Genomic DNA, 205,664 nt, shown 5'->3' with positions numbered 1-205,664 from the left:
GAGGATTCGAACCTCCGACCGCTCGGTTCGTAGCCGAGTACTCTATCCAGCTGAGCTACGGATGCATCGGGAAAATTATTTTACTGCTGATATTGATATCGCTACGAAAGCTATATCAAGTAAGAGATGGTGCATCCGGGAGGATTCGAACCTCCGACCGCTCGGTTCGTAGCCGAGTACTCTATCCAGCTGAGCTACGGATGCATCGGGAAAATTATTTTACTGCTGATATTGATATCGCTACGAAAGCTATATCAAGTAAGAGATGGTGCATCCGGGAGGATTCGAACCTCCGACCGCTCGGTTCGTAGCCGAGTACTCTATCCAGCTGAGCTACGGATGCAAATGGCGGTGAGGCGGGGATTCGAACCCCGGATGCAGCTTTTGACCGCATACTCCCTTAGCAGGGGAGCGCCTTCAGCCTCTCGGCCACCTCACCACACGCCTCTTACGAGTGCTTCGAAGAACTTGTTTATCGCTCATCGTCGCTGCGTGGCGCACATATTACTTTCTGAGACTTATAAGTCAAACAATTTTTCCCACACTTTTATCGTTTGCACACTTCACGCTCAATTAGACTGTAAAAACGTCAAAAAGAGTGTTTTATCAACAGAAAAAATGGCCTATGACAGGCAGGAATGATGTTGAAAAATGGATGTTAACGTTGAATGAACGGGAGTAACGCGAAAAGAAATTGAAGTGAAGGAGAGATTTTGAGGGTGCGTCTCACCGTTAAAGATGAGACGCGGAAAGATTAGTAACTGGACTGCTGGGATTTTTCAGCCTGGATACGCTGGTAGATCTCTTCACGGTGAACAGAAACTTCCTTCGGGGCATTTACGCCAATACGTACCTGGTTGCCCTTTACCCCTAAAACTGTCACGGTGACCTCATCCCCAATCATGAGGGTCTCACCAACTCGACGAGTCAGAATCAGCATTCTTTGCTCCTTGAAAGATTAAAAGAGTCGGGTCTCTCTGTATCCCGGCATTATCCATCATATAACGCCAAAAAGTAAGCAATGACAAACACATTACATGTAAGCAGTCATGGCATTACATTCTGTTAAACCTAAGTTTAGCCGATATACACAACTTCAACCTGACTTTATCGTTGTCGATAGCGTTGATGCGAATGCCGTGGAGCAAGTCCACGGCATTGCCTGACGCTAATATTATTGCAATTTCGCGCTGACCCAGCCTTTCACACTGGCTAACGCTGCAGGTAAGGCCGCAGCATCCGTACCACCGGCTTGCGCCATGTCAGGACGTCCACCACCCTTGCCGCCCACCTGCTGAGCGACCATACCAATCAGTTCCCCTGCTTTCACACGATCTGTGACGTCCTTAGATACGCCTGCAATCAGAGAAACCTTACCTTCGGCTACCGTTGCCAGCACGATAATTGTCGACCCCAGCTGATTTTTTAAATCGTCAACCATGGTACGCAACATCTTCGGCTCAACACCGTTAAGCTCGCTAACCAACAGCTTAACACCATTAACATCAATTGCCTTACTGGAAAGATTTGCACTCTCCTGCGCGGCAGCTTGTTCTTTAAGCTGTTGTAGCTCTTTTTCCAACTGACGCGTACGTTCCAGTACTGAACGAACTTTATCAGCCAGATTATTGCTATCGCCTTTCAGCAGATGCGCAACTTCGCTTAAGCGATCGCTGTCTGCATGAACGGTGGCAATAGCACCTTCTCCGGTTACAGCTTCGATACGACGAACGCCCGCAGCAGTACCCGATTCAGAGATAATACGGAACAGACCGATATCACCGGTGCGGCTGGCGTGAGTACCGCCACACAGCTCTGTGGAGAAATCGCCCATGCTCAGTACACGTACACGTTCATCATACTTCTCGCCAAATAGCGCCATCGCGCCTTTCGCTTTCGCAGCCTCGAGATCCATGATGTTGGTTTCGATCGGCAAGTTACGACGAATCTGTGCGTTAACCAGATCCTCTACGGCACGAATTTCCTCTGGCTTCATCGCTTCATTATGTGAGAAGTCGAAACGCAGCACTTTGTCGTTAACCAGAGAACCTTTCTGCGATACATGAGTCCCCAGAATCTGGCGCAGCGCGGCGTGCATCAAGTGCGTTGCGGAGTGATTCAGACGAATACGAGCGCGACGAGCCTCATCAACATCAGCCTGCACCGCGTCGCCCACTGTCAGAGAACCCGCAGCTAGTTTACCGATGTGACCAATCGCCTGGCCGTATTTCTGAGTATCTTCTACCGCAAAGGAGAAGTTTGCGCCTTTCAGTTCGCCTTTATCGCCAACCTGACCGCCAGATTCTGCATAGAATGGCGTTTGATCCAGCACAACTACCGCTTCCTGGCCTGCATTGATGGCATCAACCGCTTTACCATCAACAAACAGCGCGGTCACTTTGCCGTTCAGTTCCAGATGGTCATAGCCTTTAAATTCAGATGCACTGTCAACACGGATCATTGCGTTGTAATCGGCACCAAAGCCGCTGGCTTCGCGCGCACGACGACGCTGCTCTTCCATTGCTGCTTCAAAACCAGCTTCGTCAACTTTGATGTTGCGCTCACGACAAACGTCAGCCGTCAGGTCAACCGGGAAGCCGTAGGTGTCGTACAGGCGGAAAGCTGTTTCGCCATCCAGCGTATCACCGGAAAGCTTCGCCAGCTCTTCGTCCAGCAGCGCCAGACCGCGTTCCAGAGTACGAGCAAACTGCTCTTCTTCAGTCTTCAGCACCTGCTCAACCTGCGCCTGCTGGCGTTTCAGGTCTTCACCCGCAGAGCCCATAACGTCGATCAGTGGCCCCACCAGCTTGTAGAAGAAGGTTTCTTTCGCGCCCAGCATATTGCCGTGACGCACCGCGCGACGAATGATACGACGCAGTACATAACCACGGTTTTCGTTGGACGGCATAACACCATCAGCGATCAGGAACGCACAAGAACGAATATGGTCAGCGATTACGCGCAGCGATTTGTTGCTCAAATCGGTTGCGCCAGTGACTTTCGCTACTGCCTGGATCAGCGTGCGGAACAGATCGATGTCATAGTTAGAGTTAACGTGTTGTAGCACCGCAGCAATACGCTCCAGCCCCATACCGGTATCTACAGACGGCTTCGGCAGCGGTTCCATCGTGCCATCTGCCTGGCGGTTGAACTGCATGAAGACGATGTTCCAGATCTCAATGTAGCGGTCGCCGTCTTCTTCCGGGCTTCCCGGAGGGCCACCCCAGATGTGATCACCGTGGTCGTAGAAAATTTCGGTGCACGGGCCGCACGGACCAGTGTCACCCATCTGCCAGAAGTTGTCAGATGCGTATGGCGCACCTTTGTTATCGCCGATGCGAATAATACGTTCGCGCGGGATCCCTACTTCTTTTTCCCAGATTTCGTAGGCTTCGTCGTCGCTTTCATAGACGGTAACCCACAGACGCTCTTTCGGCAGGGCAAACCATTTTTCGCTGGTCAGCAGTTCCCATGCAAACTGAATGGCATCGTGTTTGAAATAGTCGCCGAAGCTGAAGTTGCCCAGCATCTCGAAGAAGGTATGGTGACGCGCGGTGTAACCGACGTTTTCCAGGTCGTTGTGTTTACCACCCGCACGCACGCAGCGTTGGGAGGTGGTAGCGCGGGAATAATTACGCTTGTCGAGCCCAAGGAACACATCCTTGAACTGGTTCATCCCGGCGTTGGTAAACAACAAAGTTGGGTCGTTATGGGGGACCAGGGAGCTGCTGGCAACTACCTGATGTCCCTTACTATGGAAAAAGTCGAGAAACGCCTGACGGATCTCAGCGGTGCTCTTGCTCATAATTATCCTGAAATCAAGCTAACGAAATATCGCCACCAGCAGCAGCAAGTTAATAACCGCTGGGCTGGTAACTGAAAAGTGGGAATAAGATAAGTTTTCTTGACTGGGAAGTAAAATACCGTATGCGTTCAGTCGGCAAAATTTCGCCAAATCTCCTGGATATCTTCCATCAGATAGCCACGATAGAGCAGAAAACGCTGGATCTTAACTTTTTCTGAAAAGACAGTTGGCAGTGGTTCGCCATATTTTCGCGTCGCCTGATCGCGCGCCAGTTCGCACCAGTCGATGTCACATTCACGCATCGCTTTTTCTGTCGCTTCGCGGGAAATACCTTTCTGATTCAGTTCCTGGCGAATACGCGCTGGTCCATAACCTTTGCGGCTACGGCTGGCAATAAAGCGCGCAACAAATCGGCTGTCATCGAGATAACAATGTTCATGGCACCAGGCAATAACGCGCTCGTAATCTTCCGCCGTGGCATCAATCTCTTCCGGGCCATTTTTGCCCATAATCGGTGCTGCGAGTTTACGTCGCAATTCTTGCTCACTGTGATCGCGTACCGCCAGAATGCGTACCGCACGATCCAACAGGCGAGCATATGCCGGGCGACGGGATGTTGATTCTGTCATGGCATATCCTTAAAACTTAAAAAGCAAAAGGGCCGCAGATGCGACCCAGGTTTTGCTGATAAACAGATTTAATAGTCAATGAGTGTGCAGAATGTTCCCGCAGGCCCAATTCGTTAGAGGATCGAGGTGAGAGTAATTTTTCACGCCAGTGCTGGCCTGTTCCCCTCACCCTAACCCTCTCCCCAAAGGGGCGAGGGGACCGTCCGTGCACACATTATCTATTATCATCAATAACGAACGATTAAAAATCTTCGTTAGTTTCTGCTACGCCTTCGCTGTCATCTACAGAGAAATCCGGCGTTGAGTTCGGGTTGCTCAGCAGCAACTCACGTACTTTCTTCTCGATCTCTTTCGCGGTTTCCGGGTTGTCTTTCAGCCAGGCAGTCGCATTCGCTTTACCCTGACCGATCTTCTCACCTTTGTAGCTGTACCACGCACCCGCTTTCTCGATCAGCTTCTCTTTCACGCCCAGGTCAACCAGCTCGCCGTAGAAGTTAATACCTTCGCCGTAGAGGATCTGGAATTCAGCCTGTTTAAATGGTGCAGCGATTTTGTTCTTCACCACTTTCACGCGGGTTTCGCTACCCACCACGTTTTCGCCCTCTTTCACCGCGCCGATACGACGGATATCGAGACGAACAGAGGCGTAGAATTTCAGCGCATTACCACCGGTTGTGGTTTCCGGGTTACCGAACATCACACCAATTTTCATACGGATCTGGTTAATGAAGATCAGCAGCGTATTGGACTGTTTCAGGTTACCCGCCAGCTTACGCATCGCCTGGCTCATCATACGTGCCGCAAGACCCATATGAGAGTCGCCGATTTCGCCTTCGATTTCCGCTTTCGGCGTCAGTGCCGCAACGGAGTCAACAACGATAACGTCTACGGCGCCAGAACGTGCCAGCGCGTCACAGATTTCCAGTGCCTGCTCGCCGGTGTCCGGCTGAGAGCACAGCAGGTTATCGATATCGACACCCAGTTTACGTGCGTAGACCGGATCCAGCGCGTGTTCAGCATCGATAAACGCACAGGTTTTACCTTCGCGCTGCGCAGCGGCAATAACCTGCAACGTCAGCGTGGTTTTACCGGAAGATTCCGGTCCGTAGATTTCGACGATACGCCCCATCGGCAGACCACCTGCCCCAAGCGCGATATCCAGTGAAAGCGAACCGGTAGAGATGGTTTCCACATCCATAGAACGGTCTTCACCCAGGCGCATGATGGAGCCTTTACCAAATTGTTTCTCAATCTGACCCAGTGCTGCCGCCAACGCTTTCTGTTTGTTTTCGTCGATAGCCATTTTTACTCCTGTCATGCCGGGTATTACCGGATAGTCAATATATTCTGTTGAAGTAATTATACTGTATGCTCATACAGTATCAAGTATTTTGTAGAAATTGTTGCCACAGCGTCTGCAAGGCATACGCCGTCGCCTGACGACGCACGGCTTCGCGGTCGCCACTGAAGCATTCCCGGCGGGTAATACCTTCGCCGCTGGCTGAGGCAAAAGCAAACCAGACGGTGCCAACAGGTTTCTCTTCGCTGCCGCCGTCTGGCCCAGCGATACCACTAATAGAAACGGCATAATCAGCACGAGCCGCTTTCAGGGCGCCAATTGCCATTTCCACCACGACGGGTTCACTCACCGCGCCATGCTGAGCCAGCGTCTCTTCTCGCACGCCGATCATTTGCGCTTTGGCTTCGTTACTGTAGGTGACAAATCCGCGTTCAAACCAGGCGGAACTACCGGCAATATCGGTAATCACTTTCGCTACCCAGCCGCCGGTACAAGACTCAGCGGTTGTTACGATTGCGCCACGGGCTTTCAGCGCCTGCCCTACCTGCTCGCTTAATTGCATCAGTTCACTGTCAGTCATCACAACCTCTGTCAGTCAGATATTTATGCCGGACAAGATAGCACTTTCGTCAGGAAGATGGTGTTGGCGTTGCAATTTTACGAGGAGGATTCAGAAAAAAGCTGATTAGCCAGAGGGAAGCTCACGCCCCCCTCTTGCAAAGAGTTACTGTACGCGCGCCAGCGCCACGGCCTGTCCTAACTGCCAGACCGCCATTGCGTAATGGGTGCTGTGGTTGTAACGGGTGATGGTGTAGAAGTTCGGCAAACCGTACCAGTACTGATACCCCGTCCCGACATCCAGACGCAGCAAGCTGGCCTGCTGATGATTGCCCAGTGGCTGCTGTGGCGTCAGCCCTGCCGCTGCAAGTTGTGAAATGCTGTACTTGGTTTTGAAGCCATTTGGCAAGCCCGGAGCCTGACCATTTGCCATTACAGCGACCTGATCGCCTTTCACCCAGCCATGCGCTTTGAAATAGTTCGCCACGCTGCCAATGGCATCAACCGGATCCCACAGGTTGATATGTCCGTCGCCGCTGAAATCCACGGCGTATTGTTTGTAAGACGACGGCATAAACTGACCGTAGCCCATTGCCCCGGCAAAGGAACCTTTCAGATTGAGCGGATCGTCCTGCTCATCGCGCGCCATCAGCAGGAAAGTTTCCAGCTCGCCAGAGAAATACTCCGCGCGGCGTGGGTAGTTAAATGACAGCGTCGCCAACGCATCGAGGATGCGGGTTTTACCCATCACGCGTCCCCAGCGGGTTTCGACGCCGATAATCCCGACAATAATTTCCGGCGGTACGCCATACACCTGCCACGCGCGATTCAGCGCATCTTCATACTGGTTCCAGAAAACCACGCCGTTCTGCACGTTATCCGGCGTAATAAATTTTTTGCGATAACGCAACCATGCGCCATTCGGGCCTGATGGCGGCTTCACTGATGTGGTTGGTGCCTGGTTATCCATCAGCCGCAGTACCGAATCCAGACGTTTCGCCTGAGAGAGGATTTCCTGCAACTGCTGACGATTGAAGCCGTGTTTGTTCACCATTTTGTCGATGAACTGCTGCGCATTCGGGTTGTTAGCGAAGTCACCGCCCATCTGCATCACATTGTGCTGCGGCTCAAGCAGGAAGCCGCCGGACGGCGTTCCGGTGGTCGTTTCAGTCTCAGTAGGTTTTGGCTTGCTGCTACAGGCGGCAAGCAACACAAAAAGGGGAAGTAATGTTACATAACGACGCTTGACCATGAGGAGTCCATTTAACAGATTCAACCAGGGGCAAGTATGGTAAAGCATCCCGCCCCGCACAAGGAAGCGGTAGTCACTGCCCAATACGGACTTTACATAACACAAATCACCTTCATCGCCATTCTCTTAACTAAACTTTCAAATTAAAATATTTATCTTTCATTTTGCGATCAAAATAACACTTTTAAATCTTTCAATCTGATTAGATTGTGTTGCCGTTTGGTAATAAAACAATAAATTTCAAAGGAGAGAACAATGATAGAAACCATTACTCATGGCGCAGAGTGGTTCATCGGGCTGTTCCAGAAAGGTGGAGAGGTGTTTACCGGGATGGTGACCGGCATTCTTCCGCTGTTGATAAGCCTGCTGGTAATCATGAACGCGCTGATTAATTTTATCGGGCAGCACCGCATTGAACGATTTGCTCAACGTTGCGCCGGCAATCCTGTTTCTCGTTACCTGCTATTACCGTGCATTGGCACGTTTGTCTTTTGTAACCCGATGACCTTAAGTCTGGGTCGTTTTATGCCGGAAAAGTTCAAACCCAGCTATTACGCGGCGGCCTCTTATAGCTGCCACTCAATGAACGGTCTCTTCCCTCATATCAACCCCGGCGAACTGTTTGTTTATCTGGGAATTGCCAGCGGTCTGACGACGCTGAATCTGCCACTTGGCCCACTGGCAGTGAGCTACCTGCTGGTTGGTCTGGTCACCAACTTCTTCCGTGGCTGGGTGACCGACCTGACCACCGCCATTTTTGAGAAAAAGATGGGCATTCAACTTGAACAGAAAGTTCACCTGGCAGGAGCGACATCATGACGCGTATTCGGATCGAAAAAGGCAATGGTGGCTGGGGTGGCCCGCTTGAACTGGAAGCCACGCCAGGTAAAAAAATCGTCTATATCACCGCCGGAACCCGGCCTGCAATTGTCGACAAACTGGCACAGCTTACTGGCTGGCAGGCTATCGACGGCTTTAAAGAAGGTGAACCTGTGGAAGCGGAAATCGGCGTTGCGGTAATCGACTGCGGCGGCACACTGCGCTGCGGCATCTATCCAAAACGGCATATTCCCACCATTAATATCCACTCGACGGGCAAGTCCGGTCCGCTGGCGCAGTACATAGTGGAAGATATTTATGTCTCTGGCGTGAAAGAAGAAAACATCACTGTAGTGGGTGATGCAACACCACAACCCTCTTCCGTGGGCCGTGACTATGATGCCAGCAAGAAAATCACCGAACAAAGCGATGGTTTACTGGCGAAGGTGGGAATGGGCATGGGGTCTGCCGTTGCCGTGTTGTTCCAGTCCGGGCGCGACACTATCGATACCGTATTAAAAACCATTCTGCCGTTTATGGCGTTCGTCTCGGCGCTCATCGGCATCATTATGGCTTCCGGCCTTGGTGACTGGATTGCTCACGGTCTTGCTCCGCTGGCGAGCCATCCACTGGGGCTGGTTATGCTGGCGCTCATCTGCTCCTTCCCGCTGCTTTCACCTTTCCTGGGCCCAGGCGCCGTTATCGCGCAGGTTATCGGCGTATTGATTGGTGTGCAGATTGGTCTCGGCAATATTCCGCCGCATCTGGCTTTACCGGCGCTGTTTGCCATCAACGCGCAGGCGGCCTGCGACTTTATCCCGGTCGGTTTATCGCTGGCGGAAGCCCGTCAGGACACGGTTCGCGTCGGGGTCCCTTCTGTACTGGTGAGCCGCTTTTTGACCGGCGCACCGACTGTACTGATCGCCTGGTTTGTCTCCGGTTTTATCTATCAATAGAGGCTGAAACATGACCGTTATTTATCAGACCACCATCACCCGTATCGGCGCGAGCGCCACTGACGCCTTCAGCGACCAGATGCTCATCACCTTTCGTGAAGGCGCACCTGCGGATCTCGAAGAGTATTGCTTCATCCATTGCCACGGCGAATTGAAAGGTGAACTCCATCCCGGTTTGCAATTTTCTCTCGGCCAGCATCGTTATCCGGTGACCGCCGTTGGCAGCGTGGCGGAAGACAATCTTCGCGAACTGGGTCATGTCACCCTGCGCTTCGATGGTTTAAGCGAAGCGGAATTTCCGGGCACTGTCCATGTGGCAGGCCCTGTACCCGACGATATCGTACCGGGATCGGTTTTGAAGTTTGAATCTGTTAAGGAGTAAAAAAATGAATCAGGTTGCCGTTGTCATCGGTGGTGGGCAAACCCTGGGCGCGTTCCTGTGCCACGGTCTGGCTGGCGAGGGGTATCGCGTAGCGGTTGTCGATATTCAGAGCGACAAAGCCGCAAATGTGGCGCAAGAAATTAACGCCGAATATGGTGAGGGAACGGCGTACGGTTTTGGTGCTGACGCCACCAGCGAGCAGAGCGTTCTGGCGCTCTCTCGTGGGATAGATGAAATCTTTGGTCGCGTCGATTTACTGGTCTACAGCGCCGGAATTGCAAAAGCAGCGTTTATCAGCGATTTTCAGCTTGGCGATTTTGACCGCTCGCTACAGGTGAATCTGGTGGGTTATTTCCTGTGCGCGCGTGAATTTTCGCGTTTGATGATCCGCGACGGGATTCAGGGACGCATTATTCAGATCAACTCGAAATCCGGCAAAGTGGGCAGCAAACACAACTCTGGCTATAGCGCAGCGAAATTTGGTGGCGTCGGGCTGACTCAATCACTGGCGCTGGATCTGGCGGAGTACGGCATTACGGTGCATTCACTGATGCTCGGTAACCTGCTGAAATCGCCGATGTTCCAGTCACTGTTGCCACAATACGCGACCAAGCTGGGTATCAAACCGGATCAAGTCGAGCAGTATTACATCGATAAAGTACCGCTCAAACGCGGCTGCGATTATCAGGATGTGCTGAATATGCTGCTGTTCTACGCCAGTCCAAAGGCGTCGTACTGCACCGGACAGTCGATCAATGTCACCGGTGGTCAGGTGATGTTCTGATCAACAGCGGAGATCCGTTAAGGATCTCCGCGAGACTAATAGAATGCCTGATGCGCTACGCTTCTCAGGCCTACAGGACTTCCGCCACTACATTAAGGAGAAGTTATGGTATCAGCTCTCATCACCGTCGCCGTTATCGCCTGGTGTGCGCAACTGGCCTTAGGCGGTTGGCAAATTTCTCGTTTTAATCGAGCCTTCGACGCGCTCTGCCAGCAAGGGCGCGTCGGTGTAGGCCGTTCCAGTGGGCGCTTTAAGCCACGGGTCGTGGTCGCCATCGCCCTGGACGATCAGCAGCGCGTCACCGACACCTTGTTTATGAAAGGACTGACCGTTTTCGCCCGACCACAAAAAATTCCCGCAATTAAGGGTATGTATTCTGGTGATTTGAGGCCCGATGTGATCTTTCCCCGTGATCCACTATCACAGAATGCTCTATCATTGGCGCTTAAACTGAAACGTGGATAATTTCGTTGTGAATGTTACTTGCTTGCGAAGTTATCATTTTGAAACCTAAATCAGGTAATCACGCCCATGAAACCTCGTCAGCGTCAGGCCGCCATTCTGGAGTACCTGCAAAAGCAGGGGAAATGCTCGGTTGAAGAATTGGCTCAATACTTTGACACCACAGGCACCACCATTCGCAAAGATCTGGTCATTCTGGAACATGCAGGAACCGTCATCCGTACCTATGGCGGCGTGGTGTTAAATAAAGAGGAATCCGATCCGCCTATCGATCATAAAACGCTCATCAACACCCACAAGAAAGAGCTGATTGCGGAAGCCGCCGTCAGTTTTATTCATGATGGCGATTCGATCATTCTTGATGCTGGCAGTACCGTGTTGCAGATGGTCCCCATGCTCTCGCGCTTTAATAACATCACGGTGATGACCAACAGCCTGCATATCGTCAACGCGCTATCCGAACTGGATAACGAACAAACCATCCTGATGCCAGGCGGAACATTTCGCAAAAAATCGGCCTCATTTCACGGGCAACTGGCAGAGAATGCCTTCGAGCATTTCACCTTCGATAAATTATTTATGGGCACCGACGGCATCGATCTCAATGCGGGCGTAACCACGTTCAACGAGGTCTATACCGTCAGTAAGGCAATGTGCAATGCCGCGCGCGAAGTGATTTTGATGGCTGACTCATCGAAGTTTGGCCGTAAAAGCCCCAACGTAGTTTGCAGTCTTGAAAGCGTCGATAAACTGATTACCGACGCAGGTATCGATCCGGCGTTTCGTCAGGCGCTGGAAAAGAAAGGGATCGACGTGATCATTACCGGAGAAAGCAATGAGTGAAGCACTACTAAACGCAGGGCGTCAGACGTTAACCCTGGAGTTGCAGGAAGCAAGCCGTTTACCGGAACGTCTGGGCGATGATTTTGTTCGCGCCGCCAATATCATCCTGCACTGCGAAGGCAAAGTGGTGGTTTCGGGAATTGGCAAATCGGGCCACATTGGCAAAAAGATCGCCGCAACGCTTGCCAGTACCGGCACACCGGCTTTTTTTGTCCATCCCGCAGAAGCACTGCACGGCGATCTGGGGATGATTGAAAGCCGCGATGTGATGCTGTTTATCTCTTACTCCGGTGGCGCGAAGGAACTGGATCTGATTATTCCGCGTCTGGAAGACAAATCTATCGCGCTGCTGGCGATGACCGGCAAACCGACGTCACCGCTGGGCCTGGCGGCAAAAGCGGTGCTGGATATCTCCGTAGAACGCGAAGCCTGTCCGATGCACCTTGCGCCGACCTCCAGCACCGTCAATACCCTGATGATGGGTGACGCGCTGGCGATGGCGGTCATGCAGGCACGCGGATTTAATGAAGAAGATTTTGCCCGCTCCCACCCAGCTGGGGCACTGGGCGCTCGCTTGCTGAATAAAGTGCATCATCTGATGCGCCGTGATGACGCTATCCCACAGGTAGCATTAACCGCTAGCGTGATGGACGCGATGCTGGAACTCAGCCGCACCGGTTTAGGTCTGGTGGCAGTGTGCGATGATCAACGACTGGTGAAAGGCGTCTTTACTGACGGCGATTTACGTCGCTGGCTGGTTGGCGGCGGCGCACTCACCACGCCAGTTAATGAAGCGATGACGACAGGCGGCACCACATTACAGGCGCAAAGTCGCGCCATCGACGCCAAAGAGATCCTGATGAAGCGCAAAATCACTGCCGCACCGGTGGTGGATGAAAACGGCAAACTCACCGGCGCAATTAACCTGCAGGATTTCTATCAGGCCGGGATTATTTAATCCTTCAATCCCAGACGTTTCGCCAGCCGATGCAGGTTGGCGACGTCGGTTTCCAGCATCCGCGCGCAGGCGGCCCAGTTGTGATGATTTTGTGCCAGTGCCTGGCGAATAGTTTCACGCTGGAACGCTTCTGTCGCTTCACGCAGATTTTGCTTAATAACGGGCACCGCCGCCGCTTCTGGCGTCGGCAACGTCACCTCAGGAAAAGCAAAATGTTGCGCCTCAAGAATCACTTCATCGCCGCTGCGGGTGGCTCTCGACAGTACTACCGCCCGATGAATAGCATGTTCCAGTTCACGCACGTTTCCCGGAAAACTGTAGTGTTGCAGTAAATTTCGCGCTCCGGAACTTAACACTACGCGGGAGAGCCCCAGCCGCAAACGGCACTGCTCACAGAAATACCCCGCCAGAAGAGTGACGTCATCGCCCCGCTCACGCAGCGGCGGCACCGAAAGCGGAAACACGCTCAGGCGATGGAACAAATCGGCGCGGAATCGCCCTGCCAGCACCTCTTCACGCAAGTCGCGGTTAGTCGCCGCCAGCACGCGCACATCGACCCGCAAACTGCGGTCATCGCCAACGCGCTGAATATCGCCATACTGCAACACCCGCAGCAGCTTGGCCTGCAATGCCAACGACAACTCGCCGATCTCATCGAGAAACAGCGTGCCGTTATCCGCCATTTCAAACTTCCCGCTGCGGTTACTGATAGCGCCAGTAAACGCTCCTTTCACATGCCCGAACAATTCACTTTCCGCCACACTTTCCGGCAGTGCGGCACAGTTGAGATAGACCAGCGGATTCACCGCCCGTGGCGAGGCTTCATGAATCGCTTTCGCCACCAGCTCCTTACCGGTTCCCGTCTCACCGCTGATTAAGACGTTGAGATCGGACGCCGCCACAATCTCAATCTCTTTTTTTAATTGCGTCATACCTGGCGACAGACCGATCATCTGCGTCTGTTTCACCGCTTCAAACGGCGCGGCATCGCCCGGCAGCATATTCTGGCTTTCCAGTTGCTCAATCAGCAACGCATTGCTTAACGCTCCCGCCGCCAGCGCGGCAATCAGGCGTAACTCTTCGTCGCTGAAAACATCGAACTGATCGGGCTGCATCCCGTCGAGCGTCAGTGCGCCGATCAGGTTTTGCCCGGCAAACAACGGCAGACCAACGCAGGCGTGAACCTTCAGTCTCTCCTGCCCGGGAATCAAACCGTCATAGGGATCGGGCAATTCGCTGTCTGCGGGAAAGCGCACCACGTCCCCAGCGCGGGCAATCGCTTCCAGCCGAGGATGCCCTTCCAGCGCAAAGCGTCTACCGAGTACATCCTTCGCCAGCCCGTCGATGGCAAGCGGAATAAACTGCCGCGAGTCGTAACGTAGCAACGCAGACGCATCGCACTCCAGCACCTGACGCAGCGTGGTGATCAGGCGCTGAAAACGATCCTGATGACCAATCCCACGCTGCAATTCGATGGCGATATTCGCCAGCACATCAACGGAAAAACTCATCTTTGCCTCACTGTCAATTTGACTATTGATATTGTCATATTGACCATTTTATTGATAGTCATTTTGACTACTCACTAATGAGCATAAATTAATTTATACATTAAAAACAATCAGATAAAAAACTGGCACGCAATCTGCAATTAACAAGGCATCTTTTTAGAACACGCTGAATAAATTGAGGTTGCTATGTCTATTGTGGTGAAAAATAACATTCATTGGGTGGGTCAACGTGACTGGGAAGTACGTGATTTTCACGGCACGGAATATAAAACGCTGCGCGGCAGCAGCTACAACAGCTACCTCATCCGCGAAGAAAAAAACGTGCTGATCGACACCGTCGACCATAAATTCAGCCGCGAATTTGTGCAGAACCTACGTAATGAAATCGATCTGGCGGATATCGATTACATCGTGATTAACCATGCAGAAGAGGACCACGCCGGGGCGCTGACTGAACTGATGGCGCAAATTCCCGATACGCCGATCTACTGTACAGCCAACGCTATCGACTCGATTAATGGTCATCACCATCATCCGGAGTGGAATTTTAATGTGGTGAAAACTGGCGACACGCTGGATATCGGCAACGGCAAACAGCTCATTTTTGTCGAAACGCCAATGCTGCACTGGCCGGACAGCATGATGACTTACCTGACAGGCGACGCGGTGCTGTTCAGTAACGATGCTTTCGGTCAGCACTACTGCGACGAGCATCTGTTCAACGATGAAGTGGATCAGACCGAGCTTTTCGAGCAGTGCCAGCGTTACTACGCCAATATCCTGACGCCGTTCAGCCGCCTGGTAACGCCGAAAATTACCGAGATCCTGGGCTTTAACTTGCCAGTCGATATGATAGCGACCTCTCACGGCGTGGTATGGCGCGATAACCCGACGCAAATTGTCGAGCTGTACCTGAAATGGGCGGCGGATTATCAGGAAGACAGAATCACCATTTTCTACGACACCATGTCGAATAATACCCGCATGATGGCTGACGCTATCGCCCAGGGGATCGCGGAAACCGACCCGCGCGTAGCGGTGAAAATTTTCAACGTCGCCCGAAGCGATAAAAACGAAATCCTGACCAATGTCTTCCGCTCAAAAGGCGTGCTGGTCGGCACTTCTACGATGAATAATGTGATGATGCCGAAAATCGCCGGGCTGGTGGAGGAGATGACCGGATTACGCTTCCGTAACAAACGCGCCAGTGCTTTCGGCTCTCACGGCTGGAGCGGCGGTGCGGTGGATCGTCTTTCCACGCGCCTGCAGGATGCAGGTTTCGAAATGTCGCTTAGCCTGAAAGCCAAATGGCGACCGGATCAGGACGCTCTGGAGTTATGCCGTGAACACGGTCGCGAAATCGCCCGTCAGTGGGCGCTCGCGCCGCTGCCACAGAGCACGGTGAATACGGTGGTTGAAGAAGAAACCTCTACTGCCACGACGGCTGACCTCGGCCCACGGATGCAATGCAGCGTCTGCCAGTGGATTTACGATCCGGCAAAAGGCGAGCCAATGCAGGACGTTGCGCCAGGAACGCCGTGGAGTGAAGTCCCGGATAACTTCCTGTGCCCGGAATGTTCACTCGGCAAAGACGTCTTTGACGAACTGGCATCGGAGGCAAAATGAGCAACGGCATTGTGATCATTGGTTCGGGCTTCGCCGCCCGCCAACTGGTGAAAAATATTCGCAAACAGGACGCCAGTACTCCGTTAACCCTGATTGCCGCCGACAGCATGGATGAGTACAACAAACCTGACCTCAGCCATGTTATCAGTCAGGGGCAACGTGCCGACGACCTTACCCGCCAGACGGCAGGTAAATTTGCCGAGCAGTTTAATCTGCGCCTGTTTCCGCACACCTGGGTGACGGATATCGATGCCGAAGCCCATGTGGTGAAAAGTCAGAATAATCAGTGGCAATACGACAAGTTAGTGCTGGCAACCGGTGCCAGCGCCTTTGTCCCGCCAGTGCCCGGGCGTGAGTTCATGCTGACGTTAAATAGTCAGCAAGAGTATCGCGCCTGTGAAACGCAACTGCGGGAAGCGCGGCGCGTATTGATTGTTGGCGGTGGTTTGATTGGTTGCGAACTGGCGATGGATTTTTGTCGGGCAGGCAAAGCGGTCACGCTAATCGACAACGCCGCCAGTATTCTGGCGTCATTAATGCCACCGGAAGTAAGCAGCCGCTTGCAGCATCGGTTGACGGAGATGGGCGTCCATCTGCTGTTGAAATCTCAGTTGCAGGGGCTGGAAAAAACGGATTCTGGCATTCGGGCAACGCTGGATCGCCAACGCAGCATCGAAGTAGATGCAGTAATTGCCGCCACCGGACTGCGCCCGGAAACCGCCCTGGCACGACGTGCCGGACTGACGATTAATCGCGGCGTTTGCGTAGATAGTTATCTGCAAACCAGTAATGCCGATATTTACGCGCTGGGCGATTGCGCGGAGATTAACGGTCAGGTATTGCCGTTCCTCCAGCCGATTCAACTTAGCGCGATGGTGCTGGCAAAAAATCTTCTCGGCAATAACACGCCGCTGAAACTACCGGCGATGCTGGTGAAAATCAAAACGCCGGAATTACCGCTGCATCTGGCAGGGGAAACCCAGCGTCAGGATTTACGCTGGCAGATTAATACCGAACGCCAGGGAATGGTGGCGCGCGGCGTTGACGATGCTGACCAGCTTCGCGCCTTTGTGGTCAGTGAGGATCGGATGAAAGAGGCGTTCGGATTGTTGAAAACGTTGCCGGTGTAGGTGGGCTACTGTGCCCAAAATGTCGGATGCGACGCTGATGCGTCTTATCCGACCTACAGGGTGCGCATGTGTAGGCCGGATAAGGCGTTTACGCCGCATCCGGCAATGGTGTCCAAATGCAACACGCTTTATCCGTTCTGGACTTCACCCGCTAACCAACGCGCCGCAGCAATAACCCCCTGCCCCAGAGACAACCCGCCATCGCCCGCCGGTAAACTCTGTGGAAAGAGCAATGTGAAATCAGCGAGATAATGCGCCAGGCGTGCACGCAGCAAACGGTTATGAATAACGCCACCACTAAATACCAGCGTAGTGATACCCCGCATCGTAGCCTGCTCACGCATCAACGATGCAAAACCCTGCGCCAGCGCATCATGAAACGCCCACGCACGTTCATTAACCGGTGCCTGCCAGTTCAGCCACTGCTGCCAGAAGGTGGCGAGATCCAGTTGATTATCTACCAACGGCATCGTTACCTGATGCTTCACGCCGTGGCACGAAGCTGCCAGCGCCTCCAGCGCACAAGCCGCTTCGCCTTCATAACTTAATGTGGCTGGCGCACAGCCCAGCGCCGCCGCCACAGCATCGAACAAACGCCCGCACGATGACGCCAGCGGCGCGTTAATTCCACGCTCAATGGCCCGCGCCAGCACGCTCCAGTTTTGCTGTTGCACACTTGCCGTTTCAGGGTAATTCTGCCACTGCGGCACAAAGCGCAGGCACTGCGCCAGCAGGTTACGCCACGGCTGCTTTGCAGCCAAATCGCCCCCCGGAAGCGCCACCGCAGGCAAGCCGCCCAGGTGCTCACATTCGCGATAGTTCACCCGCAGGCACTCGCCGCCCCACAAAGCGCCGTTCTCCCCCATACCGATACCGTCGAGCGTCAACGCAATGACATCACCGCCATCCAGCGGCCAGTGATGTTCTGCCAGACACGCCGCTGCGTGGGCATGATGATGAAGCACCGTTTGCGTCGGCAGATTCATTTCGCTCGCCCACTGGCTGGAGACATAGCCCGGATGCACGTCATGCACAACGTATTGCGGGGTAAAATCGTAGATGTTTTGCATCAGGCGTAACGCTTCGCGCCACTGCATCTGGATGCCATCGTCACTTAAATCGCCCAGATGCTGACTCAACACCGCTTGCTCACCGCGCACCAGGCAGAAGGTATTTTTCAGATCCGCGCCGAGACACAGCACAGGCGGAACATTTTTAAAGCCCGGAGGCAAAGCCAGCGCATCCGGCACATACCCCCGCGAACGGCGCAGCATTTCGCCGCTTTCGCGCACCACCGAATCATCCATCCGCTGCACGATGTCGCGGTTATGTATCAAGAATCCGTCGGCAATGCCCTGCAAATCCGCCAGCGCCTGTTCGTTGCTGATAGCCGGTGGTTTACCGCTCAGGTTGCCGGAGGTCATCACCAGCGGGCATTGCAGTTCCTGTAACAGCAAATGCTGAAGCGGATTCGCAGGCAACATCACCCCGACTTCGTTAAGGCCAGGGGCGATATCATCACAAAGCTCAGGAACGTATTTTTTATCCACCAGCACAATCGGCGCGGCGGGCGTGGTGAGCAACTGGCGCGCAGCGTCTGGTAAGACTTCTGCCGTTGGCAACATAACCGCCAGCGGTTTCGCCGGGCGATGTTTGCGCGCCCGAAGTGTCGCCACTGCGTTACTATTGCGTGCATCGCAGGCGAGATGAAATCCGCCAATCCCTTTGATGGCAACAATGTTTCCCATTTTTAACTGTGCAATAGCTGCCTGTAATGCCGCCTCTTGTTCCGCATGTTCACCATGACTTACCCATTCAAGATGCGGGCCACACTCCGGGCAGGCCACCGGCTGGGCATGGAAGCGGCGATCGAGCGGGTCGCGGTACTCTTTGTCACAGGCCGGACACAGCGGAAACGCCGCCATCACGGTAAACGGGCGGTCGTAAGGCATCGCGCGAATAATGGTGAAACGCGGGCCACAATGAGTACAGTTGATAAACGGATAACGATAACGCCGCTCGCCTGGGGTATTCATTTCGGCAAGACAGGCAGGGCAAGTAGCGGCATCGGGAACAATTTGCGTATTCATGGTGCCGCCTGCGCTCTGGCGGATGGTGAACTCAGTGGGCAGTTGTGACCAGGTAAAAGGTTCACGCTCGACGCTATCAATACGCGCCAGCGGCGGGCAGTGTTGATGCAATTGAACAAGAAACGTTTCCGGGTCTTCCAGCAGCCGGACTTCTACGCCATCGCCGTCATTACAGACATCGCCGTGAAGATTTAATTGCTGTGCCAGCTGCCAGACAAACGGACGAAAACCGACGCCCTGCACTTTGCCACGAATACGCAGTTGGACACCGCAAGATGTGTTTTTTGCCATTGAGTTATTCCCGCCATCATGAATTGCGTAACCCGCCCAGCCGGACACGAGCGCGTCGCATCCGGCAGTCACAGGTCAGCGAAACCGCCCGCTCCGTATTCTACGAATATTTCCGGGAATTCCTTTGATGCCAGAACAGTTCTGTAAGATTTTTAGAACATCAGCGCCGTGCGGCGACGTTTTTCTGCGCTCAGTTGTTCAAGTTTATTACGATCGACACAAATCAGCGCATGGGTCGGGCAAGCCGCCATACACGCCGGGCCGTCTTCACGATGGTTGCACAGGTCGCATTTATTGGCTTCGGCTTTGTCTGCACGTACATTCAGCCCTGCGCCGCTGTTGCGAATTACCGGACGCACCACCACTTCCATCGCACCATACGGGCAAGCCACAACGCAGGTTTTGCAACCAATACAACGTTCCTGCATGACATGAACAAACCCTTTATCACGGCTGATAGCACCATTCGGGCAGACGTTAGCGCACGGTGCATCTTCACACTGACGGCAGACTGTTGCCGTGGAAATGTTCACACCTTTAATGACATGGATACGCGGTAAAAAAGTTTCCGGGGTCAGCGATGCACAGTCCTGATTCTCCTGATGAGAAACCACGCACGCCACTTCACAGGTACGGCAACCAATACATTTACTCGCGTCAGCAATGATGAAACGGTTCATCAAATTCTCCAGCAATGACAGTTAATGCGCCGATACATTCACAAATCATGCCAGTTTTTAATTTACTGTTATTTAAGGAAATTAAAATCTGTAATGCAGAAAAAACGATGTCATCGACACAAGTGACGATGACATGTGATGACAATGTTTATCGCGAAAGAGCAATGAGGGAGTCGCGGCGGATCAGTTTTCCGCTGAAGGTTTTCGGCGGTGAGAAATTCCCGCCATCGAGCATAAAAATCAGCCGTCCAATAACTTCCTGAATCATCTCAGTCACCGGAATTTTTACGCTCGAGAGCGCCGGGATCGTGTACGGCGCCATGGCGATATCATCAAATCCGATAACCGACACCTGCTCCGGCACCGCTACGCCGCGCTCGTGCAACGCTTTCATCGCCCCTATCGCCATATCGTCATTACTGGCAACCAACGCGCTAAATTTAGCCCCACGTGCGAGCAACGTTTCTACTCCTTCGGCTCCGCTGGCGGGCGTCCATTTACCGTTAGCGATAAGTTTTTCATTGAGCGCAATACCATGCTGCGCCAGCGCGTCTTTATATCCGGCAAGACGCTCAATGCTGGTGGGGGAATCCATCGAACCGGTAAGAAAAGCAATCTCCTGATGCCCGGCGTTTATCAACTCTACCACGGCGTTAAAGCTGGTCTGTTTATGATCGCACCAGACGCTATGGCTGCTGTTTTTGCGCAAGCGTCGATTGAGCACCATTATCGGCTGACTGTGCGCGTCAATAATGTCATCGATCTCATCCACGCTTAAAAAACGCGGGTAAATCATAATGGCGTCGCAGCGCAGATCCAGCAGATACTGAATCGCCTGGCGCTCTTCTTCGGCGCTGTGTTTACCATCTGCCAATAGCAACTGTCGCCCTTTCTCTTCCGCCATTCGCGCGGCATGAAACAGTAATTCACTAAAATAAATGCCGTGGTAAAGCGTGTTGGTCACTACCAGCCCCAGCGTCTGAGTACTCTTCGCCGACAGATTGCGCGCCAGCAAATTTGGGCGGTAACCGCTCTCTTCTACCGCCTGAAACACGCGATCTTTCGTCTCCTGGCTGACGTAGCCATTACCTGAAAGCACGCGGGAAACGGTCGCTTTTGAAACCCCGGCGCGCTTCGCCACTTCCAGCATTGTCGTCATTGTTTTCATCCCTTTACACGCAGTCATCGCAGTTTACTGCACCGTTTGCTGATTGTCCTTGCGCAATCAGCGGGAAAAATATTCAGGTGACCGGTTTCACAAATATAAAAAATGAACAATTAAATCTCTTGCTTATTTAGTGACAACTATTCATGATTTTGTGAAACCGGTTTCTTACTTCCGTTTCAGCATCGGCATTTTCCCGTCACGTCGACTGATAACAACTACCTCTACCCTACTGATAACAGGATAAAATCCGATGGCCAAAAATTATGCGGCGCTGGCGCGCTCGGTGATAGCGGCACTGGGCGGCGTTGATAACATCTCGGCGGTCACGCACTGTATGACGCGTTTGCGCTTTGTTATTAAAGATGATGCGCTTATCGACAGCCCGACGTTGAAAACCATCTCCGGCGTACTCGGCGTGGTACGTAGTGACAACCAGTGTCAGGTGATTATCGGCAATACCGTTTCACAAGCCTTTCAGGAAGTCGTCAGCCTGCTGCCGGGAGATATGCAACCCGTCCTGCCCGTGGGTAAACCCAAACTCACGCTACGTCGCATTGGTGCAGGGATCCTTGATGCGCTGATCGGCACTATGTCACCGCTGATCCCGGCGATTATCGGCGGATCGATGGTCAAACTGCTGGCGATGATCCTCGAGATGAGCGGTGTGCTGACAAAAGGATCGCCGACCTTAACCATCCTGAATGTGATTGGTGACGGTGCTTTCTTCTTCCTGCCGCTAATGGTCGCGGCATCTGCCGCCATCAAATTTAAAACCAATATGTCGCTGGCGATTGCCATCGCGGGTGTACTGGTACATCCGAGTTTCATTGAGCTGATGGCGAAAGCGGCTCAGGGTGAACATGTTGAATTTGCCCTGATTCCGGTCACGGCGGTGAAATACACCTACACGGTGATCCCGGCGCTGGTGATGACCTGGTGCCTGTCATATATCGAACGCTGGGTGGACAGCATTACACCGGCAGTGACGAAAAACTTCCTCAAGCCGATGCTGATTGTGTTGATTGCCGCACCGCTGGCAATCCTGCTGATTGGCCCGATTGGTATCTGGATCGGTAGCGCCATTTCGGCGCTGGTTTACACCATTCATGGTTATCTGGGTTGGCTTTCAGTCGCCATTATGGGCGCGCTGTGGCCGCTGCTGGTAATGACCGGGATGCACCGCGTCTTTACGCCAACCATCATTCAGACCATTGCCGAAACCGGAAAAGAAGGGATGGTCATGCCGTCAGAGATCGGCGCTAACCTGTCGCTGGGCGGTTCATCGCTGGCGGTGGCGTGGAAAACGAAAAACCCGGAACTGCGCCAGACGGCACTGGCTGCGGCGGCATCAGCCATTATGGCGGGGATTTCCGAACCGGCGTTATACGGCGTGGCGATCCGCCTGAAACGTCCGCTTATCGCCAGTCTTATCAGCGGTTTTATTTGCGGTGCGGTTGCCGGTATGGCGGGGCTTGCCAGCCACTCAATGGCAGCGCCGGGGCTATTTACCAGCGTGCAGTTCTTCGATCCGGCGAATCCAATGAGCATCGTCTGGGTGTTCGCGGTCATGGCGCTGGCGGTGGTGCTGTCGTTTATCCTCACACTGTTGCTCGGCTTTGAGGATATTCCTGTGGAGGAAGCGGCCGCCGAGGCACGAAAACATCAGAGCGCACAACCGACCGTCGCCAAAGAAGTAAGTCTTAATTGAGGATGAAAATGTCAGTATTTCCGCAAGGTTTTTTATGGGGCGGCGCGCTTGCCGCCAACCAGTCTGAAGGTGCGTACCGTGAAGGTGGCAAAGGGCTGACCACGGTCGATATGATCCCACACGGCGAGCATCGAATGGCGGTGAAACTGGGGCTGGAAAAACGTTTTCAGTTGCGCGATGACGAGTTTTACCCCAGCCATGAGGCGACGGATTTTTATCATCGGTATAAAGAAGATATCGCCCTGATGGCAGAGATGGGATTCAAGGTTTTCCGTACCTCGATTGCCTGGAGCCGCCTCTTCCCGCAGGGCGATGAGCTGACGCCCAACCAGCAGGGCATTGCTTTTTATCGTTCTGTCTTTGAAGAGTGTAAAAAGTACGGTATCGAACCGCTGGTCACGTTGTGTCACTTCGATGTGCCGATGCATCTGGTGACGGAATATGGCTCCTGGCGTAACCGCAAGCTGGTGGAGTTTTTCACTCGCTACGCCCAAACCTGCTTTGAAGCATTTGATAGTCTGGTGAAATACTGGCTAACCTTCAATGAAATCAACATTATGTTGCATAGCCCGTTCTCCGGCGCGGGTCTGGTGTTTGAAGAAGGGGAAAATCAGGATCAGGTGAAATATCAGGCCGCACACCACCAGCTGATTGCCAGTGCATTAGCCACCAAAATCGCTCATGAGGTTAACCCGCAAAATCAGGTGGGCTGTATGCTGGCGGGCGGTAACTTCTACCCTTACAGTTGCAAGCCGGAAGATGTCTGGGCGGCGCTGGAGAAAGATCGGGAAAACCTGTTTTTTATCGATGTGCAGGCGCGGGGCGCGTACCCAGCTTACTCTGCCCGCGTATTTCGCGAAAAAGGGGTAACCATCGACAAAGCACCGGGCGATGATGAGATCCTGAAAAACACCGTCGATTTTGTCTCTTTCAGCTATTACGCCTCGCGCTGCACCTCGGCGGAGATGAACGCCAACAACAGCAGTGCGGCGAACGTGGTGAAATCGCTGCGTAACCCGTATCTGCAAGTGAGCGACTGGGGCTGGGGAATTGATCCACTCGGTCTGCGTATCACCATGAATATGATGTACGACCGTTATCAGAAGCCGCTGTTTCTGGTGGAAAACGGCCTGGGCGCAAAAGATGAATTTGCTGCCAATGGTGAGATTAACGACGACTATCGCATCAGCTATTTACGCGAACATATCCGCGCAATGGGCGAAGCGATTGCAGACGGCATTCCGCTGATGGGCTACACCACCTGGGGCTGTATTGATTTGGTTTCCGCCTCAACGGGTGAAATGAGCAAACGCTACGGTTTTGTCTACGTAGACCGTGACGACGCAGGCAACGGTACGCTGGCGCGCACGCGTAAGAAATCATTCTGGTGGTATAAAAAAGTGATTGCCAGTAATGGTGAGGATTTAGAGTAGGTAACCGTGCCGGATGCGGCGTAAACGCCTTATCCGGCCTACATGTCGCACGAACCAGGTAGGCCCGATAAGCGCAGCGCAGCGGGCAATCTGGCGTTTGCTATCAGTTCTGATTCCCTCATCAAGAACATCCCTGTCCTGATTCCTTACTGAAAAACTACTCTTCTTCCACCGCTAACTGCGCGAATCCGCCATTCCCTTCCCAGCCTTCCAGTCGTTGATAAACGGTTTCTACCGCATCTTTAATCGGCTGGGTCATCGGGTAGTAAAAGCCGACGATATCCGGCTGGATGCCGAGGAAAATCACTTCGCCAATATCTTCTTTCAACTGGTCGATAAGGTAGTTCAACGGCATGTTATGGGTAGTCATCATAAACATCTCGGCGATATCATCCGGATCGATGATGCGGATCTCGCCGGGGTTTAGCCCCATATCCGTGGCGTCGACAATCAGCAGTCGTGTCGGGCGCAGTTCGCGAATAGCGACAATGTCGTTTTCCGGTGCACTACCGCCGTCAATCACCACCCAGTGACCTTTCGGCGCGGCGGCGCACTTTTCCGCCAGTAGCGGGCCTGCGCCATCATCGCCCATCATGCTATTACCAACACAGAGTAAAACGTCAGTCACGCAGTCTCCTCACCATCAAATAGATGGCGTTTTCCTGATGAATATCATGCAGCATACTTAACAGCATTGTACTCCATTCCTTCTGCTGCGAAGTTTGCGTTGCCCGGGCTTTATCGAATGCGTTGGCCAGCATCGGCACATGGTTAATGTCGATGACGATCTCGCCATATTTCGGCACGCCTTCCATTTTGCGGCGGGCTTCGCTGCCCGCCTCCAGAGTGGCAATCCATGCCAGATATTCATCCCACGGGCAGGTGAGCGCCGCTTCCAGACAATCGATAACCCCAAGGTGGTGACCAATCGCCAGGCTGTAATAGACCACCTGCTGCGCCTCGGCGGGCGTGGCATCGTTCTCATCAATAAATTTACGGCTCAGTTGACTGAACACCACCTTTTCACTCATCGGATACGCGCCTCTTCAACAACATGATTCAGATGGCTGACAATCTCGTTCAGACGCGGATCGTTTTCCGCTTCCAGCCAGCGAGCAACCTGCTCTTCGCCCTGCCCTAATTGCGTAAGGAAGTCATCGGCAATCTGGCGACCGTAGCGGTAACCCGCCAGGCGACGCGCTTCGCGATCCACTTTCACGCGCAGCGGCTGCACCATATCCGGATGCAGAATCTCTGCCGGTTGCTCATCCAGTTCGCCTGGCTCACGGGCATGGATTTTCTGCTCCAGCAGGCCGAGCGCCATTGCAAAGCCGTACAGCGTGGCGGCAGGCGTTGGCGGGCAACCAGGGATGTAAACATCCACCGGGACGATTTTATCCGTACCGCCCCACACGCAGTAGAGATCGTGGAAAATGCCACCGCTGTTGCCGCAGGCACCGTAAGAGATACAGATTTTAGGGTCCGGCGCGGACTGCCACGCACGTAGCGCAGGGGATCGCATTGCACGGGTGACCGCGCCGGTAAACAGTAAAATATCCGCATGACGCGGGGACGGAACAACTTTAATACCGAAGCGTTCTGCATCGAACAGCGGCGAAAGCGTGGCGAAAATTTCAATTTCGCAGCCGTTGCAGCCACCGCAGTCCACGCGGTAAACGTAGGCAGAACGTTTGATTTTTTTCAGTAACGACGCCTTCATGCTGGCGATGGATTCATCCACCGTCATCGGAACCGGAATGCCGTTGGCGTCACGGGGGCCTAATAAATTGCTCATCAGATGGCCTCTTTCATATGGCGAGTCAGTTCAATACGGTCGGACGGCACCAGGCATTTCTGGCGCTTACATTCCGGGCAAGTCTCAAAGCTTTCGCGGTGGTTTTCCGCGCGGCTGTCACCATTGTGCTTAAGCAGCGCAATGGCGTAGTCGATCTCTTTCTGTACGGCGAAAGGACGATTGCAGACGCGGCAGTTGCACAGCGCGAAGCGGGACTGTTGCAGGAAGTCTTCTTTCTTCCATACCGCCAGTTCGTACTCTTGCGACAGTTTGATCGCCGCCGTCGGGCAGACTTCTTCACAGCGTCCACAGAAGATGCAGCGCCCGAGATTGAACTGCCACGCCAGCTCACCGGTGGCGAGGTCAGTTTCAACCGTTAAGGCGTTTGACGGGCAGGCATTGACGCAGGCCGCGCAGCCGATGCACTGCTGCGGGTTCTGCTCTGGCTTACCACGGAAGTTTTTATCAACCGCAATCGGCTCCAGCGGATAAGACGAGGTCGCCGTGCAGGTTTTGATGACTTTTTTGATAAAGGTAAACATGGCGATTCCTTATTTCAGCGGCGAGTTTTTACGCTCAATGCTGTAACGCTCGAGTTCTTTGTACGGCACCACTTTGCTCTTCTTCTTACGCACATCGACCACGGTCATGCGGTCGGTACAGGAGTAGCAAGGGTCGAGGCTACCGATAATCAGCGGCGCATCAGAAACGGTGTTGCCGCGCAGCATGTAGCGCAGGGTCGGCCAGTTCGCGTAGGTCGCGGCACGACAGCGCCAGCGGTACAGCTTCTGGTTATCGCCGGTCATGCTCCAGTGGATATCATCGCCACGTGGCGCTTCGGCAAAGCCCAGCGCAAAACGGTGCGGAATGTAGGTGAATCCTTCCACCGCCAGCGGGCCGCCTGGCAGATTGTCCAGGCCGTAGTCGATCATATTGAGCGAGGTAAAAACTTCGTTGATACGCACTTTCAGACGCGAAATAACGTCGCAGCCCTGCTCGCTGTGAACTTCCATCGGCAGCAGGCCATAACCGACAAACGGGTGATCAGCACGGGTATCACGAGCGTGGCCGCTGGCGCGCACCATCGGGCCAACGTTACTGAAATCGCGGGCGATTTCCGGATCCAGACGACCAATGCCGACGGTGCGCTGTTCCATATTTGGCGTACTCAGCAGCACATCCACCAGCTCCTGTACTTCACGACGCATTTGCTGCGCCAGTTGACGGGTCTGGATCATGTCATCTTTCAGCAGATCGCGACGAATCCCGCCGATCAGGTTCAGACCGTAAGTTTTACGCGCCCCGGTGAGGATCTCCGCCATTTTCATGGAAGATTCACGCACGCGGAAGAACTGCATAAAGCCGGAGTCAAAGCCGGTAAAGTGACAGGCGAGGCCGAGGTTGAGCAGATGCGAGTGCAGGCGTTCCACCTCCAGCAGAATGGCGCGGATCATCTGCGCGCGTTCTGGCACCTGAATACCCATCGCGTTTTCCACCGACGTGGTGTAGGCGGTGCTGTGGGCAAAGCCGCAGATCCCGCAAACACGATCCGACAGGAAGGTCACTTCGTTGTAACCCATACGGGTTTCCGCCAGTTTTTCCATGCCGCGATGGACGTAGAACAGGCGGTAGTCGGCGTCGATAATGTTTTCGCCGTCAACGAACAGGCGGAAGTGACCCGGTTCATCGGAGGTAACGTGCAGTGGGCCAATCGGCACCACGTTGTTTTTCTTGTCGCCCAGTTCGTTGATGAACTCGTAGGTTTCTGCATCGGTGGTTGGTGCCGGACGTTGACGATAATCCATGCTGTCTTTACGCAACGGGTAGAGTTCATCCGGCCAGTCATCCGGCAGCACCAGACGGCGTTCATCCGGCAGACCAACCGGAATCAAACCGTACATATCGCGCACTTCACGCTCGCCCCACACCGCCGCCGGAACGCGCGGCGTCACGGACGGATATTCCGGTTTGTTGGCGTCAACTTCGACGCGCACGGTTATCCAGCACTTCGTGCCCTTCTCCATCGACAGCACATAGTAAACGGCATAATGACCATTCAGTTTGCGTTCGTCGTTACCAAACAGTACCGACAGCCAGCCACCCTGTTTGTAGTAGAGGAACTCCACCACTTCCGGCAGATAGTTCACCTTTACGGTCACGGTCAGCTGATCTTTGGTCTGCCAGGCGTGATTCAGCACGACGCCCGGAAATGCCTCATTCAGCGCGGCGAGATAATGTTGACCTAATTTTTCTTCAGACATGCTCATACTCTCTTTAATCACGCCACCAGCAAGGAGACGAACGCTAAAAATGCAAAGCCAAACCCAGCCCAGGTAATGCGCGGAGTAATATCAAGACGCAGACGGGCCATGCTATTTTCGAACAGCGCGATAACCAGGACGCCGACCACCAGTTTGACGATGGCAATCACCAGCGCCAGCAGCAGCCCGCCAGCGGTGAAGGTTTCCATTTGTCCCCACGGAATAAACACCCCGACGAACATCTGCAACACCACCAGCTGTTTCAGGCTGATACCCCATTTCATGACGCCAAAGCCGCTGCCGCTGTATTCAGAGAGCGGCCCTTCCTGCAACTCCTGCTCGGCTTCCGCCAGGTCGAACGGCAGTTTGCCCATTTCGATAAAGGTGGCGAATGCGCAGGCACAGAGTGCCAGCACCAGCGGGATGCTCTGGCTCAGAGGCCAGTGGTAAACGGTGTCGGTGATGTTGCTGATGTTGGTGGAACCGGCAACCTGCGCCGCGACCCACAGGCCGAGCAACAACATCGGCTCGACCAGCACACCGAGCATCGCTTCACGGCTCGCGCCGATAGCGGTAAACGGGCTACCGGTATCCAGACCGGAAATGGCAAAGAAGAAACGCGCGATGGCGAAGAGATACAGTAAGGTGATCAAATCGCCCAGTTGCGGCAGCGGAGAACCGACGGTCACCACCGGCAGCGCGGTAGCGATAGTCAGCATGACGCCCACCATCACGTATGGCGTCAGGCGGAACACCCAGCCGGAGGCATCCGGGCCAACACTCTGACGCCCCAGCAGTTTGATAATGTCGCGATACTCCTGCAACACGCCCGGCCCGCGACGGTTATGCAAGCGTGCGCGCGCCACGCGGGTTATACCGGAGAGCAGCGGCGCAACGGCAAATAACACCAGCGCCTGAATTAACGGATATAAAACACTCATTCTCAGGCTCCTCGTGAAACAATAATCACCACCAGCACCGCCAGTTCAACCAGCGCCATCCGGCGGAACAGCAACGCACTCCCCTCGCTCTGCCAGCCCGGCACCAGCGACACTGGATTCAGCACTTTGCGCAGTTTCAGCACCGGCGCAAACGCCTGTTTCACCGGCATGGCAAAACCATGAGCAGTAATCACCATTGATTTTTCATGGTCGTAGCCGCACACCCATGCCGCGCCACGGGAACGCGACGGCAGACGGTCGCCTTTGCAAATCGCCATAATGATGAATGGCAGCAGCGGGCAGGCAATCAGCAGCAACGTGATCATGGGTTGAGAAACGGTGGTGTTAGCAGGCTCCAGCGGCAGAGGTACAGCAGCAGAGAGCATCGGCAGCAGCCACGGCGCAGCAACACCGCCAATTACGCAGCAAATCGCCAGTGCCACTACGCTGACGCTCATCAGGAGCGGCGCACAGGTGGCGTTTTCGGCTTCTTTGGTACGTGGCGCACCGAGGAACGTGACGCCATAGACTTTCGCCATACACATCACCGCCAGCGCACCGGTAATTGCCAGACCCACTGCGAGCAGCGGCCCCAGCAGACGGGCAACGAACGTTCCGCTATTGCTCAGTTTGAAGAAGGATTGATAGATAACCCATTCACCGGCAAAACCGTTCAACGGCGGCAGCGCAGCCATTGCCATCAGCCCGACTAACATGGCGATGGAGATAACCGGCATTTTCTTGCCAATGCCGCCGAGTTTTTCGATATCGCGATGACCAGTACGGAACCAGACGCTACCCGCCCCAAGGAACAGTACGCTTTTGAACAGGCTATGATTAAGCAGATGGTACAGGCCACCGACCAGGCCAAGAGCAATCAGCGCCGGTTGTTCGAGCGCGATACCCGTTACGCCAGCCCCCAGCCCCAGCAGGATGATGCCGATATTTTCCAGTGTGTGGTAAGCCAGCAGACGCTGGATGTTGTGCTCCATCAGCGCATACAAACCACCGACGAACGCGGTGATCATGCCGAGCACCAGCAGCGCAATTCCCCACCACAGCGGCGCGTTACCGCCCAGCAGAGACAGGGTTAAAATGCCTAGCAGGCCGATTTTCATTACCACCGTGGAAAACAGCGCGGCAGCAGGCGCAGAAGCGTTAGCATGAGCCTGCGGCACCCAGCCGTGCAGCGGGATAATCCCGGCCAGCAGACCAAAGCCAATCACGCCGAGCAGCCAGATATCGGAACCGAGCGGCAGCTGTTGCACGCGCATATCCAGCAGGCGCAGATCCAGCGTGCCGTAACGTTGCCAGACCAGCCAGCAGGCAATCGCCAGCAGCAGAGTGCCAAGACGCCCCAGCGCAAACCACAGTTTGCCCTCTTTGCTGTTGCTGGTGAGAAACACCGCGCACAGAGCCATGATTTCGGCCATTACCACGAACATGCCCAGATTGCTGGCAATGACGGCGCACACGGCGGCAACCATCAGCATATTGATCTGCAAACCGTTGCATTTCACCTGCGCGTGGCGATGCCAGTCAATGTTGTAGAGGCTGACAAACAGGCCGCACAGGCCGAGGGTTATCAACCAAATCGCGTTAAGCGGAGAGATTTGCACATCGTAGCTTACCAGTGACAGCGTACCGCTCACGCCGACCGCCCCCGTCAGCACGGTGAAACCTGCTGCTGCTGTGTACACGCTACCAACCGCGCCGCCAATCCCGGCTATCCAGCCACTCAGCGCCTTATGAAAAGAAAAGAGAAATGCCAGAACAGCGGCGGCAACAAACCACGCCACGCCGCTGTTGATCAGGGAAATTGCGCTCATTTAGCCTCTCCACTTTGAGCCTGCTGAAACAAGGTGAGATCGCCAAAGTCCGTATTAAAAGTCAGCTCACGCTTACGTTTGCTGACGCGGGCGATATCGGTGTTATCCACCAGATGCAGGGCTTTGGTTGGGCACATCCGCACGCAAGCTGGACCTTGTTCATCAAAGCTACAAAGATCACATTTGACGGCGATCGCGCGAATGCCCGGCACCCAGTCAAGCAATGTGCTGACACGCGCCGGAGCAGGCGGTGCCGGTGGCGCTTTCGGGGTATTGGCATTTGCCGGAATATCCAGCGGACGGCTGCCGGAAAATTCAATTGCGCCAAACGGGCAGGCGATGCCGCAAAGTTTGCAGCTTACGCACAGACTTTCATTCAACTGCACGGCACCATCAACGCGGGTGATGGCATTAACCGGGCAGACCACCGCACAGGGCGCATCTTCACAGTGGTGACAGAGCTGCGGTGCAGATTCTTTTTCATTTAGCATCACTCGCAGGCGCGGCATGGATTGCAGGCCGTGCTGGCGATGCGTCTCTGAACAGGCGGCCTCACAGGTGTGGCAGCCGATACAGAGCGTGGAGTCAGCAATTACAAAACGATTCACCAGGCATTCCTCAGGTGATTGTCATTTTTGACGAAAACATGCCGATGAAATGTCATTTTCGACACTCATCGACACGCCCATCCCCAAACAGGCATGACGCCTGCAAAACGGGCAAAGCCTCAGCTCATGCTGCCGAGCTTTGTCCCTCTACCAGTTGGCTTAAATTCACCGGGGTATTGTTTTCAATGGCGGTGTATAAGCTGTCGTAAACGCCGGCGATTTTTTCGAGATAGTGTTCCAGCACTTGTTCGCGATTACGGATGTTGACCTTGCCATCAATCATGCCGTCACTGCTCAACTGAGCCAGTGCAATCCGCTGTTTGTCTTCGCCATCTTTCGTTTCGACGTAATACTCGATGGTATGGCTGTTAAAGCCATCCGCCAGGGTGACGTAAATGCGAAAATGTTCAAAAAGAACGAAACAGAGTTCTTTATCTGGCGCGCAGCTCATCGCGTGATGCAAACGCGCTTTTGATAACGTGATCCCCTGAACCAGCGAATTGCAATAGATATGCCACTGGTCCTGTAGGCGACGATGCCGCTGTGCGATGTAATCGGCTTTCTCGCTTATTTCCCAAATAGTCATTGTCAGGTTACCCGTTTAACAGAGATGCCTGCCCTTAAGCATTTTTTGTGCCAATTTTTAATTCATTGTTATTTAGGTGATTTTTATGATTCCGCTGAATTTCGACGCCGTGTCGACGTGTCATTTCGACATCATCGACATTATTCACCGCAGGGATAGTCAACACTGGCACAATTATTGCTTATAGCTGGCAATAGTTAATGGGAGGCGATATGCACGAAATAACCCTCTGCCAACGGGCACTGGAATTGATTGAACAACAGGCCGCAAAGCACGGTGCAAAACGCGTAACTGGGGTCTGGCTCAAAATTGGCGCATTTTCTTGTGTCGAAACCAGCTCTCTTGCCTTTTGTTTTGATCTGGTTTGCCGTGGCAGCGTGGCGGAAGGTTGTAAACTGCACCTCGAAGAACAAGAGGCCGAATGCTGGTGTGAAACATGCCAACAGTATGTGACGCTACTGACCCAGCGCGTCCGCCGCTGCCCACAGTGTCATGGCGACATGCTGCGCATTGTGGCAGACGACGGTTTACAGATTCGGCGGATAGAAATAGACCAGGAGTGAGCGATGTGTACAACATGCGGTTGCGGTGAAGGCAACCTGTATATCGAGGGTGATGAACATAACCCTCATTCCGCGTTTCGTAGCGCGCCTTTTGCCCCGGCTGCACGCCCGAAGATGAAAATAACCGGCATTAAAGCGCCTGAATTTACCCCCAGCCAGACCGAAGAGGGCGACCTGCATTACGGTCATGGCGAAGCAGGCACACACGCGCCGGGCATGAGCCAGCGCCGGATGCTGGAAGTCGAAATTGACGTGCTGGACAAAAATAATCGCCTGGCTGAACGTAACCGCGCGCGTTTTGCTGCCCGTAATCAACTGGTGCTCAACCTGGTATCCAGCCCCGGTTCCGGTAAAACCACGCTGCTGACGGAAACCTTAATGCGCCTGAAAGACAGCGTTCCGTGCGCGGTGATTGAAGGCGACCAGCAAACCGTGAACGATGCCGCACGTATTCGCGCTACCGGCACGCCAGCGATTCAGGTGAACACCGGTAAAGGTTGCCATCTTGACGCACAGATGATCGCCGACGCCGCGCCGCGTCTGCCACTGGACGATAACGGTATTCTGTTTATCGAAAACGTCGGCAACCTCGTATGCCCGGCCAGCTTCGATCTGGGTGAAAAACATAAAGTTGCGGTGCTTTCCGTTACCGAAGGCGAAGACAAACCGCTGAAATATCCGCATATGTTTGCCGCCGCCTCGCTGATGCTGCTCAACAAAGTTGACCTGCTGCCGTATCTCAATTTCGACGTTGAGAAATGCATCGCCTGCGCCCGCGAAGTCAATCCAGAAATTGAAATCATCCTCATTTCCGCCACCAGCGGCGAAGGGATGGACCAGTGGCTGAACTGGCTGGAGACACAGCGATGTGCATAGGCGTTCCCGGCCAGATTCGCACCATTGACGGCAACCAGGCGAAAGTCGACGTCTGCGGCATTCAGCGCGATGTCGATTTAACGTTAGTCGGCAGCTGCGATGAAAACGGTCAGCCGCGCGTGGGTCAGTGGGTACTGGTTCACGTTGGCTTTGCCATGAGCGTAATTAATGAAGCCGAAGCGCGCGACACCCTCGACGCATTACAAAATATGTTTGACGTTGAGCCGGATGTCGGCGCGCTGTTGTATGGCGAGGAAAAATAATGCGTTTTGTTGATGAATATCGCGCGCCGGAACAGGTGATGCAGTTAATTGAGCATCTGCGCGAACGTGCTTCACATCTCTCTTACACCGCCGAACGTCCTCTGCGAATTATGGAAGTGTGCGGCGGTCATACCCACGCCATTTTTAAATTCGGCCTTGACCAGTTGCTGCCGGAAAACGTTGAGTTTATCCACGGTCCGGGCTGCCCGGTGTGTGTACTGCCGATGGGCAGAATCGACACCTGCGTGGAGATTGCCAGCCATCCGGAAGTGATTTTCTGTACCTTTGGCGACGCCATGCGCGTACCTGGAAAACAGGGGTCACTGTTGCAGGCAAAAGCACGCGGTGCCGATGTGCGCATCGTTTACTCGCCAATGGATGCGTTGAAACTGGCGCAAGAGAACCCAACCCGCAAAGTGGTGTTCTTCGGTTTAGGGTTTGAAACCACCATGCCGACCACCGCCATCACCCTGCAACAGGCAAAAGCCCACGATGTGCAGAACTTTTACTTCTTCTGCCAGCACATTACGCTTATCCCCACGCTGCGCAGTTTGCTGGAACAACCGGACAATGGCATTGATGCGTTCCTCGCGCCAGGCCACGTCAGTATGGTTATCGGCACCGATGCCTATAATTTTATCGCCAGCGATTTTAATCGTCCGCTGGTGGTCGCTGGTTTCGAACCACTTGATCTACTACAAGGCGTGGTGATGCTGGTAGAGCAGAAAATAGCGGCCCACAGCAAAGTAGAGAATCAGTACCGTAGGGTGGTGCCTGACGCAGGTAACCTGCTGGCGCAACAGGCGATTGCCGATGTGTTCTGCGTCAACGGCGACAGCGAATGGCGCGGCTTAGGCGTGATTGAATCTTCTGGCGTGCATCTGACGCCGGATTATCAGCGATTTGACGCTGAAGCGCATTTCCGCCCGGCACCGCAGCAGGTTTGCGATGACCCACGCGCGCGCTGTGGCGAAGTATTGACGGGCAAATGTAAGCCGCATCAATGCCCGCTTTTTGGTAACACCTGTAATCCTCAAACCGCATTCGGCGCGCTGATGGTCTCCTCTGAAGGAGCGTGCGCCGCGTGGTATCAGTATCGTCAGCAGGAGAGTGAAGCGTGAATAATATCCAACTCGCCCACGGCAGCGGCGGCCAGGCGATGCAGCAATTAATCAACAGCCTGTTTATGGAAGCCTTTGCGAATCCGTGGCTGGCAGAGCAGGAAGATCAGGCGCGTCTTGACCTGGCACAACTGGTGGCGGAAGGCGACCGTCTGGCGTTCTCCACCGACAGTTACGTCATTGACCCGCTGTTCTTTCCTGGTGGCAATATTGGCAAGCTGGCGATTTGCGGCACGGCGAATGACGTGGCGGTCAGCGGCGCAATTCCACGCTATCTCTCCTGTGGATTTATCCTTGAAGAAGGATTGCCGATGGAGACGCTGAAAGCCGTGGTCACCAGCATGGCTGAAACTGCCCGTGCGGCTGGCATTGCTATTGTCACCGGCGATACCAAAGTGGTGCAGCGTGGGGCGGCAGATAAACTGTTTATCAACACCGCAGGCATGGGCGCGATCCCGGCAAATATTCACTGGGGTGCACAAACCCTGACCGCCGGCGATGTATTGCTGGTTAGCGGTACGCTCGGCGACCACGGTGCGACTATCCTTAACTTGCGCGAACAACTGGGGCTGGATGGCGAACTGGTCAGCGACTGCGCGGTGCTGACGCCGCTGATTCAGACGCTGCGAGACATTCCCGGCGTGAAGGCGCTGCGCGATGCCACCCGTGGTGGGGTGAATGCGGTGGTTCATGAGTTTGCGGCAGCCTGCGGTTGCGGCATTGAACTTTCAGAAGCTGCGTTACCGGTTAAACCTGCCGTGCGCGGCGTTTGTGAGCTGCTGGGGCTGGACGCCCTCAACTTTGCCAACGAAGGTAAGCTGGTGATTGCCGTAGAGCGTAACGCGGCTGAGCAAGTGTTGGCGGCGCTGCATTCCCATCCACTAGGACAGGATGCGGCGTTAATTGGCGAAGTGGTGGAACGTAAAGGTGTTCGTCTCGCAGGGCTTTATGGCGTGAAACGAACTCTCGATCTACCTCACGCCGAACCGCTGCCTCGTATATGCTAATAAAAATCTAAAGCTCCTATAATTTGTCATTTACCTTTTGCACCGCTTAGCGGTGCTTTCCTGGAAGAACAACATGTCGTATACACCGATGAGTGATCTCGGGCAACAAGGGTTGTTCGACATCACTCGGACACTATTGCAGCAGCCCGATCTGGCCTCGCTGTGTGAGGCTCTTTCGCAACTGGTAAAGCGTTCTGCGCTCGCCGACAACGCGGCGATTGTGTTGTGGCAAGCGCAGACTCAACGTGCGACTTATTACGCGTCGCATGACAAAGAACCCCCTATAAAATACGAAGACGAAACCGTTCTGGCACATGGGCCGGTGCGCAGCATTTTGTCACGTCCTGATACGCTGCATTGCAGCTACGAAGAATTTTGTGAAACCTGGCCACAACTGGCCACAAGCGGGCTATACCCTAAATTTGGTCACTATTGCCTGATGCCACAGGCAGCGGAAGGACATATTTTTGGCGGCTGTGAATTTATTCGTTATGACGATCGCCCGTGGAGCGAAAAAGAGTTCAATCGCCTGCAAACCTTTACGCAGATTGTTTCTGTTGTCACCGAGCAAATTCAGAGTCGCATCATCAACAATGTCGACTACGAACTGTTATGTCGGGAACGGGATAACTTCCGCATTCTGGTTGCCATCACCAATGCGGTACTCTCCCGCCTGGACATGGACGAACTGGTCAGCGAAGTGGCGAAAGAGATCCACTACTACTTCGACATTGACGATATCAGCATCGTCTTACGCAGCCACCGCAAAAACAAACTCAACGTCTACTCCACTCACTATCTCGATAAACAGCATCCCACTCACGAACAGAGTGAAGTTGATGAGGCCGGAACCCTCACCGAGCGCGTATTTAAAAGCAAAGAGATGCTGCTGATTAATCTCCACGAGCGGGATGATTTAGCCCCCTACGAACGCATGTTGTTCGATACCTGGGGCAACCAGATCCAGACGCTGTGCCTGCTGCCGTTGATGTCTGGCAATACCATGCTGGGCGTGCTGAAACTGGCACAGTGCGAAGAGAAAACATTTACCACCACCAACCTGAGTTTGCTGCGCCAGATTGCCGAACGAGTGGCAATCGCCGTCGATAATGCCCTCGCCTACCAGGAAATCCACCGTCTGAAAGAGCGGCTGGTTGATGAAAACCTAGCCCTGACTGAACAACTCAACAATGTAGATAGTGAATTTGGCGAGATTATTGGTCGCAGCGAAGCCATGTACAGCGTGCTTAAACAAGTTGAGATGGTGGCGCAAAGCGACAGTACCGTTCTGATCCTCGGTGAAACTGGCACGGGTAAAGAGCTGATTGCCCGCGCAATCCATAATCTCAGTGGGCGTAATAATCGTCGCATGGTGAAAATGAACTGCGCGGCGATGCCTGCCGGATTACTGGAAAGCGATCTGTTTGGTCATGAACGTGGTGCCTTTACCGGTGCCAGCGCCCAGCGCATCGGTCGTTTTGAACTGGCGGATAAAAGTTCGCTGTTCCTCGATGAAGTGGGTGATATGCCACTGGAGTTACAGCCGAAGTTGCTGCGCGTATTGCAGGAGCAGGAGTTTGAACGCCTCGGCAGCAACAAAATCATTCAGACAGACGTGCGTTTAATCGCCGCAACTAATCGCGATCTGAAAAAAATGGTCGCCGACCGCGAGTTCCGTAGCGATCTCTATTACCGCCTGAACGTCTTCCCGATCCACCTGCCGCCGTTACGCGAGCGCCCGGAAGATATTCCGCTGCTGGCGAAAGCCTTTACCTTCAAAATTGCCCGCCGACTGGGGCGCAATATCGACAGCATTCCTGCCGAGACACTGCGCATATTGAGCAACATGGAATGGCCGGGTAACGTGCGCGAACTGGAAAATGTTATTGAGCGTGCGGTACTGCTGACTCGCGGTAATGTTCTACAACTCTCTTTACCCGATATCTCACTGCCAGAACCCGAAACGCCGCCTGCTGCAACGGTCGTCGCTCAGGAAGGCGAAGATGAATATCAACTGATTGTTCGCGTATTAAAAGAGACGAACGGCGTAGTCGCGGGTCCGAAAGGCGCTGCGCAACGTCTGGGGTTAAAACGCACCACCCTGCTGTCACGGATGAAGCGGCTGGGAATTGATAAAGCGGCGTTGGTTTAATCGTCTGGAGTGCCGGACAGGAAGATCTATCCGGCACGCTATTCACGTGGTTTCTTCGGGCGATATTTTTCCGGCAATTCCGGCACCGGACGCTTGTCATCAATCAGATGACGCACGGTTAAGATCGGATGACGCCACAGCATTCGCGGCCCTGCCCAACGCATAATCTGCTTCATCTCCTCACGCTTTGCTGGCTGATAACAGTGAACCGGACACTGCTTACAGGCTGGTTTCTCTTCGCCGAACACACATTTATCCAGCCGCTTTTGCGCGTAAGCAAACAGCGCATCGTAATGCCCCGGCTCCGCTGACGCCTGCGGGCATTGCGCTTGATAAAGATCGATCATTCTTTTAATCGTCAGTTTTTCACGAGAGATACGCTTACCGGACATGCTGCCTCCACACTCTTAAGGTGCATTTATATTACAACTTAAATGTAAAGGGGACTATGGCTCTGAAGGAGAAGGTTTCTTCAACCAGACAATGTTGCGCCCCTTCTCCACAGCCAACAAGCAAACGCTGCAAAGCAGCATTTTTCCCGGAACCGACATCAAGAACTCACCTTTCGTGTCTTCCCCTGAAATGATTAACTCCGGTATCATGTGTGCCTTATGTGATTACAACGAAAATAAAAACCATCACACTACATTTAACATCAGGGAACCGGATCTAACTCCATGAGTGTAATAGAAAATTTCGACGCCCATACTCCGATGATGCAGCGGCATGTTAATAAATAAAATTTAATTTTATATCATGTTCCTGGATGTAATGAAGCTACAAAGAATGAGAATAATTTTTGCGTTTAGAGCCTCAACTCCCCTCAAGGAGATCATTTTTTTAAATATATAAAATACCCATGCGATAATCACGATTCATTCTATCTGATATACAGATTATTAAAGAAATATCACCAGAGAACTAAATCTTCCCCCCAGCACAACAGCAGCTAGCGGTCTGCAGATCAATGGCATGTCTAAACAATTTGTGAAAAAGGCTATATCGGATTCATACCAAAGCCAAATTTAAGAGCAACATAGCTGAACCTTGCAGCAATAGATAACATTAACTGAAGCATACTAAATGCTGTCCGGCGGTGGCGGGGCAAAATCAATGGGAATACATTAAGCACCAACAGGAAGAGGATAAACCAAGGAGACAACTCTCGATTCTATTTACGGACTATAAGTAATCCATAGCGGCAAATATTCGATTGCGATGCATCTGTAAGAGTACTGCAGATAACAGAATCTTATAGACGCATATGAAAAACCGCCGGCAGCACTGGAAATCTATTTATTTTGAGAGACTAAATGTGGAAATTTCTGAATTAAAGGCTTTTATGGCTACAGTTGATACCGGCAGTGTCACTCAAGCTGCACGATTTTTATACAGAACTCAGTCCAGTATTTCATTACGTCTGAAACAATTAGAAAGTAAGGTTGGAGTTTCACTCCTGGAACGACGGAACGACGGCGTATTCCCTACTTTACAAGGACGATTATTATATGACTATGCTCAGAAAATTTTGTCACTGATTGACGAACTTGAAGGTAAACTACATACAGATAATACTTATCGTGAAATTAAGCTAGGCAGTATTTCAAGCCTGTCGGCTGAACATTTACATGCCATTCTTGATAGGGCTAGTGATAAAAAAATAGATATTGATATAACACTAGGCAATTCTTTAGAATTAGCCGAAAGACTACAAAGCAGAGATCTGGACATTGTTATTACTGGAGCGGGCATAGTTGCAGAAAATAACTATCATGTCCATCTATTTTCTGACGATATGGTCATTATATCCTCTCGGGAAAGAAGGGATATAACACATCTATCTGAACTCAAAGATAGTGTCTTCCTGGTAAATAGTAAAAGGAGTGCATCATCCAGAAATCTTAATATCCTATTTTCTACCGCTGGATTTAAGCCTAAAAAGATTATAGAGTGTGGTTCCTATTCTGTTCTTTTTACCGGCGTGGCTAAAGACAAAGGTATTTCAATGGTCCCCAAAACTTTAGCCACATCACCTATGTATAGAGACTCTGTAAAAATTCACAACATTTCAGGAGAGTTTACACCATTTAATACCGTGTTATCTTATGCAAAAGACTCGCAACATCATTTCGTTCTATCATTGGTTAGTATTATCAAAGATTATTTCAGGGAGATAAAATACTCAAACGAGATCAAATAAAAATTTCCACAAGTGAATTAAATAATTATATGTGGCGATATTTATTACCGCCACAAAATGCAAACCCTAATTTTGGGCATTTACGAGCAACATGAATATATAACAGCTTCTTCTTCATAAGAATTATGCAGAAGAAGCTCATCTTCTATAGTTTCAATTATGATAGTGTCTCCATGACGTAACTCAACCCCAGCTTTATCGGTACTAATTGATGCCCCCAGTAATAAATAATGAACAGAATAAACAGGAGATTTTAATAAGTCACTGCCAAATAAAATATCCATTAGTTGGCTTTGGGTATGTCTCATATTTTCGAATCCGAGTACACTTTCTTTCCGCCATATATCTGAACCTTCACGTACAACCTTACAGACCACTTTTGAATGTTCTGGTATTTTATCAGTTAATATTAACTCATGCCCGATTCCTGTGCTCATCAACTTCGATAGATTAGCTAAGTTGGGATGTATTTTCCTCATTCCAACATCAGAGAAGTCATTAGCTATTGTATATCCAACCACCTTTGGCCTTCCGTTGTTTGTTATTATAATGACTAATACATATTCGACCTCAATACCTCCTGAGAAAGACTGCATAGGAAGGATTATACGTTCACCTGTAGTTCGTAACGTAGTACCATTTCCTTTAAAAAACCAATCCAGCTCTCTATTTCCAGCAGGTAACCCATTCAACGTATTATGTGTCCGACCAAAAGAACTGACAAAAACATTTCTATCATCAGCTGGCTTCATCGGGATGTTATATATGTTAGTTTTTATGTTTTCTTGTTGTATACGTTTTATATCAGGTAATTTATCCATTAAGGAAGATATAGAAATATTTTGTTCAATACTTTTACAAAGAAGATCATAACTTGATGTATTCTTTATTAAATATACACATTCCTCACTGCAATGTTTTTTTTGGAGGATAACAGACCTATTCCCATTAATAGTGCAGTCGATAAGTGATTTCATATAAATCCCCTTTTATGAAATTTTACTCTGCGGCTTCTTTCCATGGCGAGAGCAAAGGAAAACGCCTATGCATATCGCCATAATACTTATCACATGATATTGTGTTAAATTTACTTTAAGAAATATGACACTTAGTACCCCTGCCGATAATGGGATTAAATGCGTAAAAATCTCTCCCCTGGTAGCACCAATTATTGATATACCTTTACTCCAAAATAGATATGACAGCCAGGATGGAAAAATAACCAGATATGCCATACCAATAACGTTATAAAAATCAGAATCGAACTTTATTAATGCACCATTGTGAATCAAGCTAATTAAACTAAACGGTATTAACACAATAGCACCAACCACCGCACACGCAGTTACAAATACATTTCCAGAAATTTCTTTCGGTTTCTTTCTAAGGAAAGAACAATAGATCGCCCAACTAACTGCGGAAATCATAGTCCAATAGTCACCGCGATTAATTTTTTCTAAAAATTGTAGATTTGTTATATCACCTTTTGTAACTAACCAAGCAACACCTAGCGTACTAATTATAACACCAGCAACATTTGATTTTGATATGTAATCCCTAAAAAATATCCAGTTAAATGCAAGAACCAATCCTGGAGTGGATGATAAGTATATAGCGGCATTTAATGAAGTTGTGTATTGCAATCCAATATATAATGCCACTGGGAACATTACTTGCCCTAATATAGCCAATAGTATAATGGATTTTTTATTGCGAATTATTAAATTATAATTTTTCTTAATTGCTATAAAATTAAATGCAACAAGGATTATACTGGTAAGTAGCCACCTTAATTCTGATAACAGAATAGGGTCCATATTAACCACCATAATCTTACCAACAACATAATTACCGCCCCAGAATATAGCCGCTAGAGATAACATTATATAAGGCATTATTTTTATCCTTTTTTCTCTAACATAACATATGATTTTTCACCATAAAAAATTTCCCGATTAAAAACAAATTCCCCATATAAACATTCTGAAGTCAATGACTCACAAATTAATTTATATGCTTCTTGTTGCAAAATTATTTTAGCATCTGGTGCAGCCACTCGCATGATCTCATTCATTAACTTATCATTAATTTCTTTAGTAGAAAGGTGGCAAATTATAAGAGAATATCCCGTTTTTCTACGATAATGAGCACTGCCTCCAGTCAAGAAGGGTAATGAGAAGAGATTAAAATCCCCTCTAAATCGAACATTATAGCAATCATTATTCAAACACCATTGTAATACAGAAGGACAAATATTTCGTTCAGTTGAGATTATATCCAGCTTCTGTTTAGTAAAATCAGCAAGACCATTGGCATCAGGTGGATTAATAATTAAAACACCATCTTTATTATTTAGTTGTATTGTTTCATGTAACATGTGGCCTATGATATTACCTTCAACTTCATTCCGATAATAACGTAACCACTCTTCATCGACAGAAACCCAGTCATCAATCATCAATATTTCTTTGAATGATAGTTTTTTATGCTCCAGTAAATATGCTTTAAATGGCATATATTGCAAAACCTTCCCTCTGTCTCCAACAACTGAATAATCTCCTACCCATGTGTTTACAAACGTTCTCGTTGCAATAATGCTTGCTTTACCAATATAGTCTGCAGCCCATCCAACCATAGCCTCTCTACCAACCCATGCATAATCAGAGAGGGTTATAGCTGGTAGTGTTGTCATTGCAACAGTTCTGGCTCCTACAGATGGACGACCGTAGGGATCATGATTCTGCCGAAGAAGTTGGCTTCCTGGTGATAACCATACACCAATGCCAATAGTGATATCGCCGCCAGCATTAACTGATGCATTTCTACCAAAACGAACGTATTGACCTATCCTTATTTTAGGAATCTGCTCAGCCTTTAGTTCCATCTGATGGTCAGCATGTGGATGACTAAAATATGCGCCATTCTCAAAATGGGTAGTTGAAATGAGATGTTCCCCTCCATATTCTTTAACTAAAAACTGTGAACCACTGATGTCAATTGAAAAATGATCTTCTGGTAAATTATAGCGTTTTGAAAATTCTGCCAATTTTTCTTTAAAAAGCATTGCAAATTCTATTTCTTCTCGTTGAGTTGTTACCTTCTGTACTTCTTTGCGCAGATATTTCAGAACTCTAGTGTAATCGGAAATTGGTGAGGTACTGTTTTCAGAATTGATATTTTTTTCCAAGTCGCATAGGAACATTTCTGAATTGCTTATTTCGATTTCTTCTATTTCTGTGGGGGTGTTTTTACTTGTCATCAACTTACTCCGTTATCGTTAGTTGTTTCAACTTATATCCTTTTAATAAATATATTAAATGAATAGGAAGAGCGATATTAAATAATATCAATACCGATATTGACATTATCAATAGCGATTATCTTGAAAGTTCTAAAATAAAGTGTATATAGGAGTAAAATACACAGAGACTAAAACATTCATCAATAACAAATTGACTGTTTTACCTTTTCAGGCGTTTTTGGGCTTTATTTAGCATATCCAGTGTGTTGGGCTTTACCGGTTTCAATCTGCCTATAAGATGGCTTCCGTATTGCGCAAAACTTCACTGAGCGTTAGCTCAGAAGCCTCTGTTTTTCGCTTTACTGCATTCGGATTTCGTCTGATAAATTTCATAGTTTCAACAAATTTGCGAGCAGTCTCGCGCGCCCGTTCATTGCTGGCAAAATCTCAAACATTGCCAATCATAGATCTGATAACCTGTTTCGACGTCTTGCCCCCGTCGTTGATGATACAGGTCGTTTTGGGGTGACCTGATTTTGATACAAAAACCCACGGATGAATACCTGCGGTTGTCAGTGATAAGATACGGTTTTCGATCAGGATTAGGTAAGTAGACAACTCGCTCTTTCTGGTCGAGTTTTGATTTCACGTCGATAGATAACTTATTGATTATAATCGGCTGAAAAAGTGTCATTTATATAATATGTATACCAGCAAGTCAGAGTATGTGCCAACTACATACCAGTATGCTTCTGGTATACACAAATTTATCGATTTATATGGGTTTAAAGCGGTTTCACATGGGGCCACATGGGTAGCCGCAAGACTTAAAAAATGAGTAAAATCAATATGCAAGAGTCTATCGACAAGGATCTCTCAGACCATACGCCCATGATGCAGCAGTACCTCAAGCTGAAAGCCCAGCATCCTGAGATCCTGCTGTTCTACCGGATGGGTGACTTTTACGAGCTGTTTTATGACGACGCAAAACGAGCATCGCAGCTGCTGGATATTTCACTGACTAAACGCGGCGCATCTGCGGGCGAGCCGATCCCGATGGCGGGTATTCCCTACCATGCAGTGGAAAACTATCTCGCCAAACTGGTGAATCAAGGTGAGTCGGTTGCGATTTGTGAACAAATCGGCGATCCGGCTACCAGCAAAGGGCCGGTTGAGCGCAAAGTTGTCCGTATCGTCACGCCGGGCACGATCAGCGATGAAGCCCTGCTACAGGAGCGTCAGGACAATCTGCTGGCGGCTATCTGGCAGGACAGCAAAGGTTTCGGTTACGCGACGCTGGATATCAGCTCCGGCCGTTTTCGTCTGAGCGAACCGGCTGACCGCGAAACGATGGCGGCAGAGCTGCAACGCACCAATCCGGCGGAACTGTTGTATGCAGAAGATTTCGCCGAGATGTCGCTGATTGAAGGTCGTCGCGGCCTGCGTCGTCGCCCGCTGTGGGAGTTTGAAATCGACACCGCGCGCCAGCAGTTGAACCTGCAATTTGGCACCCGCGATCTGGTCGGTTTTGGCGTCGAGAACGCGCCTCGTGGGCTTTGTGCTGCCGGTTGTCTGTTACAGTATGCGAAAGATACCCAACGCACGACCCTGCCGCATATTCGCTCTATCACTATGGAACGTGAGCAGGACAGCATCATTATGGATGCTGCGACGCGTCGTAACCTGGAAATTACCCAGAATCTGGCGGGCGGCGCGGAAAATACATTGGCTTCCGTGCTCGATTGCACCGTCACGCCGATGGGTAGCCGTATGCTGAAACGCTGGCTGCATATGCCGGTGCGCGACACCCGTGTGTTGCTTGAGCGTCAGCAAACTATTGGCGCATTGCAGGATTTCACCACCGAGTTACAGCCGGTACTCCGGCAGGTCGGCGATCTGGAGCGTATTCTGGCACGCCTGGCGTTGCGTACCGCTCGCCCGCGCGACCTTGCTCGTATGCGTCATGCCTTCCAGCAACTGCCGGAACTGCGTGCACAGCTAGAAAATGTCGATAGTGCACCAGTACAGGCGCTGCGTGAAAAAATGGGCGAATTTGCCGAACTGCGCGACCTGCTGGAGCGAGCAATCATCGACACGCCACCGGTGCTGGTGCGCGACGGTGGCGTCATCGCTCCAGGCTATAACGAAGAGCTGGATGAGTGGCGTGCGCTGGCTGACGGTGCGACCGATTATCTGGAGCGTCTGGAAATCCGCGAACGTGAACGTACCGGTCTGGACACGCTGAAAGTCGGCTTTAATGCGGTGCACGGCTACTACATTCAAATCAGCCGTGGGCAAAGTCATCTGGCGCCAATTAACTATATGCGCCGCCAGACACTGAAAAACGCCGAACGTTACATTATTCCGGAGCTGAAAGAGTACGAAGACAAGGTACTGACTTCAAAAGGTAAAGCACTGACGCTGGAAAAACAGCTTTATGAAGAGTTGTTCGACCTGCTACTGCCGCATCTGGAAGCGTTACAACAGAGTGCGAGCGCGCTGGCAGAACTGGACGTGCTGGTAAATCTGGCAGAACGCGCATATACCCTGAACTACACCTGCCCGACCTTTATCGATAAACCCGGCATTCGTATTACCGAAGGTCGCCATCCGGTGGTTGAACAGGTGCTGAATGAGCCGTTTATTGCTAACCCGCTGAACCTGTCACCGCAGCGACGGATGTTGATCATCACCGGTCCGAACATGGGCGGTAAAAGTACCTATATGCGCCAGACCGCGTTGATTGCGCTGATGGCGTATATTGGCAGTTACGTACCGGCACAAAAAGTCGAGATTGGACCGATCGATCGCATCTTCACCCGTGTTGGCGCAGCGGATGATCTGGCTTCCGGACGTTCAACCTTTATGGTGGAGATGACCGAAACCGCTAATATTCTGCATAACGCCACCGAGTACAGTCTGGTATTGATGGATGAGATTGGGCGCGGAACGTCGACTTACGATGGCCTGTCGCTGGCGTGGGCATGTGCCGAAAATCTGGCGAATAAAATTAAAGCGTTGACGCTGTTTGCTACCCATTACTTCGAGCTGACTCAACTGCCGGAGAAAATGGAAGGCGTCGCCAACGTGCATCTCGATGCGCTGGAGCACGGAGACACTATCGCCTTTATGCACAGCGTACAGGACGGCGCGGCGAGTAAGAGCTACGGTCTGGCGGTTGCTGCGCTGGCAGGTGTACCGAAAGAGGTGATCAAACGTGCGCGACAGAAACTGCGTGAGCTGGAAAGCATTTCGCCGAATGCTGCCGCTACACAGGTAGATGGTACGCAAATGTCACTACTTTCTGTGCCGGAAGAAACCTCGCCAGCGGTCGAAGCACTGGAAAATCTCGATCCAGATTCTCTGACTCCGCGTCAGGCGCTGGAGTGGATTTATCGGTTGAAGAGTCTGGTGTAAAAATAATTCCCGATAGCCTTTTACTATCGGGAATATTAACGACAACTGACGAATCTAATAAAAATACCCTGTATAATAGTAGAGATTATTTTACAGGGTAAAATCATGCCATCAACACGCTATCAAAAAATTGATGCTCATCACTACCGCTATATATGGGCTGTTGGTGATATTCATGGTGACTATCAATTATTACAATCCCGTTTGCATGAATTATCTTTTTGTCACGAAACAGACTTACTTATTTCCACAGGCGATAATATTGATCGTGGGTCGGAGAGTCTTAATGTGCTACGCCTGTTAAATCAGCCCTGGTTTACCTCCGTGAAAGGTAACCATGAAGCGATGGCACTTGATGCATTCGCGACTGGTGATGGCAGTATGTGGTTAGCCAGCGGCGGTGACTGGTTCTTTGATTTAAATGATTCAGAGAAAAAAGAAGCAATAGATCTGTTACTGAGATTTCATCATCTCCCGCATATTATCGAATTGAGTAACGATTTAATAAAATATGTCATCGCACATGCAGATTATCCGGGTAATGAATATCACTTTGGCAAAGAAATCGCGGAAAGCGAATTACTCTGGTCTGTTGATCGCGTGCAGAAGTCGCTTAATGGCGAGTTACAAAAAATAAACGGTGCTGATTATTTTATATTTGGACATATGATGTTTGATAACATTCAGACATTCGCTAACCAGATTTATATTGATACCGGATCGCCGAAAAGCGGACGGTTATCGTTTTATAAAATTAAATAATTAATCCAGTCAGGATAAGGATCATCTCTGGTTCAGATCCGCTATTGCCAATATCGGTCATGAATTTCTTCATAAAGACATCGGGTTTCGCACACCAGTTTACTGTCAGAAGTCGGCGTCACCATCAACGCTATTCAGGACGGATCATACAAAAGAAAAAGGCCAGCCTCACTTGAGACTGGCCTTTCTGACAGATGCTTGCTTATTCGCGGAACAGCGCCTCGATATTCAGCCCCTGAGTCTGCAAAATCTCACGCAGACGGCGCAGGCCTTCAACCTGAATCTGGCGAACACGTTCACGAGTGAGGCCAATTTCACGACCTACATCTTCCAGTGTTGCCGCTTCGTACCCCAGCAAACCGAATCGACGTGCCAGCACTTCACGCTGTTTGGCGTTCAGCTCGAACAGCCATTTGACGATGCTCTGCTTCATATCGTCATCTTGCGTGGTGTCTTCCGGACCGTTCTCTTTTTCATCGGCCAGAATGTCCAGCAACGCTTTTTCGGAATCACCGCCCAGAGGGGTGTCTACCGAGGTAATGCGCTCGTTAAGACGAAGCATACGGCTGACGTCATCAACTGGCTTATCCAGTTGCTCTGCGATCTCTTCCGCACTCGGTTCGTGGTCCAGTTTATGGGACAACTCACGTGCGGTTCGCAGGTAAACGTTCAGCTCCTTTACGATGTGAATCGGCAAACGAATAGTACGGGTTTGGTTCATAATCGCCCGTTCGATCGTCTGGCGAATCCACCAGGTTGCGTATGTTGAGAAGCGGAAACCACGTTCCGGGTCAAACTTCTCAACCGCGCGGATAAGCCCCAGGTTGCCCTCTTCGATAAGATCCAGCAAAGCCAGACCACGATTGCCATAACGGCGGGCAATTTTTACCACCAGACGTAAGTTACTCTCAATCATCCGGCGGCGGGAGGCAACATCTCCACGCAGTGCGCGACGCGCAAAATAAACTTCTTCTTCGGCCGTTAACAGTGGTGAATAACCAATCAATCTCACCAAGGTAAAGCTGAGTCGCGTCCAACACACGCTGTGTGGCTCCCTGCGATAACAGTTCCTCTTCGGCCAAATCGTTATCACTGGGTTCCTCTTCTACTAAGGCCTTTTCGTCAAAAACCTCAACTCCGTTCTCATCAAATTCCGCATCTTCATTTAAATCATGAACTTTCAGCGTATTCTGACTCATAAGGTGGCTCCTACCCGTGATCCCTTGACGGAACGCTCAAGCAACAGCCTGGTTCCGCCGAATTATCGCTGCGGCAAATAACGCAGCGGGTTTACGGATTTCCCCTTGTAACGAATTTCAAAATGCAAGCGTGTTGAACTGGTTCCGGTGCTACCCATGGTTGCTATTTTTTGCCCCGCCTTCACTTCTTGTTGTTCCCGGACCAGCATTGTGTCGTTATGGGCGTAGGCACTCAGGTAATCATCATTATGTTTGATGATAATCAGATTACCGTAACCGCGCAGCGCATTACCGGCATAAACAACGCGGCCATCTGCGGTCGCGGTAATTGCCTGTCCTTTGCTACCTGCGATATCAATCCCCTTATTGCCCCCCTCAGAAGCGCCAAAGGTTTCAATCACTTTGCCCTCAGTTGGCCAGCGCCAGGTGGAGATAGGCGTGCTGGTTGATGTACTGCTGACAGTCGGCTCGGTTGTGCTTGCTGTTGGCACCGTTACAGGCGCTGTGACCGTGGTCGCAGTTGGCTTGTTGTTCGGCAACATTTTGTTAGCACTCTGTTCACCCGAAGACTCAGAATACGTAATTGTCGGTTGCGACGCAACAGCAACGGTGGAATTTTGTGCAGGCTTGATCACAACTCCTTGCTCTGCTGCATCCGCCTGGGTAATGGCATTTCCGCCAGTAATCGGCGTACCGGAGGCGTTGCCAACCTGCAAGGTCTGACCGACGTTCAACGCGTATGGTGCCTGAATATTATTGCGCTGAGCGAGGTCACGGAAATCGTTGCCGGTGATCCAGGCGATATAGAAAAGTGTGTCGCCTTTTTTCACGGTATAGGTACTGCCGCTATAACTGCCTTTCGGAATATTCCCGTACTGACGGTTGTAGACGATACGCCCATTTTCCATTTGCACCGGTTGCTGAGCGACAGGCTGTACCGGTTGGATTTGTGGTTGTTGCGTAGACTGAATTTGTGGCTGCTGTACCGGCTGAATTTGCGGTTGCTGCGCTGTAGATGTCGTTCCCATTTTCGGCGGTGGCGTAATCAACATACCTGAATTGGTATTTGCAGGCGCATTACCATTAACGGAACTGACCGGTGCCGGTGGATTCGATGTGTCAGAACAGCCAGCCAGCCATAGCGAAACCAGTGACAAAGCCGCAATACGGCGAACGGTGAATTTTGGGCTTCCCGCGCTCATTTATCCCCCAGGAAAAATTGATTAATAACCAGTGACATAATTACCGTGCAAGGCACCCTACTGAACACTGGAAAAGATGTTCACGATACGCTGACTTGCTGCAAAATAACCAGGAAAATTCCAGGTATTTCCTCGCAATTCAAGCCAGCTCCCCCTTCACTAAGGGGACAAAGCGCACGGCCTCTACGGTATCGATAATAAATTCGCCCCCACGACGACGCACCCGTTTCAAATACTGGTGCTCTTCCCCGACCGGCAAGACGAGAATCCCGCCTTCATCCAGTTGCGTCATTAGCGCAGTAGGAATTTCGGGCGGTGCCGCCGTTACAATGATAGCGTCAAACGGCGCACGTGCTTGCCAACCTTGCCATCCATCGCCGTGACGGGTTGAAACATTATGTAAATCAAGATTTTTCAGGCGACGACGCGCCTGCCACTGCAAGCCTTTAATCCGTTCGACCGAACATACATGCTGGACAAGATGCGCCAGGATTGCCGTTTGATATCCCGAACCAGTGCCGATTTCCAGCACCCGCGACTGCGGCGTCAGTTCAAGTAATTCGGTCATTCGCGCCACCATATATGGCTGCGAAATTGTCTGCCCCTGACCTATCGGCAACGCGATATTATCCCAGGCCTTTTGTTCAAACGCTTCATCAATGAATTTTTCACGCGGCACGGCGGCGAGTGCATTCAGCACCTGCTCATCCTGAATACCTTGCGCACGTAATTGATCCAGAAGTGCTTGTACGCGTCTGCTTACCATTGCGTGCCAACTCCCACGCTGTTTAACCAGTCTGAAACCACATCTTGCGCGCTATGCGCAGTTAAATCCACATGCAGCGGCGTGATGGAGACATAGCCCTCATCTACCGCAGCAAAATCGGTCCCCGGACCGGCATCACATTTACCGCCCGGTGGGCCAATCCAGTACAGCGTATTGCCGCGCGGATCTTGCTGCGGGATCACCTGATCTGCCGGATGTCGTGTACCGCAGCGAGTGACACGGATACCTTTAATCTGCTCCAGTGGTAAATCCGGTACGTTAATATTGAGAATACGCCCGGTACGCAGCGGCTCTTTACACAGTGCGCGCAAAATGGAACACGTTACCGCCGCAGCAGTGTCATAATGTTTATGTCCATCAAGCGAGACAGCCAGCGCCGGAAAACCTAAATGACGGCCTTCCATCGCGGCGGCTACCGTACCGGAATAGATAACATCATCCCCCAGATTGGGGCCGGCGTTAATGCCCGAAACCACAATATCCGGACGTGGACGCATTAGTGCGTTCACGCCAAGATAGACGCAGTCGGTCGGGGTTCCCATTTGCACAGCGATATCACCATTTTCAAAGGTAAACGTTCGCAGGGAGGATTCCAGCGTCAGGGAATTTGAAGCGCCGCTGCGGTTACGATCGGGGGCAACCACCTGAACATCAGCAAACTCACGCAAGGCTTTCGCCAGCGTTTGTATACCGGGTGCATGTACCCCGTCATCATTACTCAGCAATATGCGCATAATCACCTGTTGTGTTGATAAGTTCCCTGACAACGCTGGTCGCAAAACTTCCCGCCGGAAGCCAGAAACGGATTTCTACGGTGACGTCATCCCACCAGTTCCAGCTTAATTGTTGTGGATATAACAGCATCGCTCTGCGCGCGGCTTCAACTTTTTCGCGCAGCAGCAAAGCTTGTAATTCAGTTTCTTCGGCTATCGCCGCTTGTTCGAATGCCAGAGCCTCACGTTGGGTTCCCCACTCGCCGCTACCGGGCAAAGCTGCGGTAATCATCAGCTCTTTATCGTTGACGCGACGCTGTAATTCCGCCAGTTCTTCGTGAGTTGCAACAAACCAACTGCCGCGCCCGGCTAATTGTAGCGCATCGCCGTCAACAACTTGATTAACTTCTGCTTTTTTGAGGCGCTCAGCAACAATCTGATTAAACAACGCACTACGTGCTGCCGACAACCAAAAACTGCGTTTATTGCGATCGCGTACCGGAGTATTGGTTTGCGCCCAGCGCAGCGCGCCCTGCAAGTTACTACCGCCAATACCGAAACGCTGCGCGCCAAAGTAGTTCGGTACACCTTTTACGCAAATATCGATCAGACGTTGTTCAACGTCATCGCGATTGCTCACTTCGCGTAGTACCAGGGTAAAGGCGTTGCCTTTCAGTGCCCCTAAACGCAGTTTACGCTTGTGGCGCGCATACTCCAGCACCTGACAACCTTCCAGTTGAAACGCGCTCAGATCGGGCATCTCTTTGCCAGGAACGCGAGCGCATAACCACTGTTCCGTCACTGCATGTTTGTCTTTCTGCCCGGCGAAGCTGACTTCACGCGCATGAATTTTCAGGAATTTCGCCAGCGCGTCAGCCACAAAACGGGTATTGCAGCCGTTTTTAAGAATGCGCACCAGAATATGCTCACCTTCACCATCAGGCTCAAAGCCTAAATCTTCCACCACCACAAAATCTTCCGGGTTGGCTTTCAGCAGCCCGGTGCCTTGCGGTTTACCGTGGAGGTAAGTGAGATTATCAAACTCAATCATTTTGTTGCCTTAATGAGTAGCGCCACCGCTTCACAGGCAATCCCTTCCCCACGGCCGGTAAATCCGAGTTTTTCCGTAGTAGTGGCTTTCACGTTAACATCATCCATATGGCAGCCGAGATCTTCGGCAATAAACACGCGCATTTGTGGGATGTGCGGCAGCATTTTCGGTGCCTGAGCGATGATAGTGACATCGACGTTGCCGAGGGTATACCCCTTCGCCTGAATGCGTCGCCAGGCTTCACGCAGTAGCTCGCGGCTGTCTGCTCCTTTAAATGCCGGATCGGTATCCGGAAACAGTTTGCCGATATCCCCCAGCGCCGCTGCACCAAGCAATGCATCGGTCAACGCATGGAGCGCCACGTCGCCATCAGAATGCGCCAGCAGCCCTTTTTCGTAAGGGATGCGCACACCACCAATGATAATTGGGCCTTCGCCGCCAAAGGCGTGTACGTCAAATCCGTGTCCAATTCGCATTATGTATTCTCCTGATGGATGGTTCGGGTGAGGTAAAATTCGGCAAGCGCCAAATCTTCCGGGCGCGTGACTTTAATGTTATCCGCACGGCCTTCGACCAGCTGCGGATGAAAACCGCAGTATTCCAGCGCCGAGGCTTCATCGGTAATGGTAGCGCCTTCATTTAATGCACGCGTCAGGCAGTCATATAACAGCTCACGAGGGAAAAATTGCGGCGTCAACGCGTGCCATAGGCCGTTGCGATCAACAGTATGAGCAATGGCATTTTTGCCCGGTTCGGCACGTTTCATGGTATCACGCACCGGCGCAGCGAGAATGCCCCCCGTGCGGCTGGTTTCGCTCAACGCCAACAGACGCGCAAGGTCATCCTGATGCAGACAAGGGCGAGCGGCGTCATGCACCAACACCCACTGCGTGTCGCCAGCGGCTTTCAGACCTGCCAGCACGGAATTAGCACGCTCTTCACCACCGTCAACAACGGTGATCTGCGGATGATTTGCCAGAGGAAGTTGTGCAAAACGACTATCGCCAGGGCTTATAGCAATGACGACACGCGACACCCGGGGATGCGCCAGCAGCGCATGTACCGAGTGTTCAAGAATGGTTTGATTACCGATTGAGAGATATTGCTTAGGACATTCCGTTTGCATTCGGCGGCCAAATCCGGCCGCCGGAACCACGGCGCAAACATCCAAATGAGTGGTTGCCATGTTAATTCCTGGGCTGATTTATCGATTGTTTTGCCCCGCAGACTGTGCGCGTTTCGACGCGTCAGGCACCAGACGATAGAAAGTTTCGCCCGGCCTGGTCATGCTGAGTTCATTACGCGCTCGTTCTTCGAGCGCCTCCTGACCGCCATTGAGATCGTCAATTTCGGCAAAAAGCTGATCGTTTCGCGCTTTAAGTTTCGCGTTTGTAGCTTGCTGTGCCGCCACATCATTATTGACGCGGGTATAGTCATGTATACCGTTCTTACCGAACCACAGCGAATACTGTAGCCAGACCAGAATAGCCAGCAACAGCAGCGTTAGTTTACCCATCCTGCCCCCTGAAAAACGGCATCTTCATCCCATACATCCGAAGACGACTCTACATCCTCTGTTGGGGATACCGCGACAACGCGGGCAAATGTACCACATTTGTCCATTGTTACGTATACCCAGGGCGTGCGGAACATAATCTCATTATTGGTTACGGTTTGAATTATGAACAGAGTAGACGGGAAAGAACAAATTAGCCCAACAACCACATAAACAGTGCACCAAACATAATACCTACAGTCACCAGGGTAAAAACAATACTGTAGCGTAGCTTTCCGTCCATCAATGAATGCAGCGCAATACCTACCACTACCGCGACAGGCATCAGTGCCAGAAAGAAAGGCCAGGTGTAGATAAAGAAGAACAGCGTGTTAGAGCCATAAATCAACATCGGCATCGCCAGCGCAAATAACCATGAGATAAAACCGACCACGGCACCAGGCAGTGACCATGTGGTTTCTTCATCCTCAGTAAGGCTGTCGTTATTTGTTAGTGTAATGTTATGGCTATTACGCATATTTGATCCTGTTACTTTGACGAACCGGGCATGGAAACCCGGTGGTGTCTCAGGATCTGATAATATCGTTCTGTCTCAGTAGATCTAATAATTGCTGAACCAAATTTGTTACTAATTGTTCACCATTGAGATGAATTTCTGCCGATTCAGGCGCTTCGTAAACCGAATCAATTCCGGTAAAGTTGCGCAGTTCACCGGCACGCGCTTTCTTATATAAGCCTTTTGGATCGCGAGCTTCGCAAATCGCCAGCGGCGTATCGACAAACACTTCGATAAATCGCCCTTCTCCTACACGTTCACGAACCATCTGGCGTTCGGCGCGGTGTGGTGAAATAAACGCAGTCAGCACCACCAGTCCGGCTTCAACCATTAAATTCGCCACTTCACCGACGCGGCGGATATTTTCTTTACGATCGGCATCGCTAAAACCGAGATCGCTGCATAAACCGTGGCGAACGTTGTCGCCGTCCAGCAAATACGTACTGACACCAAGTTTATGTAACGCCTCCTCCAGCGCCCCGGCGACCGTTGATTTACCGGAACCGGAGAGACCGGTAAACCACAGCACAACACCACGATGACCGTGGTGTTGCTCGCGTTGTTGCACAGTGACCGGATGGCTATGCCAGACGACGTTTTCGTCATGCAGCGCCATTATTTATCTCCCAGCAAATCGCGCGCGCCCCAGTGAGGGAAATGGCGGCGCACTAACGCATTCAGTTCCAGCTCGAACGCGCTAAATTCCGACGGCGCAACGGCGGCCTCGTTTTTCGGCTCATGCACCATACCGGCACCAACAGTCACGTTGCTCAGGCGATCGATAAAAATCAGCCCACCGGTAACAGGGTTTTGCTGATAGCGATCTAACACCAACGGCTCGTCAAAGGTGAGATCAACCTGACCAATGCCATTGAGCGGTAAATTTTCAACTTCATGTTGGTTAAGGTTATTAATATCAACCTGATAGCGAATGCCATCAACACGAGCACGCGTCTTCTTACCGGCAATTTTGATGTCGTAACTCTGCCCTGGGGAAAGCGGCTGTTCCGCCATCCATACCACATCCACCGACGCGCTCTGCACTGCCGGTAATGCTTCGTCTGCCGCCAGCAGCAGATCGCCACGGCTGATGTCGATCTCATCCGTCAGCACCAGAGTGATCGCCTCTCCGGCAAAGGCTTCTTCGCGATCGCCATCAAAAGTGACGATCCGCGCAATGTTTGACTCCACTCCCGAAGGCAACACTTTGACTCGTTGCCCGACTTCCACACGACCGGATGCCAGCGTTCCGGCGTAGCCACGAAAATCAAGATTCGGGCGGTTAACGTACTGCACCGGGAAGCGCATTGGCTGGGCATCCACCACTCGCTGGATCTCTACGGTTTCGAGCATTTCGAGCAATGTCGAACCGCTGTACCACGGCATCCTTTCACTTTGCGAAGCCACGTTATCGCCTTCCAGCGCGGAGAGTGGCACAAAGCGGATATCCAGATTGCCCGGTAATTGTTCCGCAAAAGTCAGGTAGTCTTCACGAATGCGGGTGAACGTCTCTTCGCTGTAATCCACCAGATCCATTTTGTTGATCGCCACGACCAGATGTTTGATCCCCAACAGCGTGGAGATAAAACTGTGGCGACGGGTTTGATCGAGCACGCCTTTTCGGGCGTCGATCAGCAAGATCGCCAGCTCACATGTCGATGCGCCGGTCGCCATATTGCGGGTGTACTGCTCGTGCCCTGGGGTGTCGGCGATAATAAATTTACGCTTCTCGGTGGAGAAATAGCGATATGCCACATCGATAGTGATGCCCTGTTCGCGCTCGGCTTGCAGACCATCCACCAGCAATGCCAGATCCAGTTTTTCGCCCTGAGTGCCGTGACGTTTACTGTCGTTATGCAGCGATGAGAGCTGATCTTCGTAGATTTGGCGGGTATCGTGCAGCAAACGACCAATCAGGGTACTTTTGCCGTCATCAACGCTGCCACAGGTCAGAAAACGCAGCAGGCTTTTATGTTGTTGCGCGATCATCCAGGCTTCGACGCCGCCTTCATTGGCGATTTGTTGTGCAAGTGCGGTGTTCATCTTAAAAATACCCCTGACGTTTTTTCAGCTCCATAGATCCCGCCTGGTCGCGGTCAATCACGCGGCCCTGACGTTCACTGGTGGTGGAAACCAGCATTTCTTCGATGATCTCCGGCAGTGTTTGCGCATTTGACTCCACCGCACCGGTCAGCGGCCAGCAGCCCAGCGTGCGGAAACGCACCATCCGTTTTTTAATCACTTCGCCGGGTTGCAGGTCGATACGGTTGTCATCAATCATCATCAACATACCGTCGCGTTCCAGAACCGGACGTTCAGCGGCGAGATACAGCGGAACAATGTCGATATTTTCCAGCCAGATGTATTGCCAGATATCCTGCTCAGTCCAGTTAGAGAGCGGAAAGACGCGGATACTTTCGCCTTTGTTAATTTGTCCGTTGTAGTTATGCCACAGCTCCGGACGCTGATTTTTCGGATCCCAGCGATGAAAGCGGTCACGGAAAGAGTAGATACGCTCTTTAGCACGGGATTTTTCTTCGTCACGGCGTGCACCACCAAAGGCGGCATCAAAACCGTATTTGTTCAGCGCCTGTTTCAGGCCTTCAGTTTTCATGATGTCGGTATGTTTGGCGCTGCCGTGCACGAATGGATTAATCCCCATCGCCACGCCTTCTGGATTTTTATGTACCAACAGTTCGCAGCCATAGGCTTTAGCTGTGCGATCGCGGAACTCATACATCTCGCGGAATTTCCAGCCAGTATCAACATGCAGCAATGGGAAAGGCAGCGTACCTGGATAAAACGCCTTGCGCGCCAGATGCAGCATGACGCTGGAATCTTTACCGATAGAGTAGAGCATCACCGGATTTGAAAATTCTGCCGCCACCTCGCGAATAATGTGGATACTTTCCGCCTCCAGTTGCCGCAGGTGAGTAAGTCGTTTTTGATCCATAACCGTTCCTTTGCAATACCGCTATTTTCTTGCCATCAGATGTTTCGACTATAGGGAGCGTAAGAGAACGAATGAAATTACCAATTAGAATGAGTAGTTCCTTAACGGAATAACGATTTGGCAAAGCTAATATCAAAAAGTGCTTAAGGCTCCGGATTTCGGGCATTTAGGAAGATTTGAAATTGTTTTAGCGCAGCGGCAGTTTCATACTATGGCGGTAAAAAAATTTGCATGGTATTTAAGGACTCACTATGTTTTCCGCATTGCGCCACCGTACCGCTGCCCTGGCGCTCGGCGTATGCTTTATTCTCCCCGTACACGCCTCGTCACCTAAACCTGGCGATTTTGCTAATACCCAGGCACGACATATTGCCACTTTCTTTCCGGGACGCATGACCGGAACCCCCGCAGAAATGTTATCTGCCGATTATATTCAGCAACAGTTTCAGCAAATGGGTTATCGCAGTGATATTCGGACATTTAATAGCCGATATATTTATACCGCCCGCGATAATCGCAAAAACTGGCATAACGTGACGGGAAGTACGGTGATTGCCGCTCATGAAGGCAAAGCGCCGCAGCAGATCATTATTATGGCGCATCTTGATACCTACGCCCCGCAGAGCGATGCTGACGCCGATGCCAATCTCGGCGGGCTGACGTTACAAGGAATGGATGATAACGCCGCAGGTTTAGGTGTCATGCTGGAACTGGCAGAACGCCTGAAAAATACGCCTACCGAGTATGGTATTCGATTTGTGGCGACCAGTGGCGAAGAGGAAGGGAAATTAGGCGCTGAGAATTTACTCAAGCGGATGAGTGACACCGAAAAGAAAAATACGCTGCTGGTGATTAATCTCGATAACTTAATTGTTGGCGATAAATTGTATTTCAACAGCGGTGTAAAAACCCCTGAAGCAGTAAGGAAATTAACGCGCGACAGGGCACTGGCAATTGCGCGTAGTCACGGAATTGCCGCAACGACCAATCCGGGTTTGAATAAAAATTATCCGAAAGGCACTGGGTGTTGTAATGACGCCGAGGTTTTCGACAAAGCCGGTATTGCCGTACTTTCGGTAGAAGCAACAAACTGGAATCTGGGAAATAAAGATGGTTATCAGCAACGCGCAAAAACAGCCGCATTCCCTGAGGGAACTAGCTGGCATGATGTAAGACTGGATAATCAACAGCATATTGATAAGGCACTTCCTGGAAGAATAGAACGCCGCTGCCGTGATGTAATGCGGATAATGCTACCGCTAGTGAAAGAGCTGGCGAAGGCGTCTTGATGGGTTTTAACTGATTATTCCCGTGCCTGCAGGAAATCAACGCCACCTGAAACAGAGTAAAAAAAGGGTGCAGGAGACCAAACCATCACAATCCAATACGCGGGGTTTTACCCCCGCGTGGTGGCTACTTCTTCGATTCGTAAGCGAGAACTGCCTTAAACTCCATACCACGTTCTCTGATACTCAACTCACACAACGAGTCGCCTACCATCAGCGTGAATCCCAATGCTGTAAAACACAGCACTATGATTGCCACAAGGGCATATTTTGTCAGCATGTCTTGCCTCCCTGCAAAGAAGAGACTAACATCCGAATTGCTTAGGTTCGAACGCTGGCCTCAGGTTGATAGAAATATCGCCTGGGGCTTTTGTCCATCTGGAACCTCGCGAATGCTTAACGCCAGACAGCCTCAAGCACCCAACACCATTCTATACCTGTTGATTCTCCCTGCGGCGTTCACATTTAAAATAAGGAATGCTGCTCGCAAAATAAAAACGCCCCCATCATTTCTGACAGAGGCGTTTAATTTATCCGGATAACGTTTACCCTTCGTGTAATCCACATTCCCTTTTTAAGCCAAAGAAACGCGTTTCTTCTTCCGCCATGCCGGGTTCCCATTTACGGGTTGTATGAGTATCACCGACCGATAAATATCCTTCATCCCACAATGGGTGATATTTAAGACCGTGTTTTTGCAGGTACTGATAAATAGTTCGGTTATCCCAGTCGATAATCGGCAGGACTTTAAATACACCACGCTGGATAGCCAGCACTGGCAAATTAGCGCGACTGCCGGATTGTTCGCGGCGCAGGCCAGCAAACCAGGTTTGCGCGTTAAGTTCTTTCAGCGCCCGGTTCATCGGTTCGACTTTGTTGATGTCATTGTACTTTTCAATGCCTTCAACGCCCTGCTCCCACAGTTTACCGTAGCGCGCTTCCTGCCAGGCGGCGCTTTCTTTTGCCCTGTAGACCTTCAGATTTAGTTTGAGTTTGTCCGTTAACTCGTCAATAAAGCGGTAGGTTTCCGGGAACAGATAACCGGTATCGGTGAGGATCACCGGAATATCCGGGCGAATCAGGTTCACCAGATGCAAGCTGACCGCCGCCTGGATACCGAAGCTGGAAGAAAGCACATATTCACCGGGCAGATTATCCAGCGCCCAGGCAACGCGGCCTTCAGCGTCCAGTTTTTCCAGTTGGGCGTTAGTTTCCGCCAGCGCCAGAATGCGCTCTACCTTCGGTAGTTCGTTCAGGGCGTTTAGATCGAGTTTGGACATAGATTCCTCACTGTTTGCCTTGCCTGATGCGACGCTCACGCGTCTTATCAGGCCTACAAGACCGGGCTGATGGTTAATCCCACAAATCGCGTGCCGGATCGAGCACCGGGCGAATGATGCCCGCACGCACCGTAAAGTCGCCGAAGCCTTCACCCGCTTCACGCTCTTTCGCCCAGCGCCCTATCAGTTCATCAAGCGACGCCAGGATTTCCGGCTCGGTGATGTTTTCTTTATACATCCGAGGGATACGTGTCCCAATGCGGTTGCCGCCAAGATGCAGGTTGTAGCGACCCGGCGCTTTACCCACCAGGCCCACTTCCGCCAGCATCGCGCGACCACAACCGTTCGGGCAGCCTGTTACACGCATCACGATATGCTCATCGCTGACACCATGTTTCGCCATTAAATTATCGATGTTGTCGATAAAAGACGGCAGGAAACGCTCCGCTTCCGCCATTGCCAGCGGGCAAGTCGGGAATGACACGCAGGCCATCGAGTTTTCACGCTGCGGCGTGACGACATTCATTAACCCGCTCTCTTTGGCGATCTTCTCGATCTTCGCTTTCTCGCTTTCCGGCACACCGGCGATGATCAGATTCTGGTTCGCCGTAATGCGGAAATCGCCTTTGTGGATCTTCGCGATCTCCAGCAGACCGGTTTTCAACGGACGCCCCGGATAATCAAGGATGCGACCATTTTCGATAAACAGCGTCAGGTGCCAGTTATCATCAATGCCTTTAACCCAGCCGATGCGATCGCCGCGTCCGGTGAACTCATACGGACGGATCGGTTCGAACTTGATCCCCGCGCGACGTTCCACTTCCGCTTTAAACGTCTCAACACCCACACGTTCCAGCGTGTATTTGGTTTTGGCATTTTTACGATCGGTTCGATTACCCCAGTCACGCTGAGTCGTCACGACGGCTTCCGCCACCGCCAGCGTATGCTCCAGCGGCAGATAACCAAACTCGCTCGCGGTGCGGGCGTAGGTTTTTTTGTTACCGTGTTCGATAGACAGCCCACCGCCCACCAGCAGATTGAAGCCTACCAGCTTGCCGTTCTCCGCTATTGCCACAAAGTTCATGTCATTGGCGTGCAGATCGATGTCGTTCTGCGGCGGGATCACTACCGTCGTTTTAAACTTACGCGGTAAATAGGTCTGACCGAGGATCGGTTCTTCATCAGTGGTAGCGACTTTCTCCTGATCGAGCCAAATCTCCGCATATGCACGAGTACGTGGCAGCAGGTGCTCAGAAATTTTCTTCGCCCATTCATACGCTTCCGCGTGCAGCTGCGATTCAAACGGGTTCGAGGTGCAAAGCACGTTACGGTTCATGTCGTTGGCGGTTGCCAGCGCATCAAGCCCGACCGAGTGCAGCATCTGGTGTGCCGGCTTGACGTTCTTTTTCAGAATGCCGTGGAACTGGAACGTCTGGCGGTTGGTCAGACGAATGCTGCCGTAAATCGTGTTGTCTTCAGCAAATTTATCAATCGCCTGCCATTGTCTGGTGGTGATCACTCCACCAGGAAGACGGCAGCGCAGCATCATCGCGTGACGTGGTTCCAGCTTCTGCTCGGCACGCTCAGCGCGGATATCGCGGTCATCCTGCTGATACATACCGTGGAAACGGATCAGCAGAAAGTTGTCGCCTTTAAAGCCGCCGGTCAGGCCGTCGTTTAAATCTTCAGCAATCGTGCCGCGCAGATAGTTGCTCTCAAGCTTCATGCGCTCCGCGTCTGCCAGTTTACCTTCGACCACTAAAGGCCCTGGATGTTTTTCGCTCATTAGTAGACATCTCGCTGATAACGGCGCTCAACGCGCAGCTCACTTAAAAATTCATCCGCCGCTTCGGTGTCCATGCCACCAAATTCGGCAATCACTTCCAGAAGTGCCTGTTCAACGTCTTTCGCCATGCGATTGGCGTCGCCGCAGACATAAATGTGGGCACCGTCATTGATCCAGCGCCACAGCTCTGCGCCCTGTTCGCGCAGTTTGTCTTGTACGTAAATTTTTTCTTTTTGATCGCGCGACCAGGCGAGATCGATACGCGTCAGCACGCCTTCTTTGACGTAACGCTGCCATTCCACCTGATAGAGGAAATCTTCCGTAAAGTGCGGATTACCAAAGAACAGCCAGTTTTTACCCGGCGCTTCGTCGGCGGCACGCTGCTGCATAAAGGCGCGGAACGGCGCGATGCCCGTACCGGGGCCAATCATAATCACCGGCGTTTCCGGATTAGCAGGCAAACGGAAGTTGTCGTTATGTTCGATAAACACCCGAACTTCGCCCTCTTCTTCCACGCGATCGGCGAGGAAGCTGGAGGCACCACCCGCACGGGCGCGACCTTCCACGTCATAACGCACAACGCCGACGGTGATGTGCACTTCGCTCTCGACTTCCGCCTGCGATGAGGCGATGGAATATAAGCGCGGCGTCAACGGGCGCAAAATACCGATGAATGCATCAGCGTCCAGTTGTGCCGGAGAGAAACGCAACATATCGACAATTGGCGTGGTTGCCGCGTAATGCTGCAACTTCGCTTTATCGCCCACCAGCGGCAGCAGCGTTTCACTGCGCGTTAAAGTGGCGTAGTTCTCAACAATATTCGCGGTGTTGACGGTCAGTTCAAAATGCCACTGTAAGGCTTCTGCCAGCGGTAGCGTTTTGCCATCAACAGTGACAGGCTCATCGCCTTTCAACCACAGCAATTCAACAATCTCTTTTACCAGTGCCGGATCGTTCTGATACCAGACGCCCAGCGCGTCGCCCGGCTGATAGTGCAGGCCTGAATCACCTAAATCGATCTCGATATGGCGAACGTCTTTTTCAGAATTGCGTCCGGTAATTTTCTGGTTAACCGAAAGGCTCGCCACCAGCGGCGCTTCTTTGCTATACGGGCTGGTGTGAATTTCATTTACCGCGCCAGTAGCGACAGATTGCGAAGGTGCCGCAACAGGCGCGCGGGACTTCAGAACATCAACCACGCGGGCGCGCCATTCGATGGCGGCTGCCTGATATTCAACGTCAGCATCAACACGGTCGAGCAGGCGCTCACCGCCCAGTTCCGCCAGCTTGCTGTCAAAATCTTTACCGGACTGGCAGAAAAACTCATAAGAGGTGTCACCAAGGCTAAACACGGCAAAAGCGGTATTTTCCAGCTTCGGCGCTTTTTTGGAGAACAGGAACTTATGCAGCGCGACGGCTTCTTCCGGCGGTTCCCCTTCCCCTTGTGTTGAAGTCACCACAATGAGCAGTTTTTCACTGGCGATTTGTTTGAATTTATAGTCGCCTGCGTTCACCAACTTAACGTTCAGTTTTGCCGCTAATAAGTCGTCACGTAACGCTTCAGCGACCCGGCGAGCATTACCCGTTTGCGAAGCGGAGATGATGGTGATACCCGGCATTTCTGCGCCAGGCGCAGGTGTAGCTGCAAGTGTACCTGGCTGCTGGTTAAGTATTCCCCAGAAATAGCCGGATACCCACGCAAGCTGGGTAGGTGTCAAATCAGTAGTGGCTGCCTGGAGGCGAGCCAGTTGCTCCGGGTTCAGCGGAAGCAAAGCGGAAGGTGGGGCCTGTGTCGTCATTCGTCGTTATGTTCCAGTAAGCAAAGCTGTTTCTGCGCCCTGTCTGCGCCCATAAAACAAAAGAGAAGGTAAGGTTAACGGGGCGAACGGTGTGGATTAAAGACGGGATAGCGATAACTAATAACCAAATCGACTAACCTGTTTTAGCAATAGTCTTTAACAACAAAATAGATTTATTAACCCAATGAAAATTAAATAAATATCGACCATCATTAAGATAATTAGGCTATTTTGCGCAACAAACCCATTTTAGATAATGCGAAAAAACAGGCTTTCCGGTACTCTACGCCCGTTTTGTCGTCCTGTAGAGAAATTATGATGTCCACCACGTTATTTAAAGATTTCACCTTCGAAGCCGCTCACCGCTTGCCACACGTCCCACAAGGGCATAAATGTGGTCGCCTTCACGGGCACTCTTTTATGGTGCGCCTGGAAATTACCGGGGAAGTCGATCCGCATACGGGCTGGATTATCGATTTCGCTGAACTGAAAGCGGCATTTAAACCAACCTATGATCGCCTCGATCACTATTATCTCAATGATATTCCTGGCCTGGAAAACCCGACCAGCGAGGTTTTAGCAAAATGGATTTGGGATCAGGTTAAACCGGTTGTTCCGTTGTTAAGTGCGGTTATGGTGAAAGAAACCTGCACCGCAGGTTGCATCTATCGCGGCGAATGATAAGAGTGTGTCGGCGGTCAATTTCGCTTAAGTAACGCTATGTTAGGGTGTTGCGCTCTGGATATATGGGGCACGACATGGAAGACGACTGCGACATTATTATTATCGGTGCCGGCATTGCGGGCACCGCTTGTGCGTTACGCTGCGCGCGAGCGGGCTTATCCGTTCTGTTACTGGAACGCGCTGAAATCCCTGGCAGCAAAAATCTTTCCGGCGGACGGCTATATACCCATGCACTCGCGGAACTCCTCCCCCAATTTAACCTGACCGCGCCCCTTGAGCGACGCATCACTCACGAAAGCCTTTCTCTGCTAACGCCGGATGGCGCAACGACATTTTCCAGCTTACAGCCTGGCGGTGAATCCTGGAGTGTCTTACGCGCTCGCTTCGATCCGTGGCTGGTGGCTGAAGCCGAAAAAGAAGGTGTCGAGTGCATCCCTGGCGCGACGGTGGATGCGCTACATATAGAAAACGGCAGAGTATGTGGCGTTATTTGTGGTGACGATATTCTCCGCGCTCGTTATGTGGTGCTGGCGGAAGGTGCCAATAGCGTACTGGCAGAACGTCATGGGTTAGTTACCCGCCCTGCTAGCGAAGCGATGGCGTTGGGAATCAAAGAAGTTCTGTCGCTTGAAAGATCCATTATCGAAGAACGTTTTCATCTGGAGAATAACGAAGGTGCGGCGCTATTGTTTAGCGGCGAAATCTGTGATGACTTGCCCGGCGGCGCCTTTCTTTATACCAATCAACAAACGCTTTCAGTTGGGATTGTTTGCCCGCTCTCTTCCCTTGCACAAAGCTGTGTTCCAGCAAGCGAGCTGTTAGCTCGTTTTAAAACACATCCGGCAGTGCGCCCGCTTATCAAAAACACGGAATCGCTGGAGTATGGCGCGCATCTGGTGCCAGAAGGTGGCCTGCACAGTATGCCGGTGCAATACGCTGGTAACGGCTGGTTGCTGGTGGGCGATGCATTACGCAGTTGCGTCAATACTGGAATTTCAGTGCGCGGCATGGACATGGCGCTGACTGGTGCGCAGGCAGCAGCGCAAACGCTGATTAGCGCCTGCCAGCACCGCGAGCCGCAAAATCTTTTTCCGCTTTATCATCACAACGTAGAACGTAGCCTGCTGTGGGATGTTCTACAACGTTATCAGCATGTTCCGGCGCTTTTACACCGCCCTGGCTGGTATCGGAAATGGCCAGCGTTAATGCAGGATATTTCCCGTGATTTATGGGATCAGGGTGATAAACCTGTTCCACTGCTGCGCCAGTTATTCTGGCGTCATTTACGTCGTCACGGATTGTGGCATCTGGCAGGCGATGTTATCAGGAGTCTGCGATGTCTGTAGCCCGTAATCTCTGGCGCGCGGCTGATGCGCCGCATATTGTTCCGTCTGATTCCGTTGAGCGCCAGACGGCAGAACGGTTGATTAACGCCTGCCCGGCAGGTCTTTTTTCGCTCACGCCGGAAGGTGATTTGCGCGTTGATTATCGTAACTGCCTGGAGTGCGGCACCTGCCGTTTGCTGTGCAATGAAAAAACACTACAACAGTGGCGCTATCCGCCTTCCGGATTCGGCATCACCTACCGCTTTGGATAAATAATAAGGATAATTTATGCCCCTCTTACACCTGCTCCGCCAGAATCCGGTGATTGCTGCCGTTAAAGATAATGCCAGTCTGCAACTGGCCATTGATTCTGAATGCCAGTTTATTTCCGTGTTGTACGGCAATATCTGCACCATCAGTCAAATCGTCAAAAAGATTAAAAACGCCGGGAAATATGCCTTTATTCATGTCGATTTGCTGGAAGGAGCGTCAAATAAAGAGGTCGTCATTCAGTTTCTGAAACTGGTGACCGAGGCGGATGGAATTATCAGCACCAAAGCATCGATGCTAAAAGCGGCAAGAGCGGAAGGTTTTTTCTGTATTCATCGCCTGTTTATTGTTGATTCAATTTCGTTTCACAATATTGATAAGCAGGTTGCGCAATCGAACCCGGATTGCATTGAGATCCTGCCTGGCTGTATGCCCAAAGTACTGGGCTGGGTGACGGAGAAAATCCGCCAGCCGCTGATTGCAGGCGGACTGGTGTGCGATGAAGAAGATGCGCGCAATGCAATTGACGCCGGTGTGGTGGCGCTTTCGACCACCAATACCAGCGTCTGGACGTTAGCGAAAAAATTGCTTTAACGGGATTATCGTAACGGAATTTGTGTGGTTTATAGGCCACATCCGGCATTCGGCGCCTGATGCGACGCTAACGCGTCTTATCAGGCCTACGGGAACCACCAATGTAGGTCGGATAAGGCGTTTGCGCCGCATCCGACAAGCGATGCCTGATGCGACGCTAACGCGTCTTATCAGGCCTACAAGTCCCTGCCCCAGAACCGCATCCGGCTGTACGTTATTGGCACTCTGCGCGAATATTTGTCACCAGCGCCTCCAGTACCGCTTTCCAGTCATCTACCACGCCAACATCTGCCTGTGAAAATACCGCCGCGCTGGCGTCATGATTCACAGCCACCACAAACTGGCTATTACGCACGCCTGCCATTAACGCTGCCGCGCCGGACGCCCCGGCAACAATGCAAATCTCTGGCGCCAGCAAATGCCCGGAAATTCCAATCACTTTTTCCGCATCAAAACCACCGTTCATCACTCGCGCCCGACTGTAGCCCACTTCGGCGCCCAGCTTTTCAGCCAGCATAGCGATTTCATGGCTATCAGCCTCGCCACCCTGCCCCACCACCAGCACCCGTCTGGCTTCTACTAATGGGTCACGGGTAGTATTTTTCAGGTTTTCGATGCTAACAAACCAGTCTGGAAGTGCGCCGGGGACAATGTTTAGTTGCTGCATACCGGATGGCAGCATAGCGTTTTTCGCTGCTCCAGCCTGGCGCGCCAGAGAAAGACATAGCGGACGTTTTTCTGTTTGCAGCGTCGCCGTCAGCGCATTTCCCCAGTGGGATTTGCGCACGCTTACGGTTGGAATATCTAACGAAGTTACCTGGCAGATACTGGCACCATGTACACGCCAGGCCAGCCGGGTAGCCAGTTCATCGCCAAACGCGCCCGACGGAAAGAGAACAACTTCCGCAGGCGTTCGCTGCCACTGTTCCACCAGCGCATCCAGCACTTGTTCCGCCACTACGGGCTGAGGTTCAATTCGCCAGTGCGTCAGTGTACAACCGCTGAAATCCTGTTCTGCCAGCCAGCCTGCCATTGCGGAATGATCCTGATTGATTGTCACGATGGCGATATTCATGGCTGCATCCTCTGGCACAAATAATCCCGCCACAGTATTTGTGCTTTTTCTTTAGCTGTTTGCCCATTAACCAGCGTCGCACCGCGCCGTTGCTCCGGTCTTTCCAGTTGCAGGCACTGTATCACTGGCGCTTCTGCGACAAGAGTTTCGCGGGTAATCTCCGCTTTCCCCGCCGCCATACGCTGGCGCATCCCCGGTACAGGCAAGGCCACTTCGCCACACTGACGCACGGCAATCACCGCAGGTAAGCGGACACGGCAACAACGCAGCCCGTTTTCAGTACGCTGTTCGAGAGTGATAAACGGCGCGTCGAGAGTAAAACGCTCCACCTGCGTGAAACAGGGCCAGGCCAGTATTTCCGCCAGCAAAAACGGCGTTTGCCCGTTCTGACCTTCGCTGCTTTGGCAGCCGGTAATAATCAAATCCATCGGATTCAGGCGCTGCCATTCGGCAATATGGCGAGCGACAAATTCCGGGGCAAAACGCAGTATTGCCGTCGTCTCCAGTAATACAGCTTCCTCAAACCCAAGAGCAGTGAGATAGCGCAGCCAGTGCAACGCCCGTTCATCGCCCATGCTCAACGCGGTTAAAGTCATCGGCGTGCCACTTTTTCTCTGCGCCAACAGTAGCGCGGCAGCGGCCTGTTCATCAGCGCCGAGTAAACTTCGCAGCAACGAAACATCCGGCCCACTATGCCCCTGAGCCGCCGCCTGCCACTCTTTTTCCGCTAACATTCCGGCATCCGGTTCAGCTTTAAACGCTAACAGAATGTTCATTTGCACCTCCAACATTTCCCGCCGCCACCAGCGGGAGTGCTTTGGTTTCTGGCGCCCAAAGCCAGGTCACGATAAAACCAATCAATAACACTGCCGCCAGGAGCAATAAGGTGACCTGCATTCCCCACTGCGCCAGAATCCACGGCAGCAGGCCGGTACTTACCGCCGCCCCCAACCGACTCATGGCGGTGGCAAAACCAACGCCCAACGAGCGAATGTCAGTAGGAAAACTTTCCGCAGGCAAAATGCCCACCAGGTTACTGACTGCCGAAATGGTGGTACTGAAGAGGACAAAAAGCAGCAACGTTAGCGAACTGCCAGAAGGCAAACAGGCCATCACCATCAACGTGACCGCCAGCAGCAGAAAACTGCCAAGTAAAAATTTTCGATGTGCCAGCAGGTGGGTCAGGAATAAACCTAATATCGCGCCAACAATTAACAACGCATTGAGCATCAGGCTGGCAGTCAGCGCATCTTCCAGACCAATAGTCTGGGCGATAGTCGGCAGCCAGGTGTAAATCACAAACCACGGGATCACGAGGCAGACAAAGAACACGCTGTTAAACACCGTGCGTCGCCAGTAGCGCGAAGAGAACAAAGTTCTGATGTGTTTATGGGTCGCCGTTGCGACTTCATCGCCCAGTAAAACATGGGAACCAAAATAGCGATGTACGATAGCGTGAGCTTCTGCAAAACGTCCCTGACGCAGCAACCAGCGCGGCGATTCCGGCGTTCCCCAGCGTAAAAGCGTAATCAGCAAGGCTGGCAACGCCGCAGAAGCCAGCAGCCAGCGCCAGGCTTCCGGGCTTTCGCTAATAAAGTGATGTCCGGCAAGACTTGCCAGCACGTAGCCCACCGTCCATACCACGCTGAACGCCCCCAGCAAAATACCGCGATGGCGGCGCGGGGAAAATTCTGCCAGCAACGTGTGGCCTACTGAATAGTCGCCTCCCAGACCAATGCCGATCAAAATGCGCAGCCCAATAAGATGCTCTGGCGTAGTGGCAAAATATTGTAAAAACGAAGCGAGCGTAATCAGCAAGAAGCTGAAAGTGAATATTTTTTGCCGGCCAATATGGTCGGAGATCCAGCCCAGAACCAGGCTGCCGATAAACAGGCCAAGCAGCGCCGAGCCGCCGATCATTCCCGCCATAAACGGCGTCAGTTGCATGACAGGCGTAAGCTGAATGATGGCGTAACCAATGACGCCAAGAACATAACCGTCGGTCAGGTGCGCGCCGAAAGTGAGCGCAGCAATTCGACAGTGAAAACGGTTAAGTGGTAAATCATCCATTCGCACCGGTGAAGTGTTCATCTTTACCCCTTCATTGTCCGGTAATAAGAACGGCTTCCCGGTTGAGAAGCCGAAAAGGCAACGACCCGTCATCGCGGGACGCTGCCTGGAATATTATTTTTCAATCGGATAGATAGTACCCGTGTTCATAATGCCGTTAGGATCGAACTGCTTTTTCAGTCCTTCCAGCAATGCCCACGCGCTGCCGTGTTCCAGTTTGCTCCAGTGAACGCGATGTTTACCGATACCGTGGTGGTGCACCATCGAACCACCGAGGCGAATGGTTTCTTCGCAGATAATTTTGTTGAGCGGATTATGGTACTTGTCGATTTCCTCTTCCGGCTTACAGTCAACAACGTTGTAGTCGTAAACGAAGTACATGTTGGTGCCGTTCTGGTAGCTGTGAGAGGAGTGACCGCCCAGCATGGTGATGTCGTCGGCGTGTGGGAACTCGGTACGAATACGGTTGATGACGCTTTCGTAAATTTCGTGAATGCAGCTCCAGCAGCCGGACACTTCGGTGGTAAAGCCCATGTTGCCAGTTTTGAGGATCTGCACACGTTCGGCAGCCACTTTATCCGGTCCCCAGTTCAGGTGATTAAACCAGGTTTCGATCAGCTTGCTGTCCACGCGCCGGCATTGCGGGTAGCGGGCAACGATTTCCGCAATCCCTTCGCCTGTGGCCTGTGCGATGCGCGGATTGCCTTCAGCCATAAAGATCAGCACACATTTTCCGTCGGCAAAATGCGTGAAGTGCTGCGTACCATCTTCAGCGTCATACAAACGAGCAATCGACGGGCGATACCCTTCCACCATGATTTCGCGCAGGATGTCGAAGCCGGTTTTCATGTCTTCCAGGATATAGCCGTAGAAGAGGTTGTTTTCTGGCGTGAATTTGAAGATTTTCACTGTCACTTCAGTGATATAGCACAGTGCGCCTTCGTTGCCGATGATGATGTGACGAATGTCCGGGCCAGCCGCGCGGCGTGGCACGTTTTTAATGCGTGTCACGGTGCCATCTGCCAGTACCGCTTCCAGACCAACGACCATATCCTCAATAGCGCCGTAGAGTGTGGAGAACTGTCCGATACTGCGAGTCGCCACCAGGCCGCCCATCTGTGCCAGCGGTTTTGACTGCGGAGAATGCCCCGTGGTGTAGCCTTTTTCACGCAACGCGTTTTCCAGCACTTCCAGCGGAACGCCACATTGCGCCGTCGCCTGCATATTCTCAATATCAATATTAATGATTTGATTCATGGCGGAGCCATCGAGCACCACCGAGTTTTCCACTACGGTTTCCAGTCCACCTTCGGTGGCGGAAGCGCCGGTACGCGGCACACCGTTAATTTTGTGCGCATTCATAAAATTCAGCACACGGGATACTTGTTCTGTGGAACCGAGTTTTACGACCGCTGCCGGAATAGGCAAAGTATAAATACCATGAATATCCGGAAATTTACGAAAACGGTCAATGCTGTTTTTCTTTAATACAGTTTCATCGGTAATAACGCGATCTGCACCAACAATTTCCTTTAGCTGGTCGACAATCGCTGCGCGAGATAAAGACATAATAATTCCTTCCTGATAATAAAAATGGAATAGTCATTAATAAAAAAACAGAAACCACCGTTATGGATTAGCGCACTAAATAACCGCCATCAACAACCAGCAAATGACCATTAACATAGTTTGAAGCCGGACTTGCGAGGAATATTGCTGCCCCCATTAAATCCTGAGTATCACCCCAACGGTTTGCCGGAATATGGTCAAGAACACGCTGATTAGTTTCTGGATTACTGCGTGTCGCCAGCGTAATATCTGTTGCATAATAGCCAGGGGCAATACCATTTACCTGAATATTATATTGACCTAGTTCATCACAATAAGCTTTGGTGAATCCGGCAAGGGCGTGTTTAGTGGCAGAATATGCTGGAGACCATTGCCCGCCCAGGTAAGAAAACAATGAACAGATATTAATGATTTTACCGCTTTTTTGCGGGATCATAATTTTTGCCGCTTCGTAACTCAGCTCAAAAGCGGCTGTCAGGTTCACATCAATCATCGGGTCCCAGTCAGCACGACCGAAGTCCAGCACCTTATTCAGCTTACAAATACCTGCGTTATTGACCAGAATATCGACGGTGCCAAAACGCTCACAACAGGCGGCGATGATCTTCTGTGGCGCGCCTTCTGCGGTGATATCCACCTGCATAAAATCAACTTCAACGCCCTGTTTTTCAATAATTTCCTTCGTTTCGCCATTATCTTTGACGAAGCTTGGAATAAAGATATTTGCACCTGCTTTTGCCAGTGCCATCGCAAATGCCTGGCCTAACCCGCTATTCCCGCCGGTAACAATTGCCGTTTTACCTTTCAGGGAGAAAAAATCCATTGAGAACGCATTGAGAGATTCGATTGACATAGTTAGCTCCAATTTCCGTAAGGCAAAAAAAAAGAAAGGTAACTTCCCCCGCGAGAGGGAAGTTACCTTTCTCATTATCTCTGGTAACTGGGAATAATTTTTAGCATAAGGACATAATCGCTTATGTGATCATAATCACAGTGTGCTATTTGTATTGTCAAATGTTTTTAAAAAGTAGAATCGTGATTACTCTCACACAACACCTCTGCTTTCCATGTTATTTCTTATCGCAATTACTAGAGACCTGAGAAAAGTAATCCTCCTGAAAGGGCGGCTTACTTTTCTCTTTTTTTTGTCTATTACAAATGGGAATACGATATGCAACACAACTCATATCGCCGTTGGATAACCCTCGCGATAATCAGTTTTAGCGGCGGCGTTAGTTTCGATCTGGCTTATTTACGTTATATTTACCAAATTCCCATGGCAAAATTTATGGGATTCAGCAATACCGAGATAGGTTTAATAATGAGTACCTTTGGTATTGCGGCTATTATTCTTTATGCCCCCAGCGGCGTTATTGCCGATAAATTTTCACACCGCAAAATGATTACTTCCGCGATGATCATTACCGGATTATTAGGCCTGATAATGGCAACATATCCACCATTATGGGTAATGCTTTGTATCCAGGTCGCGTTTGCGATAACGACGATTTTAATGCTGTGGTCGGTATCGATAAAAGCCGCCTCATTGCTTGGCGATCATAGCGAGCAAGGGAAGATCATGGGCTGGATGGAAGGGCTGCGCGGCGTCGGCGTAATGTCGCTGGCGGTGTTTACCATGTGGGTCTTTTCCCGCTTCGCACCGGATGACAGTACCAGCCTGAAAACGGTCATTATCATCTACAGTGTGGTTTACATTCTGCTGGGCATCTTGTGCTGGTTTTTTGTTAGTGATAACAATAGCCTGCGTAGTACCAATAACGAAGAAAAACAGTCATTCCAACTTAGCGACATCCTGGCCGTTTTGCGCATCAGCACAACCTGGTATTGCAGCATGGTGATTTTTGGCGTCTTCACCATCTACGCCATTCTGAGTTACTCCACCAACTATCTGACCGAAATGTACGGCATGTCGCTGGTGGCGGCGAGCTACATGGGGATTGTGATCAACAAAATCTTCCGCGCGCTGTGCGGTCCGCTTGGCGGCATTATCACCACCTACAGCAAAGTGAAATCTCCTACCCGCGTGATCCAAATCCTTTCCGTAATCGGTTTACTGGCGCTGACTGCCCTGCTCGTCACCAACTCTAACCCGCAATCGGTCGCGATGGGGATTGGCCTGATTTTACTGCTGGGATTCACCTGCTACGCCTCACGTGGGTTGTACTGGGCCTGCCCCGGCGAAGCGAGAACGCCGTCTTACATTATGGGCACCACGGTAGGAATTTGTTCAGTGATTGGATTCCTGCCGGATGTCTTCGTTTACCCAATTATCGGCCACTGGCAAGACACTCTGCCCGCAGCAGAAGCCTACCGCAACATGTGGCTGATGGGCATGGCGGCGCTTGGCATGGTGATCGTCTTTACCTTTTTGCTGTTCCAAAAAATTCGTACTGCTGATAGCGCCCCCGCAATGGCTAACAGCAAGTAAGCCAGAAAAATTACAGGAGAAAAATCATGTCGAAAAAATACATCATAGGGATTGATGGCGGAAGTCAGAGCACAAAAGTGGTGATGTACGATCTGGAAGGTAACGTGGTTTGCGAAGGCAAAGGCTTATTACAGCCGATGCACACGCCGGATGCCGATACCGCAGAACATCCTGACGATGATTTATGGGCATCATTATGTTTTGCCGGTCACGATTTGATGAGCCAGTTTGCCGGAAATAAAGAAGATATTGTTGGCATTGGTCTGGGATCAATCCGTTGCTGCCGTGCGTTATTGAAAGCCGATGGTACGCCAGCCGCGCCGTTGATTAGCTGGCAGGATGCACGCGTAACGCGTCCCTACGAACACACTAATCCTGACGTGGCGTATGTCACCTCTTTTTCGGGCTACCTGACGCACCGTTTAACGGGCGAGTTTAAAGACAATATCGCCAACTACTTTGGTCAATGGCCGGTGGATTATAAGACCTGGGCATGGAGCGAAGATGCTGCGGTAATGGAGAAGTTTAATATCCCTCGCCAAATGCTGTTTGATGTGCAAATGCCGGGCACCGTGCTTGGGCATATAACACCCCAAGCTGCACTGGCGACACATTTCCCGGCAGGACTGCCGGTAGTGTGTACCACCAGTGATAAACCGGTAGAAGCACTAGGTGCCGGGTTACTGGACGATGAAACGGCAGTGATTTCATTAGGCACCTATATCGCGCTGATGATGAACGGCAAAGCACTACCGAAAGATCCGGTAGCGTACTGGCCGATTATGTCTTCTATTCCGCAAACGTTGCTGTATGAAGGTTACGGTATTCGCAAAGGTATGTGGACGGTGAGCTGGCTACGCGACATGTTGGGCGAGTCGTTAATTCAGGATGCCAAAGCGCAGAATCTGTCGCCGGAGGATTTGCTCAACAAAAAGGCGTCTTGCGTACCACCGGGTTGTAACGGACTGATGACGGTGTTGGACTGGCTGACCAACCCGTGGGAACCGTATAAACGCGGGATTATGATCGGCTTTGATTCCAGCATGGACTACGCATGGATATATCGTTCGATTCTGGAAAGCGTGGCGCTGACGCTGAAGAATAATTACGACAATATGTGTAATGAAATGAATCACTTTGCCAAACATGTGATCATTACTGGCGGCGGTTCGAACAGCGATCTGTTTATGCAAATTTTTGCCGACGTGTTCAACCTTCCGGCACGGCGTAACGCCATTAACGGCTGTGCAAGTTTGGGAGCAGCAATCAATACGGCGGTAGGTCTGGGTCTGTATCCGGATTACGCAACGGCAGTCGACAAAATGGTTCGCGTGAAAGATATCTTTATGCCTGTTGAGTGCAATGCCAAACGCTACGACGCGATGAATAAAGGCATTTTCAAAGACCTAACCAAACACACAGATGTGATTTTGAAAAAATCGTATGAAGTGATGCATGGTGAGCTGGGGAGTGCGGATTCGATCCAGAGCTGGTCGAATGCGTAAGTAAGGAAGACCGGGCGGGAAACTGCCCGGGCTGAACCCTACTGAAAGGTTTATCCCCGCTGACGCGGGGAACTCACTACCCGTGCGCAGCAATTTTTTGGTGATGGCGGTTTATCCCCGCTGACGCGGGGAACTCTCAGAATTACCACGTTGCCCGGAGTGCGGGAACGGTTTATCCCCGCTGACGCGGGGAACTCTCTAAACATAACCTATTATTAATTAATGATTTTTTAAGCCAGTCACAATCTACCAACTTTACAGGATCACACAAACAACACATCTACTATGTTAAAGAGCACTTAATCCATTGACTGAAAAGGTAAATATTTAAAATAAATCTATAAAAACTAAAATCTGCCAAACTTCACCGCAATAATTTTCACTCCAGCGAAAAATTAACGCCACAGAATTTGTAGAGAATGGCAATGATTAGTCCAGGATGGGCAAAATGGAGGTTTTTCAGAGGCGACAAAGAATATAAATGAGTGGAATTCTTTTACAGGTTCCACCCATTTATAACGCTTATAAATGTTTAGTCAGGCAATATTCAAATATTTATGCGTTTGCATCGACAAACGCCAGTTCCGCGCAATGCAGGTATCGATACATAAACGCGTGGCATCTTCTTTCTGACTAATCGGCTGAAGGGCAATGACTCGCGGTTTATCATCGGTCAGCGTCGCCAACAATTCATCCAGTGCTTCAATATCCCGTACGCGTCCAACCGGATGTTTAATTTCATTAGCTCGTTCCAGCGCCTGAGACAACACTTCATAGCCGCCGCGCATGTTCAGCTTTGGCGACACGGTAACCCAGGTATTCGGTGTGCAACGCACTTCATGAGTGCCGCTGGTTTCGATCTGGCAGCTAAAACCGTTCTTTTCTAGCAGGTCAGTCAATGGCAGCAAATCATGAATGCAAGGTTCACCACCAGTAATCACCACGTGACGCGCGGTATACCCCTGACGACTAATGACCGCTAACAAATCTTCGCTGCTCGCAGCCCCCCACTTATCACTCTCTTTGGTTTTCGCCAAAATGCTAAAAAGAGAAACTTCCCGATCCTCAAGTTTTTCCCATGTGTGTTTGGTATCACACCAGGCACAGCCGACCGGGCATCCCTGTAAACGAATAAAAATGGCGGGGACGCCGGTAAAGTAACCCTCACCTTGCAGGGTCTGGAACATCTCGTTAATCGGGTACTGCATAGCATTCTCTGTAAAGTGGATAATTGTTAATTATTGCAGATTTCCCCCGCCCGGTCATGCGCAGCGGCTGTGCTATAAATGGACGTAAAAAAACCCGCCGAAGCGGGTTTTTTATTAAGATGCTAAGTCGGACTTATGCCTGGCCTTTGATCTCTTTACGACCGTTGTACGGTGCTTTTTCGCCCAGAGCTTCTTCAATACGAATCAGCTGGTTGTATTTAGCAACGCGGTCAGAACGGCTCATAGAACCAGTTTTGATCTGGCCTGCAGCAGTACCAACAGCCAGGTCAGCGATGGTAGCGTCTTCAGTTTCGCCAGAACGGTGAGAGATAACTGCAGTGTAGCCAGCATCTTTCGCCATCTTGATTGCAGCCAGAGTTTCGGTCAGAGAACCGATCTGGTTGAATTTGATCAGGATGGAGTTAGCGATGCCTTTTTCGATACCTTCTTTCAGGATCTTGGTGTTGGTTACGAACAGGTCGTCACCAACCAGCTGGATTTTGTCGCCCAGAACTTTGGTCTGGTATGCGAAACCGTCCCAGTCAGATTCGTCCAGACCGTCTTCGATAGAAACGATCGGGTACTGTTTGGTCAGTTCTTCCAGGAAGTGAGTAAATTCTTCAGAGGTGAACGCTTTGTTGCCTTCGCCAGCCAGAACGTATTTACCGTCTTTGTAGAATTCAGAAGCTGCGCAGTCCATCGCCAGAGTGATGTCTTTGCCCAGTTCATAACCAGCAGCTTTAACAGCTTCAGCGATAACAGCCAGAGCTTCAGCGTTGGAACCCAGGTTCGGCGCATAGCCACCTTCGTCACCAACAGCAGTGTTCATGCCTTTCGCTTTCAGAACTTTTGCCAGGTGATGGAAAACTTCAGAACCCATGCGGATGGCTTCTTTCACAGTTTTCGCGCCAACCGGCTGAATCATGAATTCCTGGATATCAACGTTGTTGTCAGCGTGCTCACCACCGTTGATGATGTTCATCATCGGAACCGGCATAGAGTATTTGCCCGGAGTGCCGTTCAGTTCAGCGATGTGCTCGTACAGCGGCATACCTTTAGCAGCTGCAGCAGCTTTGGCGTTAGCCAGAGATACAGCCAGGATTGCGTTCGCGCCGAATTTGGATTTGTTTTCGGTGCCGTCCAGGTCGATCATGATCTTGTCAATGCCAGCCTGATCTTTAGCATCTTTGCCAATCAGCGCCTGAGCGATCGGGCCGTTTACCGCAGCAACAGCTTTGGTTACGCCTTTGCCCAGGAAACGGGATTTGTCGCCATCGCGCAGTTCCAGTGCTTCACGGGAACCAGTAGAAGCACCTGACGGAGCAGCTGCCATACCGACGAAACCACCCTCCAGGTGTACTTCGGCTTCAACAGTCGGGTTACCACGGGAGTCGATGATTTCACGACCGATGATTTTTACGATTTTGGACATTAGGGTTTCCTCAAGTCACTAGTTAAACTAAAACTCCAGACAAACAACGCGTACCCTGGGTACGCGTTGCCGTTCTAACTTTTTTACTTACTTCGCCTGACGTTTCTGGAACTCGCTGGCGGCTTTCACAAAGCCGGCAAACAGCGGGTGGCCATCACGTGGAGTAGAAGTAAACTCCGGATGGAACTGACAAGCCACGAACCACGGGTGATTCGGAACTTCGATGATCTCGACCAACTGATCATCCCCGGAACGGCCCGCAACGCGCAGACCTGCATCTTCAATCTGTTTCAACAGCATGTTGTTGACTTCGTAACGGTGACGATGACGCTCAACAATTGTCGGCGCATTGTACAGCTGGCGAACCAGGCTATCGTCAACCAACTGGCACTGCTGTGCGCCGAGACGCATGGTGCCACCGAGATCGCTCTTCTCGCTACGAACTTCAACGTTGCCGTTTTCATCACGCCACTCGGTAATCAGCGCCACAACCGGGTACTTACAGTCTGGCACAAATTCCGTAGAGTTGGCGTTCTCCATGTTGGCAACATGTCGAGCGTAATCAATTAACGCCACCTGCATACCCAGGCAAATGCCCAGATAAGGAATATTGTTCTCACGCGCAAAGCGTGCGGTAGTAATCATGCCTTCTACGCCACGATAGCCGAAACCGCCAGGTACGAGGATCGCGTCCAGACCTTTAAGGATTTCAACACCGCGCGTTTCAACATCTTGTGAATCGATCAGTTTGATGTTGACGCTGACACGATTCTTCAGCCCACCGTGTTTCAGTGCTTCAATTACGGATTTGTAAGCGTCTGGCAGTTCGATGTACTTACCGACCATACCGATGGTGACTTCACTCACCGGATTCGCTTCTTCAAAGATAACCTGTTCCCATTCGGACAGATCCGCTTCCGGGCAGTTCAAGCTGAATCGTTTACAAATATAATCGTCCAGCCCCTGAGATTTCAACAGGCCCGGAATTTTATAGATGGAATCGACGTCTTTCAGAGAAATAACCGCTTTTTCCGGAACATTACAGAACAATGCAATCTTCGCACGTTCGTTTGCCGGTACGGCGCGATCTGAACGACAAATCAGGATGTCAGGCTGGATACCGATAGAGAGCAGCTCTTTTACAGAGTGCTGAGTCGGTTTAGTTTTGACTTCACCAGACGCTGCCATGTACGGCACCAGCGTCAGGTGCATAAACAGAGTATGTTCGCGGCCAATTTCAACAGCCAACTGGCGAATCGCTTCGAGGAACGGCAGAGATTCAATATCACCTACAGTACCGCCGATTTCGACCAGAACCACGTCGTGGCCTTCGCCACCGGCAAGAACGCGTTCTTTGATAGCGTTAGTAATGTGCGGGATAACCTGTACGGTTGCGCCAAGGTAGTCGCCACGGCGTTCTTTACGCAGAACGTCAGAGTAGATACGACCCGTGGTGAAGTTGTTACGGCGGCTCATTTTGGTACGAATGAAACGCTCGTAGTGCCCCAGGTCCAGGTCGGTTTCAGCGCCGTCTTCAGTAACGAACACTTCCCCGTGTTGGATTGGGCTCATAGTACCTGGATCGACGTTGATGTACGGATCCAGTTTCATGATGGTCACATTGAGGCCACGGGCTTCAAGAATGGCTGCGAGGGAGGCTGCGGCAATGCCTTTACCCAGAGAGGATACGACCCCGCCGGTCACAAAAATATAGTTCGTTGTCATGCTGAACCTGAGAAGTTAGGTTGAAAAGACGATGGAATAACCAGGACGGGAAAGCAGTATACCCGAACATGACCTGTGCCACAAACTTTCATTATCCCTCCTCTTCGCCAGCGCACTATTGAAATCAGGAGTGAGAAAATAGCCCCTTTGGGGTAAATGTTTTTGACGCAAATCAATCGCTTGTCATTTAAAAAATGACACAAATCGCGCTTGACCGCGTAATTCCCTTAGAGATCAATTTCCTGCCGTTTTACCTGTTGCCAGACTTCTTCCATTGTTTCGAGGTCAACACCTGTCATTTCCAGTCCACGCGCGGCAACAATACGCTCCACTTCGCGAAAACGACGCTCGAATTTTTCGTTTGCTTTTTGCAATGCAATTTCCGCTTTTGTCCCTAAATGGCGAGCCAGGTTGACCGTAGCAAACAGCAGGTCACCCATTTCTTCCTCCAGTTTAGCCTGGTCGACAACAGCCTGCCGCGCCTCGTACATCACCTCGTCGATCTCTTCGTAGACTTTATCGACCACGGGGCCAAGTGTTGTCCAGTCGAAGCCAACGTTGGCGCAGCGTTTCTGGATTTTTTGCGCACGCATTAAGGCCGGTAAACTACGAGGAATATCGTCCAGCGCCGAATGCTGCGCTTTCTGCGCGCGCTCTTCGGTTTTGATTTGCTCCCAACGGGCAAGCACTTCACTGCTGTTTTCGGCAGAACTGTCGGCAAAAACATGTGGATGGCGACGCTCTAATTTATCGCTAATCGCAGCGCAAATATCATTAAAGTCAAAGCGCCCTTCTTCCTGGGCCATTTGCGCGTAAAACACCACCTGGAACAGCAGATCGCCGAGTTCACCGCGCAGATCGTCAAAATCTTCGCGGGCAATGGCATCCAGCACTTCGTAGGTTTCTTCAAGGGTATAAGGTGCAATAGAGGCGAATGTCTGCTCTTTATCCCACGGGCAGCCGTTATCCGGGTCGCGAAGACGCTGCATAATAGTGAGCAAACGGTCGATTTGATTCATTGGAATGTCCTGAAAATTGCGGGTCTGTCAGGTGTAATACCTTCGAGTAAAAGATATCGCTGGATACGGCTGACGCCATATCCAGCTATGTAAGATTAATTCCCGTGCAACCGACGCGCGTCGATAACGTCCGGCACCTGATTGAGCTTACCCAGCACGCGCCCCAGCACCTGCAGGTTATAAATCTCAATGGTCATGTCGATGGTCGCCAGTTGCTGTTTGGTATCGCTACGGCTGGCAACGCCCAGTACGTTCACCTTCTCGTTGGCGAGAATGGTGGTGATATCACGCAACAGACCGCTACGATCGTTCGCCGTTACGCGAACCACCAGCGAATACCCGGCGGAGTAGCTTTCGCCCCATACCGCGTCAACAATGCGTTCCGGCGCATGAGAGCGCAGTTCCGCCAGTTGTTCGCAATCGGCGCGGTGTACTGAAATACCACGTCCCTGGGTAATAAAGCCGACAATCTCATCCCCAGGAATCGGCTGGCAGCAGCGCGCGATGTGGTGCATCAGGTTGCCGACACCTTCTACTACCACGCGACCGTTATCTTTACTGCGGTTTTGCGACGTATAGCTTTTTTGCTGAAGCTGCTTCAGCGCGGCGGCGTCCTGCTCTTCGGCACTCGGCTTATTAAATTGCGATTGCAGGAAGTTCACCATCTGATTGAGACGGATATCCCCGCCGCCAATCGCCGCCAGCAACTCATCAACATCATTGAAGTTGTAACGCGGCAGCAGGTGTTTTTCTGCTTCTTTCAGGCTGATCCCCAGATGTTCCAGCTCGTCGTCAAGGATTTGCCGCCCAGCCAGAATATTTTTGTCACGATCCTGTTTACGGAACCAGGCGTGAATTTTCGAACGCCCACGGCTGGTTGTGACGTAACCGAGGTTTGGGTTTAACCAGTCACGGCTGGGGTTCGGCTGTTTCTGGGTGATAATTTCGATCTGGTCGCCCATCTGCAACTGGTAGGTGAACGGCACGATGCGCCCGCCAATTTTTGCCCCGATGCAGCGGTGTCCGACATCACTGTGGATGTGGTAAGCGAAGTCCAGCGGCGTTGATCCCGCAGGTAAATCAACCACATCACCTTTCGGCGTAAAGACGTACACCCGGTCGTCAAAGACCTGGCTGCGTACTTCGTCGAGCATTTCGCCGGAATCGGCCATCTCTTCCTGCCACGCAATCAGTTTACGCAGCCAGGCAATCCGGTCTTCATGTCCCGAACGTGCGCCGCCAGCAGCCGCGCCTTCTTTGTATTTCCAGTGCGCAGCAACGCCCAGTTCTGCATCTTCATGCATCTGTTTGGTGCGGATTTGGATCTCAACGGTTTTACCGCCCGGCCCCAGCACCACGGTGTGAATAGACTGATAACCGTTCGGTTTCGGGTTCGCGACGTAATCGTCGAACTCATCCGGCAGATGGCGATAGTGAGTGTGCACTATCCCCAACGCGGCGTAGCAGTCCTGTAAACGCTCGGCGACAATACGTACTGCACGCACATCAAACAGCTCATCAAAGGCGAGATTCTTTTTCTGCATTTTGCGCCAGATGCTGTAGATGTGTTTCGGACGACCATACACTTCAGCTTTAACGCCTTCAGCTTTCATCTCAGCGCGCAGATGACCGACAAACTCTTCGATGTAGTGTTCGCGGTCGAGGCGGCGTTCATGCAGCAGTTTTGCAATGCGTTTGTATTCGGTCGGGTGGAGATAACGGAAGCAGTAATCTTCCAGCTCCCATTTCAGTTGCCCGATCCCGAGACGGTTCGCCAGCGGCGCGTAGATATTGGTGCACTCTTTTGCCGCCAGTACGCGTTCATCTTCCGGCGCGTCTTTTACTTCGCGCAGATGAGCAATACGCTCTGCCAGTTTGATGACCACGCAGCGAAAATCATCGACCATCGCCAATAACATCCGGCGAACGTTATCGACCTGTTCGGAGGATACAGAATCGGTGTGCGTCGCTTTCAGCTGGCGGATCGCCGCCATATCACGCACACCGTGAATGAGATTCACGACCGACTTACCGACGCTCTCGCGCAGCACATCTTCGCTGACTACGTTGGCATCCGCCAGAGGGAACAGCAGCGCCGCCCGCAGCGTGTCAATGTCCATACTTAATGTCGAGAGGATCTCCACCATCTCAACACCACGCCACAATAGCAGACTGGCATCCGGATGCCCCTGCGTCTGCTGCAGACAATACGCCCAGGTTTCGGCTAAGCACTCACACGACTTCTGGCTGGTAATACCCAAACTTGCGATCCATTTTTGCGGATCAAATTCACCAGCCTTATTGATATGTGCACTTCTTACCGCAACCATTGTCCTCTCCTTTAGGGACCAGACCTGCCGAAATCAGCAAATCGTAACTATTTTACGCGCGAGAAAAGTACCATCGATTCCAGATGTCCCGTGTGTGGGAACATATCCAGCATCGCCAGCCGCGCAATGGTATATCCTGCTTTTAATAACGCTTCGCTATCCCGAGCCAGCGTTGCAGGGTTACAGGATACATAAACTATACGAATGGGTTCCAGTTTTATAATTTGTTGCATAACACCTGCGGCACCTGCTCGCGCCGGATCCAGCAACACTTTATCGAAGCCGCTTTTCGCCCACGGCTGCTTTGTGACATCTTCTTCAAGATTTTCGTGATAAAACGTCACATTTTGTAAGCCATTAAGGCGCGCATTATGCTGGCCTTTTTCCACCAGTGCCGGAACACCTTCTACGCCCACTACGTTTGCCGCACGAGTGGCTAACGGCAGCGTAAAATTGCCCATGCCGCAGAACAGATCCAGCACGCGCTCGTCAGGTTGCACATCCAGCCACTCCAGCGCGCGCGCCACCATTTTCTGGTTCACACCCGCGTTGACCTGAATAAAATCGCGCGGGCTAAAAGTTAAGCGCAACCCGTTTGAGTCATACCAGGGCATCTCACCAGTGACCGTTTCGAGTATCTCACTATCGGGGGCGAGATACAGATCCAGGCCTTCAGAATGCGAAAAGCGTTCCAGTTTTTCGCGATCAGCCGAACTTAGCGGTGCGGTATGGCGCAAAATTATCAGCGTGCCGCTGGTTGCCTGCACCAGTTCAACATGCCCAAGGTGGCGCATTCCCTGTAAGCTCGTCAGACATGCTCTGACTTTGGGCAGCAATGCTTCAAGTTGGGGCACTAAAACAGGGCATTGTTTAACATCGACAATGTCACTGGAACCCGCTTTGCGAAATCCCATCTGGAGTTGTTGTGTTTTAGGTTGATAGTTCAGACTTAAACGCGCACGACGCCGATAGCCCCAGGGGACGTCGGCGATCACTTCAGAGACGTCGTGTTTCATTAACCGGGCGAGCGCCGCGCTTTTGCTTCGCTGCTGTAAATCCACGCTGGCGTGTTGTTGCTGACAGCCACCGCATACGCCAAAATGAGGGCAGCGTGGCGTTTCGCGTTCCGGACTGTCGCTTAACCGCCGTACGACTTTAGCACGGGCATACTGTTTTTTATCTTCAGTAACAGTCACTTCCGCGTTTTCCTGCGGCAATAATCCGGGGATAAATAACGTTTTGCCGTTATGTCGCGCCACGCCCTGACCAAAAGAGTCGAGGTCGTTGACTGAAACGGTTATGATCTGACGCGTCGTCGTGCGTCGTTTTGCAGAGTAGAATTGCGCCATTGGCGAGACTTTCTCAATTTAACAGTGTGACCTTAATTGTCCCATAACGGAACTCCATGACCAACTACAGCCTGCGCGCACGCATGATGATTCTGATCCTGGCACCGACCGTCCTTATTGGTTTATTGCTGAGTATCTTTTTCGTCGTACACCGCTATAACGACTTGCAGCGTCAACTGGAAGATGCCGGTGCCAGCATTATTGAGCCACTTGCCGTTTCTACCGAATATGGCATGAGCCTGCAAAATCGCGAATCTATCGGTCAGTTAATAAGCGTACTGCATCGTCGCCATTCCGATATTGTTCGCGCGATTTCGGTTTATGATGAAAATAACCGACTCTTTGTCACCTCCAATTTTCATCTTGATCCTTCATCAATGCAGCTCGGCAGCAACGTGCCGTTTCCTCGCCAGCTCACTGTCACACGTGACGGCGACATTATGATCCTGCGCACACCGATTATTTCTGAGAGTTATTCCCCCGACGAATCGCCCAGTAGTGATGCCAAAAATAGCCAGAATATGCTGGGATATATTGCGCTTGAGCTGGATCTTAAATCGGTTCGCTTGCAGCAATATAAAGAGATCTTTATTTCCAGTGTGATGATGCTGTTTTGTATCGGTATTGCGCTTATTTTTGGCTGGCGCTTAATGCGCGATGTAACCGGTCCAATTCGTAACATGGTGAATACCGTCGACCGCATCCGTCGTGGGCAACTCGACAGCCGGGTGGAAGGATTTATGCTCGGCGAGCTGGATATGCTGAAAAACGGTATCAACTCGATGGCAATGTCGCTGGCAGCTTATCACGAAGAGATGCAGCACAATATCGACCAGGCGACGTCCGATCTGCGGGAAACGCTAGAGCAAATGGAAATTCAGAACGTTGAGTTGGATTTGGCGAAAAAGCGCGCCCAGGAAGCGGCACGTATTAAATCCGAGTTTCTGGCGAATATGTCACATGAGCTGCGTACACCGCTGAATGGTGTTATTGGCTTTACCCGCCTGACGCTGAAAACAGAATTAACGCCAACACAGCGCGATCACCTGAATACCATTGAACGTTCGGCAAATAATTTGCTGGCAATTATTAATGATGTTCTCGACTTCTCGAAACTGGAAGCAGGTAAGCTGATTCTGGAAAGTATTCCATTCCCACTACGCAGCACGCTGGATGAAGTCGTTACTCTGCTGGCACATTCTTCTCACGATAAAGGGTTGGAACTGACGCTCAATATTAAAAGCGACGTGCCTGATAACGTGATCGGCGACCCACTGCGATTACAGCAAATCATCACTAACCTGGTGGGGAATGCGATTAAATTCACCGAGAATGGCAACATTGATATTCTGGTAGAAAAACGTGCGCTAAGTAATACCAAAGTGCAGATTGAAGTGCAGATTCGTGATACCGGTATTGGTATTCCTGAACGCGATCAATCGCGCTTATTCCAGGCCTTCCGACAGGCTGATGCCAGTATTTCCCGCCGTCATGGTGGCACCGGGCTGGGGCTGGTGATCACACAGAAACTGGTTAATGAAATGGGCGGCGATATTTCGTTCCCTAGCCAGCCGAATCGCGGTTCTACCTTCTGGTTCCACATTAATCTCGATCTGAACCCGAATATTATTATCGAAGGGCCATCTACCCAGTGCCTCGCCGGTAAGCGTCTTGCCTATGTCGAACCGAACTCCGCAGCCGCACAATGTACGCTGGATATTTTAAGTGAAACGCCGCTGGAAGTGGTTTATAGCCCAACGTTCTCCGCGCTGCCTCCCGCACATTACGACATGATGTTGTTAGGGATTGCAGTGACCTTCCGCGAGCCGCTGACGATACAACATGAGCGGTTGGCGCAAGCGGTGTCAATGACCGATTTCCTGATGCTGGCGCTTCCTTGTCATGCACAGGTCAATGCAGAAAAACTCAAGCAAGATGGTATCGGCGCGTGTCTACTGAAACCGTTAACGCCTACGCGCCTGTTGCCAGCACTGACGGAATTTTGTCATCACAAACAAAACACACTTTTGCCTGTTACCGATGAAAGTAAGCTGGCAATGACAGTCATGGCGGTTGATGACAACCCCGCTAACCTGAAACTTATTGGCGCGTTGCTGGAAGATATGGTGCAACATGTGGAGCTTTGCGATAGCGGGCATCAGGCCGTTGAACGAGCAAAACAGATGCCGTTCGATTTGATCTTAATGGATATTCAAATGCCGGACATGGACGGCATTCGGGCATGCGAACTCATCCACCAGCTCCCACATCAGCAGCAAACGCCGGTTATCGCGGTAACGGCACATGCGATGGCAGGGCAAAAAGAGAAACTGCTTGGCGCGGGGATGAGCGATTATCTGGCAAAACCAATTGAAGAAGAGCGATTGCATAATTTGCTGTTGCGCTACAAGCCTGGCAGCGGTATTTCCTCTCGCGTCGTAACACCAGAAGTGAACGAAATTGTGGTGAACCAGAATGCAACCCTCGACTGGCAACTGGCACTACGCCAGGCAGCAGGAAAAACCGATTTAGCGCGCGATATGCTGCAAATGTTGCTCGATTTCCTGCCAGAAGTTCGCAACAAAGTTGAGGAACAACTGGTTGGAGAAAACCCGGAAGGTCTGGTTGATTTAATTCATAAACTGCATGGCAGTTGCGGCTATAGCGGTGTGCCGCGTATGAAGAATCTCTGCCAGCTGATTGAACAACAGCTACGCAGCGGTACTAAAGAAGAAGATTTGGAGCCAGAGCTTCTGGAATTGCTGGACGAGATGGATAATGTGGCGCGAGAAGCCAGCAAAATTCTTGGGTAATAAATATTTTATCGAGTAAAAACCGGCTTCTTATGAAGTCGGTTTTTGATTGAGGGCAAAGTGCCTGTGTTTATGCCGGATGCGGCGTTAACGCCTTATCCGGCCTACAAAACCAATTAAATTCAATGAATTAAAAAATCATGTAGGCTTGATAAGCGCAGCGCATCAAGCAATTTTTGCGTTTGACATCAGTCTCAAACCGGCTCCAGACAGAGCCGGTTTTGGTTTTCTGTCTTAACGCACCATGCACGGACGCTTGTTATCGAACGTCCAGCCAGGAATCAGGTACTGCATTCCCATCGCATCATCACGCGCGCCAAGCCCGTGTTTCTGATACAGCTCATGGGCTTTCATCACTTGATCCATATCGATTTCTACACCCAACCCCGGTTTTTCTGGCACCTGAACCAGACCGCCTTTGATCTCGAACGGTTCTTTGGTCAGGCGCTGATTACCTTCCTGCCAAATCCAGTGCATATCAATAGCAGTAATTTTACCCGGTGCAGCAGCGGCAACATGGGTAAACATCGCCAGGGAAATATCGAAGTGGTTGTTAGAGTGTGAACCCCAGGTCAGGCCAAATTCATGGCACATTTGCGCCACACGCACTGAACCTTGCATCGTCCAGAAATGCGGGTCAGCCAGCGGGATATCAACGGATTGTAACGAGAGCGTATGGCCCATCTGCCGCCAGTCGGTGGCTATCATATTGGTTGCAGTCGGCAGGCCAGTTGCGCGACGGAACTCTGCCATCACTTCACGCCCGGAGAAACCTTGCTCCGCACCACACGGATCTTCTGCATAAGCCAGAGAACCTTTCAGGTATTTACCAATTTTAATCGCTTCGTTCAGCGACCAGGCACCGTTAGGATCGAGCGTAATACGCGCCTGCGGGAAGCGTTTCGCCAGCGCCACAATAGACTCGGCTTCTTCTTCTCCGGCCAGTACACCGCCCTTCAGTTTGAAATCATTAAAGCCATATTTTTCATATGCTGCTTCCGCCAGGCGCACCACAGCATCCGGCGTCATCGCTTCTTCGTGACGCAGGCGATACCAGTCGCATGAGTCATCCGGCTGGCTTTGATACGGCAGCGGTGTAGCGTTGCGATTGCCGACAAAGAACAGATAACCGAGCATTTCGACTTCGCTACGCTGTTGACCATCGCCCAGCAACGACGCCACGTTAACCCCCAGATGCTGCCCCAGCAGATCCAGCATTGCCGCTTCAATTCCAGTCACCACATGAATCGTGGTACGCAGGTCAAAAGTCTGCAAACCACGCCCGCCAGCATCACGATCGGCAAACGTGTTACGCACCAGCGTCAGAACGTTTTTGTACTCGCCCAGCGTTTTACCCACCACCAGCGGAATCGCATCTTCCAGCGTTTTACGGATTTTCTCGCCGCCGGGAATTTCCCCTACGCCAGTGTGACCAGAATTATCTTTGATAATCACAATATTACGCGTGAAGAACGGTGCGTGTGCACCACTCAGATTCATCAGCATACTGTCATGACCCGCCACCGGGATGACCTGCATTTCAGTAACAACAGGCGTCGTAAATTGAGAACTCATGTTTATGTCCTTATTCAGAATCAATGACGGCCGAAAACGGGATGTTTACGGTCAGAAATTCAGGAGCCGGGATGTTTGAAATCGGGGTTATCATCTTATTTTCCCGCGACAGGTTTCAGCTCGATACGCTTGATATCGCCCACCAGCACCAGGTAGCTCAGTACCGCGATTAAGGCATGAACCCCAACATAAATCAGCGCCCCATTAAACGAGCCAGTCGTGCCAACGATATAACCAATTGCGATTGGCGTGACGATGCCAGAAATGTTACCGAACATGTTGAACAGGCCACCGGAAAGACCGCTGATCTCTTTTGGCGCGGTATCTGCCATTACGGCCCAACCCAGCGCCCCGATGCCCTTACCGAAGAAGGCCAGCGCCATAAAGCCGATGATCATCCACTCAACGTTGACGTAGTTACAGAACACCATCACCATCGACAGCAGCATTCCCATCACGATCGGCGTTTTACGCGCAATGTTCAGCGAACCCGTGCGACGCATCAGCCAGTCAGAAATAATCCCACCCAGCACGCCGCCGATAAAACCGCAAACCGCCGGAACAGAAGCCACAAAGCCCGCTTTCAGAATTGACATCCCGCGCGCCTGCACCAGATAAACCGGGAACCAGGTGATAAAGAAGTAAGTCATGGCGTTGATACAATACTGACCGATATAAACGCCGATCATCATCCGCGAACCTAGCAACTGTTTGATCTGCCCCCACTTCACGCTGAACGGCACTTTAACTTTGGTGTTTTGCTGATCCATATTGATCAGCGCCCCGCCCGCAGCAATGTAGTCCAGCTCTTTCTGATTTACGCCCGGATGTTGATTTGGCTCGTGGATGACTTTCAACCAGATAAAGCTGATGACAATGCCCAGACCGCCCATAAAGAAGAAAACGTGTGACCAGCCCACTTCATGAGTCAGCCAGCCCATAATCGGCGCGAAGATAACCGTTGCGAAGTATTGTGCGGAGTTAAAAATCGACACCGCCGTTCCCCTTTCCTGCGCAGGAAACCAGGCCGCTACAATGCGACTGTTGCCGGGGAAAGAGGGCGCTTCAGCAAGCCCGACCAGGAAGCGCAGCGTAAACAGGGCAACGATAATGCCGAATCCACTAAAGATATCGACGAAGCCTTGCAGCAAGGTAAACATCGACCAGATAAAGATCGACCAGAAGTAGACGCGTTTTGAACCAAAGCGATCCAACAACCAGCCACCTGGGATCTGCCCTATTACATAAGCCCATGAGAAAGCAGAGAACACATAACCCATTCCCACGGGATCAAGGCCGATATCTTTGGCCATTTCTGAACCGGCGATAGAGAGCGTAGCGCGGTCGCCGTAGTTGAAGGATGTGACGATAAACAACATCACCACTATCCAGTAACGAGCATTCGTGCGTTTTTCCACACTGCTCGCAGCCTGACTTAAAGAACTCATTGTTGCACTCCTGAAAATTCGCGTTAGCCACGCTCACTCTGGACTGCAATACCGCCAGGAAATCAGAGGTGACGTAGGGTGTTTTTTGCCGTTTTTATAGGTCGTTCGCCGAATGCGGCGCGTGTTTATATCTGGCAATAGCAGTATAAAAAGCGCGCCATAGCGGCTCACCGTGCAACAACACAACATTAATGCGTTCAATGAGGCCCGATTTTGGCATTAGCCCTGGACGGTGGAATCAACTTCACGGAAATGAAAACAAGAACAAGAAAGGAAGGGTTATAACGGAGAAATAAAGAAGAGTATGAAATGGATCGCTTGACTCCAGGCAAACGCCAGTAAAAAACCGTCACATTTGCAAGTTTTTACTGGCATTTGCCTGAAAGGATTCGATTCAGTTTGCTTAAAACGGCAATTTGTCAGGACAACAGCGTGCCCCAATGTTCGACCCACGGGTTTGATTCCGTTTCCGGTTCAGGGTTCTCACTGGCGTCAATCAGCAGCATTTCCCCTATCCGCTGCGCACTCTGTTCCTGCAACAAGGCATCGAACTGTTTGCCGCCGTTGCAGAAATTCACATAGCTACTGTCGCCGAGCGCAATTACGCCATAACGAAGATTCGGCTGAAAACCAAGGCTATCTTTGATTCCCTGAAAAAGCGGCACAATGCTGTCAGGCAGGTCGCCTTGCCCGGTCGTGGACGTAACCACCAGAACGAACTTGTCCTGATAGAGCAGCCAGTCGCTTAATTCTGGATCTTCAAACACCGTGGCTTTGTGCCCCTGCGCAGTCAGAATTGCTTCCGCTTCCTCCGCCACTAACAGTGAATTTCCGTACATGGTGCCCACAAAAATACCAATTTCCGCCATACCGTTTTCTCCCTGGATTAGGAACTTATCTCACCATCCTGACCTGATGGCGCACTGAACTCAACCCTTTCATTTTCAGGAAGCAGACCACGCCAGCCAAATTGTGATAACGCCTGCATCCAGGTGTCGTCCAGCCCCGCGTGAATAGTCAGCGGTTCGCCAGTGAACGGATGCATCAATGATAACTGACTGGCATGTAGCATTAACCGCTGGAGGCCAAAATGTTCAGCCCCACTGCGATTCTGGCGTAAATCGCCATGTTTGCTGTCGCCAATAATTGGATGACGCAAATGGGCGAGATGGCGTCGGAGCTGATGTTTGCGTCCGGTTTTCGGCTCCAGTTCCACCAGGCCGTAGCGCGTGGTCGGATAACGTCCGGTTGCGACTGGCATTTCTACCGTCGCCAGACCGCGATAATGCGTTACCGCTGGCTGTGGCCCTTTATCTTCACGGGCAAATTTATCAGCGATTTTGTCCAGTTCTTCCACCAGTGGATAATCCAGCACCGCTTCTTCCATTAGCCAGCCACGAACTATCGCATGGTAACGTTTCTGGATTTGATGCTGTTCAAACTGTTGTGCCAGCAGCCGTCCAGCTTCGCTGGACAGTCCCATCAGCAATACGCCGGAAGTAGGTCTGTCCAGGCGATGCGCGATAAACACGTGCTGGCCTATCTGGTCACGCACGGTTTGCATGACCACCACTTTCTCATCGCGATCCAGCCAGCTACGGTGGACCAGCCAGCCGGACGGTTTATTTACCGCAACCAGCCATTCATCCTGGTAGAGTATTTCCAGCATCAGTTTGCGTCATCCGCAAAAAGGGCATCCAGCTTTTCCAGTTCCGCCAGAATAAGCGTGCGTTGCGGGTGATCCGTCGCCAGCGCCATTTCATAGTACGGCGCCACGGCAAATGCCCCCGGTAATGGCTGGTTGTTATCTAATAAATCGTGCATTCGTGGGATAAGCACCCACTGCAACCACTCCAGTGGTTCCATGGTGTCCATAAAGAACGGTTGGGTACTGTTGAATTGATGCGGCTGGGGCTCATCGTTTCGCCAGTGCTGATGTTCACGCAGTAACGATTCAAGCGCCTGCAACTGAAGACGAACGCGGTCATGAGTGGTCATAAAGCAACCTCAATAAGAAAAAACTGCCGCGAAGGATAGCAGGAATAAAAAAAGGGAGCACTGTATTCACAGTGCTCCCGGTTCGTTTCGCAGCAATCCAGCTACTTTTGTTGCTCCCTGCTCATCCTTGACAACTTTTCCTCTGGTCTTGCGACCAATTGTTCATCCTGAACTATTGCTTCCTGCTCACACCACCCCGATGTGATACTTCATCCTGAAGTGTCCCTGGCCTTCCTGACCCACCGAATCATCCTGACCGGTTCTCATTCTCCATCCTGGAGGTGTCCTTTAACGCATCCAGCGTTTTCCTCTTCGCTTCATCCAGAAGCCTTTCCCTGAAACACCGTCCTGGCGTGTCCTTCAGAAGTGTCATCATCCTGATGTTCACTTCGTTGTCTGACTCCCTGTCGACGAAGATAGAATCGTCTTTTTCGCTGAGTCTTACAAGGCGCTTACAGACAAAGCCTTAAGGATAATTTCATATGAAAGTTAAGAAATTTCATGTAATCCATTGATTATAAATAAAAATATCGATTCTTATCTGTTTGAGTATTCGCTTATTTCCTGGCGATCTCCTACAGGGTCTGTAAGAGATCTCTCACAACCAGACGGGGTATTTGGATTACAGAAGAGGCTTAAGTTGGTTAAGGAATTCCGCAAGATTTGAGGCTAAATGCGTCCGTTTACGCGTTCCCAGCGTCTCTTTGCACACTTCACCAGAGAGATTACACACCGAGATGACCTCTAACTCTTCTTCCAGTGTTGCGATAAATAGCGTGGGCGGCAGTTTTAACCGTTTCTGAGTCACCAGATGACCAATCAGATTTTCCTGCACCCGGCGGAAGTCGTCTTCGCTCCAGGTTTGCAGTAATGTCAGTTTGATATCGCCAAACTGCGCATGCATATCCCCGGCAAACTGGGTTGTATAGAAGGTATGAATTGTGGGTTGTATCACAATATCAAACGCCCGTTCAACCGCGTTTACATTTTGTTCACCGGTAAACGGCTGGGGTTGCCAGTAAACGGCGTCATCGGTGGTTGAAATAATGCATGGTGAAGGCACGCCATACAGCTCCTCACTTAACGGCCAGCTTTTATGCTCTTCATGCCACGCATCGCAGTAGCGTGCAGTAAAATCTTTCAGGGCTTGTGCGGTCAAATCGTCCACTAATTTCTCTCTTCACTTAAACCAGATACACTTGTCGTTTAGTTTATCTGGTTTATGACGGTGAAACATGTCTTCTTATACAAACCATCAGGCACTTGCGGGCCTGACTCTCGGAAAATCAACCGATTACCGGGATACCTATGACGCCCGCCTGCTGCAAGGCGTTCCGCGTAGTCTGAATCGCGATCCTCTGGGCCTGAAAGCGGATAACCTGCCTTTTCACGGCGCGGATATCTGGACGCTGTATGAGCTTTCCTGGCTGAATGCCAAAGGTTTGCCACAGGTCGCTGTCGGTCATGTTGAACTTGATTACACCAGCGTAAATCTGATTGAGTCGAAGAGTTTTAAGCTCTATCTCAATAGCTTTAACCAGACGCGTTTTAATAACTGGGAGGAGGTGCGCCAGACGCTGGAGCGCGATTTAAGCACCTGTGCCCAGGGTAAGGTTAGCGTGGTCTTATATCGTCTTGATGAACTGGAAGGCCAGCCGGTGGGACATTTCAATGGCACCTGCATTGATGAACAGGATATCGCTATCGATAACTATGAATTTACCACTGACTATCTTGAGAATGCCGCCAGCGGTGAAAAAGTGGTGGAAGAGACGCTAGTCAGCCATTTGCTGAAGTCAAACTGTCTGATCACCCATCAGCCAGACTGGGGGTCAATCCAAATTCAGTACCGTGGACACAAAATTGACAGGGAAAAACTGCTGCGCTATCTGGTTTCTTTCCGTCATCACAACGAGTTCCATGAGCAATGCGTAGAGCGTATTTTTAATGACCTGCTACGCTTCTGCCAGCCAGAGAAATTAAGCGTCTATGCGCGTTATACCCGTCGTGGCGGCCTGGACATTAACCCCTGGCGTAGCAATAGCGACTTTGTCCCATCGACGACCCGACTGGTACGACAATAAATTTTTTCTCATTTTTGCGTACTGGATTCACGCATAGAGTTGTGAAAGGCCATCATGCAGGGCTATTGTAATCAAAGGGAATGACGATATTCGTCCCATAAGGAGTTTTTCTTGATTACACATATTAGCCCGCTTGGCTCCATGGATATGTTGTCGCAGCTGGAAGTGGATATGCTTAAACGCACCGCCAGCAGCGACCTCTATCAACTGTTTCGCAACTGTTCACTTGCCGTACTGAACTCCGGTAGTTTGACCGATAACAGCAAAGAATTGCTGTCTCGTTTTGAAAATTTCGATATTAACGTCCTGCGCCGTGAACGCGGCGTAAAGCTGGAACTGATTAATCCCCCGGAAGAGGCTTTTGTCGATGGGCGAATTATTCGCGCTTTGCAGGCCAACTTGTTCGCGGTTCTGCGTGACATTCTCTTCGTTTACGGGCAAATCCATAACACCGTTCGTTTTCCCAACCTGAATCTCGACAACTCCGTCCACATCACTAACCTGGTCTTTTCCATCTTGCGTAACGCTCGCGCACTGCATGTCGGCGAAGCGCCAAATATGGTTGTGTGCTGGGGCGGTCACTCAATCAACGAAAACGAGTATTTATATGCCCGTCGCGTCGGAAATCAGCTGGGTCTGCGTGAGTTAAATATCTGCACCGGTTGTGGTCCAGGAGCGATGGAAGCGCCGATGAAAGGCGCAGCAGTGGGTCACGCTCAGCAGCGTTACAAAGACAGCCGTTTTATTGGTATGACAGAGCCGTCGATTATCGCTGCTGAACCGCCTAACCCGCTGGTCAACGAATTGATCATCATGCCGGATATCGAAAAACGTCTGGAAGCGTTTGTGCGTATCGCTCACGGTATCATTATCTTCCCTGGCGGTGTGGGTACGGCAGAAGAGTTGCTGTATTTGCTGGGAATTTTAATGAACCCGGCCAACAAAGATCAGGTTTTACCATTGATCCTCACCGGCCCGAAAGAGAGCGCCGACTACTTCCGCGTACTGGACGAGTTTGTCGTGCATACGCTGGGTGAAAACGCGCGCCGCCATTACCGCATCATCATTGATGACGCTGCTGAAGTCGCTCGTCAGATGAAAAAATCGATGCCGCTGGTGAAAGAAAATCGCCGTGACACCGGTGATGCTTACAGCTTTAACTGGTCAATGCGCATTGCGCCAGATCTGCAAATGCCGTTTGAGCCGTCTCACGAGAACATGGCTAATCTGAAACTGTACCCGGATCAACCCGTTGAAGTGCTGGCTGCTGACCTGCGTCGTGCGTTCTCCGGTATTGTGGCGGGTAACGTAAAAGAAGTCGGTATTCGCGCCATTGAAGAGTTTGGGCCTTATAAAATCAACGGCGATAAAGAGATAATGCGTCGTATGGACGACCTGCTTCAGGGTTTTGTCGCCCAGCACCGTATGAAGTTGCCTGGCTCAGCCTACATCCCTTGCTACGAAATCTGCACCTAATCTCCCCTCCCCCGGTAACGTTTGTTGCCGGGTTTTTCTCTTATTTGGTCACTCACTCACCAATCCATTTCATTTGTTATCTGAATGTTTCAACGCATCATAAGACACTTAATATCACCAATATTAATATGTCATACAATTTATATTGCCACGCAAACGTTTACCTGCTTTCATAAACCGCATTTTATTACTGTGAAAAAGAAATTCTTATCATGATTAACTAAAAGTATTGATTTTTTCAGTTCAACCTACATATATTGCGCGCCCCGGAAGAAACCAGATATCGTTTAGTGGGAAAATATTGCCCTTAAATTCTCTTTTACTTTTGATTTACAGAGTAAAGAGTTGGGATTATCTATCTTCTAAGTAGATTATTGTATTTGAGATCAAGATCACTGATAGATGCATAACTTGTGTGTATCTTTCCGCCCTCAAATTATTACGGCGGAAAATGATTAAGCCATCGCCGATAGACAGATTTCATTTTTACGGCCAGGCACCTTCCCGGGCTGAACTGGCTAAAAGCTGAATTATTTGCATTCCTCCAGGAGAAATAGATGGAAACGACTCAAACCAGCACGATTGCGTCGAAAGACTCTCGCAGTGCCTGGCGCAAGACAGACACCATGTGGATGCTGGGCCTCTACGGCACGGCAATCGGCGCGGGTGTACTGTTCCTGCCAATCAACGCCGGTGTTGGCGGTATGATCCCGCTGATCATCATGGCCATCCTTGCGTTCCCGATGACGTTTTTTGCTCACCGTGGCCTGACTCGCTTCGTACTGTCTGGTAAAAACCCAGGCGAAGACATCACTGAGGTAGTAGAAGAACACTTTGGTATTGGTGCAGGTAAACTGATTACTCTGCTGTACTTCTTCGCTATCTACCCGATCCTGCTGGTTTATAGCGTGGCAATCACCAACACGGTTGAAAGCTTCATGTCTCACCAGCTGGGTATGACGCCGCCGCCGCGTGCGATTCTGTCCCTGATCCTGATCGTGGGTATGATGACCATCGTTCGCTTCGGTGAGCAGATGATCGTTAAGGCGATGAGTATTCTGGTATTCCCGTTTGTTGGCGTACTGATGCTGCTGGCTCTGTACCTGATCCCGCAGTGGAACGGCGCAGCTCTGGAAACGCTGTCTCTGGACACTGCATCTGCAACCGGAAACGGTCTGTGGATGACCCTGTGGCTGGCGATTCCTGTAATGGTATTCTCGTTCAACCACTCTCCGATCATCTCTTCTTTCGCCGTTGCGAAGCGTGAAGAGTACGGCGATATGGCAGAACAGAAATGCTCGAAGATCCTGGCATTCGCTCACATCATGATGGTGCTGACCGTAATGTTCTTCGTCTTCAGCTGCGTACTGAGCCTGACTCCGGCAGACCTGGCTGCGGCTAAAGAGCAGAACATCTCGATTCTGTCTTACCTGGCGAACCACTTTAACGCGCCGATCATCGCGTGGATGGCTCCGATTATCGCGATTATCGCTATCACCAAATCCTTCCTCGGCCACTACCTGGGTGCGCGTGAAGGCTTCAACGGTATGGTGATCAAATCTCTGCGTGGTAAAGGTAAGTCTATCGAAATCAACAAGCTGAACCGTATCACAGCACTGTTCATGCTGGTAACGACCTGGATTGTTGCTACGCTGAACCCAAGCATCCTGGGGATGATTGAAACCCTGGGCGGTCCAATCATCGCGATGATCCTGTTCCTGATGCCGATGTACGCAATCCAGAAAGTACCGGCAATGCGTAAGTACAGCGGTCACATCAGCAACGTATTCGTTGTCGTGATGGGTCTGATTGCTATCTCCGCAATTTTCTACTCTCTGTTCAGCTAAATCCTTTCGCGCCGCTTTCGGGCGGCGCTTCCTCCGTTTTAACCCGATGAATTTCCTATGATTAGCGTATTCGATATTTTCAAAATCGGCATTGGTCCTTCCAGTTCCCATACCGTTGGACCAATGAAAGCGGGTAAACAATTTACCGACGATCTGATTGCCCGTAACCTGCTTAAAGACGTGACCCGCGTGGTGGTTGATGTCTACGGCTCGCTCTCTCTGACCGGTAAAGGCCACCACACTGATATCGCCATTATTATGGGGCTGGCGGGTAACCTGCCGGATACCGTTGATATCGATTCCATCCCTGGTTTTATTCAGGATGTGAATACTCATGGTCGCCTGATGCTGGCAAATGGTCAGCACGAAGTGGAGTTCCCGGTTGATCAGTGCATGAACTTCCATGCCGACAACCTTTCTCTGCATGAAAACGGTATGCGCATCACCGCGCTGGCGGGCGATAAAGTTGTTTACAGCCAGACTTACTACTCCATCGGCGGTGGCTTTATCGTTGATGAAGAACATTTTGGTCAGCAGGATAGCGCACCGGTTGAAGTTCCTTATCCGTACAGCTCAGCAGCCGATCTGCAAAAGCATTGTCAGGAAACCGGGCTGTCACTCTCTGGCCTGATGATGAAAAACGAACTGGCGCTGCACAGCAAAGAAGAGCTGGAACAGCACCTGGCGAACGTCTGGGAAGTGATGCGCGGCGGTATTGAGCGCGGTATTGCCACCGAAGGCGTGCTGCCAGGCAAACTGCGCGTTCCACGCCGTGCGGCGGCTCTGCGCCGGATGCTGGTCAGCCAGGACAAAAACACCACTGACCCGATGGCGGTTGTTGACTGGATCAACATGTTCGCTCTGGCGGTGAACGAAGAGAACGCTGCTGGTGGTCGCGTGGTGACTGCACCGACTAACGGCGCGTGCGGGATTATCCCGGCAGTGCTGGCGTACTACGACAAGTTTATCCGTGAAGTGAACGCTAACTCACTGGCTCGTTACCTGCTGGTGGCAAGCGCCATTGGTTCTCTTTATAAGATGAACGCCTCGATTTCTGGTGCCGAAGTCGGCTGCCAGGGCGAAGTTGGCGTAGCGTGCTCTATGGCAGCGGCGGGTCTGGCAGAACTGTTAGGCGCAAGCCCGGCACAGGTATGCATCGCGGCAGAAATCGCAATGGAGCATAACCTCGGCCTGACGTGTGACCCGGTTGCCGGACAGGTACAGGTGCCGTGCATTGAGCGTAATGCCATTGCGGCAGTGAAAGCGGTGAACGCCGCGCGTATGGCGCTGCGCCGTACCAGCGAGCCGCGCGTCTGCCTCGATAAAGTTATCGAAACCATGTACGAAACAGGTAAAGATATGAACGCCAAGTACCGTGAAACTTCTCGCGGCGGCCTGGCAATGAAGATTGTTGCCTGCGATTAATCTCTCTCCAGAGGCCTCGTTTTGCGAGGCCTCACATTGTTGAGAATGTGCCTGTTGTTTATGTCGGATGCGGCGTAAACGCCTTACCCGACCTACAAAACAGCGAAAATTCAATAGATTGTGATTCTTTTGTAGGCATGATAAGCGTAGCGCATCAGGCAATTTGGCGTTGTCATCAATATCAAACCTCGTTTTGCGAGCTCTCTTCCCGATTTCTCATCCAGCCGTAGCCTGTTCCGACATCGAATGTTACCCTTATCGCCTGATCTTTAAGGGGGTTATCGTGGCTGTTCATTTGCTTATTGTCGATGCACTGAATCTTATTCGTCGCATTCATGCCGTTCAGGGCTCGCCCTGCGTGGAGACCTGCCAGCACGCGCTCGATCAGCTCATTATGCACAGCCAGCCAACCCACGCCGTCGCCGTTTTTGATGATGAAAACCGCAGTAGCGGCTGGCGTCATCAGCGTTTACCGGATTACAAAGCCGGTCGTCCGCCAATGCCGGAAGAGTTGCACAACGAAATGCCTGCGTTACGCGCAGCCTTTGAACAACGCGGTGTCCGATGCTGGTCAGCCAGCGGCAACGAAGCAGATGACTTAGCCGCCACGCTGGCAGTAAAAGTGACCCAGGCCGGGCATCAGGCAACCATTGTTTCGACAGATAAAGGCTACTGTCAGCTCCTTTCACCTGCACTGCGTATTCGTGATTACTTTCAGAAACGTTGGCTTGATGCGCCGTTTATCGATAAAGAATTTGGCGTTCAACCTCAGCAATTACCCGATTATTGGGGGCTGGCGGGGATCAGCAGCTCAAAGGTGCCGGGTGTTGCGGGGATTGGGCCAAAAAGCGCCACGCAGTTACTCGTCGAGTTTCAGAGTCTGGAAGGGATATATGAAAATATCGACGCGGTTGCCGAAAAGTGGCGCAAGAAACTGGAAGAACATAAAGAGATGGCGTTTCTGTGTCGCGATATTGCCCGCTTACAAACCGACTTGCATATCGACGGCAATTTACAGCAATTGCGGTTGGTACGATAACAGCGTGCCGAATACTACCGATTAACACCTCATTGAATTAAATGCACTTGTAGGCCGGATAAGACGCGGCTAGCGTCGCATCCGGCATTATCACATCAGCGCATTTACCAGGCGGTATGGTAAAGCTCGACAATATCCTCAAGCGTTGCTTCACGCGGGTTGCCACCGGTACAAACATCGGATGCCAGACCGGAGTCAATGCCCCAGCCAACTCACTTACCGTTCGTCGCGACGACCACCCACCGCAGCCCAGATACGACGGACATGCACCGTCACTTCTTCTCGATCGTGATACAACTGCCGCGCCTGAATCTGGGCGTTAATACCATGTTCATCAAGCTGTGCCTGAATGTACGCCAGATTGTGTGACACTTCTTCGTAGCGTTTTTTCATCGGTAGCTTAAGGTTGAAGATAGTTTCACGACACCAGCCATTAACCAGCCACTGTGCCATCAGTGCTGCGACTTTCGCTGGTTTTTCAACCATATCGCATACCATCCATGAGATGTTGCTACGTGTTGGGCGGAATTTGAAACCATCTTCCCGCAGCCACGTCACCTGTCCGGTATCCATCAGACTTTGCGCCATCGGGCCGTTATCGACGGAGTATACCCACATGTTGCGCTTCACCAGTTGGTAGGTCCAGCCGCCTGGACAAGCGCCCAAATCTACCGCCCACATTCCATTTGCCAGGCGTTCATCCCACTCATCCGCAGGAATAAACACATGAAATGCCTCTTCCAGTTTGAGCGTGGAACGGCTTGGCGCATCCGCCGGAAACTTCAGGCGTGGAATCCCCATATAGAACGGCGAATTATTATTGCTGTAGGAGTAGCCGGTATAGCAGCAGCCTGGTGCAATAAAGAATACATGCACCACCGGACGCTTCGGCGTTTCATAGTTCGCCAGTACGCCCGCCTCGCGCAAGGCAGCCCGTAGCGGCACGGTAAATTTACGGCAGAATTTCAGCAACTCTTTGCTTTCGTTGGTATCGGCAACTTCAACACGCAGTTCACCGCCCTTCTCTACTACACCCTGTAACATGCCGACAATGGGGGTAATTCGATCTTCTGGCGGCAAATGCTGCAGGAGTTCCCCCACCACAAACCACTGGCGAGCAAAAATTAATGAACTGAACGGCAGCTCACGGATTAACTTATCGCCATCATCCGGTTGATAACATTCATAGATGACATAACCCGCATTGTCTTTAACGCGGGCAAAACCGAATATTTCCCGCTGACCGGCTTTATCGGTAATTTCCGCAGCACACTCTTTTTCAAAGCCAGGACGGCACAACAATACAACCTTATTCATGATTTACGCCCTTGCGCTTTAAACGGATAGCTCCGACTAACATTAACGCCCAGCCCGCGAGGAAGCTCACGCCGCCAACCGGTGTGACAAACGCCCACAAACGCAGATGGGACAGCGCCAGGCAATAAAGGCTGCCGCTGAACAGCACCGTGCCTAACGCGAGGAAAACGCTACTCCAGTAAAACCAGATACTGATGCGACGCTGCATCGCCACCGCCAGACCTAAAATCGCCAGCGTATGGAACGCCTGGTATTCGAGGCCGGTCTGGATCCAGCCCATCTCAACGGCTCCCATGGTTTTACTTAACACATGCGCGCCAAAAGCGCCGAGAGCCACAAAAATGAAGCCGCTAATGGCGGCGAAAATCAGCATAAAACGGCTGGTCATGGTCGTACCCTACGTAAATTATTGTTCATAACGAAAGCGGAATTTTTCTTGTTCAGCAGCGGCTTTCGCCAGGATCCATTGGCGAAAGGCGGCTATTTTACCCAGTTCTGCCTGGCTGTCATGACATACCAGATAAAAAGCATTTTTACTGACCAGAACATCATTAAACGGGCAGACAAGGCGTCCGGCCTCGATTTCCGATTGCGCCATCACATTATTCGCCAATGCGACTCCCTGCCCGTGGATAGCCGCTTGCAGCACCATCGCGCTGTGACTGAAGATCGGCCCTTGTTGAACGTTGATATGATTTAACCCCAACTGGCGAGTATATGTCTGCCAGTCACGCCGGGACGCATCGTGTAATAACGTATGTTTAGCCAGATCTTCTGGCGTCTTCAAGGGTTTTTCGCCGGTTAACAGTAGCGGGGAACACACCGGCAACAAATATTCGGCATAAAGTTTTTCGACCCGCAGCCCCGGCCAGTTGCCCCGACCATAAAATATCGCCACATCAACATCATCCGCCAGTTTATCTTCCTGGCGATCGACCGCCTGGATTCGAACGTCGATTCCCGGATAAGCTGAATTAAAGCTGGAAAGTCGCGGCACCAGCCAGTGGATGGCAAAACTGGGGAGTAAACTGACCGTCAACGCCCCCTTGGCGCTACGAGCCTGGAGTTTACGCGTCGCTTCGGTTAATTGCGAAAATATCTCTTTGATATCGAGGAAATAGCTTTGCCCTTCTTCGGTCAGCAGGAGTGAACGATTACGGCGACGGAACAGTTTCAGTCCCAAAAAATCCTCAAGTGACTTGATTTGATGACTTACTGCGGCCTGGGTCACAAAAAGCTCTTCTGCTGCGCGCGTGAAGCTTAAATGGCGTGCGGCGGCATCAAAAACTCGTAAGGCATTTAGCGGTGGTAATCGTTTTGACATGGCTTTTAAACTTTGATGTTAAATGAATTTAACAATTAGATTACACTATGTAACCTATTAGTTTTTTTTATCTGAGCCATTATAAATTGTCCGTTGAGCTTCTACCAGCAAATACCTATAGTGGCGGCACTTCCTGAGCCGGAACGAAAAGTTTTATCGGAATGCGTGTTCTGGTGAACTTTTGGCTTACGGTTGTGATGTTGTGTTGTTGTGTTTGCAATTGGTCTGCGATTCAGACCATGGTAGCTAAGCTACCTTTTTTCACTTCCTGTACATTTACCCTGTCTGTCCATAGTGATTAATGTAGCACCGCCTAATTGCGGTGCTTTTTTTTACCTTGCGATCGCGAATTACTGATCCAGCTCGACCATCTCTTTCACGTCGGTACGGTTGATCTGCTGTTTGTTGCCATTAGCGTCTTTATACGAAATCATACCGGTTTCATTATCAGTTTGTGGTTTACCGTCAGAGACGATGGTACGTCCGTCATTGGTGTGCATCACATAGTTCGAACCGGAACAGGCGCTCAGGGCAAAAGTCAGCATACAGGCAGAGATAATTGCGGCAGTCTTTTTCATCTTCTTCTCCTTAAAGCGATTAATAAATCTTAATAGTATTGATTAACAGGCTAAAATTAACGCCTAACACTATTCAGCATATGTTACTGACGCGGCTTCGCCAGGATATCCAGATAATTCCGATGGTTAGCACTCTCCTTGTATCAAAGTGAATTTTGCGTCACGATCGGTGAATCAAGCCGAGGAGTACCATGAACGTTTTTAATCCCGCGCAGTTCCGTGCGCAGTTTCCCGCATTACAGGATGCGGGCGTCTATCTCGACAGTGCCGCAACCGCGCTCAAGCCCGAAGCCGTGGTTGAGGCTACCCGACAGTTCTATAGCCTTAGCGCCGGAAACGTCCATCGCAGCCAGTTTGCCGAAGCCCAACGTCTGACCGCACGTTATGAGGCTGCGCGGGAGAAAGTGGCGCAATTGCTCAATGCTCCAGATGACAAAACCATTGTCTGGACGCGCGGCACCACCGAATCCATCAACATGGTGGCGCAATGCTATGCGCGTCCGCGTCTGCAACCGGGCGATGAAATTATTGTCAGCGTGGCAGAGCACCACGCCAACCTCGTCCCCTGGCTGATGGTCGCCCAACAAACCGGAGCCAAAGTGGTGAAGTTGCCGCTTAATGCGCAGCGGCTGCCAGATGTCGATTTGTTACCAGAGCTGATTACTCCCCGTAGCCGGATTCTGGCGTTGGGCCAGATGTCGAACGTCACTGGCGGCTGCCCGGATCTGGCACGAGCGATTACCTTTGCCCATTCAGCCGGGATGGTGGTGATGGTTGATGGTGCTCAGGGGGCGGTGCATTTCCCTGCAGATGTTCAGCAACTGGATATCGATTTCTACGCTTTTTCAGGTCACAAACTTTACGGCCCGACGGGTATCGGCGTGCTGTATGGCAAACCAGAACTGCTGGAAGCAATGTCGCCCTGGCTCGGCGGTGGCAAAATGATTCACGAAGTCAGTTTTGACGGCTTCACCACACAGTCTGCTCCGTGGAAACTGGAAGCCGGAACGCCCAACGTCGCAGGCGTCATTGGGTTAAGCGCGGCGCTGGAATGGCTGGCAGATTATGATATTAACCAGGCAGAAAGCTGGAGTCGTAGCCTGGCGACGCTTGCAGAAGATGCGCTGGCAAAACGTCCAGGCTTTCGTTCATTCCGCTGCCAGGATTCCAGCCTGCTGGCCTTTGATTTCGCGGGGGTTCATCACAGCGATATGGTGACTTTGCTGGCAGAGTACGGTATTGCCCTGCGCGCCGGGCAGCATTGCGCTCAGCCGCTACTGGCAGAATTAGGCGTAACCGGCACACTGCGCGCCTCTTTTGCGCCATATAATACAAAGAGTGATGTGGATGCGCTGGTGAACGCCGTTGACCGCGCGCTGGAATTATTGGTGGATTAATGACAAACCCGCAATTCGCCGGACATCCGTTCGGCACAACCGTTACCGCAGAGACGTTACGCGATACTTTCGCGCCGTTGACGCAGTGGGAAGAGAAATATCGCCAGTTGATCATGCTGGGGAAACAGCTTCCGGCTTTACCTGATGAATTAAAAGTACAGGCCAAAGAGATTGCCGGATGCGAAAACCGCGTCTGGCTGGGGTATACCGTGGCTGAAAACGGCAAGATGCATTTCTTTGGCGACAGCGAAGGGCGCATTGTGCGCGGTCTGCTGGCAGTGTTGTTGACCGCCGTGGAGGGCAAAACCGCCGCCGAGTTACAAACGCAGTCGCCGCTGGCGTTGTTTGATGAGCTGGGATTGCGTGCGCAACTTAGTGCCTCACGCAGTCAGGGGCTGAATGCATTAAGCGAGGCGATTATCGCGGCGGCGAAACAGGTTTAAGCACAGATCCAGGTCGGATAAGACGCTCACGTCGCATCCGACATAATGGTTATTCCTTGCGCGCCGCTTTCGCCATCATCTTCTTCAGCGCATGAGAAACCGCAACAAAACCAAAGGTGGCGGTCACCATCGTTGCCGCACCAAATCCTGATGCGCAATCCATTCGCTTTGGTCCTTCCGCCGTGGCTTTCATCGCACAGACCGTACCGTCTGACTGCGGATATACCAACGCCTCGGTAGAAAACACGCAATCCACACCGAGCTTACCTTTGCTGTTTTTCACCACGCCAAAATCGCTTTTCAGGCGCTCACGCAGCTTCGCCGCCAGCGGGTCCTGAATAGTCTTCGCCAGGTCAGTAACCTGAATCTGCGTCGGATCAATCTGCCCGCCGGCCCCCCCCGTCGTTACCAATGGGATTTTATTGCGACGACAGTATGCGATTAGTGCCGCTTTGGGGCGCACACTGTCAATGGCATCAATAACATACGAATAACCGGCATTCATATATTGCGCTACGTTATCCGGCGTCACGAAATCGTCCACCACTGTCACCCGACACTCCGGGTTAATCTGGCGAATACGCTCCGCCATCACTTCCGCTTTTGCCAGCCCGACGTTATCACGCAGCGCGTGAATTTGCCGATTGGTATTGGTGACACACACATCATCCATATCGATAAGCGTGATTGCGCCAATCCCCGTGCGCGCCAGAGCTTCCGCCGCCCAGGAACCGACACCACCGATGCCGACCACACAGATATGTGCATCGGCAAATAGTTGCAAGGCTTTCTCACCATACAGACGCGCAGTGCCGCCAAAACGCTGACGCCAGGCATCACTAATTACCACAGACATAGCACCTCAGAATTAAAAAGGGTGAGGTTATCCCCCACCCTAAACGCATAAATGCCTGATGCGCTACGCTTATCGGGCCTACATAACTCCTGCAATATATTGAATTTGCATGATTTGTAGGCCTGATAAGGCGTTCACGCCGCATCCGGCATGAACAATGCGCACTTAGTCAACAATCAGGAGATGAGGTTATCCCTCATGCTGTCTTATCCGTAAAAACGGCGTACAGAATAACACATCAGCCGCTAAAGACGTTACCTGCACCCGGTGCCGTTTTCAGCACCCAGACACGTCCATAGTGGTTGTACCAACCTGCGCGGTGTCCGGCTTCCGGCCCGATCCCTTGATAGATATCGAAATGTTGGCCTTTGATTGCGCCACCGACATCCAGCGCCACCATCAGACGCAGTTCGTACTGACCGTTAAATTTACCGTTATTATCCAACAACGGTACTTCTGCCAGCAAGGTAGTGCCTGGCGGGATGAGCGAGCGATCGGAGGCAACAGAAGCACGACCAACCAGCGGCACAGCACTTGCTCCTTTCACCGGTGCAAAAGATTGCGGCTTAAAGAAGACGAAAGACGGATTCTGTTCCAGCAGTTCGCGAACTTCGGCTTCACTGTGCGTTTCCCCCCAGTGACGAATAGCCTGCATCGACATATCTTCTTTTTTCACTTCGCCACGATCGATCAGCACCTTACCAATACTGCGATAGGCATGACCGTTCTTTCCGGCATAGCTGAAGAAGTTAAGCGGACTGCCGTCGCCAAAATCGATATACCCGCTACCCTGTACATCCATAATGAAGTTATCCATCAGAGAGTTGCTGTAAGCGAGGATATATTTATCGCTCAGTGCCCCCGCGTAGATCTCCGCACGAGACGGCAGACGGCCGCGTTTTGGCGGCATACGATAAATAGGATACTGGAACTCGCCCTGACGGGTATGGCGCGCCTGAATTACCGGCGTGTAATAGCCTGTAAACTGCACGTTGCCATAGTTGTCCGCGCCTTCCATCTGCCAGGCGTCAATGCCGAACTGGCGCATATTGCGGGTATCACCGCCTGCGCGCAGCCACTCTTGCACCGCGTTATAAACATTACTCTGGTTGCCATACAGACGCGGTGACGAGTTACGAATATGGTTAATTTGCTCGGCAAAATCACCGGCGTTAATTGGTGCGCCAACGGCATCTGGCTGGTTCACCAGAGAGAAAGGCTGGGTAAATTTCCCGTCTTTATATTGCTGTCCGCGATCGGTTGGTTTGGAGGAGCAGGCGGCAAGCATCGCCACAACAGCGCCCATAAGAAGGTACTTTACCCAACGTCCTTTCATTGTTCTCTTCTTCAGGTTAAAAAATAAGGCACAACGAAGATAACAAACCGTCGCGTTTAATGAAATGAGCAGACTCTCCCTGACGCAAATTTTGCACAAAAAATAGGCGGTAGTGTTTTGTTTTTGTTCAAAATCATGCCAAATCCGTGATCCGGGTAAAAAAAAGGTTGCATGAAAACGCGAGCGGAGTATAGTGCGCATCCACGGACGCGGGGTGGAGCAGCCTGGTAGCTCGTCGGGCTCATAACCCGAAGGTCGTCGGTTCAAATCCGGCCCCCGCAACCAATACTTAGAATGCTGATAAACCGCAACGTGTTTCACGGATTGCGGTTTTTTTGTATCTAAAATCTTCGTTCGCTGAACTCACAGCACGTTTTTTATCTCCCTCCCCGCAAAGAAATCAATTATCGACTGGGCAACGTGTATCCCGGTTTGCTGGTATGACTCAACGGTGGAGGCTGCAATATGCGGCGTTGTAATGATATTTTTGGTATGCAGCAATGGGCTAAATTGCGCCAGCGGTTCAGAGCTAAAAACATCCAGCGCCGCAAAAACATTTCGTTCTTCAATCACCTGAAGTAAAGCGCCCTCATCCAGCAATTTTCCCCTTGCGGCATTGATGATCAGCGCGCCATTGCGCATCATCGACAAATATTTATGGCTGATGAAGTTCTCCAGATCAGGCGAAAAAGGCAAAAGAACAATGATGACATGCGATTGCATAAAGATATCTTCAATTGATACAAACTGAACTCCGGTTTTGCCAGCAACCTGATAATCGGGTTGTTTGTCAAAAGCTAAAAGCTCAACATCAAAACCGGACAACCTTTTCGCCAGGGTTTTACCTATATTACCGTAGCCAAGCAAGCCAATCCGTTTCCCCTGTAATTCACAACCATGCGACTCACCCCAGTAACCATTTTGCATTGCATAATAGCTGCCTGGGATATTTCTTATGCTCGCGAAGATAAGGCCAATGATAAATTCCGCAACCGCATTTGAATTAATCCCAACCGCATTATTGACCACAATCCCTGAATGTCGTGCCGTGCGAAGATCAACATTATCAATTCCCGTCCCAAATCTCGATATTATTTTCACACCGGGCAGTAGTGATAGCGTGTCCGCCTGATAACAATCCTTTCCGGCAATGACCGCACAAATAGATTCTCGTAATGCCGTGGATTCTGATTTAACCAGATGCTCCACATTATTCTTAATAATAAGGTTAAAATTATTCTCTCTTAGCAACTTGCTGGCGGAAACACAGCGTGCTGAAAAGCTGGGAACGGTGACCAGAACGTTTTTCATAGCTGACACTCACTTCAATGAACGCCACCCCAAAGATGGCGTGACCGGTTACTGTTTTTATATTCTGAAACTATGAGTTTGCTTTAATACCGAGCGCACCTCCTGGATGATATAAGCCGAAATCGGCACGAGTAAATTTTTTCAATTCGGAGAGTGCAAGCGCCACCGCATCACCAACAACCAAAACCACTGTAGACGAACATGACGGCGCTAAACCTAAATTATCCGCCTCGCTTTTGACGGGAATTTCAACGGATAAATCACAACTTATCGCAAGCGATGAGCGATGACTGCGAGTAAAGGAGACCAAATAATTACCCATTTTTTTCAGACTCGGTAGTGTTGCCAGAATTTCTGCCGTCTCACCACTGTTTGAAATAAGAATAACAATATCGTTTTTCGTCACCATTCCAAGATCGCCATGTACCGCTTCCGTACCGTGAATAAAAAACGAGGGAGTTCCGGTGCTGGCAAATGTTGCAGCAAGTTTTCTGGCAATAATGCCGGACTTCCCTACGCCAATAAAAACAACTTTACCCTGACAAGATTGTAATATTTTAATTAAAGCAGCAAATTCCGAAAGGGGAGAATCGATAACCTCTTCAACTGCTTTATGCTCGTTGCGCATAAAATGTTTAATAAGATGGATAAGATCCGTGTTGTTCATTTTCTTTTTCCTGATTAATATTTCTGATTACACCTGCAATGCGCGTAAGTCCCATATATAACTTTTCTCGACTGCAAGCCAGGTTCAGACGAAGATAGCCCTCCCCTTCTGTTCCATAGACATGACCCGCCATAATGCCTACTTTGCCTTCGTGAATTAATCGGCTGTAGAATTTATCAAAGGGATAACCAATGGCAGAGCAATTAATCCACGAAAAATAGCAACCAGCAGCCGGCTTCACGATTAACTCCGGAATGTTTTCATTTATATACCGCTGGGTAAATTGAATATTTGAAGAAAGATGTTTCTTTAATGACGTTAACCATTCCTCACATTCGTTATAGGCAACAATGGTCGCAATTACATTCAGTACTGATGGGGAGTTTACAAAATCGCGATACCTCGATATCGTTCTGAATTGGTGATTGAAATTCTCATCAGGTGAAATCATATACGAACCCGTTAGCGCAGGAACGTTAAATGTTTTCGATATCGAATTAAACACCACCACCTTTTCATTTATTATTTTAAGCGCAGACGTGAAGCAACGATTAAATACAAAATCACTATGGATTTCATCTGAACACAACCAAACGTTTTGTCTTGCACATCTTGCAGCGATTTTATGCAGACAATCATCAGACCAGACGGTTCCTGTCGGGTTATGAGGATTGCATATTAACACCATCTTCGCTTTTTTAATTTTTAGATCAAAATCTTGCCAGTCGATAACGTAACCTCCCTCGTTATCTTTACTCAAAGAAGTTTCCAGCGTATTTCGTCCACTATTTTTAATTACATCAAAAAATGCGTTATAAACAGGTGTGAAAATAAGAATATTATCGCCACTCGATGTCAATAACTCTATTGCTTTAGCAATGGAATACATCACACTTGGGCTATAAGTTATCCATTCTTGTTTAATGTCTGTTTTATACTGTTTATAATACCAATTAACTATCGCATTCAGATAGTCATCATGTTGCCAACGGCTGTACCCTAAAATCGGGTGTTCCAGGCGTTTTTTTAATGCTCTGGTGATAGCTTCCGGTATCGGAAGATCCATATCTGAAATAGAGAATGGCAATACATCTTTTACACCAAATCTGTCCTGACAAAAGTCCCACTGGGTACAATATGTTCCTTTACGGGAAATTGGGGTATTAAAAATATCCATTAGCGTATCCCCATGTAATTATCCATATCCCGACGTAGGGCGATGACTTTAGTGCCGATAATGACTTGTAGGGTATTTTGATCAAGTTTAACAACCGCAATCCCTCCAGCTCTTTTTATCGCAACCTCATCAATTAATCCCATATCTGCGATAGTTAAACGTAAACGAGTTACACAATTATCCAGAGATTTAATATTCTCTCTACCGCCAAGTGCCTGAACCATCTGCGCCGCCGCCTGCAGCTCTGATTTATCATGAGTTGGGATATTCGCTATAGCAGTATCTTCGTGAGCGTTTATCGCGATGGGGCTGGACTCTTCACGTCCTACGGTCATCAGGTTAAATTTAAGAATGGTCCAACGGAACACAGAGTAATAAATAAAGAAATAGGCCACTTCTACACAAACCGCTATCGGCCAGCCCGTTCTTGTGCCACGTAAGACACCAAAGCTAATAAACTGAATCAAATCGCCAGTAAACCCCATCTTCACGCCCATATATGGCAGAACCATGTTAGCGAATCCATTCATAAAAGCATGGAAGACAAACAGCAGCGGACTGACAAACAAGAACAGAAATTCAATCGGTTCGCTAACGCCACCAATAATGACCGTCAGCACACCGGAAATAAGCAATGCTTCGATGGCCTTTCTGTTCTGAGCATGAGCGGTGCGATACATCGCCAGCGCGGCACCAGCCAGACCATACTGGATCATCAGTTTGCCCTGTTCCATTTTCCCCGCCAAATCCAGCGGAATAACAGTATTCTCTTTGACGTACGCCATAAACATATTCAGGGTGCCGTAATATTCTTCGCCACCAATTACTGCCGAACCGCCAATTGGGGTAAATCGGAAAACTGATGTCACCAGATGGTTTAGGCCAAAAGGTATCGTCACGCGTTCAGCAACTGCATAGAAGAAATAACCGACAGGACCGGAAGTTGAAATCCAGTGACCAATGAGCATGAAAAGATTGAAAAATGGCGGCCAGATAAAAGGAATAATCAGGCCAAACCCACTCATCACAATTAGTGTAATGATAGGCACCAGGCGCGGACCACTATAAAAACCTAATGACTCAGGAATGCGTAAGTTAACGATCTTTTTATAAATGCTGGCGACTAATAATCCTGAAACAATCCCTCCCAGCACACTGGTATTATAGGACTGGATACCAAGAATGATAGTTTGTCCATGTGTCGACATTTGGTCAGCAGCGACCAATAAATCGTGTTGTTTAAGGTAAAAATTTGTTCCCAAATGCATCGCCATAAAACCAATTAAGCCAGAAAATGCACCATAGGCTTTATCATCTTTCTCTTTTAATAATCCTAATGGAATCGCTATTGCAAATAGTACAGGTAAATTAACAAAAGCAAACAAACCAAGACTAACAATGAAATCAAGTATGGTTTTAATTATTGGAATGGCCAGCAATGGAATTAACTTTGCCATGTCATCACTGGCTAAACCACTTCCCAGGCCTAACATCATGCCACATACACTTAGCAGAGCGATGGGATACATAAATGCTTTCCCCAGGCTCTGAAAAAAACTCCAGGCTTTCTTTTGTTTCATGCTGGTTATCTCATAAAAATATTATATGTAGTTAGTCCATTAATACTTTGGTGCGAATAGAGAGATATAGCTTTTCTTCTAAAATCAATTCATATTTAAACGTGCTGTACAGATACCTTTCTATTTCATGAATAGCGCGTTGCAATTGAATATCTTTTTCAAGAAACTGTTCATAGATATCGCCAATATCTTTCTGTTTTATTTTTTCATTGCATAATACTCGACAAGAAAAATACTTAAGATGCATCATAAATCTTGAATAGTTAAATGAACTCCTGTCCACCCTTCTGTTATAAATGTCCTCAATAATCTCCGTAATTTTTTGAGACAACTCAATAATTCTTACAGATTCATAATCAATTGAGTTTTCATAGTTATTTAAAATATGTAATGCAATAAAACCAATCTCGTCATCCGGAAGTTGAAAGCTAAACTGATCATTGATGATTGTTAATGCATCCCGACTTATCACATATTCTGCTTTATACAACGCTTTGATTTCCTCAAGGAAAACATTATTAATTTGTATTCCGGAGGCGATTCGGGATATTGCATTCGAAATGTGATCGGCAAGAATCAGTAGTAGCGAAGGATTTAGCTTTTTTTCAAGATTGATCTCCGCATATTGCACTATCTTTTCAGCCACAAATACATACTCAATATCCACATGCTCAATCAGTTTGTAGAGTTTATTTTTTTGCTCATTCCTGACATAAAAAATTCGGTTAGCCGGATGCTCGGGTACAGACATACCATATTTTTTGTTGTAACCGACGCCAGGTCCAGAAATGATAACCTCCTGTCCATTCATCGATGCCTGCACACAATTATTGTTCATGACTTTTTCGATGATCATTTCATGGCTCCAAAAAAAAAGGCAAGGCACGTCAGAAGTAATAATTACTTCAAACATTGCCTTGCCTGATTTAACAGTTACAAGATGATTAACTAATGCCTATACCTTACACTGGATTGCCTTTAATAAAAGAGACGCTAGGCTTATTTTTCAAGCTAACTTTCAAATATTCGACAGCAGTCACAAAATCATCGTTTAACATTCATATAAATGATATCCATTCAATTAAATATAAATTCATTGAATGGATAAATTAAACATCATCCCCTTCTCGCCAGCGTCGCTCCATCGGCAAAATACGCTTTAATTCCCGCAAGAATGGACTCTGCAACTTCCTGCTGGAAAGTCGCCGTTTTCAGTTTGCGCTCTTCCTCAACGTTACTGATAAACGCCGTTTCGACCAGAATGGAGGGAATATCAGGCGCTTTCAGCACGGCAAACCCGGCCTGCTCGACCTGATTTTTATGCAACTTATTGATTTTCCCTAGTTTATTCAGTACTGCTCTACCAAACTTCAGGCTGTCGGCAATGGTCAGCGACTGAACCATATCAAACATGGTGTGGTCGACATAGCGGTCGCCACTTTTGCTCACACCACCAATTAAGTCCGAGGCGTTCTGGGTTTGCGCCAGATATTTTGCCGCAGTACTGGTTGCGCCTTTGGTCGAAAGCGCAAACACCGAGGAGCCGCTCGGCTGGCGGCTGGTAAAGGCATCTGCATGGATAGAGACAAACAGGTCAGCACGTTGTTTCTGTGCTTTTGCTACGCGCACTTGCAATGGAATGAAGATGTCTTCATTACGCGTCATGTACACCTTCATATTGCCCTCTTTCTCGATCAGAGAGCGCAGACGGCGGGCAATCTGTAATACCACGTCTTTTTCACGCGTTTTGTATTTCCCCACCGCGCCGGAGTCTTCGCCACCGTGGCCAGGGTCAAGCATGATGACAATCGGGCGATCGCGCCCTGCCTTACCTGGCTGCGGACCACTTTGCGCAGGCGGCACCTGTTTTTCGAGATCGCCTTTGTTGTAATCCTCCAGCAGCGCCAGCAGCGGGTCTTGCATATCCTGCGCATTGACCGGATAGAGATCCATCACCAGACGCTCTTTAAATCCGGCAACCGGCGCGAGGGCAAACATCTGTGGTTTTACGTTTTGCTTTAATTCAAAAACCATCCGCACGGTTTGCGGATCAAATTGCCCGACGCGTGCTGACTTGATGAACGGGTCGTCAGCACGAATTTGTGCCGCCATCCCCTTGAGCACCGAGTTCAGGTTTACATCTTCAATATCTACCACCACGCGCTCAGGATTACTCAACGCGAACTGCTTATATTTCAGCTGACGGTTTGATTCAACCGTCACACGGGTATAGCTGGACGCAGGCCAGACGCGCACCGCCACGACCTGGCTGACCGCAGCCAGGCTGACCTGACTTACGCTCAATAGCCACATGGCACCCGCGCCTTGCAGTAAACGACGACGGCTGATTGCAGTATTGGATCCTGACATGCCTCTCCCGAGCAAAAAAATCTAAGCTGTGTAACAAGTAAACGACCAATTTGACCGGAAACTTTAGCGAAAGACGCATAATCTGTCATCTATAAAACGGTAAACATTCTTTTTATATTCACGGCATTACTGATAAAAAAGTTGCTCATGCGTAAAATTCGCACTTGCATACGGCGAAAAAACAGAATAAAAATACATTAATTTCGAATAATCATGCAAAGAGGTGTGCCGTGGTTAAGGAACGTAAAACCGAGCTGGTCGAGGGATTCCGCCATTCGGTTCCTTATATCAATACCCACCGGGGAAAAACGTTTGTCATCATGCTCGGCGGCGAAGCCATTGAGCATGAGAATTTCTCCAGTATCGTTAATGATATCGGGTTGTTGCACAGCCTCGGCATCCGTCTGGTCGTCGTCTATGGCGCGCGTCCACAGATCGACGCGAATCTGGCGGCGCATCATCACGAACCGCTGTACCATAAGAATATACGCGTGACTGACGGCAAAACGCTGGAGCTGGTGAAGCAGGCTGCGGGGACATTGCAACTGGACATCACTGCTCGCCTGTCGATGAGCCTCAACAACACGCCGTTGCAGGGCGCTCATATCAATGTCGTCAGTGGCAATTTTATTATTGCACAACCGCTGGGCGTGGATGATGGCGTGGATTACTGCCATAGCGGACGCATCCGGCGGATTGACGAAGAAGCGATTCATCGCCAACTGGATAGCGGTGCCATTGTGCTGATGGGCCCGGTGGCGGTTTCGGTCACTGGCGAGAGCTTTAACCTGACCTCGGAAGAGATTGCCACACAACTTGCCATCAAACTGAAAGCCGAGAAGATGATTGGTTTTTGCTCTTCACAGGGCGTCACCAATGATGATGGCGATATTGTCTCCGAACTTTTCCCTAACGAGGCGCAAGCGCGAGTAGAAGCCCAGGAAGAGAAAGGCGATTACAACTCCGGTACGGTGCGCTTTTTGCGTGGTGCGGTGAAAGCCTGCCGCAGTGGTGTTCGTCGCTGTCATTTAATCAGTTATCAGGAAGATGGCGCGCTGTTGCAAGAGTTGTTCTCACGTGACGGTATCGGTACGCAAATTGTGATGGAAAGCGCGGAGCAGATTCGTCGCGCAACAATCAACGATATTGGCGGCATTCTGGAGTTGATTCGCCCGCTGGAGCAGCAAGGCATTCTGGTACGTCGTTCTCGCGAGCAGCTGGAGATGGAAATCGACAAATTCACCATTATTCAGCGCGATAACACGACTATTGCCTGCGCCGCGCTCTATCCTTTCCCGGAAGAGAAGATTGGGGAAATGGCCTGTGTGGCAGTTCACCCGGATTACCGCAGTTCATCACGGGGCGAGGTTCTGCTGGAACGCATTGCCGCTCAGGCGAAGCAGAGCGGCTTAAGCAAATTATTTGTGCTGACCACGCGCAGTATTCACTGGTTCCAGGAACGTGGATTTACCCCAGTGGATATTGATTTACTGCCCGAGAGCAAAAAGCAGTTGTACAACTACCAGCGTAAATCCAAAGTGTTGATGGCGGATTTAGGGTAAGCGATGGAAATCGCCGGATGCGACATGCATAACACTCGTAGGCATGATAAGACGCCCATGCGTCGCATCCGGCAATCACGTTTATTCCCGCGAACTAAACAATGCCGCCAGACCACTGCGCCGCTCAGTGCGCGTGGCGATTGCCGCACTCAAAATACGCTCATCGGCATACAGAGACAAACGTCGACGCGCGCGGGTTACCGCAGTGTAAACCAGTTCTCGCGTTACTACCGGTGTACGCTGGCTCGGTAAAATCAACGCCGCATGGTCGAACTCCGATCCCTGCGATTTATGTACCGTCATCGCCCATGTGGTTTCGTGCTCTGGCAGGCGGCTCGGTTGCACAGACTTAATACTGCCGTCCGGCATCGCAAACCAGACGCGCGTCCCCTGCCCGCGATCCAGCGCAATACCGATATCGCCATTAAACAACCCAAGCGCGCTGTCATTACGGGCAATCATCACCGGTCTGCCTTCGTACCAGCGCGAATGCGGATGACGATGAATTTTGCGCTTCTGTTGCATAAACTGTTCAATTCGCTCATTCAGTCCAGCGACGCCAAACGGCCCTTCCCGCAGGGCGCACAAAAGCTGGTATTCATTGAACGCCTGAATGATTAAATCCGGCTCGGCACGTGCTTGTAGCAGATCCAGATAACGTCCGTAACCCGCAAGAGCTTCTTCAAGCATCGCAATATAGTCTTCGCCGTTCTGCAAAAGCCGTTTTTCGATGTCAGTAAAATCCTGCTGAAAAACAGTTTTCACTGCCGTTTTATCACCACGGTTAATCGCCGCAGCTAACTGACCAATGCCAGAATCGCTGCCGAAACGGTAGCTTTTTTGCAGCAGGCAGAGACTGTCACGCAAAGATGCCGCTTCTGTGCCAGTTCCTGCCGGAACGTGAGTTCCCGTCAGGCGGCTTAGCTGCCCGGCACGCTCGGCGGTAAAGCCCGCGTTGGCATAGGCGCAGATATCGCCCAGCACAGCCCCAGCCTCAACCGAGGCCAGTTGATCACGATCGCCAAGAAAGATCACTCGCGCATGATCGGGCAAGGCGTCGATCAGCCTCGACATCATAGGCAGATCGATCATTGATGCTTCATCTACCACCAGCACATCAAGATGCAGCGGGTTACCGGCATGATGACGTAAACGCTGGCTACCTGGCTGCGCACCCAGCAATCGGTGCAAAGTGCTGGCATCTTCCGGAATGCGTTTCTTTTGTTCATCGGTCAGCGGTAACTGGCGCAAAGCCTTGCCAAGCGATTCGGTTAAGCGCGCAGCAGCTTTCCCCGTTGGCGCGGCCAGTCGGATACGGCAGCGTTCACCGTCGGCCATCTGAATTAACGCAGCCAACAACTTCGCCACGGTGGTCGTTTTACCGGTGCCAGGGCCGCCGGAAATCACCGAGATCCGCCGCGTCAGCGCCACCGCTGCCGCCACTTTTTGCCAGTTAATTTCATCGCTTACTGGAAAAAGTTTGTCCAGGGTTTGCGCCAGTAGAGCTTCATCCACCTCAATGGCATGATTCACTTCGTTGAAAAAGCGTGCCACTGTGCGCTCGTTACACCACATGCGATTCAGGTAAAGACGATCGCCACAGAGGATCATTGGCGTTGGTTCATCTCCCCGGCTGACCGCTTGTGAAGCCAGCAAGCACTCTTCCCAATTTTGTAGCTCACCGATTTCACTGACACAGGTCGCCAACAGCGGATGCGACGCCTCGTTATTTTCCAGTCGTGAAAGCGGCAAACAGACGTGTCCCTCTCCGGCATCATGACTTAACAGTGCCGCCGCGAGGGTGACGGCAGGATGTTCATCACCCGCCACAGTCAGGGCAAATTGCACATCCAGCGGGCGTAGCTGTTTGTGCTCCACAGCTTCCAGTAATTGCTTTTGCAATTTCATTACGCCTCCTCCAGGGTCATACCGGCAAACATCTCATCCATCAGGTCAATCAACCCGGCGTTGGGTCGGGTTGCGTAAATCCCTTGTTGCGGATGTTCTTTATCAACGCCACGCAGGAACAGATAAATAACGCCGCCAAAGTGACGCTCATAGTCGTAATCAGCAATGCGATGGCGCAGATAACGATGCAGCGCCAGGGTATAAAGCTGATATTGCAGATCATATCGGTGTGCCTGCATTGCCGCTGCCATAGCCTGTTGGGTGTAAGCCGAACTGTCTTCACCCAACCAGTTGGATTTATAGTCGAGCAGGTAATAACGCCCTTCGTGGCGGAACACCAGGTCGATAAAGCCTTTTAACATGCCGCGTACCTGCATGAACTCCAGCGGCGGGCAGCCAGCCGATAGCGGGTCAAACTGGCGAATTAGTGCATCAAGCTGGCTGGCGATGAGCGGTTCGCTAATCGGCAGGTAAAACTCCATCTCCACCTGTTTATCGCGGTCGGAAAGCTGACTCAGAGTGACGCCAGTTTCATTGAGCGGCGCCTGAAGAATAGCGGTGATCCACTCAGTCAACACCGGTTCCCACTGCGGTTCAAAGCCGCCAAGTTCCAGTTTTTCCCGCACCCAGTTCGGGTCAACCGGCTGGGTAAAATCGAGGTCTTCAAACAAACTGTGCAAGAACGTCCCCGGTGAGGCACCACGCGGGAACTGATGCGGTGTTAACGTCGGTTCTTCAACGACGCTGACCACGCCTGCGGCATCAACATCCAGCCGTGGCATCAGATCCTGAGCGATACCATGACCACGCTGCTGCAAACCTGAATAACTGGTGACGCGCCAGTTATCGCCGGGCAATCGTTGTAGCGTCTTCGCATTCAGTTCTGCAGTTAAAACATCATTAACCTGCCAGGGCTGGTTATCACCAGTTTGTGCCGTTTGCCAGGTAATATCATCATCGCATAACGCTTCAATACAGGCGCGAAGCCCTGCCGCATCTTGCGGTTCCCCTTTTTGCAGCAAACGCCCGAGCGCACTTTGGTGGACGTCGGTGTCACCTTTTTTATCACCACGACGGCGCACCAGCGGCGCAACGCCGAGACTGCAATGCCAGACCGAACGCGTCAGCGCCACGTAAAGCAAACGCAGATCTTCCGCCAGACGCTCTGCCTCGGCGAGATCGACGCTTTCTGGCGCAGCGTTAAGATCAAGTACAGCCTCAAATGAATGACGATCGTGATAGAACGCCTGATCCTGGACGCGAAAATTGGTAATAAACGGCAACCAGACAAGCGGATATTCCAGCCCTTTTGATTTATGGATCGTGACGATCTGCACCAGATGTTTGTCACTTTCGAGGCGCATTTGCTGGCTGGAGGCATTACTGTCGGGTTCGAGGATATGTTGCGATAACCAGCGTACCAGCGCATGTTCACTTTCCAGCTGCGTTCCGGCTTCTTGTAGCAGTTCGCTGATATGCAAGATATCGGTAAGACGCCGCTCGCCACCTGCCGTGGCCAGCAGGTTTTCTGCAATGTTGCGCGCCGACATCAGCGCCCGCAGCATCGGCATAACGCCGCGTTTGCGCCAGATTTGTCGATATCCATCAAATTCTTCGACGACTGCATCCCACACATTTTCGTCATCATTCAACGTTTCGATATCCAGGGCGTTCAACCCCATCATCGACGTTGCTAACGCACTGCGCAGAGTGTTCTCACGTTCAGGCGTCATTACAGCCTGCAACAGCCAAAGCATCTCCTGCGCTTCCAGTGTTTCAAAAACACTGTCGCGGTTCGAAAGGTAAACGGAAGGGATTTCCAGCAGCGTTAAGGCATCGCGCACCTGGGCGGCCTCCTGGCGGCTGCGTACCAGCACACTGATGTCCGAGGCGCGAACAGGACGCGCGGTGTCGCCATTCATCAGCAATGCTTCGCCCCGCTGCCCGGCCTGTAGCCAGTCCCGGATTTGCGCAGCACATACCTGCGCCATGGTACTTTGATAATCGCCAATACCGCAGCTTTCACCTTCCATCAGCCACATTTTCATCGCCGGCTGCGTTTCACCTTTAAATACAAAACGCAGTGCCTGATTTTTTCCGGCTGATTTCACTGGAATAAACGGAATTTCGCGGAACATGAAAGCGTCATCAGCCTGGCTGAAAAGTTTGTTCACACTGTTCACCATTCCCGGCGCAGAACGCCAGTTGGTATCTAAGGTGTAGTGAGCGTGAACTTCGCTACGCGCCTTCATGTAGGTGAAAATGTCTGCGCCACGGAATGCGTAAATGGCCTGCTTCGGGTCACCAATCAGCAATAACGCCGTTTCCGGCTGATGGTGCCAGATACGGCGGAAAATCCGGTACTGCTGGGGGTCGGTATCCTGAAATTCGTCGATCATTGCCACTGGAAAGCGCGTACGGATCGCCGTTGCCAGCGCCTCTCCGCTTTCGCTACGCAGCGCGGAATCGAGCCGACTTAGCATGTCATCAAAGCCCAGTTCGCCACGGCGGCGTTTTTCGCGCGCTACTGTTTCGCGGATCTCAGCCAATGCGCGGGTGATCACCACATCACGGATCGACAATGGTTCTGCAAGCAGTTGTTCGATCGCCTCAAACAGTGGATGTCGCGGGGTTTCCCCCCCGGCTTTCGTGCGATCTTCTAAGAAACGCTGAGAGAATTTTTCCAGCGACTCCGGCAACTGATAGCTGTTGGTCTCTTCTTCTGCCCAGGCGCTGATCTTGTCTATCCATTTAGCCTGATTGCTACGGTTAAACTTGCGGCGATCAATACCGGAAGATTCGATCAGCGCATCCAGTTCACCTACTGCGTCACGCCACTGCTGTTTTACGGCATCGATACGCGCCACAATTTGCGCATGGCGGGAAGCCAGAGTTTCATCATCGGGCGGCGGCGCTTTGATAACCGGCGCTTCCCCTTGCAGATAACGGTTAATATCTCGCAGTAACGCCTGCGGCCCTTTCCAGGTTTCAAAGACGACCTGGGCAATTTCACGCGGTAACGGGTAGCAATGGCGACGCCAGAAATCGGCGCAGGCCTGGTAGCGCAGTAGAGACTCGTCTTCAATCAGCTGCTGCTCAAACAACATGCCGGATTCAAAGGCATTCAGGTTGAGCATTCGCTGGCAAAAACCGTGGATGGTAAAGACTGCTGCTTCATCCATCTGTCGCTCAGCTAACAGCAACCACTGCGCGGCTTGCGCTTTATCGTCGATCTCTTCCAGCAGTCGTGCATACAGCGGATTGTCGGTGGTTTCACGCAGACAGGCGATGCGTAATTCATGAATATTGCTACGGATACGACCGCGCAATTCTGCAGTGGCAGCCTCGGTAAAGGTTACTACCAGCAGTTCTTCAACGGTCAATGGGCGGGGAAAGGCGGAGGAACCGCCTAGTCCAAGTAACAGGCGCAAATAGAGCGCCGCAATCGTAAAGGTTTTGCCTGTGCCGGCAGAGGCTTCAATCAGGCGCTCGCCCTGTAAGGGCAAGCGCAAAGGATCTAGTGTCTCGGCGACATCACTCATTCTTTTCACTCATCAGGGGCATTGTTTGCTGCAACGCGCTGACGTTCTCCCATACTTTCCAGCCTTCAGGATGCACATATTCGGCTTTCCCGTTCTGGCTGCCGGAAATCTGCGACAGGATAGCCATGCCTTGCGGCTCGACCACCGCCTGATGGAAGAAATCGGCCAGTTTTTGCGGCGTCAGCAGTTTTATCTGTGCCACGATTTTATCACGCGAATCGAAGCGCATATTGCCGCGATCGAAATCTTTACTTAACTTCGATGCTTCTTCGCCGAGCGTTTGCGGTGCCTGCAGCATCTGGGTAATCACCGCCTGCTGGATTTGGGCAAACTCTTCTGGCTTCATCGCCCGCAATTTTGCCTCTGCGGTTGGGAAAAAGGCTTTGTATCGCTCCCACAAGAATGAAGGCTGTTTATCATTGCTTTGCAAAAGGAAGCCCATGCCCCACTGACGCCCCACGCTCATTGGAAACGCAAACACGGCATAGCCCAATTGTTCTTCAGTACGCAACTGATTGTAGAACCACGGCTGAACAATCTGCGCCAGCAGAGAACTGTAGGCTGAACTGGTGTATTCATCGTAGCCAGTCGGTACGAAAACCGCTGCCAGGGCAGAGTCGGTGCTGTTACCGGCTTTTTCAAAGATGACGGACTGTTTTTTCTCAACCACTACATCTTTGTTACGACACCACTCTGAACCATCAGCGCCCAACTGTTTTTGCACATCGCGTGCCAGCGTTGTTGCCTGGGCTTCAGTCATGTTGCCGATAACCATAAACTCTGGTCGAGCCCCTGATTTTAAGGCGTCGCGATAGGCCAGCACTTCTTTCAAAGTAATGGAGGGCAAAATTTTACGTCGCTCATCTCGCGAGAAGTATGGCACCTGCGAGAGCATTTGCGCGGGCATAATCGCCTGCTCAAACGCTTTGCCCTTTTCTGCGGAATCCATCATCTGGTTATACCAGGATTTCGCCTGCTCAAGCTGATCTTCCGTAGCGGTATAGCTAAAGTAGCCCTCCAGCAGAGCCTGGAAAAGCTGCGGCAGCCGCTGAGTGTAACCATTAGCATTGACCATAAGGCCGTTGTTAGCGTTGGTGGAAAAACTAATGCCACCAACTGACGCCTGGTTGCTTAACTGATCAAGCGCCAGCCCTGCGAGATAATCATTGAGCGCAAACATTACCTGATTACGGGCGCTGTCCATGGCTTTCGGGTTACGCAAAATCAGGCTGACATCAGCTTTGGGTTCGCTGGCAAAATAGCGGCTTGGCGCATACACCACACGCAGATTCGACTCATCAACAATCAGCTCTGGATGGTCGTATTTCTTCTCTGACTTAATCAGCGAGAAATCGTCAGGAATATAGGGGTTAAGCTCCGGCAAGGAGAGTGCAATGTCGGCGGCTTTTTTCTGCCAGTCAGCGAAGGTTTGTGCGCTGATTTTATCGACCTGATACGGCGCATCGACAAAGTAAGCCGTTTTATTGTGCGGCTCTTTCGGGCTGATATACCAGATACGCGCGTTCTGCGGCGTCATCATCGCCAGACGTTCTTTTACTGCTTTAGCATCGTACCGATCGGCAATATTGACTGCATCCAGCGTATGCTCAACAGGAACGCGAATCATGGTATCCGCCAACCATTCGACGTAATCCATATCACGGGTGATTGACGGATAACGGAAGTCGATATCCAGCACATTCGCCAGCTCATCGAAATACTGTTTATCAATCCCTTTTTCGCGTAACAGATTGAGGTAGCTGAAAATGGCCGCCACAACCTGATCGCGATTCGCCAGACCTTTATCGGTTAAGGACGCAGAAATCGCTAATACGCCGCTGTTACCGTTGACGATAGGATCGGAGTTGGCGCTAATGCCCTCAACTAATCCCTGCTTTTGCAGCCAGTCAGAAAGTGTACCTGGGCTGCGATTACCAATCAGATAGGTAATCAACTCATCCGTTTTACTACGGAACTTCTCCGAGTTGTTATCGATGCGAAACTCGACGCGCAGCACTTTACGCGGCAGCGCCGGGACGTAATGAATGATAATGCCCTTTTGCGCGTCGGTGACTACCGGCACGGTGATTTCCGGTTTCTGGCTCTCTTTGTTAGGCACGCGACCGAAGGTGTCCGCCGCCATTTTTGCCAGTTCCGGCAATGGTTTGTTGCTGTAGATAACCGCCTTCATCAGATTGGCAGAGTAATATTTCTCATGGAAATCTTTCAGCGCCTGCTGCACAGGATTACCGGGTTTGTCGCTTAAGGTTTCCAGGTTACCGCCAGAAAACTTTGAACCTGGGTGCGCCGGGTTAATGGTTTCTGCGCTGACCTGTGCCATGCGCATCCCGTCACGCGTGCGCGCCATGGTTAATTCAGCGTTCACTGCATTACGTTCACGTTCGGCATATTTCTTGTCGAGTAAGGGTTCTGCAATAGCATCGGCCAGGCGATCTACCGCACCGGGCAAGGCATCGTTCTCAACTTCCAGATAGAAAGCGGTGCGATATGGTGCCGTGCTGGCATTGTGACTGCCGCCGTGCATTTTGAGATATTCAGCGAGGCTATCTGCTTGAGGGTACTTTTTCGAACCCATCAGACTCATATGTTCAAGGTAATGTGCCAGCCCCTGATACGCTTCAGGATCTTCCAGCGACCCAACGGGCACTACCAGCGCCGAAAGCGATTTAACCGCCTGCGGATCAGAAACCAGCAAGACCACCATACCGTTATCCAGACGTATAGCCTGATACTGGCGGTTATCTTTATCACTTTTACGGATGGTTTCCTGAATCGGCTGCCATCCCGTTTCTGCCTGACTTAAGGGTGCCCAAAGGGCAACAAACAACAGTAATGCTTTGAACCAGGTGCTGCGGGGCATTCACGAACCTCATTATCAACTTTATTTTTCAACCAGATTCAATAACTTAAAGAAAATCATCCGGCAGAATATAATCTTGTGCTGAACGAGTCAGCCTGTGTCTATATAACCATCAGTCCGTGACTGGTGCGCATCATAAAGTAAGCAGATGGATTGCGCAATTTTTATACAGAACTCATGATTGATTAAAACGAAATAGCGGTAACAAGAAACGTTGCGACTGATCAACGATGGCTTCCATTGTCTCTGGCGTTAATTGCCGCCAGAGCCGTTGATACCAGATATCATCACCTTCACCACGCACCATCATGTTGCCCTCGTAAGCCTGAAGGAATTTCGTTCGAGCTTTTTGCAACGTGGAATCGTCATCCAGCATGGCATCGTTTGCCGCGTCATAACAGGTTTTTAGCCATGCGCCGCCACTTTCAGGTAACACCAGCAACGGCGCGGACATTCCTTCACGATACCCCTCAATCAGTTGTGAGAGGTAATGTAAAGCCTGTTCGGCTGCAAGCGGCGGGAAACGCCACTCGCCGTCTTTGCGTAGAAAAAGGCGGCTTTCACCGTTACCACCACTGGCACAGTAGACAAGGTGTTCTAACCAAAGTTGCATTCCCTGTGCCACACTTAATAAAGAGGGACGCCAGCGCAGCAGGCCATCCGGCTGAACCTGCGGCAACCACCCAGTAATCTGCACACCGTTGCACGCGAGATCGATTTCCATACTCTGCCCCGGCTGGCGACAGGCAATGACTCTGTCGGCAAGCTGCTGCATCTCCTGACACTGCGTTTCCCAGAAAATTTCACCAAAAGCACCGTACGGTAAATCCCCTGCCGCCCGGAAGCGGCGGAACAAGCGTTCTGCATCATCCTGATCCACCAACGCATTTAATAACTGCTGATTGATTTGATAACGGCTAAGCCCTTCGAGAATAAATGGCTCGGTATCGGGAATTTCGCTGTCTTCGGTACGAAAATGCACCTGTAAACGCATCTGGAAAAACGCTCGCACCGGATGCGCCCAGAATCGTTGTAGCGTTTCCAGCGGCACGGTTTCTGGCAAGGTAAACGGTAAAGGCTGGACAAATTCAGAATGCGCCTTGCCTGCCTGGCTGGCTGCCGGTAGCCACTCACGCGCATAGCTTTGTAACTCGCCAGGCTGGTAGTTTTGCGGATCAAACGGCATCCGGGTATGGAGGCACGTAAGATGCTCTTTTACTCTTGCCTCGCTTTCATCACAGTTAAGCTCTTCATCACCCGGCAGATAATGACTTTGTCCGATGTAGTCGATCAGTTCCTGCACCAGCACCGACGGGAAACGTTCACTGTTATCCTGGATGGAACGCCCGATATAGCTGATATAGAGTTTTTGCTGCGCGGAAATTAACGCTTCCAGGAACAGATAGCGGTCGTCATCGCGACGGCTACGGTCGCCACGCTTCGGTTTCTGGCTCATTAAATCAAAGCCCAATGGTGCAAGCTGGCGTGGGTAAACGCCATCGTTCATCCCCAGCAGGCAAACCACTTTGAACGGGATTGAACGCATTGGCATCAGCGTACAAATGTTAACCGGACCCGCAAGAAAACGCTGGCTGATACGTTCTTGATCGAGGCGTTGTGCCAGTTCATCACGTAACAGTGACAGCGGCACCGCGTCGCCATACTGCGCACCTAGACCTTCGGCGATAATCGCCTGCCACTGCTGCTCAATAAGCGTCATCGCCGCTTCGGTTTCCGCATCCGGCAGGAAGAAGGCGTTGAGCATATCGCGACAAACCGGCAGCCACTCCTCAAGCGGACGCTCCTGCGCCAGGCCGCGACGCCAGATATTCAGTTGCATTAGCAGTGACGCCAGATGCCCTACCAGTTCTGCAATTAAGCCGCTCGATTCGTCATAAGGAAGAACCGATTGCCACTCGCCCTGGGCGCTCTCCATTGCATAGCCCAGCAACATGCGTGTCAGGCCAAATCGCCAGGTGTGTTGCCCGGTGGCGGGGAGTTCCAGCTCGCGAACGTTGTCGTCATCAATCCCCCAGCGAATGCCGGATTCATTAACCCACAGACGTAAATAACGTAGCCCTTCTTCGGTGATATCAAACCGCGCCGCCAGTACCGGCACGTCCAGCAGCGCCAGCACGTCCTCCGACACAAAGCGGCTGTCTGGCAGTGATAACAGGCTGATAAACGCTTCCAGCACCGGATGCGACTGCCGCGCCCGACGGTCGGAAATGGCATAAGGCAGGTAACGATCCGCAGGCGCGCTACCAAATACAGCCTGAATAAACGGACTGTAGCTATCGATGTCGGCCACCATCACGATGATGTCGCGTGGAGTAAGTGTCGGATCTTCTTCCAGCATCGCCAGCAGGCGATCGTGCAAAACTTCCACTTCGCGCTGCGGGCTGTGGCATACGTGGAAGGTGACGCTGTTATCCTGCGGATCAAGCAGACGTTTGTTGTCGCTGCGGGAAAACTCGCTCAGATTCACGCCTGCGACCGCACGGTTTTCCAGTTCCAGAATATCGGACTGGATGTTATGCAACAGGCTGTCTGGCGTAACATCAACGAATGCGTCCAGCTCCTGACTGCTCTGGAGCTCGGCAAGCAGATAGATGTAGTCGCGCCCCAGTTTGCCCCACGAGGCCAGTAGCGGGTTACCAACATCCTGTTCGCCGTCGCTGTTAAACAACTGTCCGGCGTTTTCGCTATCGCGGAATAGCGGCAATTCGCGATCTTCAAAACTGTGTCGCCGCTGGCGAGCCAGAAGCTTTGCCAGATAAGCCGGATCTTTAATATCACCCCAGTAATAACGGCAAGGGTTGGTAAACAGAAGATGGATTTCAATATGTTTACCCAGCGCCTGTAGCGCCTGTAGATAAACAGGCGGTAACGCGGAAATACCGCATATAAAGACACGCGAAGGTAACCCCGGCGGGCAGGTCGTCGCGGACTCCAGCGTTTCGATAAAGCGTTGATAGAGATTGGCACGGTGCCAGCGCGGTTGCCCCAGTTCATGGGTATATTCCACCAGCGCCTTCCACAAAGGAGCTTGCCAGGCCTGCGCTTCTCCCAGCCCTTCAACCAGGCGCCCCGCTTCCCACTGTGCCAGCCAGTCCGGGCGATAGACCAGATACTGGTCAAACAGATCCGCCGCTTTTGAGGAAAGCTGAAACAGCTTGCGCTTGTCGCTATCGTCAGTCAGGTAATGACGCAACAGGGTAAAATCTTCGCGATCCAGCAGTTGCGGCAGCAGAGTCATCAGTTTCCAGCTCATGCTCTGTTTGTTGAAGGCGCTCTCTTTGGGGATCTCCGGCAATACGCGGACGAACATATCCCAGATAAAGCTCGCCGGCAGCGGGAAATCAATGTTTGCCGCAATGCCGAACTTCTGCGACAGCGTCATTTGCAGCCACTGCGCCATACCGGTACTTTGCACCAGAATCATTTCTGGCTCAAAAGGATCGTCCAGCCGTTCGCGTTCGACGATAAACTCCATCAACGCTTCCAGCACGTCCAGACGATTGGAATGGTAGACCCTTAACATAGCGGCTCCTGACTACTGACGATTCGGGCAATGCTGGCGGGTCATCTCGCCTTCTCTGCCCCCGGGTGAAACTAACGTAACGCTGATGCTGACACATCCCGCCTGCGATGTCTGCATTCGGTTAACCTGCCAGTTGGCAGGTGGCGAAATCGCGCGCAGTTGCGTTTGCTGCCAGCCATGCCGCCAGAGTTGCAGATACTGGTTTCTGCTGGCAAGACTGTTCATTAATGTTCTCTGATACCCCGATAACGCAGTGACAATCATCACCATCAGCACCATCGCCAACATCACTTCCGGCAGGCTAAAGCCTTGTTGATTCTTCAGGGAAGCTGACATAACGCCCCCTCTTTCTGCGGACAAAAATCACTCCAGCCGCGTGGCGCAAAAACAATGTTTCCATCGTTCACTTCGCCTGTTCGCCACAATGAAACGCCTTCATAACCGGCAATCAGCAAGATTTCATTATCTGCCAGTAAACGCAGACAAACCCGGGCACCGGTTGCAGCGTACTGTGAGCACTGAACTGCGGGCTGTGTCTGCCAGGAGTGCATTCTGCCCCATTCCAGCGCCGACTGTACGATAGCCTGGCGACGCAATGACTGGCTTTCCATAGTCACCCGAGAGGCAAAACTGCGATCCTGTTGGCACATTCCCTGTAGCAGCAAACTGCCCAAAACCAGCAACATCAGAACCAGTGCCAGCGATGAAACTCCCCGTTCACGGTTCACAGGTTGAATCCTGTTACGCTATAGCTGGCATCCACCACAGTTTGTGGTTCAGCCTTACTGGCGCCCCGCATATTAACCGTCAACACCGGCGAGAAGCCGCTAACATCCTGACGTACGACCTGAAAAGTGTCGATAATGATGGCATCCGGATTAGTGACTTTATCCCAGCCCTTACCTTCACAAGATGTCGCACCACGTAGCGTTTCCAGCACATGCTCCTTCAGACGAAATCCAATCTGGTCGGACTCTTTTACCGGTTCGCGCTCCCAGATACCGTTACTGTTCGCATCCCACTGTACAATGATGCAGTCACCCTGCCCGACAATGACCAGCCCCTCGCCAGTGCAGCTACCATGACAATAACCCGCTCTCTGGAGATGCTTCGCGACTGTAAATATCCGCAGCCAGATTTCATCTTCCAGCGCCAGCTTACGGGCGCTCGTCAAACTTTCACGCTGTAATGCAGGCAGAAATCGTGCAGCCCCCAGCAACAGTACGCTACTGATCGCCATAGCAATCAAAACTTCCAGCAGAGAAAATCCTTGCTCTTTTACAGACATCCTTCTGTTTCTCCTTGCTGGCAAAGCCGGAGCCTTCCCCACGGCGAAACCACCAGCCACCACTCGCCCGTTGAGTTTTTGAAGCGAATATGCCCTGCCCATGCGGTATTGCGCAGGCCAAAGAAAGTGAGCGAAGGCGTCAGGTCGCTCATTTCTACGTCGGGCCAGCGTGGCACGAAGAGCAGCGGTGAACTGCCATGACAGGCATTCGCCCCTGCGGCAGAACTCACAAGACACCATAACTTCCCCTCCCTGATGACGCTGATACTGTGGTCGCGGTTATGCCAGTTGGCATCCTCACGTAAATAGAGCAAATAGTCCCGCGCCTGGCTGGCGGTTTGCCATAGCCGTTGCGACTGCTGCCAGTATTGCCAGCCATAAAGTCCACTTGCGCTTAGCATGACCAAAATCAGCATCGCAACCAGCGTTTCAATCAGCGTATAACCACGTTGTGTTTTCATGCCGGCAGTATGCGACGAGGAGAAAAAAAGACGAGGGTCAGTTTCTCATTCTTCGGCGCGTCTTCCGGACTATTTACGCTGTTGCAGGGCGTTGCAAAATTTCGGGAAGGCGTCTCGAAGAATTTAGCGAAGGATAAAAAAAACCGACGCACACTGGCGTCGGCTCTGGCAGGATGTTGCGTAATTTAGATAGCAACCGGCGCTTTAATGCCCGGATGCGGATCGTAGCCTTCAATCTCAAAGTCTTCGAAACGGTAGTCGAAGATGGATTCAGGTTTACGTTTGATAATCAGCTTCGGCAGCGGACGCGGTTCACGACTTAATTGCAAATGGGTTTGATCCATATGATTGCTGTACAGGTGCGTATCGCCACCGGTCCAGACAAAATCACCCACTTCCAGATCGCACTGCTGCGCCATCATATGCACCAGTAACGCGTAGCTGGCAATGTTAAACGGCAGGCCGAGGAAGACGTCACAGGAACGCTGATAAAGCTGGCAAGAGAGTTTGCCGTCTGCCACATAGAACTGGAAGAACGCATGGCACGGCGCCAGCGCCATTTTATCCAGTTCGCCTACGTTCCACGCCGAAACAATAATACGGCGGGAATCCGGATCGTTTTTCAGCTGGTTCAGTACCGTAGTGATCTGGTCAATATGACGACCATCTGGCGTTGGCCAGGCGCGCCACTGTTTACCATAAACCGGACCGAGATCGCCGTTTTCATCGGCCCACTCGTCCCAAATGGTGACATTGTTTTCGTGCAGGTAAGCAATGTTAGTGTCGCCCTGCAGGAACCACAGCAGTTCATGGATAATGGAACGCAGGTGGCAACGTTTGGTTGTCACTAACGGGAATCCATCCTGCAGGTTAAAACGCATCTGATGACCAAAAATGGAAAGCGTTCCGGTTCCGGTACGGTCGTTTTTCTGTGTGCCTTCGTCGAGCACTTTTTGCATCAGTTCTAAATACTGTTTCATGGTTCCTCAGGAAACGTGTTGCTGTGGGCTGCGACGATATGCCCAGACCATCATGAAAACACCCGCGACAATCATCGGGATGGAAAGAATTTGCCCCATGCTGATGTACTGCACCCATGCACCGGTGAACTGCGCATCGGGCTGGCGGAAAAACTCAACAATGATGCGAAACGCGCCATAGCCAATCAGGAACAAGCCTGAGACAGCCCCCATCGGGCGCGGTTTACGGATATACAGGTTGAGGATAATAAACAGCACCACACCTTCCAGTAGCATCTCGTAAAGTTGCGACGGGTGGCGCGGTAGTACGCCGTAGGTGTCGAAAATGGATTGCCACTGTGGGTTGTTTTGCAGCAACAGAATGTCTTCGGTACGGGAGCCAGGGAACAGCATGGCAAACGGGAAGTTCGGGTCAACGCGCCCCCATAATTCACCGTTAATAAAGTTGCCCAGACGCCCGGCTCCAAGGCCAAATGGAATGAGCGGTGCGATAAAATCAGAGACCTGGAAGAAGGAACGTTTGGTGCGGCGGGCGAAGATAATCATCACCACAATCACGCCAATCAGACCGCCGTGGAAGGACATGCCGCCGTCCCAGACACGGAACAGATACAGCGGATCGGCCATAAACTGCGGGAAGTTGTAGAACAGAACATAACCAATACGTCCGCCAAGGAAGACGCCGAGGAAGCCCGCATAGAGTAAGTTTTCAACTTCATTTTTGGTCCAGCCGCTGCCTGGACGGCTAGCCCGACGCCCAGCCAGCCACATTGCAAAAATGAAACCCACCAGATACATCAGGCCGTACCAGTGAAGCGCCACGGGTCCTATTGAGAAAATGACCGGATCAAATTCCGGAAAATGCAGATAGCTACTGGTCATCTGTCACCACAAGTTCTTGTTATTTCGCTGAAAGAGAACAGCGATTGAAATGCGCGCCGCAGGTTTCAGGCGCTCCAAAGGTGCGAATAATAGCACAAGGGAACCTGGCTGGTTGCCGGATACCGTTAAAAGATATGTATATGATCCGCGCTATAACCCCCCGCGAATCAGCCCGCCCATACCGCGACGCTCCATAAATGCCGCTACCTGATGACGAACTTCGGTCGCCAGTTGCGCTTCCAGACTGCGCTGCGCAAGATTTTCTGCTTCGGCAAAATCAATGCGCCGCAGCAGGTATTTTACGCGCGCGACAGAACGTCCGTTCATAGACAGATGGCGATACCCCAGCCCAATGAGGATTGCCACGCACATGGGATCGCCCGCCATTTCACCGCATAAACGCAGATCGATTCCCTGCGTTTCCGCCTCACGGGCGATCATCGCCAGAGCACGTAACATTCCAGGATGAAGACTGTCATAAATGTTCGCTACTCTGGTGTTGTTGCGATCAACGGCCAGGATGTATTGAGTCAGGTCGTTGGTGCCAACAGAGATAAAATCGATCCGGTTTGCCAGATGCGGCAGCATAAATACCATTGAAGGTACTTCCAGCATGATACCGATGCGTGGTTTGGGAATTGCGTAACCGATCATCTCCTCGACTTCACGTCCAGCACGTTCAATCAGGCGGCGTGCTTCGTCAACTTCATCCAGGCTTGTGACCATTGGCAACAGAATGTGCAGGTTGCCCGTTGCAGCATTGGCGCGCAACATCGCCCGCACCTGGATCAAAAAGATCTCCGGCTGATCGAGCGTAATGCGAATCCCACGCCACCCCAGGCATGGATTCTCTTCGCTGATCGGCATGTAGGGCAATTGTTTGTCAGCACCGACATCCAGCGTACGCAGGGTGACAGGTTTATCATTGAACATTTGCAGCATCCCCTGATACTGCGCCACCTGTTCTTCTTCCGACGGGAAACCACTTTGCAGCATGAAAGGGATTTCGGTGCGATAAAGACCGATACCATCAATGCGACTGCCCAGTTTTTCTTCATGCTCCGGGCTTAATCCCGCATTGAGCATAACTTTTATGCGCTCGCCGCTTTTTAACTGCGCAGGTAAATTGACGTCATCTTCTGCCAGACGGCTAAGCTCAATCTCTTCGCTAATCAGCCGCTGATATTCTTGCAGCAGTACCGGCTCCGGGTCGACCAGCAATTCACCGCGATAACCATCAACGATCAGTGTGCGACGATGCAGCACCGAAGGCTGAATGTCCGCGCCCATCACGGTAGGGATCCCCAGCGCACGTACCATAATCGCAGCATGGGAGTTGGCTGCGCCATCGCGCACGACAACGCCGACTAAGCGATCCTGAGGCAGCTCTGCAAGGGTTGTCGCTGACAGTTCATCTGCCACCAGAATGAAACGTTCCGGCCAGGCGTTCGCCCCCTGGTTGGCATCATCAAGGTGAAACAACAATCGCTGGCCCAGCGCACGTAAATCACCGGCTCGCTCTTTGAGATAGCTATCACTTAGCGCAGCAAACTGTTCGGCGAATTTTTCAATGACCGTTTTCACCGCCCACTCTGCAACTGAGCCTTTATCCACCTCGTCAAATAATTCGCGACGCAGACGCGTGTCAGAAAGCAGGTGTGAGTAAAGATCGAAAATAGCCGCTGTTTCTTTTTGTGCACCGGCAGCAAAGCGTTTGCTGTAGCGACGAAACTCGTTAGCCGCTTCTTCCAGCGCCCCGGTCAGTCGCTCGCGTTCCAGAGCCGGATCCAGCGTTGATGCCTGATATACCTGTTCCATTAAGGGTAACGTGGCATCCTGCCAGCCTTCAGCAATCGCCACGCCGGGCGCTGCCGGTAATGCGCGGATTCGCGTCTGGCGATATTGCCCAAACAAGGCAGTCAACTGCGACTGAGAAAGAATAGCTGCCATCTGGGTGGCAAGCGTCACCAGGAAAGATTCTTCACTTTCGTTGTACTGCCGCAACTCTCGTTGCTGTACCACCAGTACACCAAGTAACTGGCGACGTTGAATAATTGGCACGCCTAAAAACGCGCGGAAACGTTCTTCTTTTACGGAGGGGATATATTTGAAGCTGGGGTGTTTTTGCGCATCCGCAAGGTTTATCGGTTCCGCCAGCCTGCCAACCAGGCCGACGATCCCTTCATCAAACGCGAGCGTTACGGTGCGACCACGTGGCTTTTTTAATCCTCGGGTCGCCATCAGGTAGTAACAACGTCGGTCGTGATCGGCCAGGTAGACCGAACAGACCTCGGTATCCATCGCAAGACAGATGTCGGTAACCAGAATATTTAACGCCTCATTCAGGCGTGGTGCGCTGGCTACCTTTTCGACTATTTCGCGCAGGCGAGTGAGCATAATGGGCGTGACTTAACCTCTTTTACGTCGATAAGCAGATACGTTTTGTGGTTTAGGCGTATTTTCTTGCAGCGCCATCACAACACTTGCGAACTCTTTCATTACCCTACGGTAGACATCACGTTTAAATGACACCACCTGTCTGACCGGATACCAGTAACTTACCCATCGCCAGCCGTCAAACTCTGGTGTACTGCTGGTTTGCATATTGATTTCCGCATCGCCGCTCACCAGCTGCAAGAGAAACCATTTTTGTTTTTGGCCGATACAAACCGGCTTCGTGTCCCAACGCACCAAACGTTTCGGTAATTTGTAGCGCAACCAGTTACGCGTTGAAGCAAGGATTCGAACGTCTTTACGGCTTAATCCTACTTCTTCAAACAATTCACGGTACATCGCCTGTTCTGCGGATTCTCCGGGATTAATTCCGCCTTGCGGAAATTGCCAGGAGTGCTGACCAAATCGCCGGGCCCACATCACTTGCCCCTGACGATTACAAATCACGATACCTACGTTTGGGCGGTAGCCATCGTCATCAATCACCGGACTACCTCAAAATAAAGCTTTATATACGAATGATTGTTTCATACTCCAGGAAGACGGTAAACCACTCTCTGCAGGGCATTACACACTAATAACAATTGAATAACTCACAGTTAAGTGCAGAGTTATAAACAGAGGGCGGGGTGGATAGCCGTTTTTATTCACCTTTTCTGTGGATAGAGTTGTGAAGAACTACGGAATTACCACGGGAAAACCCAGAGCATTCTGAATCAGTCGCTAAAATACACTTTAAAATATTCGTTATTAATCAATGCATTAAACACATAAATATTGATAAAACAGAGAAATTCGTGACCCATGTCACACCACTCATTTACGCGTTGGCGAAAGATCAACCAACGTCGTATTTATCCACAGAATGTGCCACTAAGTTAAGCACCGCACCACTAAAAATTAGAGTTTCGTCGCACGTCAAGGCTGTAAATGGAAACAGTAGTGAGGGTTTTTCACAGTTATCCCAGCTTTCTGTGGATAACATGGTGTAAGATCCTGTTTATTTTCAGTGACAAGAATTGGAAAACCCACCAGGACGTTGCGCAACACCGTCACCTGTGGATTAAAAAACAAGATAAATCATAGAATTGAATAACGCTTGTGGAAAAAGTTACACTCTGAATATTCGGTACAAAATAGCTGCTTATTTTTTAACCAAGGTGTAATGCCATGTCTCAACCTCGCCCATTGTCCTCTCCTCCCGAAACTGAAGCGCAGTTATTAGCACAAGCACAGCAACTTTCTGGCTACACCCTGGGTGAACTGGCAGCACTTGCCGGGTTGGTTGCGCCGGAGAATTTAAAACGCGATAAAGGTTGGATCGGTGTGTTACTGGAGATCTGGCTTGGCGCCAGCGCAGGGAGTAAACCTGAACAAGATTTTGCCGCATTAGGCGTGGAACTCAAAACTATCCCTGTGGATAGTCTTGGTCGTCCGCTGGAAACGACATTCGTTTGTGTTGCACCATTAACCGGCAATAGCGGTGTGACCTGGGAAACCAGTCACGTCCGCCACAAACTTAAACGGGTGTTATGGATACCGGTTGAAGGCGAGCGCAGCATCCCGCTGGCGCAGCGTCGCGTAGGAGCACCGTTGTTGTGGAGTCCGAACGAAGAAGAAGACCGCCAGCTACGCGAAGACTGGGAAGAATTGATGGATATGATTGTCCTCGGTCAGGTTGAGCGAATCACCGCTCGTCACGGGGAATATTTGCAAATACGACCGAAAGCGGCGAATGCGAAAGCTCTCACCGAAGCCATTGGCGCCCGGGGCGAACGAATTCTGACATTGCCGCGCGGATTTTATCTGAAGAAGAAGTTCACCAGCGCACTGCTGGCCCGTCATTTTTTGATCCAGTAGCCATCGCTTTGACCTGCTGCATTCCGGGCATATAATTACCGCTTCATTTTTTTGGCAGGGCTTTTTAGATGTTATTTGCATGGATAACCGATCCTAACGCCTGGCTTGCGCTCGGTACGCTGACGCTGCTGGAGATCGTTCTTGGGATCGATAATATTATTTTCCTTTCTCTGGTGGTCGCAAAGTTGCCCACCGCACAGCGTGGTCACGCGCGGCGTCTGGGACTGGCTGGAGCCATGGTTATGCGTCTGGCGCTGCTGGCGTCGATTGCCTGGGTTACGCGCCTGACGAATCCGCTTTTTACAATTTTCAGTCAGGAAATTTCCGCTCGTGATTTGATTCTGCTGCTGGGTGGTCTGTTCCTTATCTGGAAAGCCAGTAAGGAGATCCACGAATCTATCGAAGGTGAAGAAGAAGGGCTGAAAACACGCGTTTCATCATTCCTCGGTGCTATCGTACAGATTATGCTGCTGGATATTATTTTCAGCCTCGATTCAGTGATTACCGCCGTGGGTCTGTCGGATCATCTGTTTATTATGATGGCGGCCGTCGTCATTGCAGTAGGTGTGATGATGTTCGCCGCGCGTTCGATTGGTGATTTTGTTGAACGCCACCCTTCGGTAAAAATGCTGGCGCTCTCTTTCCTGATTCTGGTGGGCTTTACCCTGATACTGGAAAGTTTCGATATCCACGTACCGAAAGGTTACATCTACTTCGCAATGTTCTTCTCCATTGCAGTAGAAAGCCTCAACCTGATTCGCAATAAAAAGAATCCGCTCTGATATTCCGTTCGCTCTCCAGTGGGAGAGCGAACGTCTTCCCTTTATTCTCACAGTTTAAGACTTTCCTGCTTTCAAGATGTATAACGTCAGATTATAAACAGACTATTATCATTGATGGGCTTAATGAGGATAACCGGATGAAAAAATGGGCAGTATTAATTTCCGCAGTCGGACTGGCATTTGCTGTTTCCGGTTGTAGTAGTGATTATGTGATGGCCACTAAAGATGGTCGAATGATCCTGACTGATGGAAAACCGGAAATTGACGATGATACCGGGCTTGTGAGTTATCACGATCAACAAGGTAACGCGATGCAAATTAACCGCGATGATGTCTCGCAAATTATTGAACGTTAAAAAATAAGGTCAGCATCCGGCTGACCTTAAGATTTTTCGCTTTCCCTTTTCCCTTCCCTCTGCCATTTTTATATTCCTTATGTCGTGATTATAAAAAGGAAACGGCTATGCAATATCACCGTATACCCCACAGCTCGCTGGAAGTCAGCACGCTGGGGCTTGGCACGATGACGTTTGGTGAACAGAACAGCGAAGCCGACGCCCACGCACAACTCGACTATGCCGTCGCTCAGGGCATTAATCTTATTGACGTTGCCGAGATGTACCCTGTACCGCCGCGCCCCGAAACGCAGGGATTGACTGAAACCTATGTCGGTAACTGGCTGGCAAAACATGGCAACCGCGAAAAGTTAATTATCGCCTCCAAAGTGAGCGGACCGTCGCGCAATAATGACAAGGGAATTCGCCCGGATCAGGCGCTGGACAGGAAGAATATCCGCGAAGCTCTGCATGACAGCCTCAAGCGCCTACAGACTGATTACCTCGATCTTTATCAGGTACACTGGCCGCAGCGCCCGACCAACTGCTTCGGCAAACTCGGTTATAGTTGGACGGATTCCGCGCCTGCGGTTTCGCTGCTGGATACGCTGGATGCACTGGCAGAATACCAACGCGCAGGGAAAATTCGTTATATCGGCGTGTCGAATGAAACCGCATTTGGCGTAATGCGTTATCTACATCTGGCGGACAAACACGATCTGCCGCGCATCGTCACTATTCAGAACCCCTATAGTCTGTTAAACCGCAGCTTTGAAGTGGGTCTGGCGGAAGTCAGCCAGTATGAAGGCGTCGAGTTGCTGGCCTATTCGTGCCTGGGTTTCGGCACGCTGACCGGTAAATATCTCAATGGTGCAAAACCGGCTGGTGCGCGTAATACGCTCTTTAGTCGGTTCACCCGTTATAGTGGTGAACAAACGCAAAAAGCCGTCGCGGCGTATGTTGATATTGCCAGACGTCATGGCCTGGATCCTGCTCAGATGGCGCTCGCTTTTGTACGCCGCCAACCGTTTGTTGCCAGCACGCTGCTGGGCGCAACGACGATGGAACAGTTGAAAACCAACATCGAAAGTTTGCATCTGGAGTTAAGCGAAGACGTATTGGCTGAAATTGAAGCGGTGCATCAGGTTTATACTTATCCGGCACCTTAAATCTTCCGCCTGGCGTTCTACGCCAGGCATCTCTTATCCTGACTTTTCAGAATATATTCACTACTTTTCGCCGCATTTTTCCTGACAAAGCGCAATAGACTATTTCTGTCAACGCCATCGCGCGTTTCAATGTCTGTGCCCATTGTTAAGGATAACTATGTTGATTCTAAAACCACTTCCCCTCGCTATGCTATTTGCCGGTTGTGTTTCTGCAGCCTGGGGCGCGCAATTAATCCAGCCGTTAACGCTGAAAGACGTCACAGTTTATCTGCATGGTGCCAGCCTGCAAGGTGAAGAGAGACTCAATTTACCAGCCGGAGAAAGTGAAATTATCTTCACTAATATCGCCAATTCGGTTACCGATGACAGTATCGCCATCTCTCTGGATAGCGGTGTGACGGTGCTATCCTCACGTCTTGCGTTACAGGAAAGACAGCCGAATGCGCTGCCTTCAGACATTCAGCAGCAGTTAAAAACGGCCAGACAAGAACAGGCAAACCTCACTGCCGAGAAAGATAATATCGCCGCGCAAATGAAGGTATTAGAAGCGAACAATACGCTAACCAATAAAAGTGCCGCCGAAGTCGGCAAGTATCTGCAAATGGTGAAAGAGAAAAATGGGGAGTTATTACGTGCCGACAATGAGTTGACGCAGAAACTTGCTGATAACCAGCTTGAAATTGAAAAGTTAGAGCAACGCGAGAGTATGCGTAACGGCGATTCTGAGGCAGCCGATGATCCGCTGGTTATTATCGCTAAGGTCTATGCCCCCCAGGCCGTTACGACGAAGGCGGTGGTACGCTATATGACGCCAAATGCCGCATGGACGCCGCTCTATGATATTCATGCCAGCGCCATTAACCAGCCGCTGCGTCTGGTCTATAAGGCCAGCATTCACCAGTACACAGGGCTTGCATGGAAGAACGTCAATATGGTGCTCTCAACCAGTGAACCTGATACCCATCTATCGTTGCCGCACCTGGAAACGCAGTATGTGGATATTCCGGAGTATGGTAGTGTGAGTGGCTCGCTTTCAGCTTCAGCGTATAAGCAAGAGTCAGAACAGATGATGCACGGAAGTGCCTCTTCCGACGAAATATTTAAGGCTGAAAAAGCGGCAGCAAAAGCAGCAAAGGAGCAACAAGCCAAGCGCAAGTATGCCGCACAGGCAGCGCCAGTTTCACCGCGCCCTGAAAGTTTCACGGCGCAAAATGTTCGCTACGCGCTTTCTTTACCGTGGCAAATCGACAGCGACAATACCGCGCGCACCGTGGTAATCAAAGAAGAGTCGGTCTCTGGCAAATATCGCTTTTTCGCCATTCCAAAACTAAGTAATGACGCTTATCTCCAGGTACAGATCAAAGACTGGGAACAATTGAATTTGATCCCCGGTGAAAGTCAGATCTTCTTTGGCAATAACCGTACCGGCTTGGGTTATTTGCAACCACCTGAAGATGGTAGCTCACTGGATATTCAACTTAATCGGGATCCGAAATTGATTATCCAGCGTAAGGCGGAGCTGAAAAAAGAGAACGCCATCTCTATCTTTAATGACGGCGCGGTACGCAATTTCAGCTATACCCTCAACGTGAAAAATAGCTACGCCGAAGCAGTGGATCTCACTCTGCTTGATCAGATTCCGGTTAGTTCTAATAGCGATATTACGGTCGAAAAAATGCAGTACGGTCAGGCGCAATTCAACGCAAAATCGGGGGAGCTTAGCTGGAAACTGCATCTGGCGGGGAAAGAAAACGTCAGTCTGCCTTTTTCGTATACCGTTAACTATCCGAAAAATATGCAGGTATCTGGACTGTGACCTTCACCGGGCAGTGAATAACACTCCCCGGTAAAAACTTAATGACGGCGTTGCCAGACCCACAGCGCCGTTATTGCCAGCGCAAACAGCGCACCGAAGCCAATGCCAATAGGCACGACCGGGATGCCTACCATGACCGCCAGCGAGTAAATGCCCAACATCAACAGCATGGCACTGTTTTCGCCCAGGTTCTGTACTGCAATCGCATTCCCCGCCCCGACGCTTTTTTTACCCCGCTCCTGTAACAACGCGTTGAGCGGAACGACAAAAAAGCCGCCCAGCACGCCAATCAGCATCAGCAAGGCATAGGCTGGCAGCAGCTCATGTTGCAGGGAGAAAATCAGTACCACCACGCCAATCAAAATCCCGGCAGGCATACAGCGTGACACGGTTTCCAGCGTAACCAGCTTCGCTGCCGCACCAGCGCCAACCACGATACCAATCGCTACCATCGCGTTGAGATAGGTCGGCGTAGCGTTATCGGTAATGCCTAGCGCCACCGGTACCCACAGCACCAACAGGAAACGCAGCGTGACACCCGCTCCCCAGAATAAACTGGTGCCCACCAGCGAAAAACGCGTTTCACCATTGCGCCATAGCGAGGTGCAGGCATTCAGGAAACTGCGGGTCATGTTGATGAGATTCCACGACTGCCCCGGACGCGCCGCCGCCAGTTTTGGAATATAGATATTGGCGACGACCGCCCCGCCGTAGGCCAGCGCACATGCCGCCAGGGCGACCAGAATATGCCAGTCTGCCAGTACACCACCGGCTACGGAACCGAGCAAAATCGCCGCAATGGTGGAGGCTTCCATTAAACCGTTAGCTTTCACTAACTTACTACCCGTGGTTAATTCACCAAGAATCCCGTATTTCGCCGGTGAATACGCTGCCGCACCAATTCCCACCAGCGTATAGCCGAGAAAGGGATTGATGCCAAAGCAGATACTGGCAGCGCCCAACAGCTTAAGGCCGTTAGCAAACATCATTACCCGGCCTTTGGCAAAGCTATCCGCCACCTGCCCGACAAACGGCGCAAAAAGAATGTAAGCACCTACAAACACCATTTGCAGGACAGGCTGACTCCACTCCGGATAGAACTGCGCTTTCAGTAACGCCAGAGTAGCAAACAGCAGCGCGTTATCACCAAACGCAGAAAGAAACTGCGCGACGATAACTGCTTTCATCCCCTTCGACCACAGCGAAGTGTTAGTGTGCACTGACTCACTCATCGTGTTGTTCCGCTTCGTCTACCCAGCTTTTCAACGTGACAAAGTCAGGTTTACCGCTGCCCAGTAATGGCATCTGTTTCAGATAGCGAATGTCGCGCGGTACGGCAAGTTCCGGCACGCCGTGCTCGCGGGCATACTGTTGCAGTTTATCGCGCGCCAGTTCACTGTCCGTGGTGAAAAGCACCAGCGCCTCACCTTTGCTGGCATCGCTCTTAATCGCAGTGGCATGCATCTTGTCTGGAGAAACGCCAATGGCCAGTTGTTCCACCATTTCCAGCGACACCATTTCGCCTGCAATTTTGGCAAAGCGTTTCGCGCGCCCCTGAATCTGCACAAAGCCCTGTTCGTCGAAACGCACGATATCGCCCGTGTCATACCAGCCGCGCTCCATCTCGCCGCGAACATTCTCGGCGGTGGGCACTTCCAGCACGCCCGGTTTCTCCACGCGCAGGTAGCCGTTCATAATGTTCGGCCCTTTTAGTTGCAGGCGACCACCGTCTTCGATACCCGGAACCGCCAGCAGTCGAGCATCCATACCAGGCAAAATACGCCCTACCGTACCTGGTTTCGCCGCCATCGGTACGTTGATGGACACCACCGGCGCACATTCCGTCACACCGTAACCTTCAAGAATGCGCAGGCCAAATTTATCCTGCCAAAGCTGTTTGGTGCTTTCTTGCAATTTCTCCGCACCTGCCACCACATAGCGTAGACGATAGAAGTCATACGGGTTGGCAAAGCGCGCGTAGTGACCGAGGAAGGTCGAGGTGCCAAAAAGCACGGTACAACTGCGGTCGTACACCAGTTCCGGCACAATGCGGTAGTGCAGCGGACTTGGATAAAGGAACACTTCCGCCCCCGTCAGCAGTGGCGTAAACAGGCCAACAGTCAGACCAAAAGAGTGGAACAGTGGCAATGCCGACATAAAGCGGTCATTGGTGGTGAAGTCGGCAATAGTTTTAATCTGCTCGACGTTCGCCAGAATACTTTTATGGCTATGGACCACGCCTTTCGGATGGCCTTCAGAACCGGAGGTAAAGAGGATCAGCGCCTCTTCTTCTGGCTGCTGTTTTACCTGTGCCAGGCGCGGCACCAGCAAATGCGCGAAGATCCACACTTTGTCGGCAGTGGTGACGTCCGCTTTTAAATCTTCCAGATAAACCCAACGCACCTGAGTAAGCTGTTCCGGCAGATGCCAGAGTTTGCCTTTATCGAGAAACTGACGGGAAGTGAAGATGGTTTTTATTTCAGCCGCCGTAATGGCGCTGGTCAGCCCTTTTACCCCGGCGGTGTAGTTCATCATGGCCGGAATACGACGACGAGCGATAGCCCCGAAAATCACTGCCGCACTGATGCCCGCATTGGGCAGCATTAAGCCGATGCGCTCTCCTTCAACACTGTATTTTTCGAGGATGCGACCAACAAACAGCGTTTTGGTAAGTAATTTGCGATAGGTATCAGGGGTAAAATTGACATCTTCGACACACTTTTTACCCGCACCGAAGCGGTACATTGCACTCAAAAAGGATTCGTACAGCGTTTCACGCGGGCGCACAGCCATACGCGCTTCCATCATAATTTGATGCAGCATTTCGCCAGCGATTTTGCGACGGTCACGGGCACGCGGCGCATCCGGCATCTGCACTTGCGTTGGTGGCAAAATATGCAGATGAATTTGCGGGAACAAGCGACGTTTAACCAGACCTTTCAGGCGGCTGAAGTGCGTAAGTTCCGCCCCTTCAATACGCACTGGAATGACTGTCGCACCTGACTTCGCAGCGACAAAACCCGCGCCATCGTAGATTTTCATCAGCGAGCCGGTTGTCGTAATTCGTCCTTCAGGGAAAATAACCACCGGTCGCCCCTGTTCAACCAGACGTACCAAATGTTTAATTGCCATGGGTTGCGTCGGGTCGAGAGGAACGAAGTCGATAAATGATTTCAGCCAACGCATATACCACTGCTGGCTGATAGAGGTGTAAACGGCAAAAACAGGGCGAACGGGTAAAAACAGCGCCAGCAATATGCCATCAATAAATGAGACGTGATTGGGCGTGATAAGAACACGCTCGCCCTTCAGTGCCTTGGTGTCGCCTGTCACGCGAACACGGTACAGGACACGGCACAAATTACGAAAAAAGCTAAAAAGCATTCCAACTCCCTTTGCTCAATCTTCAGTAAAAGCGAATGGTGCGAGATTACACCAGAAGGAGAACACGAGCGACAGTAAAATGGGGGCGAAAAAAAACCTGCGCATCCGCGCAGGCTGGTGCAAGAGACAGGGTACGAAGAGCGTACCGAATAATCTCACCAATCAATACCTCTGGGATCTTGATTGTGGTCTGCACACAGACTGTTCGCCAGCGAGAAAACGCAAAGGAGTGAAGGGAAATGCAACCAGGTGTGTAAATTATCGGTTACTGTTACAGATTGATGACAGACAAAAAAAACCTGCGCATCTGCGCAGGTTGGTGTAATTCATGTGATCAACCCGAAGTTGACTTCACCTATCAATACCTCTGGGATCACCACTTTATCAATCTGAAGCCAAACGCCACCAGCGGTCAATCGCAACAGCGTTTCGCAAAGTGTAACCAAAGGTTTGCAATCTCTTTTTTTGTCTTACTTATTTGCGTTTCGCTCACAATCCCCGCGCTGAAAGTACCACGCCCCTTGAACCAACGGACGTTTTCCGTAACACTGACAGAATGTAAGCGTTTACCCACAAAGGTATTTTCATGGCGACCATAAAGGATGTAGCCCGACTGGCAGGCGTTTCAGTCGCCACAGTTTCCCGCGTCATTAATAATTCTCCCAAAGCCAGCGAAGCTTCCCGGCTGGCTGTACATAGTGCAATGGAGTCTCTTAGCTATCACCCGAACGCCAACGCCCGGGCGCTGGCACAACAGGCCACCGAAACCGTTGGGTTGATTGTTGGCGATGTCTCCGATCCTTTTTTCGGCGCAATGGTGAAAGCGGTTGAACAGGTGGCTTATCACACGGGTAATTTTTTATTGATTGGTAATGGTTACCACAACGAGCAAAAAGAACGTCAGGCCATTGAGCAGTTGATCCGCCATCGCTGCGCCGCACTGGTCGTTCATGCCAAAATGATTCCCGATGCCGATTTGACAGCATTGATGAAACAAATGCCCGGCATGGTGCTGATCAACCGGATCCTTCCGGGGTTTGAGAATCGTTGCATCGCACTGGACGATCGTTATGGCGCCTGGCTGGCGACGCGTCATTTGATTCAACAAGGCCATACTCGCATTGGTTATCTCTGCTCTAACCACTCTATTTCTGACGCCGAAGATCGTCTGCAGGGTTATTACGATGCCCTTGCCGAAAGCGGTATTCCGGCCAATGATCGGCTGGTAACTTTTGGCGAACCGGATGAAAGCGGCGGCGAACAGGCAATGACTGAACTGCTGGGAAGGGGGCGAAATTTCACTGCCGTGGCCTGTTATAACGACTCAATGGCGGCGGGCGCGATGGGTGTACTCAATGATAATGGTATTGATGTACCGGGTGAGATTTCATTGATTGGCTTTGATGATGTGCTGGTATCGCGCTATGTTCGTCCGCGTTTGACGACTGTACGCTATCCAATTGTAACGATGGCGACTCAGGCTGCCGAACTGGCTTTGGCACTGGCGAACAATCACCCGCTTCCTGAAATTACCAACGTCTTTAGTCCAACGCTGGTACGTCGCCATTCAGTTTCAACACCGTCACTGGAGGCAAGTCATAACGCCTCCAGCAACTAGCCGCGATTAAAGCAACTCAAGCGCCAGTAATTCTTCAATGGTCTGGCGACGGCGAATCAACCGCGCCTGACCATTATCAAACAGAACTTCTGGCAGCAGTGGGCGACTATTGTAGTTTGATGACATTGACGCACCATATGCGCCAGTATCATGCAGTACCAGATAATCCCCCGCCTTCACTTCCGGCAAAGCACGGGTTTCGACATTCCCCCCCTCCTGCTGGGTAAAAACATCCCCCGATTCACATAGCGGCCCGGCGACAACGGTTTCCACCATTGGTGCGTGCTCAAGGGAATGACCATCAGCCGCCAGTGCGCTAATGTGATGGTAACTGCCGTACATTGCCGGGCGCATCAGATCGTTAAATCCGGCGTCAACCAGCACAAAGTGGCGGCTCCCCATCTGTTTGACGCTTCGCACCTGGGTAATCAACACACCAGACTGCGCCACCAGGAAACGACCTGGTTCAATTTCCAGTTTCACAGGGTGACCCAGATGATGAGCAATCTGCTCACGTGCCGCATTCCACAGGCCATAATAATGTTCGGTATCAACCGCTTCTTCTCCCTGCTGATAAGGCACAGAAAGCCCACCGCCAGCAGAAATCGCCTGTAAATCCTGACCAAAGTCGATAACCTGCCGCACCATCGCACCACACACCTGTTCCAGATGTGCATAGTCAACACCGGAACCAATGTGCATGTGAATGCCGACCAGCTGCAATTGATGCCGCTGTATCACTTCCAGTGCGGCGGGAAGATCGGTGTACCAGATACCGTGCTTGCTGTTTTCGCCGCCGGTATTGGTTTTTTGGCTATGCCCATGACCAAACCCCGGGTTAACGCGCAGCCATACCCGATGACCTGGCGAAACCTGGCCTAGTTGGTCGAGCATATCGACAGAACCCGCATTCACCGGAATTTGCAATTCACTGACACGCTCGAGCGTCGCCTGGTCGATAACATCAGCGGTAAAGACGATGTCATCGGGATGCGTTTGTGGATTGTAACCCGCCGCCAGCGCGCGCTCGATTTCGCCCAACGAGACGGAATCTACTTTCACGCCTTGCTCACGCATTAAGCGCAAAATATGAATATTGGAACAGGCTTTCTGCGCAAAGCGCACCACATCAAACTGCTTCAGAGCCGCAATCTGCCGACGAATGATTTGTGCATCGTAGACCCAAACCGGGCAGCCAAATTCTGCGGGCAAGCGCAGCAGATTTTCGGCGGTGAGATCGGTATCGGTGCTGAACAGTGAATGTGGCATAACAAACTCCGAATAAGTGCTTTTTTATGATTACGCCACATCATAAAAAGAATAAAAAATATCGATTTATGCCAGGTCTATGCAAAAATGATATGGATTACCGGAGAATGAGATTAAGCAGATGGCCGCCGTTAACTTACGTCATATTGAAATTTTTCATGCGGTAATGACCGCCGGAAGCCTGACTGAAGCAGCACAACTGCTACATACTTCACAACCCACCGTCAGCCGCGAACTGGCGCGCTTTGAAAAAGTGATTGGGATGAAATTGTTTGAGCGCGTACGCGGACGATTACATCCTACCGTGCAAGGGCTGCGGTTGTTTGAAGAGGTGCAGCGATCCTGGTACGGCCTGGATCGCATTGTCAGTGCCGCAGAAAGTTTGCGCGAATTTCGCCAGGGCGAACTGTCTATTGCCTGCTTGCCGGTCTTTTCGCAGTCTTTTTTGCCGCCACTGATGCAACCGTTTCTGGCCCGCTATCCTGAAGTCAGCTTAAACATTGTGCCGCAGGAATCGCCGCTACTTGAAGAGTGGCTCTCAGCCCAGCGCCATGATTTAGGCCTCACAGAGACGCTGCATACGCCTGCGGGTACGGAACGTACTGAATTACTGTCTTTAGATGAAGTCTGTGTTTTACCACAGGGGCATTCGCTGGCGGCAAAAGAGGTATTAACGCCGGAAGATTTTCAGGGTGAGAATTACATCAGCCTTTCCCGTACTGATAGCTATCGCCAGTTGTTGGATCAACTATTTAATGAACATCAGGTTAAACGCCGCATGATTGTGGAAACCCATAGCGCCGCGTCAGTCTGCGCGATGGTACGGGCGGGGGCGGGAGTTTCCGTGGTTAACCCGCTCACCGCACTGGATTATGCGGCAAGCGGTTTAGTGGTGCGGCGATTTAGTATTGCAGTTCCGTTCACCGTTAGCCTGATTCGCCCCCTGCACCGTCCGTCATCAGCACTGGTGCAGGCATTTAGTGAGCACTTACAGGCAGGTTTACCGAATCTGGTTGCCTCACTTAACGCTATTTTGTAGCGAATTACGACAGCATAAAAGCGACGGCATCCTCGGCATGAAGAGCGGTGGTATCGAACACGGGCAGGACACTGCGCTCTTCTGGCACCAGTAAACCAATTTCAGTACAGCCAAAAATGACGCCCTGCGCCCCCTGTTCTGCGAGACGAGTAATGACTTGCGCATAATAAGCGCGTGACGTTTCGGTAAATTGCCCCAGACACAGCTCTTCAAAAATAATCTGATTAATTTTCGCCCGCTCATCCGCTTCAGGCACCAGACAATCGATAGAAAATTGCTCTGCCAGCCGTCCACGATAAAAATCCTGTTCCATGGTGTAGCGCGTTCCCAGCAGCGCCACGCGCGTCATTCCAACACGGGTGATGGCACGCCCGGTGGCATCCGCAATATGTAAGAAAGGCAGTGAGCAACGAGACTCGATGACATCTGCTACTTTGTGCATCGTATTGGTACATAACACAATGCCTTCTGCTCCTGCCCGCTGTAATCCAAGCGCCGCACTGGCAAGAATCTCTCCTGTTTTGTCCCACTCACCGCGACGTTGGCACTCTTCTATTTCATGAAAATCGACGCTATGTAGCAGCACTTGCGCAGAGTGAAGCCCGCCAAGTCGCTGTTTAATGCCTTCATTTATTAGGCGATAGTAAGGAATGGTGGATTCCCAGCTCATTCCTCCCAGCAAACCAATTGTTTTCATTCCTCTCTCCTGATGTGAGTTACCGCACAGAGCTGATTAAGGAACGAAACAAACGCCTCAACGGCCTGGTGCCAGATCTCTATTAGCGAAAAAAAGGCCGGATGTACAGCACATCCGGCCTGTGAAATCAGACACCGATATTTCTCAATTTCTCACCAGCCATCAGTCTACGTTCGATATGTTCCAGCGTGACATTCTTGGTTTCCGGAATAAGCCAGAAGGTGATGCCAACAAACGCAATGTTCAGCGCAGTGTAGAGCCAGAACGTACCTGCCGCGCCGATGCTATCGAGCAGAGTCAGGAAGGTCGCGCCGATAATCATGTTCGACACCCAGTTCGTAGTGGTCGAACAGGTAATACCAAAATCGCGGCATTTCAGCGGCTGAATTTCGGAGCACAGGATCCACACCACTGGCGCGGCGCTCATCGCATAACCGGCAATACACATCATCGTCATGCCAACAGAGAGCCAGGACAAACCACTGGAAGCCGTACCGTTATCAAACTGCATCAGGCAATAGCCCAACACCAACGTGCCCAGCGCCATCACGCTAAAACCAATTTTCAGTGCCGGTTTACGCCCCGCTTTATCTACCGTAAAGACAGCAATAAAGGTGGCGAACATAAATGTCAGCCCCACCACCAGAGTCGCAATCATCTGTTGCTCTGTGGTCGTAAAGCCCGCCATTTTGAAGATGCGCGGCGCGTAGTACATGATGATGTTCATACCAGTAAACTGCTGCATCGCCTGCAACAACATACCGAGGAACACTGCTCGACGGACATTACGGTTGATCTTAAACAGCGCCCAACCGCCCTGTTTTAATTTCAGGCTTTCACGAATTTCATTGAGTTCTTCTCGCGCTTTTTCCGACGTATCGCGCAGCATACGCAGCACTTCTTCCGCCTCAATATGACGCCCCTTTTCCGCCAGCCAGCGCGGGCTATTCGGCAGAAATACCACCAGAATAATCAACAGAACTGCCGGTAAGGCAAGAACACCTAACATCGCACGCCAGTTACCGCTATAGCTGAATGCCGTGTCGGATAAAAACGCCAGAACGATGCCAAGCGTGACCATTAACTGGTACATACTGATCATCTTGCCACGCACGTTTTCACTCGCCATTTCAGAGAGATACAGTGGCGCAGTGTAAGAGGCAATCCCCACCGCAATCCCCAGAACCACACGGGCCGCGATTAACATTTCGACACTGGTGGCAAACGCTGATCCTATTGAGCCCAATACGAACAGTACAGCACCAGCCATCAGGCTGTATTTACGTCCCAAACGGAACGACAGCCAGCCGTTAAACAGCGCACCGATTGCTGCGCCAAGCATCATGCTACTGACCACCCATTCCTGCAAACGACTGGTCAGCACAAAGTGATCGGTGATAAATGGTAATGCACCTGCGATAACCCCGATATCAAGACCGAATAACAATCCCGCGACCGCAGCAGCTACCGAAACAAACATATTCATACGCCGCGTATCACGCAGAGGGCGCGGCGTTAAAGCAGATTCCGTATTGATAGTAACCATTTTTTCCTGCCAGCACAGAGTAAGACATAGTGAAAAAATACGTGAACAATTAACTCAGGTGTCAGGTCGGAAATAGCATAAATATGGATTAAATTGCTGCCACATGCAGTTATGTGATGGATATTACACTTTTAAAATTAAGTAAAATTAATGACATTATAATTAAGCAACTAATTTTAAAGCAGTTAAAACTAACAAAACTCATCAATTGATAATTAATATGGATTATTTAATAGCCATGATATGGATTATGTTGATTATCAGAAATAAAAAACCCTGCCAATGTGACAGGGTCATAAATGTAAGCAAGATGAATTAACGTGCTAACCAGCCGCCATCCACGGCAATGGTGTAGCCATTAACATAGTCAGAAGCACTGGATGCCAGAAACACCACCGGCCCCATCAGATCGCTCGGCAACCCCCAACGCCCCGCAGGAATGCGATCCAAAATTTCCGCACTACGCTGTTCATCAGCCCGCAGTTGCTGAGTATTGTTGGTCGCCATATAACCCGGAGCAATCGCATTAACGTTGATGTTGTGTTTTGCCCATTCGTTCGCCATCAGGCGCGTCACACCCATCACGCCGCTTTTTGATGCGGTATATGAGGGCACACGGATCCCGCCCTGGAATGAAAGCATTGACGCGATATTAATAATCTTGCCGCCATTACCCTGCGCGATAAAGTGCTTCGCCGCCGCCTGGGACATGAAGAACACGCTTTTGATATTCAGATTCATCACATCGTCCCAGTCTTTTTCGCTGAAATCGAGAGCATCTTCGCGGCGAATTAATCCGGCGTTATTCACCAGGATATCAATATGACCAAATTCAGCCACCGCACGATCCAGCAGTGCTGGAATACCATCAATCTTACGCAGATCGGCGGTCAGACTTAAAAAACGGCGCCCCAGCGCAGTGACCTGTTCAATGGTCTCAGTTGGCTCAACAATGTTGATACCCACAATGTCACAGCCCGCTTGCGCCAGACCCAACGCCATTCCCTGCCCCAGCCCAGTGTCACAACCGGTGACAACTGCAACTTTACCTTCAAGAGAAAATGCATTTAAAATCATGATAATACCTTATTAATTTATATCCGCGACTAGCGCAGATCTTTAATGGCAACGTGGTCCATATCATCAAAGACCTGGTTTTCACCGACCATGCCCCAGATAAAGGTATAAGCCCTGGTTCCTACACCTGAATGGATAGACCAGCTTGGGGAAATCACCGCCTGTTCGTTATGCATCACAATGTGACGCGTTTCTTGCGGCTGCCCCATCATGTGGAAAACGCAGGCGTCATCGTCCATGTTGAAATAGAAGTAAACTTCCATCCGGCGCTCGTGGGTGTGGCACGGCATGGTATTCCACAGGTTTCCCGGTGCCAGTTCTGTCAGCCCCATACTCAACTGGCAGGTTTCCAGCACATCCGGCACAAAGTATTTGTTAATCGTGCGGCGGTTACTGGTGAGATTATCGCCCAGCGTAACCGGAGACACTTCAGATGGCGTGACTTTTTTCGTGGGATACGTCGTGTGAGCAGGTGCGCAGTTGTAATAAAACTTCGCCGGAGTGGCACTATCAATGCTGGCAAAAACAACTTCTTTTGCACCTTTACCAACATAGAGGGCGTCGCGGTGACCGATTTCGTAGCATTGACCATCGACGGTAATCGTACCGGTTCCGCCAATATTGATAACCCCTAGCTCGCGACGTTCAAGGAAGTAGCTTACGCCCAGTTGCTTACCAACCTCCCCGCCAACGGAAACCGTTTTAGTTACCGGCATAATGCCGCCAACAATAATACGGTCAATGTGGCTGTAAACCATGGTGTACTCATCCGCGACGAATACCTTTTCAACCAAAAATTCATTGCGCAGCCCTTGGGTATCCAGTGTTTTCGCGTGCGCGCTATGGATGCTTTGTCTTACGTCCACATCAACCTCCGATAATCATTGAAGTGTGAAACCAGAACGATTATGAAACATCGTTTCGTTTTTCTATTGAAGGATGATAAGCCCGTGATGTGCTCTTTTCAATTAAAAATAAAACATTGTTTCATTTTTAAGATGACGATTGTAAAAAGTGTAGTATCGATCACGAATAAGCAGGGGAAAGGAAAAAGTCAGGTTCTATATGGGACATGCATAGACGTGCCAGCCATCATTATAAAGCAGCTTGATGGCGGTAGAGGTTTAACGGATAAGGAAGAAATACAGATCTAATCGTCACGCTCAATAGTTAATGCCACGCCCTGACCACCACCAATACAGAGTGTAGCCAATCCTTTACGAGCGTTGCGTTTCACCATTTCATGAACCAAAGAAACCAAAATGCGACAGCCAGAGGCGCCAATCGGATGACCCAATGCAATCGCGCCGCCATTGACATTGACCCGGCGTTCATCCCATTCAAGCATCTTGCCAACAGAAAGCGCCTGCGCGGCAAATGCTTCATTAGCCTCAATAAGATCGACATCAGCCAACTGCCAGCCTACACGCTCCAGGCAACGGCGAGTCGCATACACAGGAGCAATGCCCATCAGCGCAGGATCAACACCAACGCTGGCAAAGGCGCGAATACGTGCCAGTACGGGTAAATTCAACGCATGTGCTTTGGCTTCGCTCATCATCATTACCGCAGCCGCGCCATCATTGATGGATGAGGCATTTCCTGCGGTAACAGAACCGTGACTATCAAATGACGGATTTAAACTAGCCAGCCCTTCGGCACTGGCATCGGTACGCGGCTGCTCATCGGTATCAACAATCAGTAACTGCCCATTGCTTTGCGTTCTGACCGGGACGATCTCATCTTTGAATCGTCCGGCATCAATGGCCGCACGCGCTTTCTGTTGTGAGCTAAGTGCGTAGGCATCTTGTAATTGACGACTGATACCATATTCGCGCGCCAGATTTTCGGCAGTGACACCAATATGGTAATCATTGAATGCATCCCACAAGCCATCATGCACCAGGCTATCAACCAATTGGCTATCGCCAAGCTGTGCTCCGGTGCGGCTATCAGTCAAAACATGTGGCGCACGACTCATATTTTCCTGACCACCGGCAATAACAATATCAGCCTCACCACACTGAATCGCCTGAGTAGCAAGATGCAGAGCTTTTAGCCCGGAACCACAAACATCATTAATGGTAATTGCCGAAACGCTGTTGGGAAGACCACCTTTAATGGCCGATTGCCGTGCTGGATTCTGCCCTGCCCCGGCAGTAAGAACCTGTCCAAGAATCACTTCATCCACCGCATGTGCAGCAACGCCGGTGCGCTCTAATAATGCTTTCACGACCAGGCTGCCTAGTTCCACCGCAGAATGACCAGCCAACGCTCCACGAAAGCAGCCGATAGGTGTTCGTAACGCACCGACAATCACAACATCTTTCATCACAACCTCGCACCAATTAACAGCGCAATAGTAAATGATTGTTAATTTCAATTATCCAAAATGTTTAAAAAAAGTGATTTTTATCACAAAGGAAATTTACCGTAAGAAGGGAGGGTGATATCTGACTGGCACGCAAGGTTTGCATCTACTAACACACCAATCCAGAGGTTGATATAGCGTTAATCTCCCATGACTGGCCTGGTTTATGGTAAATTGCCCTCCATTTTGTTTAATTTGTAGATGATACGTTCAAATAATGTCTAAAATTTGGTCAAAAGAAGAAACTCTCTGGAGCTTCGCACTCTACGGCACAGCCGTTGGCGCAGGCACGCTCTTCCTTCCTATTCAATTAGGTTCAGCAGGAGCGGTGGTCCTGTTTATTACTGCACTGGTCGCCTGGCCTTTAACATATTGGCCACATAAAGCCTTATGCCAGTTCATCCTTTCTTCAAAAACATCGGCAGGCGAAGGGATCACTAGCGCGGTAACTCACTACTATGGCAAGAAGATCGGTAATCTGATTACCACTCTGTACTTCATTGCCTTTTTTGTCGTGGTGTTGATATACGCAGTGGCAATCACCAACTCACTCACTGAACAGCTGGCGAAGCATATGGTCATTGATCTACGCATCCGTATGCTGGTGAGTCTTGGCGTTGTGTTAATCCTGAATCTTATTTTTCTGATGGGGCGTCACGCCACAATTCGGGTAATGGGATTTTTAGTTTTCCCGCTGATTGCCTACTTCTTATTTCTTTCCATCTACCTGGTCGGTAGCTGGCAGCCTTCTTTATTAACAACCCAGGTAGAGTTCAATCAGAATACCCTTCACCAGATATGGATATCGATTCCCGTGATGGTTTTCGCCTTTAGCCATACTCCGATTATTTCTACGTTTGCTATCGACAGACGAGAAAAATACGGCGAACACGCTATGGATAAATGCAAAAAAATTATGAAGGTCGCTTATCTCATCATCTGCGTGAGCGTGCTGTTCTTCGTCTTTAGCTGCCTGTTATCAATTCCACCTTCATATATTGAGGCGGCAAAAGAGGAAGGCGTCACCATTTTATCGGCACTATCTATGCTGCCAAATGCCCCTGCGTGGTTGTCAATTTCCGGGATTATTGTCGCGGTAGTTGCCATGTCTAAATCATTTTTAGGCACCTACTTTGGCGTTATTGAAGGTGCGACGGAATTAGTCAAAACCACGTTACAGCAGGCGGGAGTTAAAAAAAGCCGAGCATTTAACCGCGCGCTGTCAATTATGTTGGTATCGCTGATTACTTTCATCGTCTGCTGCATCAACCCTAACGCAATTTCGATGATTTACGCGATCAGTGGTCCGCTCATTGCCATGATTCTTTTTATCATGCCAACACTGTCTACGTATCTCATTCCTGCCCTTAAACCCTGGCGTTCCATCGGAAATCTAATTACGTTGATCGTGGGTATCCTGTGCGTATCGGTAATGTTCTTTAGTTAATCGCTGATGTGAATGGTTCAAAATAGTCCTTATTTTGAACCATTCCAGTTCTTACAATGCCTCTCTACCATTAATCACCCTCCTGACAATCTATAGCATAAACAAACAATATCAAGCTGTTATCCTCAGTAAAAATCTGAACATCTTAAATAAGACTATTTAAGATGCATCACTTAGATTTACACGATATCGTCTGGTTATTCGAAAACAATTTGCAGTATAGATATTCCTAATGCATTAGGCACTTATCTGATTTGCAATAAGCCCAACATGGTTAACCGAGTGAAATCCAGCCATATTTAAAACTTAATGATGTATTCTTAAATATCTTATTGAGAATAATATCAAATACAGATTAAACGCAAATCCCCATTAAAAGCTTATTAAATCAGAGCGTATTGACATCATCAATAACCAATGAAATTATGCGATTATCTATGAATAGGGAGGTTATTAACATGAGACTTTGTAGTAGATATAAAAGTCTTACATGCAATAGTTGCTCAATGCATTGCCAAATAATGCCAGAAAAGTCACCGCGCTTGCAGTATTGTGCAAACGCCTGTTTTTGTATGTGGCCCGAAGATAGTTCGTATTTTAATCGTGGTGTGGTTGAAGGCATATTAAGTAAAAATCACAATGCTCGATTAAGTGGATATATTTTTGTAGATTTTTCAGTAAGTTTTTTACGTCTTTTTCTGGATAAAGATGGATTGAGTATCTTGCAAGTACGGAAATGGGAATTGTGTTGATAAGCGACAGGAATATGCAATCTCTTGCTAATTACTGGAGAAAACACAATCCCGCAATATCAGCTATTATATATAATGATGATGGACTGGATGTTGCTAACGAGAAGATCAGGCAGCTGTTTATTGGTCGTTACCTGTCATTTACCAGAGGCAATACATTGACTCAAATGGAGTTCACCATAATGGGGCATATGGTATCTGGCTATAATCCATATCAAATTGCAGACACTCTCGACATGGATATCCGCAGCATCTACGCCTACAAGCAAAGAATTGAAAAAAGGATGGGTGGTAAAATAAACGAATTATTTATACGTTCGAACTCAGTTCAGCATTGAAACGTAACTATCGACAATAATAATTGTATATACGGGCATTTATAATGATGCCCGTGTTTTATAAGATGAGCTTCCAATTCCGCTTGTTAATTTTTAGTTTAATTATGTGAATTTTGTGTGCCATTTCAAAAATTCATGAGCGAAAAAGCCCGGGAAGTAGACGTTATAAGCGTTAAATATGTTAATACACATGGTGTTTTAAGTTGCATTAATATATTGCAATTATAATTGTCGTAGTGAATATAAAATTAATATATATTTATTAGGTAAATACTAATATACTTACCAAACTATCTCATTTCAATTTTCTTAATGCTGTGTTTTATTGACCTATGTACTGGATTATTAACAATAATATTGAGTTCTGGCCGGAACACAAGAAATTAATTTCGGTACATGACGCCGAGTTGAACGTTGTTCTGACAACGCCCGCAAGCAGGTGTTTATCGTTGCTACTCGAAGCTTTTCCAGATGTGGTCGCCCAGCAGGACTTTTTCTCCAGAGTCTGGGAAGAAGAAGGTATGCGTGTACCGGTCAACACGTTATACCAAAACATATCGATTATCAGGCGTGGGTTTCGCGCGGTTGGTGATACGACTCATTCGCTTATTGCAACCGTGCCGAGAAAAGGGTTCAAGCTCAATAACGATATCAACATAGAAAATCATACCCCACCCTCTTCAATAGATGTTCAAAAGCATAACTCTCCCCTCAATTTGAACGTTACAGATGAGGTTAAAGAGATAAATGCTGCTCCAGATAATCATGTCAGGAACATACTCTCGCGCTCTAAATTTTATTTACCAATGTTAAGTGCATTTGGTGTGGGTTTGCTTACCGCATTTTTACTATGGAATAATAACCAACCCAAACCATTCTTTAGAGATTACCGGACTGTTGCAGAAATAAATGGTTGTCATTTTAATGTTACAGAAGATAGCATCGATGGTCTGAAAGATTTCGATAAATATAAAAACCATATATTAGAGACAGGAATTGACTGCAAAAAATATCCATGGTTATATTTTCCCCTTGCCAGGTCGTTTCCGGGTTTGATTGTTATGGCCTGCAAAAAAAGCTATAGAAATAACGAAGTCACAGGCTGTTTAACTTTGTCTTATCGTGGGGTTAATCGTGACTCGTTATAAAAAAAGCCTGATACTTATTTTATGTTTTATTAGTGGATTTGTCTTTTTTATTACCTATAATTATTCTAAAGAGAAAATCGCATACAATGAAAAATGTACAGCCAACTGGGTTATTTTTAATGACCAGGGACAAGCCAATCTCACCCTTGACTTTATGTATAACCAAAACAAAAAGACAGGTATAGTTGCACTGAGCGGCACATGGAAACAAAATACAAAGGCTTATAAAGCAATTCGACGTGATATTGAATACACATGGACTGAAAAATTATAACACCTTGCATCTCACCTCCAATAAAATAAATAAATTCGATATTATTGATCAAGTTGAGGATGATAAGCTGGCACTACTTCTTCCTGACTTCTATGTCTTTTCAGGAAAAATGATAAGCTATAATATACAAACACAAGGTAATCGCGGTTTTCTTTTTAACATTAGTAACAGAGCCATCATGTATTGTGCAAGATAACCCCTGATACGATTGAAATAAAAATAACACATGTAATATTTCTATAATTTTATAACTATGCCATCTATACAGCAACCTTCCACTCTCTAAAAATATTAGCAATGCATCCCCCTTCTCTCATTATAATGCTCACTCTTCAAATTAATACATTGCCGGTATTAATTTGAAGAAATATCCTCAGCGAGAATACTCCATTGTAGAAGTGATATACATGATTGTGTAAAAAGCAACAAATATATATTTTATACATAATAAACTGCAGAGAAAGCTATTGTTACTATAACGTTCACAAACAAGGTTCGAACTCGATACATAGCTATCACTTGGGTATTTTCTCTTATCTTAAATCAAAATTAGCACTCAGTTAAGGAATGAAAGACGTGTAAGTTTATTGTTGCCTTTCAACAAGTTATGTATAAACATGATTAAAAAGCATTAATTAAGGATATTTCAGGTTACATTCGAAACAATCCTGGATAAATTAATTCAAACAGTCATGGAATTTTATATATACAACATCATATACAGTTTAATAAAACATATATGAATATTAGTTATATTTATTACTCATTCAGGACGCAAATAACCATAAATTTCACAGGGGTTAGCTAATGGATTTAGAAATTAAGTTTTCATATCATTTTTCTGATGGAATAATACTTACAGAAGATGGTATTCTTACAAAAGGGAATGAGCAGTCTTACATACCTCCGAAAGAGCTTGGCGTATTATTTGTATTGCTTGAATCATCTGGCAACGTTGTATCAAAAGATATGATCATCGAGTCCGTGTGGAAAAATGTAATTGTAAGTGACGAATCCCTTACACGGTGTATATATTCATTAAGATGTATTTTTGAACGCATCGGCTATACTCGCTGTATAGAAACCATATACAGAAAAGGGTATCGATTCAGTGGGCAAGTTTTCAAGATAAAAGGGAACCAAAATAATAAAGCAGGTAGTGCTGTTGCTTTATTTCCATTTATAACATCCCACAGTCATCATGATCCATTAAAACTAAATCAGGATCTTGTACAACTTATTTCAAACCAAAAAGATGATGACCTTTACATATACCCACTGGCGGCAACCCAGTATTGTATAGATAATAAATCTCAAACAGCTTTTCTGGCCAGATTCAAACCAGATTATTTTATAACTGGAAGAATTAGCCAACATGGAGCATCAAACAGCTTATATGTAGAGGTGATCGATGCAAAAAGCTTTTATCTTGTTGCCAGCACACATCTGCAAGCGGATGATATACAAAAAGTATCACAATTTATAATCAGTAACTTGAATCTGGCTATGAAGAAACCTAAAGCCGCGCAGGAAATGATCAGTCAACGCGATTCTTTTAATGACAATATTTTATCAAAAGAAATGTCTAACGGAAAAAACGCACTGAATGAGTTCACACCTGAAAGTATTGTCAAAGCAATAACAATATTTGAACACCTGAAAAAAAAATACAATATTCCGTCTCTAATAAATGAGTGTCATTGCCTGTTGGCTGAATGCTATATATCCCTGGCTCTTCATGGTATGAACGAGCATAAAGATGCAACTCAAAAAGCATTAGCATTTATAGATAAGGTGTCAGATAAAACTATTTGTGATGGAAAGATTTTAGGGATCATGGGATTGATAACCGGCCTTTCCGGACAAGCAACGACATCACGTATTTTTTTTGAACATGCGCAGACACAAATATTAGATATCGCCGCCTTATACTATTATCGATCACTGGTAAATATATATAACGATAGAATTGATGATGCAATTGCTTGTATAGACCAAGCACTGTTACTTGAGCCTAATATACATAAAGCTGTAGTAATAAAAAAATGCATTAATGCATATATTTCTGCAACGCAGAATAAAAAATGTACACACGTTTATCAAGGAACAGAGAACGAATGTCATTTGGTTATTATTAATAACATCCAAAAGTTAAAGCAATTGACAAAAACTAACAATAGTATCGATTTTAACAGTCAATATGCAGTAGCTTGAGTCGTGATAATCCTCGACTGGTATAACGAATGCAAACTCGTTTATGACTGCCGATGTCGAGGAGCACTCAAGTTCTACTTATTTTTGATTATTGTTATTTGATTCAGCCATACCTGATGTGAGTACATTAAAAGAATGGAACGTTTCGATAAAAAAGAAAAATAAATGAGGATATAAAAACTGGAGCGGGCGAAGGGAATCGAACCCTCGTATAGAGCTTGGGAAGCTCTCGTTCTACCATTGAACTACGCCCGCTTTGAGATGCGTAAGGCATTATAAACCTTACGCTCTTCTTAGCAAGTGCCTTGCTACTGACTGCTGATTAATTCACCATCAGCACTTTGGTTTGCTGCCCTGTGGCGGCAAGTAGCGCAAAGGATCAATCGCCGTAGCACGGTAACGAATCTGGAAATGTAACCGCACGGATTCAGCATCCGTACTGCCCATCGTCGCTATCTTTTGCCCAGCCTTAACATTTTGCCCATTGTTTACCAGCATCGTGTCGTTATGAGCGTAGGCAGTGATGTAATCTTCACTGTGTTTAATCATGATGAGATTACCGTAGCCACGTAATTGGTTACCGACATACACAACCTTGCCGGCGCCAGCTGCATATATTGGTGTCCCGCGCGCTGCAGCAATATCAATCCCTTTATTGCCGCCATCCGCCATTGAGTAAGGCATGATAACTTTTCCACTCGCTGGCCATATCCAGCAGCGTTGTCCGACGGGTGGCCATGAAGATTTCGGAACCACTGGCGGTGGAGTGACTGACGCTGTTTTCGTCGTTGATTTGGCTGTATTTTTTCTCGAGCTGCGGTTACTTTTTGCCCCACCAAGCTTCAACTTTTGACCAACTTCGATGGTATAGGGTGGAGAAATGCCGTTGAGTCGGGCAAGTTCTTTTACGCTTGTTCCCGTGGTGCGTGAAATACGATAAAGCGTATCCCCCCGTTTCACGGTGTAAACGGAGCCGGAATACGTTCCTGTGTCTGATGATTTGCTACCAGAACAGCCCGCCAGAAGCAGCCCTGCCGATAACAGCATCACGATACCCAGCGTTTTTTTATTCGGGCGTCCTGCGCTCAAAATCTTTCCTCGCTCAAAAAACAAGACGCTATATCATAGCAGCCACCTGTCAGATACCCAATCCATTGCTCGGAAAATGGATGTACAAATCAAGAATTGTGAATGAATCCATTAGGATAGCGATCCCCCATTTGCACATCGTCATAACGAAAAAGAGAGCCCCCTGAGTGTCGCCTAATATTCATTTATCACAATGATTTTTATCACACTCATATTGATACACTGCCCTCTCTTTCTTTGCTGATAAAAACGCATCATCCCTGGCGTTTTATTAACAACATCACACTTCCCTCCTCCCACCATGTTTATAGTCGTTTCTGGCGTAATTCTTGCCTGCAAAGACTAAATCATAGCCATAAGAACCAAATGTTCAAATCAAGGGGATTTCTATGGAAGCGCGGGAAGCAACCGCTACAGGTGAATCATGTATGCGCGTAGATGCCATTGCTAAGGTTACCGGGCGGGCACGATATACAGATGATTATGTTATGGCAGGCATGTGTTACGCAAAATATGTACGTAGCCCTATCGCACATGGTTATGCCGTAAATATTAACGATGAAAAAGCCAGAAGCCTGCCGGGCGTACTGGCGATTTTTACCTGGGAAGATGTACCGAATATCCCATTCGCGACGGCAGGACATGCATGGACGCTTGACGAAAATAAACGCGATACCGCCGATCGCGCACTGTTAACCCGCCATGTTCGTCATCATGGTGATGCTGTTGCCATCGTCGTAGCCCGCGATGAGCTCACGGCAGAAAAAGCGGCGCAACTAGTCAGCATTGAGTGGCAAGAATTACCCGTTATCACCACGCCAGAAGCGGCACTGGCAGAAGACGCAGCACCAATCCATAACGGCGGCAATTTACTTAAACAAAGCATGATGTCGACAGGCAATGTCCAGCAAACAATCGATGCGGCAGATTACCAGATCGAGGGGCATTATCAGACACCGGTCATTCAGCATTGCCATATGGAAAGTGTGACCTCTCTGGCATGGATGGAGGATGACTCGCGAATTACCATCGTCTCCAGTACGCAGATCCCGCACATTGTTCGCCGTGTTGTCGGTCAGGCGCTGGATATTCCCTGGTCATGTGTGCGAGTCATCAAACCGTTTGTCGGTGGCGGTTTTGGTAATAAACAGGATGTGCTGGAAGAGCCAATGGCGGCATTCCTGACCAGCAAGCTCGGTGGTATTCCGGTGAAAGTTTCCCTTAGCCGTGAAGAGTGTTTTCTCGCAACCCGAACCCGCCACGCCTTTACCATTGATGGACAAATGGGCGTGAACCGTGATGGTACGTTGAAAGGTTATAGTCTGGATGTTCTGTCCAACACCGGCGCTTACGCCTCTCACGGTCACTCCATCGCTTCCGCAGGCGGTAATAAAGTCGCTTACCTTTATCCTCGTTGTGCTTACGCTTACAGTTCAAAGACCTGCTATACCAATCTGCCCTCGGCTGGCGCGATGCGCGGTTATGGTGCACCGCAAGTCGTTTTTGCTGTCGAATCAATGCTGGATGACGCCGCTACTGCGCTGGAACTAGACCCAGTAGAAATTCGTTTACGTAATGCCGCTCGTGAAGGCGATGCAAATCCACTCACGGGCAAGCGTATTTACAGCGCCGGATTACCAGAGTGTCTGGAAAAAGGACGAGAAATCTTTAAATGGGAAAAACGCCGTGCAGAGTGCCAGAACCAGCAAGGCAATTTACGGCGAGGCGTTGGCGTTGCCTGTTTTAGCTACACCTCTAACACCTGGCCTGTTGGTGTAGAAATCGCTGGCGCACGCCTGTTGATGAATCAGGATGGAACCATCAACGTACAAAGCGGTGCGACGGAAATCGGTCAGGGTGCCGACACAGTGTTCTCGCAAATGGTGGCGGAAACCGTGGGTGTCCCGGTCAGCGATGTCCGCGTAATTTCGACACAAGACACCGACGTTACCCCCTTCGACCCCGGTGCGTTTGCGTCACGGCAGAGCTATGTTGCCGCGCCAGCGTTGCGCAGTGCGGCGTTGCTGTTGAAAGAGAAAATCATCGCTCACGCCGCAGTCATGCTACATCAGTCAGCGATGAATCTAACCTTGATAAAAGGCCATATCGTGCTGGTTGAAAGACCGGAAGAGCCATTGTTGTCATTAAAAGATCTGGCAATGGATGCGTTTTATCATCCCGAGCGTGGCGGACAGCTTTCTGCAGAAAGCTCCATCAAAACCACCACGAACCCACCAGCGTTTGGCTGTACCTTTGTTGATCTGACGGTCGATATCGCGCTGTGCAAAGTCACTATCAACCGCATCCTCAATGTTCATGATTCGGGGCATATTCTTAATCCGCTGCTGGCAGAAGGCCAGGTACACGGCGGGATGGGAATGGGCATTGGCTGGGCGCTATTTGAAGAGATGATCATCGACGCGAAAAGCGGTGTGGTACGTAACCCAAATCTGCTGGATTACAAAATGCCGACCATGCCAGATCTGCCACAACTGGAAAGCGCATTCGTCGAAATCAATGAACCGCAATCCGCATACGGACATAAGTCACTGGGTGAGCCTCCGATCATTCCTGTTGCCGCAGCTATTCGTAACGCGGTGAAGATGGCTACCGGTGTTGCAATCAATACACTGCCGCTGACGCCAAAACGGTTATACGAAGAGTTCCATCTGGCAGGATTGATTTGAGGATAACATCATGTTTGATTTTGCTTCTTACCATCGCGCGACCACCATTGCCGATGCCATCAACCTGCTGACCCACAATCCGCAGGCAAAACTGCTCGCCGGTGGCACTGACGTACTGATTCAGCTCCACCATCACAATGACCGTTATCGCCATATTGTTGATATCCACAATCTGGCGGAGCTTCGGGGGATTACGCTGGAGGAAGACGGCGCGCTGCGAATCGGCTCCGCGACGACATTTACTCAGCTCATTGAAGATCCGTTAACCCAGCGTCATCTTCCGGCGTTATGTGCTGCGGCTTCGTCAATTGCCGGGCCACAGATCCGTAATGTCGCTACCTACGGTGGAAATATTTGCAACGGTGCCACCAGCGCAGATTCCGCCACGCCAACGCTGATTTATGAGGCGAAGCTGGAGATCCACTCACCGCGAGGAGTTCGTTTTGTCCCGATAAATGGCTTTCACACCGGGCCGGGCAAAGTATCTCTTGAGCATGACGAAATCCTTGTCGCCTTTCATTTTCCGCCGCAACCGAAAGAACATGCTGGTAGCGCGCATTTTAAATATGCCATGCGCGACGCGATGGATATTTCAACGATTGGCTGCGCCGCACATTGTCGGCTGGATAATGGAAGTTTCAGTGAATTACGCCTGGCATTTGGTGTTGCCGCTCCAACGCCGATTCGCTGCCAACATGCTGAACAGGCTGCACAAAACGCGCCCTTGAACCTGCAAACGCTGGAAGCCATCAGCGAGTCTGTCCTGCAAGACGTCGCCCCGCGTTCCTCATGGCGTGCGAGTAAAGAGTTTCGTCTGCATCTTATCCAGACGATGACCAAAAAAGTCATTAGCGAAGCCGTCGCTGCGGCAGGGGGAAAACTGCAATGAACCACAGCGAAACAATTACCATTGAATGCGTCATTAACGGAATGCCTTTTCAGCTCCGCGCCGCGCCGGGTATGCCGCTTTCAGAACTGCTCCGTGAACAAGGATTACTTAGCGTCAAACAAGGATGCTGCGTTGGAGAATGCGGCGCGTGTACTGTGCTGGTTGATGGCACCGCGATAGATAGCTGCTTATACCTTGCCACCTGGGCTGAAGGAAAAGAGATCCGCACACTGGAAGGCGAAGCAAAAGGCGGCAAACTTTCTCATGTACAACAGGCTTATGCGAAATCAGGCGCGGTACAGTGTGGCTTTTGTACGCCCGGGTTGATTATGGCCACCACGGCAATGCTGGCAAAACCACGCGAGAAACCATTAACTATTACGGAAATTCGTCGCGGCCTGGCGGGAAATCTTTGTCGCTGCACCGGTTATCAGATGATTGTGAATACAGTGCTGGACTGCGAGGAAACGAAGTAAAACGAAATCCGGCCTGAATGCAGGCCGGATTTACGGCGGTTACGCGCTTAACAATTCATATTTTTTAATCTTACGATAGAGCGTAGCAATGCCGATGCCCAGTTCATCAGCGACTTGCTTCTTGCTGTTATGACGTGAAAGCGCCTCGCGGATCATCTGTTTTTCCATCTCCTCCAGCGCCGTACCACCAGCATCATCAAGTGCCAAATGTGCTTCGCTGGCTTCTGGGCTCTCACTTTGCTCTGTCACGCCGTTATTTACCAGATTGGGCGGCAGGAGTGTGCTGTCAATGACTTCACCTGAAGGAACAACGTTGACCAGATATTCCATCAAATTGCTTAGCTCTCGCAGGTTTCCAGGCCAATAATGCTTACGCAGCAACTCAACAACATCAGGAGCAATGCCAGGATAAACCGACCCCAGACGACGGGTATGCAGATGTAAAAAGTAATGCACCAGCAGTTCAATATCTTCCTGACGTTCACGCAAAGGCGGCAACGTTATCGGAATAACATTCAGGCGATAGAAGAGATCCTCACGAAACTTACCTTCAGCAATAAACTGAGCCAAATTCTGGTTAGTTGCAGAAATGATGCGAATGTCGACCTGTATTGGGCTGCTGGCACCAATCGGCAGAATTTCACGCGCCTCAATAGCTCGTAACAATTTTGCCTGCAACATTAATGGCATATCGCCAATTTCATCGAGAAACAGCGTGCCCGTATTCGCCGCCTGAATCAGCCCTGTTTTTCCGTTGGCAGAAGCCCCCGTAAAAGCGCCTTTGACATAACCGAACAGCTCACTTTCCAGAAGCTGCTCCGGGATCGCGGCACAGTTGATAGCAATAAAGGGTTTATTCCGTCTTCCACTCAACTTATGGATTGCACGAGCGACAACTTCTTTACCGGTGCCACTTTCCCCGACCACCATTACGCTGGATGGGCTGGGCGCGATACGGCTAATGAGCCGTTTTAATTGCCGCATAACCCGGCATTCACCCACTAATTGTTCTATATGCGGTTCATCAGAAACGTTCGCCACAGAAAAACTGGTATGTGACTGGTGAAACGCCATCAAAAATAACTGTCGCCCTTGGATGTTATGCAACTGACCAATGATTAATTCACTTTTATCATCCCACGAAACGATATGTTGCATATGTCCATGAGTAAAATTACTCTCAAATGTTAATGGTCTGAAACGAATAGGTTTCCCAACCATATTATTTTGAGCAACACCAAGAGTTTTTAATGCAGTCTGGTTAACAAACTGAATACGATTGTCTTCATCAATAACTAACACTCCCTGATCCATATTATCGATCATGGTAGCGAATATTTTACTTATATTATCTCCTGGCCCCTGATCTTCCAGAAGTTTCGAGACAAAAATAGTAGATATATGGCGAACGTAATCTGAAAATTCGCGTAAATTATCACTGATATGTTCTTGTTGCTCATGAGTAACAGCAATCAAACTTATCACTCCGACACAACGATCCTGCAGAATAACGGGCGTGCCCAGGAATGCCTTTTCACGACAATTTTCTTTACTGTCACAACCTTCACAAAGGGGATCGAAGCGAGACTGTGTCACAACCTTTTCGGTTTTGGTTTCCAGGACATAGCGGAGCAAGCGTGAATTACCACTTAGCTGGCGACCAAGAAATTTCCCATATGCGCCAGTTCCAGCGACGCGACACAAGTTTTCATCAACGATCTCAACCTCAAGCTGCAAAACGCTGGCTAGCATTCTGGCAAAACGCTGAATTGTTGGTTGAATTTGCATCAATACTGACTGCGTAGTAACAAGCTCCATAGCTTTACCTTCCAGAATCACTTAAAAGTCGATCATTGAAGACGTTGATGGTTCACAGGTCATGACGATATTAACTCAGACAAATATAGCTTTGCTAAAAACATAGGATTTTTATCACTTTCTAATGAAATTATGGAAGTGATATCACATTTCTATATCAATATGAGAATTACAGGACTGCATTTATCAAACTGACGACAATTCTCCTCTCCCTTATATCTTATTTATGATACTTAGCAGCAAATAAATAACGGCAGAAAAAAAGCCAATCGTTTCCGTATATTTTTATGCTCTATAGTGCAATGTTAATTTGTGATCAGCTCCACATATTATCCGTCAAATTACTCTTTCGCAGCCGCGTGAATAATTCTGGCACACTTATTGTTAGTCCCAGGTATAGCTGTGAAAACACCAATCACTTTGGCAAGTCACAGTGAAATAAACCACTTTGCCTGTCATTCCACTATCGGGACTTTATGATGAAAACTGTTAATGAGCTGATTAAGGATATCAATTCGCTGACCTCTCACCTTCACGAGAAAGATTTTTTGTTAACGTGGGAACAGACGCCAGATGAACTGAAACAAGTACTGGACGTTGCCGCAGCGTTAAAAGCACTGCGTGCTGAAAACATCTCGACCAAAGTCTTTAATAGTGGATTAGGTATTTCCGTATTCCGCGACAACTCCACCCGTACCCGCTTCTCTTATGCTTCCGCGCTTAACCTGCTCGGTCTGGCACAGCAAGACCTTGATGAAGGTAAATCACAAATCGCTCACGGCGAAACCGTTCGCGAAACCGCTAATATGATCTCTTTCTGCGCCGACGCTATCGGTATTCGTGACGATATGTATCTGGGTGCAGGTAACGCCTATATGCGTGAAGTTGGCGCGGCACTCGACGACGGCTACAAACAGGGCGTGCTGCCGCAGCGTCCGGCTTTAGTGAACCTGCAATGCGATATCGACCACCCAACGCAGTCGATGGCTGACCTGGCATGGTTGCGTGAACACTTTGGTTCGCTGGAAAACCTGAAAGGTAAAAAAATCGCCATGACCTGGGCCTATTCACCAAGCTATGGCAAACCGCTCTCTGTACCGCAAGGCATCATCGGTCTGATGACCCGCTTCGGTATGGATGTCACCCTGGCTCATCCGGAAGGTTACGACCTGATCCCGGATGTCGTTGAAGTGGCGAAAAACAATGCTAAAGCATCCGGCGGCAGCTTCCGTCAGGTCACCAGCATGGAAGAAGCGTTTAAAGATGCAGACATCGTTTATCCGAAGTCATGGGCACCTTATAAAGTGATGGAAGAGCGTACTGAACTGCTGCGCGCTAACGATCACGAAGGCCTTAAAGCTCTGGAAAAACAGTGCCTGGCGCAGAACGCGCAACACAAAGACTGGCATTGTACTGAAGAGATGATGGAGCTGACCCGTGATGGCGAAGCCCTGTATATGCACTGCCTGCCGGCCGATATCAGCGGCGTATCCTGTAAAGAAGGTGAAGTCACTGAAGGTGTATTCGAAAAATACCGTATCGCGACCTACAAAGAAGCCAGCTGGAAGCCTTATATCATCGCCGCGATGATCCTGTCCCGTAAATACGCCAAACCGGGTGCACTGCTCGAACAACTGCTGAAAGAAGCGCAAGAACGCGTGAAATAACCCCTCGGGCCGATCGACAGATCGGCTCTCTATTTACAGAGGCCAAAAGGATAGGATATGTCCGTTTTCTCATTGAAGATTGATATCGCCGATAACAAATTTTTCAACGGCGAAACATCACCGCTCTTTTCGCAAAGCCAGGCAAAACTGGCGCGCCAGTTCCACCAGAAGATTGCTGGCTATCGCCCAACACCGCTTTGTGCGCTGGACGATCTCGCAAACCTTTTTGGTGTGAAGAAAATTCTCGTTAAGGACGAATCAAAACGATTCGGTCTGAACGCCTTCAAGATGCTCGGCGGTGCGTATGCCATCGCTCAGTTACTGTGCGAAAAATATCATCTTGATATCGAAACGCTGTCATTTGAACACCTGAAAAATGCTATCGGCGAAAAAATGACCTTTGCGACCACCACCGACGGCAACCACGGTCGCGGTGTCGCATGGGCAGCGCAGCAACTTGGGCAGAATGCGGTGATTTACATGCCGAAAGGCTCCGCTCAGGAACGCGTTGACGCCATTCTGAACCTCGGTGCCGAGTGCATCGTCACAGACATGAACTATGACGACACCGTTCGCCTGACCATGCAACACGCACAGCAGCACGGCTGGGAGGTGGTGCAGGATACCGCCTGGGAAGGCTACACCAAAATCCCAACCTGGATCATGCAGGGCTATGCCACGCTGGCAGATGAAGCCGTCGAGCAAATGCGTGAAATGGGCGTAACCCCAACGCACGTTCTGCTGCAAGCCGGCGTCGGCGCGATGGCTGGTGGTGTGTTGGGTTATCTGGTCGATGTCTACAGCCCGCAAAATCTGCACAGCATTATTGTTGAACCGGACAAAGCTGACTGTATTTATCGCTCTGGCGTCAAAGGCGACATCGTCAACGTTGGCGGCGATATGGCGACGATCATGGCGGGCCTGGCCTGCGGCGAACCTAACCCGCTGGGCTGGGAAATCCTACGTAACTGCGCCACTCAATTCATCTCCTGCCAGGACAGCGTTGCCGCATTAGGTATGCGCGTGCTGGGTAATCCGTATGGCAACGATCCTCGCATCATCTCCGGTGAATCTGGCGCTGTCGGTTTGGGCGTTCTCGCGGCGGTTCATTATCACCCGCAACGACAAAGCCTGATGGAAAAACTGGCACTGAACAAAGATGCCGTGGTGCTGGTTATCAGCACTGAAGGCGACACCGACGTGAAGCACTACCGCGAAGTTGTCTGGGAAGGCAAACACTCTGTAGCACCTTAATCACACTATTGGAACAGCTCCCCGCAAAACGGGGAGTAAAAAACTGGAGAAAAATAATGGCTAAGAATATTCCATTCAAACTGATTCTTGAAAAAGCAAAGGATTACCAGGCAGACATGACTCGCTTCCTGCGCGACATGGTTGCGATTCCCAGTGAAAGCTGTGACGAAAAACGCGTAGTGCATCGTATTAAAGAAGAGATGGAAAAAGTTGGTTTCGATAAAGTTGAAATCGACCCGATGGGCAACGTTCTCGGTTATATCGGCCACGGCCCGCGTCTGGTTGCGATGGATGCTCACATCGACACCGTCGGCATTGGCAACATCAAAAACTGGGAATTCGACCCGTACGAAGGTATGGAAACTGATGAGCTGATCGGTGGTCGCGGTACTTCCGACCAGGAAGGCGGCATGGCGTCTATGGTATATGCCGGTAAAATCATAAAAGACCTCGGTCTGGAAGATGAATATACCCTGCTGGTTACCGGTACGGTGCAGGAAGAAGACTGCGACGGTCTGTGCTGGCAGTACATTATTGAACAATCTGGCATTCGCCCGGAATTTGTGGTCAGTACTGAACCGACTGATTGCCAGGTATACCGTGGTCAGCGCGGTCGTATGGAAATTCGTATTGATGTTCAGGGCGTTAGCTGTCACGGTTCTGCGCCAGAACGCGGTGATAACGCCATTTTCAAAATGGGACCGATTCTTGGCGAATTACAAGAACTGTCCCAACGTCTGGGTTATGACGAATTCCTCGGCAAAGGTACGCTGACCGTTTCTGAAATTTTCTTTACCTCCCCAAGCCGTTGCGCTGTAGCAGACAGCTGCGCAGTTTCTATTGACCGTCGTCTGACCTGGGGTGAAACCTGGGAAGGCGCGCTGGACGAAATCCGCGCCCTGCCAGCAGTTCAAAAAGCGAATGCTGTCGTTTCTATGTACAACTATGACCGTCCGTCCTGGACTGGCCTGGTCTACCCAACCGAATGCTACTTCCCGACCTGGAAAGTGGAAGAAGATCACTTCACTGTTAAAGCCCTGGTGAATGCCTACGAAGGTCTGTTTGGCAAAGCGCCGGTCGTTGATAAGTGGACCTTCTCAACTAACGGCGTATCCATCATGGGTCGTCACGGCATTCCGGTGATCGGCTTTGGCCCAGGTAAAGAACCTGAAGCGCACGCGCCAAACGAAAAAACCTGGAAATCACACCTGGTGACCTGTGCCGCTATGTACGCTGCAATCCCGTTAAGCTGGCTGGCAACCGAATAATTATTCTTAACTTATTCCCCTCCGGTTCGCCGGAGGGTTTTTGGAGTTTGCTATGCGCGTATTGATCAAAAACGGCACTGTCGTGAACGCAGATGGACAAGCAAAGCAGGATTTGTTGATTGAAAGCGGGATTGTTCGCCAGTTGGGCACCAATATTTCGCCGCAGCTCCCTTATGAAGAAATTGATGCCACTGGCTGTTACGTTTTCCCTGGCGGCGTGGACGTCCATACGCATTTTAATATTGATGTCGGCATTGCGCGCAGTTGTGATGATTTTTTTACCGGTACTCGCGCAGCCGCGTGTGGCGGTACAACAACCATTATTGACCATATGGGATTTGGCCCAAATGGCTGCCGGTTACGCCATCAACTGGAAGTTTATCGTGGTTATGCCGCCCATAAGGCGGTCATCGACTACAGCTTTCACGGTGTGATCCAGCACATTAATCACGCCATCCTCGACGAAATCCCGATGATGGTCGAGGAAGGGCTGAGCAGTTTTAAACTCTATTTAACCTATCAATATAAACTCAACGATGATGAAGTGTTGCAAGCATTACGCCGCTTGCATGAGTCTGGCGCCCTGACCACTGTGCACCCGGAAAATGACGCAGCTATCGCCAGCAAGCGGGCGGAGTTTATCGCCGCAGGGTTAACCGCGCCACGCTATCACGCCTTGAGTCGACCTCTGGAATGCGAAGCTGAAGCTATCGCCCGCATGATTAATCTGGCGCAACTTGCCGGCAACGCCCCACTCTATATCGTCCATCTGTCTAACGGCTTAGGTCTGGATTACCTGCGCCTTGCCCGCGCGAATCACCAGCCTGTCTGGGTTGAAACTTGTCCGCAATATCTTCTGCTGGACGAACGCAGTTACGATACAGAAGACGGAATGAAATTTATCCTTAGCCCACCGCTGCGCAATGTTCGCGAGCAGGACAAACTGTGGTGTGGCATCAGCGATGGTACGATTGACGTGGTGGCGACCGATCATTGCACCTTCTCGATGGCTCAACGCCAGCAAATTTCTAAAGGCGATTTCAGTCGCTGCCCAAATGGCTTGCCCGGTGTGGAAAATCGTATGCAATTGCTGTTCTCCAGCGGCGTAATGACCGGACGTATCACACCGGAACGTTTTGTTGAGTTAACCAGCGCGATGCCCGCCAGGCTGTTTGGCCTGTGGCCGCAAAAAGGATTATTAGCGCCCGGTTCCGATGGCGACGTGGTGATTATCGACCCACGTCAGAGCCAACAAATTCAACATCGCCATCTCCACGACAACGCCGACTATTCGCCCTGGGAGGGCATTACCTGTCAGGGCGCAATTGTCAGAACGCTATCCCGTGGTGAAACGATTTTCTGCGACGGAGCCTTCACAGGCAAAGCCGGACGCGGTCGTTTCCTGCGACGCAAACCGTTTGTCCCTCCCGTGCTCTAACCACTACCAGGGATCTATACACAATTAAGAATGATGAGTGAGGAAAAATGAGTAAGAAAATTGTTCTCGCCCTCGGCGGGAATGCGCTGGGCGACGATCTGGCCGGACAAATGAAAGCGGTAAAAATTACGTCTCAGGCAATTGTTGATTTAATTGCCCAAGGACATGAAGTTATCGTCACTCATGGTAATGGGCCGCAGGTAGGCATGATTAACCAGGCATTCGAAGCTGCCGCAAAAACGGAAGCACACTCGCCAATGCTGCCAATGTCTGTCTGTGTCGCCTTAAGCCAGGGATACATTGGATACGATCTACAAAACGCCTTAAGGGAAGAGCTGCTTTCTCGTGGTATTCATAAACCTGTAGCAACGCTGGTTACTCAGGTCGAAGTCGACGCTAACGATCCGGCATTCCTCAATCCGACCAAACCGATCGGGTCGTTCTTTACCGAGCAGGAAGCCGAGCAACTGACAAAACAGGGTTACACCCTGAAAGAAGACGCGGGGCGTGGCTATCGTCGTGTAGTAGCCTCACCAAAGCCTGTTGATATTATTGAAAAAGAAACGGTTAAAGCTCTGGTAGATGCAGGTCAGGTTGTGATCACCGTTGGCGGTGGCGGTATCCCTGTGATTCGTGAGGGTAACCATCTGCGCGGTGCCAGCGCGGTTATCGATAAAGACTGGGCCAGCGCCCGTCTGGCAGAAATGATCGATGCCGATATACTGATCATTCTGACTGCGGTAGAAAAAGTGGCCATTAACTTCGGTAAAGAGAATGAGCAGTGGCTCGACCGCCTGTCATTGGCCGATGCAGAACGCTTTATCGAAGAAGGTCATTTTGCGAAAGGTTCTATGCTGCCGAAAGTAGAAGCTGCCGCCTCGTTTGCTCGCTCTCGCGCTGGTCGTGAAGCACTGATTACCGTATTGAGCAAAGCGAAAGAAGGGATTGAAGGCAAAACCGGAACGGTGATTTGTCAGTAAGTCAGAGGCCGGGTGGTAATACCATCCGGCCGTTTTCATTTAAGCCACTTCCAGCACTTCTTCTGTCGCTTTAACGCCCTGATGCATCAACATCATTAACGCCTCAAGGACACCGCCGCCAATCGCCCTGGCTTTATCTGAAACACTGGTGAAATCGGCCGTTTCGCCACGAGGATCGATATCACCGATTTTAAAACCACCGACCACCGCCAGTCCGTCGTTCAACAAGCCACGCACCATCCCCGTCAACGGCGCTTTAATTTCATGCTCACCAATCCAGGCAATCACATCGCCCTCTTTCACCAGATCGCCTAATTTCACATTGGATCGCATAATGCCTGCCGCCGGAGCACGGATCACACGTCGGGTGGTGTGCCCCATGATATTACCGGGAACACCGGTATTCTCCTGTGCACAACCGGAGTAAATCACCTGACCGAGCCAGTGCCCGCGATTCGTTTCAATTACCGCATGGCAATCTTTCCCTGCGGTAAACCCCGGCCCAAGCGCGATTGTCACCGGTGCCATATCTGCACACGTACCCAAATTCTGTTTCGCAAGAATAGCGTCCACAACGCAGAGAGGTTTCAGTTCATCAAGCAATAAACAGGCGGGATCTACCATTACCGGGATGAATCCGCGTTCGGTAAGTTTCATCGCCTCCGCAGAGCTGGTTGCCAGGCGGGCTGTGACGCCTTCGACCGTCATTTCGCCGTCGAACACGGCCTGGGCAAACGCCACGGTACAACGAATCACCGTTGGCTTTTCCACTTCCAGCATGATCACTTTGAACCCCGCATGATACAAGCGTAACGCCACACCACTGGCGATATCTCCCGCGCCGCGAATTACCACCAGTTGGTGTCCGGAAGGATGCGTAGGTTTCATCATCAGCCCACCCGGCGCGTTATTTTTCACCTGTAATATTTCTGCCAACACGCTGATGGCGATCTCCTGTGGCGTTTCCGCACCAATGTTGTAACCAACCGGCGCGTGTAAACGGGCAATATGTTCTTCAGCCACGCCTTTCTCACGCAATTGACGCAGGAAAAGCTGCACCTTGCGGCGACTTGCCAGCAAACCCAGCCATGCAATGGGCTGTTCAATGAGTTTATCGAGGGCTTCACGATCCTGATTATTCGTGGCAATCAGGACAAAATTATCAGGGCGAATCTCCAGTGCTTCTACTGCCGCGCCAAACGAATCGGCATGGAGAAGCGTAGTTGACGGCGGGAAAAGTTCAGGATTGAGGCTTTCGCGATAAATATCGGCAACGGCGATATCAAACCCTAATAGCGCAGCACTCTGGGCAATCGCCCGGTTGACATGCCCCGCGCCGATCAACACCAGACGTGGTCTCATACCATGCACGCTGATAAACACTGACATTGCGCCTCCGCAATCTGACCCGACGGCATCCGCGCCGTTACGAGCCATGCGCCCGTGGAATAATCGCGGCTTACGTTCCTGCAATGCCTGAAGCGACTCTTCAATCACCTTCCGCTCAACCATTCCACCACCAATTGTACCGACGATAGAACCATCGGCGCGCACTAACATTTGTGCAGAATGGCGGGGTGTAGAACCTCGGCTATCCACAATTTGCGCCATCGCAAACGGACAATTTTGCTCTTCGAGTTTTGCAGCCTCTGTGAAAATATTCATACCAACCTCAATGGATATCCTTTCAGTAACCCGGAATGTCCGAGCTGCTAATTCACAAATCTGCGCGCGATTGCAGGATCTTCTTGTATATCGCCCAGCCAGATTGCCTCTACGTCGTGTTGTTGCAGCGGTTTGAGTAGCTCGCTTTGCGCAATCGCATTCTCACATTGAGAAAAACGGTTAATGAACCAGACTCGCCGACAGCCTTGCGGTACGTTTTTAAATGCGCCCTGCGGATGGCGAACCAGCGCAACGAGATCGCTCAGCTGCAATGTTGCATCAGGTGTTAACCCTGTAATCTCAGCGAACTGCGACCAGCGATGGACATTTTCAGCACCAACTTTAGTGCCCAAAATATGCCCTCCCATCACAGCAATCACGCAGCAACTGCTTTTTGGTATGCAAGGTTCGTGCTCATTCGGCGCTTTTAACGGCATTCCACGCGAGCCATCTGCCTCAATGAGAATTACGTCACATTCTGGTCGTTGCGCCAGTACATCAATGGTATCTGGCGTAAATCCCTGCGCTTTTCCCTGTTTCGCTTTGAAGCGGTGAAAACAAAATGCAATGGGGGATGTGAGAGACGCATGAGGAAGCATGGCGGGATCGCGACAGAAAACCACGGGCCAGTGAGACGTTGGTATAAACATATGTGTCGTCGTCGTGATTAACACGCGCCTGCCACTAGACTGAAGTAACTCTGCCAGCCAAAAAAGCAGACTGGTTTTCCCCCCTGCACCAACAACAGAAATGACTGCCGGAGCGTTCTGCACGCCTAAATCAATGAATAATGCTGATGGGTCAATTATACTTTTCACGAGTCTTCATAGACCTCTCTGGGATAAATTAGCCCACAAATTCATTAACCAGGAAGTAACGCAATTTTCAGGCGTTATTAACCGATATAAATAATGGAATCACTATGTCATCTATCGACTGTATAATTACCGCTGCTGGATTATCATCAAGAATGGGACAATGGAAAATGATGTTACCCTGGCAACAGGAAACAATTCTTGATGCAAGTATCAAAAACGCGTTGCAGTTTTGTAGTCGAATTATTTTAGTTACGGGTTTTCGCGCTAATGAACTGCATCATCGCTACGAGAACACTGGCAATATTACTCTTATTTATAATCCAGATTATGAGCAGGGCTTACTGACCTCGGTGAAGGCTGCGGCTCCCGAAGTGCAAACTGAACATTGCTTTATTACTCATGGTGACATGCCAAGTCTTAATGCCAATATATTTAATAAAATCTGGAAGTTACGCAACAACGGTGCAATTCTCCCACTCCACAATGGTATCCCTGGTCATCCCATTTTAATCTCAAAATCGAGTCTGATGCAGGCTATCCAACGTCCCAACGTGACCAATATGCGTCAGGCATTGCAAATGGGTGAACATTATTCCGTCGAAATAGAAGATGAAGAAATAATTTTAGATATTGATACCCCCGAGGACTTTATTAATGCGCAAAAGTGGCATACTGAATTTTAGAAAATCAGGTTAAACGATTGCGTTCAAATATTCATTCCGCTCAGTACCCTTTTATCATAATGATAAGGAGCCACTGATTTTGAGAAATGAGAAAAAATGATAAAACCCCTGACAATAATAACTCTCAGTAGTGATTTTAATTCTCATTTAGCACCTGTGAGATCATTCACAAAAAACCATTAAGTTTCGAGGCGCCTCACATTTTTTTATATTTCCGAGCCAACCTGGCAATAGTGGTGCGATTGTTGCTCTGTCTCCTTAAACCACCGGATTTATCAATACCGGTCACTCAATGATATCTGTATAAGCTAAGGAGAGGGTTATGGGGGATATTATGCGTCCCATTCCGTTTGAGGAACTTTTGACGCGCATATTTGATGAATACCAACAACAACGCTCAATCTTTGGTATTCCTGAGCAACAGTTTTACTCACCCGTAAAAGGTAAAACTGTTAGCGTCTTCGGTGAAACCTGTGCCACCCCCGTCGGCCCTGCCGCTGGTCCGCACACGCAACTCGCGCAAAACATCGTCACTTCCTGGCTGACTGGCGGACGCTTTATCGAACTAAAAACCGTCCAAATTCTTGACCGCCTGGAGCTGGAAAAGCCCTGTATCGATGCCGAAGACGAATGCTTTAACACCGAATGGTCAACCGAATTTACCCTGCTTAAAGCCTGGGATGAATACCTCAAAGCCTGGTTTGCCCTGCATCTTCTCGAAGCCATGTTCCAGCCTTCTGATTCTGGTAAATCGTTTATCTTTAATATGAGCGTCGGTTACAACCTCGAAGGCATTAAGCAGCCGCCGATGCAGCAGTTCATCGACAATATGATGGACGCATCTGACCATCCGAAATTCGCTCAATACCGCGATACGCTGAATAAACTCCTCCACGATGACGCATTTTTAGCCCGCCACGGATTGCAGGAAAAACGTGAAAGCTTGCAGGCCTTAGCAGCCCGTATCCCCACCAGCATGGTACAAGGCGTTACCCTCTCCACCATGCACGGCTGCCCTCCGCATGAAATCGAAGCCATTTGCCGCTACATGCTGGAAGAAAAAGAGCTGAACACCTTTGTGAAACTCAACCCGACCTTACTGGGGTACGCGCGTGTTCGTGAGATTCTTGATGGATGTGGATTCGATTACATCGGCTTAAAAGAAGAGTCATTTGATCACGACCTCAAGCTAACGCAGGCGCTGGAAATGCTGGAACGCCTGATGGCGCTGGCAAAAGAAAAATCACTCGGCTTTGGCGTCAAACTGACTAACACTCTCGGCACCATCAATAACAAAGGCGCACTGCCTGGTGAAGAGATGTATATGTCCGGCCGTGCACTGTTCCCGCTCTCTATCAATGTCGCGGCAGTTCTGTCCCGTGCCTTTGACGGCAAACTGCCAATTTCTTATTCCGGTGGTGCCAGCCAGCTGACTATCCGCGATATTTTCGATACTGGCATTCGCCCTATCACCATGGCAACCGACTTACTGAAACCCGGCGGCTATTTGCGTTTAAGTGCCTGTATGCGCGAGCTGGAAGGCTCCGACGCCTGGGGACTTGACCACGTTGACGTGGAACGACTGAGCAAGCTGGCCGCAGATGCGCTGACCATGGAGTACACCCAGAAACACTGGAAGCCAGAAGAGCGTATAGAAGTGGCAGAAGACCTGCCGCTGACCGACTGCTACGTTGCACCCTGTGTCACTGCCTGCGCCATCAAACAGGATATTCCGGAATACATTCGTCTGCTTGGCGAACATCGCTATGCCGACGCGCTGGAACTCATCTACCAACGTAATGCCCTGCCCGCCATTACTGGTCACATTTGCGATCACCAGTGCCAGTACAACTGTACCCGCCTGGATTACGACAGTGCGCTGAATATCCGCGAACTGAAAAAAGTCGCGCTGGAAAAAGGCTGGGATGAATATAAGCAACGCTGGCACAAACCAGCGGGTTCCGGTTCTCGCCATCCGGTTGCCGTCATTGGCGCAGGTCCGGCGGGTCTGGCAGCAGGCTACTTCCTTGCCAGAGCGGGCCATCCGGTGACACTATTTGAACGCGAAGCTAACGCCGGCGGCGTGGTGAAAAATATCATTCCACAGTTCCGTATTCCTGCTGAGTTGATTCAGCACGATATCGATTTTGTTGCCGACCACGGCGTGAAATTTGAGTATGGCTGTTCACCGGATCTGACCGTCGAACAGTTAAAAAATCAGGGCTTCCACTATGTTCTGATTGCCACCGGCACCGATAAAAACAGCGGTGTGAAGCTGGCGGGCAACAACCAGAATGTCTGGAAATCGCTCCCCTTCCTGCGCGAGTACAACAAAGGCGCAGTGCTCAACTTGGGTAAACATGTGGTGATTGTCGGTGCGGGTAACACCGCAATGGACTGCGCCCGTGCGGCGTTACGCGTTCCGGGCGTTGAAAAAGCGACTGTCGTTTACCGTCGTTCACTACAAGAGATGCCAGCATGGCGCGAAGAGTATGAAGAAGCACGACACGATGGCGTAGAGTTCCGTTTCCTGAACAATCCGGAACGTTTCGATGCGGATGGCACCTTAACGTTGCGCGTCATGTCGCTTGGCGAACCTGATGAGAAAGGTCGCCGCCGTCCGGTTGAAACCAGCGAAACAGTAACGCTGCACGTAGACAGCCTGATCACCGCCATTGGCGAACAGCAGGATACCGAAGCCCTGAACGCAATGGGCGTGCCACTGGACAAAAACGGCTGGCCTGATGTCGACCATAACGGCGAAACTCGTCTGACTGACGTCTTTATGATTGGTGACGTACAGTGCGGTCCGTCCTCTATTGTCGCGGCTGTCGGAACGGCTCGACGAGCCACCGATGCCATCCTTAGTCGAGAAAATATCCGCTCCCACCAGAGCGATAAATACTGGAACAACGTCAACCCGGCGGAAATCTACCAACGTAAAGGCGATATCTCTGTCACCCTGGTGAACAGTGACGATCGTGACGCGTTTGTCGCCCAGGAAGCCGCTCGCTGCCTTGAATGTAACTACGTTTGCAGCAAGTGTGTGGATGTCTGCCCGAACCGCGCCAACGTCTCAATTGCCGTCCCTGGCTTCCAGAACCGTTTCCAGACGCTGCACCTCGACGCTTACTGTAACGAATGCGGCAACTGCGCTCAGTTCTGCCCGTGGAACGGTAAACCGTACAAAGACAAAATCACCGTCTTTAGTCTGTCGCAAGACTTTGATAACAGCAGCAACCCAGGCTTCCTGGTGGAAGATGATCGTGTGCGTGTACGTCTGAATAACCAAAGCTGGGTGCTGAATATCAATAGCGAAGGTCAGTTCGACAACGTACCGCCAGAGCTGAACGATATGTGCCGCATCATTAGCCATGTCCACCAGCATCATCATTATCTGCTGAGCCGCGTGGAGGTGTAATCATGTTGATTCTGAAGAATGTCACCGCAATACAGTTACACCCGGCAAAAGTGCAGGAAGGCGTCGATATCGCCATCGAAAATGATGTGATTGTCGCGATCGGCGATGCTCTGACGCAGCGTTATCCTGACGCCAGCTACAAAGAGATGCATGGCCGGATTGTGATGCCTGGGATTGTCTGCTCACACAACCATTTTTACTCGGGACTTTCGCGCGGAATTATGGCGAACATCGCTCCCTGCCCGGATTTCATCTCAACGCTGAAAAATCTTTGGTGGCGGCTCGATCGTGCCCTTGATGAAGAGTCGCTCTATTACAGCGGGCTGATTTGTTCACTCGAAGCAATCAAGAGCGGATGCACGTCGGTTATCGATCACCATGCGTCCCCGGCTTATATCGGCGGGTCGCTCTCGACGCTGCGCAACGCATTTTTAAAAGTTGGCCTGCGTGCGATGACCTGTTTTGAAACCACTGACCGTAACAACGGCATCACAGAGTTACAGGAAGGTGTAGAAGAAAACATCCGTTTCGCCCGTCAGATTGACGACGCAAAGAAAGTAGCTACCGAGCCATATCTGGTGGAAGCGCATATTGGTGCTCACGCGCCGTTTACCGTGCCGGATGCCGGTCTGGAAATGCTGCGCGAAGCCGTAAAAGCCACCGGACGTGGTTTACACATTCACGCTGCTGAAGACCTTTACGACGTTTCTCACAGTCACCACTGGTACGGCAAAGATCTGCTGGCACGACTGGCGCAATTCGATCTTATCGACAGCAAAACGCTGGTCGCCCACGGCCTGTATCTGTCGAAAGAGGATATCGCCCTGCTTAATCAGCATGACGCGTTCCTGGTACATAACGCCCGCTCCAACATGAATAACCATGTTGGTTACAACCATCATCTTAGCGATATCCGCAATCTGGCACTGGGAACCGACGGTATCGGTTCAGACATGTTTGAAGAGATGAAATTCGCCTTCTTTAAACATCGTGACGCTGGTGGTTCGCTGTGGCCTGACAGTTTTGCCAAAGCCCTGACTAACGGCAACGAACTAATGAGTCGCAACTTTGGTGCGAAATTCGGCCTGCTGGAAGCAGGTTATAAAGCCGATTTAACCATTTGCGATTACACCTCGCCAACGCCGTTGCTGGCGGACAATATCGCCGGTCATATCGCTTTCGGCATGGGTTCAGGCAGCGTTCACAGCGTGATGGTCAACGGTGTGATGGTCTATGAAGACCGTCAGTTTAACTTCGATTGCGATTCCATTTATGCGCAAGCCAGAAAAGCCGCCGCCGGTATGTGGCGTCGGATGGATGCGCTGGCATAAATGACAGATACCCTCTTCCTTCAAGGAAGAGGGTTAAATAAGGAAAGAAGATGATTGAACAATTTTTCAGACCCGACTCTGTCGAACAGGCGCTGGAACTGAAGCGCCGCTACCAGGATGAAGCCGTCTGGTTCGCCGGGGGCAGCAAACTCAACGCTACACCAACCCGTACCGATAAAAAGATTGCCATTTCCTTACAGGATCTGGAACTGGACTGGGTTGACTGGGATAACGGTGCACTGCGGATTGGCGCAATGTCTCGCTTGCAGCCACTGCGTGATGCGCGATTTATTCCTGCAGCACTGCGTGAAGCCCTCGGTTTTGTTTACTCACGCCATGTTCGTAATCAGTCGACCATTGGTGGTGAAATCGCCGCCCAACAGGAAGAGTCCGTACTGCTTCCGGTGCTGCTGGCACTGGATGCTGAACTGGTTTTTGGCAACGGCGAAACGCTGTCAATTGAGGACTACCTGTCCTGCCCATGTGATCGTCTGCTGACAGAAATCATCATTAAAGATCCGTATCGCACCTGCGCGACTCGCAAAATTAGCCGTTCCCAGGCTGGGTTAACGGTGGTGACTGCGGCCGTTGCATTAACCGACCACGACGGTATGCGAATTGCGCTGGATGGCGTCGCCAGTAAAGCACTGCGTTTGCACGATGTCGAAAAACAAAATCTGGAAGGTAATGCACTGGAACAGGCCGTCGCCAACGCCATTTTCCCGCAGGAAGATTTGCGGGGCAGCGTGGCCTATAAACGCTATATCACGGGAGTTCTGGTAGCCGACCTGTATGCCGACTGCCAACAGGCTGGGGAGGAAGCCGTATGATTATCCACTTTACTTTAAATGGCGCGCCCCAGGCGCTAACCGTTAATCCTGGCGAAAACGTGCAAAAGCTGTTGTTTAACATGGGAATGCACTCTGTACGCAACAGTGATGATGGTTTCGGTTTTGCCGGTTCTGACGCAATTATCTTTAACGGTAATATCGTCAACGCATCCCTGCTTATTGCCGCACAGTTAGAAAAAGCAGACATTCGTACCGCAGAATCGCTGGGCAAATGGAACGAGTTAAGTCTGGTTCAACAGGCAATGGTTGATGTCGGTGTTGTACAGTCCGGTTATAACGATCCGGCTGCGGCGCTGATTATCACCGATCTTCTCGATCGCATCGCTGCACCTACCCGCGAAGAGATCGACGACGCGCTTTCTGGTCTGTTCAGCCGCGATGCAGGCTGGCAGCAATACTACCAGGTCGTTGAACTGGCGGTTGCACGTAAAAATAACCCACAGGCCACGATTGATATCGCCCCGACTTTCCGCGACGACCTTGAAGTCATTGGTAAGCACTATCCTAAAACTGATGCAGCGAAAATGGTGCAGGCGAAACCCTGCTATGTTGAAGACCGCGTAACGGCTGACGCCTGCGTCATTAAAATGTTACGTAGCCCACACGCTCACGCACTGATTACCCATCTGGATGTCAGCAAAGCCGAGGCTTTACCGGGCGTTGTTCACGTTATTACTCACCTGAATTGCCCGGACATCTACTACACACCTGGTGGTCAGAGCGCGCCGGAACCGTCACCACTTGACCGCCGCATGTTCGGCAAGAAAATGCGTCATGTCGGCGATCGTGTTGCTGCGGTCGTTGCTGAAAGTGAAGAAATTGCGCTCGAAGCACTGAAGCTCATCGACGTTGAATATGAAGTGCTTAAACCGGTAATGTCGATCGACGAAGCAATGGCGGAAGATGCACCTGTCGTGCACGATGAACCGGTGGTGTATGTCGCTGGTGCGCCAGATACTCTGGAAGATGACAACAGTCATGCAGCCCAGCGCGGCGAGCATATGATCATTAACTTCCCTATCGGTTCTCGCCCACGCAAAAATATCGCCGCCAGTATTCATGGTCATATTGGCGATATGGATAAAGGCTTCGCCGATGCCGATGTGATCATTGAGCGAACCTATAACTCAACTCAGGCGCAGCAATGCCCGACTGAAACACATATCTGCTTTACCCGCATGGATGGCGATCGGCTGGTTATTCACGCCTCCACTCAAGTACCGTGGCACTTACGCCGCCAGGTTGCGCGCCTTGTAGGTATGAAACAACATAAAGTTCATGTCATTAAAGAACGCGTAGGCGGCGGTTTTGGTTCCAAACAGGACATCCTGCTGGAAGAAGTGTGCGCCTGGGCAACCTGCGTGACCGGGCGTCCGGTGCTGTTCCGCTACACCCGTGAAGAAGAGTTTATTGCCAACACTTCTCGTCACGTCGCGAAAGTCACCGTCAAACTGGGGGCGAAAAAAGATGGTCGCCTGACGGCAGTGAAGATGGATTTCCGCGCCAACACAGGTCCTTACGGCAACCATTCACTCACCGTACCGTGTAACGGACCGGCGCTGTCGCTGCCGTTATATCCGTGCGATAACGTCGATTTCCAGGTCACCACCTACTACAGCAACATTTGTCCAAATGGTGCTTATCAGGGTTATGGCGCACCGAAAGGTAACTTCGCGATCACCATGGCATTAGCGGAACTGGCTGAACAGTTACAGATCGACCAACTGGAAATTATCGAACGTAACCGGGTACACGAAGGGCAAGAGCTGAAAATTCTCGGTGCAATCGGTGAAGGTAAAGCGCCGACCTCCGTTCCTTCCGCTGCCAGCTGCGCGCTGGAAGAGATCCTGCGTCAGGGTCGCGAGATGATCCAATGGTCTTCACCGAAACCGCAAAATGGTGACTGGCGCATCGGTCGTGGCGTTGCCATTATCATGCAGAAATCGGGTATCCCGGATATCGATCAGGCTAACTGCATGATCAAACTGGAATCTGATGGCACCTTTATCGTTCACTCCGGTGGTGCGGATATCGGAACCGGCCTGGATACTGTGGTGACCAAACTGGCGGCAGAAGTGCTGCACTGCCCGCCGCAGGACGTGCATGTTATCTCCGGTGACACCGACCATGCGCTGTTTGATAAAGGCGCGTATGCCTCGTCCGGTACTTGTTTCTCAGGCAACGCGGCGCGTATGGCTGCGGAAAATCTGCGGGAGAAAATCCTGTTCCACGGTGCACAAATGTTGGGTGAGCCACTGGAAGATGTTCAACTGGCAACGCCGGGCGTCGTGCGCGGTAAGAAAGGCGAAGTGAGTTTCGGGGATATTGCCCATAAAGGCGAAACCGGTACTGGCTTTGGTTCGCTGGTGGGAACAGCCAGTTATATCACGCCTGATTTCGCCTTCCCGTATGGTGCAAACTTTGCTGAAGTTGCCGTCAACACGCGTACCGGTGAAATCCGCCTGGACAAATTCTACGCCCTGCTGGATTGCGGTACGCCGGTCAATCCGGAGTTAGCGTTGGGACAAATCTACGGCGCCACCCTGCGTGCTATCGGGCACAGTATGAGCGAAGAAATCATTTATGACGCCGAAGGTCACCCGTTAACCCGCGATTTACGCAGTTACGGCGCACCGAAAATTGGCGACATCCCACGTGATTTCCGTGCCGTACTGGTGCCGAGCGACGATAAAGTCGGCCCGTTCGGGGCGAAGTCCATCTCGGAAATTGGCGTAAATGGCGCAGCACCAGCAATAGCTACTGCAATTCACGATGCCTGCGGCATCTGGTTACGCGAATGGCATTTCACTCCGGAGAAAATACTCACCGCGCTGGAAAAAATATAAGTAATAAATGGCCGCTTCGGCGGCCTGGATTGCTGACAAATGCGAAATTGCCTGATGCGCTGCGCTTATCAGGCCTACATGTCGACTGCAATATATTGAGTTAGCATGATTTGGTAGGCGGATAAGGCGTTCACGCCGCATCCGGCATGAACAAAGCGCGATTTATCAACAATCTGTTACCGCTTCGGCGGCCTGTTTCTCTGTTTGAACGATGACTAAATAGTAACTGCGAAAATGAGATAAGCCGTTCTCAAGGCGTCCTGCGCCCCAAATTCGTGGGTATTTATTTTACTGATTCAGATGATCAAATTTACTTTAAAAGGAGTGAAGGGATGTCTGATATAAACCATGCAGGTTCCGACCTTATATTTGAACTGGAGGATCGCCCTCCCTTTCATCAGGCTATTGTTGGCGCAATTACCCATCTGTTGGCAATTTTCGTTCCGATGGTGACTCCCGCATTAATTGTGGGTGCGGCCTTACAACTTTCCGCAGAAACGACCGCCTATCTGGTTTCAATGGCAATGATCGCCTCCGGTATTGGAACATGGTTACAGGTAAACCGTTATGGCATCGTAGGTTCCGGTTTACTCTCCATTCAGTCAGTCAATTTTTCATTTGTTACCGTCATGATTGCGCTGGGCAGCAGCATGAAAAGCGACGGTTTCCACGAAGAATTAATCATGTCGTCGCTGCTTGGCGTTTCCTTCGTTGGCGCATTTCTGGTTGTCGGTTCTTCTTTTATCCTGCCTTATCTACGTCGGGTTATCACCCCCACCGTCAGCGGCATTGTGGTGCTGATGATCGGCTTAAGCCTGATTAAAGTCGGCATTATCGATTTTGGCGGTGGATTTGCAGCCAAAAGCAGCGGTACGTTCGGCAATTACGAACATCTCGGCGTTGGTTTATTGGTTTTGATTGTGGTGATCGGCTTTAACTGCTGCCGTAGTCCGTTGCTACGCATGGGCGGGATCGCCATTGGGCTTTGCGTCGGCTATATCGCGTCGTTATGCCTTGGCATGGTGGATTTCAGCAGTATGCGCAACCTGCCGTTAATCACTATCCCACATCCGTTCAAATACGGGTTTAGTTTCAGCTTCCATCAGTTCCTGGTGGTCGGCACGATTTATCTACTTAGCGTGCTGGAGGCAGTAGGCGATATCACCGCCACGGCAATGGTTTCCCGCCGTCCTATTCAGGGAGACGAATATCAGTCTCGGCTGAAAGGTGGCGTGCTGGCAGATGGTCTGGTCTCTGTTATCGCCTCCGCAGTCGGTTCATTACCATTAACCACCTTTGCGCAAAATAACGGTGTTATTCAGATGACCGGCGTCGCCTCACGTTATATCGGGCGAACCATCGCGGTTATGTTGATTATCCTCGGGTTATTTCCGATGATCGGCGGCTTCTTCACCACTATCCCCTCGGCAGTTCTGGGGGGGGCAATGACGTTAATGTTTTCCATGATTGCCATTGCCGGTATCCGCATCATTATCACCAATGGCTTAAAACGCCGTGAAACACTTATCGTCGCCACCTCATTAGGTTTAGGTCTTGGTGTTTCCTACGATCCCGAAATTTTTAAAATATTGCCTGCCTCTATTTATGTATTAGTTGAAAACCCTATTTGTGCAGGCGGGTTAACTGCGATTTTATTAAATATTATTCTCCCTGGTGGCTACCGACAGGAAAACGTTCTGCCTGGTATTACCTCAGCGGAAGAGATGGATTAAAAGTAAAGGAGTCAATGATGTCAGGAGAACACACGTTAAAAGCAGTACGAGGCAGTTTTATTGATGTCACCCGTACAGTCGATAACCCGGAAGAAATCGCCTCTGCACTGCGTTTTATTGAGGATGGTTTACTACTCATTAAACAAGGGAAAGTGGAATGGTTTGGCAAATGGGAAGACGGAAAGCATCAAATTCCTGACACTATTCGCGTCCGTGATTATCGCGGCAAACTGATAGTTCCGGGCTTTGTCGATACACATATCCATTATCCGCAAAGTGAAATGGTCGGTGCCTACGGTGAGCAGTTGCTGGAATGGTTGAATAAACACACATTCCCCACAGAGCGTCGTTATGAGGATTTAGAATACGCCCGCGAAATGTCGGCGTTTTTCATCAAGCAGTTATTGCGCAACGGCACAACTACGGCGCTGGTGTTTGGGACTGTTCATCCGCAATCCGTTGATGCGCTGTTTGAAGCCGCCAGTCATATCAATATGCGTATGATTGCCGGCAAGGTGATGATGGATCGCAATGCGCCGGATTATCTGCTTGATACCGCAGAAAGCAGTTATCACCAAAGCAAAGAACTGATCGAACGCTGGCACAAAAATGGACGTCTGTTGTACGCCATTACACCGCGCTTCGCACCGACTTCATCTCCCGAACAGATGGCAATGGCGCAACGCCTGAAAGAAGAGTTTCCCGATACGTGGATACATACCCATCTGTGTGAAAACAAAGATGAAATTGCCTGGGTGAAAGAACTTTATCCTGAACATGATGGTTATCTGGATGTTTATCACCAGTATGGCCTGACCGGTAAAAACTGCGTCTTTGCTCACTGCGTCCATCTGGAAGAAAAAGAGTGGGATCGTCTCAGCGAAACTAAATCCAGCATCGCGTTTTGTCCAACCTCCAACCTTTATCTCGGTAGCGGCTTATTCAACTTGAAAAAAGCATGGAATAAGAAAGTCAAAGTCGGCATGGGGACTGACATTGGTGCCGGAACCACCTTCAACATGCTGCAAACACTGAACGAAGCCTACAAAGTGTTGCAGTTACAGGGCTATCGTCTCTCAGCATATGAAGCGTTTTACCTTGCCACGCTCGGTGGCGCGAAATCTCTGGGACTTGACGATCTGATCGGCAATTTTATACCAGGCAAAGAGGCTGATTTCGTGGTGATGGAGCCTACCGCCACGCCACTGCAGCAATTGCGCTATGACAACTCTGTTTCTTTAGTCGACAAATTGTTCGTGATGATGACGTTGGGCGATGACCGTTCTATCTATCGCACCTACGTTGATGGTCGTCTGGTGTACGAACGTAACTAATAATAAACCTCGTGAGGACATCATTATGTCTGGAGACATCCTACAAACACCGGACGCACCAAAGCCACAGGGCGCGCTGGATAATTATTTTAAAATTACCGCCAGAGGCAGCAGCGTTCGCCAGGAGGTACTGGCGGGTCTGACTACATTCCTCGCTATGGTTTACTCCGTTATCGTAGTGCCGGGAATGCTGGGTAAAGCAGGTTTTCCTCCCGCAGCGGTCTTCGTTGCCACCTGTCTGGTCGCAGGCTTCGGCTCTCTGCTGATGGGGTTATGGGCTAACCTGCCAATGGCGATTGGTTGCGCCATTTCCTTGACAGCATTTACCGCATTCAGTCTGGTACTCGGGCAACAAATTAGCGTTCCGGTAGCACTAGGGGCGGTCTTTCTGATGGGTCTGATATTTACCGCTATCTCCGTAACTGGCGTGCGAACCTGGATCTTACGCAATTTACCAATGGGTATTGCGCACGGTACAGGTATCGGTATTGGTCTGTTCCTGCTACTGATTGCCGCTAACGGCGTTGGTATGGTTATCAAAAACCCGATTGAAGGCTTACCCGTCGCGCTTGGTGCGTTTACCTCTTTCCCGGTGCTGATGAGCTTGCTGGGATTAGCAGTGATTTTCGGCCTGGAGAAGTGCCGCGTACCTGGTGGGATCTTGCTGGTGATTATCGCCATCTCGATCATCGGCTTAATCTTTGATCCGGCAGTCAAATATCATGGTCTGGTAGCAATGCCAAGTCTGACTGGCGAAGATGGTAAGTCTCTGATTTTCAGCCTGGATATTATGGGCGCACTTCAACCAACTGTACTTCCGAGTGTACTGGCATTAGTGATGACCGCAGTGTTCGACGCCACCGGCACCATCCGTGCAGTAGCCGGACAGGCGAATCTGCTGGATAAAGACAACCAGATCATCAACGGCGGTAAAGCCCTGACCAGTGACTCGGTTAGTTCAATATTCTCCGGTTTAGTGGGTGCAGCACCTGCGGCGGTATATATCGAATCAGCAGCCGGAACTGCCGCCGGGGGCAAAACCGGTTTAACCGCAACGGTAGTTGGCGCGTTATTCCTGCTGATTCTGTTCTTATCTCCGCTGTCGTTTCTGATCCCTGGTTATGCCACTGCCCCTGCACTGATGTACGTGGGTTTGCTGATGTTAAGTAACGTCTCGAAGCTCGACTTCAATGACTTTATTGATGCGATGGCAGGCCTGGTATGTGCGGTTTTCATCGTTCTGACCTGTAATATCGTCACCGGTATTATGCTGGGCTTTGTGACACTGGTCGTAGGCCGCGTCTTTGCACGCGAATGGCAAAAGCTGAATATTGGTACAGTTATCATTACCGCCGCACTGGTCGCGTTTTACGCAGGTGGCTGGGCAATCTAATAGACTCTCCGCGCCTTTCAGCGCGGAGATTTCTTTCAGAGAGGATTCTCACCGCTGGCAGCAAGACGCTGCTGGCGGACTTGCCTGATTTCTCTCTCAGTCATCAACTGCAACGCCTGCGTTGGGCAGGACTCAACACACGCAGGTCCCTCTTGCCGCTGTTCGCAAAGATCACATTTCACGATGAGTTGACGAGTATGACCGGGCAACGACTGAACAGTGATCATCCCAAACGGGCACGCACTGACGCAACTCTGACAGCCAATACAACGGGCAGAATTGGCCTGCACCACCTGCTCGCCTATCGTCAGCGCCCCCACAGGGCAAGCGCCAACACAAGGGGCGTTTTCGCATTGATGGCACATCACCGGCGCACTAATGTTGTTCAGACGCTGCACTTTTAAACGTGGGAGAAAGAAACTCGCATTCAACTCCTGTTCTAACGGATGGGCGACCACGCAAGACACTTCGCAAGTACGACAACCAATGCAGTCAGTTGAATTAACGATAATTAACGATTTCATCGCGATGCCTTCGTATTAAACATGGCTAACATATCGTGTGCTGTCTGTCTTCCTGCGGCCATTGCAGTGACGACCAGATCCGCGCCATGAACAGCATCACCACCAGCAAAGACTTTTCTCAGATGCGTCTGGGTGGGTAAATACCCGACGTCGCCGGTTTGAATCAGCCCCCATTTATCGAGCTTAACGCCACTGCCCTGCAACCACGGCATGGCATGTGCCTGGAACCCAAAGGCCATAATCAGCACATCAGCGGGCAGTTCAAACTCAGATCCCGCCACCGGACGTGGACGACGGCGACCATCAGGTCCCGGCTCACCCATTGCGGTACGAATCAAACCCACAGCTTTTAAGCGCCCGTCATCATCAAGAGCGATATATTGCGGCTGAACATTGAACTGAAACTCAACGCCTTCCTCTCGCGCATTAACCACCTCTTTTCGCGAGCCGGGCATACTGACTTCATCACGCCGATAAGCACAGGTCACGCTGGTGGCATTCAGGCGAATGGATGTGCGCAGGCAATCCATTGTTGTATCGCCGCCCCCCAATACGACAACTCGCTTACCTTCTACATCCGTCAGCGGATACTCTGCAGACTCTGGCAGCCCCATCAACTGGCGGGTATGCGCGGTCAGAAACGGTAGCGCCTGAATGACACCGGGCGCATCTTCATGCGGCAGATCCGCTCGCATCATCCCGTAAGTCCCCACGCCGAGGAAAACGGCATCATATTCCGCCGTTAATTCGTTGAAAGAGATATCACGGCCAATTTCACAGTTGAGATGAAAGTCGATCCCCATCGCGGTGAATATCTCCCGCCGCTGGCTTAACACCGCTTTATCGAGCTTGAAAGGAGGAATACCAAAGGTCAACATGCCGCCAATTTCTGGATGGCGATCAAAGACATCAACATGAACGCCAGCGCGCGCCAGAATATCGGCACACCCCAGCCCTGCTGGCCCTGCGCCAATCACCGCCACTCTTTCCATACGCGGAACGACCTGGCTGACATCGGGACGCCAGCCCATCGCCAGCGCGGTATCGGTGATGTAGCGTTCCAGATTACCGATAGAGACTGCGCCAGAGTGATCTTTCAAAGTACATGCACCTTCACAAAGACGGTCCTGTGGACATACCCTGCCGCAGATTTCTGGTAAGGAGCTGGTCTGGTGGCAGAGTTCTGCCGCTTCAATAATCTTCCCTTCCTGTACCAGATGGATGTAATCCGGAATGGCGTTATGCAGCGGGCAATGCCAGTTGCAGTTGGCTTTTTCGGCACAATAAACACAGCGGTCACTCTCATAAGTCGCTTGTTGCGGATCCAGTCCACAATAGATTTCGCCAAAGTGGGTTTTCCGCTCACTCGCTGAAATTTTCTCTGCGCCTTTGCGGGGGTTAACGGGGAGCAACGCTGCACGGCGAGATGGCTGAGCATCTGATGACGCCTTTCCTTCTACCGTTTTGCGCTGGCGGGTCATCTTTATCTGCTGTAACCCTTTATCATCCATCAGGCGTAATGCCTGCGTTGGGCAGACCTCAATACAGGCTTGCGCGCCGGAACTGCGCTGGTTACAAAGGTCGCATTTCTGCGCAATAGAACCGACCATCTCGATTACGCCAAAGGGGCAAGCGATTGCGCATCTTTTACAACCAATACACTTTTGCTCGTCCAGTTGTACGCTATCGGGCTGGAAAGTCAGAGCATTTACCGGGCAAACCGTAACGCAGGGGGCATTATTGCAATGATGACAGGCAACCGGATTCGCGTGCAGGCCTTTCCCAACAACGTGAATACGGGGTTTAAAGTCACTGTGGCTCTGCGGCCAGTTTTCTTGGTTGTGTGCCGCCGCACAGGCAATTTCACAGGCATGACAGCCTATACATTCCGCAGCTTCAGCAGCGATAAACTTATTCATTTGCATCCCTTTCATTTGATGAGTTATGTCTTCTCAAATGTCGCAATGCAATAAACGGGCATATATTATAAAACGTGTCCGCTTTAATGATATTTTGCGACTGAGGTCAAATTATTACCCCTCAATCTGTGCCGCTTTCATTAATTAAACATCGTTGCTGAAAACAGAGTAATCCAACTCAAAAACATTAAATGCGAGAGTGCGATATGCCAGAATGATTAAAGACATATCAATATGAGAAAATTAAAGATAATTCCATTATCTGATTCTTTTCTCATTTTCTCGGTTTAACCACGATTATGTGATTGCCTCCGCAATTCCTGTCTCTAACTTCCCTTCCTCGTTAAAACTGGCATCCCACGAGCATGTAATTAAACAGTTTTATTAACGTAAACGGTTGCTTTTAACTCTGGCGAGCGAAAGGAGAATGACTGATGAGCGCCATAGATTCCCAACTTCCCTCATCTTCAGGGCAAGACCGCCCCACCGATGAGGTTGACCGCATATTATCACCAGGAAAGTTGATCATACTCGGTCTGCAACACGTACTTGTGATGTATGCAGGTGCAGTCGCTGTTCCACTGATGATTGGTGACAGACTCGGCCTTACCAAAGAGGCGATCGCGATGCTTATTAGCTCCGACCTCTTTTGCTGCGGTATCGTCACACTTTTGCAATGCATTGGCATCGGTCGTTTTATGGGGATTCGCCTGCCCGTTATTATGTCGGTGACCTTTGCTGCTGTAACGCCAATGATAGCTATCGGGATGAACCCGGATATCGGGCTGCTGGGGATTTTTGGCGCAACCATCGCAGCAGGATTTATCACCACATTATTAGCGCCGCTTATTGGTCGCTTAATGCCTTTGTTCCCACCGCTGGTTACCGGTGTGGTTATTACCTCTATCGGGCTGAGTATTATTCAGGTGGGCATTGATTGGGCTGCGGGAGGTAAAGGAAATCCGCAATATGGTAATCCCGTTTATTTAGGAATCTCCTTCGCAGTCTTAATTTTCATCTTGCTTATTACTCGCTATGCAAAAGGATTTATGTCCAATGTCGCCGTATTACTGGGGATTGTATTTGGCTTTTTACTTTCGTGGATGATGAATGAAGTCAATTTATCCGGGCTGCATGATGCTTCGTGGTTTGCGATTGTTACGCCGATGTCGTTTGGTATGCCGATTTTCGACCCCGTTTCTATTTTGACCATGACCGCAGTACTCATCATCGTATTTATTGAGTCGATGGGGATGTTCCTGGCACTGGGTGAAATAGTCGGTCGTAAGCTCTCTTCGCACGACATTATTCGCGGGCTGCGCGTGGATGGCGTAGGAACCATGATCGGCGGAACGTTTAACAGTTTTCCGCATACATCTTTTTCACAAAACGTCGGTCTGGTCAGCGTGACGCGCGTTCATAGCCGCTGGGTGTGTATTTCTTCGGGGATTATTTTAATTCTGTTCGGCATGGTGCCCAAAATGGCGGTGCTGGTGGCTTCCATTCCGCAATTTGTGCTGGGCGGCGCGGGGCTGGTGATGTTCGGCATGGTGCTGGCTACAGGGATTCGGATTCTGTCGCGCTGTAACTACACCACCAACCGTTACAACCTCTATATTGTGGCAATCAGTCTCGGCGTTGGCATGACTCCGACGCTTTCTCACGATTTTTTTTCTAAATTACCGGCCGTACTGCAACCGTTGCTGCATAGCGGCATTATGCTCGCAACCCTTAGCGCCGTTGTGCTGAACGTCTTCTTTAATGGCTATCAGCATCATGCTGACCTGGTAAAGGAATCCGTCTCTGATAAAGATCTAAAAGTCAGGACAGTACGTATGTGGCTTCTGATGCGCAAGCTGAAGAAAAATGAGCATGGAGAATAATATGAATCTTTTAATGCGCGCTATATTCAGTCTGTTATTACTCTTAATGATCTCCATTCCTGTCATTTCTGACTGCGTTGCAATGGCTATTGAAAGCCGCTTCAAATATATGATGTTGCTTTTTTAAATGGTCTTTCTCTGTCGGCATCCGCTCAAAACGGGCGGTTGTCGATAAACGCTCACTTGGTTAATCATTTAACACTTCTGTTATCTATAATGACGAGTGATTAGAATTACATGTGAGAAATTATGCAAACGGAACACGTCATTTTACTGAATGCACAGGGAGTCCCTTCGGGTACACTGGAAAAATATGCTGCACACACGGCAAATACCCCCTTACATCTCGCGTTCTCCAGTTGGCTGTTTAATGCCAAAGGGCAATTATTAGTTACCCGCCGCGCACTGAGCAAAAAAGCATGGCCAGGTGTGTGGACAAACTCGGTTTGTGGGCATCCACAATTGGGAGAAAGCAACGAAGACGCGGTGATCCGCCGTTGCCGCTTTGAACTGGGTGTGGAAATAACATCACCAGAACCGGTCTATCCTGACTTTCACTACCGCGTCACCGATCCGAGTGGCATTGTCGAAAATGAAGTGTGCCCGGTATTTGCCGCACGCGTGATCAGCGAGTTACAGCCCAACAATGATGAAGTGATGGATTATCAATGGTGTGATTTAGCAGATGTATTACGCGGTATTGATGCCACGCCGTGGGCATTCAGCCCGTGGATGGTGATGCAGGCAGCCAATAGCGAAGCCAGAAAACAATTGTCTGCATTTACACAGCTTAAATAAAAAACCCCGACGGTTGTCGGGGTTATGTGCTTACGCGTAATACTTATTTTACCGGACGCATCGCCGGGAACAGAATAACGTCGCGGATAGTATGGCTGTTGGTGAAAAGCATAACCATACGGTCGATACCAATTCCCAGACCTGCTGTCGGCGGCAGACCATGTTCCAGTGCAGTAACGTAATCTTCATCGTAGAACATTGCTTCATCGTCGCCTGCGTCTTTCGCCGCAACCTGATCCAGGAAACGCTGCGCCTGATCTTCTGCATCGTTCAGTTCGCTAAAGCCGTTACCAATCTCACGACCGCCAATAAAGAATTCAAAGCGATCGGTGATTTCCGGGTTGACGTCGTTACGACGCGCCAGCGGAGAAACTTCAGCCGGGTATTCAGTAATGAAGGTCGGCTGAATCAGATTCGCTTCTGCCACTTCGTCAAAGATCTCGGTCACAATACGACCCAGCCCCCAGCTCTTCTCAACGTGAATGCCGAGAGATTCAGCAATCGCTTTCGCAGAGTCAAAGTTATCCAGGTCTGCCATGTCGGTTTCCGGGCGATATTTCTTAATCGCTTCACGCATGGTCAGTTTTTCGAACGGCTTACCGAAGTCCAGTACCACATCACCGTAGGTTACTTCAGTCTTACCGAGAATATCCTGAGCCAGAGTGCGGAACAGCGATTCGGTCAGTTCGATCAGATCTTTGTAATCCGCGTAAGCCATATAGAGTTCCATCATGGTGAACTCTGGGTTATGGCGCACGGAGATACCTTCGTTACGGAAGTTACGGTTGATTTCGAACACGCGTTCAAAACCGCCAACCACCAGACGCTTGAGGTACAGTTCCGGCGCAATACGCAGGTACATGTCGAGATCCAGCGCGTTGTGATGGGTAATAAACGGACGTGCTGCCGCACCGCCCGGGATCACCTGCATCATCGGGGTTTCAACTTCCATAAAGCCGCGATTCACCATGAACTGGCGAATGCCAGAGAGGATCTGTGAACGCACTTTAAAGGTGTTGCGGGAATCATCGTTAGAGATGAGATCCAGATAACGCTGACGATAACGCGCTTCCTGATCTTGCAAGCCGTGGAATTTGTCTGGCAGCGGGCGCAGTGCTTTGGTCAGCAGACGCAGCTCGGTGCAGTGGATAGACAGCTCGCCGGTTTTGGTTTTAAACAGCTTACCTTTTGCGCCGATAATATCGCCAAGATCCCATTTCTTAAATTGATCGTTATAAACGCCTTCCGGCAGATCATCACGAGCTACATACAGCTGAATGCGACCACCGACGTCCTGCAGGGTAACGAAAGAGGCTTTACCCATAATTCGGCGAGTCATCATGCGACCAGCTACAGCAACTTCGATGTTCAACTCTTCCAGCTCTTCGTTCTCTTTACCGTCGAAGTCTGTATGCAGTTGGTCAGAAGTATGGTCGCGACGAAAATCATTCGGAAAGGCAATCCCCTGCTCGCGCAGGTTCGCCAGCTTTTCGCGACGAGTTTTCAGTTCATTGTTAAGATCGGTTACCGCGTCAGTGCCTTGTACGTGTTGTTCAGACATGTTGGTTCCTTATAACCCAGCTTTCAAACTTGCTTCGATAAATTGATCCAGGCTGCCATCCAGCACTGCCTGCGTGTTGCGGGTTTCAACCCCGGTGCGCAGATCTTTAATGCGGGAGTCATCAAGGACATAAGAACGAATCTGGCTGCCCCAGCCGATGTCAGATTTATTGTCTTCCATCGCCTGTTTCTCAGCATTCTTCTTCTGCATCTCCAGTTCATAAAGTTTTGCTTTCATCTGCTTCATGGCCTGGTCTTTGTTCTTGTGCTGGGAACGGTCGTTCTGGCACTGGGTCACAATCCCGGTCGGGATGTGAGTAATACGCACCGCAGATTCGGTACGGTTAACGTGCTGACCGCCCGCACCGGACGCGCGATAGACATCAATGCGCAGATCCGCTGGGTTGATTTCGATATCAATATCGTCATCCACTTCTGGGTAAACAAACGCGGAACTAAATGACGTGTGGCGACGACCGCCGGAGTCAAACGGGCTTTTACGCACCAGACGGTGAACACCGGTTTCTGTGCGCAGCCAACCATAAGCGTAATCGCCGGAGATCTTGATAGTCACGGATTTGATACCCGCTACTTCACCTTCCGACTCTTCGATAATTTCAGTTTTGAAACCGCGCGATTCTGCCCAGCGCAGATACATACGCTCAAGCATACTTGCCCAGTCCTGCGCTTCCGTACCGCCGGAACCAGCCTGGATATCAAGGTAGCAGTCGGCGCTGTCATATTCGCCGGAGAACATGCGGCGGAACTCAAGCTGCGCCAGTTTTTCTTCCAGGGCGTCGAGTTCAGCAACGGCTTCGTTAAAGGTTTCTTCGTCGTCAGCTTCTACAGCCAGTTCCAGCAGACCGGAAACATCTTCCAGCCCTTGTTTCATTTGGTCGAGGGTATCGACAACAGCCTCGAGGGAGGAACGCTCTTTACCCAGCGCCTGCGCACGTTCGGGTTCGTTCCAGACATCCGGCTGTTCCAGCTCGGCGTTTACTTCTTCCAGACGCTCTTTCTTGGCGTCGTAGTCAAAGATACCCCCTAAGAACGTCGGAGCGTTCCGTGAGGTCCTGAATGCGATTATTTACCGGATTAATTTCAAACATGGTCTGATTTCTTTTATTGAGCTAGTCAAAATGCGGTGATAAGAGCGGGATTGTACCCAATCCACACTCTTTTTTATAGAGAAGACGATGCTAAAGTGGCCAGATATTATCGATGATAATCTGTAGACTGCGGTTGCCACGAAACTCGTTGATATCCAGCTTGTAGGCCAGTTGTACTTCACGAACGCCGTTATCCGGCCAGAGGGCGGTATCGACATTAAAAGCAATACCATCCAGCAGCGGGCCGCCGCCGACCGGTTCAACCATAACCTTCAGATGGCGCTCTCCCACCAACCGCTGTTGCAGCAGGCGAAAATGACCGTCAAACAGCGGTTCCGGGAACATCTGCCCCCACGGACCGGCATCACGCAGCAGTTGCGCAACTTCCATGGTCATCTCCGCTGCACTTAACGGGCCGTCGGAAACTACTTCACCCTGTAATAATGCCGGATCCAGCCACTCGGTAACCAGTTCGCCAAAGCGTTGCTGAAAGAGTTCGAATTTGTCCTCTTCCAGCGACAATCCTGCCGCCATCGCATGACCGCCAAACTTGAGCATCATGCCAGGGTAGAGCGTGTCTAACCGCTCCAGCGCATCACGCATATGCAATCCCTGGATGGAGCGACCAGAACCTTTCAGCGTACCGTCGCCCGCAGGCGCAAAGGCGATAACCGGACGATGAAAACGCTCTTTGATGCGCGAAGCCAGAATACCAACGACGCCCTGATGCCATTCAGGGTGATACATTGCCAGCCCGCCAGGCAGCGTATCGCGGCTACGCTCCAGTTGCTCGCACAAGGTCAGTGCTTCGACCTGCATTCCCTGTTCAATCTCTTTTCGCGTCTGGTTTAGTGCATCAAGCTCATTAGCCAGAACGCGCGCTTCGCCGATGTTGTCGCAAAGTAACAGTGCCACGCCAACGGACATATCATCCAGTCGTCCGGCGGCATTGAGACGCGGCCCCAGCGCAAAACCTAAATCGCTGGCAGCGAGTTTTTGTGCATCGCGGTTTGCCACTTCCAGCAGAGCTTTAATCCCCGGGCGGCATTTCCCGGCACGAATGCGACTCATCCCCTGCCAGGTCAGAATGCGATTATTGGCGTCCAGCGGCACTACGTCCGCCACCGTACCCAGCGCCACCAGATCCAGCAATTCCGCCAGATTCGGTATTGCGATACCACGCTCATCGAACCACCCCCGATCGCGCAAAAAGGTGCGTAACGCCAGCATCAGATAAAACGCAACGCCAACGCCTGCCAGCGATTTCGACGGGAACTCGCAGTCACGCAGATTAGGATTAATAATGGCTTCCGCCGCAGGTAAAGTTTCGCCAGGCAAGTGATGATCGGTAACAATAACCGGAATGCCCAACGAGCGAGCATGTTCAACTCCTGCGTGAGAAGAAATGCCGTTATCAACCGTTACAATCAACTGCGCACCACGCGCATGAGCTTGATCGACCACTTCAGGACTTAAGCCGTAACCGTCTTCGAAACGGTTCGGTACAAGGTAGTCGATGTTGTCACAGCCGAGAGAACGCATCGCCAGCACGCTAAGAGCTGTGCTGGTGGCACCGTCGGCATCGAAATCCCCGACCACAATAATCCGCGTTCCTTCGCGAAAAGCGTTGTAAAGGATCTCAACGGCCTTTTCGACACCGCTCAGTTGCTGCCAGGGCAGCATACCTTTAACGCTGCGCTCCAGTTCCTGCGCGCTGCGCACGCCCCGACTGGCGTATAAACGCCGCAGCAAGGGGGGCAAGTCAGCGGGCAAGTCTGCCGTTTCGTCGACTTCACGACGACGAAGTTGTATCTGTTGTTTCACGCGAATTATTTACCGCTGGTCATTTTTTGATGTTCGTCGAGGAATTCTTTCATCGCTTTCGGCGGCTGGTAACCCGGAACAAGTGTGCCATTGCTCAGCACAACTGCCGGAGTACCGCTAACGCCAAGCTGTACGCCAAGTGCGTAATGGTCGGCAATATCAATATCGCAACTTGCCGGAGTGGCAGCTTTACCTGCCATCACATCATCAAACGCTTTGTTTTTATCTTTTGCACACCAGATGGCTTTCATTTGTTGTTCAGCCTGGCTCTCCAGCCCCTGGCGCGGGAACGCGAGATAACGCACGGTGATCCCCAGCGCGTTGTAGTCAGCCATCTGCTCATGCATTTTGTGGCAGTAACCGCAGGTAATGTCGGTAAACACGGTGATGACGTGCTTTTCTTGCGGCGCTTTGTAGATAATCATCTCTTTTTCCAGCGCATTCAGTTGCTTTAACAGCATCTGGTTGGTGACGTTGATCGGTGCCGCGCCGCTAACGTCATACATTGGCCCCTGAATGATGTGTTTACCATCATCGGTGATGTACAACACACCGCTGTTAGTCAGAACTGTCTTCATGCCTGCCACGGGTGCTGGCTGAATATCGCTGCTTTTAATGCCCATTTTGGCTAGCGTTTGTTGAATTGCCGTGTCATCAGCCTGAGCAAAGCCAGAAAACGCCGTCAACAAAGTAAACAACATAAAACCTTTCTTCATAAGTCATCCCGTTCTTTTCAGCTATCACGCCCGAGGGTGATGCTGTTGATGAAGTTGCCGCAGACGCTCAGTAGCGACATGCGTATAAATTTGCGTGGTGGAAAGATCGCTGTGGCCCAGTAGCATCTGTACCACGCGTAAATCCGCACCATGATTTAATAAATGAGTGGCAAAAGCGTGGCGCAACACATGCGGTGACAGCTTTTCGCTGTCGATCCCCGCCAGCACGGCATAATGTTTAATGCGATGCCAGAAAGTTTGTCTCGTCATCTGCTGCGCACGCTGGCTGGGAAACAGTACATCAATCGACACACCGTTTAGCAACCACGGTCGCCCGTGTTCCAGATAGGTTTCCAGCCAGTAGACTGCCTCTTCACCTAACGGCACCAGGCGTTCTTTATTGCCTTTACCGATTACCCGCACCACGCCCTGACGCAAGCTGATATCGCTCATCGTCAACCCTACAAGTTCAGAGACACGCAATCCGGTAGCATACAGCACTTCGAGCATCGCTTTGTCGCGTAGCTCCAGAGGCTGATCAACCAACGGTGCCTGCAATAACCTTTCGACTTGCGCTTCACTTAAATCTTTCGGTAGACGCTGGGGTAATTTCGGCGAAGCAAGATGCGCACTGGGATCGTCTTCACGAAACTTTTCGCGATAAAGATACTGGAACAATCGGCGCACCGCACTCAGCAAACGAGCGGAACTGGTGGCTTTATACCCGCCTTCCAGCCGTTCTGCCAGTAATGCCTGTAAGTCGCCGCTTTGCGCCGTTGCCAGCGTCAATCCACGATGATGCAACCACTCCACCATCATTGACAGATCGCGACGATATGCGTTCAACGTATTTTCTGCCAGATTTTTCTCCAGCCACAGGGCATCAAGAAACTGCTCGATGCGTGCCAGATCCTGTTTCACTTGCGCCCCTTATCGTTACTCGTTTGATCCATTATGCCTTATTGTGCCGTGACTAAAGCGATTCTGATACACTAGCCGCAAAAGCCACAGCAGAATCGAGAAGCTTACGTTATGAATATGGGTCTTTTTTACGGTTCCAGCACCTGTTACACCGAAATGGCGGCAGAAAAAATCCGCGATATTATCGGCCCAGAACTGGTGACCTTACATAACCTCAAGGACGACTCCCCGAAATTAATGGAGCAGTACGATGTGCTCATTCTGGGTATCCCGACCTGGGATTTTGGCGAAATCCAGGAAGACTGGGAAGCCGTCTGGGATCAGCTCGACGACCTGAATCTCAAAGGTAAAATTGTTGCGCTATATGGATTAGGCGATCAACTGGGATATGGTGAGTGGTTCCTCGATGCACTCGGTATGCTGCATGACAAACTCTCGACCAAAGGCGTGAAGTTCGTCGGCTACTGGCCAACGGAAGGATATGAGTTTACCAGCCCGAAACCGGTGATTGCTGACGGACAACTGTTCGTGGGTCTGGCGCTGGACGAAACTAACCAGTATGACCTTAGCGACGAGCGTATTCAGAGCTGGTGTGAGCAAATCCTCAACGAAATGGCAGAGCATTACGCCTGAGATTACTGACGGCATAGCGCACTCGCTTTGCCGTCGCCATTATCTTTGCGTCTCCTGCTGTAACAAAATCCGCCGCAAATCCCGCCATTCGGCTTCATCCATGCTGTCTGCTGCCAGCCACAGATGCTGACGTTTGCCGCTATCAGAACGTAGACGCAACATCATGCCGCTTTTAATCATCCACGGCGCTTTGACGATGCTCCACTCCTGCCCCTGCCAGCGCAAACGCCCATCCATCAGCAGACGAATCTCTCCCTGGCGAGCATTAATGCGCCGCTGGCTGCGGACGCAATCAAACACCACCAGCGAAAGCAACACCAGCCATAACGGGGTGTAACTAAGCGGCCAGGGCATGAGCAAAATAACAGCGGCAACCAGCCCATGAATCAGCAAGGAAAGCCACTGCGCGCGCCAGGAGACGCGCAGTTCAGATTGCCACAGGACCACGTTCCCGGTTCCGTGTCTGGATGAGTCGGACCATCATTTCCAGTTCTGCATCGGCCGGTTTACCGTGATTCATCAGCCAGTTGAACAAATCGGGATCGTCACATTCCAGCAGACGAATAAAGATGTGTTTTTCGTCATCGCTTAAGCTGTCGTACTCATGTTCGAAAAACGGCATGATCGAAATATCAAGTTCGCGCATACCACGGCGGCATGCCCAATGAATGCGGGCTTTGTTGTTAATGTCCATCTTCTTCCTGTCTCACGAAAATCCAGTACCTGGCTATTGTAACGTGTTTTTCGACTTCTTTTGCGGGAATATCGGTAAACACAATCACGATCGCGAAATTAATCCACAACAATTCAAAGGCTTCATTTTTTTGGAAGTCACCTCGCAAAGCCTGGCTGAAGGCACAGATCGCGTAGTGAAAGCACTTGCAATGCCCCATAGCTCTTTTACCATTAGTCATTAATTACGCCGTTTGTAAAACAGGACTCCATTATGGCTTTTACACCTTTTCCTCCCCGTCAGCCTACGGCTTCTGCCCGTTTACCGTTGACGCTGATGACGCTTGATGACTGGGCGCTGGCCACCATTACTGGCGCGGACAGCGAAAAATATATGCAGGGTCAGGTGACAGCAGATGTCAGCCAAATGACAGAAGATCAGCACCTGCTCGCCGCACATTGCGATGCTAAAGGTAAGATGTGGAGCAATTTGCGTCTGTTCCACGATGGCGACGGTTTCGCATGGATTGAACGGCGCAGCGTGCGTGAATCGCAACTGACTGAACTGAAAAAATATGCGGTATTTTCTAAAGTGACCATCGCGCCAGACGACGAGCGTGTGCTGCTTGGTGTTGCCGGTTTTCAGGCTCGCGCCGCGCTGGCAAATCTCTTTAGCGAACTGCCTTCGAAGGAAAAACAGGCGGTCAGAGAAGGTGTGACGACACTGCTTTGGTTTGAACACCCAGCAGAACGTTTTCTGATCGTGACCGATGAAACTACCGCCAGTGTGCTGACCGACAAGCTTCGCGGCGAAGCGGAACTGAATAATAGCCAACAGTGGCTGGCATTAAACATTGAAGCGGGTTTCCCGGTGATTGATGCGCCTAACAGCGGGCAGTTTATCCCCCAAGCGACCAACCTCCAGGCGCTGGGCGGCATCAGCTTTAAGAAAGGCTGCTATACCGGGCAAGAGATGGTAGCGCGAGCAAAATTCCGTGGTGCCAACAAACGCGCGCTCTGGTTGCTGGCAGGTAGCGCCAGCCGGCTGCCGGAAGCAGGTGAAGACTTAGAGCTGAAAATGGGCGAAAACTGGCGTCGTACCGGAACCGTGCTGGCGGCGGTCAAACTGGAAGATGGGCAGGTCGTAGTGCAGGTCGTCATGAATAACGACATGGAACCGGACAGCGTTTTCCGCGTTCGTGACGATGCGAATACATTGCATATCGAGCCGCTGCCGTATTCGCTGGAAGAGTAAATTTCTGTATCGCTTCGGGCATCTATTGCCTGATGCGACGCTGACGCGCCTTATCAGGCCTGGGAATTGGTGCCTTTATCACAACAGGGACGTAGCCCGTAGGCCGGATAAGGCGTTCACGCCGCATCCGGCAGTTGCGCTCCGATGCCTGATGCGACGCTGGTGTGTCTTTTCATTCCTACAAAGGCACACCAATTACGCCTGCCCAATATACAAATAAATCGCCAGAAAGTGGCACACGCTGCCGCCGAGCACAAAGCCGTGCCAGATGGCGTGGTTGTAGGGAATGCGTTTGCAGACGTAGAAAACCACGCCAAGCGAGTAAACCACGCCACCGACCGCCAGTAAGGTAACGCTGCCTGCCGCCAGCTTAACTGCCATTTCATAAATCACCACCAGCGACAGCCAGCCCATCGCCAGATAGGTCACCAGAGATAAGATTTTAAATCGGTGCGCGATGGTCAGTTTGAACAGAATCCCCAGCAATGCCAGGCTCCAGATAACAATCATCAGCCCGCGCGCTAACGGAGAATCCAGCCCCACCAGCAAAAACGGCGTGTAGGTTCCGGCAATCAACAGATAAATGGCGCAGTGGTCAAATTTCTTCAGCCACATTTTTGCCCGTTGATGAGGAATGGCATGATAAAGCGTCGAAGCGAGGAACAGCAGGATCATACTGCCGCCATAGAGGCTGTAACTGGTTATCGCCGTGGCGCTGGCATTGAGATCCACCGCCTGAACCAGTAGCAATACCAACCCGACGATACCAAACACCAGTCCAATACCGTGACTGACGCTGTTGGCAATTTCCTCTGCCAGCGAATATCCCTGCTTAATGAGAGGCTTCTGAACCATAACTTACTCCGGAGAAACGTACACGCACGTGTATACCTCTCCAGCGTAACTGAGAATAGTTCCAGTGAACACCTGTTAGCTAAAATAAATTCTGATTTGAGATTAATCCCCGAAAAGTCATGAAATTAAATGCAAAATTTCAACTAACAGGCGTGAGTTCAATTTAAAGACATTTAAATTCAATCATATAAAACTGTGTCTGATCGGGATAGATGTCGGCAATGACCTTTTTCAATTCAGCCAGGGTCATATTTTCCTGTTGTGCGTGTTTTTCTGTGAGAGTATCCAGCGTCACCGTTGAGGTTGCAGTGACTTCAATGGTGCAAAAATAGCCGTCATCTTCAAAGCGCCCGACACGAAGCACATCGCCAGCTTTAAAGTGCGATTCAGACTCGTCACGGATTGTGATGGTTTTACGCCCAGCCAGAATGTCATCCTGGAATCGTTGAAAAAAAGTGATGTCGTTTGGCTGCATGGTACTATTTCCTGTAAGAATTGACTCATCTGGAGCCTATGATAGTGAAAAAACTCACCTTACCGAAAGATTTCTTATGGGGCGGCGCAGTTGCCGCTCATCAGGTCGAAGGCGGCTGGAACAAAGGCGGCAAAGGGCCGAGTATTTGTGACGTACTGACAGGTGGCGCACACGGCGTGCCGCGCGAAATCACCAAAGAAGTCTTGCCGGGCAAATACTATCCGAACCATGAAGCGGTAGATTTTTACGGTCACTACAAGGAAGACATCAAGCTCTTCGCTGAAATGGGCTTCAAATGTTTTCGTACTTCCATCGCCTGGACGCGCATTTTCCCCAAAGGCGATGAAGCTCAGCCAAACGAAGAAGGGCTGAAGTTTTACGACGATATGTTCGATGAACTGCTGAAATACAATATCGAACCGGTGATCACCCTCTCCCACTTTGAAATGCCGCTACATCTGGTGCAGCAATACGGTAGCTGGACCAACCGTAAAGTGGTTGATTTCTTTGTCCGTTTCGCGGAAGTGGTATTTGAACGCTATAAGCATAAAGTCAAATACTGGATGACCTTCAACGAAATTAACAACCAGCGTAACTGGCGGGCACCGCTGTTCGGTTACTGCTGCTCCGGCGTGGTGTATACCGAGCATGAAAACCCGGAAGAGACGATGTATCAGGTGCTGCATCACCAGTTTGTCGCCAGCGCCCTGGCAGTGAAAGCTGCGCGTCGCATTAACCCGGAGATGAAAGTCGGCTGTATGCTGGCGATGGTGCCGCTCTATCCTTACTCCTGTAACCCGGACGATGTAATGTTTGCCCAGGAGTCGATGCGCGAACGTTACGTCTTTACCGATGTCCAGCTACGCGGCTACTACCCTTCTTATGTATTGAACGAGTGGGAACGTCGCGGATTTAACATCAAAATGGAAGACGGCGATCTCGATGTACTACGCGAAGGCACCTGCGATTATCTTGGCTTCAGCTATTACATGACCAACGCGGTGAAGGCCGAAGGCGGCACCGGCGATGCAATTTCTGGTTTCGAAGGCAGCGTACCGAACCCGTATGTTAAAGCGTCTGACTGGGGCTGGCAGATTGATCCGGTAGGTCTGCGTTACGCGCTTTGCGAATTGTATGAGCGTTACCAGAAGCCGCTGTTTATTGTCGAAAACGGTTTTGGCGCTTACGACAAAGTGGAAGAAGATGGCAGCATCAACGACGACTACCGCATTGACTACCTGCGCGCCCATATTGACGAGATGAAAAAAGCGGTGACTTACGATGGTGTGGATCTGATGGGCTACACGCCGTGGGGCTGCATCGACTGTGTATCGTTCACCACCGGGCAGTACAGCAAACGCTACGGTTTTATCTATGTGAATAAACATGACGACGGTACTGGTGATATGTCGCGTTCACGTAAGAAGAGCTTTAACTGGTA

173 protein-coding genes, 5 tRNA genes and 5 pseudogenes (1 of these 183 only partly in view) are annotated in these 205,664 nt (G+C 50.5%); 71 read left to right on the top strand and 112 right to left on the bottom strand.

Annotation, left to right across the window (positions count from 1 at the left end; translation table 11 throughout):
- Window positions 1-127 precede the first annotated feature (127 nt).
- From A7Z29_RS05820 to mltB, 9 genes are all read right to left on the bottom strand, one after another.
- Window positions 128-204: transfer RNA gene (locus tag A7Z29_RS05820), tRNA-Arg, on the bottom strand.
- Between the two features lie 62 nt (window positions 205-266).
- Window positions 267-343: transfer RNA gene (locus A7Z29_RS05815), tRNA-Arg, on the bottom strand.
- Window positions 344-346: 3 nt separating this feature from the next.
- Window positions 347-439, bottom strand: a tRNA-Ser gene (locus A7Z29_RS05810).
- A gap of 315 nt (window positions 440-754) precedes the next feature.
- Window positions 755-940: a carbon storage regulator CsrA gene (csrA, locus tag A7Z29_RS05805; RefSeq protein WP_000906486.1), complete on the bottom strand. Its 186-nt coding sequence runs from the start codon at window positions 938-940 to the stop codon at window positions 755-757.
- A 234-nt stretch (window positions 941-1,174) separates the two neighbouring features.
- Entirely contained in the window at window positions 1,175-3,805 is a 2,631-nt protein-coding gene (gene alaS, locus A7Z29_RS05800) for an alanine--tRNA ligase (RefSeq protein WP_000047190.1), read from the bottom strand.
- Window positions 3,806-3,933: 128 nt separating this feature from the next.
- On the bottom strand, window positions 3,934-4,434 hold the full coding sequence (gene recX, locus A7Z29_RS05795; RefSeq protein ID WP_000140499.1) for a recombination regulator RecX: 501 nt from the start codon (window positions 4,432-4,434) through the stop codon (window positions 3,934-3,936).
- A gap of 241 nt (window positions 4,435-4,675) precedes the next feature.
- Window positions 4,676-5,737, bottom strand: a complete 1,062-nt coding sequence (gene recA, locus A7Z29_RS05790) for a recombinase RecA (RefSeq protein WP_000963153.1) — start codon at window positions 5,735-5,737, stop codon at window positions 4,676-4,678.
- Window positions 5,738-5,816: 79 nt separating this feature from the next.
- On the bottom strand, window positions 5,817-6,314 hold the full coding sequence (gene pncC, locus A7Z29_RS05785; protein WP_010348092.1) for a nicotinamide-nucleotide amidase: 498 nt from the start codon (window positions 6,312-6,314) through the stop codon (window positions 5,817-5,819).
- Window positions 6,315-6,458: 144 nt separating this feature from the next.
- Entirely contained in the window at window positions 6,459-7,544 is a 1,086-nt protein-coding gene (gene mltB / locus A7Z29_RS05780) for a lytic murein transglycosylase B (RefSeq protein ID WP_000240845.1), read from the bottom strand.
- 255 nt (window positions 7,545-7,799) lie between these two features.
- Between mltB and srlA the strand changes: the two genes are divergently transcribed.
- The 7 genes from srlA to gutQ all read left to right on the top strand — a co-directional run bounded on the left by srlA (window position 7,800) and on the right by gutQ (window position 12,748).
- Window positions 7,800-8,363 carry a PTS glucitol/sorbitol transporter subunit IIC gene (srlA, locus tag A7Z29_RS05775; protein ID WP_000573314.1) on the top strand — a complete coding sequence of 188 codons (564 nt, stop codon included), beginning with the start codon at window positions 7,800-7,802 and terminating at the stop codon, window positions 8,361-8,363.
- The gene (gene srlE, locus A7Z29_RS05770; RefSeq protein WP_105289923.1) at window positions 8,360-9,319 is read left to right on the top strand and encodes a PTS glucitol/sorbitol transporter subunit IIB; all 960 of its coding nucleotides are present in this window, start codon (window positions 8,360-8,362) and stop codon (window positions 9,317-9,319) included. Before srlA ends, srlE begins: the two co-directional genes overlap by 4 nt.
- Window positions 9,320-9,329: 10 nt before the next feature.
- Window positions 9,330-9,701, top strand: a complete 372-nt coding sequence (gene srlB / locus A7Z29_RS05765) for a PTS glucitol/sorbitol transporter subunit IIA (RefSeq protein ID WP_000216196.1) — start codon at window positions 9,330-9,332, stop codon at window positions 9,699-9,701.
- A gap of 4 nt (window positions 9,702-9,705) precedes the next feature.
- Window positions 9,706-10,485 (top strand): sorbitol-6-phosphate dehydrogenase, encoded by a 780-nt coding sequence (gene srlD, locus A7Z29_RS05760; protein ID WP_032226046.1) that lies wholly within the window; start codon window positions 9,706-9,708, stop codon window positions 10,483-10,485.
- Between the two features lie 105 nt (window positions 10,486-10,590).
- The gene (gene gutM, locus A7Z29_RS05755; protein ID WP_000252899.1) at window positions 10,591-10,950 is read left to right on the top strand and encodes a transcriptional regulator GutM; all 360 of its coding nucleotides are present in this window, start codon (window positions 10,591-10,593) and stop codon (window positions 10,948-10,950) included.
- A gap of 66 nt (window positions 10,951-11,016) precedes the next feature.
- Window positions 11,017-11,790, top strand: a complete 774-nt coding sequence (gene srlR, locus A7Z29_RS05750; RefSeq protein WP_000804556.1) for a glucitol operon DNA-binding transcriptional repressor SrlR — start codon at window positions 11,017-11,019, stop codon at window positions 11,788-11,790.
- Window positions 11,783-12,748: an arabinose-5-phosphate isomerase GutQ gene (gene gutQ, locus A7Z29_RS05745; RefSeq protein WP_032226048.1), complete on the top strand. Its 966-nt coding sequence runs from the start codon at window positions 11,783-11,785 to the stop codon at window positions 12,746-12,748. Before srlR ends, gutQ begins: the two co-directional genes overlap by 8 nt.
- Here gutQ and norR read toward each other — a convergent pair.
- Window positions 12,745-14,259 carry a nitric oxide reductase transcriptional regulator NorR gene (gene norR, locus A7Z29_RS05740; RefSeq protein ID WP_065227486.1) on the bottom strand — a complete coding sequence of 505 codons (1,515 nt, stop codon included), beginning with the start codon at window positions 14,257-14,259 and terminating at the stop codon, window positions 12,745-12,747. The two genes, gutQ and norR, sit on opposite strands and share 4 nt — an antisense overlap.
- A gap of 186 nt (window positions 14,260-14,445) precedes the next feature.
- Here norR and norV point away from each other — a divergent pair, with 186 nt between their 5' ends.
- The gene (norV, locus tag A7Z29_RS05735; RefSeq protein WP_105289922.1) at window positions 14,446-15,885 is read left to right on the top strand and encodes an anaerobic nitric oxide reductase flavorubredoxin; all 1,440 of its coding nucleotides are present in this window, start codon (window positions 14,446-14,448) and stop codon (window positions 15,883-15,885) included.
- Window positions 15,882-17,015 carry an NADH:flavorubredoxin reductase NorW gene (gene norW / locus A7Z29_RS05730; RefSeq protein ID WP_105289921.1) on the top strand — a complete coding sequence of 378 codons (1,134 nt, stop codon included), beginning with the start codon at window positions 15,882-15,884 and terminating at the stop codon, window positions 17,013-17,015. Before norV ends, norW begins: the two co-directional genes overlap by 4 nt.
- A 128-nt stretch (window positions 17,016-17,143) precedes the next feature.
- Here the strand turns inward: norW and hypF are convergent, their stop codons facing one another.
- From hypF to ascG, 3 genes are all read right to left on the bottom strand, one after another.
- Entirely contained in the window at window positions 17,144-19,396 is a 2,253-nt protein-coding gene (gene hypF / locus A7Z29_RS05725; RefSeq protein WP_105289930.1) for a carbamoyltransferase HypF, read from the bottom strand.
- A 152-nt stretch (window positions 19,397-19,548) separates the two neighbouring features.
- Window positions 19,549-20,076 (bottom strand): electron transport protein HydN, encoded by a 528-nt coding sequence (hydN, locus tag A7Z29_RS05720; RefSeq protein ID WP_001078777.1) that lies wholly within the window; start codon window positions 20,074-20,076, stop codon window positions 19,549-19,551.
- Between the two features lie 148 nt (window positions 20,077-20,224).
- Window positions 20,225-21,235: a DNA-binding transcriptional regulator AscG gene (gene ascG / locus A7Z29_RS05715; RefSeq protein ID WP_085461075.1), complete on the bottom strand. Its 1,011-nt coding sequence runs from the start codon at window positions 21,233-21,235 to the stop codon at window positions 20,225-20,227.
- Window positions 21,236-21,494: 259 nt separating this feature from the next.
- Between ascG and ascF the strand changes: the two genes are divergently transcribed.
- Window positions 21,495-22,952, top strand: coding sequence for a PTS cellobiose/arbutin/salicin transporter subunit IIBC (gene ascF, locus A7Z29_RS05710; protein WP_105289920.1), 1,458 nt, complete (start codon window positions 21,495-21,497; stop codon window positions 22,950-22,952).
- Window positions 22,953-22,960: 8 nt separating this feature from the next.
- The gene (gene ascB / locus A7Z29_RS05705) at window positions 22,961-24,385 is read left to right on the top strand and encodes a 6-phospho-beta-glucosidase AscB (protein WP_105289929.1); all 1,425 of its coding nucleotides are present in this window, start codon (window positions 22,961-22,963) and stop codon (window positions 24,383-24,385) included.
- Window positions 24,386-24,542: 157 nt separating this feature from the next.
- Here the strand turns inward: ascB and hycI are convergent, their stop codons facing one another.
- From hycI to hycA, 9 genes are all read right to left on the bottom strand, one after another.
- Complete coding sequence (gene hycI / locus A7Z29_RS05700; protein WP_000132947.1) at window positions 24,543-25,013, bottom strand: hydrogenase maturation peptidase HycI; 471 nt, start codon at window positions 25,011-25,013, stop codon at window positions 24,543-24,545.
- The gene (hycH, locus tag A7Z29_RS05695) at window positions 25,006-25,416 is read right to left on the bottom strand and encodes a formate hydrogenlyase assembly protein HycH (protein ID WP_001291922.1); all 411 of its coding nucleotides are present in this window, start codon (window positions 25,414-25,416) and stop codon (window positions 25,006-25,008) included. Before hycH ends, hycI begins: the two co-directional genes overlap by 8 nt.
- A complete protein-coding gene (hycG, locus tag A7Z29_RS05690) occupies window positions 25,413-26,180 on the bottom strand; it encodes a formate hydrogenlyase subunit HycG (RefSeq protein ID WP_000067387.1) in 768 nt (255 codons plus the stop codon). Before hycG ends, hycH begins: the two co-directional genes overlap by 4 nt.
- Entirely contained in the window at window positions 26,180-26,722 is a 543-nt protein-coding gene (gene hycF / locus A7Z29_RS05685; RefSeq protein ID WP_105289919.1) for a formate hydrogenlyase subunit HycF, read from the bottom strand. The genes hycG and hycF overlap by 1 nt, the downstream gene beginning before the upstream one ends.
- Before the next feature lie 9 nt (window positions 26,723-26,731).
- Window positions 26,732-28,441: a formate hydrogenlyase subunit HycE gene (gene hycE / locus A7Z29_RS05680; RefSeq protein ID WP_105289918.1), complete on the bottom strand. Its 1,710-nt coding sequence runs from the start codon at window positions 28,439-28,441 to the stop codon at window positions 26,732-26,734.
- A 17-nt stretch (window positions 28,442-28,458) separates the two neighbouring features.
- The gene (gene hycD, locus A7Z29_RS05675) at window positions 28,459-29,382 is read right to left on the bottom strand and encodes a formate hydrogenlyase subunit HycD (RefSeq protein ID WP_105289917.1); all 924 of its coding nucleotides are present in this window, start codon (window positions 29,380-29,382) and stop codon (window positions 28,459-28,461) included.
- Between the two features lie 2 nt (window positions 29,383-29,384).
- Window positions 29,385-31,211 carry a formate hydrogenlyase subunit 3 gene (gene hycC, locus A7Z29_RS05670; RefSeq protein WP_085461076.1) on the bottom strand — a complete coding sequence of 609 codons (1,827 nt, stop codon included), beginning with the start codon at window positions 31,209-31,211 and terminating at the stop codon, window positions 29,385-29,387.
- The gene (gene hycB / locus A7Z29_RS05665; RefSeq protein WP_001079186.1) at window positions 31,208-31,819 is read right to left on the bottom strand and encodes a formate hydrogenlyase subunit HycB; all 612 of its coding nucleotides are present in this window, start codon (window positions 31,817-31,819) and stop codon (window positions 31,208-31,210) included. Before hycB ends, hycC begins: the two co-directional genes overlap by 4 nt.
- Window positions 31,820-31,943: 124 nt before the next feature.
- Window positions 31,944-32,405, bottom strand: a complete 462-nt coding sequence (gene hycA, locus A7Z29_RS05660) for a formate hydrogenlyase regulator HycA (protein ID WP_000158052.1) — start codon at window positions 32,403-32,405, stop codon at window positions 31,944-31,946.
- A gap of 212 nt (window positions 32,406-32,617) precedes the next feature.
- Here hycA and hypA point away from each other — a divergent pair, with 212 nt between their 5' ends.
- The 6 genes from hypA to flhA all read left to right on the top strand — a co-directional run bounded on the left by hypA (window position 32,618) and on the right by flhA (window position 38,387).
- A complete protein-coding gene (hypA, locus tag A7Z29_RS05655; protein WP_001516945.1) occupies window positions 32,618-32,968 on the top strand; it encodes a hydrogenase maturation nickel metallochaperone HypA in 351 nt (116 codons plus the stop codon).
- Between the two features lie 3 nt (window positions 32,969-32,971).
- Window positions 32,972-33,844, top strand: a complete 873-nt coding sequence (gene hypB, locus A7Z29_RS05650) for a hydrogenase nickel incorporation protein HypB (RefSeq protein WP_000337678.1) — start codon at window positions 32,972-32,974, stop codon at window positions 33,842-33,844.
- The gene (gene hypC / locus A7Z29_RS05645; RefSeq protein ID WP_000334881.1) at window positions 33,835-34,107 is read left to right on the top strand and encodes a hydrogenase 3 maturation protein HypC; all 273 of its coding nucleotides are present in this window, start codon (window positions 33,835-33,837) and stop codon (window positions 34,105-34,107) included. The genes hypB and hypC overlap by 10 nt, the downstream gene beginning before the upstream one ends.
- Window positions 34,107-35,228, top strand: coding sequence for a hydrogenase formation protein HypD (gene hypD, locus A7Z29_RS05640; protein WP_105289916.1), 1,122 nt, complete (start codon window positions 34,107-34,109; stop codon window positions 35,226-35,228). Before hypC ends, hypD begins: the two co-directional genes overlap by 1 nt.
- Window positions 35,225-36,235: a hydrogenase maturation carbamoyl dehydratase HypE gene (hypE, locus tag A7Z29_RS05635; protein ID WP_001059917.1), complete on the top strand. Its 1,011-nt coding sequence runs from the start codon at window positions 35,225-35,227 to the stop codon at window positions 36,233-36,235. Before hypD ends, hypE begins: the two co-directional genes overlap by 4 nt.
- Before the next feature lie 73 nt (window positions 36,236-36,308).
- Window positions 36,309-38,387, top strand: coding sequence for a formate hydrogenlyase transcriptional activator FlhA (gene flhA / locus A7Z29_RS05630; RefSeq protein ID WP_105289915.1), 2,079 nt, complete (start codon window positions 36,309-36,311; stop codon window positions 38,385-38,387).
- 38 nt (window positions 38,388-38,425) lie between these two features.
- Here the strand turns inward: flhA and A7Z29_RS05625 are convergent, their stop codons facing one another.
- Entirely contained in the window at window positions 38,426-38,779 is a 354-nt protein-coding gene (locus tag A7Z29_RS05625; protein WP_000015504.1) for a nitrous oxide-stimulated promoter family protein, read from the bottom strand.
- 923 nt (window positions 38,780-39,702) lie between these two features.
- Here A7Z29_RS05625 and A7Z29_RS05620 point away from each other — a divergent pair.
- On the top strand, window positions 39,703-40,587 hold the full coding sequence (locus A7Z29_RS05620; RefSeq protein ID WP_198599416.1) for a LysR family transcriptional regulator: 885 nt from the start codon (window positions 39,703-39,705) through the stop codon (window positions 40,585-40,587).
- A gap of 80 nt (window positions 40,588-40,667) precedes the next feature.
- Here A7Z29_RS05620 and A7Z29_RS05615 read toward each other — a convergent pair whose 3' ends face one another.
- The 4 genes and pseudogenes from A7Z29_RS05615 to A7Z29_RS24030 form a co-directional block, all read right to left on the bottom strand.
- A complete protein-coding gene (locus A7Z29_RS05615) occupies window positions 40,668-41,564 on the bottom strand; it encodes a hypothetical protein (protein ID WP_105289913.1) in 897 nt (298 codons plus the stop codon).
- Window positions 41,565-41,576: 12 nt separating this feature from the next.
- The gene (locus tag A7Z29_RS05610; protein ID WP_105289912.1) at window positions 41,577-42,482 is read right to left on the bottom strand and encodes a DMT family transporter; all 906 of its coding nucleotides are present in this window, start codon (window positions 42,480-42,482) and stop codon (window positions 41,577-41,579) included.
- Between the two features lie 5 nt (window positions 42,483-42,487).
- Window positions 42,488-43,846: an acyltransferase gene (locus A7Z29_RS05605; RefSeq protein WP_105289911.1), complete on the bottom strand. Its 1,359-nt coding sequence runs from the start codon at window positions 43,844-43,846 to the stop codon at window positions 42,488-42,490.
- Window positions 43,847-44,057: 211 nt separating this feature from the next.
- Window positions 44,058-44,522, bottom strand: a pseudogene (locus A7Z29_RS24030) (integrase); the annotation flags it as partial.
- 155 nt (window positions 44,523-44,677) lie between these two features.
- On the opposite strand from A7Z29_RS24030, the gene mutS reads away from it, so the two are divergent.
- Entirely contained in the window at window positions 44,678-47,245 is a 2,568-nt protein-coding gene (mutS, locus tag A7Z29_RS05600; RefSeq protein ID WP_105289928.1) for a DNA mismatch repair protein MutS, read from the top strand.
- A gap of 105 nt (window positions 47,246-47,350) precedes the next feature.
- The gene (gene pphB, locus A7Z29_RS05595) at window positions 47,351-48,007 is read left to right on the top strand and encodes a protein-serine/threonine phosphatase (protein WP_105289910.1); all 657 of its coding nucleotides are present in this window, start codon (window positions 47,351-47,353) and stop codon (window positions 48,005-48,007) included.
- Window positions 48,008-48,209: 202 nt separating this feature from the next.
- On the opposite strand, the pseudogene rpoS reads toward pphB, so the two are convergent.
- The 12 genes and pseudogenes from rpoS to cysD all read right to left on the bottom strand — a co-directional run bounded on the left by rpoS (window position 48,210) and on the right by cysD (window position 57,984).
- A pseudogene (rpoS, locus tag A7Z29_RS05590) lies at window positions 48,210-49,206 on the bottom strand (RNA polymerase sigma factor RpoS).
- 62 nt (window positions 49,207-49,268) lie between these two features.
- Entirely contained in the window at window positions 49,269-50,363 is a 1,095-nt protein-coding gene (gene nlpD / locus A7Z29_RS05585; RefSeq protein WP_333642520.1) for a murein hydrolase activator NlpD, read from the bottom strand.
- 184 nt (window positions 50,364-50,547) lie between these two features.
- Complete coding sequence (pcm, locus tag A7Z29_RS05580) at window positions 50,548-51,174, bottom strand: protein-L-isoaspartate O-methyltransferase (RefSeq protein ID WP_000254703.1); 627 nt, start codon at window positions 51,172-51,174, stop codon at window positions 50,548-50,550.
- The gene (surE, locus tag A7Z29_RS05575; protein WP_032226071.1) at window positions 51,168-51,929 is read right to left on the bottom strand and encodes a 5'/3'-nucleotidase SurE; all 762 of its coding nucleotides are present in this window, start codon (window positions 51,927-51,929) and stop codon (window positions 51,168-51,170) included. The genes pcm and surE overlap by 7 nt, the downstream gene beginning before the upstream one ends.
- Window positions 51,910-52,959 carry a tRNA pseudouridine(13) synthase TruD gene (gene truD, locus A7Z29_RS05570; RefSeq protein ID WP_085461082.1) on the bottom strand — a complete coding sequence of 350 codons (1,050 nt, stop codon included), beginning with the start codon at window positions 52,957-52,959 and terminating at the stop codon, window positions 51,910-51,912. The genes surE and truD overlap by 20 nt, the downstream gene beginning before the upstream one ends.
- Complete coding sequence (gene ispF, locus A7Z29_RS05565) at window positions 52,956-53,435, bottom strand: 2-C-methyl-D-erythritol 2,4-cyclodiphosphate synthase (RefSeq protein ID WP_001219242.1); 480 nt, start codon at window positions 53,433-53,435, stop codon at window positions 52,956-52,958. The genes truD and ispF overlap by 4 nt, the downstream gene beginning before the upstream one ends.
- Window positions 53,435-54,145: a 2-C-methyl-D-erythritol 4-phosphate cytidylyltransferase gene (gene ispD, locus A7Z29_RS05560; protein ID WP_000246152.1), complete on the bottom strand. Its 711-nt coding sequence runs from the start codon at window positions 54,143-54,145 to the stop codon at window positions 53,435-53,437. Before ispD ends, ispF begins: the two co-directional genes overlap by 1 nt.
- 18 nt (window positions 54,146-54,163) lie before the next feature.
- Window positions 54,164-54,475: a cell division protein FtsB gene (gene ftsB / locus A7Z29_RS05555; protein ID WP_000517479.1), complete on the bottom strand. Its 312-nt coding sequence runs from the start codon at window positions 54,473-54,475 to the stop codon at window positions 54,164-54,166.
- Window positions 54,476-54,668: 193 nt separating this feature from the next.
- On the bottom strand, window positions 54,669-54,992 hold the full coding sequence (locus A7Z29_RS05550) for a DUF3561 family protein (RefSeq protein ID WP_001246104.1): 324 nt from the start codon (window positions 54,990-54,992) through the stop codon (window positions 54,669-54,671).
- A gap of 49 nt (window positions 54,993-55,041) precedes the next feature.
- A complete protein-coding gene (gene cysC, locus A7Z29_RS05545; protein WP_001173681.1) occupies window positions 55,042-55,647 on the bottom strand; it encodes an adenylyl-sulfate kinase in 606 nt (201 codons plus the stop codon).
- On the bottom strand, window positions 55,647-57,074 hold the full coding sequence (gene cysN, locus A7Z29_RS05540) for a sulfate adenylyltransferase subunit CysN (RefSeq protein WP_105289909.1): 1,428 nt from the start codon (window positions 57,072-57,074) through the stop codon (window positions 55,647-55,649). The genes cysC and cysN overlap by 1 nt, the downstream gene beginning before the upstream one ends.
- A gap of 1 nt (window position 57,075) precedes the next feature.
- Window positions 57,076-57,984, bottom strand: coding sequence for a sulfate adenylyltransferase subunit CysD (cysD, locus tag A7Z29_RS05535; RefSeq protein WP_000372392.1), 909 nt, complete (start codon window positions 57,982-57,984; stop codon window positions 57,076-57,078).
- A gap of 251 nt (window positions 57,985-58,235) precedes the next feature.
- Here cysD and iap point away from each other — a divergent pair, with 251 nt between their 5' ends.
- Window positions 58,236-59,273, top strand: coding sequence for an alkaline phosphatase isozyme conversion aminopeptidase (gene iap / locus A7Z29_RS05530; protein WP_085461085.1), 1,038 nt, complete (start codon window positions 58,236-58,238; stop codon window positions 59,271-59,273).
- 124 nt (window positions 59,274-59,397) lie between these two features.
- On the opposite strand, the gene A7Z29_RS05525 is transcribed toward iap, so the two are convergent.
- From A7Z29_RS05525 to cysJ, 4 genes are all read right to left on the bottom strand, one after another.
- Complete coding sequence (locus A7Z29_RS05525) at window positions 59,398-59,550, bottom strand: Hok/Gef family protein (protein ID WP_000956459.1); 153 nt, start codon at window positions 59,548-59,550, stop codon at window positions 59,398-59,400.
- A 265-nt stretch (window positions 59,551-59,815) separates the two neighbouring features.
- Window positions 59,816-60,550: a phosphoadenosine phosphosulfate reductase gene (gene cysH, locus A7Z29_RS05515; protein WP_105289908.1), complete on the bottom strand. Its 735-nt coding sequence runs from the start codon at window positions 60,548-60,550 to the stop codon at window positions 59,816-59,818.
- A 73-nt stretch (window positions 60,551-60,623) separates the two neighbouring features.
- On the bottom strand, window positions 60,624-62,336 hold the full coding sequence (gene cysI / locus A7Z29_RS05510; protein WP_001290645.1) for an assimilatory sulfite reductase (NADPH) hemoprotein subunit: 1,713 nt from the start codon (window positions 62,334-62,336) through the stop codon (window positions 60,624-60,626).
- Entirely contained in the window at window positions 62,336-64,135 is a 1,800-nt protein-coding gene (gene cysJ / locus A7Z29_RS05505) for an NADPH-dependent assimilatory sulfite reductase flavoprotein subunit (RefSeq protein WP_105289907.1), read from the bottom strand. Before cysJ ends, cysI begins: the two co-directional genes overlap by 1 nt.
- Before the next feature lie 315 nt (window positions 64,136-64,450).
- Here cysJ and queD point away from each other — a divergent pair, with 315 nt between their 5' ends.
- The 4 genes from queD to A7Z29_RS05485 all read left to right on the top strand — a co-directional run bounded on the left by queD (window position 64,451) and on the right by A7Z29_RS05485 (window position 67,008).
- Entirely contained in the window at window positions 64,451-64,816 is a 366-nt protein-coding gene (queD, locus tag A7Z29_RS05500) for a 6-carboxytetrahydropterin synthase QueD (RefSeq protein ID WP_016159619.1), read from the top strand.
- 77 nt (window positions 64,817-64,893) lie between these two features.
- On the top strand, window positions 64,894-66,165 hold the full coding sequence (locus tag A7Z29_RS05495; RefSeq protein WP_105289906.1) for an FAD-dependent oxidoreductase: 1,272 nt from the start codon (window positions 64,894-64,896) through the stop codon (window positions 66,163-66,165).
- Window positions 66,156-66,416 carry a ferredoxin family protein gene (locus A7Z29_RS05490; protein ID WP_000109515.1) on the top strand — a complete coding sequence of 87 codons (261 nt, stop codon included), beginning with the start codon at window positions 66,156-66,158 and terminating at the stop codon, window positions 66,414-66,416. The genes A7Z29_RS05495 and A7Z29_RS05490 overlap by 10 nt, the downstream gene beginning before the upstream one ends.
- A 16-nt stretch (window positions 66,417-66,432) precedes the next feature.
- Window positions 66,433-67,008 carry a glycerol-3-phosphate responsive antiterminator gene (locus A7Z29_RS05485; protein WP_001130277.1) on the top strand — a complete coding sequence of 192 codons (576 nt, stop codon included), beginning with the start codon at window positions 66,433-66,435 and terminating at the stop codon, window positions 67,006-67,008.
- 214 nt (window positions 67,009-67,222) lie between these two features.
- On the opposite strand, the gene A7Z29_RS05480 is transcribed toward A7Z29_RS05485, so the two are convergent.
- The 5 genes from A7Z29_RS05480 to A7Z29_RS05460 form a co-directional block, all read right to left on the bottom strand.
- Window positions 67,223-68,083: an electron transfer flavoprotein subunit alpha/FixB family protein gene (locus A7Z29_RS05480; RefSeq protein ID WP_001017363.1), complete on the bottom strand. Its 861-nt coding sequence runs from the start codon at window positions 68,081-68,083 to the stop codon at window positions 67,223-67,225.
- Window positions 68,080-68,859, bottom strand: a complete 780-nt coding sequence (locus A7Z29_RS05475) for an adenine nucleotide alpha hydrolase family protein (protein WP_105289905.1) — start codon at window positions 68,857-68,859, stop codon at window positions 68,080-68,082. Before A7Z29_RS05475 ends, A7Z29_RS05480 begins: the two co-directional genes overlap by 4 nt.
- On the bottom strand, window positions 68,837-70,174 hold the full coding sequence (locus A7Z29_RS05470; protein WP_001098115.1) for an MFS transporter: 1,338 nt from the start codon (window positions 70,172-70,174) through the stop codon (window positions 68,837-68,839). The genes A7Z29_RS05475 and A7Z29_RS05470 overlap by 23 nt, the downstream gene beginning before the upstream one ends.
- Window positions 70,175-70,267: 93 nt before the next feature.
- A complete protein-coding gene (locus tag A7Z29_RS05465) occupies window positions 70,268-71,722 on the bottom strand; it encodes an FAD-binding oxidoreductase (RefSeq protein ID WP_085461096.1) in 1,455 nt (484 codons plus the stop codon).
- A 67-nt stretch (window positions 71,723-71,789) separates the two neighbouring features.
- Entirely contained in the window at window positions 71,790-72,575 is a 786-nt protein-coding gene (locus A7Z29_RS05460; RefSeq protein WP_000021316.1) for an SDR family oxidoreductase, read from the bottom strand.
- A 318-nt stretch (window positions 72,576-72,893) separates the two neighbouring features.
- On the opposite strand from A7Z29_RS05460, the gene A7Z29_RS05455 reads away from it, so the two are divergent.
- Complete coding sequence (locus A7Z29_RS05455; protein WP_105289904.1) at window positions 72,894-74,171, top strand: MFS transporter; 1,278 nt, start codon at window positions 72,894-72,896, stop codon at window positions 74,169-74,171.
- A gap of 26 nt (window positions 74,172-74,197) precedes the next feature.
- Window positions 74,198-75,676, top strand: a complete 1,479-nt coding sequence (locus A7Z29_RS05450) for an FGGY-family carbohydrate kinase (RefSeq protein ID WP_105289903.1) — start codon at window positions 74,198-74,200, stop codon at window positions 75,674-75,676.
- A gap of 536 nt (window positions 75,677-76,212) precedes the next feature.
- On the opposite strand, the gene queE is transcribed toward A7Z29_RS05450, so the two are convergent.
- The 6 genes from queE to rlmD all read right to left on the bottom strand — a co-directional run bounded on the left by queE (window position 76,213) and on the right by rlmD (window position 84,739).
- Window positions 76,213-76,884, bottom strand: coding sequence for a 7-carboxy-7-deazaguanine synthase QueE (queE, locus tag A7Z29_RS05440; protein ID WP_001199980.1), 672 nt, complete (start codon window positions 76,882-76,884; stop codon window positions 76,213-76,215).
- Window positions 76,885-77,017: 133 nt separating this feature from the next.
- Window positions 77,018-78,316, bottom strand: coding sequence for a phosphopyruvate hydratase (eno, locus tag A7Z29_RS05435; protein WP_000036723.1), 1,299 nt, complete (start codon window positions 78,314-78,316; stop codon window positions 77,018-77,020).
- Between the two features lie 87 nt (window positions 78,317-78,403).
- Window positions 78,404-80,041, bottom strand: a complete 1,638-nt coding sequence (gene pyrG, locus A7Z29_RS05430; protein ID WP_000210857.1) for a glutamine hydrolyzing CTP synthase — start codon at window positions 80,039-80,041, stop codon at window positions 78,404-78,406.
- A gap of 227 nt (window positions 80,042-80,268) precedes the next feature.
- Window positions 80,269-81,060 carry a nucleoside triphosphate pyrophosphohydrolase gene (gene mazG / locus A7Z29_RS05425; protein WP_001071625.1) on the bottom strand — a complete coding sequence of 264 codons (792 nt, stop codon included), beginning with the start codon at window positions 81,058-81,060 and terminating at the stop codon, window positions 80,269-80,271.
- Between the two features lie 95 nt (window positions 81,061-81,155).
- Window positions 81,156-83,390, bottom strand: a complete 2,235-nt coding sequence (gene relA / locus A7Z29_RS05420) for a GTP diphosphokinase (RefSeq protein ID WP_105289902.1) — start codon at window positions 83,388-83,390, stop codon at window positions 81,156-81,158.
- Window positions 83,391-83,437: 47 nt separating this feature from the next.
- Window positions 83,438-84,739 carry a 23S rRNA (uracil(1939)-C(5))-methyltransferase RlmD gene (gene rlmD / locus A7Z29_RS05415; RefSeq protein ID WP_105289901.1) on the bottom strand — a complete coding sequence of 434 codons (1,302 nt, stop codon included), beginning with the start codon at window positions 84,737-84,739 and terminating at the stop codon, window positions 83,438-83,440.
- 56 nt (window positions 84,740-84,795) lie between these two features.
- Here rlmD and barA point away from each other — a divergent pair, with 56 nt between their 5' ends.
- Window positions 84,796-87,552, top strand: a complete 2,757-nt coding sequence (barA, locus tag A7Z29_RS05410; protein ID WP_105289900.1) for a two-component sensor histidine kinase BarA — start codon at window positions 84,796-84,798, stop codon at window positions 87,550-87,552.
- Window positions 87,553-87,786: 234 nt separating this feature from the next.
- On the opposite strand, the gene gudD is transcribed toward barA, so the two are convergent.
- The 6 genes from gudD to syd form a co-directional block, all read right to left on the bottom strand.
- Window positions 87,787-89,127, bottom strand: a complete 1,341-nt coding sequence (gudD, locus tag A7Z29_RS05405) for a glucarate dehydratase (RefSeq protein WP_105289899.1) — start codon at window positions 89,125-89,127, stop codon at window positions 87,787-87,789.
- A gap of 95 nt (window positions 89,128-89,222) precedes the next feature.
- Window positions 89,223-90,575 (bottom strand): galactarate/glucarate/glycerate transporter GudP, encoded by a 1,353-nt coding sequence (gudP, locus tag A7Z29_RS05400; protein WP_000097076.1) that lies wholly within the window; start codon window positions 90,573-90,575, stop codon window positions 89,223-89,225.
- 419 nt (window positions 90,576-90,994) lie between these two features.
- The gene (locus tag A7Z29_RS05395) at window positions 90,995-91,444 is read right to left on the bottom strand and encodes a flavodoxin (protein WP_000807742.1); all 450 of its coding nucleotides are present in this window, start codon (window positions 91,442-91,444) and stop codon (window positions 90,995-90,997) included.
- Window positions 91,445-91,461: 17 nt separating this feature from the next.
- Complete coding sequence (gene truC, locus A7Z29_RS05390; protein ID WP_105289898.1) at window positions 91,462-92,244, bottom strand: tRNA pseudouridine(65) synthase TruC; 783 nt, start codon at window positions 92,242-92,244, stop codon at window positions 91,462-91,464.
- Entirely contained in the window at window positions 92,244-92,573 is a 330-nt protein-coding gene (locus A7Z29_RS05385; RefSeq protein ID WP_000207002.1) for a YqcC family protein, read from the bottom strand. Before A7Z29_RS05385 ends, truC begins: the two co-directional genes overlap by 1 nt.
- A gap of 622 nt (window positions 92,574-93,195) precedes the next feature.
- Window positions 93,196-93,741 carry a SecY-interacting protein gene (gene syd, locus A7Z29_RS05380; protein WP_105289897.1) on the bottom strand — a complete coding sequence of 182 codons (546 nt, stop codon included), beginning with the start codon at window positions 93,739-93,741 and terminating at the stop codon, window positions 93,196-93,198.
- A 67-nt stretch (window positions 93,742-93,808) separates the two neighbouring features.
- Here syd and queF point away from each other — a divergent pair, with 67 nt between their 5' ends.
- From queF to xni, 5 genes are all read left to right on the top strand, one after another.
- Window positions 93,809-94,657, top strand: coding sequence for an NADPH-dependent 7-cyano-7-deazaguanine reductase QueF (queF, locus tag A7Z29_RS05375; RefSeq protein WP_105289896.1), 849 nt, complete (start codon window positions 93,809-93,811; stop codon window positions 94,655-94,657).
- 111 nt (window positions 94,658-94,768) lie between these two features.
- On the top strand, window positions 94,769-96,133 hold the full coding sequence (gene ppnN / locus A7Z29_RS05370) for a nucleotide 5'-monophosphate nucleosidase PpnN (RefSeq protein WP_000627995.1): 1,365 nt from the start codon (window positions 94,769-94,771) through the stop codon (window positions 96,131-96,133).
- A 557-nt stretch (window positions 96,134-96,690) separates the two neighbouring features.
- Complete coding sequence (sdaC, locus tag A7Z29_RS05365; RefSeq protein WP_000450473.1) at window positions 96,691-97,980, top strand: HAAAP family serine/threonine permease SdaC; 1,290 nt, start codon at window positions 96,691-96,693, stop codon at window positions 97,978-97,980.
- Between the two features lie 57 nt (window positions 97,981-98,037).
- Window positions 98,038-99,405 (top strand): L-serine ammonia-lyase II, encoded by a 1,368-nt coding sequence (gene sdaB / locus A7Z29_RS05360; RefSeq protein WP_000626400.1) that lies wholly within the window; start codon window positions 98,038-98,040, stop codon window positions 99,403-99,405.
- Window positions 99,406-99,688: 283 nt separating this feature from the next.
- Window positions 99,689-100,444 carry a flap endonuclease Xni gene (gene xni / locus A7Z29_RS05355; protein WP_024165228.1) on the top strand — a complete coding sequence of 252 codons (756 nt, stop codon included), beginning with the start codon at window positions 99,689-99,691 and terminating at the stop codon, window positions 100,442-100,444.
- Between the two features lie 104 nt (window positions 100,445-100,548).
- Here xni and A7Z29_RS23630 read toward each other — a convergent pair.
- From A7Z29_RS23630 to A7Z29_RS05335, 5 genes and pseudogenes are all read right to left on the bottom strand, one after another.
- Window positions 100,549-100,623, bottom strand: a pseudogene (locus tag A7Z29_RS23630) (hypothetical protein); the annotation flags it as partial.
- A 37-nt stretch (window positions 100,624-100,660) separates the two neighbouring features.
- Complete coding sequence (gene rlmM / locus A7Z29_RS05350; protein WP_001045503.1) at window positions 100,661-101,761, bottom strand: 23S rRNA (cytidine(2498)-2'-O)-methyltransferase RlmM; 1,101 nt, start codon at window positions 101,759-101,761, stop codon at window positions 100,661-100,663.
- Window positions 101,754-102,149 (bottom strand): DUF423 domain-containing protein, encoded by a 396-nt coding sequence (locus A7Z29_RS05345; protein ID WP_000203904.1) that lies wholly within the window; start codon window positions 102,147-102,149, stop codon window positions 101,754-101,756. The genes rlmM and A7Z29_RS05345 overlap by 8 nt, the downstream gene beginning before the upstream one ends.
- Window positions 102,150-102,167: 18 nt before the next feature.
- Window positions 102,168-103,085 carry a glycine cleavage system transcriptional regulator GcvA gene (gcvA, locus tag A7Z29_RS05340; protein ID WP_000044401.1) on the bottom strand — a complete coding sequence of 306 codons (918 nt, stop codon included), beginning with the start codon at window positions 103,083-103,085 and terminating at the stop codon, window positions 102,168-102,170.
- Window positions 103,086-103,435: 350 nt separating this feature from the next.
- Window positions 103,436-103,663 carry a YgdI/YgdR family lipoprotein gene (locus tag A7Z29_RS05335; protein ID WP_000750399.1) on the bottom strand — a complete coding sequence of 76 codons (228 nt, stop codon included), beginning with the start codon at window positions 103,661-103,663 and terminating at the stop codon, window positions 103,436-103,438.
- 191 nt (window positions 103,664-103,854) lie between these two features.
- Between A7Z29_RS05335 and csdA the strand changes: the two genes are divergently transcribed.
- Both csdA and csdE read left to right on the top strand, forming a co-directional pair.
- Window positions 103,855-105,060, top strand: coding sequence for a cysteine desulfurase CsdA (gene csdA, locus A7Z29_RS05330; protein WP_105289895.1), 1,206 nt, complete (start codon window positions 103,855-103,857; stop codon window positions 105,058-105,060).
- A complete protein-coding gene (csdE, locus tag A7Z29_RS05325; protein WP_105289894.1) occupies window positions 105,060-105,503 on the top strand; it encodes a cysteine desulfurase sulfur acceptor subunit CsdE in 444 nt (147 codons plus the stop codon). The genes csdA and csdE overlap by 1 nt, the downstream gene beginning before the upstream one ends.
- 49 nt (window positions 105,504-105,552) lie before the next feature.
- Here csdE and tcdA read toward each other — a convergent pair whose 3' ends face one another.
- Both tcdA and mltA read right to left on the bottom strand, forming a co-directional pair.
- On the bottom strand, window positions 105,553-106,359 hold the full coding sequence (gene tcdA, locus A7Z29_RS05320; protein ID WP_000117715.1) for a tRNA cyclic N6-threonylcarbamoyladenosine(37) synthase TcdA: 807 nt from the start codon (window positions 106,357-106,359) through the stop codon (window positions 105,553-105,555).
- Window positions 106,360-106,597: 238 nt separating this feature from the next.
- Window positions 106,598-107,695: a murein transglycosylase A gene (gene mltA / locus A7Z29_RS05315; protein WP_000678631.1), complete on the bottom strand. Its 1,098-nt coding sequence runs from the start codon at window positions 107,693-107,695 to the stop codon at window positions 106,598-106,600.
- A 208-nt stretch (window positions 107,696-107,903) separates the two neighbouring features.
- On the opposite strand from mltA, the gene A7Z29_RS05305 reads away from it, so the two are divergent.
- A tRNA-Met gene (locus A7Z29_RS05305) sits at window positions 107,904-107,980 on the top strand.
- Window positions 107,981-108,058: 78 nt separating this feature from the next.
- Here the strand turns inward: A7Z29_RS05305 and A7Z29_RS05300 are convergent.
- The 6 genes from A7Z29_RS05300 to amiC all read right to left on the bottom strand — a co-directional run bounded on the left by A7Z29_RS05300 (window position 108,059) and on the right by amiC (window position 114,800).
- Window positions 108,059-109,006, bottom strand: a complete 948-nt coding sequence (locus A7Z29_RS05300) for a phosphoglycerate dehydrogenase (protein ID WP_105289893.1) — start codon at window positions 109,004-109,006, stop codon at window positions 108,059-108,061.
- A 70-nt stretch (window positions 109,007-109,076) separates the two neighbouring features.
- Complete coding sequence (locus A7Z29_RS05295; protein WP_105289892.1) at window positions 109,077-109,673, bottom strand: KpsF/GutQ family sugar-phosphate isomerase; 597 nt, start codon at window positions 109,671-109,673, stop codon at window positions 109,077-109,079.
- Window positions 109,642-110,850 carry a MalY/PatB family protein gene (locus A7Z29_RS05290; protein WP_105289891.1) on the bottom strand — a complete coding sequence of 403 codons (1,209 nt, stop codon included), beginning with the start codon at window positions 110,848-110,850 and terminating at the stop codon, window positions 109,642-109,644. The genes A7Z29_RS05295 and A7Z29_RS05290 overlap by 32 nt, the downstream gene beginning before the upstream one ends.
- Window positions 110,850-112,430, bottom strand: coding sequence for a PTS transporter subunit EIIC (locus A7Z29_RS05285; protein ID WP_105289890.1), 1,581 nt, complete (start codon window positions 112,428-112,430; stop codon window positions 110,850-110,852). Before A7Z29_RS05285 ends, A7Z29_RS05290 begins: the two co-directional genes overlap by 1 nt.
- A 31-nt stretch (window positions 112,431-112,461) precedes the next feature.
- Window positions 112,462-113,286 carry a PRD domain-containing protein gene (locus A7Z29_RS05280; RefSeq protein ID WP_105289927.1) on the bottom strand — a complete coding sequence of 275 codons (825 nt, stop codon included), beginning with the start codon at window positions 113,284-113,286 and terminating at the stop codon, window positions 112,462-112,464.
- A 260-nt stretch (window positions 113,287-113,546) separates the two neighbouring features.
- The gene (gene amiC / locus A7Z29_RS05275; RefSeq protein ID WP_000016908.1) at window positions 113,547-114,800 is read right to left on the bottom strand and encodes an N-acetylmuramoyl-L-alanine amidase AmiC; all 1,254 of its coding nucleotides are present in this window, start codon (window positions 114,798-114,800) and stop codon (window positions 113,547-113,549) included.
- Window positions 114,801-115,030: 230 nt separating this feature from the next.
- Between amiC and argA the strand changes: the two genes are divergently transcribed.
- The gene (argA, locus tag A7Z29_RS05265; RefSeq protein ID WP_000237965.1) at window positions 115,031-116,362 is read left to right on the top strand and encodes an amino-acid N-acetyltransferase; all 1,332 of its coding nucleotides are present in this window, start codon (window positions 115,031-115,033) and stop codon (window positions 116,360-116,362) included.
- An 81-nt stretch (window positions 116,363-116,443) separates the two neighbouring features.
- On the opposite strand, the gene recD is transcribed toward argA, so the two are convergent.
- The 13 genes from recD to A7Z29_RS23625 form a co-directional block, all read right to left on the bottom strand.
- Window positions 116,444-118,270 (bottom strand): exodeoxyribonuclease V subunit alpha, encoded by a 1,827-nt coding sequence (gene recD, locus A7Z29_RS05260; protein WP_105289889.1) that lies wholly within the window; start codon window positions 118,268-118,270, stop codon window positions 116,444-116,446.
- Window positions 118,270-121,812 carry an exodeoxyribonuclease V subunit beta gene (recB, locus tag A7Z29_RS05255; RefSeq protein ID WP_105289888.1) on the bottom strand — a complete coding sequence of 1,181 codons (3,543 nt, stop codon included), beginning with the start codon at window positions 121,810-121,812 and terminating at the stop codon, window positions 118,270-118,272. Before recB ends, recD begins: the two co-directional genes overlap by 1 nt.
- Window positions 121,805-124,693 (bottom strand): pitrilysin, encoded by a 2,889-nt coding sequence (gene ptrA, locus A7Z29_RS05250; RefSeq protein WP_105289887.1) that lies wholly within the window; start codon window positions 124,691-124,693, stop codon window positions 121,805-121,807. The genes recB and ptrA overlap by 8 nt, the downstream gene beginning before the upstream one ends.
- 175 nt (window positions 124,694-124,868) lie before the next feature.
- Window positions 124,869-128,237: an exodeoxyribonuclease V subunit gamma gene (gene recC / locus A7Z29_RS05245; protein ID WP_105289886.1), complete on the bottom strand. Its 3,369-nt coding sequence runs from the start codon at window positions 128,235-128,237 to the stop codon at window positions 124,869-124,871.
- Window positions 128,238-128,249: 12 nt separating this feature from the next.
- Window positions 128,250-128,573: a prepilin-type N-terminal cleavage/methylation domain-containing protein gene (locus A7Z29_RS05240; protein WP_105289885.1), complete on the bottom strand. Its 324-nt coding sequence runs from the start codon at window positions 128,571-128,573 to the stop codon at window positions 128,250-128,252.
- Entirely contained in the window at window positions 128,558-128,965 is a 408-nt protein-coding gene (locus A7Z29_RS05235; protein WP_105289884.1) for a DUF2509 family protein, read from the bottom strand. The genes A7Z29_RS05240 and A7Z29_RS05235 overlap by 16 nt, the downstream gene beginning before the upstream one ends.
- Window positions 128,962-129,525, bottom strand: a complete 564-nt coding sequence (locus tag A7Z29_RS05230; protein WP_105281174.1) for a prepilin peptidase-dependent protein — start codon at window positions 129,523-129,525, stop codon at window positions 128,962-128,964. Before A7Z29_RS05230 ends, A7Z29_RS05235 begins: the two co-directional genes overlap by 4 nt.
- The gene (locus tag A7Z29_RS05225; protein WP_105289883.1) at window positions 129,516-129,986 is read right to left on the bottom strand and encodes a prepilin peptidase-dependent protein; all 471 of its coding nucleotides are present in this window, start codon (window positions 129,984-129,986) and stop codon (window positions 129,516-129,518) included. The genes A7Z29_RS05230 and A7Z29_RS05225 overlap by 10 nt, the downstream gene beginning before the upstream one ends.
- 185 nt (window positions 129,987-130,171) lie before the next feature.
- Complete coding sequence (gene thyA, locus A7Z29_RS05220; protein WP_000816232.1) at window positions 130,172-130,966, bottom strand: thymidylate synthase; 795 nt, start codon at window positions 130,964-130,966, stop codon at window positions 130,172-130,174.
- Window positions 130,967-130,972: 6 nt separating this feature from the next.
- Window positions 130,973-131,848 (bottom strand): prolipoprotein diacylglyceryl transferase, encoded by an 876-nt coding sequence (gene lgt / locus A7Z29_RS05215; protein WP_000204651.1) that lies wholly within the window; start codon window positions 131,846-131,848, stop codon window positions 130,973-130,975.
- Window positions 131,849-131,998: 150 nt separating this feature from the next.
- Entirely contained in the window at window positions 131,999-134,245 is a 2,247-nt protein-coding gene (gene ptsP / locus A7Z29_RS05210; RefSeq protein ID WP_000957932.1) for a phosphoenolpyruvate--protein phosphotransferase, read from the bottom strand.
- A gap of 12 nt (window positions 134,246-134,257) precedes the next feature.
- Window positions 134,258-134,788 carry an RNA pyrophosphohydrolase gene (gene rppH / locus A7Z29_RS05205; RefSeq protein WP_000564488.1) on the bottom strand — a complete coding sequence of 177 codons (531 nt, stop codon included), beginning with the start codon at window positions 134,786-134,788 and terminating at the stop codon, window positions 134,258-134,260.
- 352 nt (window positions 134,789-135,140) lie between these two features.
- Window positions 135,141-135,287, bottom strand: a complete 147-nt coding sequence (locus A7Z29_RS23625) for a hypothetical protein (RefSeq protein ID WP_274541214.1) — start codon at window positions 135,285-135,287, stop codon at window positions 135,141-135,143.
- A 185-nt stretch (window positions 135,288-135,472) separates the two neighbouring features.
- Between A7Z29_RS23625 and mutH the strand changes: the two genes are divergently transcribed.
- The 5 genes from mutH (at window position 135,473) to A7Z29_RS05180 (ending at window position 140,264) form a co-directional block, all read left to right on the top strand.
- Entirely contained in the window at window positions 135,473-136,162 is a 690-nt protein-coding gene (mutH, locus tag A7Z29_RS05200; protein ID WP_000082203.1) for a DNA mismatch repair endonuclease MutH, read from the top strand.
- Between the two features lie 68 nt (window positions 136,163-136,230).
- Window positions 136,231-136,944, top strand: a complete 714-nt coding sequence (locus A7Z29_RS05195) for a TerC family protein (protein WP_000895631.1) — start codon at window positions 136,231-136,233, stop codon at window positions 136,942-136,944.
- Window positions 136,945-137,081: 137 nt separating this feature from the next.
- Complete coding sequence (ygdR, locus tag A7Z29_RS05190) at window positions 137,082-137,300, top strand: lipoprotein YgdR (RefSeq protein ID WP_000758660.1); 219 nt, start codon at window positions 137,082-137,084, stop codon at window positions 137,298-137,300.
- A gap of 107 nt (window positions 137,301-137,407) precedes the next feature.
- A complete protein-coding gene (locus A7Z29_RS05185) occupies window positions 137,408-138,448 on the top strand; it encodes an NADP(H)-dependent aldo-keto reductase (protein WP_001199281.1) in 1,041 nt (346 codons plus the stop codon).
- Between the two features lie 157 nt (window positions 138,449-138,605).
- A complete protein-coding gene (locus tag A7Z29_RS05180; RefSeq protein WP_286135296.1) occupies window positions 138,606-140,264 on the top strand; it encodes a DUF4139 domain-containing protein in 1,659 nt (552 codons plus the stop codon).
- 38 nt (window positions 140,265-140,302) lie between these two features.
- Here the strand turns inward: A7Z29_RS05180 and lplT are convergent, their stop codons facing one another.
- Window positions 140,303-141,496 carry a lysophospholipid transporter LplT gene (lplT, locus tag A7Z29_RS05175; RefSeq protein ID WP_105289881.1) on the bottom strand — a complete coding sequence of 398 codons (1,194 nt, stop codon included), beginning with the start codon at window positions 141,494-141,496 and terminating at the stop codon, window positions 140,303-140,305.
- On the bottom strand, window positions 141,489-143,648 hold the full coding sequence (gene aas / locus A7Z29_RS05170) for a bifunctional acyl-ACP--phospholipid O-acyltransferase/long-chain-fatty-acid--ACP ligase (RefSeq protein WP_000899017.1): 2,160 nt from the start codon (window positions 143,646-143,648) through the stop codon (window positions 141,489-141,491). The genes lplT and aas overlap by 8 nt, the downstream gene beginning before the upstream one ends.
- A 586-nt stretch (window positions 143,649-144,234) precedes the next feature.
- Between aas and galR the strand changes: the two genes are divergently transcribed.
- Window positions 144,235-145,266, top strand: coding sequence for an HTH-type transcriptional regulator GalR (galR, locus tag A7Z29_RS05165; protein ID WP_000201036.1), 1,032 nt, complete (start codon window positions 144,235-144,237; stop codon window positions 145,264-145,266).
- Window positions 145,267-145,272: 6 nt separating this feature from the next.
- Here galR and lysA read toward each other — a convergent pair whose 3' ends face one another.
- On the bottom strand, window positions 145,273-146,535 hold the full coding sequence (gene lysA / locus A7Z29_RS05160; RefSeq protein ID WP_032226127.1) for a diaminopimelate decarboxylase: 1,263 nt from the start codon (window positions 146,533-146,535) through the stop codon (window positions 145,273-145,275).
- Between the two features lie 121 nt (window positions 146,536-146,656).
- Here lysA and lysR point away from each other — a divergent pair, with 121 nt between their 5' ends.
- The gene (gene lysR / locus A7Z29_RS05155; protein ID WP_000741845.1) at window positions 146,657-147,574 is read left to right on the top strand and encodes a DNA-binding transcriptional regulator LysR; all 918 of its coding nucleotides are present in this window, start codon (window positions 146,657-146,659) and stop codon (window positions 147,572-147,574) included.
- Window positions 147,575-147,578: 4 nt separating this feature from the next.
- Here the strand turns inward: lysR and A7Z29_RS05150 are convergent, their stop codons facing one another.
- From A7Z29_RS05150 to A7Z29_RS05125, 5 genes are all read right to left on the bottom strand, one after another.
- A complete protein-coding gene (locus tag A7Z29_RS05150; RefSeq protein ID WP_000848678.1) occupies window positions 147,579-148,271 on the bottom strand; it encodes an aspartate/glutamate racemase in 693 nt (230 codons plus the stop codon).
- Window positions 148,272-148,398: 127 nt separating this feature from the next.
- Window positions 148,399-149,817 (bottom strand): arabinose-proton symporter AraE, encoded by a 1,419-nt coding sequence (gene araE, locus A7Z29_RS05145; RefSeq protein WP_000256430.1) that lies wholly within the window; start codon window positions 149,815-149,817, stop codon window positions 148,399-148,401.
- Window positions 149,818-150,132: 315 nt separating this feature from the next.
- Complete coding sequence (gene kduD, locus A7Z29_RS05140; protein ID WP_000602499.1) at window positions 150,133-150,894, bottom strand: 2-dehydro-3-deoxy-D-gluconate 5-dehydrogenase KduD; 762 nt, start codon at window positions 150,892-150,894, stop codon at window positions 150,133-150,135.
- A 29-nt stretch (window positions 150,895-150,923) separates the two neighbouring features.
- The gene (gene kduI / locus A7Z29_RS05135; protein WP_000383255.1) at window positions 150,924-151,760 is read right to left on the bottom strand and encodes a 5-dehydro-4-deoxy-D-glucuronate isomerase; all 837 of its coding nucleotides are present in this window, start codon (window positions 151,758-151,760) and stop codon (window positions 150,924-150,926) included.
- Between the two features lie 284 nt (window positions 151,761-152,044).
- Window positions 152,045-153,226 (bottom strand): acetyl-CoA C-acetyltransferase, encoded by a 1,182-nt coding sequence (locus A7Z29_RS05125; RefSeq protein WP_000656049.1) that lies wholly within the window; start codon window positions 153,224-153,226, stop codon window positions 152,045-152,047.
- 256 nt (window positions 153,227-153,482) lie between these two features.
- On the opposite strand from A7Z29_RS05125, the gene A7Z29_RS05120 reads away from it, so the two are divergent.
- The 5 genes and pseudogenes from A7Z29_RS05120 to A7Z29_RS05100 all read left to right on the top strand — a co-directional run bounded on the left by A7Z29_RS05120 (window position 153,483) and on the right by A7Z29_RS05100 (window position 159,438).
- Window positions 153,483-154,712 carry an amino acid permease gene (locus A7Z29_RS05120; RefSeq protein ID WP_105289880.1) on the top strand — a complete coding sequence of 410 codons (1,230 nt, stop codon included), beginning with the start codon at window positions 153,483-153,485 and terminating at the stop codon, window positions 154,710-154,712.
- A 458-nt stretch (window positions 154,713-155,170) separates the two neighbouring features.
- A pseudogene (locus A7Z29_RS05115) lies at window positions 155,171-155,802 on the top strand (helix-turn-helix transcriptional regulator).
- Window positions 155,803-156,134: 332 nt separating this feature from the next.
- Window positions 156,135-156,950, top strand: a complete 816-nt coding sequence (locus tag A7Z29_RS05110; RefSeq protein WP_000289860.1) for a winged helix-turn-helix domain-containing protein — start codon at window positions 156,135-156,137, stop codon at window positions 156,948-156,950.
- A pseudogene (locus A7Z29_RS05105) lies at window positions 156,937-157,420 on the top strand (hypothetical protein). The gene A7Z29_RS05110 and the pseudogene A7Z29_RS05105 overlap by 14 nt, the downstream one beginning before the upstream one ends.
- A 611-nt stretch (window positions 157,421-158,031) precedes the next feature.
- Window positions 158,032-159,438, top strand: coding sequence for a winged helix-turn-helix domain-containing protein (locus A7Z29_RS05100; protein WP_000362639.1), 1,407 nt, complete (start codon window positions 158,032-158,034; stop codon window positions 159,436-159,438).
- Window positions 159,439-159,619: 181 nt separating this feature from the next.
- Here A7Z29_RS05100 and A7Z29_RS05095 read toward each other — a convergent pair.
- Together A7Z29_RS05095 and actS are read right to left on the bottom strand one after the other, a co-directional pair.
- Window positions 159,620-159,693 (bottom strand) — tRNA-Gly (locus A7Z29_RS05095).
- Window positions 159,694-159,771: 78 nt separating this feature from the next.
- Window positions 159,772-160,527: an amidase activator ActS gene (gene actS, locus A7Z29_RS05090; protein WP_010347985.1), complete on the bottom strand. Its 756-nt coding sequence runs from the start codon at window positions 160,525-160,527 to the stop codon at window positions 159,772-159,774.
- Window positions 160,528-160,916: 389 nt separating this feature from the next.
- Between actS and xdhA the strand changes: the two genes are divergently transcribed.
- Genes xdhA through xdhC form a run of 3 tightly spaced genes read left to right on the top strand, consistent with a single transcriptional unit; the run spans window position 160,917 to window position 164,579 of the window.
- On the top strand, window positions 160,917-163,214 hold the full coding sequence (gene xdhA, locus A7Z29_RS05085; protein ID WP_105289879.1) for a xanthine dehydrogenase molybdenum-binding subunit XdhA: 2,298 nt from the start codon (window positions 160,917-160,919) through the stop codon (window positions 163,212-163,214).
- Between the two features lie 10 nt (window positions 163,215-163,224).
- Window positions 163,225-164,103: a xanthine dehydrogenase FAD-binding subunit XdhB gene (gene xdhB / locus A7Z29_RS05080; protein WP_000459212.1), complete on the top strand. Its 879-nt coding sequence runs from the start codon at window positions 163,225-163,227 to the stop codon at window positions 164,101-164,103.
- Window positions 164,100-164,579: a xanthine dehydrogenase iron sulfur-binding subunit XdhC gene (gene xdhC / locus A7Z29_RS05075; RefSeq protein ID WP_001016617.1), complete on the top strand. Its 480-nt coding sequence runs from the start codon at window positions 164,100-164,102 to the stop codon at window positions 164,577-164,579. Before xdhB ends, xdhC begins: the two co-directional genes overlap by 4 nt.
- Before the next feature lie 39 nt (window positions 164,580-164,618).
- On the opposite strand, the gene A7Z29_RS05070 is transcribed toward xdhC, so the two are convergent.
- Window positions 164,619-166,397 (bottom strand): sigma-54 interaction domain-containing protein, encoded by a 1,779-nt coding sequence (locus tag A7Z29_RS05070; protein ID WP_032226135.1) that lies wholly within the window; start codon window positions 166,395-166,397, stop codon window positions 164,619-164,621.
- Window positions 166,398-166,876: 479 nt separating this feature from the next.
- Here A7Z29_RS05070 and ygeW point away from each other — a divergent pair, with 479 nt between their 5' ends.
- The 5 genes from ygeW to arcC are packed head-to-tail and all read left to right on the top strand — an operon-like array spanning window position 166,877 to window position 173,004.
- Window positions 166,877-168,064: a knotted carbamoyltransferase YgeW gene (gene ygeW / locus A7Z29_RS05065; RefSeq protein ID WP_000859787.1), complete on the top strand. Its 1,188-nt coding sequence runs from the start codon at window positions 166,877-166,879 to the stop codon at window positions 168,062-168,064.
- A gap of 57 nt (window positions 168,065-168,121) precedes the next feature.
- Window positions 168,122-169,318, top strand: a complete 1,197-nt coding sequence (dpaL, locus tag A7Z29_RS05060; RefSeq protein ID WP_000110494.1) for a diaminopropionate ammonia-lyase — start codon at window positions 168,122-168,124, stop codon at window positions 169,316-169,318.
- A gap of 56 nt (window positions 169,319-169,374) precedes the next feature.
- Window positions 169,375-170,586 carry a YgeY family selenium metabolism-linked hydrolase gene (locus A7Z29_RS05055; RefSeq protein ID WP_001107129.1) on the top strand — a complete coding sequence of 404 codons (1,212 nt, stop codon included), beginning with the start codon at window positions 169,375-169,377 and terminating at the stop codon, window positions 170,584-170,586.
- Between the two features lie 52 nt (window positions 170,587-170,638).
- A complete protein-coding gene (gene hyuA / locus A7Z29_RS05050; RefSeq protein ID WP_105289878.1) occupies window positions 170,639-172,024 on the top strand; it encodes a D-phenylhydantoinase in 1,386 nt (461 codons plus the stop codon).
- Window positions 172,025-172,071: 47 nt separating this feature from the next.
- Window positions 172,072-173,004 carry a carbamate kinase gene (arcC, locus tag A7Z29_RS05045; protein WP_105289877.1) on the top strand — a complete coding sequence of 311 codons (933 nt, stop codon included), beginning with the start codon at window positions 172,072-172,074 and terminating at the stop codon, window positions 173,002-173,004.
- A gap of 39 nt (window positions 173,005-173,043) precedes the next feature.
- Here arcC and yqeB read toward each other — a convergent pair whose 3' ends face one another.
- Entirely contained in the window at window positions 173,044-174,669 is a 1,626-nt protein-coding gene (gene yqeB / locus A7Z29_RS05040; protein WP_105289876.1) for a selenium-dependent molybdenum cofactor biosynthesis protein YqeB, read from the bottom strand.
- Window positions 174,670-174,716: 47 nt separating this feature from the next.
- Window positions 174,717-175,487 (bottom strand): selenium cofactor biosynthesis protein YqeC, encoded by a 771-nt coding sequence (yqeC, locus tag A7Z29_RS05035; RefSeq protein ID WP_105289875.1) that lies wholly within the window; start codon window positions 175,485-175,487, stop codon window positions 174,717-174,719.
- A 104-nt stretch (window positions 175,488-175,591) separates the two neighbouring features.
- Here yqeC and mocA point away from each other — a divergent pair, with 104 nt between their 5' ends.
- From mocA to ghxQ, 8 genes are all read left to right on the top strand, one after another.
- Complete coding sequence (gene mocA / locus A7Z29_RS05030) at window positions 175,592-176,170, top strand: molybdenum cofactor cytidylyltransferase (protein ID WP_032226138.1); 579 nt, start codon at window positions 175,592-175,594, stop codon at window positions 176,168-176,170.
- 322 nt (window positions 176,171-176,492) lie between these two features.
- Window positions 176,493-179,591 carry a putative selenate reductase subunit YgfK gene (ygfK, locus tag A7Z29_RS05025; RefSeq protein WP_105289874.1) on the top strand — a complete coding sequence of 1,033 codons (3,099 nt, stop codon included), beginning with the start codon at window positions 176,493-176,495 and terminating at the stop codon, window positions 179,589-179,591.
- A 2-nt stretch (window positions 179,592-179,593) separates the two neighbouring features.
- Window positions 179,594-180,922, top strand: a complete 1,329-nt coding sequence (ssnA, locus tag A7Z29_RS05020) for a putative aminohydrolase SsnA (RefSeq protein ID WP_105289873.1) — start codon at window positions 179,594-179,596, stop codon at window positions 180,920-180,922.
- Window positions 180,923-180,972: 50 nt separating this feature from the next.
- Window positions 180,973-181,752, top strand: coding sequence for a molybdopterin-dependent oxidoreductase FAD-binding subunit (gene ygfM / locus A7Z29_RS05015; protein ID WP_105289872.1), 780 nt, complete (start codon window positions 180,973-180,975; stop codon window positions 181,750-181,752).
- Complete coding sequence (locus A7Z29_RS05010) at window positions 181,749-184,619, top strand: molybdopterin-dependent oxidoreductase Mo/Fe-S-binding subunit (protein ID WP_016159659.1); 2,871 nt, start codon at window positions 181,749-181,751, stop codon at window positions 184,617-184,619. Before ygfM ends, A7Z29_RS05010 begins: the two co-directional genes overlap by 4 nt.
- A gap of 332 nt (window positions 184,620-184,951) precedes the next feature.
- On the top strand, window positions 184,952-186,352 hold the full coding sequence (gene xanQ / locus A7Z29_RS05005) for a xanthine/proton symporter XanQ (RefSeq protein WP_105289871.1): 1,401 nt from the start codon (window positions 184,952-184,954) through the stop codon (window positions 186,350-186,352).
- A gap of 17 nt (window positions 186,353-186,369) precedes the next feature.
- Window positions 186,370-187,686, top strand: a complete 1,317-nt coding sequence (gene guaD / locus A7Z29_RS05000; protein ID WP_010347969.1) for a guanine deaminase — start codon at window positions 186,370-186,372, stop codon at window positions 187,684-187,686.
- 25 nt (window positions 187,687-187,711) lie between these two features.
- Window positions 187,712-189,079: a guanine/hypoxanthine transporter GhxQ gene (gene ghxQ / locus A7Z29_RS04995; protein ID WP_000012141.1), complete on the top strand. Its 1,368-nt coding sequence runs from the start codon at window positions 187,712-187,714 to the stop codon at window positions 189,077-189,079.
- A 35-nt stretch (window positions 189,080-189,114) separates the two neighbouring features.
- Here the strand turns inward: ghxQ and A7Z29_RS04990 are convergent, their stop codons facing one another.
- Window positions 189,115-189,603, bottom strand: coding sequence for a 4Fe-4S dicluster domain-containing protein (locus A7Z29_RS04990; RefSeq protein WP_105289870.1), 489 nt, complete (start codon window positions 189,601-189,603; stop codon window positions 189,115-189,117).
- Window positions 189,600-191,522 (bottom strand): formate-dependent uric acid utilization protein YgfT, encoded by a 1,923-nt coding sequence (ygfT, locus tag A7Z29_RS04985; RefSeq protein ID WP_105289869.1) that lies wholly within the window; start codon window positions 191,520-191,522, stop codon window positions 189,600-189,602. Before ygfT ends, A7Z29_RS04990 begins: the two co-directional genes overlap by 4 nt.
- Window positions 191,523-191,956: 434 nt before the next feature.
- Between ygfT and uacT the strand changes: the two genes are divergently transcribed.
- Together uacT and yqfG are read left to right on the top strand one after the other, a co-directional pair.
- A complete protein-coding gene (gene uacT, locus A7Z29_RS04975) occupies window positions 191,957-193,405 on the top strand; it encodes a urate/proton symporter UacT (protein WP_010347966.1) in 1,449 nt (482 codons plus the stop codon).
- 1 nt (window position 193,406) lies between these two features.
- The gene (gene yqfG, locus A7Z29_RS04970; RefSeq protein WP_016159664.1) at window positions 193,407-193,532 is read left to right on the top strand and encodes a protein YqfG; all 126 of its coding nucleotides are present in this window, start codon (window positions 193,407-193,409) and stop codon (window positions 193,530-193,532) included.
- On the opposite strand, the gene A7Z29_RS23190 is transcribed toward yqfG, so the two are convergent.
- Window positions 193,529-193,600: a hypothetical protein gene (locus A7Z29_RS23190; protein ID WP_123056740.1), complete on the bottom strand. Its 72-nt coding sequence runs from the start codon at window positions 193,598-193,600 to the stop codon at window positions 193,529-193,531. The genes yqfG and A7Z29_RS23190 overlap by 4 nt on opposite strands.
- Before the next feature lie 54 nt (window positions 193,601-193,654).
- On the opposite strand from A7Z29_RS23190, the gene idi reads away from it, so the two are divergent.
- A complete protein-coding gene (gene idi / locus A7Z29_RS04965; RefSeq protein ID WP_001192779.1) occupies window positions 193,655-194,203 on the top strand; it encodes an isopentenyl-diphosphate Delta-isomerase in 549 nt (182 codons plus the stop codon).
- A gap of 43 nt (window positions 194,204-194,246) precedes the next feature.
- Here the strand turns inward: idi and lysS are convergent, their stop codons facing one another.
- The 5 genes from lysS to xerD form a co-directional block, all read right to left on the bottom strand.
- Complete coding sequence (gene lysS, locus A7Z29_RS04960; protein WP_000003093.1) at window positions 194,247-195,764, bottom strand: lysine--tRNA ligase; 1,518 nt, start codon at window positions 195,762-195,764, stop codon at window positions 194,247-194,249.
- A gap of 9 nt (window positions 195,765-195,773) precedes the next feature.
- A protein-coding gene (prfB, locus tag A7Z29_RS04955; protein WP_001701073.1) for a peptide chain release factor 2 occupies window positions 195,774-196,872 on the bottom strand; the annotation gives its coding sequence in 2 pieces (ribosomal slippage) (window positions 195,774-196,796 and window positions 196,798-196,872; 1,098 coding nt in all).
- Window positions 196,873-196,962: 90 nt separating this feature from the next.
- A complete protein-coding gene (recJ, locus tag A7Z29_RS04950; protein WP_000813172.1) occupies window positions 196,963-198,696 on the bottom strand; it encodes a single-stranded-DNA-specific exonuclease RecJ in 1,734 nt (577 codons plus the stop codon).
- 5 nt (window positions 198,697-198,701) lie between these two features.
- Window positions 198,702-199,412, bottom strand: a complete 711-nt coding sequence (gene dsbC / locus A7Z29_RS04945; protein WP_000715233.1) for a bifunctional protein-disulfide isomerase/oxidoreductase DsbC — start codon at window positions 199,410-199,412, stop codon at window positions 198,702-198,704.
- Between the two features lie 24 nt (window positions 199,413-199,436).
- The gene (xerD, locus tag A7Z29_RS04940; RefSeq protein WP_000806649.1) at window positions 199,437-200,333 is read right to left on the bottom strand and encodes a site-specific tyrosine recombinase XerD; all 897 of its coding nucleotides are present in this window, start codon (window positions 200,331-200,333) and stop codon (window positions 199,437-199,439) included.
- 111 nt (window positions 200,334-200,444) lie between these two features.
- Between xerD and fldB the strand changes: the two genes are divergently transcribed.
- On the top strand, window positions 200,445-200,966 hold the full coding sequence (gene fldB, locus A7Z29_RS04935; RefSeq protein WP_001055878.1) for a flavodoxin FldB: 522 nt from the start codon (window positions 200,445-200,447) through the stop codon (window positions 200,964-200,966).
- 39 nt (window positions 200,967-201,005) lie between these two features.
- On the opposite strand, the gene A7Z29_RS04930 is transcribed toward fldB, so the two are convergent.
- The 3 genes from A7Z29_RS04930 to A7Z29_RS23185 are packed head-to-tail and all read right to left on the bottom strand — an operon-like array spanning window position 201,006 to window position 201,880.
- Window positions 201,006-201,413, bottom strand: coding sequence for a protein YgfX (locus tag A7Z29_RS04930; protein ID WP_000244788.1), 408 nt, complete (start codon window positions 201,411-201,413; stop codon window positions 201,006-201,008).
- Window positions 201,394-201,660, bottom strand: a complete 267-nt coding sequence (sdhE, locus tag A7Z29_RS04925) for an FAD assembly factor SdhE (RefSeq protein WP_000354042.1) — start codon at window positions 201,658-201,660, stop codon at window positions 201,394-201,396. The genes A7Z29_RS04930 and sdhE overlap by 20 nt, the downstream gene beginning before the upstream one ends.
- The gene (locus tag A7Z29_RS23185; RefSeq protein WP_000181265.1) at window positions 201,650-201,880 is read right to left on the bottom strand and encodes a hypothetical protein; all 231 of its coding nucleotides are present in this window, start codon (window positions 201,878-201,880) and stop codon (window positions 201,650-201,652) included. The genes sdhE and A7Z29_RS23185 overlap by 11 nt, the downstream gene beginning before the upstream one ends.
- Window positions 201,881-201,912: 32 nt before the next feature.
- Between A7Z29_RS23185 and ygfZ the strand changes: the two genes are divergently transcribed.
- The gene (gene ygfZ / locus A7Z29_RS04915) at window positions 201,913-202,893 is read left to right on the top strand and encodes a tRNA-modifying protein YgfZ (protein ID WP_085461136.1); all 981 of its coding nucleotides are present in this window, start codon (window positions 201,913-201,915) and stop codon (window positions 202,891-202,893) included.
- Window positions 202,894-203,088: 195 nt separating this feature from the next.
- On the opposite strand, the gene trhA is transcribed toward ygfZ, so the two are convergent.
- Both trhA and yqfB read right to left on the bottom strand, forming a co-directional pair.
- A complete protein-coding gene (gene trhA, locus A7Z29_RS04910; RefSeq protein ID WP_000250277.1) occupies window positions 203,089-203,748 on the bottom strand; it encodes a PAQR family membrane homeostasis protein TrhA in 660 nt (219 codons plus the stop codon).
- A gap of 163 nt (window positions 203,749-203,911) precedes the next feature.
- A complete protein-coding gene (gene yqfB, locus A7Z29_RS04905) occupies window positions 203,912-204,223 on the bottom strand; it encodes a N(4)-acetylcytidine aminohydrolase (RefSeq protein ID WP_105289868.1) in 312 nt (103 codons plus the stop codon).
- Between the two features lie 44 nt (window positions 204,224-204,267).
- Between yqfB and bglA the strand changes: the two genes are divergently transcribed.
- A protein-coding gene (gene bglA / locus A7Z29_RS04900) for a 6-phospho-beta-glucosidase BglA (RefSeq protein ID WP_024165226.1) crosses the window boundary here: on the top strand, window positions 204,268-205,664 show its 5' portion. 37 nt of this gene lie beyond the right edge of the window; 1,397 of the gene's 1,434 nt are visible here — the first part of the coding sequence; it begins with the start codon at window positions 204,268-204,270; its stop codon lies off the right edge, out of view.

The organism is Escherichia sp. MOD1-EC6842 (assembly GCF_002965705.1).
In the GTDB taxonomy this organism is placed as follows: Bacteria; Pseudomonadota; Gammaproteobacteria; order Enterobacterales; family Enterobacteriaceae; genus Escherichia; species Escherichia ruysiae.
This window is presented reverse-complemented; position numbering and strand designations above follow the sequence as displayed.

Excerpts from the sequence above, each read along its gene's own strand:
- csrA (WP_000906486.1), bottom strand. The coding sequence starts at position 940 with ATGCTGATTCTGACTCGTCGAGTTGGTGAGACCCTCATGATTGGGGAT.
- alaS (WP_000047190.1), bottom strand. The coding sequence starts at position 3,805 with ATGAGCAAGAGCACCGCTGAGATCCGTCAGGCGTTTCTCGACTTTTTC.
- recX (WP_000140499.1), bottom strand. The coding sequence starts at position 4,434 with ATGACAGAATCAACATCCCGTCGCCCGGCATATGCTCGCCTGTTGGAT.
- recA (WP_000963153.1), bottom strand. The coding sequence starts at position 5,737 with ATGGCTATCGACGAAAACAAACAGAAAGCGTTGGCGGCAGCACTGGGT.
- pncC (WP_010348092.1), bottom strand. The coding sequence starts at position 6,314 with ATGACTGACAGTGAACTGATGCAATTAAGCGAGCAGGTAGGGCAGGCG.
- mltB (WP_000240845.1), bottom strand. The coding sequence starts at position 7,544 with ATGGTCAAGCGTCGTTATGTAACATTACTTCCCCTTTTTGTGTTGCTT.
- srlA (WP_000573314.1), top strand. The coding sequence starts at position 7,800 with ATGATAGAAACCATTACTCATGGCGCAGAGTGGTTCATCGGGCTGTTC.
- srlE (WP_105289923.1), top strand. The coding sequence starts at position 8,360 with ATGACGCGTATTCGGATCGAAAAAGGCAATGGTGGCTGGGGTGGCCCG.
- srlB (WP_000216196.1), top strand. The coding sequence starts at position 9,330 with ATGACCGTTATTTATCAGACCACCATCACCCGTATCGGCGCGAGCGCC.
- srlD (WP_032226046.1), top strand. The coding sequence starts at position 9,706 with ATGAATCAGGTTGCCGTTGTCATCGGTGGTGGGCAAACCCTGGGCGCG.
- gutM (WP_000252899.1), top strand. The coding sequence starts at position 10,591 with ATGGTATCAGCTCTCATCACCGTCGCCGTTATCGCCTGGTGTGCGCAA.
- srlR (WP_000804556.1), top strand. The coding sequence starts at position 11,017 with ATGAAACCTCGTCAGCGTCAGGCCGCCATTCTGGAGTACCTGCAAAAG.
- gutQ (WP_032226048.1), top strand. The coding sequence starts at position 11,783 with ATGAGTGAAGCACTACTAAACGCAGGGCGTCAGACGTTAACCCTGGAG.
- norR (WP_065227486.1), bottom strand. The coding sequence starts at position 14,259 with ATGAGTTTTTCCGTTGATGTGCTGGCGAATATCGCCATCGAATTGCAG.
- norV (WP_105289922.1), top strand. The coding sequence starts at position 14,446 with ATGTCTATTGTGGTGAAAAATAACATTCATTGGGTGGGTCAACGTGAC.
- norW (WP_105289921.1), top strand. The coding sequence starts at position 15,882 with ATGAGCAACGGCATTGTGATCATTGGTTCGGGCTTCGCCGCCCGCCAA.
- hypF (WP_105289930.1), bottom strand. The coding sequence starts at position 19,396 with ATGGCAAAAAACACATCTTGCGGTGTCCAACTGCGTATTCGTGGCAAA.
- hydN (WP_001078777.1), bottom strand. The coding sequence starts at position 20,076 with ATGAACCGTTTCATCATTGCTGACGCGAGTAAATGTATTGGTTGCCGT.
- ascG (WP_085461075.1), bottom strand. The coding sequence starts at position 21,235 with ATGACGACAATGCTGGAAGTGGCGAAGCGCGCCGGGGTTTCAAAAGCG.
- ascF (WP_105289920.1), top strand. The coding sequence starts at position 21,495 with ATGGCCAAAAATTATGCGGCGCTGGCGCGCTCGGTGATAGCGGCACTG.
- ascB (WP_105289929.1), top strand. The coding sequence starts at position 22,961 with ATGTCAGTATTTCCGCAAGGTTTTTTATGGGGCGGCGCGCTTGCCGCC.
- hycH (WP_001291922.1), bottom strand. The coding sequence starts at position 25,416 with ATGAGTGAAAAGGTGGTGTTCAGTCAACTGAGCCGTAAATTTATTGAT.
- hycG (WP_000067387.1), bottom strand. The coding sequence starts at position 26,180 with ATGAGCAATTTATTAGGCCCCCGTGACGCCAACGGCATTCCGGTTCCG.
- hycF (WP_105289919.1), bottom strand. The coding sequence starts at position 26,722 with ATGTTTACCTTTATCAAAAAAGTCATCAAAACCTGCACGGCGACCTCG.
- hycE (WP_105289918.1), bottom strand. The coding sequence starts at position 28,441 with ATGTCTGAAGAAAAATTAGGTCAACATTATCTCGCCGCGCTGAATGAG.
- hycD (WP_105289917.1), bottom strand. The coding sequence starts at position 29,382 with ATGAGTGTTTTATATCCGTTAATTCAGGCGCTGGTGTTATTTGCCGTT.
- hycC (WP_085461076.1), bottom strand. The coding sequence starts at position 31,211 with ATGAGCGCAATTTCCCTGATCAACAGCGGCGTGGCGTGGTTTGTTGCC.
- hycA (WP_000158052.1), bottom strand. The coding sequence starts at position 32,405 with ATGACTATTTGGGAAATAAGCGAGAAAGCCGATTACATCGCACAGCGG.
- hypA (WP_001516945.1), top strand. The coding sequence starts at position 32,618 with ATGCACGAAATAACCCTCTGCCAACGGGCACTGGAATTGATTGAACAA.
- hypB (WP_000337678.1), top strand. The coding sequence starts at position 32,972 with ATGTGTACAACATGCGGTTGCGGTGAAGGCAACCTGTATATCGAGGGT.
- hypC (WP_000334881.1), top strand. The coding sequence starts at position 33,835 with ATGTGCATAGGCGTTCCCGGCCAGATTCGCACCATTGACGGCAACCAG.
- hypD (WP_105289916.1), top strand. The coding sequence starts at position 34,107 with ATGCGTTTTGTTGATGAATATCGCGCGCCGGAACAGGTGATGCAGTTA.
- flhA (WP_105289915.1), top strand. The coding sequence starts at position 36,309 with ATGTCGTATACACCGATGAGTGATCTCGGGCAACAAGGGTTGTTCGAC.
- A7Z29_RS05625 (WP_000015504.1), bottom strand. The coding sequence starts at position 38,779 with ATGTCCGGTAAGCGTATCTCTCGTGAAAAACTGACGATTAAAAGAATG.
- A7Z29_RS05615 (WP_105289913.1), bottom strand. The coding sequence starts at position 41,564 with ATGAAATCACTTATCGACTGCACTATTAATGGGAATAGGTCTGTTATC.
- A7Z29_RS05610 (WP_105289912.1), bottom strand. The coding sequence starts at position 42,482 with ATGCCTTATATAATGTTATCTCTAGCGGCTATATTCTGGGGCGGTAAT.
- A7Z29_RS05605 (WP_105289911.1), bottom strand. The coding sequence starts at position 43,846 with ATGACAAGTAAAAACACCCCCACAGAAATAGAAGAAATCGAAATAAGC.
- mutS (WP_105289928.1), top strand. The coding sequence starts at position 44,678 with ATGCAAGAGTCTATCGACAAGGATCTCTCAGACCATACGCCCATGATG.
- pphB (WP_105289910.1), top strand. The coding sequence starts at position 47,351 with ATGCCATCAACACGCTATCAAAAAATTGATGCTCATCACTACCGCTAT.
- pcm (WP_000254703.1), bottom strand. The coding sequence starts at position 51,174 with ATGGTAAGCAGACGCGTACAAGCACTTCTGGATCAATTACGTGCGCAA.
- surE (WP_032226071.1), bottom strand. The coding sequence starts at position 51,929 with ATGCGCATATTGCTGAGTAATGATGACGGGGTACATGCACCCGGTATA.
- truD (WP_085461082.1), bottom strand. The coding sequence starts at position 52,959 with ATGATTGAGTTTGATAATCTCACTTACCTCCACGGTAAACCGCAAGGC.
- ispF (WP_001219242.1), bottom strand. The coding sequence starts at position 53,435 with ATGCGAATTGGACACGGATTTGACGTACACGCCTTTGGCGGCGAAGGC.
- ispD (WP_000246152.1), bottom strand. The coding sequence starts at position 54,145 with ATGGCAACCACTCATTTGGATGTTTGCGCCGTGGTTCCGGCGGCCGGA.
- ftsB (WP_000517479.1), bottom strand. The coding sequence starts at position 54,475 with ATGGGTAAACTAACGCTGCTGTTGCTGGCTATTCTGGTCTGGCTACAG.
- A7Z29_RS05550 (WP_001246104.1), bottom strand. The coding sequence starts at position 54,992 with ATGCGTAATAGCCATAACATTACACTAACAAATAACGACAGCCTTACT.
- cysC (WP_001173681.1), bottom strand. The coding sequence starts at position 55,647 with ATGGCGCTGCATGACGAAAACGTCGTCTGGCATAGCCATCCGGTCACT.
- cysN (WP_105289909.1), bottom strand. The coding sequence starts at position 57,074 with ATGAACACCGCACTTGCACAACAAATCGCCAATGAAGGCGGCGTCGAA.
- cysD (WP_000372392.1), bottom strand. The coding sequence starts at position 57,984 with ATGGATCAAAAACGACTTACTCACCTGCGGCAACTGGAGGCGGAAAGT.
- iap (WP_085461085.1), top strand. The coding sequence starts at position 58,236 with ATGTTTTCCGCATTGCGCCACCGTACCGCTGCCCTGGCGCTCGGCGTA.
- A7Z29_RS05525 (WP_000956459.1), bottom strand. The coding sequence starts at position 59,550 with ATGCTGACAAAATATGCCCTTGTGGCAATCATAGTGCTGTGTTTTACA.
- cysH (WP_105289908.1), bottom strand. The coding sequence starts at position 60,550 with ATGTCCAAACTCGATCTAAACGCCCTGAACGAACTACCGAAGGTAGAG.
- cysI (WP_001290645.1), bottom strand. The coding sequence starts at position 62,336 with ATGAGCGAAAAACATCCAGGGCCTTTAGTGGTCGAAGGTAAACTGGCA.
- cysJ (WP_105289907.1), bottom strand. The coding sequence starts at position 64,135 with ATGACGACACAGGCCCCACCTTCCGCTTTGCTTCCGCTGAACCCGGAG.
- queD (WP_016159619.1), top strand. The coding sequence starts at position 64,451 with ATGATGTCCACCACGTTATTTAAAGATTTCACCTTCGAAGCCGCTCAC.
- A7Z29_RS05495 (WP_105289906.1), top strand. The coding sequence starts at position 64,894 with ATGGAAGACGACTGCGACATTATTATTATCGGTGCCGGCATTGCGGGC.
- A7Z29_RS05490 (WP_000109515.1), top strand. The coding sequence starts at position 66,156 with ATGTCTGTAGCCCGTAATCTCTGGCGCGCGGCTGATGCGCCGCATATT.
- A7Z29_RS05485 (WP_001130277.1), top strand. The coding sequence starts at position 66,433 with ATGCCCCTCTTACACCTGCTCCGCCAGAATCCGGTGATTGCTGCCGTT.
- A7Z29_RS05480 (WP_001017363.1), bottom strand. The coding sequence starts at position 68,083 with ATGAATATCGCCATCGTGACAATCAATCAGGATCATTCCGCAATGGCA.
- A7Z29_RS05475 (WP_105289905.1), bottom strand. The coding sequence starts at position 68,859 with ATGAACATTCTGTTAGCGTTTAAAGCTGAACCGGATGCCGGAATGTTA.
- A7Z29_RS05470 (WP_001098115.1), bottom strand. The coding sequence starts at position 70,174 with ATGAACACTTCACCGGTGCGAATGGATGATTTACCACTTAACCGTTTT.
- A7Z29_RS05465 (WP_085461096.1), bottom strand. The coding sequence starts at position 71,722 with ATGTCTTTATCTCGCGCAGCGATTGTCGACCAGCTAAAGGAAATTGTT.
- A7Z29_RS05460 (WP_000021316.1), bottom strand. The coding sequence starts at position 72,575 with ATGTCAATCGAATCTCTCAATGCGTTCTCAATGGATTTTTTCTCCCTG.
- A7Z29_RS05455 (WP_105289904.1), top strand. The coding sequence starts at position 72,894 with ATGCAACACAACTCATATCGCCGTTGGATAACCCTCGCGATAATCAGT.
- A7Z29_RS05450 (WP_105289903.1), top strand. The coding sequence starts at position 74,198 with ATGTCGAAAAAATACATCATAGGGATTGATGGCGGAAGTCAGAGCACA.
- queE (WP_001199980.1), bottom strand. The coding sequence starts at position 76,884 with ATGCAGTACCCGATTAACGAGATGTTCCAGACCCTGCAAGGTGAGGGT.
- eno (WP_000036723.1), bottom strand. The coding sequence starts at position 78,316 with ATGTCCAAAATCGTAAAAATCATCGGTCGTGAAATCATCGACTCCCGT.
- pyrG (WP_000210857.1), bottom strand. The coding sequence starts at position 80,041 with ATGACAACGAACTATATTTTTGTGACCGGCGGGGTCGTATCCTCTCTG.
- mazG (WP_001071625.1), bottom strand. The coding sequence starts at position 81,060 with ATGAATCAAATCGACCGTTTGCTCACTATTATGCAGCGTCTTCGCGAC.
- relA (WP_105289902.1), bottom strand. The coding sequence starts at position 83,390 with ATGGTTGCGGTAAGAAGTGCACATATCAATAAGGCTGGTGAATTTGAT.
- rlmD (WP_105289901.1), bottom strand. The coding sequence starts at position 84,739 with ATGGCGCAATTCTACTCTGCAAAACGACGCACGACGACGCGTCAGATC.
- barA (WP_105289900.1), top strand. The coding sequence starts at position 84,796 with ATGACCAACTACAGCCTGCGCGCACGCATGATGATTCTGATCCTGGCA.
- gudD (WP_105289899.1), bottom strand. The coding sequence starts at position 89,127 with ATGAGTTCTCAATTTACGACGCCTGTTGTTACTGAAATGCAGGTCATC.
- gudP (WP_000097076.1), bottom strand. The coding sequence starts at position 90,575 with ATGAGTTCTTTAAGTCAGGCTGCGAGCAGTGTGGAAAAACGCACGAAT.
- A7Z29_RS05395 (WP_000807742.1), bottom strand. The coding sequence starts at position 91,444 with ATGGCGGAAATTGGTATTTTTGTGGGCACCATGTACGGAAATTCACTG.
- truC (WP_105289898.1), bottom strand. The coding sequence starts at position 92,244 with ATGCTGGAAATACTCTACCAGGATGAATGGCTGGTTGCGGTAAATAAA.
- A7Z29_RS05385 (WP_000207002.1), bottom strand. The coding sequence starts at position 92,573 with ATGACCACTCATGACCGCGTTCGTCTTCAGTTGCAGGCGCTTGAATCG.
- queF (WP_105289896.1), top strand. The coding sequence starts at position 93,809 with ATGTCTTCTTATACAAACCATCAGGCACTTGCGGGCCTGACTCTCGGA.
- sdaC (WP_000450473.1), top strand. The coding sequence starts at position 96,691 with ATGGAAACGACTCAAACCAGCACGATTGCGTCGAAAGACTCTCGCAGT.
- sdaB (WP_000626400.1), top strand. The coding sequence starts at position 98,038 with ATGATTAGCGTATTCGATATTTTCAAAATCGGCATTGGTCCTTCCAGT.
- rlmM (WP_001045503.1), bottom strand. The coding sequence starts at position 101,761 with ATGAATAAGGTTGTATTGTTGTGCCGTCCTGGCTTTGAAAAAGAGTGT.
- A7Z29_RS05345 (WP_000203904.1), bottom strand. The coding sequence starts at position 102,149 with ATGACCAGCCGTTTTATGCTGATTTTCGCCGCCATTAGCGGCTTCATT.
- gcvA (WP_000044401.1), bottom strand. The coding sequence starts at position 103,085 with ATGTCAAAACGATTACCACCGCTAAATGCCTTACGAGTTTTTGATGCC.
- A7Z29_RS05335 (WP_000750399.1), bottom strand. The coding sequence starts at position 103,663 with ATGAAAAAGACTGCCGCAATTATCTCTGCCTGTATGCTGACTTTTGCC.
- csdA (WP_105289895.1), top strand. The coding sequence starts at position 103,855 with ATGAACGTTTTTAATCCCGCGCAGTTCCGTGCGCAGTTTCCCGCATTA.
- csdE (WP_105289894.1), top strand. The coding sequence starts at position 105,060 with ATGACAAACCCGCAATTCGCCGGACATCCGTTCGGCACAACCGTTACC.
- tcdA (WP_000117715.1), bottom strand. The coding sequence starts at position 106,359 with ATGTCTGTGGTAATTAGTGATGCCTGGCGTCAGCGTTTTGGCGGCACT.
- mltA (WP_000678631.1), bottom strand. The coding sequence starts at position 107,695 with ATGAAAGGACGTTGGGTAAAGTACCTTCTTATGGGCGCTGTTGTGGCG.
- A7Z29_RS05300 (WP_105289893.1), bottom strand. The coding sequence starts at position 109,006 with ATGAAAAACGTTCTGGTCACCGTTCCCAGCTTTTCAGCACGCTGTGTT.
- A7Z29_RS05295 (WP_105289892.1), bottom strand. The coding sequence starts at position 109,673 with ATGAACAACACGGATCTTATCCATCTTATTAAACATTTTATGCGCAAC.
- A7Z29_RS05290 (WP_105289891.1), bottom strand. The coding sequence starts at position 110,850 with ATGGATATTTTTAATACCCCAATTTCCCGTAAAGGAACATATTGTACC.
- A7Z29_RS05285 (WP_105289890.1), bottom strand. The coding sequence starts at position 112,430 with ATGAAACAAAAGAAAGCCTGGAGTTTTTTTCAGAGCCTGGGGAAAGCA.
- A7Z29_RS05280 (WP_105289927.1), bottom strand. The coding sequence starts at position 113,286 with ATGATCATCGAAAAAGTCATGAACAATAATTGTGTGCAGGCATCGATG.
- amiC (WP_000016908.1), bottom strand. The coding sequence starts at position 114,800 with ATGTCAGGATCCAATACTGCAATCAGCCGTCGTCGTTTACTGCAAGGC.
- recD (WP_105289889.1), bottom strand. The coding sequence starts at position 118,270 with ATGAAATTGCAAAAGCAATTACTGGAAGCTGTGGAGCACAAACAGCTA.
- recB (WP_105289888.1), bottom strand. The coding sequence starts at position 121,812 with ATGAGTGATGTCGCCGAGACACTAGATCCTTTGCGCTTGCCCTTACAG.
- ptrA (WP_105289887.1), bottom strand. The coding sequence starts at position 124,693 with ATGCCCCGCAGCACCTGGTTCAAAGCATTACTGTTGTTTGTTGCCCTT.
- recC (WP_105289886.1), bottom strand. The coding sequence starts at position 128,237 with ATGTTAAGGGTCTACCATTCCAATCGTCTGGACGTGCTGGAAGCGTTG.
- A7Z29_RS05240 (WP_105289885.1), bottom strand. The coding sequence starts at position 128,573 with ATGTCAGCTTCCCTGAAGAATCAACAAGGCTTTAGCCTGCCGGAAGTG.
- A7Z29_RS05230 (WP_105281174.1), bottom strand. The coding sequence starts at position 129,525 with ATGTCTGTAAAAGAGCAAGGATTTTCTCTGCTGGAAGTTTTGATTGCT.
- A7Z29_RS05225 (WP_105289883.1), bottom strand. The coding sequence starts at position 129,986 with ATGAAAACACAACGTGGTTATACGCTGATTGAAACGCTGGTTGCGATG.
- thyA (WP_000816232.1), bottom strand. The coding sequence starts at position 130,966 with ATGAAACAGTATTTAGAACTGATGCAAAAAGTGCTCGACGAAGGCACA.
- lgt (WP_000204651.1), bottom strand. The coding sequence starts at position 131,848 with ATGACCAGTAGCTATCTGCATTTTCCGGAATTTGATCCGGTCATTTTC.
- ptsP (WP_000957932.1), bottom strand. The coding sequence starts at position 134,245 with ATGCTCACTCGCCTGCGCGAAATAGTCGAAAAGGTAGCCAGCGCACCA.
- A7Z29_RS23625 (WP_274541214.1), bottom strand. The coding sequence starts at position 135,287 with ATGTTATCCACAGAAAGCTGGGATAACTGTGAAAAACCCTCACTACTG.
- mutH (WP_000082203.1), top strand. The coding sequence starts at position 135,473 with ATGTCTCAACCTCGCCCATTGTCCTCTCCTCCCGAAACTGAAGCGCAG.
- A7Z29_RS05195 (WP_000895631.1), top strand. The coding sequence starts at position 136,231 with ATGTTATTTGCATGGATAACCGATCCTAACGCCTGGCTTGCGCTCGGT.
- ygdR (WP_000758660.1), top strand. The coding sequence starts at position 137,082 with ATGAAAAAATGGGCAGTATTAATTTCCGCAGTCGGACTGGCATTTGCT.
- A7Z29_RS05185 (WP_001199281.1), top strand. The coding sequence starts at position 137,408 with ATGCAATATCACCGTATACCCCACAGCTCGCTGGAAGTCAGCACGCTG.
- A7Z29_RS05180 (WP_286135296.1), top strand. The coding sequence starts at position 138,606 with ATGTTGATTCTAAAACCACTTCCCCTCGCTATGCTATTTGCCGGTTGT.
- lplT (WP_105289881.1), bottom strand. The coding sequence starts at position 141,496 with ATGAGTGAGTCAGTGCACACTAACACTTCGCTGTGGTCGAAGGGGATG.
- aas (WP_000899017.1), bottom strand. The coding sequence starts at position 143,648 with ATGCTTTTTAGCTTTTTTCGTAATTTGTGCCGTGTCCTGTACCGTGTT.
- galR (WP_000201036.1), top strand. The coding sequence starts at position 144,235 with ATGGCGACCATAAAGGATGTAGCCCGACTGGCAGGCGTTTCAGTCGCC.
- lysA (WP_032226127.1), bottom strand. The coding sequence starts at position 146,535 with ATGCCACATTCACTGTTCAGCACCGATACCGATCTCACCGCCGAAAAT.
- lysR (WP_000741845.1), top strand. The coding sequence starts at position 146,657 with ATGGCCGCCGTTAACTTACGTCATATTGAAATTTTTCATGCGGTAATG.
- A7Z29_RS05150 (WP_000848678.1), bottom strand. The coding sequence starts at position 148,271 with ATGAAAACAATTGGTTTGCTGGGAGGAATGAGCTGGGAATCCACCATT.
- araE (WP_000256430.1), bottom strand. The coding sequence starts at position 149,817 with ATGGTTACTATCAATACGGAATCTGCTTTAACGCCGCGCCCTCTGCGT.
- kduD (WP_000602499.1), bottom strand. The coding sequence starts at position 150,894 with ATGATTTTAAATGCATTTTCTCTTGAAGGTAAAGTTGCAGTTGTCACC.
- A7Z29_RS05125 (WP_000656049.1), bottom strand. The coding sequence starts at position 153,226 with ATGAAAGATGTTGTGATTGTCGGTGCGTTACGAACACCTATCGGCTGC.
- A7Z29_RS05120 (WP_105289880.1), top strand. The coding sequence starts at position 153,483 with ATGTCTAAAATTTGGTCAAAAGAAGAAACTCTCTGGAGCTTCGCACTC.
- A7Z29_RS05110 (WP_000289860.1), top strand. The coding sequence starts at position 156,135 with ATGTACTGGATTATTAACAATAATATTGAGTTCTGGCCGGAACACAAG.
- A7Z29_RS05100 (WP_000362639.1), top strand. The coding sequence starts at position 158,032 with ATGGATTTAGAAATTAAGTTTTCATATCATTTTTCTGATGGAATAATA.
- xdhA (WP_105289879.1), top strand. The coding sequence starts at position 160,917 with ATGGAAGCGCGGGAAGCAACCGCTACAGGTGAATCATGTATGCGCGTA.
- xdhB (WP_000459212.1), top strand. The coding sequence starts at position 163,225 with ATGTTTGATTTTGCTTCTTACCATCGCGCGACCACCATTGCCGATGCC.
- xdhC (WP_001016617.1), top strand. The coding sequence starts at position 164,100 with ATGAACCACAGCGAAACAATTACCATTGAATGCGTCATTAACGGAATG.
- A7Z29_RS05070 (WP_032226135.1), bottom strand. The coding sequence starts at position 166,397 with ATGGAGCTTGTTACTACGCAGTCAGTATTGATGCAAATTCAACCAACA.
- ygeW (WP_000859787.1), top strand. The coding sequence starts at position 166,877 with ATGAAAACTGTTAATGAGCTGATTAAGGATATCAATTCGCTGACCTCT.
- dpaL (WP_000110494.1), top strand. The coding sequence starts at position 168,122 with ATGTCCGTTTTCTCATTGAAGATTGATATCGCCGATAACAAATTTTTC.
- A7Z29_RS05055 (WP_001107129.1), top strand. The coding sequence starts at position 169,375 with ATGGCTAAGAATATTCCATTCAAACTGATTCTTGAAAAAGCAAAGGAT.
- hyuA (WP_105289878.1), top strand. The coding sequence starts at position 170,639 with ATGCGCGTATTGATCAAAAACGGCACTGTCGTGAACGCAGATGGACAA.
- arcC (WP_105289877.1), top strand. The coding sequence starts at position 172,072 with ATGAGTAAGAAAATTGTTCTCGCCCTCGGCGGGAATGCGCTGGGCGAC.
- yqeB (WP_105289876.1), bottom strand. The coding sequence starts at position 174,669 with ATGAATATTTTCACAGAGGCTGCAAAACTCGAAGAGCAAAATTGTCCG.
- mocA (WP_032226138.1), top strand. The coding sequence starts at position 175,592 with ATGTCATCTATCGACTGTATAATTACCGCTGCTGGATTATCATCAAGA.
- ygfK (WP_105289874.1), top strand. The coding sequence starts at position 176,493 with ATGGGGGATATTATGCGTCCCATTCCGTTTGAGGAACTTTTGACGCGC.
- ssnA (WP_105289873.1), top strand. The coding sequence starts at position 179,594 with ATGTTGATTCTGAAGAATGTCACCGCAATACAGTTACACCCGGCAAAA.
- ygfM (WP_105289872.1), top strand. The coding sequence starts at position 180,973 with ATGATTGAACAATTTTTCAGACCCGACTCTGTCGAACAGGCGCTGGAA.
- A7Z29_RS05010 (WP_016159659.1), top strand. The coding sequence starts at position 181,749 with ATGATTATCCACTTTACTTTAAATGGCGCGCCCCAGGCGCTAACCGTT.
- xanQ (WP_105289871.1), top strand. The coding sequence starts at position 184,952 with ATGTCTGATATAAACCATGCAGGTTCCGACCTTATATTTGAACTGGAG.
- guaD (WP_010347969.1), top strand. The coding sequence starts at position 186,370 with ATGTCAGGAGAACACACGTTAAAAGCAGTACGAGGCAGTTTTATTGAT.
- ghxQ (WP_000012141.1), top strand. The coding sequence starts at position 187,712 with ATGTCTGGAGACATCCTACAAACACCGGACGCACCAAAGCCACAGGGC.
- A7Z29_RS04990 (WP_105289870.1), bottom strand. The coding sequence starts at position 189,603 with ATGAAATCGTTAATTATCGTTAATTCAACTGACTGCATTGGTTGTCGT.
- ygfT (WP_105289869.1), bottom strand. The coding sequence starts at position 191,522 with ATGAATAAGTTTATCGCTGCTGAAGCTGCGGAATGTATAGGCTGTCAT.
- uacT (WP_010347966.1), top strand. The coding sequence starts at position 191,957 with ATGAGCGCCATAGATTCCCAACTTCCCTCATCTTCAGGGCAAGACCGC.
- yqfG (WP_016159664.1), top strand. The coding sequence starts at position 193,407 with ATGAATCTTTTAATGCGCGCTATATTCAGTCTGTTATTACTCTTAATG.
- idi (WP_001192779.1), top strand. The coding sequence starts at position 193,655 with ATGCAAACGGAACACGTCATTTTACTGAATGCACAGGGAGTCCCTTCG.
- lysS (WP_000003093.1), bottom strand. The coding sequence starts at position 195,764 with ATGTCTGAACAACACGTACAAGGCACTGACGCGGTAACCGATCTTAAC.
- dsbC (WP_000715233.1), bottom strand. The coding sequence starts at position 199,412 with ATGAAGAAAGGTTTTATGTTGTTTACTTTGTTGACGGCGTTTTCTGGC.
- fldB (WP_001055878.1), top strand. The coding sequence starts at position 200,445 with ATGAATATGGGTCTTTTTTACGGTTCCAGCACCTGTTACACCGAAATG.
- sdhE (WP_000354042.1), bottom strand. The coding sequence starts at position 201,660 with ATGGACATTAACAACAAAGCCCGCATTCATTGGGCATGCCGCCGTGGT.
- A7Z29_RS23185 (WP_000181265.1), bottom strand. The coding sequence starts at position 201,880 with ATGACTAATGGTAAAAGAGCTATGGGGCATTGCAAGTGCTTTCACTAC.
- ygfZ (WP_085461136.1), top strand. The coding sequence starts at position 201,913 with ATGGCTTTTACACCTTTTCCTCCCCGTCAGCCTACGGCTTCTGCCCGT.
- trhA (WP_000250277.1), bottom strand. The coding sequence starts at position 203,748 with ATGGTTCAGAAGCCTCTCATTAAGCAGGGATATTCGCTGGCAGAGGAA.
- yqfB (WP_105289868.1), bottom strand. The coding sequence starts at position 204,223 with ATGCAGCCAAACGACATCACTTTTTTTCAACGATTCCAGGATGACATT.